Annotated in this window: 220 protein-coding genes, 4 pseudogenes, 7 riboswitches and 1 other annotated feature (2 of these 232 cut by a window edge); of the genes and pseudogenes, 169 read left to right on the top strand and 55 right to left on the bottom strand. The window is 54.3% G+C overall.

The genetic code is table 11. The features are described 5' to 3' along the window. On the bottom strand, nt 1–397 hold the 5' portion of the coding sequence (locus FLT43_RS27955) for a nitroreductase family protein (RefSeq protein ID WP_087441339.1). The gene continues 245 nt to the left of window position 1, outside the view; 397 of the gene's 642 nt are visible here — the first part of the coding sequence; its start codon is at nt 395–397; its stop codon lies off the left edge, out of view. Nucleotides 398–701: 304 nt separating this feature from the next. Between FLT43_RS27955 and FLT43_RS27960 the strand changes: the two genes are divergently transcribed. The 4 genes from FLT43_RS27960 to FLT43_RS27975 all read left to right on the top strand — a co-directional run bounded on the left by FLT43_RS27960 (nt 702) and on the right by FLT43_RS27975 (nt 4269). Beyond that, complete coding sequence (locus tag FLT43_RS27960; RefSeq protein WP_087441472.1) at nt 702–1718, top strand: NAD-dependent epimerase/dehydratase family protein; 1017 nt, start codon at nt 702–704, stop codon at nt 1716–1718. Between the two features lies 1 nt (nt 1719). After that, nucleotides 1720–2781 (top strand): dihydrodipicolinate synthase family protein, encoded by a 1062-nt coding sequence (locus tag FLT43_RS27965; RefSeq protein ID WP_087441338.1) that lies wholly within the window; start codon nt 1720–1722, stop codon nt 2779–2781. Nucleotides 2782–2855: 74 nt separating this feature from the next. Then, on the top strand, nt 2856–3749 hold the full coding sequence (locus tag FLT43_RS27970; RefSeq protein ID WP_087441337.1) for a DUF72 domain-containing protein: 894 nt from the start codon (nt 2856–2858) through the stop codon (nt 3747–3749). Nucleotides 3750–3936: 187 nt separating this feature from the next. Next, nucleotides 3937–4269 (top strand): four-helix bundle copper-binding protein, encoded by a 333-nt coding sequence (locus FLT43_RS27975; RefSeq protein WP_087441336.1) that lies wholly within the window; start codon nt 3937–3939, stop codon nt 4267–4269. A gap of 100 nt (nt 4270–4369) precedes the next feature. Here FLT43_RS27975 and FLT43_RS30360 read toward each other — a convergent pair whose 3' ends face one another. The 3 genes from FLT43_RS30360 to FLT43_RS27985 all read right to left on the bottom strand — a co-directional run bounded on the left by FLT43_RS30360 (nt 4370) and on the right by FLT43_RS27985 (nt 5991). Continuing rightward, on the bottom strand, nt 4370–4690 hold the full coding sequence (locus tag FLT43_RS30360) for a GH39 family glycosyl hydrolase (RefSeq protein WP_244194099.1): 321 nt from the start codon (nt 4688–4690) through the stop codon (nt 4370–4372). Nucleotides 4691–4750: 60 nt separating this feature from the next. Beyond that, nucleotides 4751–4939 carry a hypothetical protein gene (locus FLT43_RS30365; protein ID WP_244194098.1) on the bottom strand — a complete coding sequence of 63 codons (189 nt, stop codon included), beginning with the start codon at nt 4937–4939 and terminating at the stop codon, nt 4751–4753. A 410-nt stretch (nt 4940–5349) separates the two neighbouring features. Continuing rightward, a complete protein-coding gene (locus FLT43_RS27985) occupies nt 5350–5991 on the bottom strand; it encodes an NAD(P)-dependent oxidoreductase (RefSeq protein WP_087441335.1) in 642 nt (213 codons plus the stop codon). Between the two features lie 365 nt (nt 5992–6356). Next, nucleotides 6357–6457: riboswitch (purine riboswitch) on the top strand. Nucleotides 6458–6663: 206 nt separating this feature from the next. Here FLT43_RS27985 and FLT43_RS27990 point away from each other — a divergent pair. Further along, nucleotides 6664–7260, top strand: a complete 597-nt coding sequence (locus tag FLT43_RS27990; protein ID WP_087441334.1) for a xanthine phosphoribosyltransferase — start codon at nt 6664–6666, stop codon at nt 7258–7260. Next, a complete protein-coding gene (locus FLT43_RS27995) occupies nt 7257–8606 on the top strand; it encodes a nucleobase:cation symporter-2 family protein (protein ID WP_087441333.1) in 1350 nt (449 codons plus the stop codon). The genes FLT43_RS27990 and FLT43_RS27995 overlap by 4 nt, the downstream gene beginning before the upstream one ends. Before the next feature lie 61 nt (nt 8607–8667). Here the strand turns inward: FLT43_RS27995 and FLT43_RS28000 are convergent, their stop codons facing one another. Continuing rightward, nucleotides 8668–9543, bottom strand: coding sequence for a DegV family protein (locus FLT43_RS28000; RefSeq protein WP_087441332.1), 876 nt, complete (start codon nt 9541–9543; stop codon nt 8668–8670). Nucleotides 9544–9726: 183 nt separating this feature from the next. Between FLT43_RS28000 and FLT43_RS28005 the strand changes: the two genes are divergently transcribed. Further along, complete coding sequence (locus FLT43_RS28005; RefSeq protein WP_087441331.1) at nt 9727–9915, top strand: hypothetical protein; 189 nt, start codon at nt 9727–9729, stop codon at nt 9913–9915. A gap of 235 nt (nt 9916–10150) precedes the next feature. Here FLT43_RS28005 and FLT43_RS28010 read toward each other — a convergent pair whose 3' ends face one another. Further along, a complete protein-coding gene (locus FLT43_RS28010; RefSeq protein ID WP_087441330.1) occupies nt 10151–10789 on the bottom strand; it encodes an NAD(P)-dependent oxidoreductase in 639 nt (212 codons plus the stop codon). 745 nt (nt 10790–11534) lie between these two features. Here FLT43_RS28010 and FLT43_RS28015 point away from each other — a divergent pair. From FLT43_RS28015 to argS, 13 genes are all read left to right on the top strand, one after another. Next, nucleotides 11535–12485 (top strand): ABC transporter permease, encoded by a 951-nt coding sequence (locus FLT43_RS28015; protein ID WP_087441329.1) that lies wholly within the window; start codon nt 11535–11537, stop codon nt 12483–12485. Between the two features lie 89 nt (nt 12486–12574). Next, entirely contained in the window at nt 12575–14305 is a 1731-nt protein-coding gene (locus tag FLT43_RS28020; RefSeq protein ID WP_087441328.1) for an extracellular solute-binding protein, read from the top strand. A gap of 60 nt (nt 14306–14365) precedes the next feature. Continuing rightward, on the top strand, nt 14366–15313 hold the full coding sequence (locus tag FLT43_RS28025; RefSeq protein WP_373994922.1) for a carbohydrate ABC transporter permease: 948 nt from the start codon (nt 14366–14368) through the stop codon (nt 15311–15313). A gap of 22 nt (nt 15314–15335) precedes the next feature. Next, nucleotides 15336–16235 carry a CehA/McbA family metallohydrolase gene (locus FLT43_RS28030; protein WP_087441327.1) on the top strand — a complete coding sequence of 300 codons (900 nt, stop codon included), beginning with the start codon at nt 15336–15338 and terminating at the stop codon, nt 16233–16235. 43 nt (nt 16236–16278) lie between these two features. After that, nucleotides 16279–17286: a LacI family DNA-binding transcriptional regulator gene (locus FLT43_RS28035; RefSeq protein ID WP_087441326.1), complete on the top strand. Its 1008-nt coding sequence runs from the start codon at nt 16279–16281 to the stop codon at nt 17284–17286. An 80-nt stretch (nt 17287–17366) separates the two neighbouring features. Further along, nucleotides 17367–18299, top strand: a complete 933-nt coding sequence (locus FLT43_RS28040) for a carbohydrate kinase family protein (protein ID WP_087441325.1) — start codon at nt 17367–17369, stop codon at nt 18297–18299. A gap of 24 nt (nt 18300–18323) precedes the next feature. Further along, the gene (locus FLT43_RS28045; protein WP_087441324.1) at nt 18324–19694 is read left to right on the top strand and encodes a family 4 glycosyl hydrolase; all 1371 of its coding nucleotides are present in this window, start codon (nt 18324–18326) and stop codon (nt 19692–19694) included. Continuing rightward, the gene (locus FLT43_RS28050; RefSeq protein WP_087441323.1) at nt 19691–22543 is read left to right on the top strand and encodes an alpha-mannosidase; all 2853 of its coding nucleotides are present in this window, start codon (nt 19691–19693) and stop codon (nt 22541–22543) included. The genes FLT43_RS28045 and FLT43_RS28050 overlap by 4 nt, the downstream gene beginning before the upstream one ends. A gap of 3 nt (nt 22544–22546) precedes the next feature. Next, nucleotides 22547–23449, top strand: a complete 903-nt coding sequence (locus FLT43_RS28055) for a metallophosphoesterase family protein (RefSeq protein ID WP_087441322.1) — start codon at nt 22547–22549, stop codon at nt 23447–23449. Further along, on the top strand, nt 23446–24876 hold the full coding sequence (locus FLT43_RS28060) for a leucyl aminopeptidase family protein (RefSeq protein WP_087441321.1): 1431 nt from the start codon (nt 23446–23448) through the stop codon (nt 24874–24876). The genes FLT43_RS28055 and FLT43_RS28060 overlap by 4 nt, the downstream gene beginning before the upstream one ends. A gap of 70 nt (nt 24877–24946) precedes the next feature. Next, complete coding sequence (locus FLT43_RS28065; RefSeq protein ID WP_087441320.1) at nt 24947–25609, top strand: HAD family hydrolase; 663 nt, start codon at nt 24947–24949, stop codon at nt 25607–25609. Between the two features lie 15 nt (nt 25610–25624). Beyond that, nucleotides 25625–26350 carry a glycerophosphodiester phosphodiesterase gene (locus FLT43_RS28070; RefSeq protein ID WP_087441319.1) on the top strand — a complete coding sequence of 242 codons (726 nt, stop codon included), beginning with the start codon at nt 25625–25627 and terminating at the stop codon, nt 26348–26350. A gap of 92 nt (nt 26351–26442) precedes the next feature. Next, nucleotides 26443–26698: a binding site (T-box leader), on the top strand. Nucleotides 26699–26748: 50 nt separating this feature from the next. Then, nucleotides 26749–28482, top strand: a complete 1734-nt coding sequence (gene argS, locus FLT43_RS28075; RefSeq protein WP_087441318.1) for an arginine--tRNA ligase — start codon at nt 26749–26751, stop codon at nt 28480–28482. A gap of 71 nt (nt 28483–28553) precedes the next feature. On the opposite strand, the gene FLT43_RS28080 is transcribed toward argS, so the two are convergent. Next, on the bottom strand, nt 28554–28886 hold the full coding sequence (locus FLT43_RS28080) for a hypothetical protein (protein ID WP_087441317.1): 333 nt from the start codon (nt 28884–28886) through the stop codon (nt 28554–28556). Between the two features lie 216 nt (nt 28887–29102). On the opposite strand from FLT43_RS28080, the gene FLT43_RS29535 reads away from it, so the two are divergent. The 23 genes and pseudogenes from FLT43_RS29535 (at nt 29103) to FLT43_RS28185 (ending at nt 50882) form a co-directional block, all read left to right on the top strand. Further along, nucleotides 29103–29255 carry a hypothetical protein gene (locus tag FLT43_RS29535; protein WP_164776105.1) on the top strand — a complete coding sequence of 51 codons (153 nt, stop codon included), beginning with the start codon at nt 29103–29105 and terminating at the stop codon, nt 29253–29255. Nucleotides 29256–29293: 38 nt separating this feature from the next. Then, nucleotides 29294–29575, top strand: a pseudogene (locus FLT43_RS28085) (aldo/keto reductase); the annotation flags it as partial. A gap of 247 nt (nt 29576–29822) precedes the next feature. After that, a complete protein-coding gene (locus FLT43_RS28090; protein ID WP_087441316.1) occupies nt 29823–30401 on the top strand; it encodes a TetR/AcrR family transcriptional regulator in 579 nt (192 codons plus the stop codon). A 60-nt stretch (nt 30402–30461) separates the two neighbouring features. Then, nucleotides 30462–30803 carry a DMT family transporter gene (locus FLT43_RS28095; RefSeq protein ID WP_087441315.1) on the top strand — a complete coding sequence of 114 codons (342 nt, stop codon included), beginning with the start codon at nt 30462–30464 and terminating at the stop codon, nt 30801–30803. Beyond that, nucleotides 30804–31118, top strand: a complete 315-nt coding sequence (locus FLT43_RS28100; RefSeq protein ID WP_087441314.1) for a DMT family transporter — start codon at nt 30804–30806, stop codon at nt 31116–31118. A 700-nt stretch (nt 31119–31818) separates the two neighbouring features. Next, nucleotides 31819–32565, top strand: a complete 747-nt coding sequence (locus FLT43_RS28105; RefSeq protein ID WP_087441313.1) for a hypothetical protein — start codon at nt 31819–31821, stop codon at nt 32563–32565. Nucleotides 32566–32838: 273 nt separating this feature from the next. Beyond that, on the top strand, nt 32839–32985 hold the full coding sequence (locus FLT43_RS29540; RefSeq protein ID WP_164776112.1) for a hypothetical protein: 147 nt from the start codon (nt 32839–32841) through the stop codon (nt 32983–32985). A gap of 202 nt (nt 32986–33187) precedes the next feature. Further along, on the top strand, nt 33188–33454 hold the full coding sequence (locus FLT43_RS28115) for a hypothetical protein (protein WP_127510885.1): 267 nt from the start codon (nt 33188–33190) through the stop codon (nt 33452–33454). Next, nucleotides 33451–34101 carry a hypothetical protein gene (locus tag FLT43_RS28120; protein ID WP_087441312.1) on the top strand — a complete coding sequence of 217 codons (651 nt, stop codon included), beginning with the start codon at nt 33451–33453 and terminating at the stop codon, nt 34099–34101. The genes FLT43_RS28115 and FLT43_RS28120 overlap by 4 nt, the downstream gene beginning before the upstream one ends. A gap of 23 nt (nt 34102–34124) precedes the next feature. Continuing rightward, complete coding sequence (locus FLT43_RS28125; protein WP_087441311.1) at nt 34125–34514, top strand: hypothetical protein; 390 nt, start codon at nt 34125–34127, stop codon at nt 34512–34514. 191 nt (nt 34515–34705) lie between these two features. Continuing rightward, complete coding sequence (locus FLT43_RS29545; RefSeq protein WP_164776113.1) at nt 34706–34873, top strand: hypothetical protein; 168 nt, start codon at nt 34706–34708, stop codon at nt 34871–34873. 290 nt (nt 34874–35163) lie between these two features. Continuing rightward, a complete protein-coding gene (locus FLT43_RS28130) occupies nt 35164–36204 on the top strand; it encodes a permease (RefSeq protein WP_087441310.1) in 1041 nt (346 codons plus the stop codon). A gap of 65 nt (nt 36205–36269) precedes the next feature. After that, nucleotides 36270–37328 carry a TIGR03943 family putative permease subunit gene (locus FLT43_RS28135; RefSeq protein ID WP_087441309.1) on the top strand — a complete coding sequence of 353 codons (1059 nt, stop codon included), beginning with the start codon at nt 36270–36272 and terminating at the stop codon, nt 37326–37328. A 205-nt stretch (nt 37329–37533) separates the two neighbouring features. Further along, complete coding sequence (locus tag FLT43_RS28140) at nt 37534–37866, top strand: rhodanese-like domain-containing protein (RefSeq protein WP_087441308.1); 333 nt, start codon at nt 37534–37536, stop codon at nt 37864–37866. Nucleotides 37867–37921: 55 nt separating this feature from the next. Next, nucleotides 37922–39601, top strand: a complete 1680-nt coding sequence (locus FLT43_RS28145) for a CoA-disulfide reductase (RefSeq protein WP_087441307.1) — start codon at nt 37922–37924, stop codon at nt 39599–39601. Between the two features lie 155 nt (nt 39602–39756). Then, nucleotides 39757–40665, top strand: coding sequence for an SMP-30/gluconolactonase/LRE family protein (locus FLT43_RS28150; protein WP_087441306.1), 909 nt, complete (start codon nt 39757–39759; stop codon nt 40663–40665). 359 nt (nt 40666–41024) lie between these two features. Continuing rightward, nucleotides 41025–41954, top strand: a complete 930-nt coding sequence (locus FLT43_RS28155) for a dihydrodipicolinate synthase family protein (protein WP_087441305.1) — start codon at nt 41025–41027, stop codon at nt 41952–41954. Nucleotides 41955–42325: 371 nt separating this feature from the next. Continuing rightward, nucleotides 42326–43483, top strand: a complete 1158-nt coding sequence (locus FLT43_RS28160) for a sensor histidine kinase (RefSeq protein ID WP_164776115.1) — start codon at nt 42326–42328, stop codon at nt 43481–43483. Nucleotides 43484–43604: 121 nt separating this feature from the next. Continuing rightward, on the top strand, nt 43605–44666 hold the full coding sequence (locus tag FLT43_RS28165) for a mechanosensitive ion channel family protein (protein WP_244194097.1): 1062 nt from the start codon (nt 43605–43607) through the stop codon (nt 44664–44666). Between the two features lie 137 nt (nt 44667–44803). After that, on the top strand, nt 44804–45328 hold the full coding sequence (locus FLT43_RS28170; RefSeq protein ID WP_087441302.1) for a GrpB family protein: 525 nt from the start codon (nt 44804–44806) through the stop codon (nt 45326–45328). 445 nt (nt 45329–45773) lie between these two features. Further along, entirely contained in the window at nt 45774–46910 is a 1137-nt protein-coding gene (locus FLT43_RS28175; protein WP_087441301.1) for a response regulator, read from the top strand. Nucleotides 46911–47098: 188 nt separating this feature from the next. Further along, nucleotides 47099–47755, top strand: coding sequence for a GGDEF domain-containing protein (locus FLT43_RS28180; RefSeq protein ID WP_164776117.1), 657 nt, complete (start codon nt 47099–47101; stop codon nt 47753–47755). 13 nt (nt 47756–47768) lie between these two features. Next, complete coding sequence (locus FLT43_RS28185; protein ID WP_087441299.1) at nt 47769–50882, top strand: hybrid sensor histidine kinase/response regulator; 3114 nt, start codon at nt 47769–47771, stop codon at nt 50880–50882. Nucleotides 50883–50934: 52 nt separating this feature from the next. Here FLT43_RS28185 and FLT43_RS28190 read toward each other — a convergent pair whose 3' ends face one another. After that, nucleotides 50935–51117 (bottom strand): hypothetical protein, encoded by a 183-nt coding sequence (locus FLT43_RS28190; protein ID WP_127510886.1) that lies wholly within the window; start codon nt 51115–51117, stop codon nt 50935–50937. Between the two features lie 366 nt (nt 51118–51483). On the opposite strand from FLT43_RS28190, the gene FLT43_RS28195 reads away from it, so the two are divergent. Beyond that, the gene (locus tag FLT43_RS28195) at nt 51484–54303 is read left to right on the top strand and encodes an endo-beta-N-acetylglucosaminidase (protein WP_087441298.1); all 2820 of its coding nucleotides are present in this window, start codon (nt 51484–51486) and stop codon (nt 54301–54303) included. A gap of 762 nt (nt 54304–55065) precedes the next feature. Here the strand turns inward: FLT43_RS28195 and FLT43_RS28200 are convergent. Continuing rightward, nucleotides 55066–55983, bottom strand: coding sequence for a transposase (locus FLT43_RS28200; RefSeq protein ID WP_087441296.1), 918 nt, complete (start codon nt 55981–55983; stop codon nt 55066–55068). Between the two features lie 1239 nt (nt 55984–57222). Between FLT43_RS28200 and FLT43_RS28205 the strand changes: the two genes are divergently transcribed. From FLT43_RS28205 to FLT43_RS28315, 23 genes and pseudogenes are all read left to right on the top strand, one after another. Beyond that, a complete protein-coding gene (locus FLT43_RS28205) occupies nt 57223–57525 on the top strand; it encodes an urease subunit gamma (protein WP_087441294.1) in 303 nt (100 codons plus the stop codon). A 112-nt stretch (nt 57526–57637) separates the two neighbouring features. Then, nucleotides 57638–58024: an urease subunit beta gene (locus FLT43_RS28210; RefSeq protein ID WP_087441293.1), complete on the top strand. Its 387-nt coding sequence runs from the start codon at nt 57638–57640 to the stop codon at nt 58022–58024. Further along, nucleotides 58021–59736 (top strand): urease subunit alpha, encoded by a 1716-nt coding sequence (ureC, locus tag FLT43_RS28215; protein ID WP_087441292.1) that lies wholly within the window; start codon nt 58021–58023, stop codon nt 59734–59736. Before FLT43_RS28210 ends, ureC begins: the two co-directional genes overlap by 4 nt. Nucleotides 59737–59761: 25 nt before the next feature. Beyond that, nucleotides 59762–60214, top strand: a complete 453-nt coding sequence (gene ureE / locus FLT43_RS28220; protein WP_087441291.1) for an urease accessory protein UreE — start codon at nt 59762–59764, stop codon at nt 60212–60214. Further along, nucleotides 60195–60968, top strand: a complete 774-nt coding sequence (locus FLT43_RS28225) for an urease accessory protein UreF (protein WP_087441290.1) — start codon at nt 60195–60197, stop codon at nt 60966–60968. The genes ureE and FLT43_RS28225 overlap by 20 nt, the downstream gene beginning before the upstream one ends. A gap of 49 nt (nt 60969–61017) precedes the next feature. Further along, nucleotides 61018–61629, top strand: a complete 612-nt coding sequence (ureG, locus tag FLT43_RS28230) for an urease accessory protein UreG (protein WP_087441289.1) — start codon at nt 61018–61020, stop codon at nt 61627–61629. After that, a complete protein-coding gene (locus FLT43_RS28235) occupies nt 61577–62452 on the top strand; it encodes an urease accessory protein UreD (protein WP_244951366.1) in 876 nt (291 codons plus the stop codon). The genes ureG and FLT43_RS28235 overlap by 53 nt, the downstream gene beginning before the upstream one ends. A gap of 777 nt (nt 62453–63229) precedes the next feature. Continuing rightward, a pseudogene (locus FLT43_RS28240) lies at nt 63230–63746 on the top strand (SDR family NAD(P)-dependent oxidoreductase). Nucleotides 63747–63808: 62 nt separating this feature from the next. Beyond that, the gene (locus tag FLT43_RS28245) at nt 63809–64105 is read left to right on the top strand and encodes an antibiotic biosynthesis monooxygenase family protein (protein ID WP_087441287.1); all 297 of its coding nucleotides are present in this window, start codon (nt 63809–63811) and stop codon (nt 64103–64105) included. A gap of 277 nt (nt 64106–64382) precedes the next feature. Continuing rightward, nucleotides 64383–65777: a family 8 glycosyl hydrolase gene (locus tag FLT43_RS28250; RefSeq protein ID WP_244194096.1), complete on the top strand. Its 1395-nt coding sequence runs from the start codon at nt 64383–64385 to the stop codon at nt 65775–65777. A 249-nt stretch (nt 65778–66026) separates the two neighbouring features. Continuing rightward, nucleotides 66027–67721: a M3 family oligoendopeptidase gene (locus FLT43_RS28255; RefSeq protein ID WP_087441286.1), complete on the top strand. Its 1695-nt coding sequence runs from the start codon at nt 66027–66029 to the stop codon at nt 67719–67721. A 181-nt stretch (nt 67722–67902) separates the two neighbouring features. Beyond that, nucleotides 67903–68352 carry a tRNA (N6-threonylcarbamoyladenosine(37)-N6)-methyltransferase TrmO gene (gene tsaA, locus FLT43_RS28260; protein ID WP_087441285.1) on the top strand — a complete coding sequence of 150 codons (450 nt, stop codon included), beginning with the start codon at nt 67903–67905 and terminating at the stop codon, nt 68350–68352. Nucleotides 68353–68458: 106 nt separating this feature from the next. Continuing rightward, nucleotides 68459–69262, top strand: coding sequence for a lipid II flippase Amj family protein (locus FLT43_RS28265; protein WP_373994923.1), 804 nt, complete (start codon nt 68459–68461; stop codon nt 69260–69262). Nucleotides 69263–69397: 135 nt separating this feature from the next. Further along, the gene (locus FLT43_RS28270; RefSeq protein ID WP_087441283.1) at nt 69398–70324 is read left to right on the top strand and encodes a ChbG/HpnK family deacetylase; all 927 of its coding nucleotides are present in this window, start codon (nt 69398–69400) and stop codon (nt 70322–70324) included. Nucleotides 70325–70590: 266 nt separating this feature from the next. Then, a complete protein-coding gene (locus tag FLT43_RS28275; protein ID WP_087441282.1) occupies nt 70591–71460 on the top strand; it encodes an NAD-dependent epimerase/dehydratase family protein in 870 nt (289 codons plus the stop codon). A gap of 25 nt (nt 71461–71485) precedes the next feature. Continuing rightward, on the top strand, nt 71486–71914 hold the full coding sequence (locus FLT43_RS28280; protein WP_087441281.1) for a GNAT family N-acetyltransferase: 429 nt from the start codon (nt 71486–71488) through the stop codon (nt 71912–71914). 251 nt (nt 71915–72165) lie between these two features. Further along, nucleotides 72166–73116, top strand: a complete 951-nt coding sequence (locus FLT43_RS28285) for a GNAT family N-acetyltransferase (RefSeq protein WP_087441280.1) — start codon at nt 72166–72168, stop codon at nt 73114–73116. Nucleotides 73117–73355: 239 nt separating this feature from the next. After that, nucleotides 73356–74171, top strand: coding sequence for an inositol monophosphatase family protein (locus FLT43_RS28290; RefSeq protein ID WP_087441279.1), 816 nt, complete (start codon nt 73356–73358; stop codon nt 74169–74171). Between the two features lie 55 nt (nt 74172–74226). Next, on the top strand, nt 74227–74997 hold the full coding sequence (locus tag FLT43_RS28295) for a class I SAM-dependent methyltransferase (RefSeq protein ID WP_087441278.1): 771 nt from the start codon (nt 74227–74229) through the stop codon (nt 74995–74997). 64 nt (nt 74998–75061) lie between these two features. Continuing rightward, nucleotides 75062–75319: a hypothetical protein gene (locus FLT43_RS28300; protein ID WP_174818130.1), complete on the top strand. Its 258-nt coding sequence runs from the start codon at nt 75062–75064 to the stop codon at nt 75317–75319. Nucleotides 75320–75337: 18 nt separating this feature from the next. Further along, on the top strand, nt 75338–75763 hold the full coding sequence (gene fosB, locus FLT43_RS28305) for a metallothiol transferase FosB (RefSeq protein ID WP_087441277.1): 426 nt from the start codon (nt 75338–75340) through the stop codon (nt 75761–75763). 26 nt (nt 75764–75789) lie between these two features. Next, complete coding sequence (locus tag FLT43_RS30960) at nt 75790–76236, top strand: GNAT family N-acetyltransferase (protein WP_164776118.1); 447 nt, start codon at nt 75790–75792, stop codon at nt 76234–76236. Continuing rightward, complete coding sequence (locus tag FLT43_RS28315) at nt 76133–76747, top strand: histidine phosphatase family protein (RefSeq protein ID WP_369124652.1); 615 nt, start codon at nt 76133–76135, stop codon at nt 76745–76747. Before FLT43_RS30960 ends, FLT43_RS28315 begins: the two co-directional genes overlap by 104 nt. Nucleotides 76748–76778: 31 nt before the next feature. On the opposite strand, the gene FLT43_RS28320 is transcribed toward FLT43_RS28315, so the two are convergent. Beyond that, entirely contained in the window at nt 76779–77054 is a 276-nt protein-coding gene (locus FLT43_RS28320) for a hypothetical protein (protein ID WP_087441274.1), read from the bottom strand. Nucleotides 77055–77348: 294 nt separating this feature from the next. Further along, nucleotides 77349–77480, top strand: a riboswitch (cyclic di-AMP (ydaO/yuaA leader). Nucleotides 77481–77486: 6 nt separating this feature from the next. On the opposite strand from FLT43_RS28320, the gene FLT43_RS28325 reads away from it, so the two are divergent. From FLT43_RS28325 to FLT43_RS28385, 14 genes are all read left to right on the top strand, one after another. Then, complete coding sequence (locus FLT43_RS28325) at nt 77487–78230, top strand: CAP domain-containing protein (protein ID WP_087441273.1); 744 nt, start codon at nt 77487–77489, stop codon at nt 78228–78230. 192 nt (nt 78231–78422) lie between these two features. Continuing rightward, a complete protein-coding gene (locus FLT43_RS28330) occupies nt 78423–79301 on the top strand; it encodes a BsuPI-related putative proteinase inhibitor (protein WP_087441272.1) in 879 nt (292 codons plus the stop codon). 204 nt (nt 79302–79505) lie between these two features. After that, nucleotides 79506–80549, top strand: coding sequence for an FUSC family protein (locus FLT43_RS28335; RefSeq protein WP_087441271.1), 1044 nt, complete (start codon nt 79506–79508; stop codon nt 80547–80549). A gap of 241 nt (nt 80550–80790) precedes the next feature. Beyond that, a complete protein-coding gene (locus FLT43_RS28340) occupies nt 80791–82011 on the top strand; it encodes an MFS transporter (protein WP_087441270.1) in 1221 nt (406 codons plus the stop codon). An 87-nt stretch (nt 82012–82098) separates the two neighbouring features. Then, a complete protein-coding gene (locus FLT43_RS28345; protein WP_087441269.1) occupies nt 82099–83001 on the top strand; it encodes a TetR/AcrR family transcriptional regulator in 903 nt (300 codons plus the stop codon). A 47-nt stretch (nt 83002–83048) separates the two neighbouring features. Further along, a complete protein-coding gene (locus tag FLT43_RS28350; RefSeq protein ID WP_244194095.1) occupies nt 83049–83933 on the top strand; it encodes an alpha/beta fold hydrolase in 885 nt (294 codons plus the stop codon). A 208-nt stretch (nt 83934–84141) separates the two neighbouring features. Then, a complete protein-coding gene (locus FLT43_RS28355) occupies nt 84142–84570 on the top strand; it encodes a 3-hydroxyacyl-ACP dehydratase FabZ family protein (RefSeq protein WP_087441267.1) in 429 nt (142 codons plus the stop codon). 240 nt (nt 84571–84810) lie between these two features. Continuing rightward, nucleotides 84811–86571, top strand: coding sequence for an ABC transporter substrate-binding protein (locus FLT43_RS28360; protein ID WP_087441266.1), 1761 nt, complete (start codon nt 84811–84813; stop codon nt 86569–86571). A gap of 344 nt (nt 86572–86915) precedes the next feature. Further along, nucleotides 86916–88688, top strand: coding sequence for an ABC transporter substrate-binding protein (locus FLT43_RS28365; protein WP_087441265.1), 1773 nt, complete (start codon nt 86916–86918; stop codon nt 88686–88688). Nucleotides 88689–89002: 314 nt separating this feature from the next. Beyond that, entirely contained in the window at nt 89003–90778 is a 1776-nt protein-coding gene (locus tag FLT43_RS28370; RefSeq protein WP_087441264.1) for an ABC transporter substrate-binding protein, read from the top strand. A 128-nt stretch (nt 90779–90906) separates the two neighbouring features. Next, entirely contained in the window at nt 90907–91425 is a 519-nt protein-coding gene (locus FLT43_RS28375; RefSeq protein WP_087441263.1) for a GNAT family N-acetyltransferase, read from the top strand. A gap of 19 nt (nt 91426–91444) precedes the next feature. Beyond that, nucleotides 91445–92401, top strand: coding sequence for a carbamate kinase (arcC, locus tag FLT43_RS28380; protein WP_164776143.1), 957 nt, complete (start codon nt 91445–91447; stop codon nt 92399–92401). A 65-nt stretch (nt 92402–92466) separates the two neighbouring features. Beyond that, nucleotides 92467–92628, top strand: a complete 162-nt coding sequence (locus FLT43_RS29550) for a hypothetical protein (protein ID WP_164776120.1) — start codon at nt 92467–92469, stop codon at nt 92626–92628. A 350-nt stretch (nt 92629–92978) separates the two neighbouring features. Next, nucleotides 92979–94610, top strand: a complete 1632-nt coding sequence (locus tag FLT43_RS28385) for a PASTA domain-containing protein (protein WP_087441261.1) — start codon at nt 92979–92981, stop codon at nt 94608–94610. A 122-nt stretch (nt 94611–94732) separates the two neighbouring features. Here the strand turns inward: FLT43_RS28385 and gcvPB are convergent, their stop codons facing one another. Genes gcvPB through gcvT form a run of 3 tightly spaced genes read right to left on the bottom strand, consistent with a single transcriptional unit; the run spans nt 94733 to nt 98666 of the window. Further along, nucleotides 94733–96190, bottom strand: coding sequence for an aminomethyl-transferring glycine dehydrogenase subunit GcvPB (gene gcvPB / locus FLT43_RS28390; RefSeq protein WP_087441260.1), 1458 nt, complete (start codon nt 96188–96190; stop codon nt 94733–94735). Then, complete coding sequence (gene gcvPA, locus FLT43_RS28395; protein ID WP_087441259.1) at nt 96187–97545, bottom strand: aminomethyl-transferring glycine dehydrogenase subunit GcvPA; 1359 nt, start codon at nt 97543–97545, stop codon at nt 96187–96189. The genes gcvPB and gcvPA overlap by 4 nt, the downstream gene beginning before the upstream one ends. Continuing rightward, nucleotides 97542–98666 carry a glycine cleavage system aminomethyltransferase GcvT gene (gene gcvT / locus FLT43_RS28400; protein ID WP_087441258.1) on the bottom strand — a complete coding sequence of 375 codons (1125 nt, stop codon included), beginning with the start codon at nt 98664–98666 and terminating at the stop codon, nt 97542–97544. Before gcvT ends, gcvPA begins: the two co-directional genes overlap by 4 nt. Nucleotides 98667–98755: 89 nt before the next feature. Further along, a riboswitch (glycine riboswitch) is annotated at nt 98756–98866 on the bottom strand. A 3-nt stretch (nt 98867–98869) separates the two neighbouring features. After that, a riboswitch (glycine riboswitch) is annotated at nt 98870–98965 on the bottom strand. 160 nt (nt 98966–99125) lie between these two features. Then, a riboswitch (glycine riboswitch) is annotated at nt 99126–99233 on the top strand. Nucleotides 99234–99237: 4 nt separating this feature from the next. Next, nucleotides 99238–99321, top strand: a riboswitch (glycine riboswitch). Between the two features lie 82 nt (nt 99322–99403). Here gcvT and gcvH point away from each other — a divergent pair. Then, nucleotides 99404–99793 carry a glycine cleavage system protein GcvH gene (gene gcvH, locus FLT43_RS28405; protein WP_087441469.1) on the top strand — a complete coding sequence of 130 codons (390 nt, stop codon included), beginning with the start codon at nt 99404–99406 and terminating at the stop codon, nt 99791–99793. Between the two features lie 137 nt (nt 99794–99930). Continuing rightward, nucleotides 99931–100101 (top strand): hypothetical protein, encoded by a 171-nt coding sequence (locus FLT43_RS29555; RefSeq protein ID WP_164776122.1) that lies wholly within the window; start codon nt 99931–99933, stop codon nt 100099–100101. A gap of 53 nt (nt 100102–100154) precedes the next feature. On the opposite strand, the gene FLT43_RS28410 is transcribed toward FLT43_RS29555, so the two are convergent. The 3 genes from FLT43_RS28410 to FLT43_RS28420 all read right to left on the bottom strand — a co-directional run bounded on the left by FLT43_RS28410 (nt 100155) and on the right by FLT43_RS28420 (nt 107065). Beyond that, on the bottom strand, nt 100155–100979 hold the full coding sequence (locus FLT43_RS28410; RefSeq protein WP_087441257.1) for a DUF2935 domain-containing protein: 825 nt from the start codon (nt 100977–100979) through the stop codon (nt 100155–100157). A gap of 165 nt (nt 100980–101144) precedes the next feature. Beyond that, nucleotides 101145–105698 carry a S8 family serine peptidase gene (locus FLT43_RS30610; protein WP_087441256.1) on the bottom strand — a complete coding sequence of 1518 codons (4554 nt, stop codon included), beginning with the start codon at nt 105696–105698 and terminating at the stop codon, nt 101145–101147. A 395-nt stretch (nt 105699–106093) separates the two neighbouring features. After that, a complete protein-coding gene (locus tag FLT43_RS28420; RefSeq protein WP_087441255.1) occupies nt 106094–107065 on the bottom strand; it encodes an aldo/keto reductase in 972 nt (323 codons plus the stop codon). A gap of 297 nt (nt 107066–107362) precedes the next feature. On the opposite strand from FLT43_RS28420, the gene FLT43_RS28425 reads away from it, so the two are divergent. Next, a complete protein-coding gene (locus tag FLT43_RS28425; protein ID WP_087441254.1) occupies nt 107363–108076 on the top strand; it encodes a DUF1232 domain-containing protein in 714 nt (237 codons plus the stop codon). 87 nt (nt 108077–108163) lie between these two features. Here FLT43_RS28425 and FLT43_RS28430 read toward each other — a convergent pair whose 3' ends face one another. The 3 genes from FLT43_RS28430 to FLT43_RS28440 are packed head-to-tail and all read right to left on the bottom strand — an operon-like array spanning nt 108164 to nt 110533. Further along, entirely contained in the window at nt 108164–109573 is a 1410-nt protein-coding gene (locus FLT43_RS28430) for a nucleoside recognition domain-containing protein (protein WP_087441253.1), read from the bottom strand. After that, on the bottom strand, nt 109551–110282 hold the full coding sequence (locus tag FLT43_RS28435) for a FeoB small GTPase domain-containing protein (RefSeq protein ID WP_087441252.1): 732 nt from the start codon (nt 110280–110282) through the stop codon (nt 109551–109553). Before FLT43_RS28435 ends, FLT43_RS28430 begins: the two co-directional genes overlap by 23 nt. Next, nucleotides 110279–110533 (bottom strand): FeoA family protein, encoded by a 255-nt coding sequence (locus tag FLT43_RS28440; RefSeq protein ID WP_087441251.1) that lies wholly within the window; start codon nt 110531–110533, stop codon nt 110279–110281. Before FLT43_RS28440 ends, FLT43_RS28435 begins: the two co-directional genes overlap by 4 nt. A 385-nt stretch (nt 110534–110918) precedes the next feature. Here FLT43_RS28440 and FLT43_RS28445 point away from each other — a divergent pair, with 385 nt between their 5' ends. From FLT43_RS28445 to FLT43_RS28485, 9 genes are all read left to right on the top strand, one after another. Further along, complete coding sequence (locus FLT43_RS28445) at nt 110919–111719, top strand: GNAT family N-acetyltransferase (RefSeq protein ID WP_087441249.1); 801 nt, start codon at nt 110919–110921, stop codon at nt 111717–111719. Between the two features lie 168 nt (nt 111720–111887). Next, on the top strand, nt 111888–112607 hold the full coding sequence (locus tag FLT43_RS28450) for a DsbA family protein (protein WP_087441248.1): 720 nt from the start codon (nt 111888–111890) through the stop codon (nt 112605–112607). A gap of 224 nt (nt 112608–112831) precedes the next feature. Further along, a complete protein-coding gene (locus FLT43_RS28455) occupies nt 112832–113965 on the top strand; it encodes an FtsW/RodA/SpoVE family cell cycle protein (RefSeq protein WP_087441247.1) in 1134 nt (377 codons plus the stop codon). A gap of 597 nt (nt 113966–114562) precedes the next feature. Further along, nucleotides 114563–115795: a GTP-binding protein gene (locus FLT43_RS28460; protein ID WP_087441246.1), complete on the top strand. Its 1233-nt coding sequence runs from the start codon at nt 114563–114565 to the stop codon at nt 115793–115795. A 217-nt stretch (nt 115796–116012) separates the two neighbouring features. Then, nucleotides 116013–117257, top strand: coding sequence for a glycosyltransferase family 4 protein (locus FLT43_RS28465; RefSeq protein ID WP_087441245.1), 1245 nt, complete (start codon nt 116013–116015; stop codon nt 117255–117257). A gap of 35 nt (nt 117258–117292) precedes the next feature. Beyond that, nucleotides 117293–117877, top strand: coding sequence for a hypothetical protein (locus FLT43_RS28470; RefSeq protein WP_087441244.1), 585 nt, complete (start codon nt 117293–117295; stop codon nt 117875–117877). A gap of 17 nt (nt 117878–117894) precedes the next feature. Beyond that, a complete protein-coding gene (locus FLT43_RS28475) occupies nt 117895–118602 on the top strand; it encodes a PIG-L deacetylase family protein (protein ID WP_087441243.1) in 708 nt (235 codons plus the stop codon). Nucleotides 118603–118763: 161 nt separating this feature from the next. After that, nucleotides 118764–120563: an oligoendopeptidase F gene (gene pepF, locus FLT43_RS28480; protein ID WP_087441242.1), complete on the top strand. Its 1800-nt coding sequence runs from the start codon at nt 118764–118766 to the stop codon at nt 120561–120563. Nucleotides 120564–120788: 225 nt separating this feature from the next. After that, nucleotides 120789–121868 carry a lactonase family protein gene (locus tag FLT43_RS28485; RefSeq protein ID WP_087441241.1) on the top strand — a complete coding sequence of 360 codons (1080 nt, stop codon included), beginning with the start codon at nt 120789–120791 and terminating at the stop codon, nt 121866–121868. On the opposite strand, the gene FLT43_RS28490 is transcribed toward FLT43_RS28485, so the two are convergent. Beyond that, nucleotides 121852–122931 carry a transposase gene (locus FLT43_RS28490; RefSeq protein WP_115057781.1) on the bottom strand — a complete coding sequence of 360 codons (1080 nt, stop codon included), beginning with the start codon at nt 122929–122931 and terminating at the stop codon, nt 121852–121854. The two genes, FLT43_RS28485 and FLT43_RS28490, sit on opposite strands and share 17 nt — an antisense overlap. 7 nt (nt 122932–122938) lie before the next feature. Between FLT43_RS28490 and FLT43_RS30680 the strand changes: the two genes are divergently transcribed. Then, nucleotides 122939–123190: a hypothetical protein gene (locus FLT43_RS30680; RefSeq protein ID WP_087440143.1), complete on the top strand. Its 252-nt coding sequence runs from the start codon at nt 122939–122941 to the stop codon at nt 123188–123190. A gap of 327 nt (nt 123191–123517) precedes the next feature. On the opposite strand, the gene FLT43_RS28500 is transcribed toward FLT43_RS30680, so the two are convergent. The 4 genes from FLT43_RS28500 to FLT43_RS28515 all read right to left on the bottom strand — a co-directional run bounded on the left by FLT43_RS28500 (nt 123518) and on the right by FLT43_RS28515 (nt 126925). Then, on the bottom strand, nt 123518–123988 hold the full coding sequence (locus FLT43_RS28500; RefSeq protein WP_127510983.1) for a hypothetical protein: 471 nt from the start codon (nt 123986–123988) through the stop codon (nt 123518–123520). Between the two features lie 222 nt (nt 123989–124210). Beyond that, on the bottom strand, nt 124211–124483 hold the full coding sequence (locus tag FLT43_RS28505) for a hypothetical protein (protein ID WP_087440140.1): 273 nt from the start codon (nt 124481–124483) through the stop codon (nt 124211–124213). A 294-nt stretch (nt 124484–124777) separates the two neighbouring features. After that, a complete protein-coding gene (locus FLT43_RS28510) occupies nt 124778–125431 on the bottom strand; it encodes a peptidylprolyl isomerase (protein WP_087440139.1) in 654 nt (217 codons plus the stop codon). A 576-nt stretch (nt 125432–126007) separates the two neighbouring features. After that, a complete protein-coding gene (locus tag FLT43_RS28515) occupies nt 126008–126925 on the bottom strand; it encodes a DMT family transporter (RefSeq protein ID WP_087440138.1) in 918 nt (305 codons plus the stop codon). A 160-nt stretch (nt 126926–127085) separates the two neighbouring features. Between FLT43_RS28515 and fumC the strand changes: the two genes are divergently transcribed. The 4 genes from fumC to FLT43_RS28535 all read left to right on the top strand — a co-directional run bounded on the left by fumC (nt 127086) and on the right by FLT43_RS28535 (nt 130945). Beyond that, nucleotides 127086–128462: a class II fumarate hydratase gene (gene fumC / locus FLT43_RS28520; protein WP_087440137.1), complete on the top strand. Its 1377-nt coding sequence runs from the start codon at nt 127086–127088 to the stop codon at nt 128460–128462. Between the two features lie 146 nt (nt 128463–128608). Beyond that, entirely contained in the window at nt 128609–129646 is a 1038-nt protein-coding gene (locus tag FLT43_RS28525) for a glycoside hydrolase family 18 protein (protein ID WP_087440136.1), read from the top strand. Between the two features lie 476 nt (nt 129647–130122). After that, the gene (locus tag FLT43_RS28530) at nt 130123–130515 is read left to right on the top strand and encodes a cupredoxin domain-containing protein (protein ID WP_087440154.1); all 393 of its coding nucleotides are present in this window, start codon (nt 130123–130125) and stop codon (nt 130513–130515) included. 100 nt (nt 130516–130615) lie between these two features. Further along, nucleotides 130616–130945: a hypothetical protein gene (locus tag FLT43_RS28535; RefSeq protein WP_244193989.1), complete on the top strand. Its 330-nt coding sequence runs from the start codon at nt 130616–130618 to the stop codon at nt 130943–130945. 153 nt (nt 130946–131098) lie between these two features. On the opposite strand, the gene FLT43_RS28540 is transcribed toward FLT43_RS28535, so the two are convergent. Further along, nucleotides 131099–131704, bottom strand: a complete 606-nt coding sequence (locus FLT43_RS28540; RefSeq protein ID WP_087440135.1) for a pentapeptide repeat-containing protein — start codon at nt 131702–131704, stop codon at nt 131099–131101. A 180-nt stretch (nt 131705–131884) separates the two neighbouring features. Beyond that, nucleotides 131885–132529: a metal-dependent hydrolase gene (locus FLT43_RS28545; RefSeq protein WP_087440134.1), complete on the bottom strand. Its 645-nt coding sequence runs from the start codon at nt 132527–132529 to the stop codon at nt 131885–131887. Nucleotides 132530–132703: 174 nt separating this feature from the next. Between FLT43_RS28545 and FLT43_RS28550 the strand changes: the two are divergent. Beyond that, nucleotides 132704–132904 (top strand): annotated as a pseudogene (locus FLT43_RS28550) (alcohol dehydrogenase catalytic domain-containing protein); the annotation flags it as partial. A gap of 181 nt (nt 132905–133085) precedes the next feature. On the opposite strand, the gene FLT43_RS28555 reads toward FLT43_RS28550, so the two are convergent. After that, nucleotides 133086–134261, bottom strand: coding sequence for a GNAT family N-acetyltransferase (locus FLT43_RS28555; RefSeq protein ID WP_087440133.1), 1176 nt, complete (start codon nt 134259–134261; stop codon nt 133086–133088). A gap of 138 nt (nt 134262–134399) precedes the next feature. Further along, on the bottom strand, nt 134400–136613 hold the full coding sequence (locus FLT43_RS28560) for a GH92 family glycosyl hydrolase (RefSeq protein WP_244193988.1): 2214 nt from the start codon (nt 136611–136613) through the stop codon (nt 134400–134402). 169 nt (nt 136614–136782) lie between these two features. Between FLT43_RS28560 and FLT43_RS28565 the strand changes: the two genes are divergently transcribed. Then, nucleotides 136783–137655, top strand: a complete 873-nt coding sequence (locus tag FLT43_RS28565) for an AraC family transcriptional regulator (RefSeq protein WP_087440131.1) — start codon at nt 136783–136785, stop codon at nt 137653–137655. A 95-nt stretch (nt 137656–137750) separates the two neighbouring features. Here the strand turns inward: FLT43_RS28565 and FLT43_RS28570 are convergent, their stop codons facing one another. The 4 genes from FLT43_RS28570 to FLT43_RS30615 all read right to left on the bottom strand — a co-directional run bounded on the left by FLT43_RS28570 (nt 137751) and on the right by FLT43_RS30615 (nt 140887). Then, complete coding sequence (locus FLT43_RS28570; protein WP_087440130.1) at nt 137751–138596, bottom strand: hypothetical protein; 846 nt, start codon at nt 138594–138596, stop codon at nt 137751–137753. Between the two features lie 289 nt (nt 138597–138885). Then, nucleotides 138886–139926: an alpha/beta fold hydrolase gene (locus tag FLT43_RS28575; protein WP_087440129.1), complete on the bottom strand. Its 1041-nt coding sequence runs from the start codon at nt 139924–139926 to the stop codon at nt 138886–138888. Nucleotides 139927–140168: 242 nt separating this feature from the next. Next, nucleotides 140169–140573 (bottom strand): GNAT family N-acetyltransferase, encoded by a 405-nt coding sequence (locus tag FLT43_RS28580; RefSeq protein ID WP_087440128.1) that lies wholly within the window; start codon nt 140571–140573, stop codon nt 140169–140171. A gap of 191 nt (nt 140574–140764) precedes the next feature. Next, nucleotides 140765–140887, bottom strand: a complete 123-nt coding sequence (locus FLT43_RS30615) for a hypothetical protein (protein ID WP_255321646.1) — start codon at nt 140885–140887, stop codon at nt 140765–140767. A 165-nt stretch (nt 140888–141052) separates the two neighbouring features. Between FLT43_RS30615 and FLT43_RS28585 the strand changes: the two genes are divergently transcribed. The 4 genes from FLT43_RS28585 to FLT43_RS28600 all read left to right on the top strand — a co-directional run bounded on the left by FLT43_RS28585 (nt 141053) and on the right by FLT43_RS28600 (nt 143647). Next, on the top strand, nt 141053–141676 hold the full coding sequence (locus tag FLT43_RS28585) for a class I SAM-dependent methyltransferase (RefSeq protein WP_087440127.1): 624 nt from the start codon (nt 141053–141055) through the stop codon (nt 141674–141676). 51 nt (nt 141677–141727) lie between these two features. Further along, a complete protein-coding gene (locus FLT43_RS28590; protein WP_087440126.1) occupies nt 141728–142045 on the top strand; it encodes a hypothetical protein in 318 nt (105 codons plus the stop codon). A gap of 448 nt (nt 142046–142493) precedes the next feature. Next, on the top strand, nt 142494–143111 hold the full coding sequence (locus FLT43_RS28595) for an alpha/beta fold hydrolase (protein ID WP_115057782.1): 618 nt from the start codon (nt 142494–142496) through the stop codon (nt 143109–143111). A 68-nt stretch (nt 143112–143179) separates the two neighbouring features. Next, nucleotides 143180–143647: a GNAT family N-acetyltransferase gene (locus FLT43_RS28600; protein WP_087440124.1), complete on the top strand. Its 468-nt coding sequence runs from the start codon at nt 143180–143182 to the stop codon at nt 143645–143647. 175 nt (nt 143648–143822) lie between these two features. On the opposite strand, the gene FLT43_RS28605 is transcribed toward FLT43_RS28600, so the two are convergent. Both FLT43_RS28605 and FLT43_RS28610 read right to left on the bottom strand, forming a co-directional pair. Further along, a complete protein-coding gene (locus FLT43_RS28605; protein ID WP_087440123.1) occupies nt 143823–144779 on the bottom strand; it encodes an alpha/beta hydrolase family protein in 957 nt (318 codons plus the stop codon). A gap of 5 nt (nt 144780–144784) precedes the next feature. Continuing rightward, nucleotides 144785–145336: a helix-turn-helix domain-containing protein gene (locus FLT43_RS28610; RefSeq protein ID WP_087440122.1), complete on the bottom strand. Its 552-nt coding sequence runs from the start codon at nt 145334–145336 to the stop codon at nt 144785–144787. 213 nt (nt 145337–145549) lie between these two features. Between FLT43_RS28610 and FLT43_RS28615 the strand changes: the two genes are divergently transcribed. The 10 genes from FLT43_RS28615 (at nt 145550) to FLT43_RS28660 (ending at nt 158292) form a co-directional block, all read left to right on the top strand. After that, nucleotides 145550–148780 (top strand): DEAD/DEAH box helicase, encoded by a 3231-nt coding sequence (locus FLT43_RS28615; protein ID WP_087440121.1) that lies wholly within the window; start codon nt 145550–145552, stop codon nt 148778–148780. A 182-nt stretch (nt 148781–148962) separates the two neighbouring features. Next, complete coding sequence (locus FLT43_RS29560) at nt 148963–149121, top strand: hypothetical protein (protein WP_164776676.1); 159 nt, start codon at nt 148963–148965, stop codon at nt 149119–149121. A gap of 299 nt (nt 149122–149420) precedes the next feature. Continuing rightward, nucleotides 149421–149744 (top strand): LbetaH domain-containing protein, encoded by a 324-nt coding sequence (locus FLT43_RS30390; protein WP_244193986.1) that lies wholly within the window; start codon nt 149421–149423, stop codon nt 149742–149744. 357 nt (nt 149745–150101) lie between these two features. Then, entirely contained in the window at nt 150102–151010 is a 909-nt protein-coding gene (locus FLT43_RS28630; protein ID WP_087440119.1) for a helix-turn-helix transcriptional regulator, read from the top strand. Nucleotides 151011–151064: 54 nt separating this feature from the next. Beyond that, nucleotides 151065–152063, top strand: coding sequence for a BtrH N-terminal domain-containing protein (locus FLT43_RS28635; RefSeq protein ID WP_244193985.1), 999 nt, complete (start codon nt 151065–151067; stop codon nt 152061–152063). Nucleotides 152064–152078: 15 nt separating this feature from the next. Beyond that, nucleotides 152079–153026, top strand: a complete 948-nt coding sequence (locus FLT43_RS28640; RefSeq protein ID WP_087440117.1) for a hypothetical protein — start codon at nt 152079–152081, stop codon at nt 153024–153026. Between the two features lie 118 nt (nt 153027–153144). After that, nucleotides 153145–154029, top strand: coding sequence for a class I SAM-dependent methyltransferase (locus FLT43_RS28645; RefSeq protein ID WP_087440116.1), 885 nt, complete (start codon nt 153145–153147; stop codon nt 154027–154029). A gap of 335 nt (nt 154030–154364) precedes the next feature. Continuing rightward, a complete protein-coding gene (gene rpoD / locus FLT43_RS28650; RefSeq protein WP_087440115.1) occupies nt 154365–155243 on the top strand; it encodes an RNA polymerase sigma factor RpoD in 879 nt (292 codons plus the stop codon). Between the two features lie 191 nt (nt 155244–155434). Next, nucleotides 155435–155581, top strand: a riboswitch (FMN riboswitch). Between the two features lie 112 nt (nt 155582–155693). Next, nucleotides 155694–156617 (top strand): DMT family transporter, encoded by a 924-nt coding sequence (locus FLT43_RS28655; protein WP_087440114.1) that lies wholly within the window; start codon nt 155694–155696, stop codon nt 156615–156617. 1399 nt (nt 156618–158016) lie between these two features. After that, nucleotides 158017–158292 (top strand): helix-turn-helix domain-containing protein, encoded by a 276-nt coding sequence (locus FLT43_RS28660; RefSeq protein WP_087440113.1) that lies wholly within the window; start codon nt 158017–158019, stop codon nt 158290–158292. A 97-nt stretch (nt 158293–158389) separates the two neighbouring features. Here FLT43_RS28660 and FLT43_RS28665 read toward each other — a convergent pair whose 3' ends face one another. The 3 genes from FLT43_RS28665 to coaA are packed head-to-tail and all read right to left on the bottom strand — an operon-like array spanning nt 158390 to nt 160151. Next, complete coding sequence (locus FLT43_RS28665) at nt 158390–158920, bottom strand: hypothetical protein (protein ID WP_087440112.1); 531 nt, start codon at nt 158918–158920, stop codon at nt 158390–158392. After that, the gene (locus FLT43_RS28670) at nt 158913–159170 is read right to left on the bottom strand and encodes a hypothetical protein (protein WP_087440111.1); all 258 of its coding nucleotides are present in this window, start codon (nt 159168–159170) and stop codon (nt 158913–158915) included. The genes FLT43_RS28665 and FLT43_RS28670 overlap by 8 nt, the downstream gene beginning before the upstream one ends. Nucleotides 159171–159230: 60 nt before the next feature. Next, entirely contained in the window at nt 159231–160151 is a 921-nt protein-coding gene (gene coaA / locus FLT43_RS28675; RefSeq protein ID WP_087440110.1) for a type I pantothenate kinase, read from the bottom strand. A gap of 254 nt (nt 160152–160405) precedes the next feature. On the opposite strand from coaA, the gene FLT43_RS28680 reads away from it, so the two are divergent. The 5 genes from FLT43_RS28680 (at nt 160406) to FLT43_RS28700 (ending at nt 165531) form a co-directional block, all read left to right on the top strand. Next, a complete protein-coding gene (locus FLT43_RS28680; protein ID WP_087440152.1) occupies nt 160406–161110 on the top strand; it encodes a response regulator transcription factor in 705 nt (234 codons plus the stop codon). Continuing rightward, entirely contained in the window at nt 161107–162093 is a 987-nt protein-coding gene (locus FLT43_RS28685) for a sensor histidine kinase (protein WP_087440109.1), read from the top strand. Before FLT43_RS28680 ends, FLT43_RS28685 begins: the two co-directional genes overlap by 4 nt. A gap of 210 nt (nt 162094–162303) precedes the next feature. Further along, entirely contained in the window at nt 162304–163074 is a 771-nt protein-coding gene (locus FLT43_RS28690; RefSeq protein ID WP_087440108.1) for an ABC transporter ATP-binding protein, read from the top strand. Then, nucleotides 163049–164974, top strand: a complete 1926-nt coding sequence (locus FLT43_RS28695) for an ABC transporter permease (RefSeq protein WP_087440107.1) — start codon at nt 163049–163051, stop codon at nt 164972–164974. The genes FLT43_RS28690 and FLT43_RS28695 overlap by 26 nt, the downstream gene beginning before the upstream one ends. After that, nucleotides 164935–165531, top strand: a complete 597-nt coding sequence (locus FLT43_RS28700) for a lipoprotein BA_5634 family protein (protein ID WP_255321643.1) — start codon at nt 164935–164937, stop codon at nt 165529–165531. The genes FLT43_RS28695 and FLT43_RS28700 overlap by 40 nt, the downstream gene beginning before the upstream one ends. A gap of 322 nt (nt 165532–165853) precedes the next feature. On the opposite strand, the gene FLT43_RS28705 is transcribed toward FLT43_RS28700, so the two are convergent. Next, nucleotides 165854–166381 (bottom strand): hypothetical protein, encoded by a 528-nt coding sequence (locus tag FLT43_RS28705; protein WP_087440105.1) that lies wholly within the window; start codon nt 166379–166381, stop codon nt 165854–165856. 290 nt (nt 166382–166671) lie between these two features. Here FLT43_RS28705 and FLT43_RS28710 point away from each other — a divergent pair, with 290 nt between their 5' ends. Together FLT43_RS28710 and FLT43_RS28715 are read left to right on the top strand one after the other, a co-directional pair. Next, nucleotides 166672–167283: a TetR/AcrR family transcriptional regulator gene (locus FLT43_RS28710; RefSeq protein WP_087440104.1), complete on the top strand. Its 612-nt coding sequence runs from the start codon at nt 166672–166674 to the stop codon at nt 167281–167283. 221 nt (nt 167284–167504) lie between these two features. Then, nucleotides 167505–168161, top strand: coding sequence for a DJ-1/PfpI family protein (locus FLT43_RS28715; protein WP_087440103.1), 657 nt, complete (start codon nt 167505–167507; stop codon nt 168159–168161). Here the strand turns inward: FLT43_RS28715 and FLT43_RS28720 are convergent. Together FLT43_RS28720 and FLT43_RS28725 are read right to left on the bottom strand one after the other, a co-directional pair. Then, the gene (locus tag FLT43_RS28720) at nt 168137–168574 is read right to left on the bottom strand and encodes a GNAT family N-acetyltransferase (protein ID WP_087440102.1); all 438 of its coding nucleotides are present in this window, start codon (nt 168572–168574) and stop codon (nt 168137–168139) included. The two genes, FLT43_RS28715 and FLT43_RS28720, sit on opposite strands and share 25 nt — an antisense overlap. Before the next feature lie 291 nt (nt 168575–168865). Next, nucleotides 168866–169093, bottom strand: coding sequence for a hypothetical protein (locus FLT43_RS28725; RefSeq protein ID WP_087440101.1), 228 nt, complete (start codon nt 169091–169093; stop codon nt 168866–168868). A 437-nt stretch (nt 169094–169530) separates the two neighbouring features. On the opposite strand from FLT43_RS28725, the gene FLT43_RS28730 reads away from it, so the two are divergent. From FLT43_RS28730 to zwf, 4 genes are all read left to right on the top strand, one after another. Further along, nucleotides 169531–170274 carry a response regulator transcription factor gene (locus FLT43_RS28730; protein WP_087440100.1) on the top strand — a complete coding sequence of 248 codons (744 nt, stop codon included), beginning with the start codon at nt 169531–169533 and terminating at the stop codon, nt 170272–170274. A gap of 172 nt (nt 170275–170446) precedes the next feature. Then, nucleotides 170447–171376 carry a thioredoxin-disulfide reductase gene (trxB, locus tag FLT43_RS28735; RefSeq protein ID WP_087440099.1) on the top strand — a complete coding sequence of 310 codons (930 nt, stop codon included), beginning with the start codon at nt 170447–170449 and terminating at the stop codon, nt 171374–171376. A gap of 12 nt (nt 171377–171388) precedes the next feature. After that, nucleotides 171389–171628, top strand: a complete 240-nt coding sequence (locus FLT43_RS28740) for a glutaredoxin family protein (RefSeq protein ID WP_087440098.1) — start codon at nt 171389–171391, stop codon at nt 171626–171628. 139 nt (nt 171629–171767) lie between these two features. Next, nucleotides 171768–173306, top strand: coding sequence for a glucose-6-phosphate dehydrogenase (zwf, locus tag FLT43_RS28745; protein ID WP_087440097.1), 1539 nt, complete (start codon nt 171768–171770; stop codon nt 173304–173306). 173 nt (nt 173307–173479) lie between these two features. Here the strand turns inward: zwf and FLT43_RS28750 are convergent, their stop codons facing one another. Beyond that, nucleotides 173480–174211 carry an endonuclease/exonuclease/phosphatase family protein gene (locus tag FLT43_RS28750; RefSeq protein WP_087440096.1) on the bottom strand — a complete coding sequence of 244 codons (732 nt, stop codon included), beginning with the start codon at nt 174209–174211 and terminating at the stop codon, nt 173480–173482. A 277-nt stretch (nt 174212–174488) separates the two neighbouring features. Between FLT43_RS28750 and FLT43_RS28755 the strand changes: the two genes are divergently transcribed. From FLT43_RS28755 to FLT43_RS28780, 6 genes are all read left to right on the top strand, one after another. After that, the gene (locus FLT43_RS28755) at nt 174489–175931 is read left to right on the top strand and encodes a PAS domain S-box protein (RefSeq protein WP_087440095.1); all 1443 of its coding nucleotides are present in this window, start codon (nt 174489–174491) and stop codon (nt 175929–175931) included. A 291-nt stretch (nt 175932–176222) separates the two neighbouring features. Beyond that, entirely contained in the window at nt 176223–177842 is a 1620-nt protein-coding gene (gene dcuS, locus FLT43_RS28760; protein ID WP_244193984.1) for a DcuS/MalK family sensor histidine kinase, read from the top strand. Nucleotides 177843–177850: 8 nt separating this feature from the next. Further along, a complete protein-coding gene (locus FLT43_RS28765) occupies nt 177851–178558 on the top strand; it encodes a response regulator (RefSeq protein WP_244193983.1) in 708 nt (235 codons plus the stop codon). A 161-nt stretch (nt 178559–178719) separates the two neighbouring features. After that, complete coding sequence (locus FLT43_RS28770) at nt 178720–180351, top strand: SLC13 family permease (protein ID WP_087440093.1); 1632 nt, start codon at nt 178720–178722, stop codon at nt 180349–180351. A gap of 295 nt (nt 180352–180646) precedes the next feature. Beyond that, nucleotides 180647–181597 carry a ring-cleaving dioxygenase gene (locus FLT43_RS28775; protein WP_087440092.1) on the top strand — a complete coding sequence of 317 codons (951 nt, stop codon included), beginning with the start codon at nt 180647–180649 and terminating at the stop codon, nt 181595–181597. Next, nucleotides 181594–182205 carry an alpha/beta hydrolase gene (locus tag FLT43_RS28780; RefSeq protein WP_087440091.1) on the top strand — a complete coding sequence of 204 codons (612 nt, stop codon included), beginning with the start codon at nt 181594–181596 and terminating at the stop codon, nt 182203–182205. The genes FLT43_RS28775 and FLT43_RS28780 overlap by 4 nt, the downstream gene beginning before the upstream one ends. Before the next feature lie 1435 nt (nt 182206–183640). On the opposite strand, the gene cdaS is transcribed toward FLT43_RS28780, so the two are convergent. Further along, entirely contained in the window at nt 183641–184273 is a 633-nt protein-coding gene (cdaS, locus tag FLT43_RS28785; protein WP_087440090.1) for a sporulation-specific diadenylate cyclase CdaS, read from the bottom strand. Nucleotides 184274–184501: 228 nt separating this feature from the next. Between cdaS and FLT43_RS28790 the strand changes: the two genes are divergently transcribed. The 4 genes from FLT43_RS28790 to FLT43_RS28805 all read left to right on the top strand — a co-directional run bounded on the left by FLT43_RS28790 (nt 184502) and on the right by FLT43_RS28805 (nt 187765). Then, a complete protein-coding gene (locus tag FLT43_RS28790; protein WP_087440089.1) occupies nt 184502–185239 on the top strand; it encodes an RNA polymerase sigma factor in 738 nt (245 codons plus the stop codon). A 16-nt stretch (nt 185240–185255) separates the two neighbouring features. Then, a complete protein-coding gene (gene clpP / locus FLT43_RS28795; RefSeq protein ID WP_087440088.1) occupies nt 185256–185831 on the top strand; it encodes an ATP-dependent Clp endopeptidase proteolytic subunit ClpP in 576 nt (191 codons plus the stop codon). A gap of 261 nt (nt 185832–186092) precedes the next feature. Beyond that, complete coding sequence (locus FLT43_RS28800) at nt 186093–186935, top strand: protein phosphatase 2C domain-containing protein (protein ID WP_087440087.1); 843 nt, start codon at nt 186093–186095, stop codon at nt 186933–186935. Nucleotides 186936–187342: 407 nt separating this feature from the next. Next, nucleotides 187343–187765 (top strand): C40 family peptidase, encoded by a 423-nt coding sequence (locus FLT43_RS28805; protein WP_244193991.1) that lies wholly within the window; start codon nt 187343–187345, stop codon nt 187763–187765. Nucleotides 187766–187822: 57 nt separating this feature from the next. Here FLT43_RS28805 and FLT43_RS28810 read toward each other — a convergent pair whose 3' ends face one another. Together FLT43_RS28810 and FLT43_RS28815 are read right to left on the bottom strand one after the other, a co-directional pair. Next, complete coding sequence (locus FLT43_RS28810) at nt 187823–189259, bottom strand: sensor histidine kinase (protein ID WP_087440085.1); 1437 nt, start codon at nt 189257–189259, stop codon at nt 187823–187825. A gap of 57 nt (nt 189260–189316) precedes the next feature. Then, nucleotides 189317–190000 carry a response regulator transcription factor gene (locus FLT43_RS28815; protein ID WP_087440150.1) on the bottom strand — a complete coding sequence of 228 codons (684 nt, stop codon included), beginning with the start codon at nt 189998–190000 and terminating at the stop codon, nt 189317–189319. 255 nt (nt 190001–190255) lie between these two features. Here FLT43_RS28815 and FLT43_RS28820 point away from each other — a divergent pair, with 255 nt between their 5' ends. After that, complete coding sequence (locus FLT43_RS28820; protein WP_087440084.1) at nt 190256–191434, top strand: AI-2E family transporter; 1179 nt, start codon at nt 190256–190258, stop codon at nt 191432–191434. A gap of 86 nt (nt 191435–191520) precedes the next feature. Here FLT43_RS28820 and FLT43_RS28825 read toward each other — a convergent pair whose 3' ends face one another. Then, the gene (locus FLT43_RS28825) at nt 191521–192315 is read right to left on the bottom strand and encodes a divergent polysaccharide deacetylase family protein (RefSeq protein ID WP_373994924.1); all 795 of its coding nucleotides are present in this window, start codon (nt 192313–192315) and stop codon (nt 191521–191523) included. Between the two features lie 166 nt (nt 192316–192481). On the opposite strand from FLT43_RS28825, the gene FLT43_RS28830 reads away from it, so the two are divergent. The 4 genes from FLT43_RS28830 to FLT43_RS28845 all read left to right on the top strand — a co-directional run bounded on the left by FLT43_RS28830 (nt 192482) and on the right by FLT43_RS28845 (nt 197169). Next, nucleotides 192482–193618, top strand: coding sequence for an amidase domain-containing protein (locus FLT43_RS28830; RefSeq protein ID WP_087440083.1), 1137 nt, complete (start codon nt 192482–192484; stop codon nt 193616–193618). Nucleotides 193619–193695: 77 nt separating this feature from the next. Further along, nucleotides 193696–195186: an oligosaccharide flippase family protein gene (locus tag FLT43_RS28835; RefSeq protein ID WP_244193990.1), complete on the top strand. Its 1491-nt coding sequence runs from the start codon at nt 193696–193698 to the stop codon at nt 195184–195186. Between the two features lie 148 nt (nt 195187–195334). Then, nucleotides 195335–196072, top strand: a complete 738-nt coding sequence (locus FLT43_RS28840; RefSeq protein WP_164776673.1) for an ABC transporter ATP-binding protein — start codon at nt 195335–195337, stop codon at nt 196070–196072. Beyond that, nucleotides 196069–197169 carry an ABC transporter permease gene (locus FLT43_RS28845; protein WP_087440082.1) on the top strand — a complete coding sequence of 367 codons (1101 nt, stop codon included), beginning with the start codon at nt 196069–196071 and terminating at the stop codon, nt 197167–197169. The genes FLT43_RS28840 and FLT43_RS28845 overlap by 4 nt, the downstream gene beginning before the upstream one ends. A 53-nt stretch (nt 197170–197222) precedes the next feature. On the opposite strand, the gene FLT43_RS28850 is transcribed toward FLT43_RS28845, so the two are convergent. Beyond that, the gene (locus FLT43_RS28850; RefSeq protein ID WP_087440081.1) at nt 197223–197873 is read right to left on the bottom strand and encodes a TetR/AcrR family transcriptional regulator; all 651 of its coding nucleotides are present in this window, start codon (nt 197871–197873) and stop codon (nt 197223–197225) included. Nucleotides 197874–198977: 1104 nt separating this feature from the next. After that, a complete protein-coding gene (locus tag FLT43_RS28855; RefSeq protein WP_087440146.1) occupies nt 198978–200267 on the bottom strand; it encodes a hemolysin family protein in 1290 nt (429 codons plus the stop codon). Nucleotides 200268–200526: 259 nt separating this feature from the next. Between FLT43_RS28855 and FLT43_RS28860 the strand changes: the two genes are divergently transcribed. From FLT43_RS28860 to FLT43_RS28880, 6 genes are all read left to right on the top strand, one after another. Continuing rightward, a complete protein-coding gene (locus FLT43_RS28860) occupies nt 200527–201285 on the top strand; it encodes a DUF1836 domain-containing protein (protein ID WP_087440080.1) in 759 nt (252 codons plus the stop codon). Nucleotides 201286–201494: 209 nt separating this feature from the next. Continuing rightward, complete coding sequence (locus FLT43_RS30400; protein WP_087440079.1) at nt 201495–201605, top strand: dihydroorotate dehydrogenase; 111 nt, start codon at nt 201495–201497, stop codon at nt 201603–201605. A 234-nt stretch (nt 201606–201839) separates the two neighbouring features. Further along, nucleotides 201840–201953 carry a YjcZ family sporulation protein gene (locus FLT43_RS30405; RefSeq protein ID WP_240927448.1) on the top strand — a complete coding sequence of 38 codons (114 nt, stop codon included), beginning with the start codon at nt 201840–201842 and terminating at the stop codon, nt 201951–201953. A 419-nt stretch (nt 201954–202372) separates the two neighbouring features. Next, nucleotides 202373–203209, top strand: a complete 837-nt coding sequence (locus FLT43_RS28870) for a TrmB family transcriptional regulator (protein ID WP_087440078.1) — start codon at nt 202373–202375, stop codon at nt 203207–203209. Continuing rightward, entirely contained in the window at nt 203206–203928 is a 723-nt protein-coding gene (locus FLT43_RS28875; protein WP_087440077.1) for an AzlC family ABC transporter permease, read from the top strand. The genes FLT43_RS28870 and FLT43_RS28875 overlap by 4 nt, the downstream gene beginning before the upstream one ends. Continuing rightward, nucleotides 203919–204242, top strand: coding sequence for an AzlD domain-containing protein (locus tag FLT43_RS28880; RefSeq protein ID WP_087440076.1), 324 nt, complete (start codon nt 203919–203921; stop codon nt 204240–204242). Before FLT43_RS28875 ends, FLT43_RS28880 begins: the two co-directional genes overlap by 10 nt. A 44-nt stretch (nt 204243–204286) precedes the next feature. On the opposite strand, the gene FLT43_RS28885 is transcribed toward FLT43_RS28880, so the two are convergent. Beyond that, the gene (locus tag FLT43_RS28885) at nt 204287–205060 is read right to left on the bottom strand and encodes a MerR family transcriptional regulator (protein WP_087440075.1); all 774 of its coding nucleotides are present in this window, start codon (nt 205058–205060) and stop codon (nt 204287–204289) included. Between the two features lie 183 nt (nt 205061–205243). On the opposite strand from FLT43_RS28885, the gene FLT43_RS28890 reads away from it, so the two are divergent. From FLT43_RS28890 to FLT43_RS28900, 3 genes are all read left to right on the top strand, one after another. Next, nucleotides 205244–205693 (top strand): MarR family winged helix-turn-helix transcriptional regulator, encoded by a 450-nt coding sequence (locus FLT43_RS28890; protein ID WP_244193982.1) that lies wholly within the window; start codon nt 205244–205246, stop codon nt 205691–205693. Between the two features lie 15 nt (nt 205694–205708). Further along, nucleotides 205709–206902: an MFS transporter gene (locus FLT43_RS28895; RefSeq protein ID WP_087440074.1), complete on the top strand. Its 1194-nt coding sequence runs from the start codon at nt 205709–205711 to the stop codon at nt 206900–206902. Between the two features lie 178 nt (nt 206903–207080). Beyond that, a complete protein-coding gene (locus tag FLT43_RS28900; protein WP_087440073.1) occupies nt 207081–207725 on the top strand; it encodes a pentapeptide repeat-containing protein in 645 nt (214 codons plus the stop codon). Nucleotides 207726–207740: 15 nt separating this feature from the next. On the opposite strand, the gene FLT43_RS28905 is transcribed toward FLT43_RS28900, so the two are convergent. Then, nucleotides 207741–209294, bottom strand: coding sequence for an FAD-dependent oxidoreductase (locus FLT43_RS28905; RefSeq protein WP_087440072.1), 1554 nt, complete (start codon nt 209292–209294; stop codon nt 207741–207743). Between the two features lie 152 nt (nt 209295–209446). On the opposite strand from FLT43_RS28905, the gene FLT43_RS28910 reads away from it, so the two are divergent. After that, nucleotides 209447–209830, top strand: a complete 384-nt coding sequence (locus FLT43_RS28910; protein ID WP_087440071.1) for a DUF2642 domain-containing protein — start codon at nt 209447–209449, stop codon at nt 209828–209830. Between the two features lie 605 nt (nt 209831–210435). On the opposite strand, the gene FLT43_RS28915 is transcribed toward FLT43_RS28910, so the two are convergent. Continuing rightward, nucleotides 210436–211047, bottom strand: a complete 612-nt coding sequence (locus tag FLT43_RS28915) for a C40 family peptidase (RefSeq protein ID WP_087440070.1) — start codon at nt 211045–211047, stop codon at nt 210436–210438. A 271-nt stretch (nt 211048–211318) separates the two neighbouring features. On the opposite strand from FLT43_RS28915, the gene FLT43_RS28920 reads away from it, so the two are divergent. The 4 genes from FLT43_RS28920 to trxA all read left to right on the top strand — a co-directional run bounded on the left by FLT43_RS28920 (nt 211319) and on the right by trxA (nt 213348). Further along, nucleotides 211319–211717, top strand: coding sequence for an Rrf2 family transcriptional regulator (locus tag FLT43_RS28920; RefSeq protein WP_087440069.1), 399 nt, complete (start codon nt 211319–211321; stop codon nt 211715–211717). 121 nt (nt 211718–211838) lie between these two features. After that, a complete protein-coding gene (locus FLT43_RS28925; protein ID WP_087440068.1) occupies nt 211839–212741 on the top strand; it encodes an NAD(P)/FAD-dependent oxidoreductase in 903 nt (300 codons plus the stop codon). A gap of 13 nt (nt 212742–212754) precedes the next feature. Then, nucleotides 212755–213003: a carboxymuconolactone decarboxylase family protein gene (locus FLT43_RS28930; RefSeq protein WP_087440067.1), complete on the top strand. Its 249-nt coding sequence runs from the start codon at nt 212755–212757 to the stop codon at nt 213001–213003. 27 nt (nt 213004–213030) lie between these two features. Continuing rightward, nucleotides 213031–213348, top strand: a complete 318-nt coding sequence (gene trxA / locus FLT43_RS28935) for a thioredoxin (protein WP_087440066.1) — start codon at nt 213031–213033, stop codon at nt 213346–213348. An 84-nt stretch (nt 213349–213432) separates the two neighbouring features. Here trxA and FLT43_RS28940 read toward each other — a convergent pair whose 3' ends face one another. Beyond that, nucleotides 213433–213864, bottom strand: a complete 432-nt coding sequence (locus tag FLT43_RS28940) for a VOC family protein (RefSeq protein WP_087440065.1) — start codon at nt 213862–213864, stop codon at nt 213433–213435. Between the two features lie 114 nt (nt 213865–213978). Continuing rightward, nucleotides 213979–214680: a CPBP family intramembrane glutamic endopeptidase gene (locus FLT43_RS28945; protein ID WP_164776645.1), complete on the bottom strand. Its 702-nt coding sequence runs from the start codon at nt 214678–214680 to the stop codon at nt 213979–213981. Between the two features lie 259 nt (nt 214681–214939). Here FLT43_RS28945 and FLT43_RS28950 point away from each other — a divergent pair, with 259 nt between their 5' ends. Together FLT43_RS28950 and FLT43_RS28955 are read left to right on the top strand one after the other, a co-directional pair. Then, on the top strand, nt 214940–215374 hold the full coding sequence (locus tag FLT43_RS28950) for an SRPBCC family protein (RefSeq protein WP_087440063.1): 435 nt from the start codon (nt 214940–214942) through the stop codon (nt 215372–215374). After that, the gene (locus tag FLT43_RS28955; protein WP_087440062.1) at nt 215375–215743 is read left to right on the top strand and encodes an ArsR/SmtB family transcription factor; all 369 of its coding nucleotides are present in this window, start codon (nt 215375–215377) and stop codon (nt 215741–215743) included. A gap of 76 nt (nt 215744–215819) precedes the next feature. On the opposite strand, the gene FLT43_RS28960 is transcribed toward FLT43_RS28955, so the two are convergent. Then, entirely contained in the window at nt 215820–217019 is a 1200-nt protein-coding gene (locus FLT43_RS28960) for an MFS transporter (protein WP_087440061.1), read from the bottom strand. Between the two features lie 103 nt (nt 217020–217122). Here FLT43_RS28960 and FLT43_RS28965 point away from each other — a divergent pair, with 103 nt between their 5' ends. Beyond that, nucleotides 217123–218886, top strand: coding sequence for an ABC transporter substrate-binding protein (locus FLT43_RS28965; RefSeq protein WP_087440060.1), 1764 nt, complete (start codon nt 217123–217125; stop codon nt 218884–218886). 25 nt (nt 218887–218911) lie between these two features. Here FLT43_RS28965 and FLT43_RS29565 read toward each other — a convergent pair. Then, nucleotides 218912–219028, bottom strand: a pseudogene (locus tag FLT43_RS29565) (ankyrin repeat domain-containing protein); the annotation flags it as partial. Nucleotides 219029–219216: 188 nt separating this feature from the next. On the opposite strand from FLT43_RS29565, the gene vanG reads away from it, so the two are divergent. The 11 genes from vanG to FLT43_RS29005 all read left to right on the top strand — a co-directional run bounded on the left by vanG (nt 219217) and on the right by FLT43_RS29005 (nt 228467). Beyond that, nucleotides 219217–220287 (top strand): D-alanine--D-serine ligase VanG, encoded by a 1071-nt coding sequence (gene vanG / locus FLT43_RS28970; protein WP_087440059.1) that lies wholly within the window; start codon nt 219217–219219, stop codon nt 220285–220287. Next, complete coding sequence (locus FLT43_RS28975; protein ID WP_244193981.1) at nt 220275–221129, top strand: D-alanyl-D-alanine carboxypeptidase family protein; 855 nt, start codon at nt 220275–220277, stop codon at nt 221127–221129. The genes vanG and FLT43_RS28975 overlap by 13 nt, the downstream gene beginning before the upstream one ends. Further along, nucleotides 221119–222825: a serine racemase VanT catalytic subunit gene (gene vanT / locus FLT43_RS28980; RefSeq protein ID WP_087440058.1), complete on the top strand. Its 1707-nt coding sequence runs from the start codon at nt 221119–221121 to the stop codon at nt 222823–222825. The genes FLT43_RS28975 and vanT overlap by 11 nt, the downstream gene beginning before the upstream one ends. A 379-nt stretch (nt 222826–223204) precedes the next feature. Beyond that, complete coding sequence (locus tag FLT43_RS28985; RefSeq protein WP_087440057.1) at nt 223205–223684, top strand: DUF6530 family protein; 480 nt, start codon at nt 223205–223207, stop codon at nt 223682–223684. Between the two features lie 43 nt (nt 223685–223727). Continuing rightward, nucleotides 223728–224123 (top strand): GIY-YIG nuclease family protein, encoded by a 396-nt coding sequence (locus tag FLT43_RS28990; RefSeq protein WP_087440056.1) that lies wholly within the window; start codon nt 223728–223730, stop codon nt 224121–224123. Between the two features lie 175 nt (nt 224124–224298). Then, on the top strand, nt 224299–224433 hold the full coding sequence (locus FLT43_RS30620; protein WP_280525907.1) for a hypothetical protein: 135 nt from the start codon (nt 224299–224301) through the stop codon (nt 224431–224433). 109 nt (nt 224434–224542) lie between these two features. After that, on the top strand, nt 224543–225052 hold the full coding sequence (locus FLT43_RS29820) for a transposase (protein ID WP_221936170.1): 510 nt from the start codon (nt 224543–224545) through the stop codon (nt 225050–225052). 52 nt (nt 225053–225104) lie between these two features. Then, complete coding sequence (locus FLT43_RS30965; protein ID WP_423250184.1) at nt 225105–225506, top strand: transposase; 402 nt, start codon at nt 225105–225107, stop codon at nt 225504–225506. A gap of 922 nt (nt 225507–226428) precedes the next feature. Continuing rightward, nucleotides 226429–226863 (top strand): exosporium protein C, encoded by a 435-nt coding sequence (locus FLT43_RS29000; protein WP_087443925.1) that lies wholly within the window; start codon nt 226429–226431, stop codon nt 226861–226863. Nucleotides 226864–227060: 197 nt separating this feature from the next. After that, the gene (locus FLT43_RS29570; RefSeq protein ID WP_164776696.1) at nt 227061–227234 is read left to right on the top strand and encodes a DUF2705 family protein; all 174 of its coding nucleotides are present in this window, start codon (nt 227061–227063) and stop codon (nt 227232–227234) included. 195 nt (nt 227235–227429) lie between these two features. Continuing rightward, nucleotides 227430–228467 (top strand): serine hydrolase domain-containing protein, encoded by a 1038-nt coding sequence (locus tag FLT43_RS29005; protein ID WP_164776697.1) that lies wholly within the window; start codon nt 227430–227432, stop codon nt 228465–228467. Nucleotides 228468–228622: 155 nt separating this feature from the next. Here the strand turns inward: FLT43_RS29005 and FLT43_RS29010 are convergent, their stop codons facing one another. Beyond that, complete coding sequence (locus tag FLT43_RS29010) at nt 228623–229840, bottom strand: cytochrome P450 family protein (protein ID WP_087443923.1); 1218 nt, start codon at nt 229838–229840, stop codon at nt 228623–228625. A 773-nt stretch (nt 229841–230613) separates the two neighbouring features. On the opposite strand from FLT43_RS29010, the gene FLT43_RS30410 reads away from it, so the two are divergent. After that, nucleotides 230614–230686, top strand: the beginning of a protein-coding gene (locus FLT43_RS30410; RefSeq protein ID WP_244194296.1) for a hypothetical protein. It continues 254 nt past the right edge of the window; 73 of the gene's 327 nt are visible here — the first part of the coding sequence; it begins with the start codon at nt 230614–230616; the stop codon falls past the right edge of the window.

Genomic DNA, 230686 nt, shown 5'->3' on the forward strand with positions numbered 1-230686 from the left:
CGCCGACTTGAGGCGATGACGCATAAGCCCGATTAATATTGCCGACCAGCGTGTCATGCACCTGCTGCGTAATCGAACCCGCCGACAACTGGGCGCCGTAGATATCGGCAGCGACCCGATTCGCTTGTGTGTCGCCCAGAATGGCGACGACCGCGGAGCAGTCGACGATCTGCTGCTGATTGTTCGCGATCGGAAGTAAGGCCCGCTTGTTCTCCTCTTCCTCGATCACCAGAAAGCGCCAATGCTGCAAATTCCATGAGGACGGGGCCGTTCCGGCCAAGCGCAGTATTTCATTCATGTCTGCTTCCGGGATGCGTACGCCCGCAACATATTTGCGCACCGAATGCCGGGCGCGCATCGTCTCGGCAGCCGTGGCCGCAGCGTGCTGTTGGTTCATAGCGATAATCATCCTTCCTATTGTCTACTTGAGTAGCATCGGCTGAGACAGCCTTGATTTATCCATAGCCTTAATACTAACTATATTATAGTAACATATGTTATGTAATTCCGCTATGCGTCAGGGAACCTGCGCTGGCGCGCGGTTGCCATTGTGTCCGAATCTGTCACGGAACCATTTTTAGACGATTTAAAGATTTGTTTTCCTTCGCGGGCCGGCCATATGATTGAAGTAGCAACACAGATTATGAAGCTACTCACCGGAAGGAGGAATACCCGTGTTGATTCAAGCGGAGCAACCGTTGATTCATTCGGAAGAACAATTGGAGCAAGTGCTGTCTACTCCATCCCAGCGGCTGATCGAGGACGTACGTCGTCTGGATGGTGATATTATGCTGCTTGGCGCGGGAGGCAAGATGGGACCTACGCTGGCGAAGCTGGCGGTCGAGGCGATACGTGCAGCCGGCGTGGAGAAAAAGGTGTATGCCGTATCTCGCTTCTCTGAAGCGGGTCTGATGGATAAGCTGGCTGCCAGCGGGGTAGAGGCGATCTCCTGTGATCTGCTGGATGACGATGCGCTGCAGGCACTGCCTGATGTGCCGAATGTCATCTTTATGGCCGGCACCAAGTTCGGAACGACCGGGAAGGAGCATCTGACCTGGGCGATGAACACGTACTTGCCGGGACGGGTCGCCCAGAAGTTCAGGTCATCCCGCATCGTCGTCTTCTCTACCGGCAATGTGTATCCGCTTACGCCGGTGAAGCAGGGCGGAGCTCCCGAGAGCCAGTCCCCGGCGCCAGTCGGCGAATACGGACAATCCTGCCTCGGCCGTGAACGGATGTTCGAGCACTTTTCGAGGCAATACGGGACGCCGATTTGCATTTACCGGTTGAACTATGCCATGGATTTGCGCTATGGCGTCCTGCTTGAAATCGCCAAGTCAGTAGCATCCGGACAACCGGTCGATCTGACGATGGGCCATTTCAACTGCATCTGGCAGGGGGATGCCAATGAGATTGCGATCCGGGCGCTGCTCGCTTGCGATACGCCGCCGGCCATCTATAACGTGACCGGTCCGGAGACGGTGCCGGTCCGTTATGCGGCCGAAGAACTGGGAAGACGGCTCGGCAAGCAGCCGATCTATACGTCTGAGGAGTCCTCCGTGGCTCTGCTCAGCAACGCATCATCGACCATGCAGCGGTTCGGATATCCTTCCGTGGCCCTGCAGACGCTGTTCGACTGGACGGCGGCATGGGTGAAGCAGGACGGCAAGACGATTAACAAGCCGACGCATTTCCAGGAACGGGAGGGGAAATTCTGACATGGCTGTGAACTGGACAGAAGAGCTGACGCGGGCGCTCCACGACGGCCTGTGCATTCCGGCCCACCCGTTGGCTTTGAACGAACATAGGCAGCTGGATGAGCGCTATCAGCAAGCGCTGACCCGCTATTATGCGGCTTCGGGCGCCGGCGGCATCGCTATCGGCGTGCATTCTACGCAGTTCGAAATCCGCGACCCGAAGCATCGCCTCTATGAGAAGGTGTTGGCCTTGGCCGCGGAGGAAGTCGAGCAGGCCCGGCTCGCGAGACCGTTCCTGATGGTCGCCGGACTATGCGGGCCGACAGAGCAGGCGGTAGAAGAAGCCGAGACGGCGAGCGGCCTTGGTTATCATGCTGGCCTGCTGAGCATGGGCGGGCTGTCCGGCTATTCCGAGGAGGAGCTGCTGGAGCGGACAAGACGGGTTGCCGCGGTCATGCCGGTGTTCGGCTTTTATTTGCAGCCGTCTGTGGGCGGCCGGGTGTTCAGCTATTCGTTCTGGAGAGCGTTCGCCGACATTCCCGGTGTCGTCGCCATCAAGATGGCGCCCTTCAACCGCTACCAGACGATCGACGTCGTGCGTGCGGTATGCGAGTCGCCGCGGCGCGATGAGATTGCGCTCTACACCGGCAATGACGACAACATTATCAATGATCTGCTGACCGTGTTCCGGTTCCAGGTGAACGGAGAGACGGTGGAGAAGCGCATCGCCGGCGGACTGCTCGGCCATTGGGCCGTCTGGACGCACAAAGCGGCCGAGATGCTGGCGTCGATTAAGGCGGGGCGGGCTTCCGGCGGGATCGACTCCGAATGGCTGACCCGCAATATTGAAGTGACCGATTGCAACGCGGTGCTGTTCGATGCGGCCCACCAGTTCGCCGGCTGCATTCCCGGAATTCACGAGGTGCTGCGCCGGCAGGGGCTGCTGCCGGGCATATGGTGTCTCAATCCGGAGGAGACGCTCTCTCCGGGCCAGGCGGAGGAGATCGGCCGCATCCAGCGGGATTATCCGCATTGGAACGATGATGCGTTCGTCAAGGCTCATCTGGAGCAATGGCTGTCCTGAATGCGATTATGATATGATACGGGTATCTGCATGATGCGGACAACAACTTCAGTGAATGAGTGGAGTCGATAGCTATGCCGGACATGACCGAACAACCCGTATCGGAACGCATTCAGATTGGACTGGCCGGCTGGGGGGATCATGATATTTACCCGCCGGGAACGAAGGGGACGGAGAAGCTGGCGGAATACGCCAAGCGGTTCCCTGTCGTCGAGATGGACAGCTCCTTCTACGCGATCCCGTCGCCGGAGCGGATGGAGAGCTGGGCCGCCCAGACTCCGGACGGATTCCGCTTCGTCGTCAAGGCGTACCAGGGGATGACGGGCCATACGCGGGGCCGCATTCCGTATGATAATGCGCAAGCGATGTTCCAAGCCTGCCGCGAGGCGGTCGAGGTGCTGCATGCCGCCGGGAAGCTGCACTCCGTGCTGTTCCAGTACCCCCCCTGGTTCCACTGCGTGCGCAGGCATGTCGACATCCTGCGGCGCACCCGCCAATGGATGGGATCGCTGCCAGTGACACTCGAGTTCCGGCACCAGAGCTGGTTCACCCCGGAGATGCGCGAGCGGACGTTGGCGTTCATGCGCGAGGAAGGCTGGATTCACAGCGTCTGCGACGAGCCGCAAGCCGGAGAAGGCTCGATTCCTATCGTGCCGGTGCCGACTGACAAAGGGCAAACGCTGATTCGCCTGCACGGCCGGAACGCATCCGGCTGGCAATCGCAGGGACAGGCGAACTGGCGGGATGTCCGCTATTTGTACCGCTACAACGAGCAGGAGCTGCTGGAATGGAAGGAGCGGCTGTTGGCGATGCTGGCCGAGACGGAGCAGTGCTGCGTTATTTTCAATAATAATTCCGGCGGCGACGCCGCTCCGAATGCGCTTCAGCTGATGCGTCTGCTCGATATGATACCTCCGTCTATCGGACCGGAGTGGGAGCAGATGAGCTTGTTCGGGGATACGCCGTAACCGAAGCGGCGGCAGTGATACGCAATAGGGGGAGGGGATGGCCTGAGGGCCATCCCTTTGCCGCGTGGCCAGGTTTGCGGGATGGAGGAGGAGGTCTCATGTTCGGATACATGGTGTAAAACGACATAGGCGCGATGACGAAGCCGCACCACGGAATGAGACAGCCATGAACAGGAGGCCTGGCCATATGAATACCGAACAGATGATGACATGCATCCGGGAATGCCTCGAATGCATGAAGAAGTGCAACCAGTGCTATGATGCATACCTTCAGGAGGATGAGGTGAATCCGATGACCGCCTGTATCCGGCTGACGCGGGATTGCGCGGACGTGTGCGTCCTGGCGGACCAATTCATGACCCGGAACAGCGAGCATATGAAAGAGGCTTGCGTGCTGGGCGCGAACATTTGCACTCGATGCGCGGAGGAATGCCGGAACCATGCTTATGAACATTGCCAGGCATGCGCCGCAGCCTGTGGGGCTTGTGCGAAGAAATGCCGCGCGATGGCGGCCGCATAGGCGAAATGGTGTTAGGGATGCGGACAGTTGCAAGTCTGCAGCCCCGGCTCATTCCAAAACTCGAACTTCTAGGTCTCTACTTCCTCCGCGCCGTAACGATTCAAGCAGTGACGCCGGAATCGGTCCCACGAGAAGGCACCAGTAGTCGATCGATTGCGGCGGACTGACGCAGCTTGCCTGGTAGAACACCTACTTGCCCGGATCGGCCCGCCAGCAAGGAAGGCATGAAGCCCAGTTCCACGAAGGGCTTGAGGCCGCCGGACAGCAAGAAGTCGAACAGTTGATCCGCGAAGCCGAACAACTGGTCCACGAACCGGAAATGGAACCTGGGCCGCCCAGCCTCGTCCTCATCGCAGACCATCATCTCCTCGTCGAAGATGCCATGAAATCGCAAATAGCGGAAGAGGTACCCCCGCTGCACATGCCGCAGTTGATCCTGAACATCGACATGAATACCTTCCTTGGCTTTGCCGATCGTGATCTACTGCTTCCACGGATGCCGGATCGACTCGTCAGGGACGGGCAGGTCGACATCACAGGCGGTCTCTCCCGCCTCGCAAATATCATCATCCGCTGCACCAAGCGATTGTCTGCGCTGCAAAAACGGATTGATCATCCTCAGCACGCTGGATGGATTGAACGCCAAATAGTTGGCCGATGCCTTTTTCATTTGCTCCACCAAAGCTGCAGCATCTCTCGCACCTCCGGTCATCTGCTCCACCAATACTGCAAGAATGCAGCAATTTCATTGACACGAGTATGCAAAAATAGGATTGCTGCAAAAATACAGCAATTCCCCTACGGCAAGGCGTAGATAGCGTTCAAAGTGGCGAAATGATGCAGGTTTGCAGGATTTTCGCGGAATTTTGCCTCTTCAGGCTAAAAATGCTGCGCCTGTGCAGCAATTTCATGCGGGGACCCGCTTGTTGCACGCGCGGTCCAGCCTGCTGCATGCGGGACCTGCTTGCCCTAACCTTTTCTGCTTTCCCGGCCCCACCCTTCCTAAGAAAAAGACGGACGACAGGACTTTGTCGACCGTCTGGAACAAGATGGGCATGCCGCCCCCCTTGTCTAGGTGTGTTATTTCGATTCCGAGCCGACGGTGAAACGTTGCTTCAGATGACGAGACTGCTCGAGCTCGTCCACGACGGCGATCGCATAGTCTGCATAGCTAACATAGCTTTGTCCCGCCGCGTTGATGAGAAGCTGGTCTTTCCCTGTCACGTACTTGCCGGTGCGCGGTCCTTCCGGATCGAAGAAGGCGGAAGGGCTGATGAACGTCCAGTTGATGGAGCTGGCCCGCAGATCCTCCAGATTTTGTCCTTGATTTTGGGCGGTCGGGAGGTATTCCGCCGGGAAGTCCGGCGTATCCATGACGCGGACCGTTCCTTGCTCATCGGCGAACAGGCTGCCTGCTCCGCCCACGACGATCAATCTGGTGTTCGGCACATCCTTCAGCGCTTCAATCAGCACACGTCCGGCTTCGACATGAAGATGCTCGCTGCCCGGTGCCGCCCCGAATGCATTGATGACAATGTCGAAGGGACGCAGGTCGTCTGCGGTAAGGTGCAACACGTCTTTCTCCAATACGCGCGGCGTGGACAAATCCGCAAGCTTCGACGCGTCTCTTACAATCGCGGTTACTTGATGTCCGCGCTCCAATGCTTCTGCCATAATCAGGCTGCCGGATTTGCCGGTTGCTCCGATAATTCCGATATTCATGGAAATCACTCCTTTTCTTGTCATCGATTCATCATGCTACTTATGTTGTAACCTATTCAGGTACAACATATTCACAAAATCACTTTGCATCAGGCCTATGAAAGTCATCTGTTGTAACCATTATAGTTACAACACTTCGCTGCTGTCAAGCTTGATTTTCAATCCTATTCTCGGATGCGGGGTACAGGGCGATGCAGGGCAGCTTCGGTTCGGTCTCCCGGACAAGCGCATCATGCGGGCGTCATTCATTGATTTTCAGAAATTTTCTCTTCCCATTCCAGCGAACTTGTTGTATACTTCTCGACATATTCGATCGACACAATGCGACTTTCAGTGCCGATGCTGGCAGGGGAAGACGCCTATTATTAGCAGCGACTCTTTATTCTCGTATATGTGCAGGAATCGGCCTGCATGTTTCTACCCGATCACCGGAAATGATTGGACTACGGGAACCCGATTCGACAGCTTGCCGCGAAGGGCGCGCCGCGCCGTTTATCGGTCTGCTGCCGTGATCGATCATGCCGCAAGCCGGCATGATTCGGAGCGGTTCTCCAAGCCTGTGGCTCTCATTTCCTTGTGAAATGCGTGGCACGGGCTTTTTGCCATTGGCATGGTGCATCGAATGCGGAAAAAGACGGACAGGCTGCCATTATCGAAAGGGGAACGTAATCAGTGAAACGGCTTCAGGACAAAGTGCAGCAAGAGGGATTGGTGCTAAGCGACCGCGTGCTTAAGGTGGATTCCTTCTTGAACCATCAGATGGATCCGGTGCTTATGAAGGAGATTGGGGAAGAATTCGTGAAGCGCTACGACGGCGAGCGAATTACGAAGGTGCTGACGATCGAATCATCCGGCATCGCGCCCGGCTTAATGACGGCGCTGGAGCTCAATGTGCCGCTCATCTTCGCGAGAAAGCAGAAGTCGCTGACACTGCGCGACGATATATTTGTCGAGAAGGTATACTCCTTCACGAAGCAAGAGACGAATGAAGTAACCGTATCCAAAAAATTCCTCTCGCCGGATGATCGCGTCATTATCATCGATGACTTCCTCGCGAACGGCGAAGCGGCCTCCGGCCTGGCCCGCATCGTCGAACAGGCAGGGGCGGCTGTCGTCGGCTTCGGCATCGTCATTGAGAAGTCGTTCCAGCCTGGCCGCGATCATTTGCTGGCTGCCGGCTACCGCGTCGAATCGCTGGTCCGCGTCGCGTCGCTGACGGACGGAACCGTGACCTTCGTCGATGAGACGCAGGAGGTGGCCGCCGAATGAGCATGGTGGACAACAAGGTGTTCCAAAAGCACCGCCACCCGCTGAAGACATTCTCGCTCGGTCTCCAGCATGTGCTGGCGATGTACGCCGGCGCGGTCATCGTGCCGCTGATCGTCAGCAGTCAGCTCGGCTTCACCCAGGAACAGACAACCTATCTCGTCGCGATCGATCTGCTCATGTGCGGCATCGCGACGCTGCTGCAAGTCTTTACGAACCGCTTCTTCGGAATCGGCCTCCCGGTCGTCCTCGGCTGCGCCTTCCAGGCAGTCATGCCGATGATCGCCATCGGTTCGCAGTACGACATACCGTATATTTACGGGTCGATATTGGCGATGGGCCTGTTCGTCATTCTGTTCGGCGGATGGTTCGGGAAGATGATTCGCTTTTTCCCGCCGGTCGTGACCGGTTCGGTCGTCACCATTATCGGCATTACGCTCATTCCGGTCGCCTTCGGCAATCTGGGCGGCGGACAGGGAAGTCCCGACTTCGGCAGCCCGGACAATCTGATGCTCGGGTTCGGCGTTCTGATTTTTATTGTGCTGCTTAATAAATTTTCGAAAGGCTTCATGCGTGCGATTTCGGTCTTGATCGGCCTGCTGATCGGAACGTTGGCCGCGGCCCTGACGGGCAAGGTCGATATTGCTCCTGTGCTGGATGCCAGCTGGTTCCATGCCGTGCAGCCATTCTATTTCGGAATGCCGAAGTTCAATCCGACAGCGATATTAACGATGATTATCGTCGCGATGGTCGGCATCGCCGAGTCGACTGGCGTATTCATGGCTTTGAGCAAGATCGTGGACCGCGATCTCGATTCGAAGGACCTGGCCCGCGGCTATCGGGCCGAAGGGCTGGCCATCTTCATCGGCGGTTTGTTCAATGCGTTCCCGTACACGACCTTCTCGCAAAATGTCGGCCTCATCCAGATGAGCCGCGTCAAGACGCGGGACGTCATCGTCGTCGCGGGCGGCCTGCTCATGCTACTCGGCTTCGTGCCGAAAATCGCCGCGCTTACGCTGCTTATTCCCGATTCGGTGCTGGGCGGAGCGATGGTCGCGATGTTCGGCATGGTCATCTCCAGCGGTCTGCGCATGATTGGTTCCCAAGTCGACCTGAACCGTCACGAGAATCTGTTCGTCATCGCGTGCTCGGTCGGGATGGGGCTTGGGGTCACGGTTGCGCCGGGCATCTTCGACAGCTTGCCTGACACGGTGCGGATTCTGACCGACAACGGGATCGTCGCAGGGACGTTCACCGCGCTCGTCATGAATCTGCTGTTCAATGGCGTGAAGCCGCAGCCGGCGGAGGCGAAGACGCAGGAGTCCGATGAGGAGACGATTGTTGCCTGAGCCTATCAAATAAAAGCAATGCCCCGCTTCCTTCCGGAGCGGGGCTTCTGTTATTGCCGGATTAATCGGCTTCCGTATAGTTGCGGCTGCGGAAGAACAGGGCGAGCGTGCCCGGACCGGAATGGGCGCCGATCGCGCAGCCGATCGATCCGGTCATAATGTTATGCATGCCGAACCGTTCGTTGATGATTTGCTTCAGCATCTCCATCGCTTCCGTGTCGTCGCCGTGAGCGATGCCGATCAGTTGATCCTTGTCCTCCAGATTGGCGCGCTGCTCCATCAGGTCGGCCAGCCGCTGGATCGACTTCTTCCTTCCTCTGACCTTGTCTACAGGGATAAGCTTGCCTTCCTCCACGTGCAGTACCGGCTTAATGTTCAGCAAGCCCCCGATGACGGCGGAAGATTTGCTTACCCGCCCCCCGCGGTACAAGTATTCCAGATCATCCACGGTAAATACATGCTCCAGTTCTGCTGCCAAGGCACGTACCTTGGATACGAGACGCTCGCGGGACATGCCATCGGCCGCCCAGCGCGCCGCTTGTTCGACGACGAGGCCGAAGCCCATGGAGGCGCATTTGGAATCGATGATATCTATCGCTGCGTCAGGATAATCATCCTTCACCATGTCGAGCATCATCCGTGAGGACGCGTATGTACCCGATAACTCGGAAGAGAAGGCGATGTAGATCGCATCTTCGCCGGCTTCCGCGATGGCCGTGAAGGTCTGCTGGAACCGCTCCATCGGAACCTGGGAAGTCTTGTACACCAGCCCTTGGCGCATGCCGTCGAACATTTGCTTCGGTTGTATAGTAACGCCGTCCTCGTATTGATTCTGATCGAGAGTTACGATTATCGGCAGCACCGTGATGTTCAGCTCCTCGAGGACGGACGGGGGAAGGTCGATCGCGCTGTCTGTAAGGATACGAACTTGATTCATGAGGATACCTCTCCTTAACAAGCTTTTTCTTTTATCATACCATGTCTTGGCCGGATACGATGCGAAAAATGCGCGCCCCCGAAATCCTGCGGCATATTTGACGCTCCTTCGTCATACCCGTAAACGAACCGGTTGCGGGGGTGTCCTCGCGCGGAGCATGAGGGAGGGAAGGTGAAAGGAAGCATGGCGAAAAATAAACGGGGAAAATCGCTGTGGAAGCTGCCGGCGCGCGGGAGAGGAACCTGCCCCGTCTGTGCAAGCACGCGAACCAAGCTGCTCTACAGCCGGACGAAGTCCGACGGGCAGACATTGAATGTATGCAAGAAATGCTATCCAGCTGTGCAGGAACGAATTGACGCCTGCACCGGCTGAAGGCGCGCAACGGCAATACGGCAATGTGTAACGGAGGCATAGCATGGAAGCGCGCGGAGGGTTTGCCTTCCGGGGAAGGTATGCTTCCTGGCGGCGCTTAGCATCATTCTCCCCTCGGCTCAGCCTGAAGCGGCACGAGGAGAAGAGCAGGAGCGGCGGGATTCGTTCGGAATTCCGCTGCCTCTGTCCTATATGTACAAGTGCCTAGTAAGAAGCATGCTGATGCCTCAGATCTTCAATGTGAGATGAAAGGCGTTTGTCTTATCCAAGCAGGGACCTCTAGCTCACGGATGAGAAAAGCCGCAATATCCGAGTTCGTTATCGACGACCCGGGCATATCGTACAGATTGACTTTGATATTGCCTTTGCAGGGTCCTTCTTTGACGAACGGCAAGCGAACAAGCGACCAATCGATATGCTGGCTCTGCAAGAGGATGTCCAGCTCTTTGCACTTATCCGCCATCAACTGGGGAAAAAACAGCTCGAACGCCCGGGCACCGATCCGGTTGACGAGGCGCTTCTTGTCTCCCGGAACGTCCAGCGAGCCCCCGCTGACTCCGATGTAGCGCCGCATCCCGTATTCCTGCATCACTTCAAGAAGGTGCGAAGTAACGATGCTGTAAATCGGAACGGCCCTCACGGGCTGCCCCAATGTATTGATGACGGCATCACAATCCTGCAGCAGCTCGCGAATCGTCTGGATGTCCTGCGCGTCTCCCTCTCTGATTTCGATAAGCTTATCCGCTGAAGGCATGTTGGCAGGCCGTCTAGTCAGCATCCGTACATGATACCCTTTTTCCGCTGCGGTGCGAGCAATATGGCGCCCGACCTTTCCGTTGCCGCCGATCAATGCGATGCTTCGAATCTGTTCCATAATTCCTCCTTCTGGTGCGTTATTATGAAGCGTTAAGTCCTTCCGATTATGATAATTACGTCAATTTATGATAATTACGTCAATGCCAGATTTCATAGTGCTAGATTATTAAGCAATGGATAGCTTACATCTATAGCAGTTAGGTACGATCCTGCAGGGAGAAAGGTTCCGATAAATTCTCCGGGGGGCTATGCCGGGATCCGGCTGCTTCATTCATCCATAACAGTCCCAAATCAATGGGTGGTCGCGCATACCGTTTATCTCTGTGAAAGGCTGGGCTGACTGAGCGGGATAGTGAACGTATAGCTGACCGAATGGGATAGTGAACGTATGTCTGACTGAATGGGATAGTGAACGCATAGCTGACTGTGCGGGATAGTGAACGTATGGAGGCGGGACCACGGAGGAGAGGAGCTGAATCTAAAGCCGATCGAACCGATTTGCCTGTGCGGCCGCCCTGTGTGCTTCGAATGAGCGGCAAGGAGCCAGAGATGCTGCTGAAGCGGAGGAGACACTTTTTTTATTGACTATGGAAAGGATTTCAGATAAAATGAGGCAAAGGAAAGCGCTTACGAGGCAAAAAGTAGTAAAAATGCGGTTGGAAACAGAATTGAATAGCAGAATCACTCGTTTTTTTTATCATTTTTATGGAATCGATACCATACGATTTTCGACCGAGAAGACATATGGAGGTGAGCCTCGCTTATCCAACGACATCCTAGATGATAAGGGAAGGACTGATGGAATGCACACGAATGCTCACGCGTCCGGAATCCATTCGGGAAGATGGCGGAAGCTGTGGAAAAAAATTTTGCTGCACAAATATTTATATTTTATGCTGCTGCCTTGCATTGTGTACTTTATCATTTTCAATTACATTCCGATGGGCGGCCTCATCCTGGCCTTCAAAGAGTACAAGTTCAATATGGGCATCCTGGGCAGTCCCTGGATTGGCTTTCATTACTTTGAAACCTTTTTCAATGACTATCAATTTTGGACCCTGATTAAAAACACGCTCATCATCAGTTCGCTGAAGCTGTTTGTCGGCATGCCTTTTCCGATTGTGTTGGCGCTCATGTTCAACGAAGTGAGACATAAGCGGTTCAAAGGCATTGCGCAAAGCATTTCTTATTTGCCTCATTTTATCTCCTGGGTGGTCGTGGTCGGCATGCTGCAACGCATCTTGGCGCCGGACACCGGGCTGCTCAATCAGGCCATCGGCGCTATGGGCGGAGACGGCTCCACTTTTTACCTAATGGAAGGCGATTATTTTTACTCTATCATGTTTTGGAGTTACATATGGAAAGGGATCGGCTGGGAATCGATTATTTATTTGGCGGCCATATCCGGCATCAATCCTGAACTGTATGAAGCCGGAAAAATTGACGGAACGAACAAATGGAACGAGATTTGGAGCATTACGCTTCCCTCGATACTGCCGACGATCGTCATCTTATTCATCTTGTCGCTTGGCAACATCTTATCAGCGGGCTTCGATCAGATTTATCTGTTACGAACACCCGGGAATATGCATTTGGCGGAAATATTGGATACGTATATTATTCGCGTCGGGTTGCAGAACGGCCAGTTCGGCTATGCGACCGCAGTCGGGATGGTTCAGGGGGTTATTGGCCTGATTCTTGTCATTGTTGCCAATAAAATATCCCGCAAAGTTTCCGACACTTCTTTATGGTAACGTTACCAGATTCCATGTCTTGCTATGCATCATATGAACGGCGCCGAAAGGCGTTTTTCATAAACCTATTTGAAAAAAGGGGTGTAGGCATGAAAAGAAAGTGGGGAAAGAGGACGGCATTATTGCTTGCGATCATCATGTTGCTAAGCGCTTGCAGCGGAGGAGGGAGTAGCAGCAAGTCAGCGGAAGGCGGCGGTTCGGCGGATGCGGACCAGGGAGAGAAGCCGGCCACCTGGATCGCGGACCGCACGATTAAAGGGCGGATTTTCATGAACGGCGTCATGAATGACATTTCCCAGAATCAGATTGATAACGAGGTCGCCAAAAAGATAAAAGAGCTGACCGGCATTACACTGGAGTGGGAGAACACGCCGGCCAACAGCTCCCTGGAAGGCTTGACGGCCGGGCTGGCCACCGGGGATTTGCCGGATGTTATCGTCAGCTATTTGAATCATAGCGGCCGGCCGGAAATGCCGGTTCTGCTCAAGGCGGCGCGTGAAGGGATGTTTACGGACCTTACGCCTTATTTGAAGGATACGAAAATTTACAGCAAATATTTCGAAGACGGCTATTTGCCGGTCGATACGAAAAACGGCGTCATGTTCCGCCCGGAATTCAACGGCTCATCGTATTTCGTGCATATGCGGATCAACCGCGAGGGCGGACAGGAAACCCGGAAATGGGTAGGGGGCCCGCATATCCGCAAAGATATTGCAGAAGCACTGAATGTGGATCCGAAGTCGATTACAACCTCCGAGCAATTGTATGAATTGGCGAAAAAAATTAAAGCCGGCAACTTCAAAGACGAGAACGGCAAAGATATATACCCGATCGGGCCTCGTTATTGGGGCGGCAATGACAACAGTTACCTTTACTCCGATCTGTGGTGGGGAGATGAAGGATTTTTCCGGGACAGCGACGGCGCAATCAAGCACGAGAGCCAGACCGAGTACTCGATGAAGCGGATCGAATTCGTTCAGAAGCTGCTCAATGAAGGCTTGATTCATCCTGAGTACTATACGATGGACGAGACGCGAGCGACAGAAGGGGCGCTGAACGGATCGTTCGCCATTATTTCCGATATGCATAACTATCTGGAGTTCAATAAAGATATGCATTACTTGCCGATCGGGCCGTTGGACAGCGTGGAAGGCCCGTATCAGATGGAATTGACTTATAAATCCGGCTACAACATCTGGGCGATCCCGGCTACGACGGAGCGGCCAGAGGAGATCGTGAAGTTCGCTGATTTCCTGGCCAGCCGTGAAGGCAAGCTGTTGTGGCAGTACGGGATCGAAGGCCGCGATTACACGCTGGACGAGAACGGCAATCCGATCGTGAAGCAGGAAGTCATCGATCTGAAGAAGCAGGATCCGAAGGCCGCGCAGCAGCTTGCCTTCCAGGGCGCTGGCGACACATGGGGCGAATACCTCGGCAATACGGATCTCGATCCGGTAGCCGACTTCGGCGAAGCGGAATATGGCAACGCCGCATTCCCGGCAGAAAATGAAGGCCCGAACAACATCGCCGATTATTTCGGCTGGGACGAGAAATATAAAAACGCTAAAATCCAAGACGGCTACGGTCCGCTCTCCTTCCTGGGCGAATATGAAAAGGGCACGGAGCTGAAAACGGCATTGGACAACTATAATGAGAGCTTAATCCGGGCGTATTATTCGAAGTCGAAGGCCGAAGCGGCCAAAATTATGGAGTCCGTGAATAAGCAGCTGGAAGCGGCCGATCTGCAAGGCTATATTCAACTGCTGGAGCAAAAGAGCAAGGATCCGGCCACGCCGATCGTGCTGAGTCCTTCGCAGTAAGCGGCACGCAGACAAGATCCGCAGAGGCTCTTGTCCCTGGGGACAGGAGCTTCCGCGGGGATGTATTCCCGCCTAATTCATGAGGAAAGGGGAACGACTGTGAACGATTTCTATAAAGTTTCTACAGGCGAAAAAATATACCGCATCGTCATCTATGTCGTCATTATCTTGCTATGCCTGTCGATTATTCTTCCGTTTCTTAATATATTTGCGCTGTCGTTCAATGCGGGGAAAGATGCGGAACGAGGAGGCATTTTCTTCTGGCCTCGGGTATGGACGTTGGAGAATTATCAAGAAGTGTTCAGCTCGTCCAATATTTTGGGCGCGTACGCGATCACGCTTTTCAGAACGGTTGTGGGCACCTTCTTCAGCGTATTCCTGACGGCGATGGCCGCCTACACCTTGAAGAGCAAGACGCTCCCGGGGGTCAAATTTTTTACGCTGATGATTTTCTTCACGATGCTGTTCAGCGGCGGCGTCATTCCGTACTATATGCTGTTGAAGCAGCTGCATCTCGTCAATACGATCTGGGTCTATGTCATTCCCGGGTTGTACAGCGCGTGGAATATTATCATTATGAGGACGTTCTTCTCGCAGATTAGCGTCAGTCTGGAAGAGTCAGCGAAGCTGGACGGCTGCAACGATTTTACGACCTTCATCCGCATTATTATGCCGCTCAGCAAGCCGGTCATTGCGGTCATCAGTCTGTTCAACGCGGTCGGCCATTGGAATGATTGGTTCACCGGAGCGTTCTATGTCCAAAAGACGAATCTGAGGCCGGTATCGACGCTTCTGCAAGAGATGCTGACAAGGCAAGACGCGATTCGCGCCGCATTAATGCAAAACGCGGGCACGACCTCGTATGAGATTTTGGAGAAGATGCAGGTGACGGGCAATTCATTGAAGATGGCTACCATTATCGTTGTCGTCACGCCGATCATTTGCGTGTATCCGTTTGTGCAGAAGTTTTTTGCCGAAGGCGTCATGATCGGATCGGTCAAAGAATAAGGAGAAAGCGAGGCTGTTCACCGTGGTAACGATCAAAAATCCATATGACAAGCAAGGAGTATGGCTGAAAGGCAGCTTTCACAATCATACGACCAACAGCCAATGCGGCACGCAGCCGCTTGAAGTTGTCTATCAGATGTACGGGCAGTATGATTATTTGGGCATCTCGGATCATGATGTCATTACGGCTCATGAAGGAGAGCGGCGTATTCCGACGGTATTCGAAGCGATGGAGGTGAGCAGTCCCGAGGCGCATATGCTGCTTGTCCAGCCGCCGCATTCGATTATGGAAGGCTATCATAATACGTTTACGATCGATAACTATCAGCGTTTGTCCGATGCCTGCCTTGCCAATGGCGGGATCAGCATTTTGGCGCATCCGAACCGGTATTTTTCGCAATTTTGGCGATTGGAGGATATGCTGAGCATGAGCGGCTATACGGGCATTGAGATTGTGAACGGCGACGGCAACCCGGAGTATGACGTGGCCTTCGACAAGTGGGATCAGCTGCTAAGTGCGGGCCGGACCGTATGGGGCTTCGGCAACGATGACTTCCATGTATATGGTCAGGAGAAGCGCGCCTGGAATATGGTGCTCGCGGAGCGGAATACGAACGACAGCATTTTGGAAGCCGTCAAGGCGGGCAGCTTCTATGTATCTACCGGGTTTGATTTCGCCGCGATCCATGCCGAGGACGGGCTGATTACCGTTGATCTGCCTGCGAATGAGAGATTGAATCGAATATATAAATATGTTACGCTGATTGGAAAAGAAGGCCAAGTATTACATGAAGAAACAGGCCGCCTGAACCGCGTCCAGTACCAATGCAGCGGGGATGAAGGCTATGTTCGCATCGCGGCATATCTCGAAGGAGGCTATGGAGCGTTCTCCCAACCTTTATTCGTGGAACAACATGCCTAGCAGGAACAATATATTTCGTATGGGGTAAAGGAATCGGTGGACTATGGCAGTGCGAATTAAAGACGTGGCCCGGAAAGCGGGCGTATCGGTTACGACGGTATCGCGAGTATTGAATAATGAGAAGTATGTAACGGATGAATTGAAGCAAAAAGTGCTGGCGGCCATTGAGGAGCTCGATTACAGTCCGAATCATATCGCCAGAAGTCTGGTGCGCCAGAAAACGAACTTAATCGGGGTGATTGTGCCCGATCTCGCAACCAGCTTCTACTCGACCATTGTGAGCAGCGTGGAGGAAGAGGCGAGCGAGAACGGCTACAATCTGCTTGTCTGTAATATTATCGAAGATATCGACAAGGAATTGAAATATTTGAACGTGTTCCAGGAGATGCGCGTCGAAGGCATCATTATTATGCATGAGAAGATCAATAACGAAATCAAGCAATTTTTAGATAAATCGAATATTCCTGTCATCTTCTCGAGCGTGAAGCCGGTGAACCGGAAGTTCCATTCCGTAATTATCGACGATTACGAGGCTGCTTATGAAGCGACGGAATATTTAATCTCGCTCGGCCACACCCGGATTGGGTTCATCGGGGGTGACATGAGGGATATTACGTCCGGTCAAAATCGATACGCCGCGTACCGCAATGCGTTAGCCAACTATGAGATTCCGATTGTATATGAATATATCAAATTCGGCGATTACAAGCTTCAGAGCGGATATGCCTTGATGGAGGAGCTGCTGCAATGCGATCCGCTGCCGACGGCGGTATTCGCCGTCAGCGACGACATGGCGCTGGGAGCGATGAATTGCATCAGCGACCACCAGTTGAAGGTACCGGAGCATATCTCGATTATCGGCTTCGACGGAAGTCCGTTCACCGAGATCATTCGCCCGCGGCTCACTTCGATGCAGCAGCCGATTCAGCGGATGGGCTCGGAATCGGTCAAGGCTTTGCTCCGTCTGATCACGGAACCGTCCAGTCTGAATCAGGATATCATTTTACCGCATGAGCTTGTTATCCGGGACAGTACCAGAAAGATAAAGTAATTTTTTTTATCCTGTTCTGGTAACGATACCATATCTATCATGACAACATTTCGAGAGAGGCAGAGATGAGGGGAAGGCTATTGAAAAAATATGACGCAGTCGTCATTGGAGACGCGAATATCGATCTGGTCGTGGTAGGCTGTCACGAGCTGCCGGCTCCAGGAGAAGAAGTCTTCGCTGACCAGATGCAGGTCCATGTAGGCGGAGGAGCGGCGCTGTTCACCCTGTCCCTGGCGAAGCTGGGATTGAAGCTGGCTTTCAATGGCGTATTGGGAAAAGACGGCGACGGGCGATACATTTTGAACGAGTTCCATAAGCATGGCGTGGATACGCAATATATTCAACTGAGCGAACGGAATCGCACCGGCATATCGATTGCGTTGAATTCGGACAAAGACCGCTCGTTCATCACGTATATGGGGACGAACCAAGAACTTGAGCTGCGGCAGCTTAATCTGAGGAGCGTCGAGCTGGCAAGACATGTGCATTTGACCGGCTACCGCGGACGCAGCAATCATGACGATTATATGCAGATGGCAGCCAAGCTGAAAGCGATGGGCGTAACCTTGTCCTGCGATGTCGGCTGGGATGATACGGGCGAGTGGTATGAAGGCATCTATGAATTGATGAAGATGGTTGATATCTTTTTCATGAACGAAACGGAAGCGTCGCACTATACCCGTTGTTCTCGCGAAGAGGACAGCATCGCGAAGCTAAGTCAGCACTCCCCGCATTTTGTCATCAAGATGAGCTCCAAAGGAGCGGTCGCTTGCATTGACGGTCAGATGACGCGCCGCGCGGGCTTTCAGGTGAATTCCGTGGACACGACCGGTGCCGGCGACGCTTTCAATGCCGGATATATGTTCGGTTACTTGGCGGGCAAGCCGGTGGAGGAATGCTTGTTGTACGGCAATGCGTGCGGTGCTTGCTCCGTTATGGATTATGGGGGAAGCACAGGCATTTCGGATATTGATACGCTAGAGCAATTCATCGCGGCCGCATCGGCCGGGTAATCCATAAGGCGGGAGGAGCTATCTATGAAACTGGCATTAATTGGCGGGGGCGGCGTGCGGGCCGTCTTGTTCACGAAAAGTCTGACCTTAAAAGCGGAGCAGACCGGGATTACGCAGCTTGTGCTCCATGATACTGATGAGGAGCAGCTGGCGATTATCGGCAAGCTGTGCCGGATCGTCATCGAGCAGAGCGGCATCGTTCTTCAGCTCGACACGACGATGGACGCCCGCGCGGCGCTGCGAGGAGCGGATTATATCGTCACGACAATCCGCGTCGGGAAGGAGCAATCGCGGTATATCGATGAGAAGATTGCGCTCGATCGCGGCTTGCTCGGGCAGGAGACGACTGGGCCGGCCGGCTTCTCCATGGCATTGCGAACGATTCCGGTGTTGCGGGATTATTGCGAATTAGCGAAGGAGGTCGCGCCGGATGCGTGGATCTTCAACTTCTCGAATCCTTCGGGTCTGGTGACGCAAGCGCTGCGAAGCTATGGCTATGACCGCGTCATCGGGATTTGCGATACGCCGAGCCATACGAAGCTTCGCATTGCGGAGGCGCTAGGTATAGATGAACGGAAGCTGCGCACCGAAGTGTTCGGCCTGAACCATCTGTCCTGGATCAGCAAGCTGATGGTTGAAGGCAAGGATCTGCTGCCCGAATTGAAGAATGATCCGGCTTTCGTGAACGCGGTCGAGGAATTGAAAATGTTCGATCCGGATTTGCTGCGGGAGCTGCCTTATTTGCCGAATGAGTACTTATATTATTACTACCATCGCGAAAAATCGCTCGCGAACATTCAACAGGCGGCAATGACGCGCGGACAAATGATTGCGCTGAACAATCAGGCGATGCTGGACGAACTGAAGCGGATGGATATCGACGCCAACCCGCAATTGGCGCTTCAAACGTATCTGTACTACACGCAAAAGCGGGAAGCGTCCTATATGGCAGCGGAAACGAACTCCGAGGCGAAGGAGATGCTGCCGATGGAGGAGTTGACGCTTCCCGAGACACTCGGCTATGCGGGCGTCATGCTTGATTTCGTGGAATCGCTGCAGACCGGATGCGAGAACAATATCGTGCTGTCGGTGCCGAACGAGGGGAGCATTGCCGGGTTCGAGGATGACGATGTCGTCGAGATTTCGTGCACGATTGATCAGGACGGGGCTCATCCGGTCCCAATAGGTGCCGTTCCCGAAGATATGCATCTGTTGATGAAATCGGTGAAGCTGTTCGAACGGCTGACGGTGGAGGCGGTCGCGAAGAAATCTCGAAGTCTGGCAGTGAAAGCGCTCTCGGTTCACCCGCTGGTGAATTCCTATTCTCTGGCGAAGGAGCTTGTAGACGATTACTTGGAAGCTTATCGCGATATGTTAGGAGAATGGAACCAATGACTACGAACGAACTTCATGGCAAGCTGACGGCGTTGAAGGAGAGAACTCCCTCGGGTTACTGGGGAGAACGAATCGTATCGCAACTGGAGTATATGAACCGCGTCTCGCTCGTTCAGGAGCGCCAGTGGGATGAGGCCCTGATCCCTGTCGTCGAATGGCTCCATGCCCGCCTCGATGACGAAGGCGTCATCGCGGAGCGGAGCGCGCGCCAGGCGGAGAGCATGCTGGCCGCATGCGGGCCGGCTGCCAAGAGCTATACGCTTCATTGCGCGGCCCATGCGCATCTCGACATGAACTTCCTGTGGGGCTGGGCAGAGACGGTATCCGCGACGTTGAACACGTTCCGCACGATGCTCGATCTGCTAGAAGAATATCCGGACTATATTTTCTCTCATTCGCAGGCGGCCGCATATCAGATCGTGGAGCAATACGATCCCGAGATGCTGGAGGAGATTAAGGCCCGGGTCAAGGAGGGGCGGTGGGAGGTCACGGCTTCCACCTGGGTCGAAGCGGACAAGAACATGCCGAGCGGCGAGAGTATGGCCAGACAATTGCTGTATGCCAAGACTTATCTGTCCGGCCTGTTCGGTCTCGATCCGGACAGCCTCCAAATCGATTTCGAGCCAGACACGTTCGGGCATAGCATCAACGTTCCGGAAGCGCTGCATCATGCCGGCGTGAAGTATTACTATTATTGCCGGGGCCACAACGATAACGGCCACCCGCTGTTCCGGTGGGAATCTCCGTCAGGCCGCTCCGTCATCGCGTACAAGGAGCCGCACTGGTATGATTCCCGCATCGAGCCGGCGATGGCGCTTACAGTGCCGGAGTTCTGCGCGCGGACGAAGATGACGACGATGTTGAAGGTGTACGGCGTCGGCGATCATGGCGGCGGGCCGACGCGCCGCGACATCGAACGGATATTGGATATGCAGACCTGGCCGATTTTCCCGCGCATTCAATTCGGAACGTACCGCGACTTTTTTGCGTTGACGGAATCTGTGGCGGACAGCTTGCCGGTCATTCGCGATGAGCTGAATTTTATATTTACCGGGTGCTACAGCTCGGAATCGAGAATCAAGCTGGCGAACCGGGTGTCGGAACGGTTGCTCGGCGAAGCGGAGCTGTTCGGCAGCATCGCTTCTTTATATACTCGGGCCCGCTATTTCGGCGAGGAACTGGGCGCGGCATGGAAGCAAGCCTGCTTCAATCAATTCCATGATATTTTGCCCGGCTCATGCGTGGTGGAGACGAGAGAGCATGCAATGGCTTCGTTCCAGGAGATTATGGCGATGGCGGGGAGCAAGAAAAGCTACGCCATCCGCAAGCTGGCCGAGCTCATCGATACGTCGGCTTATATTGTCGCCGATGAGGATGTGCGCGAGAGCATGTCCGAAGGAGCCGGTCCAGGCGTAGGCGTTCATTTGTTCCGGATGGGGGCGAGCGAACGCGGCCGCGGGAAGACGCGCATCTTCCATCTGTTCAATTCCTCCATCCGCGATCGCGAAGAGCTGGCGGACATTGTGATCTGGGATTGGAACGGTCATGTGGACAGCATTCAATTCCATGACAGCGAAGGGCGGAGCGTTCCGTTTCAGTATATCGACAGAGGCTTCATTGAGCATTGGGGCCATTACTTTTTGCGGGTGCTGCTGAAGGTGAACGTGCCCGCGATCGGTTACAGCACCTATGTCATGACCGAGAAGGAAGGCGATATGAAGCGGTTGTCCGCCAATGACTTTTATTTGGCCGGGCAGAATTTGCCGCCGAATGAGAAGTACGAATTCGGGCTGGAGAACGAGCATATTGCCGTCCGGTTCGATCCGCAGCAATTCACGATCGCTTCGCTGATCGACAAGCGTACGAACCGCGACTATGCCGATCCGGCGCAACCGGCGGGCGTGTTCCGATTCGTGGAGGAGGATACGTTTAACGGGGGCGGTAATGCCTGGCTCGTCGGCAGATACCGCCATGTGGAGCCCCTGGCGACGTGGACGTTGGACAGCTGCGAGCTTGGCGATCATTTGCTTCGTCAGTCTCTAACATTCCGGACGAGCTTCCGGGATTCGACGCTGAAGGTGACCGTGTCGCTGGATCGCGATAGCCAGGCCTTGGTGTATAACGTCGAATGCGACTGGCATGAGAGCGGGAGCAAGGACAGCTTTACGCCGCAGTTGAATTTCTATCTGCCGGTACCATATGACTGCAGGTCTTATCAATATGACGTTCCCTTCGGCACGCTGGAGAGAGAGGGCATCGATCTGGACGTGCCGGCTAACAGCTTCGCCGCGGCCGTTCCGGCGGACAGCGGCATCGATCGCGCGGTGATGCTGCTCGCCGATGCGAAGCATGGCTTCCGGAGCGGCAGCCGATCGCTGGCGCTCACTCTGCTGCGCGGCTCCTACAGCCCGGATCCGTACCCGGAAATCGGCAAGCATCAATTCCGGTTCGCCGTAGGGCTGACCGATTATCAGGATACGCAGCAGATGCTGGAGCAGTCCTATCATTTTCAGAATCCGATCGAAGCCGTATCCGTGCGCGCCCGCAAGGGGACGCTGCCGCAGAGGGGCAGCTTCGTCACGCTGGAGCGGGGACAGGTGGCGCTGTCGGCGATTAAAATGGCGGAAGGCTCCGCGGCGAACCGTTGGATCGTGCGCCTGTATGAGACGGAAGGAGAACGGACGAGCGTCACGCTGGCGTTCGGGCAAGCGGTGAGAAGAGCTTATTTTGTATCGATCGTCGAGCAGCCGATCGATGGACCGGACATTGCCGTCCATGGCAGCAAAATTACATTCGATGTCGGCGCAGCCGCGATGGCGACCGTATGCATTGAATTCGAGGGGAGATAGGGCATGGCGAACCATTTATCATTTCGGGAAGACGGCACATTCAAAATATTGCAGTTCACCGACGTTCATATCGGTGACGGCACGGATGGGGCGGAGCAAGACAGGCAATCCGTCGCCTTGATGGAACGGCTGATCGAGCAGGAGCAGCCCGATCTTATCGTGTACACGGGAGATCTGTGCTGGAGCCACGGCGTGGACGATCCGAGGAATGGCTTGCGCCTCGCTATTTCCCCCGCTGTGCGATCCGGCCTTCCCTGGGCGGCCGTGTTCGGCAATCATGACGCGGAAGGAAGCGTCACCCGCGAGCAGTTAATGGATGTGATGCGTGAGAGCGCCACATGCCTGGCCGAGCCGGGACCGGCCGATCTAAGCGGCGTTGGCAATTACGCGCTGCCCGTTCACGGTTCGGCCGGGGAGAAGGAGGCGGCGATGCTGTATTTTCTTGATTCCGGCTGCGAAGCGCCGAAGCATATCGGCGGCTACGAATGGATTCACAGCGATCAGGTGGAATGGTACGCGCAGGTGTCGAGAGAGACGACGCAGCGCAGCGGGGAGCAGCTGCCTTCCTTGGCCTTCTTCCATATTCCGCTGCCGGAATATGACGAGGTGTGGCGCGCCGGGAGTATCAGCGGCAATAAATTTGAAAAGGTGTGCGCGCCCAAATTAAACTCCGGCCTGTTCGCGAAAATGGTGGAGATGGGCGATGTGATGGCTACTTTCGTGGGCCATGATCACGATAACGACTATATCGGAGCGCTACAAGGCATATCGCTCTGCTTCGGCCGCACGACGGGCTATAACTGCTACGGCCGCCTGCAGCGCGGCGCGCGGGTCATTGAATTGGCGGAAGGCAAGCGGGACTTCCGTACCTGGCTCCGGCTAGAAGATGGCACGGTGCTGTCATGAAGTTCACTATAGGCAGCACAGAAGCGGCGCAAGTCATTATTTATCCTATTTTCCTGGAAACGGCGGCCGCGCCCTTTCAATCGCTTCCGCTCCATCAACATATGGGCGAGCGCGGGGCCGTCACCTGGTATTACGACAAGCAAGACGAGCAGCATCTGCTGCTCACCGGGCTCGGAAGCCAGCAGTCGTTCGAACCGGAACGTCTGCGCGAGGCTGCCGGCAATGCGGCGCGCGCCGCGGAGCAGCACAAGCTGCGCACCGCCGCGGTATGCCTGGACGGATGCGAGGGCGTCGGCGACATGCGGGAGGCGGTGGCCGCCTGGGTCGAAGGCTGGCTGCTGGGGACGTATGCCTTCGACAAATATAAATCGAAGCAAGCGGTCCGATATGTGGAGACCGTCCGCTTCGATCTCGAGCCTCATCCCGGCTTGGAGGAGGCGATTGCGCTTGGGGAGGCGCGCGCCGCAGGCATCGCGTTTGCGCGCGATATCGGCAACGAGCCGGCCAATCATATGCGGCCGAAGACGCTCGCAGAGCGCGTGGCCGCACGGTTCGCCGCCAGCGGCGTGCAGGTGGCATGCTACGAAGGCGAGGAGCTGGCGGCGCGGCAGATGTGCGGGTTGATCGGCGTCGGTCAAGGAAGCCCCCATCCGCCCGTCCTGATCGAAATGCGCTATTGCACCGACCCGTCCAAGGAGCTTATCGCGCTCGTAGGGAAAGGAATAACCTTCGATACGGGCGGAATCAGTCTGAAGCGGGATCATGATATTAGCGATATGAGAATCGATATGGGCGGGGCGGCCGCCGTCATCGGCGCGATTGAGATTATCCGCCGCAGCGGAATGCGGGCCAATGTGGCGGCGATCATCCCCGCCGCCGAAAATATGCCGGACGGCAGCGCGCTGCTGCCGGGAGATGTATTGGCGTATCCGAACGGCGTCTCGGTTCAGGTCGGCAATACCGATTCGGAAGGCCGGCTTGTGCTGGCGGACGCGTTGATTTATGCGCATGCTATCGGAGCGAAGGAAGTAGTCGATATGGCGACGCTGACGTACTCCTGCCAAGGCGCGCTCGGCTCGAAGTATGCGGGGATCTGGGGAGACGAGACCACCGTGTCGGCGCTCCGGAGCCTGGGCCGTCTCACGGGGGAAAAGGTATGGGAGCTTCCGCTCGCGGAGGAATATGCGGGCTACTTGGCAAGCGATTATGCGGATATATGCAATATCAGCCGGGTTGGCGAGGCCGGAGCGATTACGGCGGCGTTGTTCTTGCGCCGCTTCGTGCATCCGTCCATAAGATGGGCTCATATTGATATGGCGGCCATGAAGGAGGCCACGTCCACGGCCGGGTACGTCGCTGCCGGCGCCACAGGCTACGGGGCCCGCTTGCTGGCCGAATTTGTGGCGGAGCGTTCGTGCTTGTCGTAAAATTTGTTCACAGCAAAGCTCGTTATAGTAAAGCTCGTTCACGAGAGGGAGAGACAGGTGGGGAGAAGCGGTGATTAAAGCAATCTTGTTTGATTTTGACGGACTTATTCTGGATACGGAAACGACCGAATTTATCGCTTTTCAAGAAATATGCAGGCAATATGATTATGAGATGCCCCTGGACGTATGGAGTCAATGGACGGGATCGACCGACTCGGTGCAGCGCGCTTGCCGCCATTTGGAACAGGTGATCGGTACTCCGCTTGATCACGACGAGATTCAGTCCCGCCACGGAGAAGTCTTTCGCGGCATAATCGCCACGGCAGACTTGTTGCCGGGCGTCGTTGAGAAGCTGGAGGAGGGCAAGCGGCGCGGCCTGCGGATCGGATTGGCGACCAGCGCCCATTATGATTGGGCCGTCGGCTATGTGAAGAAGTACGGGCTTCTGGATTATTTCGATTGCATTCGCACGAAGGAGGACGTGATCCGCTCCAAGCCGGATCCCCAAATCTATCGCGAGGCCCTAGCCGGACTGAGCATCCAGCCGCAGGAGGCGATCACGTTCGAGGATTCGTTGTTCGGGCTCCAGGCCGCCAAAGCCGCGGGCGTCTATTGCGTTATGGTGCCGAATGCGCTCACACAAGGATTTACGTTTGAGCAAGCCGATTTGCGGCTGCAGTCGCTCCTTGAGATGAATCTGGAGCAGATCATTGCCCGCGTGACTCGGCACTAAAAGGGAGGGACATCCGTGACACGAAAATTTCCTATGGTTGGCGCGCATACCGGGGGAGGAGCGGCTCCGGACAATACGCTGGAGTCCTTCTGGGAAGGTGTGCAATCGGGTGCCGATATCGTCGAGATTGATCTGAGGGCGGCCGCGGACGGCACCGCCGTTCTGCTGCACGACGCGTCCCCGTTGCTGCGCCAGTATACGTATGAGCAATTGAACCGGGTGGAGAACCGGATTCAATTAAGCCCTGTCTATGAACATCGGGATATCGTGAAGCTCGACCACATTTTCGACATCGCCGAGCAGCAGAGCATCAAGCTCAATCTGGATATCAAAAATGAGGAAACGGTGGCTCCTGCGATGGAATGCGTTCTCCGGCACGGCATGGAGAATCAGGTGTTCGTAACGGGGTGCAGCACAGGGATTGCAGGCAATTATAAAGGGATCCGCGTCGTATACAATACGCCGGATGAGTTAAGCGAAGCGGATATCGCCGATTATGGGGCGTTCGCGCAGCGGATATGCGACGAAGCGCTGCAATACGGCGCCTACGGATTGAACATGGATTACCGGACATGCCGCAGGGAGCTGGTGGAAGCGGCGCATGAGCGTCAATTGGCGGTCTGGGTGTATACGGTGAACGCGGCAGATGAATTGAAGCGATATATCGGTATGGGTGTCGATGCGATTACGACGCGAAGACCTCTTGCGCTGCTGGAATTGAAGCCGTCGGCCGGACGATAACGGGACGGAATGCCCCTGTCCCGCCCATATGTGAATGGAACTGTTGCTTTCTCGGCTCGCGCACGATATAATGTACGACATTAACCGCATATCAGAAGACGATGATCGGGAGAGTACCGAACGTACAGCCGTCAGCAGAGAGCCGGAACAGGTGGAAGCCGGCACGGCAGCGTCAGGGAAGCGGACCCGGGAGTTGAAGGCCTGAACCGAAGCCGCCGCGCAATGTAGCGGAGAGGCGGGAAGTAGGGCATTCCGGCGCAGCCGTTATTCGGGAATAAGGGGAATCAGGCATCAGCATGCCCGGTTCAATGAGAGTGGTACCACGGATCCAATGCCTCCGTCTCTTTGCAGACGGGGGCTTTTTCTATTTTCATGAAAATGTAATGGAGGTTGTTGTCATGTTAAAACACGATACAGCCGAGCTGCTGCAACCCTTCGTGCAATTGCCGATGGAGGAGCTGCTGCGCAGTCTGGAGCTGCCGCCGAAGCCGGAACTGGGCGATTATGCGTATCCTTGCTTTCCGTTGGCGAAGCAGCGGAGACAAGCCCCGCACCAGATTGCGGCCGCGATCGCTACGCAGGTGAACGAGCAGGGCGGGGACGGCGTCCGCGCCGAAGCGGCTGGCGGATATGTCAATCTGTACTTCGATCCGGCCGCGCAGGTGCCGAAGCTGCTCGAGCGCATGCTCCAGCCCGATTATGGACGCTTGCAGACCGGATCCGGCAAGCGAGTCGTCATTGACATGTCGTCCCCGAATATCGCGAAGCCGTTCGGCATCGGGCATTTGCGTTCCACCGTTATCGGCAACGCGCTGGCCAATCTGTATAAGCAGGCCGGGTATGAGGTGGAAAAGGTGAATCATCTCGGTGATTGGGGCACCCAATTCGGCAAGCTGATCGCGGCCTACAAGCATTGGGGTGATGAAGAGGCGCTCCGCCGCCAGCCGATTGAAGAGAGTCTGAAGCTGTATGTGAAGTTCCATGAGGAAGCGGAGCAGCAGCCGGAACTGGAGGACGAGGCGCGCGAATGGTTCCGCAAGCTGGAGCAGGGAGATGCGGAGACGCAGGCCTTATGGTCGTATTTTGTCGATGTGAGCATGGAGGAATTCAACCGGGTGTATGAGCGGCTGGGCGTTCAGTTCGATCATGTGCTCGGCGAGAGCTTTTACAATGACAAGATGGGGGCGGTCGTAGAGCGGCTGACGGAACTGAACCTGCTGGAAGAGAGCGATGGCGCCATGGTCGTCCGTCTTGATGAGGAAGGTATGCCCCCTTGTCTTATTCTGAAATCGAACGGCACGACCATCTATCCGACACGCGATCTGGCTACGGCGATCTACCGGAAGGAAGTGATGGGCGCCGACAAGCTGCTGTATGTGGTCGGTGCAGAGCAGCAGCTTCATTTCCGCCAAGTGTATGCGGTGCTTCGTAAGATGGGGTATGCCTGGGCGGAGGATTGCGAGCATGTCGCTTTCGGCTTAATGACCTTCAACGGCAAGAAGATGTCGACGCGAAGAGGCAAGGTTGTCTTTCTGGATGAAGTGCTGAATGAGGCGGTCGGCAAGGCGATGGCGATCGTCGAGGAGAAGAACCCGCAGTCTCCGGACAAAAAGAGCATCGCGGAGGCGATCGGTGTTGGAGCGATCGTGTTCGGCGACGTGAAGAACAGCCGGATGCTGAGTGTGGACTTCCAGCTGGACGAGGCGCTGCGCTTCGAAGGGGAGACCGCCCCTTATATGCAGTACACGTACGCCCGCACACTGCGTTTGTTGGAGAAGGGGCAGGAGATGAACGGAACGGGTGCACAGGACGGTGCACAGGATGCTGACGAAGCAGCCTCTGCGCCGCTTCAGGGCCTGCACCTGTCCGGCCCGGAAGCATGGGCCTGTGTGAAGACACTGTCTCTGTTCGAGGAAACGGTAGCAGCCGCCGTCCAGCACAATGAGCCTTCGCTGTTCGTACGCATGCTGCTGGAAGTGGCGAAGCAGTTCAACCGTTTCTATCACAATGAGCCGATTCTGGTGGCTGATCCGGAAGCGAGAAGAGCGAAGCTGGCGCTGACCGCCGCCGTCTCCCGCATCCTCCGTCAAGGGCTCCACATTATCGGAATTCAGACGCCCGCACGAATTTAGCGCTTGGGACGCTGTGAATTACGGGCCGCTTCCTCACCGAGGAGCGGCCCGATTGATGCGGCGAACCGGCATTAGTAGGCGCGATTCGTATAGGATGTCGCCGCGTGGGACGGCTGAACATAGCTAAGGTTGCTGACGCTTTGCATCGATTGCTCCATTTGCTGGCAGAGTTGGGTCACATGCTGCATTTGCTGCATTGCCGTCTGATGGCCTTGCAGCGCCGTCTGGATAATTTGTACCGCTTGGCGCTCGCGCTGAGCCAGTTCTTCCAGACGGGAAGCGTTTTGCTGCTCCTGCTGCATCAGCTGTTGGTACATTTGCGATGCTTGCTGCGTTTGGCGCATCATTTGAGCAATGATTTGCTCGCATTGATTGATTTGAGATGAGATGGATGTATTGTACATCGTTATTGCCTCCTCGGTGTTGTTAATTGTTGCATACTTGGTTAGTGTTGCGCATACATGAGAAATTATGCATAAATCGATTTTTTCCGTTTCAAATCATTACATACAGATGAAAACGCTTTTATAGATTTTGGGCAGACCATCCCCTATAACAGCTAAACACTGATTTAGTCATCATGATTTCATAACCATGATATGGATGGAGGAATGACAATCATGACCGACAAACTGCGTTGGGGCATACTCGGGTGCGCCAGCATTGCGATGCGCGCCGTCATCCCCGGCATCCGCGCTTCCGGGACGGGGGCGGTCGACGCCTGCTTGGCCTCCGCCCGAGAGCGGCGGCGGGTTGCCATTCACGATATGTGACGGACAGGGAGGAGGAGACCGAATGAAGATGCTGGACATTCACGGGCCGTTACACGAGAGAAGATTGCCTGGACCCGGATCTGGTGCGCGTCTTCTACAATGACGCCAACTGGGAACGTTACGATCGGGCCAGCAAGTTCGCCGCGAGCAAAGGAGTAGAGACGATACAGATTGCCCTGGCCTACGTCCTGCATCAGCCGTTCCCGACGGGAGCCATTATCGGCGCCCGCAACCGCAAGGAGCTGGAGTCCTGCTTTGCGGCAGCACGGCTGTCGCTAACCGAACAGGAGATTGCATGGCTTGATTTACTGCCTGCATGAAGTTACTTCCATGAATCACCCGCTATCCCGTGAGGGGGCGGGTGATTTGACGTCTAGAGGCGGAATTACGGAAGCGGCCTGGGAATCCGGGAGTCGCTGCTCCTTGAATAGATGCCTGAGCGGGGAGACGGTCATCTGATGCAGACGGCGCTTCCGGAGAACATTATGCATAAAGCTTGACAATGAATCGCGAATGTGAAAGGATCTAACTAACGTTCGTTAGGTAAAAAGAATGGGGGATTAATACATGACGGCTAATCGTATTTTGGGAGCCGCACTGGAGCATTTCGCAGAGAGCGGCTACGAAGGAGCTGCTTTGTCCGATATCGCCCGTCAGGTCGGTATTCGAACGCCATCGATTTACGCGCATTTCAAGAATAAGGATGATCTATTCTTGAGTGTCATCGACAAGGCGGTAGCGGATCAATTGGAACGGCTGGCGGCTTATTTTGCTCAACAGGGGGAGCAGAATACCATTCAGGATCAGTTGTATGGGCTGGTTATCGATTACGAGGAACGGTATAAGAGCGACAGTAATGTGAAATTCCTGCTTCGCATGATGTTCTTCCCGCCGCCGCCTCTGCTGGAGCCGGTTATGGAGCGGGTGAATGGCTACCTGGACGAGATGGAACGCATGCTGGCCGGAGTGTGCGAACAGGGGATGGCGAACGGGCAACTGGCCAAGCTTGACTTGAATACCGTCACCGCCGCCTTCATGTGCTTGCTGGACGGGGTGCTGGTGGAGATGCTGTTGGGCGGCCCGGTGCGTTTCAAGAAGAGACTGGATGCATCGTGGACGATGTTCCGGCGGAGCATCTCCCCGTAATCGGCTGGGAATGGATAAGACATACTACGCATAGAGACGGGCAACAGGAGAGGTGAGACTTTGAATATTCATTGGATCAAAGTATTTATCGCTGCATTTTTTGAAGTGTTTTGGGTCATTGGCTTGAAGTATGCCAGCAATGTATGGGAATGGATAGGCACAATCATTGCCATTATCATCAGCTTCTACATCATGATTATGGCGGGAAAGAAGCTGCCGGTGGGCACCGTATATGCGGTGTTCGTCGGCCTCGGTACCGCCGGAACGGTATTCTCCGATATTGTCTTCTTCGGCGAACCGTTCAGCGTCCCGAAGGTTCTCCTTATTCTCTTGCTCCTGGGCGGAGTCATTGGTCTGAAAATGGTTACGAAGGAGAAGGGCGAGGAAGGAGCTGCGTCATAAATGGCATGGATCTCGCTGCTGTTGGCAGGAATATGCGAAATGGTTGGGGTAACGATGATTAACAAATTCCATGTGGAAAGAACATGGCAATCCGTAGTGTACATGATGATCGCATTCGGAGCGAGCTTCGCCTTTTTGGCTTTTGCGATGGAGACCCTGCCGATGGGGACCGCCTATGCTATCTGGACCGGTATCGGCGCATCGGGCGGCGCAATTGTCGGGATGCTGGTCTACGGCGAATCGAAGGACTGGAAGCGGCTAGTCTTTATTGGCATGGTGCTGGGAGCCGCTATCGGATTGAAGCTTGTATCTTGATATTATTATGTTATGTGCTCTTCTGATATGATGTTGTTGATTTCGAGCGTTTTTGCGCTGTGGGAAGTCCCGGTCGATATGGCCGGGATTTTTTTGTTGGAGCAATAAATGACTCAGAAGCATGAATCATCTGCTAGTCGGGCAAGGCCTGACAGAGACCGATCGTGCATTTTGGTTTTGTCGAATGAGTCGGGTGCTCTGTTTGATCCCTTATGTTCATTCTCCCCTTGACTCAGCAACCTGCATGAAAGCGGGATCAAGACTCAATTAGACGGTGGTGCGCCATGTTTTTTCCATCAATCAGCATACTTAGACTTCCATGATTAGCGGCAACCGGTTACATAACCTTGCAGGAACAGGATAGTTTGCTGACGGAGTGGGATAGTGATGCAATTGTGCTTGCTGAGAGAAGGGGATAGCGATGAGACGGGCTTGCTGATGTAGAGGGATGGCGAAGCAAGGGGTTCGCTGATGGAGGGGGATCGCGATACAAATGTACTTGCTGATAGAAGGGGATAGTGAAGCAATGAGCTTGCTGAGAGACAGGGATAGCGGCATAAAAGGGCAGGAAACGAGAACATGATGTGAACATAATGTGAACCTGGCGAAAATCGAGAAGAAAAATTTGGTCACAAGCAAACTTTTTCCTTATCTCATGAATCTATTTAAGTAGGTACATAAATGAGGAGGAAATCATACTATGGCATCCTATCAAAAAATGAGTGCCGTACTGGCCGTATTATGCATGCTGGTCATAACAGCGCCGGCGGGCCAGTATGCCGCTTTGGTTACACCTGTCGCGGCGGAGCAGAGTGACCGGGATGTACGGATAAAGCCGGAGCAATTGGACAAAGAGATCCTGAAAAAGCTGGATTGCGTTTATCAGGAATTGTCCGGTTCGCCGGATAGGAACATGTCGTGGGAGAGTGTTAGCGAAGGACCGAACGGACTGTACGTTCTAACGGATGAGGCAGGCAATTACGCGCAGGTGAAGCGAGAGACCGGGGAAGTATTCATGGCGGTCCTGTATATGAAGGCGGAGCAAGTCAGCGAGGCACTCCGTGTCGCCGCTGCCAAGGCTTTGAAGGAGCTCGATCCGTCATGGAACGGGGCATTCGATCAAGCGAAGCGTACCTATCACAAAGAACGCGATGTATTCACCTCCTTGAGCGGGGATTCGTTTTCGGTAACTTTTGATGACGGCATTGTAACGGGGATTGACGTGACGTGCTCATATGCGAATATGCCTCAGGCGGTGAAAGAAGGCGCAGAGCGTCTGCTGCAAGTACTGAGTAACAAATCTTATTCTATCAAGAAAGCGGTGATGTACTCCTCGCAGAATAAGCTGGAATGGAGGCTCGAAGCAATGAATAATCGCAACAAGGAAAGTATTCTTATATCACTCAACGCCGTAACCGGCGAAGTGGACGGCTATCATCCATTCTAAAGTCCGTCGATTGCGCTGGCTGCCCCGTAGTAAGCGGGCAAGGGGGAAACGGCAAGCGAGGTCATGTTGGAAAAAGGGTGACAAAGGCTTCATCAATGAGAAGCAGAACTCTAGCAGCTTCGTATGGTCACATAAGAAAACACGGTACGCACGCACTTGCTTTCCGGCAGGTGTGTGCTTTTTTATATGAGAAAAAATTGAAAAAAATAAAAAAACTATTCCATCTCTACTCGTATCTAAGAAATGAAATCACATCATTACTAAGGGGTCAACATGAACACGAACAAAAAAGTTATCGCGGCGCTGGCTGTATCCGGCATGATGCTTGCCCCATTCGGAGCGCAGTCAGGGCACATTGTCATTAACGGAAAGACAGGCCAAGTAACAAGCGCCCGTGCCGAGTTGTCGTATGCGAATTGAGTGCTACGATGCAGAAGCAGGCAATGGATTTTCCAATTCCTATGACTCGACTTTGATGGATGGGGAGATGAATAAGCAATCGTGCGCAGCAAGGCGATACGAACAGCTTCGCGCTTGCGGTGCAGCAAAATTCAAGACCGATCATTTCGCATCGCATACAGCTATTTGCATGATGAGGGTGCCAGTATGGACGCGGTGTGCGATGAAAAGATTGTATGTGACCGATGCCAAGCCAACGAGTGCGTTCCACGTTCGTCCGGACGAGAAGTTCCCGCAGAAGATTCAATATGAAGGCAACGATATTACGATATTGGGCGCCGAATATGACGCCAAAGGGATTCTTCATCTGAAGGTGCAGCCGGACGATGCCGGGAACAATCCTTGGCGCAGCGTCTTCCTGACGTATGAACCTTATTATTTGAAGCCGCAGGAGACAGCCTCAATGAAACATGGAAGCAAAACGGGTTGAACCTGAAGAGCACGGAGGCGAGAGCGATCCCGCTGACGGGATTCCAATTGAAGGACCAGTACGAAGACGTGCCCGGCATAACGTTCAGCCCGGAATTGGGCATTACTTTCGAGAATGCGTACCGATGGGAGCCAAGTCCGGAGAAGCCGAAGGAGTACGATATTGCCATCATGGCGCCGGAGCTGGATGAATATGAAATCTCGATTCGCCGGTATAACGCTCCGGTAGAGATGAATCAGAAGAATGAATTCACCATCCCTCCGCTGGCGGAAGAGCATGAACGGGTCGGAAGCTTGACGGACCCGAAATATAGCAAGACAGTGCAAGAATTGGATGCTTCGCTATTGGAACGGGCGAAGCAGTCTAACCGGGAAGCGGCCGGACGCGACATTGAGTTATACGGAGTCGAGGAATATGAGGGATCGGCTTTTCATGACGCTATCGTATACAGCAAAGACGATAAGAGCCGCGTCGCGCTGGATGTGGCCCACGGAACATCAGATATAAGCCTTGCGATGTCTTGTGCCGAGCTTCTTGCCAACATCAAGCGCATCGTGGAGACCGATACGGGGTTGAGCGGTCAACAGATTGCCGATCTCGCCACAGAGGTTGTACTTACGGGGGGAAGGCATGAGCGGGAGGGATAACAGGTCCGGAATTCAAAGTCGAGATGGTTGGCAGCCGGATTACGAGCATGGGGCATGATATTCCGATAGAACAGGTTGATGCGAAGGCGCTTGAAGCGGCAAAGGAAGCCGTACTGGTGACGTTAGGCAAGCCTGTGCCGCTCGTTCAGGCGAGCCGATCCTATAATGTGGATAGGCGCGACAGCAGTTCAAGCGATGTGTACAGATTCAAGGATGAGCAGCAGGACTTCCTTGTCGAGATCGGTTATACGTCCAGACGGGTTCTCCCTGTGTATGCGTCCGGGCTATTAGAGACGGGGACGAACTTTTATACGTTCACGAAGGAAGGCAGCCCGAACATTGAAGGAGAAATGAACCGACACTTCCAGTTCTATCGCTTCGATATGCCACGCAGCAACGGAACGATACAGTAAAGATAGAAAAAGGTTAGAAGGGCTGGCCTGTAAGCAAGTTGCTTATAGGTCAGCTTTTTCGTTGCATATACTATTCCGGGCTCCCCCGCGTACATAATATAGAAGAGTATCCGAAGTACGGATGTCGGCATCGGAAGGTGGAAGGACTCAGACGTCTGCAGCAAGGTGCAACGCGACAGGAGGGATGCTTGATGATTGGCTTTTTGATCTGGGTGCTGAGCTGGGTGTGCTTGTTCTGGATATGGGGGGAAGCGACGGAACGCAAGGGGAAGCAGGTCGGCTGCCTGTGGGCGATCGTCGTCTTTTTGCTTGGTCCGATCGGCATCATTGTGTACCTTATTCTTCGCAATCTTGATTAGCAGACGGACTTCTAGGAGTGAGCACGGCTTTAGGAATGATCACATTGGGAAGAGCTGTCTCCAGCCCACAATGAGGCGCCGGGGATGGTTCTTTTGATTTGTTCGGGATGGACTTCGTTACTGTTTTTCTGAAAAAGACTAAATATGCGCTTGACGGAGCGGCCGGAGCGTGATACGCTTTGTTTCGGTTAATCGTAATAATTACTAATAAATTGGAATAGGATAGGACATGCTCTCCATTCGGCCTTCGTCGTCCCGGAGAGAAGCGGGAAAAGAGGAGGTAACTGTTGATGAACGTCCTGTTCCGTTATGGCACATACGCGGTGACTATTGTGTGCGCTGCCGTGCTGTATCTTTTGTTCACGAATCAGCGCCTGGCTGATGTATCTGTTCCGGTGGACCCGGAATTCCTGCGCAGTGTGCCCACGATCGGAATCAGTCTGGTCATCGAGGCGCTGCCCTTCCTTATGCTTGGCGTTGCGGTGTCGGCCATTTTACATGAATTTGTGCCGGAAGGGTTCATTCCGCGCTGGATACCGCGCCATCCGCTGGCCGGTGTCGTGGCGGCCTCTCTAATCGGCGTGCTCCTGCCCCTGTGCGAATGCGGGATGGTGCCTGTCGTCAGGCGGCTCATTCAGAAAGGAATGCCCGTCTACGTCGGGGTAACGTACATACTGGCTTCACCGATCATCAATCCGATCGTGTTCGCCTCGACGTCGATGGCTTTCCGCAGCCAGCCGGAAATGGCATATTACCGGATGGGGCTAGCGTTCGTCATCACGGTCATCATCGGTCTCGTGCTGTACGCGACCGTGAAGCGCAATCCTCTCAAGGAAGCGCCGGGAGACCATACGGGGGGCTGCCGGCACGGGGATCATGAACCGCATCATGCCGGACATCCGCATCCGGCGAAGGCCTCGCTGCGAACCAAGCTGCAAGCGAGCGTCTACCATATGGGGGACGAGTTCCTTGATATGGGCAAATATTTGTTAATGGGCGCGTTCATTACGGCATTTATCCAGAGCGGCATCGGGCGGGATTGGCTGGCGTCTGCCGTGCCCGAAGGAGTCGGCTCCCATCTGTTCATGATGGGCTTCGCGTATCTTATCTCGCTCTGCTCGACATCTGACGCATTCATCGCCGCTTCGTTCAGTTCCATGTTGGCGGCGGGGCCGCTGCTGACCTTTCTCGTCTTCGGACCGATGCTGGATCTGAAGACATCGCTCATGCTGGCCGGCGTATTCCGGACCCGGTTCGTCGCCGGACTCAGCCTCCTGATAGCGGTCACGGTGTTGGCCTGCTCGCTTCTATGGCAAGCTCTGTTCATGTAATATTCCGCCGGATACATCATGCCTAGCCGGCGTCTATATTTCATCCTGAAAAGGAGTGATTTCGCATGTCCATACAGAAGCGCCCATGGCGGCAGGCGCTGGTCTATTTGCTGCAGTCGGTCACGATGTTCGCCTGGTCCTTATTCATTTTGTCCCTGTTCTGGCAGGACAAGGTGCAGTATTATATCGCCCCTCGCATGGAAATCTGGGTGCAGTGGGGAACTGCTGCCCTCTATGTATTGGCTGCCTTCCAGCTTTATCGGTCGCTGATCCTATTCTTCTCGCCGGAGGACGGAGGCGGGCATGCCGGCTGCGGCTGCGATCATCACCCGGGCGGCTTCCGCCTCGGAAGGCAGGCGGGATGGTCCCTCGTGTTTGTGCTCCCGCTGGCGGCTGCCGTGTTGCTGCCGGTCTCCTCGCTCGGCAGTGCGATGGCGGAGAAGAAGGGCGTGCAATATTCTATCGCCCAGGAGCGGACGGGCGGCCAGGAGCAGAAGCGGATGCCGGGAACGGTGGAACGGTCCTCCGGGACGCAGGCGGACGGAACGCCTGCATCAGAGCTTCCGCTCGTGATGGTGGATTCGCCTGGCGCGACGCGGCAGGAAGCAGGAGAGCCGGGGGCTGCGGGACAAGCGGTGCAGCAGGAGGAAGAGATGCTGTGGGACGGACGATTTCCTTATGACCGGTACACGATGATCTATGCGAAGCATGCGGCCAAGCTTGTCCAAGAGAAGAAGATCGAGATTCCGGAGAAGCTGTTCATCGAGACGATTACGACGCTCGATCTGTATAAGGAACAGTTCCAAGGCAAGACGGTTACGCTGCGGGGCTTCGTGCACCGGGGCGAGGGGATGGGGCAGAACCGGTTCGCCGTCGTGCGCTTCGCCCTGGAATGCTGCGCGGCCGATGCGTTCCCGTACGGCATCATGACCGAAGTGCCCGCTGCGGGACGGTTCACCGACGACAGCTGGGTTGAAGTGACCGGGACGTTGTCGAAGCTGAAGCTGGACGAGGATACGGAAGTGATGAAGCTGGAAGCGGACAACGCGGGCATTCGGCTCATCGAGGCCCCGCAAGATCCTTATGTGTATATGAACCCAGATTTTTATTTTGATAAAAAATAATGCGGAGGCGGGCCATGTGAAGGCCCGCCTCAGGTCGTATCTCCGATGGAGGCTCGCCTGAGGCCGTGTCTGCGATGGAGGTCCGCCTGATCCGTGTCTCCGATGGAAGCCAACGGGGACAGGCTGGGCTTCCGCATTGACGCAGCGAGGGAATGGTGGTAATATACCCATAGGGGTATATGGAAACAACAAAGGAGGGGCAGCGATGTTCGGATGGTTATTCAAGTCACGAGCGAACAAGTCTTCTTCGATAACGGCGCAGCAGCTGGAAGCGCTGCTGCCGCTGCAGGATGCGGTCATCGTCGATGTGCGCGAGCCTGCGGAGTATTCCCAAGGCCATATTCCGTCCGCACTGAACCGGCCTCTGTCCCGGCTTGCGGCTAAGGTGAGCGGCATCCCGCAGGGGAAGAAGCTATATGTCATCTGCCAGAGCGGGATGCGAAGCGCCCGGGCGGCAGGGCTGCTGCGGCGGCATGGTTATGCGGATGTCGTCAATGTGCGCGGCGGCATGAACCGGTGGACGGGACCGCGGAAATAAGCTCTTTTTTTACATTAAAATATACCCTATAGGGTATTAGGGGAGTGGATGGTTAATGAAACAGCGCAAAATTGTGATTGTCGGCGGAGTCGCGGGCGGCGCGACGGCGGCTGCCCGGCTGCGACGTCTGGACGAGCATGCGGAGATCATCATGTTCGAGCGAGGGGAGTATATTTCGTACGCGAACTGCGGGCTTCCCTATTATATTGGAGGCGTCATTCCGAAGCGGCAGTCTTTGCTCGTGCAGACCCCCCAAGGCATGTCGAAGCGGTTCCGGCTCGATATTCGGACAGAGCAGGAAGTAACGGCCATCGATCGGGAGCGCCATATTGTCTCCATTCGGAATGGCAAGACGGGGGAGGAGTACGAGGAATCGTATGATACGTTGATTCTGTCTCCGGGGGCGAAGCCTATCGTGCCGCCGATCGAAGGGTTGAACGAGGCGAAGCAGACGTTCACCCTGCGAAGCATCCCGGATACGGACCGGATTAAGGCATATGTTGACGAGACGTCGCCGCAGCAGGCCGTTATTATCGGCGGCGGCTTCATCGGCCTGGAGATGGCGGACAGTCTGGCCCACCGCGGCATCGCGGTGACCGTCGTGGAAATGGCCGATCAAGTCATGGCTCCGCTCGATCCGGAAATGGCAGCCATCGTGCACCATCATCTGCGGGAAAAAGGAATTGAGCTTATACTGGGAGACGGGGTCAGCGCGTTCCAGGACGAGGGGCGTTCCATCGTTCTCGCCAGCGGGCGCGTGCTGCCGACAGATATGACGATTCTGTCCATCGGTGTCCGGCCGGAGAATGAGCTTGCCCGTTCGGCCGGGCTGGCGCTCGGCGAGAGAGGCGGCATTCTCGTCGATGAATATTTGCGCACGGCGGATCCTGACATTTGGGCCATCGGCGACGCGATTGAAGTGAAGGATTATATTCACGGCACGCCGGCGATGGTGCCGCTCGCCTGGCCGGCGAACCGACAGGGCAGACTGGTCGCAGATAACATATACGGGAAGGGCCAGTCATACCGGGGCACGCTCGGGACCGCGGTGGCGAAGGTGTTCGATCTGACGGTTGCGGTGGCAGGCAGTAATGCGAAGACGCTCCAGAAGCTGGGCGTACCGTATGAATCCGTTCATATTCATCCGGCTTCTCATGCCGGGTACTACCCTGGCGGATCTCCTATCTCGCTCAAGCTGACCTTCCATCCGGAGACCGGCGCCATTTACGGAGTTCAGGGCGTCGGCATGCAGGGGGTGGACAAGCGGATCGACGTAGTCGCCACCGCCATCAAGGGCAAGCTGACCGTGCATGATCTGCCCGATCTCGAATTGGCCTATGCTCCTCCCTATTCGTCGGCGAAGGATCCGGTCAATATGCTAGGCTATGTCGCCTCGCATGTCGTCGACGGCGATGTGAAGGTTGTTCACTACGACCAGATCGACCGGATGGTGCGCGAGGGTGCCTGCCTCATCGATGTGCGGGAATCCGCCGAGCGGGAAGCAGGCTATATCGAAGGCTCAATCCATATTCCGCTTGGCGATCTGCGCAGCCGGCTGGATGAGCTGCCGCAGGATCGGCCGATTGTCGTTAGCTGCCAGGTCGGGCTGCGCGGCTATCTGGCGACCCGCATCCTGGATCAGCACGGCTTCGAGAGCATGAATCTGAGCGGCGGGTACAAGACGTATGCGGCTTACTATGGGAGCCGTAATCCGGCAACCGCCTGCGCGAAGTAAGCGGGAGGCACGGTCCATCATACCATCGTAGAAGTGTCTTATAAGACAGGGGCGTGATGACTGATCACGCCCCTGCTGGCGTTGTGGGAAAAACCGGGACGAACACAGCAATCTGTGGTAGGATGTGGAAAAGGGGAGATGGAGGAAAGCACACGATGAAAGCGGAGCTGTCATATGACGCCAGAGCGGAGCTCGGCGAAGGGCCGGTATGGGATGAACGCACGCAGCGCCTGTACTGGGTTGATATTACGGGAAGAGCGATCCATTTTGCAGAGCCTGCATCCGGGAAGCGGGAGACGCTCGCCATGCCGAGCTATGTCGGCGCGGTCGCCTTGACGGAATCGGGACGCCGACTTCTGTGCGTGCTGCAGGACGGGTTCTATTTTGTTCATCCGGATACGAAGGAGGTTGACCGCATCGGCGAGCCGGTTCTCCGTACGGGACAGATGCGGTTCAATGACGCGAAATGCGATCCGGCGGGACGTCTGGTAGCAGGGACGCTAAGCCTGTTCGATGGAAAGCTGAGCCTGTCCAAGGGAGAAGGGGAAGCTTCCCTGTACCGGCTGGACCCGGATGGCAGAGTCGTCATACTGCGGGAAGGCATCACGCTGTCGAACGGGATGGGCTGGAGTCCGGACGGCGGAACGATGTATTATATCGATACCCCGACGATGCGGGTCGACGCATTCGACTATGATGTGGGGCGCGGCGAGCTCGGCAACCGCCGTCCCGTCATCCGCATCTCCGATGGAGAAGGGATTCCCGACGGGATGACCGTCGACGCCGATGGTATGGTATGGGTAGCCCATTGGGGAGGAGCGCGGATTACGCGCTGGAATCCGGAGACGGGAGCGCAGCTTGCAGCCGTGCCGATTCCGGCGGCGAATACGACCTCGCTCTGCTTCGGCGGCCCGTCGTACCGCGAGCTGTACGTCACGACAGCACGCACAGGGATGAAGGTGGAGCAGCTCGAGCAGCAGCCCTATGCGGGCGGCGTGTTCCGCGTCGAGCCCGGAGTGGCCGGACTGCCCCCGAGCCGCTTCGATGACCGGCTGCTGCCGTGAATCGAGGAGCAAGAACCGATTCCGCGAAGGATTGGGGCTCGCTCGGTCGGGAGAGAGGCTCCACGAGGCCGCGGCGGCATGGCGAATGTCATCAGATGTCCATAATGAAGCATGGCATCGGTCTGGCCGCTGTGCTAGAGTTACAGTAGAAAGGACAGCGCCGGCCTGGCCGCCTCACAGGGCTCCCGAATCGGGGGAGTTCATGTTGGCGGCGCGATGCGAATGCGGGGAAGGGGAGTTTCTTTTCGGAGAAAATTGTTACCGATAACCCTATCCCAGCTTAGATGTTCATTTCGTATTGCGGCCGCCTCGTCCTAACCAGCTACGCAGATATACAGCAGATGAAGGAGCGATTACGCATGAAGCAGCGCAGTAAATTGCAAGGCATTATTCCGCCGGTCATTACCGTACTCGATGAACACGGTCAGCTCGATACGGCAGGCATGGGGCGGATGATTGATTTTTTGACGGAAGCCGGAGTTCATGGCTTGTTTTTTCTTGGATCGGCGGGTGAATTCTTTCACATGTCAGCTGATCAGCGTAAGCAGGTCGCTGAATTCGCAGTCCGGCATACGAACGGCCGCCTTCCGGTTCTCATTGGAACCGGATCCAGCCGGACGGATGAAGCGATCGAGCTGAGCCGCCATGCCAAGTCGGCCGGCGCAGATGCGGTCGTCGTCCTTAATCCGTACGCCGCGAAGCTGAGCGACGAGCAGTTGTATCGTCATTTTGCCGACATCGCCGAATCGGTGTCGCTGCCGATATATATTTATAATTATCCGGGTCTGACCGGTCAGGAAGTGAAGCCGTCCATCGTGGCGGCATTAGCCGCAGCGTATCCGAACATTGCCGGAATCAAGCAGACGGTGCAGCAGATCGAACCGATTTTGGAGGTCATCCGCGATGTGAAAGGGCAGCGGCCGGAGTTCGCGGTGTTCGCGGGCTACGACCATCTTCTGCTGGAGACGCTCATCGCGGGAGGCGACGGCGCGGTTCCGGCGAGTGCCAACTTCGCCCCGCATCTGACCTGCGGGCTGTACGAGGCATACCGATGCCGCGATCTGGCGGCCATCACCGGCATTCAGCGCAAGCTGTTCCGGATCGTGACGGAGGTGTATCCGCTTGACGCCCCGTTCTTCCACACGATTAAGGAAGCGGTTCGCGCTTCCGGCGTCGAGATTCCAACTCATGTCATGCCACCGGCCCGGCCGCTGTCCCCGGAGCTGCGTCGGGAATTGCTGCAGCTGCTGGAGCGCCATGAGCTGCTGCGCATCCTGCAAGGGAGCTGAACGAAATGCCGGCTACTGACAGCTAGGGGCCGGCCTGTCAGCGTGCCGGGTTCTGAGCTGCGGCGCCGTGAATCTGACCGCATTGCGGCAGCCCTTGTCCTCTCCCATTGGAGCAGGACAGGGGCTTTGGCTGCGTTCAGGGAAGGTAGGCGCTAGAACTATCACAATTGTTAAGCTCTTCTTCACCTTTTCTTCATGAAATGTTAGCAGGCTGTTCATCAGCGGCAGCTATACTGGTACTCATATTCCAGCTGCTGAAGGTATCTGTTCTGTTCGGAACAAGCAAGGGAGAAAGGGAGAAGCTTATGAATCGGAGTATACGAAGTCGGATAGGGGATCGTCAGCCTCGGGAAGCTCGGGAAGCCGGCCGCTTGTCAACGGGACGAGGGGGAGACGGTCCAGACGCGACTCGCTTCCTGTGGAAGCTGCTGTTTATTGTGGGAATTTGCTTGTGCGGCGCATTTGCGCTCACCATGTGTGTATTGGTTGCCTTGCGATTCATTATGCATACGATCGATATTCCGCCGCTGTGGAAGTTGTACCGGCTATTGTCTTCAACCATTGGTCTGGAAGGAATGGTGCTGCTGGCGACGGGGGTGCTGTTCCTCGCAAGCCTGCTGTGGCTCATCGGCACCGAGGCGGTATATTACGGGCAGATCAAGGACAGTCTCGTCCGCCTCGCCGATGGGGAAGAAGCGATGCCGCTTCCTGTCAAGCGATCGGCGGCGGAGCTGGACGAAGCGGCAGATGCCGTCAACCGCCTGTCGCGGCAGATGTCTGCGGCCAGGGAGAAGGAGGAGGCGACGTCCGAGCGGATGAACGGGCTAATGACCGCACTGTCGCATGATGTGCGCACGCCGCTGACTTCGATTCTGGGCTATTTGCAGCTGATCGCGGAAGACGGCTACCGGGATGAAGTGGAGCTGCGCCACTATGTTCAGATTGCGCGCGATAAGGCGCTGTGCTTGAGCCGGGCCGTCGATCGGCGGTTCGAATTATCGAGACTGCCGCAGGTTCCCGAACGGGAAGGGTGGCATCCCGTCGATGTGCGCCGGCTGCTGATGCAGTTGGCGGAAGAGTACCGGTTCCGCCCGAAGCAGCCGGGGATCACGATAGCGTTGGACTTCGCTGAGCCGGATGGACAGCCGATGATGATTTACGGGAACGGGAGCCGGCTCATGGAAGCGTTCGAGATGCTGATTGCCGAAGCGGCGCGGACGGGACGGCCTTCGGGGCCGATCCGAATCAGGCTATTCGGTGCGGTGGAGGCGGCCGTCGTGCACATTCGGAACGATGGGCAGCCCGTTCCCGGAACGGATACGCCCCGCCGGGAGGACGGCGTGTTCCGGCCGGCTGCCGGAACGTATGCCTCGCCTGCGGAGGATGAACGGCCCGGCGGCAGATGGGCTGACGCCCGGGGCATTGTGGCAGCGCATGGCGGAACGGTTGCCGTGTTCGGCCATCCTCCGCGAGCCGCCTATGAGGTCCGCCTGCCTTTATGTCGCACCGGGGATGCCGCCGAGGCTTGAACGATTCGCCTCAGGCCGCGTCGGCGGCATCTTTTCCCGTCCAAGAGGTCAATGTTATAATGGAACCCAACTTAAGATAATGAGGTGAATCACCCAATTGCTTAATGAATGGATTCCTGGCATGTTAGAGACTATGGATTGGAGCCGGTGGCTGAGCGCCGCCGGGGTATTGCTGCTGTTTTTGCTGTTCCGCAAGCTGTTCACGAACTATCTGTTCGCCCTGCTGATGCGCGGACTGTCGCGCTCAAAGGGGGCCACGCATTTTTTGGCGGCGTTCGAGAAGCCGATGCAATTTTTTTTCGTCCTGATCGGTATATATCTGGCCTGCAAAATGGTTATTCCTCCAGGCGGAGCCTTGCTGCCCGCCATCGATAAAATTTACCGTAACGCCTTCATCGTCCTCATCGCTTGGGGACTCTACCATACGGCGGCCCGCTCTTCCAGCATATTCAGCGGGCTGTCGGCGAGGCTCGGGCTCGATGAGTCGAGCATGCTGATTCCTTTCTTATCCAAGGTGCTGCGCTTCCTCGTGGTCGTCATTGCGATAACGATGATCGCCTCGGAGTGGGGGTACAGCATTAATGGCGTTGTCGCGGGACTTGGCCTGGGCAGTCTGGCGATAGCGCTGGCCGCTCAGGACACGCTCAGCAATTTTCTGGGCGGCATCGTCATTATTACGGAGAAGCCCTTCTCCAAGGGCGATTGGATTATGACTCCGACCGTCGAAGGGACGGTCGAAGATATTACGTTCCGCAGCTCGAAAATCCGCACCTTCGCCCATTCGCTCGTTACGGTGCCGAATGCGACGCTGGCGGGCCAGGCGATTACGAATTGGAGCCGGATGGGCAAGCGGCGGGTCACGTTCACCTTGAACGTCGCGCTCGATTCGGATCGCGAGCAGCTGCAGGCGGCCATCGCCAAAATGGACGCGCGCCTGCGGGAGAACGAAGCGGTAGACCCGGACGTTATTATGGTACGGTTCAGCGAATTCAACGAAAGCAGTCTGGGCATCTTTTTCTATTATTTCACCAAGACGACGGTATGGGCCGAATATTTGAAGCATAAGGAGCAGATCAATCTGATGATTATGGAGGTGCTTGAGGAAGAGGGAATTTTGCTCGCGCTGCCAAGCCAGCGGCTCTATGTGGAAGCGGGCCCTTCGCCTCAGCGTTTTCCGTTGTAGGCTGTTAGGTCCGGCCATTTGCTCAGCATGGAGATGCCGGAGTATGTCAATCAGAGAGTGCTTCGGTTCCTGGAAGCTTGAGAGGATGCAGGGCCATAGGGAATCGCCATAATGGATGGAAAAAGGGGGGGCCAGCGATGGAAACGGTCGTCATTGTGGACTATGACCCGGACTGGGTACGCGACTACGAGCAGGAGAAGCGGGTTATCGAGGAGGCGCTGTCGGATATCGTCGCCGCGGTGGAGCATATCGGCAGCACCTCGGTTCCCGGTCTGGGTGCCAAGCCGATCATTGATATTATGGCCGGCATTCATCGGTTGGAGGCGCTGACCGAGGTGCATATCGAGCGCCTGGCCGCGATCGGCTACGAGTACGTGCCGAAGCCGGAATGGCCGGAACGCCGATTTTTCAGGCGTGGACGCTGGCGGGCCGGTACGCATCATCTGCATATATACCGGTATCGGGATCCCCATTGGGAAGCGCACTTGCTGTTCCGCGATTATGTAAGAGCCCACCCGGATGTCCGGGAGCAATATAGGCAATTGAAGCTTGAATTGGCCAGCCTGCATCCGTATGATCGCGTCGAATATACGCGGCGGAAGGCGCCGTTCATTGAGCGTGTGCTGCGTCTAGCGCGTGAGGAAGACCGAAGCCCGTCCTGATCCGGACGGGCTTCGCCATGTGCGGCCGTCCCTGCCTGGCTTGCAGGGGCTGCTTGCAGATTCATACAGATATCCCCCCTCGATCGCGCGTTGGAGACAGCTCTCCGAGGCGTTTTTTATGATTATCCCTTTTGTTCAGTTATTGTTTAGTATATTTGACTAAGATGAAAGCGTTCGTGCCTTTCGAATTAGGTCTCAGGTCTGAAGTAAAAGGCGCAGGCTGTTTCTTTTTCTCCCCCGCCGCTTTATAGTGAAGATGACCGTATGGGTCTAGCGGCGAGATCCATGGAGGAGCAGCAGGCTGCGCGATCCGCTTCGGCATCGTCGATGCGGGAGGCAGGAAGGGGACGAGCCGGCCGTTCCGCCACGGGGACATGCATGATTCCGGCGTGTCCGGTGGATGAGGGGGAGGCCGCTGCGGTCAAGATTGCAAGGGGGAAGGAATATGAAAGCGATCCTTGTCGATGATGAAATGCTAGCGCTGCGACGTATGGAAAAGCTATTGAAGGAGCAGGATGGAAAGGAAGTGCCTATTGAAATTGTCGGTTCATTTCAAAATCCGCATCTGGCCCTGGAAGTGGCGGAACGGGAGACGTTCCATCTTGTCTTCCTTGATATCGAGATGCCGGAAATGGATGGAATGGAACTGGCGGAACGTCTGTTGCGCATTCAACCCCACCTTCATATTGTATTTGTGACGGCATATAACGAATATGCGGTTGAGGCATTCGAGCTGAATGCGTTAGACTATTTATTGAAGCCGGTGCAGCGGACCCGCATCGAGAAGACGCTGAAGCGGCTTGCTAAGCCGGTGCAAGCGAACGATGAAGGGAAGCACAGCCAGCTTGAGGGGATGCTGTGCACATTGTCTTATCTGCATTATATTACTCCCCAACAGGAGCTGAAGACTTTCCACTGGCGGACGGTCAAAGCACAGGAGCTATTTGCTTATCTGCTTCACCATCGGGAGCAGACGCTGCGCAAAGATACGATTCTCGATTTGCTGTGGCCGAATTACCGCATTGAAAAGTCATCAGCCCATTTACATACGACGATTTACCAGATTAGGCAGGTCATTAAGCAGAGGGCATTACGAATCCACATCAAATATATGGATGAGGGGTACCGGCTCGAATTGGGCGGCATGAAGCTGGACAAGGAGGAATGGGAGAAGGCGATGCGTCTGGCCCCGCAGGTCTCTCCCGAGACGATCCAGGAGCATCAGAAGCTGCTGAACGCCTATCGGGGCGATTATTTGGCGGAGCATCAATATTTGTGGGCGGAAGGCGAACAGGAGAGGCTTCGGTTAATCTGGTTCAATCATGCGAAGCAGGTGGCCGAATGCTTGATGCGGATGAACGCATATACGGAAGCGATGCCCCTTTACAAGAAGATTCAGGAGAAATATCCATACACCGAAGATAGTTATTTCGGACTGATGAAAATTCATGCGCAGTTGGGCAATTACGGGGAAGTCATCAAGCAATTTCAACTGTTAAGCCACAATTTAAAAGGAGAATTAGGCATTGAACCCAGCAGAGAAGTATTTGCTTGGTACATGGAATGGAAAAACAGCATTTAATCGCGCCGACCGTCGTGGATTCTGCTTCCGCGGCGGTTATTTTTCTTGGGAGGACGATTCAGTATTTGTTCAGTAGGCCATCATAGAATAGTCGATGTTTATGAGAAAAAGTCGAAATTTTAGGTAAAAAATCCAATTCATTGTGGGAGTGAAAACCAATCAACATGAAATATACGGGCAGAATAATAATGACTGCCATGACGCTGTGCGGATGGGTCGCACTCATCGCATACCTCATGTCGGCAAAAATGATGAATCCGATGTTGGCCGTGCTCACCATTATGATGCTTGGCGTATCTTGGCGATGCGGCAAACGGTATGATGTCGTGAAGTATGAATCGGAAATCGACCCTATGACATTGGCGTATAACCGCAGAAGTGCCGATGTAATATTTCAGAGGCTGGCTGGCAAACACCGCAAAAATGGACAAAAAACCGCCGTCTTTTTCTTCGACGTGGATCGGTTCAAAGAAATTAATGATACGTATGGCCACAATGCGGGAGATCGGGTGCTGCGGCTCATTTCGACCGTGCTGCTGAATACATCCGGCAGCGAGACCGCGGTCGTTCGCTGGGGAGGCGATGAATTTGTGTTCATGGTGCCCTGCTCTGACCGGTGCGAGCTGCGGAGCATCCGCAGCCGCATAATGAACAAGCTGGCCTTGACTGCAGAGCAGGCCTCGGTTCCTTTTGCGGTATCTTATGGCTATGCGGTATATCCGGAGGAGGGGACATTATTAAGCGATATTGTGGAGATGGCGGACAGACATATGATGCGAATCAAACGAAGCAAGCTCCGCTGCGGCTCTCAGGATACCGCCAAAATGCAGCTTTCACTACAGTAGGGAGATTGGGCAAATGGCAAAACGATATGTTGTTCGACTCGTCTTTGCACTCGTGACCATTCTGTATGTTGTGTTGGCCGGCGGTTTCTTCCGGGAATGTGAGGCATTTCCGAAGCCGGTGCAGGGGGTGCTTGATCTTAGCGGCAGCGGATGGGAACAGGAGGGCCTTATCAAGTTGAAGGGGGAATGGGAATTTTATCCGGACAGGATATTCTCGAACGCTTCACAGATTGCGGCCCTCGGTGCCAAGCCCGTCTTCATCCAAGTGCCGGGCCCCTGGAGAATCGACAGCGCATGGACGGGACCCCGGCCATTCTCTACATACGGCACGTACCGATTGCGAATTATACTTGACAACAGCTCGGAACAGATATTTTCTTTTTATGTGAAATCCATTATGAGTTCCCACAGCATGATCGTCAATGGCCTGCGCATTGGCAGCAGCGGGCTCTCCCCGGACGATTTCCATTCAAATACGCTATACAACACCTCTTATGTTGCCTATGCGCATACGAATAGCAATGTTATCGATCTGATGATCCAGATCGACAGGTCAGACTCCGTCTGGCACGGGGCCATCACCAGGCCGATATCGTTTGGACTGCCGCAGCAAGTGAACTTGGAGCGGAACCTTGAGCTCATGCTGGAAATGGGCATTCTGCTGACCTTATTGTTGGGCGCTTTTCATACGATACTTATTTATCTGTTCCGATTGCCGCAGCCCGGGTGGCAATATTTTGTTCTTTTTTGCATGTCTGCGATAGTGTTCGTTCTTATTTTCGGAGAAAGATGGGGAGCGATGCTATTCCCGATGCTGTCCTTCTATTGGCGCTACAAGCTGATGATAGTGACGTCGATCGGCATGAATCTGTTCCTGCTGCTCTATGCATCGCGAAGGCGCCGATGCTATGTGCATCCGCAGATAGCCCAATTCGCGGCATACGTCTCCATGCTGGGAACCGTTGCCGTTTTTCTAGTGAAGCATACCCGCGGCATCATTGCCGTGTCTGCGGTAACTCATGGAATATTTCTAGCCTTATATCTTTATTTATTCTATAGGCTGGTGCGCGGTTCATTGGTTGCCGGGAAGACATTTCCCTTCTTGCTGACAATCGCATTCGCGGCGGGAGGATTTGCGGTATACGGTGGAGTATTCGGCGTCCATGAGTCGCTGTATTGGTGGTATTTGAACTTTATCATCTTTATTTGCGTGCTTGTCTTCCTTCAGGCAAGGCAGCATTACGCCGCCTATCGAAGAGAGAAGGAATTGGCCGAAGCATTGGCGAACCATAGGCGCTCGAATGAAGAATTTATGGCAGCGACAGCCAAGGAATTGAAGACGCCGCTGCTTGCGATTACGAATTTGGCGCAATCCCTGCTGGAAGGCAACCGTGGCAACTTGTCGGTCAAGCAAGAGGAAGATTTGCATATTGTTGTATTTGTCGCGAAGCATATGACCCGATTGGTTAGCGATCTGCAGGATTGGTCAGAATTGAAGGAAGGAAGGATGCTCATCCATGTGAAAGTACTTGATCTGAGGAGAACCGTCACCGCTGTGATAGAGATTACCCGTTATATTACAATGCCTCGAGACATTGTAATATGCAACAAGCTGGATGACAATCTGCCGCCGGTGCTGGCTGATGAGCAGCGATTGATGCAGATTATGTCCCAACTGCTGCACAACGCGGTGAAGAATACGAAGAAGGGCACAGTGACGGTATCGGCCCTAGCATTGAAGGAAGCAGTGGAGGTTCGGATCTCGGATTCGGGAGGCGGAATGACGCAGGCGGAGATGGAAGGCATCTTTGATGCGTACGAGCAGGATGTGCCGCATCGTTCTTCTTTTTTTGACAGAAGGCTCGGTCTCAATGTCACGAAGCGGTTGGTAGAGCTTCATGGCGGAACCATTGGCGTGACTTCAGCCATAGGCCGCGGCTCAACGTTCTATTTCCGTCTGCCAATCGCTGAACAACAGCAGGGGGATGAGGGGGAACTTATGAGGAAGGAGGATGGCAAGGCGGCAATTCCCGTGCGGATGCCGCTGGAATATCAGGAGCAGTTCGGCTGGGAGATTGCAGAAGAGATCGTGTTCGATGCGCCTTCTCCTTCTTTCACGGTTGACGAGATTGGCGAGGCCTGCATTCTAATCGTCGACGATGATCCGATTCATCAGAAGGTATTGGAAAATCTGCTCTCCCCAGATCGATTCCGGCTTACCACGGTCTCCAGCGGGGAAGAAGCGTTATTGCAGATTCGGCACATCCGGAACTGGGATCTGGTACTGCTCAATCTGATGATGTCTGGCATGTCGGGCTTGGAAGTATGCCGGCGCATTCGGGAGATGCATTCCTTGTTCGAGCTGCCGGTACTGATGTTAACGGGAAGGGGGCGTACCGATGACGCACTCGCCGCTTACTCGGCCGGAGCGAATGACTTTGTGGCGAAGCCGATCGACTCCGCCGAGCTGCGGGCCCGCGTGCGGACGCTGTTGCTGATGAAGCATTCGGCGAATGAGCGGTTCCGTATGGAGATGGCTTTTTTGCAGGCGCAAATCAAGCCCCATTTTATTTTCAATACGTTGAACTCGCTTGTCTCGCTCAGTGAAGACGATCCAGAGCAGATGCGCGAGCTGCTAGTCGAATTCAGCAATTATTTGCGGCAGAGCTTCCGCTTCGATAATGTGGAGCCATTGGTACCGCTCGAACGGGAGCTTCAACTGGTACGTTCTTATTTATACATAGAAAAAATCAGGTTCGGGGACCGGCTGCAATTTACGATTGATCTGCCTGAATCGCATCGGTTGCGTATCCCGCCGCTATCCATTCAGCCGATCGTGGAGAACGCCGTTCACCACGGGATTATGAAACGGATGGGCGGGGGCACGATTCATATTCGCGTCTATGCGGAGGACAAACATTATTGCATCGAAGTCTGCGATGATGGGGTCGGCATCTCGGCCGATCGGCAGGAGCAGCTGTTGGCGAAGAGCGCGACCGGCGGAATCGGGCTCAAAAATATTGATTACCGATTGCGGCAGCTGTTCGGCACGGGCATATCGGTGCGCAGCGCCCCGATGGAGGGGACCTGCGTCAAATTTTGTATTCCGTGCGAGACAGATAACTAAGCAGGGGGCTGCCTTAAGGTTTTGTTGACCTTAAGGCAGCCCCCAAGCTATTTTATCGATGCAATTGAACGATTCGTTCAAGGTCAGGAGTGACAGGGATATCATCATTTTTCTTTTTTTGTGCTGCCCGTCTCATTTGATGATAATGGCGCTTGCACAAATTTTTCGCATAGTGACGTTCCTTGCAGCCTTCTTCACTGCACAATCGTTGTGTTGCCATTCTAGGTCTGCCCATGAGTACCTCCCCTTTTGACTATGTATTTATACCTAATTGTAGATGTTAAGAATGAACAATTTCTGAACGAAATAAGCCAAAAGATACTGGAAAACATAAAAAAAGGATTTATTTGAATAAAAATTTAAACTTTTTTTATATCGTTAACTATAATAATAAGTTTTTCAGTTGTCCTTTTACAAGGAGTAAATAAAAAGTTGTGGTTCCAAGGTCTCTGGAAACGGGTGTTCCCAAAATATGCCTTTGGTTTTGGATCGGCAGGTGCGATTCGAGGTTTCCCCTGGCCGCAATTTCTGATAGGATAGTTCGTGGAAGCCTTTCCACAATAAATATTAGAGGCGATGGATGAAAGAGAGGTGCAGTGCGATGAGTGCAGATTATTCATCACGCAGCAGCAATGACAAGCAGCATGTACTGGAAGATTGGTCAGCGGCCCGGGAGACACCGAAAGGTCCGGGGCAGCCATACCTCCATGGCTACAATGCCAAGGAATTGAAAGCGTGGTCACCCGACACGGATCCGTATGCCCGCTTTTTTCGCTCACGGGTGCCGCTCGCGAAGCGGATAGAACCGTTCGCCCCGACTCAAGCGCATCCCGCGCTAACGTATCAGGCGAAGGTGATGAACTTGTCCGCCGATTATGACAAGGAGGAATGGTTCGGTGCCTACCGCTATAATGACAGCTTCAGCAGGAATGTCCTGAAGTTCTGGCAGTACCAAGATATTTATGCGGCATGGCATGGGCTGCCGGTATATGGTTCACCGGAGGAGGAGCGGCAATACGGCGTCGTGAATCTTCCGAATCCGGCGTATACCGACGCCGCGCACCGCAACGGCGTCATTAGCCTGGGCGGCTGGTTCTGGCCGCGTGACACCGATTTCGGCGAGCTGGTCGAGGAGACGGAAGACGGACGCTTCCCGGTAGCCGACAAAATGATAGAGATGGCGGAGTATTTCGGGTTCGACGGCTATTTCGTCAACCAGGAGGCAAGCATTAGTGAAGAGCATGCCGCCCAACTGATGAAGATGCTGAAATATATGCGCGAGAGCGGGCTGTACTTCAGCTGGTACGATAGTCTGGCGCCGAATGGCGAATTGCAATATATCAATTTCTTCAATGAGATGAATGCGCCATGGGTTCTGGACCAGCGGGACGGCCGCCAGCCGAACGACAGCATATTCATTAACTACGCTTACACGCCGGAGCGGCTAGAGAAGAGCAATGCTTATGCGAAGGAGATTCGACTTGATCCGTACGAAGCGCTTTTTTCCGGTGTGGAAAATGATAAGTTCCGCTTCGAGCGCGGCAATGAGCTGAAATCCATTTTCCGGGATGACGAGGCCCGCACCCCGCGTACGAGCGTGGCGCTGTTCGGCACCGACATGGTATGGCACCGCGGACCGAATCCGTCGGATCCGAAGATGCAGCAATATATTGAGCACCGCGAGCGCATTTACTGGTCTGGCGCCAAAGGCAATCCTGCACGCAGCGGACGCGGCATCGGCTCGGAAGGAGAGAGCTGGGACGGATTGGCGCATTTTATACCGGAGCGTTCAGTTATCGGTTCGTATCCGTTTGTCACGCGCTTCAACAACGGGCATGGGCTCGCCTTCTTCTTGAACGGAGAAGTGGCAAGCCGCACAGGCTGGAACAATGTCAGCGCTCAAGAACTGCTTCCGACTTGGCAGTGGTGGGTTGCTTCCGCAGGGAATCCGCTTGCCGTAGATTATGATTACAGCACAGCGTGGAATGGCGGCTCGTCTATCATTGCAGAAGGACTGCTGGAACCGGGAAGCAGCGCAGACATTCGCCTGTACAAGACGGATTTGCCGACAGACATGGACGTATTGTTATCGCTAACCTGCAAGCTCGGCTGGTCATATGCCGGGAATCATTCGCAGGCTAACGAGGTGGACTCAGATTTAGTACAGCTCTACATGCTCTTATATTATCAGGACGAGCCGGAGACGCCGGAAGTGTTGTCTTTCGATACGGCGCCTGGCAGAGATTGGACTACGCTTGCGAAGCGGCTTGCCAGTGGGGTGAAGCGCCGGATCGCCGCCATTGGAGTCCGCATCGCGTCCCTAGCGGAGAAAAGCGTCGCCGTCAAGGTGAACCTGGGTGAACTGAAGCTGACCGCGGAAGCGGCACAATTGCCAGTGCTGAATGCCCCAGCCGGCTTCCAAGTAGAACAGGCATACTTCAGCGAGGAGCAGGCCTCCCTCATATTGTCCTGGAAATTCGCTGATGAAAGTGTTATCGATAACTTATGGTATTACGATCTATACCGTGTGAAGGGCGGGGAGCGGGAAGCGATAGGCAGAATCTTCGATGACGTGTACTACGTCAAATCCGTAGAGCGGCTCGGAGAGAACGAGCTTACCTTCGAAGCGGTGGCCGTGAACACAGAAGGAGTTGCAGGACAGCCGGCCGTCGCCGTATGGTCGTGGGGAGACGGCGAAGCCGTCGATGCTCCAACTGGGCCGCATCCGGCAGAGAGCCTGCAGCCTCAATTCAACACGGAAGAGGATATTGTGATCGAGCCAGGCTGGAGCCGGTATTTGAATATTCGCGTCGAGCCGGCGTGGGCGGATAATCTGTCACTGATATGGACCTCCAGCAATGAGCGCGCCGTGACCGTCAATGAGCGCGGCCAGATTACGGCCGTGGCACCGGGCGAGGCGGTTGTCACTGCGGCTACGGGTAACCTGGGTGGCCAAAAGGGCCCATCGCTGCAAATGAAAGTGAGTGTCGTAGCGCCAGGAGCGGCTCCGGAAGGCGGCGTCACGCTGGAAGCGGAGCAATACAACCGCTCGAACGGGCTGTTCATCCCAGGCACATATGTGCATGTACGCGATTTGCATTTTGCCAACTGGATGGCGTTCGATGATGTCGATTTCGGTGCGGAAGGCGTGAGCCGCATTACCGTACGCGCCGCCGTCTTGACGGAAGAGACTCGAATGTTGATCCACATCGGCGATGCGGAAGGTCCGCTGGTTGCGGATATGGAGCTGCCGTTGAAGGACGGTAAGTTGGCTCCGTTCTATCATAACTACTCGATGGAGTTGGCTCAACCGCTTACCGGGCGTCAGACGATCTATGTCACCTTCCAGAACCCGAATATCCGCCGTTGGCAGATCCGGGATACGGGGATTGCGGACATCGATTGGATCCACTTTTCATAAGCTGGCACAGGCTGCCGGCCCTGGACATGAATCCAGGGTTGGCGGCTTTCTTGATGTATAGGGAGAGAATCGCACTTAGGAGTTGTTTGTCGAAGCTAGGAGCTTCCTTTTCGAGTCCTTTTCGTCACTCTCCCCTCGACTCAGCTTATAGCGGCGCGGCATGATGACTGTATAGTCGGAACGTTAGCTGTCACCGATGCCCTTCATACCAACCTACCTAGTAAAGCGTCTTTTCTCCGGCATGCACAAAGCTCCTACTTCATAACAAGTTCGCATGACCCTATGTGAAATCACAAAACAAAGCTCATATAAAACAGCAGGAACACAAAGAACAAGCCCTTATGACTCGAAGTAGTATCATCACAAATAAGGCAAGCCCATCTGACTGATGTAGTATCGGAATAAGTCAAGCTCATCTGACTCGATGTAATATCGGAATAAGTCAAGCTCATCTGACTCGATGTAGTATCGGAATAAGCTAAGCTCAACTGACTCGACGAAATATCGAAATATGCTAAGATCAACTGCTCGATGTAATATCGCAAATAAGGCAAGCTCAACTGACTCCATATAACATCGCAAAATAACGTAAACTCATACAAAAAGCGGGAACACAAAAATAATAGAAGCACGTATGAGACTATAGAAAATCGCGAAAATAGAGGAGGCTCATATTACCGAAAAATCGGAAATCAAGCAGGCTCTTATGACAATGGGAGCTAACGGGATATAGGAGTTCATAAGGTGCATAAGAGCGTCAAATTAAGCAGCCTTCCGGTTGTATGGCTGACTACGAAGAGAATGTATGGAGTGGCCAGGAAGGAGTGGCCGGATTGCTATCGACATGCACAGATGAAGAAGCCGCTGCATGGTACAGGCCTGCTCAACGAGGGCATTATATCGAAAGCAATATTCGTCCAAATATGCCTGCAAATACTTTGATCCAATCCCGTGAAATGTATCGTTCATCCAGCGCCAAGCTTGACGGAAGGTCTGATATAAGCGACTGTTCCGGCGTACTTGGATATGGAAGCGGTTGATATAGGTTTCGTCTGCATTTTCCGCATGCCACGTTGCAAAATGGTCACAGCCGATTGGCAGCAAAAGTTTTTTGCTACAATGTTTTGGATCGACTTTCTTCATTTTTAATTTGCCAGTATGGGTTGAAGAACCCGTCACCGACTCTGCGATAATCAATGGACATTCTTTCGGATGAAGCTGGATGGGAGACAAGATTGAATGTCCGTAGAACGCCACAATGCCCTGAACAATGCCGGGAAGGGGGTGATTGGCGTCGTTGTGACTGATTACAGCTCTAATCTTATGCAGGATTAACCAAGCTGTCTTGTAGGTGACTTGTATGATCGAGCGCAGTTGAACAGCGTTAATTCCTGCATCTGAACGGGAGACGAGCCACAGCGCGATAAGCCACTTCCGTAGAGACGTGCGGCTGCCCTCCATGATGGTTCCCGTTGTGATGGAGGCCTGATATCCGCAGGCGCTGCATTGATGGAGAGGGAGGCGGCGGGTTTGGATGAGATAGGCACGACGATGACTGCACCGAGGGCAGACAAAGCCTTGTGGCCATTTCAACTGGGTTAGAAATGCAGCACAGGCTGATTCCGTAGGGAATTGGCGCTCTAATTGCTCCACACTCTCGATTGACTCCCAATTGCACATCAAGACAACCTCCTTATCTTTCTGAAATATAGAAGCGAATAAGAACGAATGTTCCTGATAGTTTGATTATACCGAACATTCGTTCTTATGTCTAGCGTTAATCGGTAATTCAAGGAAAATCCTCATCTTTCAGATCGTGCACTATCCTTGATGACCATATCACTTCACTATCCCCTTAAGACAGGAAGCAGGCTTAAGTTCGCCAGCAAATAGTAAAGAACATATAACCTAAGTTAAAAGGGGACTGATGCAACGGGATAGTGAAGATAAGAGCGTCAGGATGATAGGTGACAATCCGATAGGAGCTGAGATGATGGGGTGCAGCAAAAAGAATATTAAGGTGATACTCAACAGAGCGGTATTAAACTGAATGGATGGGATAGTGAATATAAGAGCGCGAAGATGATAGGTAACGATTCAATAGGGACAGAGATGATGGATAGTGAAAACAAGGGCACCAAGTTGAGGGGGAACGGTGAAAAAGAGCTGAGGCAGTGGGGCACGAATCGTATTGTTTTGTCCGGGATCAGATACCGAATAGTGTCGAGCGTCAGGGGTGTCACTGCAGGACTAGAGTTTTGAGCAAGGAGGAGTAATTTTGGAGATGGTTAGGGAGTGCCAGGAGGAGATTCAGGAGTTTTTGGCGCACGGGATGGGAGTGAAGTAATGAAAGGTAAATTTACCCTATGATAGGAATTGTTTCACTTGAAAAATTTGCTTAAATGGATGAAAAAACGCAATCGCGGATGAAAACGGAGGAAAAGTTCTGTTTTAACGGCGGAAGACAGCGTATTTTGTTCGTTTTGTCGATTTGCAACGCTTTAATTTCATTTCGCTTTTTAATAGAATGAAGGTAACGATCGACTAAGATCGCTTGGTCCTCACTTGATTCGATGAATGAGTTGTCCCTCCTTCACCTAATGCTCGTTCATCATTGTTCGTTCTTCTCTTCACGGCTTGAAGCCGATTCTTTTAGACAATGGTTTGCAACTCGATAACCTCATTGCAGCCAACCCTTTTGCGATATCAGATATCATTGAATCATTTCCAACAACGGCAGCTTAGACTGCCTTACTTTGCCGTTCAGACATGTAAGGGAGACGCCTGAAGCTGTTCACCCAGTGTATTTAAATTCAAAAAGAGACGGAAATTTATGGGCGGTTTTCATTAAAAATGAAGTGTCCATTTCTTTTGCGGGCACATTTTCATCAGGATGAAAAAGGAACGGGAGGAGCATATATGAGATTGACACCTCGGGAACAGGAAAAGCTGATGATTGTGGTCGCAGCCGATCTGGCCCGCAGACGCAAAGATCGCGGCTTGAAGTTGAATTATCCGGAGGCTATCGCTTTGATTACATATGAAATTATCGAAGGCGCGCGGGATGGAAAAACCGTCGCGAAGTTAATGAGTGAGGGCGCGACCATCCTTACAAGGGATGATGTTATGGATGGGATAGCGGAAATGATTCCTGATATTCAGGTTGAAGCGACGTTCCCTGACGGAACGAAGCTGGTCACGGTGCATGAGCCGATACGTTAAGTCTGGAATGGACCGCTACGGTAGGTCCTGCATAGCGATGCGGTGGTCCGGCATGGGGAGTGAGAGTGGAAATGCCGCTTGTATCCTGTTCACATTGAAGGAGGAGTAAAGCTTGATACCAGGTGAGTTTATTTTACGGAGAGATGAAATCGTTTGCAATGAGGGACGCAGCACGATTACCGTCTCGGTGCTGAATCTCGGGGACCGGCCGATTCAAGTCGGATCGCATTTTCATTTCTATGAAGCGAACAGCGCGCTTCAATTTGAACGGGAGCTGGCCTACGGCATGCATCTCAATATTCCGTCAGGCGCAGCCGTCCGCTTCGAGCCAGGGGACCGGAAGGATGTTGAACTCGTGCCATTTACGGGAACGCGGCATGTATATGGTTTGAACAACAAGACGGATGGATCGCTGGATGAGCGGGTTGTGTTGAATACGATTGGCAAAGATTTCGAGCAGCGTGAGTCCGAGATAAAGAAGAAGGAGACATTATCATGAGTTTTCGCATGAGCAGACGCCAGTATGCGGACATGTACGGACCAACGGTCGGCGATGCGGTCCGCTTGGCGGATACGGATTTGTTCATCGAGATTGAGAAGGACTTCACTCGATACGGGGATGAAGCGAAGTTCGGCGGCGGCAAGTCGATCCGTGACGGAATGGGCCAGCATCCGCTGATTACCCGCGATGAGGGTGCAATGGATCTGGTGATCACGAACGCGATTATCATCGATTATACCGGCATCTATAAAGCGGATATCGGGATCCGCGACGGAAAAATCGCCGGAATCGGTAAGAGCGGCAATCCCCTCGTCATGGATGGGGTTGATCTGATTATCGGAGCGTGCACGGAAATTCTCGCTGCGGAGGGTCTGATTGTCACGGCGGGGGGCATTGATACGCATGTTCATTTTATTAATCCGGCGCAGGTCGAGCATGCTTTGGCCTCCGGCTTGACGACCTTGATCGGTGGCGGCACCGGCCCGGCGGAGGGCTCGAAGGCGACGACCTGCACCCCGGGGCAATGGAACATGCACCGGATGCTGGAAGCCTCGGAAGGGCTGCCTATCAATGTCGGCTTCCTGGGCAAGGGAAGCGGCGCAACGGAGGAGCCGATGGCTGAACAGATTCGTGCCGGAGCCATCGGCTTGAAGGTGCACGAGGATTGGGGAGCGACGGCATCCGCCATTGATTATGCGCTTCGTGTCGCTGACAAATATGATGTTCAGGTCGCACTCCACTCCGATACGCTTAACGAGGGCGGGTTCGTGGAAGATACGATTGCCGCCATCCGCGGCCGTATCATTCACACGTATCATACCGAGGGCGCCGGCGGGGGCCATGCGCCGGACATGATCAAAATGGCCGGCCTCGCCAATGTGCTGCCGAGCTCGACCAATCCGACCCGCCCGTTCACGGTAAATACGGTGGACGAGCATCTGGATATGCTGATGGTCTGCCATCATCTCGATCCGAGCGTGCCGGAGGATGTGGCCTTCGCGGATTCCCGGATTCGCGCCGAGACGATTGCGGCGGAAGATATTTTGCATGATATCGGCGTATTCAGTATGGTTAGCTCCGATTCGCAGGCGATGGGCCGCGTCGGGGAAGTTGTCACGCGGACGTGGCAGACGGCGGACAAGATGAAGAAGCAGCGCGGCAAGCTGGCAGAGGATGCCGGCATGGCAGGAGACAACTACCGGGTGAGACGGTACGTGGCGAAATATACGATTAACCCGGCACTGACGCATGGCATCGCTGATTACGTCGGTTCGATCGAAGTCGGGAAAATGGCTGATCTGGTGCTGTGGAACCCGGCCTTTTTCGGAGTAAAGCCGGATCTTGTGTTGAAGAATGGCTTCGTAGTCATGAGCTTGATGGGGGACGCCAATGCTTCGATTCCGACGCCGCAGCCGTACAATTATCGCCCGATGTATGCGGCGGCAGGCAAGGCGCTTGGCCGCAGCTCGGTGACTTTTATGTCCCAGGCTGCTCTTGACGAGGATGTGCCCGGGAAGCTGGGCCTGAACAAGATCGTCCTGCCGGTAGGCGGCATTCGCCGCATCACGAAGCGGGATATGGCATTGAACGGAGAGACGCCGGATATTTTCGTCGATCCGCAGACTTATGAGGTGCGGGTGAACGGAGAACTGCTGACTTGCGAGCCGGTAGATGTGGTGCCGATGGCGCAGCGGTATTTCTTGTTCTGATACATAACGAGGATGAGGTGGATCTATGATTATCGAACAAATCGCCGGCAGCTTGGCCGATTTGAGCCCCGAGGAGCGGGCAGGCCGTCATATGGAAAAAGTATTTATGGCGAGCGAAGACATGTTGAAGACGATTCAACGGGTGACGACGGATCACGGCAACGAGATTGGTATCCGGCTCGCGCAGCGGACCGAGCTCAAGGACGGAGACATTCTATATATGGATGACAATAATATGATCGTGATCGAAGTGATGCCTGATGATGTGCTTATCATTCAGCCGCGCTCGATCCGGGAGATGGGCGAGATCGCCCATAAGCTGGGCAACCGCCATTTGCCGGCGCAGTTCGAGGGTGACGCGATGGTCGTCCAGTATGACTATCTGGTGGAGGAACAGTTGATGCAGGACGGTATTCCTTTTGCCCGCCAGAACAAGAAAATGAAGCAAGCGTTTCGCCATGTCGGACATAAGCACTAGCTCGCTGCTCACGCTGCTGCAGTGGTGCGATTCGAACTTCCCGTCGGGCGCATTCAATCATTCGTTCGGCCTCGAGACGTATATGCAGGCCGGCCAGGTGACAGACAAGGCATCGTTCAAGCTCTGGCTGGAGGCGTATGTGCTCGAGCAGTTGGTATTCAATGATCTGCTGGCATGCCGTCTTGCCTATGAAGCGCTGGAGGGGAATGCGCTGAATACAAATGAACTGAATGCAAATGAACTGAATGCAAATGTGCTTGAGGCAAACGAGCAGGAGGCAAATGAGTTGGAAGAGATATGGCGCCTGGATCGGCTGATGGCGATCCAGTGCATGCCGCGGGAGACGCGGGAGGGCATGCGCCGTATCGGAGAGAGAATGGTGAAGCTGGCAACCGCTCTGTACGATTCCCCAGCTCTGGCGCAATACAGCAAGCGGCTGGCCGTAAAGGAATTGTTCGGGCATCCGGCCATAGCCTTCGCTATGATGGCATTCCACGTCGGCGTCGGAAAGGAAAGCGCCGTGCTGTCTTGTCTGTACTCCTCCGTCTCCGGCATGGTGCAGAACGGGGTGCGGGCGATTCCGCTCGGCCAGACGGACGGGCAGAAGCTGCTCCGGGAGCTGCAGCCGCTGCTGGAGCAGGCCGCGTATAAGGTGCAGACGCTGACGATCGACGATCTGGGCGTCGTCGCGCCCGGTCTGGAATGCGCCCAGATGAGGCATGAGCAGCTTCATATCCGGCTGTTCATGTCCTGAGGGGAGCCTGGACGGAGGAATAAATTGATATATAAGGAAGTGATGCAAGTTGAGTCTGATTAAAATCGGCGTGGGTGGCCCTGTAGGTGCAGGCAAAACGATGCTGGTCGAAAAGATCACCCGCATAATGGACGGGCAATACAGCATGGCTGTTATCACGAATGATATTTATACGAAGGAAGACGCAAAGATTCTAATGCGCACCGGCGTTCTGCCGGAGGACCGAATTATCGGCGTGGAGACGGGCGGCTGCCCACATACCGCGATTCGGGAGGATGCATCGATGAATTTCGCGGCGATCGATGAGCTGCTGTCCCGCCATCCGGATCTGGAGATCATCTTCGTCGAGAGCGGCGGCGACAATCTGGCCGCGACGTTCAGCCCCGAGCTCGTCGACTTCTCCATCTATATTATCGACGTGGCCCAGGGGGAGAAGATTCCGCGCAAAGGAGGACAAGGCATGATTAAATCCGATTTGTTCATTATTAATAAAACGGACCTGGCTCCTTATGTCGGCGCGGATCTGAAGGTGATGGAGGCGGACACGCTGATGTTCCGCGGCAATAAGCCGTTTTTTTTCACGAATCTGAAGGATGAGCAGGGGCTCGATGAAGTCGTCGCCTGGATTGAAAAACATGCCCTGCTGTCCGGCTTGGAGTAAGATGGCGTCCTGGACAGGCCAACTGGAGCTGAAGGTTGAACATCGCGGCGGCCGTTCAGCCGCTTCCCGCCAATATCATCAGGGGGCATACAAAATCGCCCGTCCCATCTACCCGGACGGAAGCGGGCAAGTATATTATTATGTCATGAATCCGGGCGGTGGATATGTCGGCGGGGATCGGTACCGGATGGAGCTGGAGCTCGGGGAAGGCGCGTCCGCACTGATGACGACGCAATCTTCCACCAAAATCTATCGCACGCCGAAGGAGCCGGTATTCCAATTGACGCGCATCGCGCTGGAGGCAGGAAGCTATCTGGAGTGGCTGCCCGATTCGGTCATTGCCTACCGGGACTCCCGGTATCGGCAGCAGACCGAAATCCGGATGGACCGAAGCGCCGCGCTTATTCTGGGAGAAATCGTAACTCCGGGCTGGTCCCCGGATGGAGCGCATTTCTCGTATGATGAGATTACGTTGAAGACGATGATTGAGATGGACGGGGTACCCGTGCTGTTCGATCATTTGAGGCTGCGCCCCGGCGAGCAGCCGATTCGCGGACTTGGCCGCATGGACGGGTATACGCATGTCGGATCGCTGTTCGTCATCGGTCCGCTTGCGACCCGCACGTTCATCGAGGAGTTGGCCGAGACACTCGATCTGAACCGGATAGGCTGTATCGGGATGTCGGAGCTCATCATTCCCGGCTTCGGCGTCCGCATACTGGGAGATTCGTCCCAGGCTATTGAGACGCTGTTCGGGCGAATCGCCAATGCGGTGCGGGAGCGCTGGTTCGGTTGGGGGCCGATTTCTCTGCGCAAATATTGATTCCTATTCCAGGCTGTTCCATGTACAATGTACAAAGGAGCAGCCTTCTTCGTGTCGAGATAACCCGTTGGTTCAGGTGATTCTCTTCACATGGAAAGGATACATAGAGAAAGGTGGTACTGCTTCCATGAAGCCATTGATTTGTACATCATGCGAAAAACCTTTGAATGCGTCGCAATGGAGCAGCGACGGAAAATATAAGTCTTGTCCGAGCTGCAGCACGCGCAACGGAACGGAACACGTATTTTTCCCTTATCCCGACAGTTTCGGCACGACGCCAAAACGGGCTACGGCCGCCCACCCCGAAGGGCCGCAGAGCCACTGCACAAGCTGCCGCGGCACCGGGTCTTCCGCGGGCGAACCGATACTGTGCAGCGCCGTTGAGCGCTAGGGTGGATCAAGCCCGCCGGGCGAGTAACCGGCATTGCGGCCGCCGCCATCGGCGTTGCTCCTTTTGGCCTTCTGCAACCGGATTCCTGCTCCGGTCCGCATGCAGAAGGCCGTCCGTCCGGGAGTTCTCTGTTCCGCCCCTTTTTTACACACCTGCCGTCAACCGCCCGTCTCTTCGTATTTTCCCGCCAACGACAACTTTTCTGCATCCATTTTTTGATCAAAAGTAATAGTTGCTCCGCCTCCTCCGTTTAATTGGGGTGTGAATCTTACGGAGGAGGAAATGACATGCCGAATTTGGACGATGAATATGGTACTGTAGAAGGTGATCGAGCGAGTAGTAATAGTATAAAATCGCTTAAATATATAATAAAAGGAGACCGACCATTGAGAAACTATATTATTTTCGGAGCCAGCCAAGGGCTGGGAGATGCTTTCGTCAAGGGAGTTCCCGAGCGGGGGGACCGAGTATGGATTGTATCCCGAAGCAGGCCGGACAGCATCGATTTGGTTGACGGCGTTCAAAGACACTGGATCGCGGCAGACTTGTCGCAACAGGATGCCGGCACCATCGTGGCGGAGGCAGTGCGGAGCGAGACGATAGATGTCCTTATTTATAATGTCGGGATATGGGAAAAAGAAGGCTTCGAGGATCACTGGCATCACCCATGCCTTGCGGGAACATGTTCGTAAAGACGGGATGGCCGTCACCTGCATCAATCCGGGGGAGCTTGCCGCGGAAATCCCCTATGAAGAAGGCGCCGAAAAGGCGATTGCCGAATACGACGGCACACGGATTCCGGTTCAAGACATCGTTGCTCTAGTCAAGTGTATCGTAAATCTATCCAAAGTGGCTTGCATAAAAGAAATTCACGTTCCCGCGATAACTGATGTGAACGCTTGACAGCCTTAGCATGTGGTCAGCGGCGCGGAGGCGCATATAAGCAATAAGGAAGGGGTGAGACGATGATTGTGCATATGACGACATTCTATGTCAAGCCGGGAACGGCGAACGACTTCGAGAGCAGCTTTCGGGAAGCGTCGGCGATTTTGGCGGATCGCCCGGGCTATATGAAGCACGAGCTCCATAAATGTGTGGAGGTTGCGGATAAGTACATTATGATCGTCCAGTGGAATTCGTTCAAGGATCATCTGCCGGGCTTTACGGCATCGGAATCCTACCTCGAATGGAGCATTCTGCTGCAGCCCTTTTTTGAGCGCCCTCCTGTCGCGGAGCATTATGTCGGCATTAGAGTGAAATGAGACGGCCGGACGGCGGATGTGACGCAGGAAAGGAGCTGATGCGGAGAGGGCATAGAATGCTGCGAAGGTGATCGATCATCATGCTTTGTTTTCATTTTATTTTGTAATCGCTTTCTTCAAGATTGGAAATATTCAGTGAGGCGAGCAAGCCGAACGCGCGTTGGAGGAGAGCTTATGTACATAAATCGATTGCATCAATCACGAGGTTACGGATAGGTGTTCGCCTTGCTCCTGAATGGAATCGCAGGTCAATTTGATAAGGAATGAGGGGAAGAGCATGCAGATGAGGAAATGGAGGCCAGGCAGCGCGCTGAAGCGGGCCATGGCGCTGATTGTGGCCTGTATGATGCTGCCGGTCCAATTATGGGGGACAGCGGATGCCGGCGCAAAGACGGAGGTTCTGAACGCAGGCGGTCCACAGCGGCCGTTCCCGCAGCATGTCACTTATGCGAGCGGCACGATCAAGCCGAATCATGTGTCGCAGGCGGCGATGGATAAGGAAGTGGCGTTGCTGTATGACGAATGGAAAAAGAAGTACCTCAAGCAAAATAAATACGCGGCCGATCAATACTACGTCTGGTATAACGACGGAGGATGGAACGGAGAGGCAATAACCGTCTCCGAAGCGCACGGGTACGGCATGATGATTACGGCCTTGATGGCGGGGCATGACCCGGATGCGAAGAAGCTGTTCGACGGGATGTATCGTTACTTCCGCGCCCATCCAAGCGAGATTAACAAGGACCTGATGGCATGGCAGCAGTCCGATACGAATGGCGCGATTATCGATTCGAACGGAGCGAATTCCGCGATTGACGGGGATATGGATATCGCCTATGCGCTGCTGCTGGCCGACAAGCAATGGGGGAGTCATGGGGCGATTAATTATTTGGCCGAGGGGAAAAAGGTCATCAACGCCATCATGAAGAGCGAGGTGCACCCGACGGAATATCATCTGCAGTTGGGCGATTGGGTGCAGGCCTACGACAGCGATCCGGATTATAAGCGGGCGGCTCGGCCATCGGACTTCATGCTGCAGCATATGAAGGATTTCCAGGCGGCGACCGGGGATGCGCGCTGGGGCAAGGTTGTGGACAATACGTACGGCATTATTCAACAAGTACACAAGAACTTCAGCCCGAAGACGGGGCTGCTGCCGGACTTCCTGTACAAGGACGAGACAGACGGGCAATTCAAGCCGGTCAGCTACCGGAAGTGGAATACCGATGACGGCAATTTCCTCGAATCGGAGCTGGACGGGGAGTATAATTACAACTCCTGCCGGACGCCATGGCGCATCGCGACCGATTATCTGGTGACGGGGGATAAGCGGGCGAAGGCTCAGCTGTCGGCGATGAATGCGTTCATTCGAAGCAACCATGATACGCCAGGGAGCATCTGGTCCGGCTACAAACTGGACGGATCGGAGCGGCTGAGCGAATGGGAAGGCGGTCTCGACTTCACGGCGCCATTCATGGTCAGCGCAATGATCGACCCTTCGAATCAGCAATGGCTGAATGATCTGTGGGATTATCACACGGATGCGGCCAACCCTACGGCCCAGGAATGGAAATATTATTACGGCAACACGATCCGCCTGCTGAGCATGATCGTCGTGTCCGGCAACTGGTGGTCCCCGAGCACAACGGCAGCCGGCTCGGCAGCGTCCTGAACGCAGTCTGACTTCCCTGCCGCTCCGCCAGCCGGTATAGCAAGCCCAAGCCATCGACAAGCCCAACGGGTTCGTTCTTCAGAGAAGGGAACGCCGTGTTGGGCTTGTTCTATATCGTCGGGTGGGTCAAGGCGAAGGGCGGGCGATTGGCACGCCTGCAAAAGTTTTCCTCCATTAGGCATAGTAATCGGGGCGGGTTGTTCAGTATAATGGAGGAGTAAGACTACCTTTGAAAGGTTGTGTAAGGGCATGACATTTAGCGAGTATCGTTATGAGCGACCCGATATCGCGCAGATCGGCAAGCAGTTCAAGGAGCATCTGCAGGCATTCAACGCGGCGGAGAGCCTTGAAGATCAGGATCGGGCCATGGAGGCCATCAACAAGCTGCGCAGCGTGTTCGATACCCAGATTCAGCTCGTCGAAATTCGTCATTCTATCGACACGAATGATGAGTTCTACAAGGCGGAGCAGGATTATATGGACGAGATCACGCCGATGTTCCAAGAATACATAACAGATTATTACAAGGCATTGACCGGCTCGAAATTCCGCGTCGAGCTGGAACAGAAATGGGGCACCCAATTGTTCCAACTGGCGGAGCTGTCGGTGAAGACGTTCCATCCTGACATCATTGAAGATCTGCAGCAGGAGAACAAGCTGGCGACGGAATATAACAAGCTGATCGCATCGGCCAAGATTCCATTCGAAGGCGAGGAGCGCACGCTGGCGCAGTTGACGCCGTTCGAGCAGTCGCCGGATCGGGAATTGAGGCAGCGCGCGTTCGAAGCGCGTTACCAGTTCATGGCGGAGCATGAGTCGGAGTTCGACCGGATCTATGACGAGCTAGTGAAGGTTCGCACGAAGATGGCGAAGAAGCTGGGGTATGCCAACTTCGTGGAGATGGGTTATGCGCGTATGTGCCGCACCGATTATAATGCCGAGATGGTCGCCAACTTCCGCAAGCAGGTGTTGGATGGTATCGTGCCGATAGCGACCAAGCTGCGCGAGCGCCAGCGCAACCGGATTGGCGTCGATACGCTGCGCTTCTACGACGAAGGTCTCAGCTTCAAGACGGGGAATGCGACGCCGAAGGGCGATCCGGACTGGATTATCGCGAACGGGGCGAAGATGTATGCCGAATTGTCGCCGGAGATGAACGAATTCTTCACGTTCATGATTGAGAACGGGCTGATGGATCTGGTCAGCAAAAAAGGCAAGCAGAGCGGAGGCTACTGCACCTATTTGAGCGAATACGGGGCGCCGTTCATTTTCTCCAACTTCAACGGAACTTCGGGCGATATCGATGTGTTGACCCACGAAGCCGGGCATGCCTTCCAAGTCTACGAGAGCAGACATTTCAAGGTGCCGGAATACAATTGGCCAACATTCGAGGCGGCCGAGATTCATTCCATGAGCATGGAGTTCTTCACTTGGCCATGGATGAACCTGTTCTTCGAAGAGGAGACGGAGAAGTATAAATTCGATCATTTGTCATCGGCCCTGCTCTTCCTGCCATACGGTGTATCGGTCGATGAATTCCAGCATTTCGTCTACGAAAATCCGGACGCAACGCCGGCAGAGCGGAAAGCGGCTTGGCGCGATATCGAACGAAAATATTTGCCGCACCGCAATTACGAAGGCATTGATTACTTGGAGCGAGGCGGGTTCTGGCATAAGCAGGGACATATTTTCCAGATGCCGTTCTACTATATTGATTACACGCTGGCCCAAATCTGCGCCTTCCAGTTCTGGAAGCGCATGAATGAAGATTACAAGGCGGCATGGGCCGATTATTTGAAGCTGTGCCAATCTGGCGGCAGCCAGTCCTTCACCGGACTCGTCGCCGTAGCTGGCCTCATCTCGCCGTTCGAGGACGGATGCGTAGCTTCGGTCATCGGCGTTATCGAACAATGGTTGAATGAGGTAGATGATACGAAGCTGTAAGCGCGGGACAATGGAATATCCGCGTGAATGGAAGACCGCATGTGCGAAAGAGTGCATGTGGTCTTTCTGTGTTGAAGGAGGGGAGCAGCTGGAACAACCGCAATGGTCCCGGACGAAATAATGGTATATAATGTGATCGGTTCTTCATGTTAGACAAGGGGATTGGTAGGGAGGTAGTGAAATGAAGATCGAGCCAATTGGTATCGTTCATTCCGCCGTGAGGGAAGGGGTAGATGAGAACTGGGGGCAAGTCGTCTCCGAGATTCATCTGCGCCCGGAGTATGCGGACGGGCTTATTGGATTGCAGGAATTTTCTCATATCCTTGTCGTATATTATATGGATCGATCCACCTTCGATGCTGGCGGCGACCTGGTCCGCAGACCGCAGGGCCGAACCGATATGCCGGACATCGGCATTTTTGCGCAGCGGGCGAAGCATCGGCCTAATCCGATCGGCATTACGTGCGCGAAGCTGATTGAAATTGAAGGAGCGATCATTCGGGTGCAGGGGCTAGACGCGATAGACCATACGCCGGTGCTTGATGTGAAGCCGCATTTCCCGGCCTTTGACTCGCCCGCGACTCCGCAAGTACCAGCCTGGGTGAATAAGCTGATGGCGAATTATTTTTGACAAGCGATGTTTATTATTTCTACTGTCCCGGGACGATCGCCAATAGCCGGGGAAGCGGCTACTTGTGCAACCATAATATATTTAAACTTCTTGTCTGTTCGGAGTGATGCCGTTGACGTATACGCTAGTGATTGTGTTTATTCTTACTTTGGTTATTCATGCGTCCGAGACGCTGTCTTACTCGATCCGCTTCGCGGGCGTCCGGCTCGGCAAGCTCGCTGTCGCCTTGTCCCTGACCGGCATCGTCGTGCTCGTGGCGCGCACGGCCAACCTGATTCAAGCGCCGTTCACCGCCAATTTCATAGATTACGCCAAGCACCATCCGGAGTTCGATCCGCTGCCCTATCTGAGGTTCACGCTGGTGGCGGCTTCGGCCGGGACGCTGCTCGCGATCGCGGTGTTCCCGACCTTCGTGCAGCTGTTCACGCGGATTATCGCCCGTCTGGAGGTGGCAGGCTCGATCCCGAAGCTGCTGTCTGGGGTTACGATCGGACAGTTGAGGCGGACGAAGAGCTACATCCGCAGACCGACCTGGTCCATGCTGGTCAGTCTTCGGTATTTGGGAATTCCGAAGCGGTTCATTCTGTTGAATATCGTGGTCACTGCGATCTATACGGTAGGTGTGCTCGCGTCACTGTATGCCGCCTATCTCGTTCCGGAGTTCAGTACGACCGCTTCCCAATCGTCGGGGCTTATTAACGGAATGGCGACCATCTTGCTGACCATTTTCATCGATCCGCAGCTCGGACTGATTACGGATAAGGCGCTTCAGCATCCCGAAGAGCGTGGCCGGCTGGGCCGTATCTATGCGGTGCTGATGTTTTCGCGCTTCTTCGGCACCTTGCTCGCGCAGCTGCTGCTGGTCCCGGCGGCCTATTGGATCGCCTCTATCGTCCGGCTTATCAGTTGAGATCGCGACAAGGGCTTCGTAATTTTTCCAAGGAAAAGTTATCGTAATGCAGGAAACGTAAGGGAGTCTCCTGCGTATGACATGATGACAGGCAACCCGCCTCGTCACTACGCCAACAAAGGGGATACATAGAACATGTTAAGCACTCTGGGATATTCATCCGAAGACCGGATTCTGATTATACAGGCAGACGATGCGGGCCGATCTGCCGAAGCGAACGAGGCAGCGTTCGAGCTGCTGGAGAGCGGAGCGGTGACTTCCGCCTCGCTGATTACCGCCGCCGAGCATAGTCTGGCTGCCGCCAAGCGGGCCGTAGCCGGTCAAGCCCCATCGATTGGCATTCATCTGACACTGACGGGAGGCTACCGGCCGCGATCGGCGCCGGATCGGGTTCCGACGCTGCTGGACAACGGACGATTCCTCGACAGTGTGTCGCAGCTGGAGAAGCAGGCTGACCCCTATGAGGTTCGGCATGAACTGGCCAATCAGATTGAATGGGCCTTGAAGCAGGGGCTGCAGCCGACCCATCTTGACAGTCACCAAGGAAGCGTGTTGGGGCTGTTCACCGGCAATGACTTCCTTGATGTCATATTTGATCTATGCGACACGTATGAGCTGCCTTTTCTGCTGCCGCGCAACATCGTGCAGCAGTCTTTCCTGACCCAGGACCAACGGAGAAGGTTCGAATATATGATTCACGAGGCTGGGGAGCGGAACATTGCGCTGATTGATGATCTGCTGCCTGACGCTTACGGGCTGGAGGAGGAAGAGACCTATGAGAGCTACCGCGAGGGCGTTGTCCGCGCCTTGGCGGAGCTGAAGCCGGGGATTACCCAATGGACGCTTCATCCGGAACGGTTCTCTGCCCCGGCTTCTCTCCGGAAGCATCAAGTAAAGCGGGAAATGGAATATCGCATCGCGGCCGACCCGATCGTTCGGGAGGCGTTGGCCCGAGAAGGAATCAAATTAATGTCCTGGCATCCGCTGCAGCAATGGCAGCACGAGCAGGCTTCGGCAGTGAGCAGACGCTCCGGCCGCGGAAAGATACTGCGGTTCGGCTGAGGCCGGGTGCAGCCGGACCCCGCCAAACATGAACGTGGTTCGCGGAATGCGGAACATCGGACATAGCACTGCGGATAGGAGCGCCAATTACATAAGGATGCCGGTACGATCTGGCGCAGCGATTATCTGAACCATTGCCGCATCATCGGCAAGCCGCGCTCAAGCCTGTGAATGGGGACAAGTTCTAGGCATATCTGCATAGACCGTGTATGATAGGAAGGCATATTACGGAATGGACCAAAATCATATGGTAACGGAGGGATAGGGTGAAAATATTAGTACTTGGCGGAACGAGATTTTTCGGCAAAAAGCTGGTGCACAAGCTGCTGGACAGCGGTGCCGAAGTAACGATTGCCACGCGCGGCGTGACACCGGATCCGTTCGGCGAACGGGTTATCCGCGTCCAGTCGGATCGCAAGGACCGCGACTCGCTCCAGGCAGCGATCGGAGAGCAGGTCTGGGATGCGGTCTATGACAACATCTGTTATACGCCGCGGGAAGCGCTGATGGCATGCGAACTCTTCGCAGGGAAAGTGAAGAATTATATTTTCACCTCGACGTTATCGGTATACGGCTGCGCTTCCGCAGGTCATCCGGAATCGGATTTCGACCCGTATCGTTATCCTTATGAGACGGATCCGGGAACCGAGGTAGACTATGGCGAAGGCAAGCGGCAAGCGGAGGCCGTCTTCTTCCAGCGCGCCGATTTCCCCGTGCATGCGGTCCGCTTTCCGATCGTGCTGGGGGAGGACGATTATACGAGGCGGCTTCATTTCCATGTGGAACGCATCCGGCATGGGGAGCCGATTGGCATCCCGAACCGGGAGGCGAAGATGTCGTTCATCAGCTCGGATGAAGCGGCTTCGTTCCTGTACTGGCTGAAGGACCAGACCGGTGCGGGACCAGTCAATGCTTGCTCCAACGGAGAGCTGTCGCTCGACCGAATCCTTGCCATCGTGGAAGAGGCCGTCGGCAGAACGGCGTTCGTCGAGCCGCTGGCGGAGGGGAACCGTTCGCCATTCGGGGTTCCGGATCATTGGTATTTGGATAATCGCCGGGCGCGGGAGGCCGGATTCGAGTTCCCTGAAGTGACGGATTGGTTCATACCGCTCGTGCGCAAGCTGGCGCGGAATTGACTAGGTTAGCAGGAGGAATGAAAGAATGTTCATTAATGTGAAGCCGCGACTGCGGGAGGCGGATATTCGCGATCTCATCGAGCTATGTGTATTTCCGGACCCGGACAAGGTGGAAGCTGTACTGAAGACGTATGAGCAGCATCCCGGAGACGAGTTGTGGGGGTATGAGAGCGAAGGCGAGGTTGTAGGCATCATCGGCATCCGGAAGCATGGGAAGGAGATCGAGATTCTTCATCTCGCCGTCCATCCGGAGCTGCGAGGCGCAGGATTCGGCAGAGGCATGATTTTGGAGCTCATTCAACAGGAGCAGCCGGATATCGTCAAGGCCGAGACCGATGAGGAAGCGGTCGATTTTTACCGGAATATCGGATTTACGATTGAGAGCCGGGGCGAAGTCTATCCGGGTGTGGAACGGTTCACTTGCATATATGAGACTCATCCGGAAGAGCAATAGGAGCCTTGCTCAAGTGCAGAAGAGAGAGGCACTGCCATGTGCGCTCTCTTCATCTTTTTGGCCTGCGTCTATTCTTCTCCTTCTCACCCCTTGATCCTCATCTTCTTCCTTCTCTTGTTTCTTCCAGACATTCCTTGACTTTCAACCCGGATTTGCGGAGTATGAAGATAGCTATTGTTATGGTGTACATATCGCGAGCAGCGGTGCCTGGTGTTTATGGGCGATGAATACGATGAAAAAGGAGACATAACATGATTGCATGGTCTCATCGGGACGGTTCCTTCCTGCTTAGAGTGGCGGGAGTGCTGATCCATGACGGGAAGGTGCTGATGCAGCGCAACAAGTCAGGGGATGCATGGGTTCTCCCCGGAGGCAGAGCGGAGTGGAATGAACCGACAGAAGAGGCTGTCATCAGGGAATTTGCCGAGGAATTAGGCATGTGCGTACCGCCAACCAGGCTCGTATGGCTGATCGAAAACTTCAATGCGTACCGGCAGGACGGCTTGCACGAATTCGGTGTATATTATGAAGTCTATGCTTGCCCTGGGGAACAAATCGATATTCCGGATGGCGAATTCATCGGCAAGGAAGCAGCGCCCGTCCTGACCTTCCGGTGGATTGAGCTCGAACAGGTTCCCGATACGGTCATTTATCCGGCCAGTTTGAAGCGGCTGCTTCGATCGATCGGCGAGTTCCGCCATATCGTGAACGATGATCGGAAGGAATATGGCATCGCGGCTGCTGGCACCGTAGAGATTGAAGCTGTGCAGGAGTTGGATCTTGAAGCGATTGGTCCGATGGTTCAGACGAGCGGGCAAGAAGGATATCGGCATATCGCGCGCCTGGCTGATGAATATCGGAGCGGGATCAATCAGTTCCGCAAGCGGGGAGAAGCCCTGTTTGTCGCCAAGGTGAACGGTTATCTGGCAGGGATATGCGGACTTAACCAGCAGACTGGCGCTGAACGCCGAACGGGAAGAGTGCGCCGAATGTATGTGCTGCCTGCCTATCGGAGACAGGGTGTGGGCAAGCGGCTGGTAGAGTCAGTAATTGATTATGCCCGTAGGCGTTACGATGAGCTCATATTGTATACGGACAGCAAGCGGGCAGCGGATTTCTACACGGCGCTGGGCTTTGCGCCAACAACCGGGATGAAGCACTGCACTCATCTGCTGTATTTGAATAAGCCCGAGTATGAGTAGATAGATACCTATTGGTATAGAGTCAAGAATTCCGGGACATGAACGTGAGCTGGCTCTTCAGGCAGATCCGGCCTCTTCCAGACCGAACGGTCTGGAAGAGTGGGTCGTGTGCTTCTCTGCCGGAATTATCTCGCAATCTGCAAGTGTTGGGCCGACTCGTCCCATGACTTTCATAGAGTATCCCTGTTCGATGTGCCAGTGGAGAACCGGGGGAACAACGACGTACAGTGAGGTGCGGAATGAACAGAACGTTATTGCATGAAGCCAAAGAGGTGGCGGTGAGCGCGGCGCAAGCGGCCGGGACGCTCATCAAACGGCGCTTCGACACGATGTACAAGGTGGATGAGAAAGGAGATGCCGGCGATGTCGTGACGGAGGCCGATTATGAAGCCGAACAGGCCATCGTGGGAGCGATCGAACGGAAATTTCCGGATCACCGCATCCTTAGCGAAGAGGCAGGCCAACTGGGTCAGGATAGCGACTGGCTGTGGCTCGTTGATCCGCTGGACGGAACGAATAATTATGTGATCGGCCTTCCGGTCTTTGCTGTCTCGATTACGCTGTTGTACCGGGAAGAGCCGGTACTTGGAGTCATCTATGAGCCGATGCCTGACCGGCTCTACATTGCCGTCAAGGGAGAAGGGATGACCCTGAATGGCGAGCCTGTTCGAATGCGGAGGCATGATCGCGAGCTGCAGCGGGCGACAGCCGGCTGGATTCAGGGGCACGCTGTGGGGCATGAACAGACTGCTGTCCAATTACGCCAGAAGCTGGATCAGTCCTGCAAGCGGATGCTGAGCCTGTGGGCGCCGACCCTGGTGTGGTGCATGCTCGCCAGAGGCATGATCGACGTCATCGTGCTCTATAATTCCGAAGGGGAGGATCTGTATTCCGGCGTATTGATGGTCCAGGAAGCGGGCGGACAGGTGATGGACTTCCAGGGCCGGCCGTTCCGCACGATGTGCAAGGAGCCATACTTGATTGCCTGCTCCCCTGAAGCCGGTGAACATTGGCTGGAGCTTGTGCGGCAAGGAATGCAGGATCAGAAGGCATAGCTCACTGAAGCGCCATGCCAGTACAGGCATGATTTAGATGTGAAGGGGTGAACTGATGACCATGATGGACTGGGATTTATCCGAATATGAAGATCCGACATTATATGATCTCGAAAATCAGGGCAATCCTGAGCTGCCGATGCTTCTCGCATGGGCCAAGAAACTGGAAATAGAGGGGAAACCGGTACTGGATCTGGCATGCGGAACGGGACGAACCGCCATTCCGCTGGCGGAGGCGGGTTATTCCGTGATTGGAGTGGATCTGCATGCGGGTATGCTGGAGCAAGCCCGACGCAAGACTCCGGCCGAGGCGAATATCCGCTGGGTGCAGCAGGATCTGACGCAGCTTCAACTGCCGGAACATTCGCCGCTGGCTTATATGACCGGGAACGCATTTCAGCATTTTCTGACCAATGAATTGCAGAACCGGCTGCTTCAATCGATCCGCAGCGTATTGACGCCGGAAGGCATCCTGCTCTTCGATACCAGATTCCCGGCGGCCGAGGAGCTTCTTCAGCCGCCCGTAGAGGAATATTGGCGGACCATCGAGATCGGGCCGGAGCATCGATGTGAAGTATATACAATTGCCACGTATGATCCTATTGCCCAGGTTCAGCATTACACGACGATCCGGCGTTTTATCGAAGGGGAGGAGCTGCGTGAAGAACGCAAAACAACGATAGATCTGCGTTATACGTATCCGCAGGAACTGGCCCGCACGCTGGAAGTGAACGGCTTTGAACTGCTTCATTTGTATGGAGGCTGGTCCGGCGCATCCTTACATCCTTCCTTTCCTTCGATGGTGGCGGTGTGCCGGAGAATATAAGGGGGCGAGCGTATATCATATCCGCTCCCCGCATTTTTCGATGGAAGGAGACTCGCGCCGCTCCTTGGTCATGCTGGATGATGAATGGTATATCAGCATCCGGTTACTCCCGGATTACGTCTCGTGCCGGGATTACAGGTATACATTCCGGTTCCCGGGAAGGGATGATACCGTGTTGAGCAGTTCCGGGCACTACTTGCCTGGAATCAGTATGTTCGATCTGGATGACACGGCCTTCGTCCGGCTATCTGCTCTCGATTACGCGCTCCGGTTCGATGAGAATGTCGCGTATATTGTGGAATTAGCTTCGAAGCCGATGTGACCTGAAAAGGAGGAAGCGATGTCTTATATTAGAGGCTTGAATCATTTCTGTTTTTCTGTATCGGATCTGGAGGCTTCGATCGCGTTCTATCGCGATATTCTGGAAGGCAAGCTGCTAGCCGTCGGGAGACGGCTGGCTTATTTCGACTGCCACGGCTTGTGGATTGCACTGAATCAGGAGGAGGTAGACCGTTCCCGGCAGCCGGTTACCTACACGCACATCGCGTTCAGCATCGATGAGGAGGATTATGAGGCGGTGCGCCAGAAGCTGCTTGCTTACGGAGTCATGGTGCTTGCTGGACGGGAACGGTCACAAGAGGATAAGCAGTCGATTTATTTTCTCGATCCTGATAATCACTGCTTCGAGTTCCATACGGGGACGCTTGGCGATCGGCTGCAATATTACCGTGCCAGCAAGCCGCATATTCAATTTTTTGATTCATAGACAGAAGAATGGAGGGCAGAGGCACAATGCAACAACCGCATATTGTTCCCTATTCCGAAGTCTGGAAAGCCGATGTGGAGCGGCTATGCGCCAGAATCTGGGGACCGGAACGGCAGCAGTACCGGTATGGGGGATCTGTAGAGTTGGACGCGGGAGGCACGAAGGAGCCCTCATCGTATGTAGCGCTGCTTGGCGATCAAGTGCTTGGATTTTGCACCATGTGGCGCAATCTGTTCCACCCGATGGCATTGTATTTCACCGTCGCTGTACGGCCCGGCTGGGAGAGAAGAGGGATTGGAGGGCGGCTGCCAGATCATCTTGAACAAGACAGGGAGGAGAAAAGTTATGAAACCGACAACCATTTATCTCGTGCGCCACGGCCAGACGGAATGGAACCTGGAGCATCGAATGCAGGGGCATCAGGATTCTCCCTTGACCGAGCTGGGTGTCCGCCAAGCGGTCTGGCTGGGTGAGGCGCTGCGGCATGAGACTATCGATGCGATATATGCGAGTCCCAGCGGAAGGGCGTACCGGACCGCCGAGTTGATACGGAGGGAGCGCGATGTTCCGGTTCAGCGCTGCGACGAACTGAAGGAGATTCATCTTGGCGTATGGGAAGGACAGACGCAGGCGTCAGTGCAGGAGCGGGATCCGGATCAGTACGATCTGTTTTGGAAAAACCCGGGCCAATTCAGGATTGAAGGCGGCGAGACATTCCATGAAGTTCGGGAGCGGGCTTTAGGGCGGCTATTGACCATTGTGCGTGACCATCCGGGCCAATCGGTCTTGATAGTGACTCATACGGTCGTGGTGAAGCTATTGATGGCTTACGCGGAGAACCGCCCTCTTCATCTGCTGTGGGAGCTTCCCTACATTCATCCGGCATGCCTATGCAAGCTGCATTTCAAGGACGGGGAAGCCAGCATTCTACTGCATGGCGACACTTCTCATTACCAGGAAGCCCGCGAGGCGGAAGCCTGGTAATCGCATGTGCGCAAGCATTCGTGAAGAAGTCTCAACGGTACACCAGAATGTACAGCAGTAAGGATGTGAGCAGGCTCGGTGTGCCTAGCAGCCATAGCGTGGCGACGAAGCCTGCGCCTTGACTGGCGTTGTGCTCCCTGTTGTACTCTGGTTGTCTAAAACCGTCGGACATCATGCCGGCGAACCCGCACAGCCCGAGACCAATCCAACCCGTAATGTTGAATAATTGATATAGATCATCCTCAATGAGTGAATACAATCCGGCCGCGGCGACGATCAGCACTCCCAAAATAATTCGAATAATCATAGGCACCTCTATATCATCTTATTCGAAGAACCGAATTTTACTATAATACATTTTGGCGGTATTTGGTAGATCAGTGATGGTGAAGGATGGATAGTTTTTATAACAACGAGGGTGTTATCTGAATGCTCGCAGATCGCGGAGCAGCGTGATTCTCGGGATGCAGAGGCTCGGGAAATGCGGCGCTAGTAAACTTTTTTAGGTGTCAAAAAGGTTACAAAGAGGTAACAAAATCTTAATCTAGTGCCATATATTATAGCATGATCTCTCCTACTATTCGTGTTACGATGTGTACGAAATCGAATCAAGCCGAAGCTCGGAAGAGCGCGGGGGAACCAACTTCTGGGGTGAAGGCGCAGATTTGCGTCAGGGGTGACCTCTTTGACCCGAACCCGACAGCTAACCTCGTAGGCTGCAAAGGGAGAGATGCAATTTATGAAGAATACACTCAAAAAAGTCGCAGTAACCAGTGCCATTGCGCTAGCTCCGGTCCTGGTGGCCGGTTCCGCCTTCGCAGCGCCGCAGACAGATGCGGTGCAGGCGCAAAGCCCGAATTGCTATATGGTCAAAGTTAATGGTGTCAATGCGAAGGCCATCATTCCGGATCCGGCGAAGTCCGCGGATTGGCAATCTTGGTTGGACAACCTGATGAAGGAATGGAATAACCAAGCCAATAACGGCAGCCAGCAGCCGACGGATAAAGATCCAGGCAGCGTGGTCAACAAGCCGGAATCCAAGCCAGCGCCTGCTCCTGCTGAACCGAAGCCGGCTCAGCCAGCGCCAAGCACGGGTAATGGCTCGGCAACGGAGAAGTCCGACTTCGCGAATCAAGTGGTGGATCTGGTCAACAAGGAACGGGCCAAAGCCGGCCTGAATCCCCTTAAATCGGACGAGAAACTGACGAAGGTAGCGATGATTAAGGCGCAAGATATGTATGACAACAACTATTTTGACCATCAATCGCCGACGCTTGGTTCGCCGTTCGATCTGATGAGAGCGCAGGACGTTCAATACCGCACGGCTGGCGAGAACATTGCCAAAGGCCAGCGTACGCCTGAAGAAGTTATGAACGCTTGGATGAACAGCCAAGGTCATCGCCAAAACATTTTGAATTCTAATTATACAGCGATTGGGGTCGCGTACTACAATGGCGTATGGGTTCAAGAGTTTACCGGCTAACAAGAAAATAGCGCAAAGCTGCAGCGGCACCGGGAGAAGGTGCCGCTTTTGTCGCGTTCCGGTTGACGCTGGCTCTGAAAGGGCATTATATTCTTGATTACTGCAACTTCCGATGCCTGCAGATCGTCAGGTAAAATATAGGAGGATGCGTTCATGCATTCATTCCGATATTCGCGAAGGGAGTAGATTGAGATGAAGAAGTTAAGTACGCTTGCCCTTGGGTTGTTCATTGCCGGCATGATGGTCCTTCCGGCAGGAACACACGCTGAACCCCGGACGATTGAGCCCGACAACATAGAAGCAGCGATCAACGAGCTGAGCCGGGCTGATCTGGCGGTCCTGCTGACCGAACTCTTCGGTCTGGATACGAAAAAGACGAGCACGTCATTCGCGGATGCGGCCGATCACTGGGCCACGGCGCAAGGGGCCATTCCCGCCGTCATCGAGGCGGGGCTTATGAAGGGAACGGACGCCACTCATTTCCAGCCGGATCGAAGCGTAACCTATCAGGAGCTGATCGCTGCGCTCGTACGGGGATACCAGCTTGACGAGATTGCCGTGCCGGCGTTCGATCAGGCGGAGTCATCGCCGTACAAGAGCTCGGCCTGGGCGGACCGCTATATTCATGCGGCCGTATCCCTGTCGCTCGTGACAGGGGAGCTTGACTTCCGAGAGCCGATCTCGGAGCTAGCGGCCAAGAAGCTGGCGAAGCAGTTCCAGCAGGCGGTCCAGCTTCCGCAGCTGGAGTCCAAGCTGGAGGTCGGCCGCAGCAAGCAAGGTGAGGCGCTGCTGACGTTCACCGTAACCAATGTATCGCATGAAGAGATGGTTCTTCTGTTCGGCTCCTCGCAGCGCTATGATGTGAAGGTAACCGACTCGGCGGGCAGACTGGTGTATCAGGCCTCGAAGGACAAAGTTTATTTAACCGTATTGGGAGAGGAGACGGTCCTTCCCGGGAAATCGTTGACATACCGTGAGCCTGTGAATCTGAAGCCAGGTCAAACCTATACGGTCGAGTTCTGGCTGGTGACCGAACAAAAAGCGTACTTGAAGCAGGAAATCCAATTCTAAAAGCAGAAACGCGGACTTAGGCCTTCTAACCGGACATCCGGCATGAAGGCTTTTTGTCGTCAACTGAGCGGAACGGATAGAAGCATATTGCCGCCTTCAGGACTTGCTTTTACAATAAGATCAGATAAAATAAAACTTTGTCCATACAAGGCATACGATGGAGATCTGTCCATATGGATAGGATAGAAGGAAGGAGGGAGGGCCATGGCTTTTGGCGCCCGGGTGTTAAAGACGGGGATCGCCGTAACGCTCGCCTTATACATCAGTCAATATTTTCAATTCAAAACGCCGGTAATTGCCGCAGTAGCGGCCATCTTCGCCATGCAGCCGTCCATCTACCGGTCATGGCGTTATTTTCTCGATCAACTGCAGACGAATACATTGGGGGCCGCGATTGCCCTCCTGGCAGGGATGGCGTTCTCGAACGAGCCGATTGCGGTCGGGATTGTATGTATCGTGGTTATCATTATCTGTCTTAAGATGAAGATGGAGGAGACGGTAGGGCTGACGCTGGTTACCGTCATCTCGGTCATGGAAGCATCGGGGCAATGGGACTTCGCGCTTGGGCGGTTCGCGCTGACGCTGACTGGTATCGGTTCGGCATTTTTAATCAATATTTTGTTCTTTCCGCCGAATCCGCAGGCGCAATTTATCGGGCAGATTCAGAATGTATTCAGCCGGATGTCGCTTCTGCTGCGCACCGCCATCTCGGATGAGATGAAGGAGAGCGCGTTCCGCGTCGAGAAGCAGGGGCTGGAGGATTCCTTAAAATCGATCTCGGACAAATACAAGCTCTTCGAGGAGGAGACGAAGAAGCTGAAGCGGGCCAAATACCGGCATACCCGCCGCATCGTCGTGTACAAGCAGCTATTGAACACGCTGCGCAAAGGCATCGAGGTGCTGAACATCATCGAGGAGCATTATTTCCAGTCGGCCCGGACGAAGGAATCCGATCTGTTCTTCGATCGCCATCTGGAGCTGCTCATTAAGTGCCATGAGCATGTCCTGCTCAAGTTCGAGGACAAGGTCAAGCCCGATAGCGGCGAGATTGCCAATCTGGAGCGGGAGAACGAGCGCTTCATGACCGAGGCGCTGCAGTACGGCGAGGATGGGCCGGAAGGAGTGCTGCGGTTGTCGATCGTGGCTGCGTCCTTATATGAATACGGCCACCAGATCAGCAGACTTGACCGTCTGGTCGGACATGTAGATAAAGAAGAAGATAAAGGACTGCTGCAAAGCTTGCTGTAGTCCTCCGCTTGAATTACTTTGCAAGAGCCGCGAATGCGGTTCTTTTTTTATGGCGTAAGCATCCGGGAAGCTATCGAGGAGCCTTTTGACTTGAGCGGGCTTATTGAGGTAGAATGTTAACGACCCTATAGTCATATTGAGAACCTATTGGTACTGATCTGGCGGGGTACGGTGGACTCACGCTAGCCCAGGCATCGAATTAACAGAAGGACAGACGAGAGAATAGAGGAGGACGAGAGAGATGTCGCAAGCAAGGCGGAAGTTCAACGGACCATTGTTCATCTTGATGATGAACATGTTCGTGACAATGGTAGGAATGGGGTTGATCATCCCGATATTGCCTTCTTTTTTGCAGGAATTCGGCGGCGGAGGGCAGGCGATGGGCTACCTGGTTGCCGCTTTTGGGTTGACCCAATTCCTGTTCTCCCCGATTGCAGGGGAATGGTCGGATAAATACGGCCGCAAAATATTGATTGTAAGCGGGGTCGGCATATTCGCTTTGTCGCAAATTGTGTTCGCCTTCGCGGATCAGATGTGGATGCTGTATCTGTCCCGGCTTCTCGGCGGCTTGGGGGCGGCCTTGTTAACCTCGCCTATGATGGCGTATATTGCCGATATTACGACCGAGGATGAACGGGCCAAGGGGATGGGACTGTTCGGCGCCTCCATGACGCTGGGGGTGGTCATCGGTCCGGGCATCGGGGGACTGCTCGCGGAATACGGCATTCGCGTTCCCTTCTACTTCGCCGCCGGGTTAGCCGTAGCCGGAACGCTGCTTTCTCTGCTATTTCTGCCCGAGACGCTGCCTCCGGAGAAGCGGAGCGCGATACAGGCGAGCAAGAACGGGCCGCGGCCGACTATGGTGCAGCAGTTTCTGGCTTCTTTTAAGGCGCCGTATTTTGTGCTGCTTGCGCTTGTTTTTACGATGTCATTCGGCCTGCAAAATTTCGAATCGATATTCGGATTGTATTTCGACGGCAAGCTCGGATTCACTCCGAAGCAAATCTCACTTATTATTACGTTCGGGGCCCTGATTGGGGTTATCGTGCAGGCGGTTCTGATCGATAGGCTGCTGCGCCGCTTCGGCGAGAAGAAGGTGCTGCATGCTTCCTTCATCCTGGCCGGCGCGTCGATGGTGTTGACGCTCTTTGTCCGGCAGTTCGGAGCGATTTTTGCCGTAACGCTGCTGTTCTTTGCCGCCACCGCGATCATTCGGCCGGCACTGAACACATTGCTGTCCAAAATGGCAGGCAACGAACAAGGCTTTGTCGCCGGCATGAATACGGCGTATATGAGTCTGGGCAATATTATCGGGCCGTCGATTGCCGGGATTTTGTATGATGTGAATACCAATATTCCTTATTTGTTCGGAGCCGCGATTTTATTGCTCAGCACGCTGATTCTCGCCAGCTGGAAGCGTACCGGGAAGGAGGAGGTTCAATCCTCGACGGCGTCTATGTGAGGGGGCCGATTGCAAGCGGGGGACTTTTTCGTTAAGATAAGTCCTATTCGCATGCGCGGAACAGTAATTAAGGGGGCATCAATAGTCATGGAGGATCGTTCGGCGGATAAAAAGAAGCATATTTTGCAGTCAGCGATGAAGCTGTTTGCTACGCAAGGCTACGTGCAGACGACGATGCAGGAGATAGCCCAATATTGCAAAATGTCGAAGGGCAGCGTATATCAGCATTATGCGTCCAAAGAAGAACTATTGCTGAACATATTCAAATATTATTACAGGCTGCTCTATGATCGGATGCAAATCATTGAACGGGATCCGTTATTGACGCCCCGTGAACGGATGAAGAAGAAGATCGAAGTTCATATGGTGATGTGGTCCGAATATCCCGAGTTCACGACGATGCAAATGCGGGAAAATGCCGGGTTCGCCAATAAAGAGATCCATCAATTTTTGCAGCAGGTCAGTCTTGATAATACCCGGAGCATCATGAATGATTTGGCGGACATGTACGGGAGCGCCATCTCGCCTTACAAGCTCGATTTGACCTTGCAGTTGCATGGAATCATTTCCACCTATTTAAATGGTTTACTGCTGGAAGAGGTTACCGTGAAGTTGGATCGGCTCATTGATTACGCGCTTGATCTGGTCGATCTGAACGCGCAAAAGCTGCTTCAATCCCGGCCGGAACCGTTCATGAAGGAAGAGGATTGGCCGGCGCTTCTTCATGCGATTAGCCAGGAGCCGCAGAAAGCGATGCATCCGCTCGTCCTCGTGGAGAAAATGCGTGAAGAGTTGACCCGCCTGAGCCTCCCGCCCGAACAATATCAGGATGCCATGGATTCGCTTGCGGTGCTGGAGCAGGAGCTGATGGAGATTCAGCCGCGGCGGGTCATCGTATTGGGGATGCTCGCCAATCTGAAGCGGGTGGAGACGCTGCGCCCTGTCTGTGATCAGCTGGAGATGGCCGTGCAGCATTTGAACCGGCTGTAAGCCAAGAATAAACATGGTTCTCACAGGGCACCCTGAGCCTAACACTTATGATGAGAGAGGTGACCGGGGTGCCGATTGCCCGCTTGAACGGTGTCAGCCTGCACTATCATGTGCGCGGCAAAGGGGTGCCCATCATCTGGATCCATCCTCCATTACTGACATCGGAAAATTTCAATTACCAGATGGCCCAATTGTCTGACAGCTTCCGTCTGATAACGTTCGATATTCGGGGCCACGGATACAGCGGAACATCCGATGAGCCGCTCACATACCGGCTCATCGTCGAGGATATGCTCGCCCTGATGGATAAGCTGGGCGTGAAGCAAGCGTATGTCGGCGGCTACTCTACCGGAGGCTCGATCGCCTTGCAGGCGCTCTTGTCGGCCCCGGAGAGGTTCCTGGGGGGCATGCTGATCAGCGCGATGTCCGAAGCGAGTGATATGTGGCTGCGCGGCCGTATTCGCGGAGCGGCAGCCTTGACGCGCTTGAAGTCCAAGTCGCTTATTTCCTGGGCCATCACGTGGGGTAATGCCGACAGCCGCCTTACCTATAAAAATCTTCGGCGAGCGGCGAGGAAAGGTAATATTGCCAACTGGAGGCAATATTACCAATACAGTTTAACCTACAATTGCACAGACCGGCTCAAGGATATCAAGGCGCCGGTGCTGCTGATCTATGGGCAGAGCGACAGAAGCTTCCACAAATATGCGCTTATCTTGCATGAAGGTCTGCCGAACAGCCAATTGTACTGGATCCCGAAGGCGAAGCATCAAATTCCGACCAAAAATGCGTTGGAGATGAATTGGATCATAGAGCAGTGGGTGAAGAACCGCTGCAAGATGCTGCCCGAGGAGCGGGAGGAAGCGTTGGCATGGTCAGGGCATCTGTATGATGCCGATAGGGATGCTCCGGAAGAGTATATGCGGCATTGACGATCGTGATTTTGCAGAAAATGCGAAAAAGACCTCATTGGAGGTCTTTTTTGTGATTGGGCAGGGAAACGGCGCTGCAGCAGCGAAGTGTCTAATGTTATCGTGTGCCATGCGAATCACGTGAACAGGAGACGATGCCAATGAATAGGGAGAATGAAGCTGACCAATTATATTTTGTATAAAACATGAAAGAAAGCGGGGACAGGAGATGACAGACAACCACAATACAATAACGGATCGGCTGCCGCACCGGTATCCGTTCCTGATGGTGGATAGGATTACCGGCATTCAAGCAGGTCAATGGGCGAAGGGCACCAAAAAAGTCACAGGAACGGAATGGTATTTCGCCGGTGAAGCGGCGGAACAGACGATGCCGCATACAATGATCGTTGAAGCTTTGGCCCAATTGGGCGCGTTGGCGGCGATGGGACAGGGCGGCAGACTCGGCTTTTTGTCATCCATCAAGGGGGCGGAGTTCTGCGGACATGCCTCACCGGGAGACTGCCTTGACTTGGAGTACACGCTAATTAAGGCAAGGCGCGGTTTCGTTGTGGGCAGCGGCAAGGCCACGGTAGAGGGCAAGGTCATTGTGAGCGTGGATGAGATTATGGTATATGTGGAAAGTGATAATAAGTAATGTAAATAAATTTAGATATATTATATATATTTACATAAAAAAAGATTTACGAAATAGAGAATTGAAGCTATCATATAACATGAATACCTGTATTGCCCAATCATTGCATGATTCCTGCATAATTATTTGACAAAAGTTCGAAACGTGGGTTTAGCCGTCGTTTGTCGTACATACGGCAGACCGTTAACTATGTGACTGCTTAGTGTCAACATAATTATTAATCAATTAGGGGGTTGTGCAGTGAGGAAAAGTTGGATTATGTTGTTATGTTTGCTAATATCGCTGGCATTGGTGGTGTCGGCATGCAGCGGCAGTGATCCCACCACAGAACCGGTTCAAGAGCAGGGCAGCGAGCCGGAGAAGAAGGAGGACGGCGGTAAGGCGGCCGAATCGGAGGAATCCGGATTCGTTAACGAAGGGATCGTGAAGGCTTCCGATCCGAGCAAGTCGTCGGCTGCCGCCACGGCCCGAGCAGACACGCTGATTATCGGCATGCAGGCTCCAGTTGGAATTTTCCATCCGCTTTACGCGGAAACGGTGTATGATAATTACGTGACAAGAACGTTGTTCAGGGCGATGCTGGAAGTACAGAAGGACGGGACGTATGCGCCGTTGCTGGCGGAGAAGTACGAAGTTTCCCCGGATAATTTGACCCACACGTACAAGCTGAGGGAAGGCTTGAAGTTCAGCGACGGTTCGCCGCTGACGGCAGAAGACGTAGCCTTTACGATTACCGTCCTGCATGACAAGTCTTACGACGGTCCCATGGATATCATCCGGGAGGCCAAAATCAAAGGCGGCAAGGAATACTTTGATGGCAAAGCAACCTCCATTGATGGCATCAAGGTTATCGATCCTCTCACCATTGAATTCATAACGGTTGAACCAAGCGCCCTGGCGCAGTCCTCTATCGGCGCGACGGGCATTCTCTCCAAAGCCTATTACGCACAAGATTACAAGCAAGGCAATTTGAGCTACATGAACGACCTGTTCACGAAGCCGCTTGGCAACGGGCCATACAAGTTGGAGAAGTTCCAGGCCGGCCAGGACGTATCCTTTGTTGCCAATGAGAACTATTTCAAAGGCGCACCTAAGATCCCGAAGCTAATCTATAAGTTCACGACAGACGAGACGAACGCCCAACTGCTGCAGACCGGGGAGACGGATATGGACTTCATCTCCGCGAACCTCGACAACTTCGAGTTGCTCCAATCGATGGGCTTCCTCGATATCTCCTTGTTCCCGACGAATGGTTACGGTTACATCGCGTTCAACCATAACCGGGCGAAGTTCCAGGATGTGAAGGTGCGCAAGGCGTTGGCTTACGGCCTAGATCGCGAGCAAATCGTGGAAGCCGTATACCAGGGCTATGCCGAGGTCATCAACGTGCCGCAATCGAAGCTGTCCTGGGCCTATACCGATGAAGTGGACAAATACGAGTTCAATCTGGAAAAAGCGAAGCAACTGCTTGAAGATGCGGGCTGGAAAGTCGGCGCGGATGGTATACGTGTGAAAGACGGCGAGAAATTCACGATCAACTTTACTGCTACATCGCCGAATGTGGTGAATGATGCGATTATTCCGGTGGCGCAAGCGAACTACAAGGAATTGGGCATCGAATTCATTGCTGAGCAAATGGACTTCAACGCCGTTGTCGAGAAGCGGAAGAAGGGCGATTTCGATATGTTGTTCATGGCTTGGCGCCTTGATCCAGATCCGCAAGGAGCACACAATATATTCATTACCGGAGGATCCTGGAACGAAATCGGCTACTCCAACAAAAAAGTCGATGAGTTGTTCGAAAAAGGCGGAAAAACGCTCGAGATCGAGGAACGCAAAGCGATCTACAAAGAACTATATCAAGAAATCAATGAAGACCTGCCCTACATCTTCATGTACCAGCGCCGCGATATGTGGGCGAACAATGCGCGCTTCACAGGTCTCGATATCAGTCCTTATCGCGACTTCTCTTATGGCATTGACGGCTTGATGATTCAATAACATATTGCCTTACCCTCTCCCGTCATGGGGAGGGTTTTTTAGTGCTAGAATACGAACTTTCCCTTGTATGTACAAGAGCTGCTTGAACTTATTACTGATCAATATTGGCGGATCATCGGAAAAGATAACGAAATTATAAACTTTAGGGATTTACAAAACGTTGATAGGCAAGTATTATATTTTTAACTACCTGGCTAGCACACAAACAACGAAATTCCTTCATAATTATTTGACCAAAGTTCGAAAAGTTTGTTTATCATCGTTTGTCCCATGCGGCAAACCATTAACTTCGTTACTGCTTAGTGTCAACATAATTAATATATGAATGTAGGGGGAGTTGTGCAGTGAAGAAAAGTTGGGTTATTTTTCTATGCTTGCTGATGTCACTTTCGCTAGTGCTGTCGGCATGCAGCGGTGGCGGCGATGCCGCGGAACCGACCAAGGAACCGGCTCAAGAACAGCAAGGTAATGAGCCTGAGAAGAAGGGTGGAGAAGAGGCTTCCGATTCCGGGGATTCCGGGTTCGTCAACGAAGGAATTGTAAAGGCTTCCGATCCGGGCAAGTCGCCGGCAACCGCCACGTCCCGGACAGACACTCTCATCATCGGCATGCAGGCGCCTGCCGGAATCTTCCATCCACTTTACGCAGAGACAACATATGACAATTACGTCATGGATACGTTGTTCAAGGCGATGCTGGAAGTGCAGAAGGACGGGACGTATGCTCCGGTGCTGGCCGAGAAGTACGAGGTTTCCCCGGATAATTTGACCCACACGTACAAGCTCAAGGAAGGGTTGAAGTTCAGCGATGGATCGCCGTTGACGACAGAAGACGTTGCCTTCACGATCACTGTCCTGCATGACAAGTCGTATGACGGCCCCTCAGACATTATCAGAAACGCTAAGATTAAGGGCGGCAAGGAATACTTTGACGGCAAAGCCACCTCCATTGAAGGCATTAAGATTATCGATCCTCTCACCATTGAATTCACAACGATTGAACCAAGCGCATTGGCGCAGTCCGCTATTGGCGCTACGCCTATTATCTCCAAAGCCTATTACGGAAAAGATTATAAACAAGGCAATTTGAGCTATATGAACGATCTGTTCACGAAGCCGCTCGGCAACGGCCCATACAAGCTGGAGAAGTTCCAGGCCGGTCAGGATGTGTCCTTTGTCGCGAATGAGAATTACTTCAAAGGCGCGCCGAAGATTCCGAAGCTGATCTACAAGTTTACGAATGAAGAGACGAACGCTCAACTGCTGCAGACCGGAGAGACGGATATGGACTTCATCTCTGCGAACCTCGACAACTTCGAGCTGCTCCAATCGATGGGCTTCCTGGATGTGTCCTTGTTCCCGACGAATGGTTACGGTTACATCGCTTTCAACCACAACCGGGCGAAGTTCCAGGATGTGAAGGTTCGTCAGGCACTGGCGATCGGCCTCGATCGTGAACAAATCGTGGAAGCCGTCTACCAAGGCTATGCGGATGTCATCAACGTTCCGCAATCCAAGCTATCCTGGGCCTATACTGATGAAGTGAACAAGTACGAATTCGATCTGGAAAAAGCAAAACAACTGTTGGAAGAAGCAGGCTGGAAGGTCGGTACGGATGGCGTGCGTGAAAAAGACGGCGAAAAATTCAAGATCAATTTCGCGGCTACCTCGCCGAACGTGGTGAATGACGCCATTATCCCGGTAGCGCAAGCGAACTACAAGGAATTGGGCATCGAATTCGTTGCCGAGCAAATGGACTTCAACGCGGTTATCGAGAAACGGAAAAAGGGCGATTTCGATATGCTGTTCATGGCATGGGGATTGAGACCGGATCCGCAGTCGGCACAAAACGTGTTTATAACGGGCGGCTCCCAGAACGAAATCGGTTACTCCAATAAAAAAGTCGACGAGCTGTTCGAAAAGGGCGGAAAAACGCTGGATATTGAAGAGCGGAAAGCAATCTACAAGGAGTTGTATCAGGAGATTAATGAAGATCTGCCTTATATCTTCATGTACCAGCGACGCGATATGTGGGGGAACAATGCCCGCTTTACGGGATTGGATATGAGCCCTTACCGCAACTTCTCTTATGGGGTAGATTCATTGTCGATTAATTAATCAAGGGCTGCCGAACCCTCTCCCGTCCTGTCGGGAGAGGGTTTTTGTGACAGGGAGCGAGTTGGAATATATGCACGACCCGGAGACAAACAGAAAACCCTATCTTTTCTAAACTAGGGATTTACAAAACATTGTTAGGCAAGTATTATATTCTTTAACTACCTAGCTCATACACAAACAACGGGATTCCTGCATAATTATTTGACCAAAGTTCGAAAGTTGGCTCCATCGTTTGGCCTCCTGGGGCAAACCATTAACTTCGTTACTGCTAAGTGTCAACATAATTATTACATGAATGTAGGGGGAGTTGTGCAGTGAAGAAAAGTTGGGTTATTTTTCTATGCTTGCTGATGTCACTTACGCTAGTGCTGTCGGCATGCAGCGGTGGCGGCGATGCCGTGGAACCGGCCAAAGAACCTGCTCAAGAGCAGCAGGGCAATGAGCCGGAGAAGAAGGATGATGGAGACAAGGTGTCCGAACCGGAGGAGTCCGGGTTCGTCAACGAAGGGATTGTAAAGGCTTCCGATCCGGGCAAGTCGCCGGCGACTGCTACGTCCCGGACAGACACTCTCATCATCGGCATGTCCGCGCCAGCCGGAATTTTCCATCCACTTTACGCGGAGACAGCCTATGACAAATACGTCATGAACACGTTGTTCAAGGGGATGTTGGAAGTGCAGAAGGACGGGACGTATGCTCCGGTGCTGGCCGAGAAGTATGAAGTCTCACCGGATTATTTGGCTCATACGTACAAGCTGAAGGAAGGCTTGAAGTTCAGCGACGGTTCGCCGCTAACTGCGGAAGATGTCGCCTTTACGATTACCGTTCTGCATGACAAGTCATACGACGGTCCCATGGACATCATTCGAGAGGGTAAAATCAAAGGCGGCAAAGAATACTACGACGGCAAAGCAACCTCCATTGAAGGCATCAAGGTTATCGATCCTCTCACCATTGAATTCACAACGATTGAACCAAGCGCCCTGGCGCAGTCCTCTATCGGCGCGACAGGCATTCTCTCCAAAGCCTATTACGGAAAAGATTACAAGCAAGGCAATTTGAGCTATATGAACGACCTGTTCACAAAGCCGCTTGGCAACGGTCCATACCAGCTGGATAAGTTCCAGGCCGGCCAGGATGTATCCTTTGTCGCGAATGAGAACTACTTCAAAGGCGCGCCAAAGATTCCGAAGCTGATCTACAAGTTTACGACGGACGAGACGAACGCCCAACTGCTGCAGACCGGGGAAACGGATATGGACTTCATCTCCGCGAACCTTGACAACTTCGAGCTGCTCCAATCGATGGGCTTCCTGGATATTTCCTTGTTCCCGACCAATGGTTACGGTTACATCGCCTTCAACCACAACCGGGCGAAGTTCCAGGATGTGAAGGTGCGCCAGGCATTGGCGATCGGGCTTGATCGCGAGCAAATTGTGGAAGCCGTATACCAAGGCTATGCCGAGGTCATCAATGTGCCGCAATCGAAGCTATCCTGGGCGTATACTGATGAAGTGAACAAGTACGAGTTCGATCTGGAAAAAGCGAAGCAAATGCTTGAAGAGGCGGGCTGGAAGGTTGGCTCGGACGGCATACGCGAAAAAGACGGCGAAAAATTCAAGATCAACTTCGCGGCTACCTCGCCGAACGTGGTGAATGAAGCGATTATTCCGGTAGCACAAGCGAACTACAAGGAACTGGGCATCGAATTCGTTGCCGAGCAAATGGACTTCAACGCCGTCGTAGAGAAGCAGAAGAAGGGCGATTTCGATATGCTGTTCATGGCTTGGGGCCTCGATCCAGATCCACAAGGGGCACAAAATAACTTTATTACCGGAGGATCCTGGAACGAAATCGGTTACTCCAACAAAAAAGTCGATGAATTGTTCGATAAAGGCGGAAAAACGCTCGATATCGAGGAACGAAAATCGATTTACAAAGAATTGTACCAAGAAATCAATGAAGACTTGCCATACATTTTTATGTACCAGCGGCGCGATATGTGGGGAAATAATGTGCGCTTTACAGGACTGGATATGAGCCCATACCGCAACTTCTCTTATGGTGTAGATGCATTGATGATTCAGTAATCCATGGTTGCCGACCCTCTCCCGTCAGGAACGGGGGAGGTTTTTTTGTGACAGGAAATGGTCTTGATAAAATTTGCCACTTATCCTATGATTCTATGATAACCTGCTGTTGGAAGAAGGGAGACGCTATGAAGCTGAGAAGAGTTCGGGCGGAAGAAGAAACCGTGCTTCGCCAACTCATGCAGTATTATTTTTATGATTTTTCCGCATATAATGATGCGGATGTGCTGCCGAACGGACGGTATGGAGAGTACCCGGATCTGGAACGGTATTGGGAGCCTGGCTCGGGTCACCATCCTTATTTCATCGAGACGAATGATGGATTGGCCGGATTCGCTCTCGTCAGCGTGGAGGATAACAGGGGCGCGCCACTCCATGTGATGAGCGAGTTTTTTGTGATGAGGAAGTACCGCAGCCACGGAATCGGGAGCGCCGCGGCGTGTTCCTTATTCGATGCTTATCCGGGGCGTTGGATCGTGACACAGATTAAAAGGAATGTTCCGGCCCAATCGTTCTGGCGAAAGGTAATTGCGGGCTATACGGGTAATCAATATACGGAGCACGAAGAGCCAAATAAGATAGTACAATCGTTTACAGCGTCGTCTCTATCGATCACGGAAGGAGCGGATTCGTCTGACTCTACATAGACCGGCAGAACAACTTACGATTCTCGCGGCATTGGGCGGCAATGCCATCCTGCAGCCGAAGCAGGAGGCCACCTACGCGAACCAACTGGCGAATGTGCAGCGCAGCTGCACCGTCTTGGCCCGACTGGTCGAGCGAGGGCATCGGCTCGTCATCACGCATGGCAATGGACCGCAGGTCGGCAATCTCCTGCGCCAGCAGGAAGAAGCGCAGGCGGTTGTGCCTCCGCTGCCTCTCGATGTATGCACGGCCCAAAGCCAAGGCTTCATCGGCTTCATGATTCAACAATTATTGCGCAATGAACTGGCAAGCGGCGGGAGCGGCCGATCGGTCGTCAGCTTGATTACGAGAGTGGAGGTGTCGCCTGACGATCCGGCCTTCGGCAATCCGAGCAAGCCGATCGGCAGCTTCTACACGGAGGAGGAAGCGAAGCGGCTTATGAGCGAGAAAGGCTGGCAGTTGAAGCCGGATGCGAACCGGGGCTGGCGGCGTGTCGTCCCGTCTCCGCGCCCTCAAGCGATTGTGGAAGCAGACGTCGTAAGGCAACTGCTCGAATTGAACCAGATTGTCATTGCTTGCGGCGGAGGAGGGATTCCCGTTGTGCGGCAGAAAGACGGCATCTATGCTGGGATAGAGGCCGTGATCGACAAAGATTTCAGCAGCTGCAGGCTCGCACGCGAGATTCAAGCCGATGTGCTGCTTATTCTGACTGACGTCGAGCACGTCTATGCCGACTATGGCCGTCCGGATCAGCGGCCCCTGGCCAGCCTGACCCCATCTTCTGCGGTTGAATACATGGAAGAGGGTCACTTCAGTCAGGGCAGTATGCGACCGAAGGTGGAGGCTGCGGCGTCCTTCGCCGCACAGGGAGGAACCGCGATTATTTGTTCGCTCGATCAGGCCGATCTCGCACTGGCCGGCCTGGCAGGCACGCGGTTCGTTCCGGAGACCGCCGAAGCGCCGAGTGATTCTCGATAGGTTACATAGATACCGGGCTTGACAGGAACAATAAGGGGAGCCTACGGTGAAAGGGATGTCCATTGATGACCAATAAGCAGAAGAAGCAATCCGGTCAGGCCTTCGCGCCCGGCATGGAGCTGGATAATTTGAAAGAAAAAGCGACTCCGGAAGAAATTGAACGCGGCGACTCGACTTCCGTTACCAATCTCATTCTAGATCGGACCGGCGACGACAACGAAGGTTAATGAGCCGGACCCTTGAGCCTCCCTGCGATGCCGAAGAGCATGCCGGGCGGCTCTTATTTATATATAGAAGAAAGCCGAAGCGGTTATTAGAAAATGGACACGGTGAACGAAAGTAACTCCATGGAAAATAATAGCAACCTGGTTCGATAACGGACTTCTGTGGAACTATGCTATACTGAAAACCGTAATAGAATATTGGGTATATTTTGTTTTACTAGATTTGCTTGGGGGCGCAACCGAACGATATATCTGGCCGTCTAATATAGGGGAGCTTTGCAAAACGGCGGCCGATGCCTCATAATGACACAAGGGGGCACAACGCCTCTTACCATGGACAAAGGAGTTACTGTATGAGCACTTACATAGCAGAACGTTATCAGCTGAATTCCGTCATCTTTCACTTGGGCGGCGGCATTCTCTATGAAGCCGTTGATATGTCTTTGCAGCGCGACGTATTTATTTATGTTGTAGAAAATACCGATTCGGGCCGTGCAGACGAGTACCGCACCGCATTCGGGAATGTATCGCATTTTTCCAATAATCGATTTTTCCATATGCTGAATGCAGGCATGTCCGGAGAGGACTTCTACGTTGTCTTTATGGCGTACAGCGGCATGCCGTTAGTCAAGTATGCGCAGCGGCACGCCTTGAGCTCGGAGAAGGTGCTGACCATGATCTACGAACTGGGCACCAGCATTCAGGAAGCGCTGGAGGAAGGGGTCAGCCGATTCCCGGTTACGATTGATAATGTGTGGGTGACGGCGGACAATCAACTGATTATTATGAACTACTGGACCCAGGCGGAGGAAGGGGAGCACGGCACCACCGCCTTGTACCGGCTGCTGTATCAGCTGTGTACGCTTCATCCGCATGTCCCTTCGCAGTTCGATGTTGTCGAGACTCGCTTATATGGCGCGTTGAAGGACTTGAATGAAGCGCAGAGAGATTTGGCTCTGAAGCTGATGAGGAAGGTGCACGCGGGAGATGCGTCGCTGTTCACCTTCATGGTCGGGCTCCGGGAGATTATGGAGCAGCCGGAGGTGCCGGAGGTGCCGGAGGTGCCGATGCAGGCAAGCCGCGACGTGGCGACGCCCGTATTCACGGCAGCTCCTCCGCGTGAGGAATTGTCGCCCCGGCGTCCTCTTGCCGAATCCGAACCCTATGATGTGGAAGCGGATGAGGAACTGGCCGAAGAAGAGGATGATGATGAATACGAACGCAAGGAGGCCGCTTCCTTCAACGGAAGCAAGATGCTGCTTATCGTTGCCTGTGTGTGCGTCTTTTTCGCAGTCCTGGGCGGAGCCGTCATCTGGGCGAATTCGCTCTCCAAAGACAATGAGACGGCCGCAGTGACCGAACCGGGAACGACGCAAGGAGCCGACTCTGATACCGCGGGGGAACAGCAGGACGGCAGCGGCGATAATGCCGATAATGATACTATTGTTCCGGATGGCGGCGATAATGGTTCCGTTGTTGAACCGGATACACCTGCCGGCTCGAACGGAGGCTCTTCAAGCTCGAACACGGATAGCGGCAGCAGTGCCGGCCAAGGGTCACAGCAGCCGGATACGAATCCGGGGACGACAACCCCAACCCAGCCGGATAATACGCAGCAGCCGGGCACAACCGATCCCGGTACGGTGCCTTCGGGGCCTGGAACGACAGATCCAGGAACGACTCCGCCGGGAACAGGGATGCCAGACACGGGAACGCCGACGGATCCGGCGAATCCGGGGACGGAGACGCCTCCTGCTGAAGCGGGACAGACGGGTGAAGGAGAAGTGCAGGTTCCGAGCTTGATTGGTCTGACGCTGGAAGAGGCGGAAGAGCAAGTGAAGGCTGCGGGTCTACGCTGGTCGTATTTCAAGGAGAACAGCGAGGAGCAGCCCGCTGGCCAGATCTTCAAGCAGGAGCCGGAAGCAGGCGCAGCGATTAAGAAGGGCGAACGAGTCACCTTCTATATTAGCCGGGAACAGCAATAAGCTGCGGAAAAGAGGGAGAACTGCCTATCGATGAGGCAGTTCTCCTTTGCTGTCTCTATAAGAACAGAAGCCCTCGCCCCAGGCGCGCCATTCAAGCGCAGGGGCGAAGGGCTTCTTCTTCGTTAATTGCAAGCGCAATTCAAGACCGGCTTGCGGGCGGCCAGCGTCTCGTCAAGCCTTCTCACATCAGTGTGATGCGGCGCATTGAGCAGCAGATCCGGCTGTTCTTCCGCTTCCTTCGCAATCTGAATCATCGTGTCGATAAAGGTGTCGAGCGTCTCCTTGCTCTCGGTCTCCGTCGGCTCGATCATCATGCATTCCTCGACATTGAGCGGGAAGTAGATGGTTGGCGGATGGAACCCGAAGTCGAGCAGCCGCTTGGCGACGTCCAGCGTGCGCACGCCATATTGCTTCAAGCCGCTGCCGGAGATGACGAATTCATGCTTGCATACGCCCGGATACGGCACTTCGAAATACGGCGCCAGCCGATGCATCATGTAGTTCGCGTTCAGCACCGCGCATTCGGATACGCGGCGAAGTCCGTCCGGCCCGTACGTGCGCATATAGGTGTACGCGCGGACGAGAATGCCGAAGTTGCCAAGGTATGCTTTGACCCTTCCAATCGAGGTCGGCCGTTCTTCTTCGAATCCGAAGCTGCCATCCTTCTTCTTCACGATGAGCGGCTTCGGCAAGTATGGCGCCAGGATGCTCTTGACGCCGACCGGGCCGGCTCCGGGACCGCCGCCGCCATGCGGCGTGCTCATCGTCTTGTGCAGATTCAAATGCACAACGTCGAAGCCCATATCTCCCGGGCGGGTGATGCCCATAATGGCGTTGGAATTCGCGCCGTCATAGTAGAGCAGGCCGCCGGCTTCGTGCACAATATCGGCAATCTCCAGGATGTGCTCCTCGAACAAGCCGAGCGTGCTCGGATTGGTGAGCATGAGAGCAGCCGTATCCGGACCGACGGCCGCCCGCAGAGCTTCGAGATCTACGAGTCCTCGTTCATCCGAAGGGATCGTAATCGTATCGAGGCCAGCGGCCGTCGCGCTCGCCGGGTTCGTCCCATGCGACGAGTCGGGAACGATAACCTTGGTGCGGGTCTCGCCCTTGCTCTCATGGTAGGCCCGGATCATCATGAGGCCCGTCCATTCCCCGTGGGCGCCTGCAGCAGGCTGAAGCGTCACCTCGTCCATCCCCGTGAGTTCGGCAAGGTCCTGCTGGAGGGTGTACAGCATTTCCAGCGCGCCTTGAATGCTCTCACTCGGCTGATACGGGTGAATCTTCGCGAAGCCCGCCAAGCGGGCGACATCTTCGTTAATCTTCGGATTATACTTCATCGTGCAGGAACCGAGCGGGTAGAAGCCGTTGTCGATGCCGAAGTTCCGGCGCGACAGCTCGGTGTAATGGCGGATGACATCGACTTCATACACTTCCGGCAATTCCGCCGGCTGCTGGCGAAGCATGCCCGCAGGTATCAATTCTTCGATACCCCGCTGCGGAACATCGCATTCAGGCAATGAATATGCAGTCCGCCCCGGCTTGCTCAGCTCGAAGATCAGCTTTTTCTCCGGTTTCATACAGCACCCTCCAATCGTTCGGCAAATTGATCGATTTCCGCCTTGGTCCGGCGTTCCGTCACAGCGACAAGCATATGGCCCGCCAGATCCGGATAGTAACGGGATACATCCAGGCCCCCGATGAACCCTTCCTTCATCAAGGCGGCGTTCAAGGCGGCCGGACAGACGCCTTCCGGCAGCTTCACCAGGAATTCATTGAAGAACGGCGAGGTGAACGGCAGGGACATAGCCTTCGATTGCGCGATCCGATCTGCAGCGTAATGCGCTTTTTGGACGTTCAGATTCGCGATCTCGCGGATGCCGGATTTGCCCATGACAGACAAATAGACGGAAGCGCTCAAGGCCAGCAGCGCCTGGTTCGAGCAAATATTGGATGTCGCCTTCTCGCGGCGGATATGCTGCTCGCGGGCTTGCAGCGTCAGCACGAAGCCCCGCTTGCCGTCCAGATCCTTGGTCTGGCCGACAATCCGGCCAGGGATGCGGCGCATCAGCGGCTCGGATACGGCGAAGTATCCGCAGGTCGGACCGCCCAGCGAGGAGGCGATGCCGAACGGCTGGGCATCTCCGACGACGACGTCGGCGCCCAGCTGTCCCGGGCTCTCCAGCAGGCCGAGCGACAGCGGATTGGCGCTCATAATAAGCAATCCTTTGCGCCCGTGAATCATCGGTTCGATGGCCTTCACGTCCTCGATGCAGCCGAAGAAGTTAGGTGACTGGACAATGACCGCAGCCGTGTCGTCCGTTATGAGCGCCTCCAGCTTCTCCAGGTCGGTTACTCCGTTCGCATCGGGCGCCTCCACAATCTCCAGACCGAGCCCGCGGGCGCTCGTATGCAGGATCTGCCGGGCTTCCGGATGCACGGTGCGCGAGACGACGACCCGCTTGCGCTTCGTGACCGCGCTTGCCAGCACCCCGGCTTCCGCGAGCGCGGTCGCCCCGTCATACATGCTCGCATTGGCCACCTTCATGCCCGTCAGTTCGCATATATAGGATTGGAACTCGAATATGGCCTGCAGCTCTCCCTGGCTAATTTCCGGCTGATATGGCGTATAAGCGGTATAGAACTCGGAACGGGAGATAACGTGATTGATGACGACCGGAATATGATGGTCATAGATGCCGGCGCCAAGGAAGCTCGCATACTGATCAAGGTTGGCGTTGCGGCCGGCCAGCTCCTGCATATGGCGCAGCAGGGCCGCTTCGTCCAGCGCTTCGGAAATCGGAAGCCGTCCCTTGTAACGAACCGCTTCCGGAATGTCGCGGAACAGCTCCTCGATCGATGCCGCGCCGATCGCGGCGAGCATGTCCCGCTCGTCCTGCCCGGTCATCGGGATATAGCGATGTGTCTTGGTCATGAAGGCGAACCTCCCTTGGTTGTAGTAGGGCGTTGATAGAATGGAGCGGCGACGACGCGGGCCTTAAGCCGCTTGCCGCGAATCTCGATTTCCAGTTCGGTATCCAATTCGGCGTATGGCGATTCAATCAGCGCCAGGCCGAGATTGCGCTTCAAGGTAGGGGATTGCGTGCCGGACGTCACTTCGCCGATTAGCTTATCGCCTGCATAGACGGGATAGTGGGTCCGCGGGATGCCGCGATCGATCAATTCGATCCCGGCCAATCGCCGGGGAACGCCTTCTTCCTTCTGCTTGGCGAGTGCCTCTCTGCCGATGAACTCCCCTTTATTCAGCTTCACGCACCAGCCAAGCCCGGCCTCCAGCGGCGTAATCTGCTCGGACAGCTCCTGGCCGTATAGCGGCAGCTTCGCTTCGAAGCGAAGCGTATCTCTGGCCCCCAGGCCTACCGGAACGAGCCCGAACGGTTCGCCGATTCGCAGCAGCTCCGTCCATAGATGGGTCGCGTCGTCAGCCGAGATATAGAGCTCGAACCCATCCTCGCCCGTGTAGCCTGTGCGCGAGACGAGAGCCTTAACGCCGCACACCTGGGCATCGGACAGGAAGTGAAACGCTTTCAACCCGCTGACAGGGGCTTCGGTTGCCTGCGTCAAAATGGACAGCGCCTGCGGTCCTTGCAGCGCCAGCAGGGCCGTGCGGGAAGACGCGTTATCGATATGGACGCCGTCCTCTGCATGGTCATGCAGCCATTGGACAACTTTGTCCGTATTGGATGCGTTAACGACCAGCATATAGTGATCTTCGGCAAGACGGTAGACGAGCAGATCGTCGACGACACCTCCATGCGGATAGCAGAGCAGGGAGTACTGCGCCTTGCCGTCCTCCAGCTTGGACAAGTCATTCGTCGTCATCTTCTGCAAAAAGGAGAATGCGGCAGGACCGCTCACGAATAGCTCGCCCATATGCGACACATCGAACAGGCCGGCCTGCTGCCGTACGGCCTCATGCTCCCGCTGGATGCCGCTGAATTGCACCGGGAGCTCCCAGCCGCCGAAATCGATGCAGCGGACGGAAGGGTATTCGGCATACTTCGGAAATAGGGGCGTGCGTTGTAACGTGGACATGACATCACCTCGATATGGATAATGAATGGGACTCAAAAAAAAGACAGGCGAAAAAAGGCCGCTCCGCTTCCAGCGGATGCCTTCTTACGCTCTGTCCTGTGTACCTGAGAGTTACCTCATGATCTTCCGGCTTCCGTCTGCTGAAGCCGGCCCATAAGTTTCCCCTTGGGTGACCCGCTTGAAGCGGATGCTCTCCAGAGGCGCGTCCGGTAAACGTCCTTTTGCCTGAGAGATTCACCCGTGGCGGGCTTACTCCTTCGGCGTTACTGTCTCGCAGTAATCTCTCCCTTTACCATCATTCGCAATGTGCAATTGTCATACCTCCATTATTACTCGAACCTTCCTGACATTGTCAATCCATTTCTGCGAACTTCTGCGAAAATGATTCTCATATTGACATGGCGGGGAAGCTGAACTACGCTATAGATGTAAATTTTGAACAGTATCACATACCGCGAATGAAGACGAACGGGAGAGACCGGGTTCCAAGTCCCGGCACCGAAGGAGCAAGCCGCCGAACCGCCGTGTCGGGGAGGAATCTCTCAGGTAGAAGCACCGTCGTCCGACGCACCTCTGGAGAGAGCGTACTGCCGCCCAAGGGGAATACCGGCCTGCCGTGGGCAGCCGGGCAAACTCTCAGGCACCCGGGACAGAGAAGAGGCGAATGAGTCTTTGATCTGTCTTTTTTTGCTGTGCCGGCTAATTGCGATAATAATGAGAGAGGAATGAGCGTGAACATGAGCGAAGTGAAAGAGAATCTGTTGTACAGCGAGGAGCATGAATGGGTTGTCGTCGTCGAAGGGCGAACCGTGCGCATCGGGATTACCGATCACGCACAAGCTGAGTTGGGAGATATCGTATTCATCGAGTTCCCGGAGATTGGAACCGCTTTAACGGCGGGCGACAGCATGGGATCGATCGAGTCGGTCAAGACGGTATCGGAGCTGTACTGCCCGGTCTCGGGAACGGTAACGAAGGTCAATCCCGATCTGGAGGATAGCCCCGAGAAGGTGAACAGCGAACCGTATGAAGGCGGCTGGCTTGCCGAGGTGGAGCTGGATGCCGAGCCGGAGGAAGCGATGAAGCATCTGCTCAATGCGGAGGGCTACCGGAAGCATATCGAGTAGGGTGCCGCCCGCAACCCCGGCTGCAGACCGATGCGGATGTATGAACATGGGAATAACGGAACATCCATGAATAAAGCGGCGCTCCTTCTCGCATACTAGCTGTGTACATGAGTATATGCGAAATGGAGAGTTGCCGAATGAACAACCAAGAACATAACCGCGACCAAGCGACGAAGGCGGAAGTACAGACGACGAAGCTGAACAGAATGCCGGACGTCGAGGGCCAAGATTCCGAGTTCGGAGCCGATCTGGAAGGCGCTCAGCAGTGTCGAATCGTACCCGATGCGGAAACGAAACGGTCCGAATAGTGCGTGTCTCAAGCACCGCAAGTCCCCCCAGTTCCTGGAACTGGGGGGTTGCTTTATCCTTGAACCCGCGGCGTGGTTGGATCGCATTCCGGAGAAGGGACAGCGCCGGTGAGGGCCAATTTGATCAGATAGTAGCATTCCTCCCGCGCCATATGATCCGGCATCAGCGGACTGATGACATCGAGTGTCTCCGCGCTTAGATCCATTTCCTCCAGCTCTAGCAGGAATTTCGTGAACAGCTTAATCTCCAAGTTCACATCGCGGTGGAACCGCTCCATCGCAGGGAAGCGGCGAAGCTGGGTCCGCAAGTAGCCGACCATTTCGACCGCTTTTTTGTAATAATCATCGAAATGCTTCTCAAATTCGCGGCTCTTCTCGATCAGCCGCCTCTCCACCGCATCCAGGTTCGATGCGATGGCCGATGCATGGCCGGAAGCGTCCGATAGCCATACCAGATCATAATGAAGCGAATCGAACAAAGGCACCGCCTTCCCGGCCCGAACGGCATCGAGAATATAAACATACTCTTGCAGCTCGTTGAGCATATGGTTGAAAAAGGTTGGGGGAAGATGCACGGTCACCTGGCGGAGCAGAGATCTGCGCAGCAGATCAAGCTTGAAATCCTTCAATTCCATCGTTGCGGCATGCGCATCGGCAGCGATGGCCAGGGCTTGGGACTCGGAGGAAGCTTGGCGGGCTTGGTCCAGAAGCTGATCGAACCGTTGTATAAATTGATTCGCCCGGCGAATGTCTTCCGTTTCCCGTGGCGATAGGGCGTCCAATATGAAGCGGGAATGATCTCCCAATATTTGCAGCCAGAAGCGGTGCTCGAACAAGAGCGATCCGACCGGAGCGGCCAAGGGCTGATGAATATGCATATGCACTCTCCTTTGCGGTTGTTGGAGGCAGAATCGGTTCTATTGTCATCTTATGTTTAACGGATTGTCTCGCATGCCATTTCTCGACTGCCCTGCCCGCCGCAAGATGCAACAACCGCTGTCCCTAAGGGACAGCGGTTGTGTCATGGCCTTGTCAGGCCGGTATTACGATTCCGATTGCAGATCGAGCAGCACGAGGGCGAGCACCGTGGCTGCTTGGGCACGGGTTGATGTTCCCTCTGGAGAGAACTTGTTGCCGCCCATGCCTTTAATATAGCCGCGGCTTACCGCAACCGCAACGGCGGCGCGGGCATCGGCACCGATCTTCGCCTGGTCGGCAAAACCGAGCGCCGGAGCGTCATCGGTCTTTAGCTGCAGCGCCTGCACCAGCATGACAACCATTTTCTCGCGTGTCAGCGGGTCACGCGCACCCGGCTCGGCAATACGGTCGTTCCAGGTCTTGCCGGAACCGGTAAGACGATCGAGCAGCGAGGCGAATTCCGCTTGGGTCACCAGATCGTTCGGCTTGAACGTATTCTGGCTGCCCTTGCCTTCGATCAACTGGTGAGCGGCTGCGAGCTCGACCTTATCTTTGGACCAATGCGTACGAATATCTTCGAACGTCTTGTTGAATTCCTGCGCCGTATAGGCTCCGAGCGACGCCGTAGTGAAGCGGACGCCGTCCTTATCCCAGCGAACGCCAGGCGCGTAGTACGTCCACGCTTCCTTTGAATCCTTGCTGTAGACGCCTACTTTGCGGGCATCCTTTACGGCGGAGGAGCTCCATTTCAGACCGATTCGGATCGGCTTCGTTACGGTCTCCTTCTCCCCTTGGACGGTCAGTCCCGAAGCGACCTGTCTCAGTACGGACGCTTGCTCTCCTTCCGTCAGCGGCGCCAGCGCCAGGCGTAAGGTCAGATCTCCATTTTTTCCGATAAAGTCAACGAGCGACTCTGCTGGAATGAGCACTTCAAAGTCTTTCCCGGACAGCAGCAGTGCCTTGCCCGAAGCGGTAAGCTTCTCCGCCAGCACGCGGGTAATCCGGATATCTGACAGATTGACATCATTCCAAGCGATATCCGAAATATCCACCTTCACTTCAGTCGCTTCCTTGTCGTCCAACTGCGAGCTAATCGCAGTCGAAGATACAAGCAGCAATCCCTGCTTCTTGCCATCCTTCTCGGTTACCGTGAAGGTACCCGATTTCAAGGTCTTCCCGGCCGGCTGCGATGGAGTGGAGGAGTAGGAGCTGCTGGAAGACGAGCCGCCTGAGCTTGGGCCAGGTTCCGGCTTTGGTTCCGGTTTAGGTTCTGGATCTGGGTCCGGTGGTTTCGGTGCGTCCACTATCTCAATCCAGTCCGGCGCTCCGTATACAAGTTTTACAGGATCAATACTTTCAAGCTCCAATTTAAATAGCAAGAACTTGTAGGCTCCAGGATCACTGCTGGAGAAAACTACGGTGCCAAAGGTGCCGTCTCCCGAGTACGCCGCAGTTGGAGGCATGCTGGTTGTCGCCACGATAGCCTTCAACTTATCGGTAAGTTCGATGGTCTCGTAATCAAAATCAATTTCCACGTCAGGATAGTGCTTCTGGGTATAGGTTACAAAAGTAACGCTAGGCTCGACGCGAACATCTGTTAATGATGCATCATAAACCAATGCATAAGATGTTGAGTATACTGCTTCAGTGACAGAGAAGCCGATATCTACCTTGAACTCGTCTCCGGTAAACGCTTGTTTTTTCTCTGTTTTCACATTGGCATAGACTGCATCTGGATCAAAGTCAAACGAAATTGTCCGGGACGGGGTCTCATATCCGTTCTTGACGTAATCCCATGCATAAATGTCAACTTGATTGAGTCCGTCCTTCAGATGCGGGATGTCGATGGTGAAGATACCGTATGAATTAATTGTGACCTCATATTCTTCATTTGTCTCCTTGTTGACGGCCTTCATCTCTATGAGATCCTGAATTGGGGAATTCACATAGTCCACAATTGAGTCATAGACAGTCCCTGTAATTTTTCCTTTGCGTTCCTGCGGATTATCTACCCGAATCACCGGCTCATCAATCTTGACTTGAGGAGGCGTACTATCGATCAGGAAAAGAGTGCGCAGTTTATCCAAATGTTCGCCTTTAACAACAGGCACCATATAATATAAACCGTCTTTCGGAGTGACGGAATTGTCCCCAACCAGACTTCCGTCCCAATCGACAGGCAAAATGCCCGGGTTTTGTTCGGATGTATTTACGTGCGCATCCCCGATTTCTTGGCCATTCAAATCCAGGACAGTTAATTTGAAATCGGTGATTTTCTTGTTGACCTGGATGCTTACCTTTGTCGTATTATGATCGGGATGCCCTTTCGGCGCAAATATCATGGGACTAATCTCAATCTCCCCGATAGCGGGCACCTCAAATTGTTTGCCGACATACACGCTCGCAGGAAGTCTGATCTCGTGGCCGCCGTCGCCTGTCAAAATGACATGGCCCTCGTAATTCCCATCGGCCTTCGTCGGAAGCTGTAATGTTACGTCAAATGATTGCTCCGGGCTCACGGTGTTCACACTAGGTGTTAATGTTCCCCCAGCGTCTGGCCAATCCACCCGAATCGAGTAGTTCTGGTCTCTGTCGCCAACTCTTTTCAGCTGGATCGTCTTCGTTAACGAAGTGTCTGGGGAGGCAGGACCGAACGAGAGGCTGCCCGTTTCATACACGAACGGTACGTCGGGTTTATCTTTTACCGCGACGTTCGCAGTCTCTTGCACCAAAGCGATTGCTGGAGCCTCGACGCTGCGCTTCAGATCAACCCGGCCTGCACCTTGCTCCGTCAGTTTATACAGTTCCCCCGTACGATCCTTCAGATCTACGGCATTATTCATCATGAGCGTTTTGATCTCGTCCGGAGTCAGATCAAGGTTATTCTTGCGGGAATACTCCACGAGCAATGCGGCAGCTCCCGCGATATGCGGTGAAGCCATGCTCGTGCCTTGCGAACTTCCGTACGCATTCTCGTAGTTGTCGTCCCAGGCTGGCACGGATGACAAGATGCCAACGCCCGGCGCGGCAATGTCCGGCTTGATCGTATAGTCCGGCAGCGCAGGGCCGCGGGAGCTGAAGGAGCCGAGCATATCTTTCTCCTCGACATCGGTTCGGACAACCTTCTTTACCGAGCCTGACGCAATATAATTTTTCAAGATAAGTCCGTCGGCTTGCGAAATGGTGTAGGTAGGAGCGAATTCATCGGCGTCCCCTTCGCCAAGAGTCGCGGCCAGTTCGCCAGCTTCGTTGTTGAAAATGATGAGCGCGGCGGCTCCGGCTTTTTTGGCGTTTCTCGATTTGTCCCCGAAGCTGATGTCGCCGCGGGAGACGACCACAAGTTTACCCTTTACTGCTTTGTTTTTATAATCATCTGGCTTTCCAAATCCGGCATAGACCGCTTCAAGCGGTGTATCAACGGGCAGTACCGGGGATGAAGTAGCTAGCTGCGAGAAAAACTTCTTATTTAGGCCCCCGACCTCAAACACGGGGGTCAGGACCGGCGGGTAAGAGGCGGCAACGGATATGGCCGCATGGGCTCCTCCCGGACTTCCCAGCGTGAGCGGCTTTGGTCCGGCATTGCCCGCAGCGACGACTACGACGACACCGGCCTTGGTTGCATTGTCCAGCGCCACGGAATGCGCGGTATATTGGAAGTTGTAATCGGCGCCGAGCGACAGATTGATGACATCTAACTGATCTTCATAAACGGCACGCTCGATGCCGCGTACAATGTTCTCCGAAGATCCTCTGCCATATGGCCCGAGAACGCGATAAGCATACAGGTCTGCCTCTGGAGCGACGCCGCGTACTTTGCCGCTATCGCCGGGATTATCGTAATTCCCTCTCCCGACAATCGTTCCTGCGACATGGGTGCCATGGGTCGTATGATATTCTTTTCCGTCGATAATGGGCTTTGATTTATCCGGTTCTGTCTCCATCGGATCAGGTTTACCGAGAACAAAATCGTACCCGCCCTTAAAGGCATCTTTTAGACTCGGATGCTTGTAATCAACCCCTGTGTCAAGCACCCCGACTTTGATGCCTTTTCCCTTTAAGCCGAGATCCTCCCACAAGTGTTTTGCTCCGATATGGGGTGCACTTTTATGCATATAGGTGCTATCGCCATAAGCGCTTGGCTCGTTCGGAATCGCTTGGATTTCCACGTTCGGGAAGACGGCCTTCACGCCAGGAATCGTCAACAAATCATCAACTTTATTGGCCGGGATACTGATCGAAAATCCATTAAATACATTGTTGAACTCGTAACGGATTGAGGCATCTAGCTGGTTAAGTGCGGTGCGGAATTGCTGATGCTCTTGCCGGATATCGCTTTCCACATCGTTGGCGAACAAAGAGTATGTATTCGCGGCCTGAGCTTCTGCTACTTTCAATGGTTCATTTTGCAGTTCTACGATAACAGTAATAATGTCGCTGCTGTCAGAAGGCGGTACAAAATTTTGCGGTGTTACGTCTGATAAGTTAAGTTCGGAGCTGCGAGGGAGTTGCAGTTTGGTTGCGATCTGATCCTTGATTTGGCTTTGGAGTTGTTGCTTCGTCTCGGATGCGGACCAGTCCATTTTTTCAGTTGCGCCCGATACTCCCGGAAAGACCATGCCGGCAAGCAGCAAGGCGCTAAGGACCAAAGACATGAGTTTGCGGAATGAATGTGGTCTCAAACGTAAGCCTCCTTTACTATTTTACTGTCGGGTTAATCCTTGATGAAGGAAATATCAGCCTCAGCCTCCTTTCTTATGTGTGATACTCGACGAACGATGATTGTCTATGATGTAGATCACATAAATCAAGTTTACATATATTTCATATTTAGGGTAAGGGTACTATTAACTATATTCCAATTCTATTCTCTGACGGAAAATGTTGAAAGGTTACTAATTATGTAAAATGAATAGATTGTGCTAAAAGAGTGGATGGGTCGTTAGACCTATTTCGGGAATGGATCGCACGAGGGGGAAGGAAAGCGAATGAGGGTGCTGGTGCACCCAGCCATGAAAAAAGGGCGATCCTGCAAGCCATATCAACGGCCTGTCGTATCGCCCTTCTTATATGTGTATTACGGCAGCGCTCTGCCTCTGGAGCTCACATACAGGGTGTACCACTCTTCACGTGTCAGGGTGATGTTCACCGCTTCGCCGCAGGCCCGGATTCGCTCTGGATTGGCCGTGCCGATAACCGGCTGGATTCCGGCCGGATGGCGCATCAGCCAGGCGAGGATGATCGCTTCCGGCGTCGTGTCCTTCTCATTGGCCATCGCCTGCACGAGCCCGGCCGTCTCGCGGATCGAAGCCGGCAGATCGGAGAGATCCCGGCCCGAGAAGACGCCTTGCGCAAGCGGGGCCCAAGCTTGAATTTGAATATTTTCAAGACGGCAGTACTCCAGCGTACCTTCCGGGAAAGTATCTTCCTTGGCGGCATTTTGGTTCACGTGAACGCTTTGATCGAGCCAGCCGATTTTGGCCAGACTCATCTCCAACTGATTGACAATGAAAGGCTCCTTGCTGTATGTCTGGAGCAGGCGAATCTGGCCGGCGCTCATGTTCGAGACGCCGAAGGCCCGCACTTTCCCCGCAGACTTCAATGCCGACATCGCTTCAGCGACCTCTTCCGGCTCCATCAATGGATCTGGACGGTGGAAAAGCAGAATGTCGAGATATTCGACGCCCAATCGCTGCAAGCTTCCGTCGACGCTCCGCAAAATATGCTCCTTCGAAAAATCATAGCGTCCCGGAATGCCATTGTCAGCGAAGCGGATGCCGCATTTGGATTGCAGCACGATGCGCTCTCTCAATTCCGGCCGTTCCTTCAGCACTTGGCCGAATACTTGCTCCGCCTTGCCTCTCGTATAAATATCGGCATGGTCGAACATATTGATGCCCGCCTCCAGGGCGGCTTCGACCGCAGCGTGCGCCGCCGCGAGATGCATCTCCGTTATCGGCTCGTCATTCCAGCCTCCTCCGAGACCCATGCATCCGAGCACAAGCCGGCTTGCCGCGAGTCCGCGTTGTTGAATCGGGATCTTATTCATGTTGAATCACTCCAAGGTTGTAGAATGCGAAGCTTGTCTCGTCCAGTGTACTACAGGCGCACGCGCATATCCAGATGTTAAGGAGAGCGGAAGACTGACACCGCTGCTCATTGTGCTGAATTACCGGGGGGGATTCACGGAAAACACCCCTTCGGCCTAATGCAGGAATTGATTCTGTACAGATTACGGATTTATTGAGGAATTATGCGTGTCCCCAACATATATTGTTGAGAGATCATCAAATAGCGTTGTGCCTTCCTGGCAACAATGATCTCGCCATAGAGAGGAGGGGATAGGATGAATCAGGCGGATAACGTATCGCAATTCGGCGATCAGTTGAAATCATTGCTCAAGGAGCGCTCCCTATCGATGCGCAAATTAAGCGAGCAGACGGGAATTGATACGGCGACCATCTCCCGGATGGCTAACGGGAAGCAGGCGGTCAAGCCGGAATATATTCACCGCATCGCGTCCGTTCTCGCCGTTCCGGCTGAGCGTCTGTACCGGGCGGCAGGCTATTCCGTCGGGGCGGAGCCGGACGGAAGGACGGATATGCATGCCTCTGTCGATGCGATTCAACAAGTGCTCGGGCATTCGAACCTCTATGAGCCGGAGTTCAGCACCGAACGGGTGCGGCAGGAATTGATGAAATGCGAGCGGTATGCCCGCACCGAGGAAGGCAAGCGATTGATTCATCAAGATTTCGAGGAAAAAGTGAGCAAGGTGAGCGGAGAAGGCCCGTTCATTGAGCAACTGCGCGACATGTATGCATGCTTTTGTGACCCCATGGTATCGGAGGAAGAAAAAGCGGTGCTCGGCAGCGCTCTGCTATATTTCATCCTGTCTGTCGATATTATCCCGGACTATGTATTTCCGATTGGTTATCTTGATGACGCGATTGCGGTCAATATGGCGCTCGAACGGTTGCGCGCCATGGCCGGCACGGTACCAGCGCAGAGGAATGCCGGCAGCAGCGCTCCGGCCGCCGAATTGCCGGATGACGGCGCTTAGCCGGAAGGGAGAAGCGAGATGTCCCGCACACGAAGGCAGCACGAGCCAAATGCACCAGCTCGTGCTGCCAACAGGTGTATTCTCTTGTTATACCCAGCCGAACGCTCTTGCCAGTTGAGCCGTTGTAAAGGTGACGGCTATCGCGATGGCGAGGGGGATGAGAGCGGACAGTACGGTCCACTTCACGCTCTTCGTCTCTTTGTAAATATTGAACAGCGTCGTGCCGCATGGATAATGGAGCAGGGAGAACAGCATCATATTCAGCGCCGTCAGCCAGGTCCAGCCATGGTTCAGGAAGATGTCCTTGATATTGTCCATGCCGTCTGCATCGACCAACGCGCCGGTGGACAAGTATCCCATCAGCAGAATCGGAAGCACGATCTCATTCGCAGGAAGGCCGAGAATGAAGGCCATCAGGATGAAGCCGTCCAGTCCGAGCGCATGGGCGAACGGCTGGAAAAAGCCCGCCATATGATTGAGCACGCTGTCTCCGCCGACAAAAATATTGCCCAAAATCCAGGTGATGATTCCGGCAGGCGCAGCCACGATGATGGCACGCGTCAGCACATTGAGCGACTTATCCCGCGATGCGAGCAGAACTGTCTTCGCGAACTGCGGCTTCCGGTACGGAGGCAGCTCCAGCGTATAATGGGTCGGCACCCCGCGCAGGGCGGTCTTGGACAAGACCCACGATACGGTAAATGTGACGGCGACACCGATCATGACCATGCCCATGACGACCGAGGCCGTAACGAGCGTCTGCATGCCGGAACCGAGTCCCGCCGACACCATGAAGAGGGAGGACAGCAGAATCAGGGTTGGCCAGCGTCCGTTGCAGGGCACGAAGTTGTTCGTCAAGATGGCAAGCATCCGCTCACGCGGCGATTCGATAATCCGGGTAGATAAAATAGCTGCGGCGTTACAGCCGAATCCCATCGACATCGTCAGCGCCTGCTTGCCATGCCCGCCCGATTTCTTGAACAGGCGGTCCATGTTGAAGGCGACGCGCGGCAAGTAGCCGAAGTTCTCCAGCAGGGCGAAGACCGGGAAAAAGATGGCCATCGGCGGCAGCATGACGCTGACGACCCAGGCCGTGCCGCGGAAGAAACCGAGAATGAGTACGCCATGCAGCCATGCCGGCGCATGAAGCGCTTCGAAGCCGGCGGTCAAGTAGCCTTCGATCATATTGAACAAGTCAAAGAGCATGGCGGAAGGCACGTTCGCTCCCGCAATCGTAATCCAGAAGACAGCGCCCAGGATCGCCAGCATAATCGGGAATCCCCAAATCGGGGAGGTGACGATTTTGTCGAGCCGGTACGTGCTTTCCAGCTTCTTCTTATCTTCGTAACGGACCGCTTCCCGGCAAATGCTGTGCGTCGTCTTATAAATATCCCCGACGATATCGTCCCGGACTTCGCTGCCGTTCGTCAGGTTCTTGGCCATCGACAAGAGCGAATCAAGTGAGTCGGGGGAATTAGTGGCAAGCGGTGTAGCCATATTGTACCGTCTCCTTCACTGTCACCGTCTGGTCTTCCTTCATCCGCTTCTTCATTGTCTGAAGCAGCTTCTCGTCATTATCCAGCAGCCGCAATGCGATCCACCGGGCCGGATAACGGTCGCCAAGCTGCTCGCGTATCGCCGGCTCCAGTTCAGCAATCTTGCGTTCTATATGATCGCTGTATTGAATCTGCGGCGGCTGAGGCACGAGCTTGCCTGAGGCGACCTGCTCGATCTGGTCGAGCAGCTGGGGAATGCCAATCCGGCTGCGCGCCGAGATGGCGACGACAGGCACGCCCAGCCTGCGGGAGATCGCATCGATATCGATGCGGACGCCAAGACGCTTCGCTTCGTCAATCAGGTTGATGCAGAGGACGACGCGGTTCGTCATCTCGATCACCTGCAGGGCCAGATTCAAGTTCCGCTCCAGTGAGGTCGCGTCGAGAACGACGACCGTCACGTCCGGATTATCAAATATAATATAGTCCCGGGCGACTTCCTCATCGGCCGAATTCGAATAGAGGGAATAGGTTCCCGGAAGATCGATAATGCGGAACGGCGTGCCCTGATGCTCGAATTCTCCTTCCGCCATCATGACGGTCTTGCCTGCCCAGTTCCCGGTATGCTGACGCATCCCTGTCAATGTATTGAACAACGTGCTCTTGCCTGTATTTGGGTTACCGGCGAGGGCAATTCGATATCCGCTCATTCATCCTCACCTCCAATAATCTCCCCGTATATGCGCGTGCTCTCTTCTCTGCGAAGCGCGATGGTCGTATTGTTCACGCGGAACGCGACCGGATCCCCGAGCGGGCTGCGCTGCAGCACCTCGACCGTATTGCCCGGCACAAACCCGAGATCAAGAAGCCGCCGGCGCAGCACTCCTTCCACTTCGATGCGGGAGAGACGCAGTCGGCTGCCCGTATCCGCTTGTGCCAAAGCTCTCTCTGTAGTTGACATCTATGATGTTCCTCCTCCCAATGTCCGAACCTCACGAGTAGGGCGGCAACCGCATTTCCCACGGTTCCCCCGCTCTTGTTATTATTAGTATAGGACAAAAGTATTGTGTTGCCAACAATTATTTTCATTAGGGCAACATTTTTAGGGGAGGGGAATTGTTGGTAGAAGTATATGTTTGCGAAGCCTATTGGTTCGGCGGAAATCGACACATTTTATCCCTCCAGGATTGGCCCTGTAAGGAAGGGCTTCTGGAAAGCCCGAGCTCTGGCAAGCGGAGAGCGGGCTTGGTATCCCGTTGACATTGACGCAGGGGCAAGTACTATACTAGGAATGCCTGCCCAAGGCAGTATGCTGGAATTGATAACGTGAAAAAAGGGGGATCGCCTTGCTGCGAAGTCTTACAACGACCGAATTGGATGCCTTGCTGGGGCATGTCAGCAAGGATGAGCATTTTTTGTATTATACCTATTTGACCACGCGGCGTTCCCGTTCGGTTCACTATGGTCATTTTTCAGAGGAAGGCGAGTTGTTGGGCGTGCTGGCCTATTTGCGCGGAATGCCGTTCCATGCGTTCTCGGTGCTGCCGCTCAGCGACAGGTTCGCCATGGATTCGCTAGTGAAGCGGATTCAGGCGGATGCAATGCTCCCGTCAGGAGCGGAAGGAAGCTTCATTTTGAGCGAAGAAGTGAGGCGGCGATTGGAACCGCAATTGCATTCGGTTATCCATTACCGGCCGCTGATGACGATGATGCACCCGGATCCAAGATCGCTGCCGACGTCTAACGGACAGGTCGTCCCGTTGAAGCCGGAGCATAAGGAGAGCATTGTCGAGCGGATGCGGGAATTTCAATCGATTGCCTTTACGGAGGAGGAGCTCCAATATCCATGCGTCGGCATCTTCGAAGACGATGAACTGGTGGCAGTCGGCGGCTACCATGTGTACAGCGCGGAGGCGGCGGAATTGGGGAACATCGGCACCATCGCTTCGCGGCGGGGACGGGGATATGGCGCGAAAATAACGGCGGAACTGGCCCGGACGGCTGCCCGGCTGACCTCATACGTTCTGCTGGAAGTGTTCAATGATAACGAGCCTGCCATCCGCCTCTATCGCTCCCTTGGCTTCGAGCAGGTGAATCAGCTCTATATGACGAGCTTCCGCTTGCCTGTCTTGGCGGAACGTGCTTGACGGACCGCGAATACATCGTCTGGAATGGCGGCCGCGGCCGGAACCGCAAATGATATGATCTAATGCATTGAGGATAGACGGACAATGGGATATACTGGCGTCGGCTCGGCCTGGCTTGCCCCGGCCGTGACCGGTGATTCTTTTCCGATCAAAAGGAGATGAGGCCCATTGCAGAACAAATCCTCCATGAACAAGAGAGTCCTGGCGGCCGGCGCCGTGGTGCTTGTGCTGCTGCTCATATGGCTGGCGGCAAGTCTGGCCGGGACGTCCGTCCGCGAGGAAGGACAGCCGTCCGCATCGTCAGCTTCCCCGGCGGTTCCGGAAGAGGAACTGAATTATGATCGCCAGCCCGTGATGGGAGACCGGAACGCTCCGATCCGCATCGTTGAATTCGGTGATTACAAATGCCCGGCATGCAAACGCTGGACCGAGCTCGTGCTGTCGCAACTGGATGAGGAATTTATCGCAGACGGTACCGCCGCCTTCTACTATATCCATTATCCGTTTCTGGCTCCGGATTCGGAGCTGGCAGCCGTCGCGGGAGAGATACTGTACCATATGGACGAATCCGCGTTCTGGACATACCACAAGCGTATCAATGAGCTTCAGGGCGACAAGAGCGAGGCTTGGGCGAACGAATCGTTCCTTACCCGTCTCGTAGAGCGGGACATTCCGTCTGTCGATGCCGAACAGTTCCGAGCCGATCTGAAGGAGCTGAAGCATCTCGATACGGTAAAGGCCGATATGGAGATTGCCCGCAAGTTCAAGATTGGCGGCACGCCGACGATATTGGTGAACGGGCAAGAGGTCGAGGATATTTCTTACGAGGGGATGCGGGAAGCGATCTTGTCGGAGTTGAGCCGGCAACAAGCCCAGGCATCCAAATAGAGACGGGAAACAGCGGGTTTGCCTGGAGGCGGCCCGTTTTTTATATGAAAATACCCGAATGATCCGGCGCAGCCGGCACTCTGTGCTCGCGGTTGACAACGGCAGGGGGATGGGGTAGTATTCACGTGAGTCAAGATCTTCCTGTTCCCGCGCCCTTCGGCAAGCTGAAGGGTTTGTTTGTCATGCGGGGCAGACGATTCAATACTTAGAAGAGGTACAACGCAATGCTGCGAAAATGGAAGCGACTCGATCCGCTGCTGCTCTGGCTGGTGCTGTGCTTCATGGCGATTAGCACCATCGTCGTCTACAGCGCAACGGTGAATACGAAATATGAAGGTATGCACATGGACAACATCAAGCTGTACGTTGTTCTGTTCATCCCGCTGCTTGTTACCGCCTGGTTCGATTACCGCATCGTCGTCCGTTATTTATCCGTCACCCTGTACGTTATCGGTATCGGATTGCTGCTGCTCGTCATGTTCAAAGGGGTCAACATCAACGGCTCTACGCGCTGGATTGCGATCGGCAGCCAACAATTTCAGCCGTCCGAGTTCATGAAGGTGTTCATTATTTTGCTATTGGCCCGTTTGTTGGGGCGAAGGGAAGGCGAGACGCTGAGATTGCTCCAGGATATCGTGCCGCTTTGCCTTGTCGTGGCGGTTCCGATGTACCTGGTTTATAAGCAGCCTGATCTGGGGACGACCATCGTATTTATATCGATTTTTGTCGCTATGCTGTGGATGGCGAACGTGCGCCTGTCCCATATGATTGTCGGTCTATCCGCAGCTTCCGCCGCCGTCGGAACGATTCTGGTACTGTACTATCACAATCGTGACTTGCTGATCAAGCTGATTAAGCCGCATCAATTTTCCCGCATCGAGGCATTCCTGGATCCGGCGAGCAACCTGGATGGAGGATGGCATGTCATGAATTCGATCCGGGCTATCGGGTCGGGGAGTTTTTCAGGAGACGGTTTTCTGAAAGGGTTTTTCGTGCATAACGGTTATATTCCGTATAGCTATTCGGATTCGATCTTTGTCGTCATCGGGGAAGAGTTTGGGTTTCTCGGCTCCGCCTGCCTGATCCTGCTGTATTTCGCGCTTATTTATCGTATGGTGCTTATTGCGGGCAGCTGCAAAGATTTGGAAGGCGCCTATCTTATTATCGGCATTATTGCGATGTTCACCTTGCAAATATTCGAAAACATCGCGATGCATATCGGGCTGATGCCGCTTACGGGCTTATCGCTGCCGTTCATCAGCTACGGCGGAAGCTCGCTGCTCACCAATATGATATCGATCGGGCTCGTGATGAGCGTCAAGATTCACCAGGAGGAGCCGAACATGCTGGAGTTGTGATCGCTCTGCATGGAAGAAAAAGCTGCCGCAAGGCAGTTTTTTTGATCCTCAATCGTGTCGTAGTACCCATTGCCTCTTAGAAAACGTATCACCTAAACAGTATCCCCGAAGAACAGGAACGCCGTTTCCCTCTTGTTCCACACAAGAATCCTCAGCCCGGACAGTCAAGTAACCGAGCCTGCCTCTTATGTCCAGTATCCCAATAAATCAGGAAAGACAAGCAACAAGTACCCGGCATCGAAAAGTTCAATGAGCAACTAACTTTGTGTCTCAACCATGAAGCAGGAGTTTGGCATGCGCCTGGGATAGCGCGGGTACGATCCCCCGGCGATTCTAGCAGGGTCATCGTAAGGCTGGGTTGGGGAAGTCCTTGACTGAGTGGTAGGGAGACTGAGCGTAACAACATATCGCAAGGAGGGAAATCCTGAGCGGATGGGAGAACGATCAAAAGAGCGCAAAGAGTGCATAAGAGAGCTCGGCTTGAATAGAAATCAAGCTCTTCGCCACGCGATTTCTGCTACGGGACGCTTGACAGCAATGGGATACGCTTATATCATTAAATCGTAAAAATTACGATTAATGGAGGATCTACTACGTATGGCAGAACAGACGAAAGTGCCGGGTACAAACCCAGGCAGACAAGTTCCCGTAACGGTATTGAGCGGCTTCCTCGGTGCCGGGAAGACGACGGTATTGAATCATGTGCTTAACAACCGCCAAGGGCTCAGAGTGGCGGTGATTGTCAACGATATGAGCGAGATTAATATTGATGCCGAGCTGGTGAAGTCGGGCTCCAACCTGTCTCGGACCGAGGAGAAGCTGGTGGAGATGTCGAACGGATGCATTTGCTGCACGCTGCGCGAAGATCTGCTCCGGGAGGTCGAACGGCTGGCGAAGGAAGGCCGATATGATTATATTTTGATTGAGTCGACAGGTATCTCCGAGCCCTTGCCTGTAGCGCAGACGCTTACGTATGCGGACGAAGCGCTAGATATCGATCTTCCCTCCCTCGTTCGGCTGGATTGCCTGGTCACCGTCGTCGATGCGAGCCGGTTCTGGCATGATTTCGCGTCAGGGGAATCGCTGCTCGATCGGAAGCAGCAGGCGGGCGAGGAGGATACCCGGAGCGTCGTCGATCTTCTTATCGATCAGATTGAATGCAGCAACGTCCTGCTGCTGAACAAGTGCGACTCGGTGGAGGAAGAGGAGCTGAAGAAGCTCGAAGACGTGCTGCGGGAGCTTCAGCCGGGGGCGCGTATGATTCGCACCGTGAACGGCCACGTAGATCCGAAGCAAATTCTGAACACGGGATTGTTCGATTTCGAGAGCGCCAGCCATACCGCCGCCTGGATCGCGGAGCGCGAACTCGAAGACCATACCCCGGAGACGGAGGAATACGGCATCTCCTCGTTCGTATACCGGCGTCAGCATCCGTTCCATCCGGAACGGTTGTACCGGTTCATGAATGAATGGCCGGAAGAGATCATCCGGGCCAAAGGCATGATCTGGCTGGCCCCGGCATCGGATATCGCCGTAAGCCTGAGCCAGGCCGGACATTCCATTCAGATCGGGCCGGCCGGCTATTGGCTCGCAGCCGCGACGCCGGAAGAGAGGGAGATGATTCTGGAGGAGGAGCCGGATATGCGGCTGCGCTGGCATGCCCAATGGGGAGACCGGATGAACGAGCTGGTGCTGATCGGAATTGGTCTGGATCGTCCCCGGATAGAGCGCGGGCTGGATGAATGTCTGCTGACCGCTGCCGAGATGGATCAGGATTGGTCGGCACTCGTCAACCCGCTAGCTTGGGTTACGGAAGGGCTCGACGTGTAAAGCGGGCGCCTGCCTTCCGAGCCGAATCATCTGGCCCTGCTCCTCCGCAAATTATCAAGCCGCAGGCGCAATTGGTGAGCACCGCGTGTGCCATGCAATACATGTCCTTCTTACGCATTAGTGAAGCGAGAAAAGTGAAATCAGGGTACCTGTACCTCTCAACAGATGCCGTTCCGTCATAGTATAAATAGACATTACACCAAAGGGATGGAGAGCGATGAAGATCCTGATCGCGAGCTACTGGGGGATCTCGCATGTAGACGGAATAAACACCTGCGTCGAACATTTGAAGACGGGATTGGAACGTCAAGGCCATCAGGTTGATTTTCTGTGCCCAACCCCGGACGAGAGTGGATTCGGCATTTATCCCCATAACAGGGTATTGGAAAAAGAGAAGTTTCTCCCTTTTATCTCCGCGCAGTCCAACCGATACTTCGATGACCATCTGCCCGGGTTGGATCCGTGGATACGGCACTGTGAAGTGGAGCGGTACGGGTTTGAACTGGCTGCTCTGCTTCTGGATATAAGCGAATATGACATCATTCATGCGCAGGATATCGTAACCGCCTATGCCCTATCGCGCATCAAGCCGCTGTCAATGCCTCTCGTGACGACGATTCACGGCTGCCTTGCTCTAGAGTGGTTCCGCGACCTGAAGGTGATGGGGCTGGATGCGCCCGAGCGGGGCCCTGCGCTTTGGGCTTATTCAGCTCTAATGGAACGGCTGGGTGCATGCTGTGCGCGACTGACGATCACGCCTACCCGCTGGCTGCAGGACCTGATGATCCGGGAGTTCGGGGTCCAACCGGACCGGCTGATCGTCTCCCCAAGCGGGATGGACGTCGAAGCCTTCATCCGCAAGATGGGAGCGCCTACCGATTGGGCTCCGCCTCAAGGGAAGAAGGTAATCATCTGTCCGGCGAGGCTCAATGCTGTCAAGGGACATATCTTTTTACTGCAAGCACTGCATTCGTTGAAGGCGATTCGCCAGGATTGGGTCTGCTGGCTTGTGGGAGACGGAGAGGCCGAAGCGGAGCTGCGGGACATGACGGCGTCGCTGGGCCTGTCGGAGCAAGTCTTCTTCCTTGGCAGACGTCAGGATGCTGCCGCTCTGATAAGGCAGGCGGATCTGTTCGTCCTTCCCAGTCTCCAGGATAATCACCCCGTCACGGTCATGGAGGCGCAAATTGCCGGCAAGCTGGTCATCGTATCCAATGCGGGCGGAATTCCAGAGATGGTCCAGCACGGCGCAACGGGCCTTGTATCTCAAGCGGGACGCAGCGAACAGCTTTTGCATCACCTGCAACTGGGGCTCAACAATGACTCCTTCCGGCTGCAAGTGGGCGCGCAGGCGCAGGCATGGGGCCGGGCATATTGGTCGCTGGAGGCGATGACCGGACGGGTCCTCGATATATATCACCGCGCTGCCGGAATGGATGAAGAGGCTCGCCATATCCGGTAACATGTTCAGATTGATGGATGGAGGTGCCGCATACTATGCCAAAGCTGACAAGCACGATCGGCCGCAAAAGAGCAGGAGGGGCCCGTCCGAGGATGACGGCGGGGAAGAAAAGGATGGTGATGCGAGCTAGCGCCAGGCGGAGGCTGCGCCACAAGTCCCGGCGCACGCCAGGCAATCGCGGCTGGCGCCTGGCCATCGGGGAGCGGCTGAAGCGGAGAGTGCCTCCGCTTCAGCCATCGCGCAGCGGGAGAACCGCCCCGGATTCCGCGACTCAGGAGGAAGTCTTGAATGCATCGCTGCCTCCACCCGCTGAAGAAGCGCCATCACCGCCGCCGGCTTCCGAAGCGGCACATAGCGTCCCGGCCCCGGATGCAGAAGCAGAAGCGATTCCGCATCTACCGTCGTCAGAACCTGTCCAGGCCGAGCCGCAGCCGGCGGATGACATGTTGTGGAGCCAATTGCTGAGCAAGGTCCCGATGAGCTACTCGCTCCCCGACGAGGTCGTCGCAGAAGCGCTGCAGCATACATTGGGCGCTGGCATTTACGGCAGGGAAGCCTGGCGAAGGTTGTGGCGCCGCATCCAGCTCCGTTATAATGTTACGTATTCGGATAGAACTTGAACAGGAGCTGAACTGCGTTGACACATACCGTCGGATTTATTTATGCGCATCCGGACGACGAGACGTTCGGATGCGCTTGCCTGATCCGCTCCCTGGCGGATCATGGCGTCTCCGCCGCCCTGCTTACGGCCACGAGCGGAGAGGCGGGGAAGCCAGGCCGGCTTGGCCCGATGACCCGGGACGAGCTGGCAGCCCGGCGGGAGCGGGAATTGGCTGCGGCCGGCGCGATTATGGGCTTGGCGGACATCGAGCTGCTGCGCTATCCGGACGGACAATTGTCATCCGTCCCGCGCAGCGAGCTTGTCGCGAAGATTGCCGCATTCCTCAACAGGCACCGTATTGCGGTCGTCGTCACCTTTCCCGAGGACGGAATCAGCGGGCATCCGGATCATATCGCCATCCATCATGCTGTTAACGAGGCGGTATGGAGCGGGCTCTGCCCGACTGTACAGAAGCTGTACTACAATATGCTACTGATGGGTCCCGAAGCGGGGGCGGGTTCGGCTATCAGCCTGGAGGCCGCACCATATTGGGAGATGAAGGCAGCGGCGCTGCGTGCCCACGAATCTCAAATCTTGTCGGTCGAGCGTGTATTCGGCGACTTGCAGGCACTGCCTGCGAATGAACGGATGCGCGGGGAGTCGTTCGCGCTCGTATGGGAGCGGGGCGTGCATCGCCCGACGGTCCGGGAGCGCTCGCTGCTGGATGGCTTACATGAAGAATGATAGCTTTGGAACGGTGTACGACATGCGCGCTCCTCGGAATCAAGCCGGGGAGTGTCTTTCTTTTTTCAAAGGATCGGCTCTATTTGTGTCCGTTTTGTGATACCATCGTATTCAGGATAGAGTGGATATTCTATTTTATGGAAAAAAGGAGAGTTGATCGCATGCAAGCAAGACCGAAACGTTCTGAAGTGCCGAACGAGAAGACATGGAATTTGAGCGATCTGTTTTCAAGTCAGGAAGCATGGAAAGAAGAATTGATGAAGATTCAAAAGGATGTGGCCGAGGTCACCCGGTATGAAGGAAAGCTGGGCGAGAGCGCAGCTTCGCTGCTTGCCTGTCTCGAGGCGCGGGATGCGCTCGTTGTACGGATGTCACGGGCCCATACATATGCGCATCTGCAGCAGGCTGGTGACGGTACGGATCCGGATAATCAGGCGAACTCCAGCATCGCGGGCGATGTGCTGTCGCAAGTCAATTCGCAATTATCTTTTATCTCGTCCGAGATTTTGGCGCTCCCGGACAGCACGGTGGATCGGTTCCTGGAGGAAGAGCCGAAGCTTGCTGTTTACCGCAAAGGGCTGACCGATCTGCTCGAGACAAAGCCGCATCGCCTGTCCGCGGAGACGGAAGCCGCTTTCGCGTCGTTGGGCGAGCTCTTCGGCGCCCCGCACCGCATCTATCTGCGCAGCAAGCTGTCGGACATGTCATTCGCGGACGTGGAATCAGGAGACGGAACGAAGTGGCCGGTCTCGTTCGCCCTGTACGAAGGCAAGTATGAAATGTCTCCCGATCATACGCTGCGCCGCGCTGCGTACGCCTCCTTTTCGGAGACGCTCAAAGCCTACCAACATACGTTCGCCCAGACGTATGCGACAGAAGTGAAGAAGCAGGTGGTCCTGTCCCGCCTGCGCAAATATAACTCCGTAACGGAGATGCTGCTGCAGCCGCAGGAAGTCACGCTTGAGATGTACCATCATATTTTGGACATTATCCAGGAGCAATTGGCACCTCACATGCGGCGCTACGCCAAGCTGAAGCAGCGCGAGCTCGGGCTCGACAAAATGATGTTCTGCGATCTGAAGGCGCCGCTCGATCCGGAGTACAATCCGCATATCTCGATCGAAGAGGCAGGAAAGCTGATTGCCGAATCGCTGGAGGTGCTCGGTCCGGAATACGGCCAGATTATGAGTGATGCGTTAAATAATCGCTGGATTGATTCCGCCGACAATATCGGCAAATCGACCGGCGCGTTCTGTTCGTCGCCGTATGGGGCGCATCCGTATATCCTCATCTCCTGGGCGGACAATATGCGCGGGGCGTTCACGCTGGCGCATGAGCTGGGCCATGCCGGCCACTTCGCGCTTGCCGGCCGCTACCAGCCGTATGCGACATACCGTCCGGCGATGTACTTCATCGAAGCGCCGTCGACGATGAACGAGATGCTGCTGGCCCAGCACATCATGAAGCAATCGTCGGACAACCGGATGAAGAGATGGGTCATTCAACAAATGTTGAGCACATACTATCATAACTTTGTGACGCATCTGCTCGAAGGGGAGATGCAGCGCCGCGTATATGATCTCGCTTCCGCCAATGAGCCGCTTACCGCGAAGACGCTGTCCGAGCAAAAAGGCGCTGTCCTCGCCAAGTTCTGGGGTGATGCCGTGGAGCTGGATGAGGGCGCTCATCTGACGTGGATGCGTCAACCGCATTACTACATGGGCCTGTATCCATACACGTATTCCGCAGGGTTGACGGTATCCACCGCCGCCGCGCGGATGATCCAGGAGGAAGGCCAGCCGGCCGTCGATCGCTGGCTCCAGGCGCTTAAGGCCGGCGGCACGTTGAAGCCGCTCGACCTTATCAAGATTACCGGCGTCGATATGTCAGGCCCGGCAGCGATCGAGGAAGCCGTCGCTTATGTCGGCACGCTTGTCGATGAACTGGAGAGATTGTCTTAATCGAATTGAGTGATGAACAGAAGCGATGTCTCCCGGCAAGCGGGGGACATCGCTGCTTATTGACAGGGACATACAGAACGCGCCGTTTCATGATGCACTTTCGTCGCCCTAGCTTGCATCCTAGCATCAGGGGAGGAACTTGCTTCGGCTATTGATTTGCCGCCGCGGATAAGTGTACATTAGAACAATGGACAAGTAACAGGATGTGACAAGGAGGAAGACAACATGGCAGAACGCATGCTTGTTTTTGTCGGTTCCTATGCAGACGGCTCCGGCAGCGGGGTCTATGTGTACGAGTTCGACGAACAGAATGAATCGCTGACATTGACAGATGAAGTATCCGGTCTTCGGAATCCAACCTTTGTGAATCTGGATGCGGAAGGCCGCCGGTTATATTCGATTGTGGAAGGCACAAATGGAGAAGGAGGCAAGACAGGGGAGGCGGCCGCTTATGCCATCGATCCGGCGGCAGGCAAGCTGGAACTGTTGAACCGCTCCTTCACGGTCGATGCGCCGACCTGCCATATTCAGCGCGATTCCGGCAGCAACCATATCGTCGTGGCGAGCTATCATGGCGGACGGATCGCGCTCGTTGCGCTGACAACGGACGGCCGCATCGGCGAACAGCTGGACGTTCAGCAGCATGAAGGGCACGGGCCGAATGCCGAGCGGCAGGAGAAGCCGCATCCGCACTCCGTCTTTTTCAGCCCGGACGAGCGGTATCTGTTCGTGCCGGACTTAGGCATCGATCGAATTCGGGCCTATACGATCGACAAGGAACGCAGCAAGCTGCAGTTCCATGGCGAGACAGCCGCTCAACCGGGAGCAGGTCCGCGCCATATGGCTTTCCATCCGAACGGGAAGCTCGCTTTTGTCATCAATGAGCTGGATTCTTCGATTACGTCTTATCATTATGATGCGGATCAGGGGAAGCTGCATCTGATAGCGACAGTGCCGACGCTTCCTCCCGGCTTCAGCGGGGAGAATTCGTGTGCGGAGATTGCGGTATCGGAGGACGGAGCCTATCTGTACGGCTCGAACCGCGGTCACGACAGCATCGCCGTCTATGCGATCGACACGGCGGCAGGAACGTTGACGCTAGTAGAGCATGTGTCTGTCGAAGGGGAGCATCCGCGTCATTTCGCGCTTACACCGGGCGGACGTTACCTGATTGCGGCGAACCGGGATACGAACAATCTGGTTCTGTTCCGCGTGGACAAGGCGACCGGCAAGCTCGCCTTTACCGGGAAGACCGTTGAGGCCTCGAAGCCGGTCTGCGTCAAGCCGGTTATTTTTTACCTGTAGGGTGTTTTGGAAAGCATGTGAATAAGGACAAGGGGCTGTCTAATAAGTCCCCAAAATAAAAAGTTGGGCGAGAAAACGTAAGGTTTTCCGTCCAACTTTTTTTGTTCTTTCGCTTTTGCAGGAACGTAACGAGGCGGATGCCCGCCACCTTCAGTAGATTGTGGGCCAAAGCCACAATCCCAAATTCGGTGTGCACCTTCTCCATCCCTCGCAAGGAGAACCGACGGAACGAGCGATTGCCCTTGATGTGACCAAATACGCTTTCTACCTCGACTTTACGCCGAGCATAGATCGCGGATCTCTCGTCATCCTCAAGGGCTTTTTTGGCCTTTGCTTTTAATTCTTCCCAGATCGTATTCCAGTGTACCTGGCGGTTCCCCTTGGCCTTGGTGCAGCTTGCCTTGAGTGGACAATCACTGCAATCTTCACATTCATAAATTTTGAAGCTTTGCTCCAGGCCAGACGCGTTTTTCTTCGTTTGGTATTTCTTAAAGCGAACGTACTGGCCATTCGGGCAAATAAATCGGTCATCGTGCTCTTCATACGTCCAGTTGGAGGCATGCCGGATGTCCTTCTTGTAGCGACGCGTTTTCTCTTTCATATAACTGCCGTAAGGAATGAGAAAATCAAAGTGTGGCTGTTTTTCTTCCCCCACTGCATACAAGTAATTTTCCTCGCTGCCATAGCCTGCATCAGCAATCACCGTTTTGGGCATCGGCAAAGTAGACGCAGCCAATCGCTCCATATGCGGGATGAAGCAACGCGTGTCGGTGGGACGCTGGTGGATGCTGTAAAATAAAACGAACTGGTTTTCTGTCGCCATTTGCACATTGTAACCCGGTTTCAGCTGACCATTCTTCATGTGGTCTTCCTTCATCCGCATAAACGTGGCGTCCGGTTCTGTTTTGGAGTAGCTGTTGCGATCGCCAAAGCACGCCTTTTGCTGCTCATACTTGGCGAGCCGAGGAAGAAAGTCCTCCCGAATTTGTTTCAGTGGCTGCTTCAGGGCACTGCGCTCTTTGCGTAAGGCCTTCCTCGCTTCGCTGTCGTTTGCCTGAGCCATTTGTTCGGTGAAAACCTCCACCTACGGCACGAAGATCGAAGCTGATGCTAACAAGTATTCTTTTGTGTGGAAAAAATCCACCCTTCACTTCGAAGAGAAGCTCAAGCAAAAGGTGCAGGCGACCCTTGCGCATATTCATACGCTCACGCGGCAAGAAGCCGACGAAAACGCGGCGCAAGCCCCCGATGAACTTCCTGCAAGACTCGAAGAAGCAGCCGCCCTACTGCAAGAAAGATGGCTTCAATCATCTCATCAATGATGCGGGCCACATGATGGTCGGGGATAGTGCCCCCAGATCCAAAATCATGTGCATCTGCTTGTTATCGTAGGCTTTAAAGGTGGGAGCAAGTTTTCGTTTGGAAACCGTTTTTTCTTCCACATCCCCTAGAGGAAGTGTCAATTGCATGGTATACTGTTCAGTAGTAGTCGTCAGATTACGCATAAAAAACCGTCCTTTTTTGAATGATTGTGTGGTAACTTTCATTTTACAGGAAAAGACGGTTTTTTGTGTACATTTTTCATATTCAACTAAAACGGGGCGTCCAGAAGTCAGTTTTCACTGACTTTCTGGACAGCCCCTTGTCGTCTACCACAATTCTAACCATGAAATGGCTGCGCTTGCACTAGTTGTTGCACCGGTAGACTGCGCGGCAAATGTAAAAGTGTCGCCAGGGTTTATCTCGATCTCCAATTCAGACAGAGGGATTTGCGCCGAGCCGGGACTTTGGGCGGCAAAGGTAATCAAGGTTGTGCCGTTCGTTACTGATGTGCCGGACACATCCACGGAGATTACGCTGGTGTTAGGTGAAATATTCGTAAAAGACGGGGTTCCTCCGAGTGTGGCATTTTTTACAATGGTATAAAATATGTTCTGGTTCGCCGTCCCGAGAAGCGATAGAAAGTCGAGCCGAACGCGCACCCGGTTTTGCTTTGATTGGAAGGATGCATTATTTCGTAAGGTAAAAATGGATGTCAAAGAAGTGTCGGTTAATAATTTTGTATTGTTGAAGGAGTTGCGTGTCGTAACTGCGTTTGTAGCCCCATTGCCTTCAATCATCCCGATGGCTGAACTGGTCCGAATGACCATGTTCCAAGCCATTGATATTGAATGGAATAGACATTTCCTTGGGTCGCATTTAAAGCCACGCCGCTGCGCCCGTTTCCGTCAAACGTGTCATTGTTCCAGGCTGACTGCGGAATCCAGTTATCCGTTCCATTTTGCCGCCTCAAGATTCCAAAGGAGCTCCCGTTGTAGCCAAAGAAAAAACCGTCTAGATCATCACCCACCCCCATAAGCTGCGTATCCAGGTGTATATCGAAGAGCATTCACCGTTTCGATTTTTACGGAAGAAGCTGCCGAAGCCGTTGTTTGGATGACGGCCATTGAATTAATGGCATTCGCTGTCCCGCCTCCGGTCAATGTAGTCAAAATGATATCGCTGTTAATATTGTAGTTAAATGTCCAACCCACAACCGGAAGAAGCTCGATCGTGCGTACATCACCGCAGGCTGTGCTCGGCAGCTCGGTACCAACAATTTGGATTATAGACACAACTAGCCCCCTTTTCCTCCTGACTTTTGATTTTATATCCCTTTTCGTTTCTCTTTTACCCGGAGCAAGGCCATGAATAAAGAGAACTTGTCCTATTCTATTCTTGCTTTTTATGAAATGGGAGGGCTTATAGTTTGATAATTAAACACAGTTTACCATTTACCGACCACGTCCCTGCAATGAATAGAACCTGTTGTCGGGACCGTTGCCGAAACGGATCCAGGGCAATTGGGATGGCTCCTACAACGGAGCGAACCCCCAATGGATTGTACCAGAGGGGGTTCTGCAGCCTGCTTATTTACTTTCCGGTTCCTTGATCGTCTCCGGCTCCTTATACTCAACGCCGAACGTATCTACCGTGATTTTCTTAATCTTCTGGTCCTCCACTGGTCGGTCAGTCGCATCCCGGTTCACGTTGGCAATCTCATGAACCGTCTCGATACCGGAAGTCACTTTGCCGAATGCGGCATATTGTCCGTCCAGATGAGGGGCATCCGCATCCATAATGAAGAATTGTGAGCCGGCCGAATCGGGATCCATTGAACGGGCCATCGAGAGAACTCCTTCCGTATGCTGCAGATCGTTGGTTACGCCATTCGATGAGAACTCGCCCTTGATACTATATCCTGGTCCGCCCATTCCTGTTCCTTGCGGATCGCCGCCCTGGATCATGAAGCCGGGAATGACCCGATGGAAGATAAGTCCGTCATAAAAGCCTTTGTTCACTAACGAGATGAAGTTGTTGACGGTGTTCGGAGCGGTGTCCGGATACAATTCCACTTCAATCTTCTTGCCGCTCTCCATCTCAATCGTGACAAGCGGATGCTTGGCGCTGTCTGCGCCGCTCGCGTTGCCGGCTTTGCTGCCGCAGCCCGCGACGACCATCATGGAAATGATGAGCAGGGCCATGAGGGTCAAGCCTGTGCGCTGTCTGTTATTGCGTCTCATGCATTCATTCCTCCTACCTCTTGCTATGAAAATATCTCATACTTTACAGTATGCCATCGAATGGGTGCAAGAGCAAACAGTAGGCCCGTCAGCCGGGGGGAACGGAGTGAGGACATTATTTCGTGGCGACTCTTGCTGCTTTGGCGGGCAAGTTGCAAGCTGCAGGCGGGTGAAGAGAGACGGCGAGACTTATTGGGGTTAAAGGGATATCCGGATGAAATGAGATGAAGTTCGTTGATGAACGGCTATGTCGCGACAGGGTGGTGGTATTCCGTCCCTTTTGTCCATTCTCCCCTCGACTCAGTTTGCAATGCTTTGGAGAAGGGGGAGCGGCAGTATCATGAGTTCAACCTCGAACGTCCACTGGCAGACGGACACGTATCATAAGTGCGCGTCTCTCGCGTAACGCTGAGTTAAGGGGATAATGAGTGAAGGACCGCCCGGCTCATCTGTTGCTGAAGCGATGGGATAGCGAGCAAAAGGAGTGAATAACGACAAGCAGTAAAGGAAACCGCCTGTCAGCGAAACAAAGCCGCAGGTCGGGGCGGAACGGTATGTTCCGGCCCCGAGCCTTGACTATTTCGGCGACAGGCTCGCCTCCGCAGCCGGTGCGTCCGCCTCTCTAGGTTTGTCGTATTGAAGGAATATCCATACGCCGGCAATGAGCAGGACGCAGGCGGATGCCTGGAGCGCCGTCATCATCTCGCCGAGCAGAATCCAGGCCAGCAGGCTGGCTCCGACCGGTTCGCCCAGTACGCTCATGGAGATGGAGGTGGCGCTGACATATTTCAGCAGCCAGTTGAAAAGCATATGACCGAGCACCGTCGGAATGAGCGCCATCAGCAGGAATAAGAGCCACTCGCGTGAAGGGTAGCCGGTCATCGGAAAGCCGGCCCCAATGTTATAGAGGGCAAGAACGGCTCCGGCGACGAAAAAGACGGTAAAATTATATACATAGGATGAGATGCGTTGGCGTAAATCTTGGCCAAGCAGCATATGTACGACGACAGCAACGGTTCCGAGCACGGACAGCAGATCGCCGTACAGCGCTTGTCCCGATAAGCGGAGATCGCCCCAGCCGATCAGCAAGACGCCGAAGATGGCGATAACGATCCCGGCCAAGGCCGCTGGCGTCGTCCGCTGCTTGAACAGCCAGAATGAACCGAGCATGACAAGAATAGGCTCTAAGGACAGGATCATTGTCGAGCTCGCCACGGTCGTATGCCGAAGCGATTCCATCCAGAGCAGGAAATGGATCGCCAGGAACAGGCCGGACATCCCCATGCGCAGCCAGTCCTTGCTGCGAACGGCGCGCCATTCCGCACGATAAGCGAACGCCCAGGGCAGCAGCACGAGATTCGTGAGCAACAGACGATACATGGCAATAATTGAAGCGGGCGCTTCCGACCATTTGACGAAAATGGCGGAAAAGGAGATTGCGATAATTCCGACAATGAGAAGCAGATGAAGATGAGATGATTTTCGGACAGACATCAGTTTATGCACCTCGTAGGTTATTTATCTTGGTTGTCACGATCAGCTAGTATAGCGCATTTGGAAGGAACAATAAAGGGGGGGCGAAAAGAGTTTCGAGCAGGGCGTTTTGGCTGTAAGAAATGAGAAACGAGAGTGTAATCAAATGGAGGTGAGTCCGATGGATGTTCGGGTGGAACGGGACACATTCGGCGAATTGCAGGTTCCTGCGGATAAGCGGTGGGGGGCCCAGACTCAGCGCAGCCTGGAGAACTTCAAAATCGGCGCGGAGAAGATACCGCGCGAAGTTATTTACGCGCTGGCCTTGACTAAGCAATGTGCCGCCCGCGTGAATGGCGAGCTCGGACAGCTGGAGAAGGAGAAGGGCGAGGCGATCGCTGCGGCAGCCCAAGAACTGCTGGACGGCCGGTATGATGATCATTTTCCGCTGGTGGTATGGCAGACGGGAAGCGGCACTCAGACGAATATGAACGTCAATGAGGTGATTGCCCACCGGGCCAATGAGCTGCTGGCCGAACAGGGAAGCGGTATGCGGGTGCATCCGAATGATGATGTCAACCGTTCGCAGAGCTCGAATGATACGTTCCCGACGGCGATGCATATCGCCGCCTTCATCGCGGTGGAGGATCAAGTGCTGCCGATACTGCATCAGCTGAAGAGCACGCTGCTTAACCAATCGAAGCAGTTCCGCGATGTGATCAAGATTGGACGGACGCATTTGCAGGACGCGACGCCCCTTACGCTGGGGCAGGAGATCAGCGGATGGCACCGGATGCTGGAGAAGTGCGAGGAGTACATTATTGAGAGCTCCAGCGCCCTGTTGGAGCTGGCGATTGGCGGAACGGCGGTCGGCACTGGGCTGAACGCGCATTCGAAGTTCGGGCCATTGATGGCCAGGGAGCTGAGCAAGGCGACAGCGCGTGAGTTCATCACGGCCCGGAACAAGTTCCAGTCGCTGACCAGTCATAACGAGATCGTGCATCTCCATGGCGCGTTGAAGGCGTTAGCGGCCGATCTGATGAAGATTGCGAACGATGTGCGCTGGCTGGCAAGCGGTCCGCGATGCGGAATTGGAGAGATTCTCATTCCGGCGAATGAACCGGGGAGCTCGATTATGCCCGGCAAGGTGAATCCGACGCAAGCCGAGGCGCTTACGATGGTTGTCTGTCAGGTGATGGGCAACGATGTCACGATCGGGATGGCGGCTAGCCAGGGCAATTTTGAGTTGAATGTATACAAACCGGTTATTATATACAACTTCCTGCAGTCAGCGAAGCTGCTGGGGGATGCGATGCAATCGTTCCATGACCATTGCGTCGTCGGCATTGAACCGAACCGCAAGGTGATCCAACGCAATCTGGAGCAGTCGTTAATGCTTGTGACTGCGCTTAACCCGCATATCGGCTACGAGAAGGCGGCGGCGATCGCGAAGCTTGCGCACCAGGAGGGGCTGACGCTGAAGGAAGCGGCCCTTCGCACCGGTCTGCTTACGGAGGAGCAGTTCGATGATATCGTGAAGCCGCAATCGATGGTCTGATGAAGTCAGGGAGGGAACTGCCTGATCGTTCCGGCCGATGGGCAAAAGAACATTCAGGCGGTTCTTTTCATAACATTTTGGACGTTCAACCGGCATCGCCTGTGGTATGATGATATCGATAAACGCACCTGGAAGGAATGAGAGAAATGACAGCTCATAAATACATATTGGCCGGTTATGCGGTGGATGGTGTTCTGCCGGAGATTACCCCGGTGGATGCGGCGAGATTGACGCATTTGAATGTGGCGTTCGGCTACGTGAAGGAAGATCGCATAACGGTTGCGCATTTGAAAAATCTTGGCTCGATTGCTCAATTGAAGGAATATAACCCGGGGCTCCAAGTGATTCTGTCGGTTGGCGGCTGGGGCGCCGGCGGGTTCTCCGAGGCAGCGTCCACTGCGGAAGGCCGCCGCAAGTTCGCGGAGTCTGCGGTTGAGATTTTGCGGAACTACCCCTTCGACGGGATCGATCTTGATTGGGAGTATCCATGCTATTCGGAGGCGGGAATTCAATCCAGTCCGGCGGACAAGCAGAATTTCACGCTGCTGCTGCAGGAGACGAGAGAAGCCATCGATAGACAAGGGCGAGCTGATGGCCGTCCCTATTTGCTGACGATTGCCGCCGGAGCCGACCAGTATTACATCGATGGAACCGAGATGGATAAGGTACAATCGTACCTCGATTTCATTCAATTGATGACCTATGATATGCGCGGCGGATTCCAGACTTTGACCGGTCACCACACCAATCTGTATGCATCGACGGGAGACCTGTTCCGCATCAGCGTGGACGCATCGGTTCGTCTCTTCACGAATGCGGGCGTGCCGCGCGAGAAAATCGTCATTGGCGCCGCCTTCTATTCGAGAATGTGGAAGGATGTTCCTGCCGCCAATAACGGCTATCTGCAAATGACCCCGGGATCCGGCGGCTATGGGCCGGATTACTCCCGTCTCGCGGAAGAATATATCAACCGCAACGGCTTCACCCGCTACTGGGATGACGAAGCGAAGGCGCCGTATCTGTTCGACGGCAGCACCTTCATTACGTATGATGACGAAGAGTCGCTGGCGTGCAAGTGCAGCTATATTCAAGAACAGAATCTGAGAGGCATCATGTTCTGGGAGTACAGCTGCGACAAGACGGGTACGCTGCTAAGCGCGATGTACAACGGGTTCAGGGGCTAATCAGGACAATTGAAGGCGCCGGCTCGGCATATGCCGGTCCGGTGTATATCGAGGACAAGGAAAAAGGCAGAGATGCAGCGGCGAATCTAATTGGGTTCGCTGCTGTTTTTGATCTATGGATAAGGGAATGCACCGCGAAGCGAGGAGCCTGGGAGGCGGCATTGAAAGTGGAAAAGGAACATTTTGTCACCATAAGTTCAAATATCGTTCACCTTCCGTTCATAATACGTCCATATTCGTGATCTAAATTATAGCTATACTGGTTGATGAGGGAGAGAAAATGAGGAAGTTTTCAGATCGCATCAACATGACAAATGACGGACGCTGCGTTGCTGATGTTTATTGTTTCCGTTTTCATTTTGCTGGTCGCTATTTTTCTCTTTCTTGCCATTGTCCTGTTCGACAAGCGGCTGTTCGCCAAGAGCTCACGCTCTTGGACGTTAGGAACGAGTCAATTGGATAAGGAGGTCTTTGTGGTGAACAAGAAATTTGCTCTCGCGGCAATAACAATGCTGATGGCTGTCTCGTTGGCTGCCTGCGGCGGAGGGAACAAGGATGCGGGTGCATCCAACAATGAAGGATCGGCTCCGGCAGCATCTTCCGGCGATGTGCAGGCGGTAACGCTGAAGGCCAAAAACTTCGAATTCGATCAGACCGAGATTCGGGTCAAGAAGGGTCAGACCGTCAAGCTTACATTCGAGAACGAGCAAGGCATTCATGGCGTGGAGATCCCGGATTTGAACGTGAAGCTCGATCAGCCGGGCACAACCGAATTCGTGGCTGACAAAGAAGGAACATACGAGTTCAAATGCTCGATTATGTGCGGCTCCGGCCATAACGATATGGTCGGCAAAATTATCGTCGAGTAATCGGAATCCGGATGAATGGTTCAACACAACGCATGGCCTGTCTGCGGGGAGGCTGTGCGTTTCTTTGTTGGATGCCGCTGTCATCGCCTAAGGAGGGAATATGTTGTCTCGGAAAAAAGGCTGGATTGCCGTCATTGCGGCCGCGATTGTTATTGGGGCGCTCTTCGTCGTTCCGGTGACGCTTCATCCTCCGGCTTCAACCCGGATTATCTTGGAACATACCTATCAGACGTATATTACGCCTCCGTGCTACGACCGGGCGGAAGTCACCAACAATTTGGCGGAGGGCGCTCTCAAGCACTTGAAGGATTACCCGTCCTACTCGCCTGAATCAGCATGCACCCGAGATTCGCTGGAGCCGCAGAAGGCTACGGCCATCGTCTGGCTGGGTCAGATGATGGGCATCGTCAAGGGGCCATGGGATTGGTAAGCCATCATATGAAGCGAAAGCTTCCGATAGAGAACAAAGCAGCTCCTGTGAGCTGCTTTGTCCGATCATCGGCTCCTGCCGCTATGAAGCGGGTTGAGCGGTAGTATTTCGCCAGCTCCACACTTGGCCGTTCCCTGCCGGACGCGGTGGAAGCTAGTCGATCTTGGCGCCATGGGAGCGGGCGAAGGCGACGGCTTGTCCGCTATCAAGACGCACGCCCTGAATATCGAGCCCTTTCCAATTAATCCCCTCGAGATTGGCTCCGCGCAGATCGGCGCCTTTCCAGGATACCTTCGTCAGCATCGCGTGCGTAAGATCGGCGTCCCGCAAATCCGCTTTATCGAGCCGGCATTCCGACAAGTCGGCCTCGATCAGCCGCACGCCGCGCAGCTTCTGCTTGGTGAGATTCGCATGCCGCATATGGGTGTACGACCAATCGCCCCCGACTATCGTAATTCCGTCCCAGTTCGCATTGGCGAAATCGGTGCCGACCATTTTGCATTCCTCGAACTTGGAGGCGAACAGATTGACGCTGGCGAAGCGGCAGTTGGTGAATGCGCTGCGCGTATGAATGGAACCGTTCAGATTGGAGCCTGTAAAGTCGCAATCGATGAACTGGCAGCCCGAAGTCCATGCTTCCTCCATGCCGGTGCTGCGGAAGCGGCAGTTGGTGAAGACGCAGTTCCGCAGCTCGCCGTCCCGCAGATCAGCATGGCTGAAATCAACGCCTTCATAGTGCTGGTCAACATATTGATACATCGCAATGAAGCCTCCAATAACTGTTTGCCTGAAGCGAAATTTTCTACGGACAAGTTCGTTGCTAACCTGATTATTATTCATCGTACCAAGATTGCCGCCATCAGGCAATGCGATATCGTTCCGTGTTACCGTTACAAATTCGGGCTAGCTCGCCGGCTGCCCCCATCATACTCGGCCTGCTTACAACCGAAGCTTGAACGACTTGCCCCAGAGCGGGTACAGCCATTTGACGCCGCGCGGCGTGAGCGTATCCGCGATGAGATGGGACATATACCCGGCCGTGGCGACAGCGGCGATCCCGTCTAACTCCAGCTCATGCTCAAGTCCCAATCCTATGTAACCCCAAGCACAGGCAGCCCATACCGTATGCGTCAGCCCCCGATGGCGGAGCCAGGGAGCGATCGTGATGAACAGCCCGAGTCCGGTGAGCCAATACCGGTCCGATGTCCAGCCGGAATAAATAAGTGCGCAGCCTACCAAGCTGACCAGGCCATTGCGAATGGCTCCTTCCTTGGCGATAAAGCCGGTAAGCAGAAGAACGACGGAGATGATGGTCCATTCCCGGTACTCGATTCCATACACGGCATACAGAATCAGGACGGCCGAGACAAGCAGCCCTCCGGTCCATGTCAGCAGCTCATGAAGCAGCTTCGACAGCTTGCCCAGCTTGCTGCTAAGCAGCGAGGGGCCGTCCAGATCCGCGCTTAAAGCGGAGAAGGCCGAGACCGCGACATACAGGGCGGCATGCTTCCAGCTGAACGGATAATAGATTGCCGCAGCCGTGCCGATTGCGGTTCCGATAGCAAGATGTGTTGAGCCTTTCATGATAACCTCCTCTGATTCCCTTGCAAACATATGTTTGCGTACCCCTGATTATACTTGCTTTCGTTCCTTGGGGCAACCAGCAGCGGACCGAATTGCCGCTTCTGGACAAGGTATAAAAAGCAGGGAGGGTTTGGACATTATGAAAAGGCTGGAAACTTGGAATGGAGGGTCGACATGAGAGCGGTTACGTACCAGGGTCCGAAAAAGGTCGAAGTGAAGCAGGTGGAAGACCCGCGCATCGAGAAACCGGACGATATCGTGATTCGTATAACGTCGACAGCGATTTGAGGATCGGATCTGCATTTGTATCAAGGCAATATTCCACTGCCTGACGGATATATTATCGGCCATGAGCCGATGGGCATCGTGGAAGAAACTACAATTTCGACATGGCCGTGGAGTCGGGCTGGTATCCGGAAGCGAGCAATCAGGACGTGCTGACTGCCCTTGCCGCTAAAACGGCCGCCACAGCAAAATAAGCAACAAGCAAGCCACCTGTCCGTATACCGGGAAGGTGGCTTCTCTTATGTCCGGCAAGCCGGCCAATAATTCAGATTTAGAACATATCATAAAAAAACGGCTGAAGACGGGGAAGGAGCCGCTCCAGCTTCGCGACCGCGGCTTCGGTACCGTGGAGCATGCCAAGCTGATGCAGCTCGTCCGGCCTCCGGTAACCGAAAAGAAGCGTAGTCAGCGCAAGGATAGACAACCGCAGTTCATTATCCGCGACGACATCGGGTTTTGTATGGCGGGCGATGACTTTCATGTCGCCGTCCTGCAGCGAGACGCTGATATTGTTCCACTCCGCGTGCGGATCATCGATATGGAGGATAAGTGCCTCGTCCACGCTCTGCCACTGGAACGGATAGCGGGCAAGGAACGCCTCGGCGTCGACGATGCGTCCCATCACAAGCGGTGTCGCATCTCTCGTAATGCGCGGGTTGCGCAGGGCGAAGTTCAACGGCTCGTCCGGAGCGGCCCACAGTTCCACCTGCTCGACCATCGAATCATGCTGGCAGATGAAATTCCACAGCCCGATGCGGGCCTCTCCGTTCAGCGGAACGAATTCCTTCACCTTCATCCGCGACTCCTTCACTTCATACAGTATATAGCCTTGCGGCTTCTGGCCTTCGTCATAGTAGACGGCGGCGAACATATTCCCGTAGACCGCATGCAGCCATCGGTCGGTGGTGCGCTTCAGCATGCCTGCATGCCGCCGGGCAAATTGATCGTACACCTGCTCCAGATCGGCGGAATGGTTCGCTTTCGAGTAGCGGCGTATGATGCCGTTGGGTGCAGGCTGCAGCGGGACGAGATCCGATTTGGCATAGACGCTGCGGCAGTAATCAGTGATCAGCTCCCAGCCATATTTGCGGTAAAAGGACACGGAGAACGGATGCAGCATGGATACGGTCTGCCCATCCTCCTTCATAACGGCAAGCAGATGAGTCAGCAGCCCTTTGACATAACCTTGACGGCGGTATTCGGGATAGGTGGCAACGCTGCCGATGCCGCCCATGCGGAGCGGCTCGCCTTCCAGATAGATCTCGAAGGGGATGAGATGCGCCTTGGCGGCCACCTCGCCGTCCTCCACGACGCCGAAGATGCGAAGATGATTAAGCCGCTCGAATCTCGATTCCCGTTCCTGCTCCGGTACCTGATATTGAAATGCGTATTCTGACAGACGGAGCGCTTCTGGGAAATGAGCTTCGGTCAATTGAATGATGTTCATCGAATCTCCTCCTTGTCATTCCATTATGATCCAGGACGTGGCAGGAAGCAAGCGGTTCCGGTATTCCGGCACCGCAAAAAAAGGAGCCTTCCGAATCGGTTCGGACAGGCTCCTTTGTTCCTCTTCTATGTGCCGGGATCAGGCTTGCTTCGACATCGAATACGGAAGCGCCGCCTCATCGTAGTTGTCTGCGCCAGACGCGTCGGTCATCTCGAAGGAGAGCGTGCCGCCGGCTTTGACCTGGTCGTGCGTTACATACAGCTTCTCGACCGGAGCACCGTTCAACTGGACGCCGGCCACGTATTTGTTGACATCCGAGTTGTTCCCGGCCTCGATGACGAGCTGCGTGCCGTCTTCGAGATGAACGGTCATCCGCTGGAACAGCGGCGTGCCGAGCACATATTCCGGCACCCCCGGGCTGAGCGGATAGAAGCCCATCGCGCCGAAGACGTACCAGCCGGACAAGCTGCCGTTGTCCTCGTCGCCGGGAAGTCCGTCCGGGCGGGCGCTGAACAGCTCATCCATCGTCTTGCGCACCCAATGCTGCGTCAAGGACGGATAGCCGAGCGCCGCATAGATGTACGGGAAGTGGAAGCTAGGCTGATTGCTGATGGCGAACTGGCCGAAATCGATCGCCGCCATCTCCGACATCTCGTGAATCTCGAAGCCGTACGAGCCGACCTTGAACTCCGGCTTCGCCGCGAACAGCGCATCGAGCTGGCGCTTGCACGCTTCGCGTCCGCCCATCAGGTCGGCCAGACCGCGCAGATCGTGCTGGACCGCCCAGCTGCTCTGGTAAGCGCCGCCCTCGGTATACGGTCCGCCCCACATCGTCGGATCGAACGGCTCCAGCCAGCTGCCATCCTGAAGCTTGCCGCGCATGAAGCCGACGGACGGATCGAACAGGTGCGCATAGTTCTTCGCGCGCTCCATGAGCTGTGCGTATTCCTCCTCGCGGCCAAGATGCTTCGCGATCTGGGCGATGCAGAAGTCGCCGTACACGTAATCGAGCGTATTGCACACGCTCTCGTGCGTATGGATGTCGGCAGGCATATAGTTGTATTTCAAATATTCGCCCATGCCTTTGCGCCCGTAGCGATTGTCACTGGATACAGTCATCGCATGCTTGAGCAAGCCTTCGAACGCCGTCTCGACGTCGAAGCCGGTATTGCCCTTGACGACGGCATCGGCGAAGGACACGTCGATGAGCGTGCCAGGCATCATGCTCCGTTCGCCGGGAGATGCCCACTTCGGCATCCAGCCGGCTTCCTTGTAGGCATTGACCCAGCCCTGCATCATCTCGTTCACGAACGAAGGATAGAGCAGGTTATAGAGCGGGAACGAGGTGCGGTACGTATCCCAGAAGCCGATGTCTGCGAAGAGCGGCCCTTCTTCGATCTTGCCGTTGTACGGGCTGTAATGAATCTGCTTCCCGTTCGCATCATATTCATGGATCGCATGCGGATACAGGCTGGTCCGGTACAAGCAGGTATAGAACGTATCGAGACGTTCCGTATCTTCGCTCTCGGCTTCAATGACGCGAAGCTGCTTCTCCCATGTCTCGGCCGCCAGGCTTCTGACTTCGTCGAAGGAGCGGCCGCCGATTTCGCGCTCCAGGTTGATGCGCGCCTGCTCCTCGCTGATGAACGAGGTGCTCACGCGGACATGTACGGTTCCGTGCTCGGGAACGTCGAGCCCGACATACGCGCCGATACGCTCGCCCGTCGCAGACAGGCTGCCGATCGCCTTGTATTCCTGATCGGACAAGCCGCTGGCATCGGCCAGGACCGGACAATCAAATGTCATGACGAAGTGCATGCGGTAGTTGTCCGGCGTGCCTCCGGCCTTGGCCGTCGTATAGCCGCTCAGCGTTCGCTTGTCCGGATCAATCGTCATCGACGCTTCGCCAGGGAACGTCGACAGGATGAAGCGCGCGCCGTCGCGGCGGTCGAACGTCAGCCGGATGCTGGCGCAGCGCGCGGTTGGAGTCAGCTCCATTGCCGTCTCGTAGCGGAGCAGGCGAACCTTGAAGTAGTCCGGCTTCACGACCATGTCCTGACGGCGGAACGAGGAAGAGCGCTCCGGCGCCCATACTTTGAGCGGGCCGGTCTGCGGCATCATCGTCATATGGCCGTAGTCGCCGATCCAAGGGCTTGGCTGGTGAGTGAGCCGGATCCCTTCCAGCCGGTTATGATGCGGGCTGAAGTACCAGCCGCCTGCGGCTTCATTCGTTTGCGGGCTCCAGGCGTTCATGCCCCAAGGCATCGAGACGAGCGGCAGCGTATTCCCGTTCGAATACGGGTAGACCGAGTCTGTGCCTTGCAGCGGATGGACATGCTTGAGTAAGCTCATATATATTCGCTCCTTCGGAATGAATGTTATATTAAATATGGCTATCATATTTATTGTAGAGCGAAATGTTATAAATCACCTATCATTATTTTATAACATCTCTCATTTTTAATGATAAAATGGGCTTAATGCGATCTTCGCACACATTCGGGTGAAAAGAGGGATCGGGATGTTCCCGGATAATCTGCATGGCGACGAGGAAATTCATGGCGAATTTCCGTTCACGTTGAAGATACATCGGCTGAAAGGCACCGTGCCGGCTCATGTCCATCATTTTATTGAGTATACGTATGCGATCCAGGGGAGAGGGACGGAGCGGATCAATGGCGTCGAGAAGGAGCTGGCTCCCGGCACCTTCACTTTACTGTTTCCCCATCAGGTGCACGAAATAGACATTCCACCCGGGGAGGAGCTCATTCTCTATGTCGGGGCGATCGGGCTGAAGGCGTTTTTCGGCGCGGGGGATTCGTTCCTGACCTTGCACCGTCTGCTGAAGGATGCGGAGAATGAAGACAACTCGACCTACAAGCTGGACGACGCCACCGCGGTTGAGATGCTCCCGCTGCTGCATCAGATGTATGACGAGATTCGGGAGGAGAAGCCGTGGAGCCGCACCATGTTCCTGGCGAAGCTGACCCAGCTGTTCGTCCTGTTCGAGCGCTACCGTCTGGATCGGTTGGAGCGCTGCCAGGAGGGCTACTCGGGCATGCAGCGCCGGGGGATGTGGGAAGTGATCCACTATGTATATCAAAATTTCAAGGAAGACATCACCTTGGAAATGCTGGCCGAGCGCTTCAGTTACAGCGTGCCGTATATTAGCGCCGCCTTCAAGCAGGCAGTCGGCGAAAATTATTATTCCTTCCTCGAGCGGAACCGGACTGCCCATGCGTGCAATCTGCTGATCGGCACCGATATGAAGATTACCGATGTCGCTTATGAGGCCGGCTTCAAATCGTATCCGACCTTCGTGCGCGTCTTCCAGACCCGGATGGGCATGTCTCCGACCGCCTACCGCAAGCGCGAATATATCGCGCTGACATGACGGCGGCGGGTATGCAAGGTACTGTTTTTTAACTTAATTGTTGATATTCTTCGAATGAAAAAGCGTATTCGAGTTAAATATCGAGTACGCTTTTTTCAAGTGGCGAATAATTGAAGTTGCTTCTTCATCATTTCCTTAAAATCGTGTTTCTCCCAAAGCGTTAACACTTCTTCTATTCCTAATCGTTCTACTAAATTAACGACAACTCTGTAACCAAGATAATATCCTAATCGCATATACGTAAAGTGATTGCCGCCGTTTATCGAAAACCACTCCTTAAAAAATGGTCCGTACTCTATTCCATTTTCTACATCCTCCAAAAACTTATGGGCAATCCTTGATTCATTTTCTTGCGCGAACAGTATCCATTTTTTATCTTCTTCAAATGCAAAATATTCATCTAAATCTGCTTGAACTATTTTTGTAGATAAATAAGTTGCAATTCCTTCTTGCAAAAGCCAAGTGTGCGGATTGATCCAATCTACTTTATCCCAAGAAATTTGATTTATATCGTTATATAAATGATGTGCTGCATGACCGAATTCATGAGCAATGATAAGTTGGATATATTTTTCATGATATGGTAACTTTTCTAGACAAAAAGCGACTTCGGGATTGTACTGGCGATATGTATAAGCATTACTGCCATATAACCCTACAAGTAAATGTACATCTTTTGTGAATGTAATAGGAAATATGGATTCGTAAGCATTTGTTATTTTAGGAATGTTTTCCATAAATAAATCCCGCATCGGCAAAATATCCTGTAATTTTGCAGGATGTAATTCGATTGCCTTTTGCTTTTTTTCTTCAACATGTAAACAGTGATAGTTAAAATATTCCTTATAATCGTTTTCATATTTGCTGTAGTAATCATTCAAATACTCTATAGTTGCTTCATAGTTTTTTACAAATGGCTCTGCCACATCGATTATTTTCATGATTATTTTTCCCCCTTTAGTACATTTCCTGTCCTTTTCTTAACTACTTTATTTCTTCTTTCATTACCGATTCTTATTCTGCAATATTACCAAAAACCTTGCAAAAACTCCGTTTTTCTCAATGGAATCGATTCAACTTTTGATCTCATTGATAATCTCAAAAAACAATGAGAGGCCAGTCCGGATGCCATCAAAAGGGGGATTCGCGATACGCAACCGGATTGTGCAATGAAGAAGCCTGCATCGGCTGGTATCCCACCAGGGTTTGCAGGCTTCGCTGTCGGCAAGGTTAAGAGTCTTGCCGTGTACGGTTGTGGATTACACTTTTAATCGCATCTATGACTAAGTCCGGCTCATCATGCATGACCATATGGCCGCTTCTTTCCGCTACAATCAGCTCGCTGTCGGTGGAGAGCTGCAGCATGTCCCGCTGCTGCGCTTGCCAAATGTCTTCCAGCTGTCTGCTGGCTTCGGCCGACATCCCGAATGCGGTGGCGTCGTTCGGGATCCCGTGTGTAATGATTTTTACGGGAAGGGAATCAAGGCGCTGGTTCCGAATGGCTTCTTCGACCTTCGCCAATTGCCGATCTTCCTCTTCCGCTGTATCCAGGAAGCTGGACGAAGCCTCCACATTGACGAAGAAGGTTCTTTCTTTTTCCGGCATTTGGGCTAACAACGAATTTTGAAATAGTCGGAGACCGCCGGACATTTTCAATAGCTTGATGACCGCTTTGGAGGGCATTCCCGCCGTAGCCGAGTCAAATCCTTCGTTCTCAAAAATCGGATCGGTCTCCCTCGAATAGTTCTCGGGTCTGGCATCCAGCAAGATCAGCCCTTCCACCTCATCCTTATACTTCTCGGCGAATAATCGGGAATACATCCCGCCCACGGAATGACCCACCAGAATGTAAGGGCCGTGGATTCCTTCCTGTTCCAATGCGCTATGCAGCTCCTGCACAATGTTGTCTCCGGAACGTTCGGTGGGCGCTGCATCACTCCAGGCATAACCGGCACGATCATACCGTACGACCGTAGCGAATTCAGCCAGCTTCTCCGGAATGTCTCTCCAGATTAAGCTGGATTCCCTGCTGCCCGCCTCGAGCAAAATCACAGGCGACCCGGAGCCGATCTTATTCACATGCAAGCGAAATCCGCCAACATCAACAAGCTTGCCAGGAGGGGCATAGTTTTTCTTAGCTTGTTGGGCGGATACATATTCATATACAAATCCGGAACCGATCAAAAGCGCCACGCAACATATAAAAACGAGCAGTATCTTGGTCCAAGATCTCTTTTTTCTATTTCTGACTTTTACAACGGGTTGATTCATGTCGCGACAATTCCTCCAATAGATCGTATAGTTGAGTAAGTATTTATTGTATCCATTGTTCCAATATTAACCAATGGGCTAACGGCTTGTCTGCTACTAGACTTAAGTCCAGTGAGAATGGTTGACTTGTTCCTTGAATCGTTATGAAGGGAACGGTTCATTTTGAGCTGAATTGTTGCTGCTTGAGTACTCAAAAACGCTTGGACAATAATCCAAGCATTTTCGAGTTATATTTATTTTCTTTAGCTGCCAGATTGTCTATTATAGTTCCGCAAAATCATGCCATTGGTCTTCCTCATTCTGAATTGGTCATAATAAGGAACTAAGTCGTCGTCACAGCATAAATCAATCATATAGATGTCATCCAATTCTGTTCGCATCCGAGTTACTAATTCCTTGCCTATGCCTTTATTTTTGTACGCTGGCAACACTTCAAGCAATGGAATGTAGGCAGACAGAATTCCGTCACTTATCGCTGTAATAAATCCAACCACTCGATTCGCAGTCTCATCAACCGCAAGAATCACTTTACTGCTTTGCTTCAGTAGTCTTAAGTGAGTGTCTGGAGCCGGCGGATTCGGCCAATCCACGAAAAATCCTTGTAACATACCGGAAGTAATCCCATCGAGTGAATTCTTGTATATCATAGATATCATCTCCTAATTCGTATGAATTGATTAGACAGATGATGTATATCAAAAGTAAAGTAACAATATATGACCTCCAAGCATGCTGCTATTTCACTTACATTTCAAAATTTCTTCTCTGTGTGAAGAATGCATGTTCACTGCTTATTTCATTAAATTATACACGTATTTCACTGCTCTGGTCGCGATAGTCAGATATCCCATTCTCCCTTTCTTGCTTTTTCGATCGTTGCGGATGAGGCGGGCAGCGTCCACTCGTTGCCGGACTCGACATTGTGATTCCAGGCCGAGCGATTATGTTCCAAAATATCCATGAAAACCTACACTTCCTTCCTGAACGAACACCGCCGTTCGACATATTGTTCATTTCATGCTTGTGTATTAGTATAGGGGAAAAGTGGAAAACGGACAATGAAGTGACGGTGTTGTGGAGTCAAGCCAATGATAAGGCATATATAAATCGATAAGGTGAGGAAACGATGGAGAAGCAGAAGTTAATTCAAATTTTCGACAGGCAGGCGAACCAGTACGATAAGAAAAGAGAAGGCCCGAAAGTAAAGCAATGGCGGCAGCAGCTTCTAAGCGATGCGAAGGGCGAAGTGCTTGAGCTGGCCGTAGGGGCAGGCGCGAATTTCCCATTTTATCCTCCCGGCGTACAGGTTACGGCAGCCGACTTCAGCCCGGCGATGCTGGAGAAGGCGCAGCGGGCCGCCAGGGAGCATCGACTTGATGCCCGATTTATGTGTGCGGATATTGAAGAGTTGGACTTCGCTGCGTATTCATTCGATACGGTCGTGTCCACGTTATCGATGTGCAGTTATGACCAGCCGCGCATGGTGCTGGAGAAAATGAAGCGGTGGTGCAGACCCGATGGCTCGATTCTGCTCATGGAGCATGGCATCAGTTCCTATCGTGTATTATCCGCCGTTCAGAAGGCATTGAATCCGTTGCTGTACCGGGCATATGGATGTCATCATACCAGAGATATTCAGGAGCTGGTGCGTGAAGCGGGCCTTGAGATCCTCAAAGCGGAAAGCTATTGGCTTGATATGGTCCAACTGGTCTGGGCACGGCCCGGAGCGCTGGGGGGAACAGGGGGATGATCAGCGGAGTCGGGGTTCATCCCGATTATCTGTGGATATGGAGGAACGATTATGAGCACGGAACCGGAAATTGTCGTGTTGCCCCAACATTCACCATCCGGGCTGGCCTATCGCATCTATCCCGAGCCCGATGGCACGATCTATTACGAATCCGACCTAATATATACAGATATCGTAGAAATACTCTTTGATTACTGTCAGATCGGGGAAGCCATTATCATGGAGGAAGGCTGGCAGTTCTTGATTCGGCAGCATGGCACTCCGTCTTTATTCGATATGAATGCAAAGAGCGGTTGGTTTGACTGCGAAAATCAGGCTGGTGGAAAACCCCTGTTTTATACGAAGGGGTGGAGATGTCCATTTGCCTAAGTGCGTCGGATCCTGGGGGGCATCATCGCCTTCAAGAGACATCATTGCCTTCAGGAGGCATCGTTGCCTTCAGGGGTTTGAACATGTGGAGGGAATTGCTGCTATTTTACAGGAATTTCGGCTCAATGAGTCCACATCCCGAGGAATTGCTGCACAGCTACATCATTTTAGGCCCTTTTGCTTTAAGCCGAAGCGAAAGGGTGAAGTTCCTGCAGTTCTGCAGGATTCCCTTTCTGGTAAAGTCGTCCATACCGAATTGCTGTATTTGCGCAGGATTTCGCTTACTGAATAGGTGTAGAAATCGTGCCGTTTGTCAGATTTCGCTTACCGAATAGGTGTGTCTGGAGAAATCGTGCGGTTTTGCGGATTGGTGCAGTGAATGCAGAAGAATTCGTTGCCTGGATCCAAGCGTATAGGGAAGACGCCAGCAAAGCGGGAGGGTAAGGCGATGCGAAGGTACAAAACGAAAGTAGGACAGCAGCTAATCTATGAATCCTATGAGAGGCTGCTGGCTTCCTGGAATGTGGCTTGGGCAGAGCAGGATATTATGACGACCTATGGAACGACCCATGTCATTACGGCGGGTTCACCTGCCGATCCCGTGTTATTATTGCTCCATGGAACGGCCGATAATTCAGCAATGATGTGGGTATACAACATTGAGCAGCTGTCCGAGAGATTCTATGTTATCGCGATAGACGCGATTGGCGGTTCCGGCAAGAGCGAGCCGAATGAACGATATGCCAATGAATTCGATCAGACGGCATGGCTTGACGAGTTGCTGGATGCCATGAACCATTGGCATTATCTGCTCAAGCATTTCAATAACAAATCGATGATGAAGCATGCCATCACGATCTTTACCGATGAGCAGTTGGAATCGATCCGCGGGAAAGCGCTATTTCTTATCGGAGAACAAGATATATTGAGCAATTATCCTAAGGCGATTCGAAAGCTGGAGCAGATTCGTCTGAACTACAAAATCATAAGGCATGCGGGCCATGCCATAAATCACGAGCAGCCGGAAAAAGTCAATCGGGAGCTTATCGAATACTTGCTGGCATAGTGCTAATCATGGGGATAAGCTGGCGCAACGGTTTTTCCCTGTATGTCCTCGGAAGAGAAAGGAGACTGATGGTGAAGCAGAGCGATAACAGCCGCTTTCGCATCATAGCGATCAACGAAGCGATTCAGGAGCAGGCCATAGCGATTATTTTAGAAGGCTTGGAGGAACGATTCGGCTTCCTGGATCGAACCTTGAATCCCGACTTGCGGGATATTCAACGCCATTACATAGACAAAGGGTATATGTTCCTCGTCGGCATGCTCGATGCGGAACCGATTGGCACCGGCGCATTAGTAGAAGAGACAGAAGACACCGGACGGATCGTCCGCATGTCCGTCTCCAAGCCTTATCGAAGACATGGATATGCCCATATGATCCTGTCTGAACTGGAACGGAAGGCAGTGGAGCAAGGAATGAGGCGCCTCGTTCTGGAGACGAATAAAGAATGGCAAAGCGCGGTCCAATTCTATGAAGCGAATGGCTTTGAGCAATATGCGATAGATGATAGACGAACCCATATGGAGAAATGGATATAAGGAAATTCAATGAAGCATGATGGGGAGCAGGGAGGTTCGTCATGAAGAATTCGAACCAGCCAAGCGATGCGGAGGAACGCCCTTAGACGGGAGATTCGGCATTGGATGAAGAGGAGGCCCGGATGCCGATCGGCATGGTACCCGGCCCCCTTGAATGAATCTCGTTGAACCGCTGTTAAATGAACTTATATTTTCGCATCCATTGTTCGAGAAGCTTGAGGAACTCTGCGTCGATTGGATCGGTGATCGTTTTTTTATATTCCTTTACTAGCCCTAGCATGGTATGGGGCTTGTCATATTTTCGCAGGATATGATTCATCTGCGGCACGATATGCCATTCCGTCTCGCCCTTGGCGGCTTCTGCGAACATTTTTGCGTGCTCCGGCGGAGCTTGAATATCGTTCGAGCCCGTGATGGCCAAAAGGGGACAGGATACTTTCTTCACGTATTCCGCAAGGTTCAGAGCGGCATGTTCTTGAAACCATTTGGCGCAAAATTTGGCGCCTTTAAATTGCAAGGTTGGCGTTGCGGAGGAAAGCGCCATTTCCATAAAAGCGGCACTTTGCTTTCTGGTTCTCCCCGGCACATTGAACAAACGGAACAGCAAGCCCTTGATTCCTTTTGCGCACTCCATTTCTTGCAGCGCCTGTGCCGATTGACGCGGCATGGTGTCATGCACCAAATTATCGAAGGCGCCGGCGATCAGCATCAGCCCCTGCACCGGCTGGCTCGCCTGCACGACAGGGGCGATTATCGCTCCTTCGCTATGTCCCAATATGACAATTCGATTCGGATCGATTTCTGGCCGGGACTGCAGGAAGCGGACGCAAGCCGTGCTGTCCTCCACCAGATCCCAGAACCCGGTGTCATAAAAATTCCCTCCGCTCGCATGCGTACCGCGCTTGTCGTAGCGCAGCGTTACCAGTCCCATTTTTCCCAACGCATCCGCCAGGTCTTTATAAATATTCATGTTGAGGCCGCCGCCGTTGCCGTTCCGATCGCTCTCTCCCGTCCCGGAAATGAGTAAAATCGCGGGGGCAGGTTGAACCGCGGCACGCGGCACCGACAATGTTCCGGCCACAGGATAAGCGCTGTCAATCGTTACCTCGATTTCACTACAATGTGCGTTCATGCCGTCTATTCTCCCTCGCTTTTATTTTCCGCTTCCGGAATGATGACGAGCGAAAGCGTTCGGCGCCGTCTCCCCGGAGCGGGGCCGTGCTGCATTGCTTTTTGCAGTGCTTCCTGAAAAGGAACGATCACTTCTGCGAATTCATCGTCACTCAAATAGAGGGAGCATTGGCGGTAACCGACGCCGTCTTGAGCCATATTGATATCGGGTTGTTCTAAATATTGAGAAAAATCATGAAGCAGACTGGAAACGAACGTCGTGAAATATCGCATATGGTCATCTTTTGTTATATTTTCAAGGTCAGCTTCGGTTAAGTTCACTCCTTCCTCAGATAATGCGTATACCTTCTCGACTACGCCGCGAACTTGATATTGATCGACGACAATCAGCACCTCTGCTTCGGCCAATTTATGGAGATGACGATAAAGCGTAGCCTGCGGAACTTCGGGCAGCAGCTCGTGCAATTGCAAAGCGGTGGCTCGTTGTTGACGCATGACATTAAGAATGATCTTCATCCTTACCGGATGCAGGAGCAAATCGGCTTTATTCTTTTTCAAATGGATTACCGCCTATCATTCATTGTTATCAAAAATTATTACATTCTCAAATATGATAATATAATTCGGCTCAAGGGATGTCAAGCAGACGGTGTCATTCGATTAGCTGGAAAAACAGTTGAAACTCCATTATGATCGATCGGTAAGCAAGTTCGGGGGCGTTTACACATGAGCAATTAGGAAGAAAATGGCAGAGACAGGAGGGGCAATTGCTTGGGCTTTCAGTTAGATGATCAGATGATTCGACTGCTGTGCGGCCGGTTCTCCTATGAGGACGGGGAAGTTTTGTTCCAATCGCACAAAGTGATGATAGCAAGGGAGACAGGATCAGGGACGCCGCGTTACGAGGCAGCGATCGAAGAGGACAAGCTCATCCTTCAAGTTACCGTTGAGTTTTCGCATGGGGAAGAGATGAAGGCTTCATGCACTTGTCCGGCATTTCATCCCGAGGACCAATACTGCGCTCATATTGCCGCGGCGCTGATGGCTATTCACGACAGGCAGCTTGCGGATGAAGCCCCGGAGCAGGGACGGGACGGCAGGCTGCAGACCGTAGAGGATGCAGGGGAGCGGATATTGAAGCTGTTCGATGAGAAGCCGCTTCGTCCAACCGAAGCCCGTCCTCTCTTCGATCCGAGGGAAGTGCTTGACGTGGAATTCATATGCAAGCCCGTGATCTGCAGGGATGAGAAGTACAGGCTCGGGATAGAGCTGAGAATCGGCCCGCGCCGGTTATACAAGGTTCAATATGTAGAGGAATTGCTCCGTGGCATCGAGCACCGCGAAGCGTGCAAGGTGTCCAGATATTTTACGTACGACCCGGAGCTTCACAGCTTCCGTTCAGCAAATAACGCGGTCCTTCAGCTTCTGATACGCATGCTCGACAGTGATATGAGGTATATAGAGACGGCACATGATTCCGAACGGCTGCTGCTCATTCATGCTTCCGTGTGGGAAGAGCTTCTTCCCCTGCTCACGGCGGCTCCGGCAGTTAAGGTGATGCAGGGCGGCAGCAGCTTCGATGGGATCGTTATCGCGGACGGGCCGCTCCCGCTTGTCTTCGGCTTCGATCAGTCTCAGATAAAAGATCAAGGTTACGAGCTGGACATAGCAGGTCTGGAACGGGTTATCCCGATGACGGCCTATGGATGCGCGCTCTCCGAAGGGAAGCTGTGGAGCCTTCCGCAGGAGCCGCTCAAACGCCTTGCCGATCTGCAGCGGATCGTCGACGCATCTCATAGCAACCGGATTGCGATTAAGCCGGAGCAAGCGGAGCCATTTATGGAGAAGGTCATCCCGGGCTTGATGAAGCTGGGCCAAGTCCGGATTAGCCAATCCGTCTCCGATCAAATGGTGCGGACGCCGCTTGTCGCCAAGCTGTATCTCGATCGGGTCAAGGAACGCCTCCTTGCCGGATTGGAGTTCCATTACGGCACGATGGTCATCAATCCGCTGGAGAGCAGAGGACAGGGGAGCGGCGAGGGCCGGATTCTGCTCCGGGACGGCGAGAAGGAGCGGCGGATACTAGAGCTGCTGGAGCGCAATTCCTTCGTGAAGACGGAGGGAGGGTTCTTTCTGGCCGATGAAGAGCAAGAGTTCGACTTCCTCTATCATGTGCTGCCTGAACTGGAGAAGCTTGTCCACGTCTTCGCGACCACGGCGGTAAAGTTGAGGCTGCATCCCCTGTCTGATCGCCCAGCCGTAAAGGTCGACGTCGATGAGCGCACGGATTGGCTGGAGTTCCAGTTCGAGATGGACGGGATTCCGGAAGCGGAGATCCGCCGCATTATCCAGGCTCTCGAAGAAAAGCGAAAATACCACCGGCTATCCAACGGCGCGCTGCTTCCGCTCGATCGCGCCGAGCTTCAGGAAATCATCGCCTTTCTCAATGATATGGGGATGCGGCAGGAGCATATCCAAGGGACGAGGCTGCGGCTGCCGGTTGCGCGCGGACTTCAATGGATGGATACGGTGCACACAGGAAGTGCGATCCGTCTCGGCAAAGGGTTCCGCAAGCTGCTGGAGCATATGCGCAATCCCGACCATCTGGAATTCCCCATACCCGCTTCGATTGCTCCGATTTTGCGCGAGTACCAGCAGTATGGATTCCAATGGCTGAAGACACTCGCCCATTATCGCCTCGGCGGGATATTGGCGGATGAGATGGGATTGGGCAAGACGATCCAGAGCATTGCCTTCGTGCTCTCTGTGCTGCCGGACATCCGGGATGCAGGCATGCCGGCCCTGATTGTGTCTCCGGCTTCTCTCATGTACAACTGGCGCAATGAGCTCAACCGCTTCGCGCCCGAGCTTCGCGTCGCGATTGCGGACGGAAGCAAGGAAGAGAGAAGCCGCATCGTGCGCGATGCATCCCGCACCGATGTCATCATTACCTCGTATCCTCTGTTGCGCCAGGATATCGGACAGATTGCGGGCACGAGGTTCCATACGCTGATATTGGACGAGGCCCAGGCGTTCAAGAACTATGCGACCCTGACGGCCCAAGCCGTAAAGGCCATTCAGGCCCGGCATCGCTTCGCTCTGACGGGAACTCCTGTGGAGAACCGGTTGGAGGAGTTGTGGTCGATCTGCGACGTTATTTGTCCCGGACTGTTCCCGGGGAGACGGGAATTCAATGAGCTCTCGCGGGATGCGGTGGCGCGGCGGGTGCGCCCCTTCCTGCTGCGCCGATTGAAGTCCGACGTACTGAAGGAGCTGCCGGATAAGATCGAATCGCAGCAAGCGTCGCAGCTGCTGCCGGAGCAGAAGAAGCTTTACGTAGCGTACCTCGCGGAGCTGCGGCAGGAAACGGTGAAGCATCTGCGCACAGGCGGCTTCCGGAAGAACCGGATCAAAATATTGGCGGGCTTGACCCGGCTGCGCCAGCTCTGCTGCCATCCCGCCTTGTTCGTCGAAGGCTATGCCGGCAGCTCGGCGAAGTTCGAACAATTGCTGGATATGATAGCGGAGTATCGGAGCGCTGGCAGGCGCATGCTTGTCTTTTCCCAATTCACGGAGATGCTCGGTCTGATTGCGCGGGAGCTGAGCAAGCATGGCGTGCCGTATTTCTACCTGGACGGCCAGACGCCTGCCCGCGAACGAGTCGAGCTGTGCGGCCGATTCAACGAGGGGGAGCGGGATCTGTTCCTTCTCTCGCTGAAGGCGGGAGGAACGGGATTGAACCTGACTGGAGCAGACACGATCATTCTGTACGATCTGTGGTGGAATCCGGCGGTGGAGCAGCAAGCGGCTGATCGGGCCCATCGGATCGGGCAGAAGAACGTCGTTCAAGTTATCCGTCTTGTGACGCAAGGCACGATTGAAGAGAAGATGTATGAGCTCCAGCAGAAAAAAATGAACTTGATTCAAGAAGTGCTTGAACCGAGTCAGGAAGGATTATCCGCCATCACGGAAGAGGAAATCCGGGAGCTGCTCATGCTCTGACCCAGCGATCAGACCGGAAGGAGGCTGCGGGCGTGCCAGCCCGCAGCGCGAATATTGCAATCCGCTACCGCTTCGCCGCAGGAGGCGCTGGACTCTCTCCAGGAAGAGTAAGGAAATATGGCATCCTGACAAAATAGGAAGCAAATGATAAGCTTGAACAAATGGATCAAGGAAGGTGGACTATGCTAAATGGAGACTATTTCGTTGGCTGGGGCACGCTGGCTCTGATCAACGCCGGATTGGCCCAGGGGAAGAACCGAAGCGGCTTGAACTGGTTCTTGCTGTCTTTGCTGCTTGGCCCGATCGCTACCTTAAGTCTCGTGCTCTGGGATAAAAAGTAAGCATGAGTCATCCGGGCCGCCGAGGGCCGGCGTATTCATCCGTTTAGATTCCCTTTGCGAGTGAATTCTAGATGGATCCTCTGATACAATAGAGGCAATATAATGAGAGGGTGAGCGAAAGCCGATGATCTCCTAACCCTATCCGCCGCAGATTGAAGAATGCGAAGTGCTATGGATAGGATCGGTCTGGGCTTTTGCCGCCATACGGGACGAGAACGACTCTGCTTATGAAGCGGAGCTTGTCTTAGTGCATTCATGCCAACCTCCTATCCGTTGATCGGATCAGGAGGTTTTTTGATGTGAGCCTCCTCTTTCCAGCGCATGAAGCGGTCGGGACCAAGCTGATTATCGGGAAATTTTGCTCCATCGCCGCGGAGGCGGTAGTCGTCCGGGATGTGGAGCCTTATCCGATAGCCGGCGGCGATCCTGCCTGGGGGATACGGAGGCGCTTCTCGCCCGAGACGATTCCGGAGCTGCTTGAGATTCGCAGGTGGGATTGCGGCAGCGTGGACGGCCTTTTCCGCCGCTGCCCTTCTTTTTGGGAACTGGTACGACATTTTATGTCGTATCGGCTGTTCTATAATGGGGGTGCATCACCAATAAAAACAGGAAGTATGAAATGAGGTTGCATCAAAAATGGCAAAAACAAAGCGCGGCAAAGTGTTATGGAAGCTGCCTTCCCGGGGCCGAGGCACGTGCCCGATGTGCAGCAGCACACGCATCAAGCTTTTCTACGCTGTAACGAATACGGCCGGCCATACATATCAAGTCTGCAAGTATTGCCGGAATGCGCCGCAGTCCAAGATTGATATGATTTCCGGTCAACCCGGCGTGTCATAGCGTACAGAGCAGGACACCCGCTTCCTCGGCCAGGAAGCGGGTGTTGTCATGAATCCCAAGGTTGCGTCAGACAGAGCGGGAATGTTGTAATGAAGGAGCCGGGCACTAGCCACGGCAGACGGGAGGAAAGAGCAGAGAACATGAGCAATATGCACCGGATTCAATGGTTCGATCAGCAGATCAGAGCTGGGTTCTACCCGAACAGCAGTAAGCTAGCGGAGCAGTTCGAAATCTCGAAGCGGCAGGCGCAGCGGGATATCGAGTATTTGGAAGTCTCTCTCCGCGCTCCGCTGCTGTATGTGGCCAAGCACCGCGGTTATGTCTATGAGGATAAGGCGTATATGCTGCCGCTGCTGTACATTACGGAAGAAGAACAGGACGTGTTGAGATTCCTGGCTCATCGGTACCGTCAATATAACTATGAGAACGCGGCTGTCGTGCAGCGCATTGCCCATGTGCTGGAGCGCTTCGCCGGGCCGCCGGAGGAAGCGGGGGAGCATCGCCTGCCGATCTTCGCCGCTCATCCTCAGCGGATGCAGCATTGGCAGCTGCTGTCTCATGCGATCCGGGAGCGGCGTATTGTTCAGATTCGCTACCGTGAAGGCGGCCAAGAAGCGGAGCTGCCGATTCGTCCGCTTCATTTCACTGCATATTACAATTCGGACTATATTACGGCTTATTGTGAACAGTCATGCAGAAAGCGCGCCTTCCGGCTGGACGGCATTCTCCATGTGCAGGTAACGGGAGAGACATTCGACCTGGACGAGATAGACCGCACGGATTGGGAAGATGCGCCGATACCGCAGCGAAAGCCCTATCTGGCACGAATCGAGGTGGGAGCTCCGCTGCATGGGGAGTCGTGGCACGGTTACCCGATTCGCTCCATGCATGATCTGATGTACGAGGTCGAGTTCTATGATCCCGATTGCTTCATGCAGCATCTGCTCACCGCGGAGTGGGAGCGGCTGCTGTCTCCGAAATGGCTGCAGGCGAAGCTGCGGGACCGGTGCGGGCGCATCGCCGCCCGGCTGGAGGAAAAGGGGCGGTAAGCGCATGACTGTCATTGGCAAGGGAAGCCGATGCATTCGGCAAGGAGGGATACGATGCCGAGTATCTACTTGGAACAGATACAGATGAAGCGGGAATCGAAGTCGTTCACCGACAGCCTGTACGCGATATTGACGGCGGCCAACGGGTTCGACGGACCGAAATATTTGCTCTCCGGACTGAGCGGGATGGCGTTCAAGTTCTCTGTGCATGAGAAGCTGCTGCCCCTGTCGGTTACGGCCTATGGGCAGTGGGGGAGCGAGCATTATCCGGCGATAGACAACATGGGTTTTTTTACAGTAAGCGATGGAGGCAGAACGAGGCATTCTTCGTTCCGCTATTATCAGCAGGATGCCGTCCAATGGGTGAAGGAGAGTCTGGATCAGGGGCGGGGCGTCATCTATTGGATCCCGGAATTCGGCGTCATCCAAGGCTATGATGATGAAGATCGGGTCTTCTACATACAGGACGGTTGGTCTGCGGACAGTCATATCCTGCTCTATGACAACTTCGGATTGAATGTCACCCCGTTCTGGTACTGTCAGGTGGTGGGAGAGCAGGTGGCTGTAGACCGCTCGAAGCAGGTGCTGGAATCGCTGCGGCTAGCCGTCCAGGAGTGGGAGAGCCCATACAAGACGCTGCCGTCCACCGAGATTGGTTCCGGTGAGCTGGCTTATGACTTTCTCATTCGCGGCTTGGGGCACGGGGATTATGACGAATACGGCGCCGTCTATATTATCGACTCGTATATTCAATCCCGGCGTGAGATACGCTCCTACCTGCAAGACGAAGGCGGGAGCTTGCCCGGCTTGGGCGAGGCCGTTCCCATCTATGACCGGCTCATCTCTGTTCTGGCGGATGCGTCGGAATGCATCGCCGTGCAGGGCGGCGCGAGACGAGTCGAGCGGAAGCGGCTTGCATCGCTGCAGCATGCGATCGCCGAAGCGAAGAAGCTGGACGGGGAAGCGATTGAGCTGTTCCGCGAACTGTCGGGACAATATCCGGATCTGAAAAGGGAGACGATCCCGCGATGGGGACTCCATATCCCAAGATGAAGGAGGGGAGGAAGGATGGCTTCGATAAGGCAGAACCGCTTGCGGCCGTCTGGCCACGCGGGTTCCTACATAGAGGCGATGCATGCGATATTGGCTCAAGCCGGATGGATTGACTATTCTCCGTCGACGCTTGCCGGGATGACGGCGTCCTGCTTCCGCTTCACGGTCAATCGAAAGCTGACCGGGGAATCGGCGACGGCGTACAATTGGATGGCAGAGCATTTTGTCGCCGGGGATTTCATCGGTATCACGACCAGCCAGCATGCCGGCTTTTCCTTCGAGGCTACGTTTCCGCTGTACCAGAAGTACGCCGTGTCGCTGCTGATCTCTTCGATTGATAAAGGGAGGGGAGGCGTGTTCTGGAAGGATCGCTTCGTGATCGCGACCGGCTATGACGATGCGCGCCGGCTGCTTTATTACGCGGATGGAAGCGGCCGGGAGGAGAGCGTGATGTCCTATGACGAGTTCGGACGGAACGAATCGCCCTACTGGTATGTGCAGGTTTTTGAAAGCCAAGTCGCCGCCGATCCGATTGACGTCTATAAAGAATCGCTGATTCAGGCGGTATTTAAGTGGGAGACGCATGATCCGATGCTCCCGGAACCGGAATATGCCTGCGGCCGCCGCGCCTATGACGCTATCATGGCCGCGCTGCAGAGCGGGGACTATTCTCCGGCGGAGGCCTGGAGCGTCTTGCGTGCCTATGCCGGATACAAACGGGATATTGCGCAGTATATGAACGAGCTGCAGACCCTGCTGCCGGATATGGATACGATCGCCGCGTACTATTCGGAAGTGTCCCGGATATGGGATGAGGTTATCGGCGCGGGGCGGGGCGCTCTCGGCGAGCAGCTGGCGTTATTCGCTGAAGCCAAGCTGGCCGAGGAGAACGGAATTCAGGCGATTCGCGCCTTGATGAAGGAGACGATCGAGAACCGGTTCCACGATACGGGATTGCGTTAATGTAACCGTGTGCGGCTGGTGCGCGGTGTGGTATATTTGTGATTAATTACCGATACTGGGTTCGCGATAGGGAGGCTGGTTATCCAAGGAAGCAAGCCAAATCAAACGTTCCGCCCTGATGTCCGCCTTCCTGCGCGGTCATCACGCCGCGTATGATCATCCCGCAATTTTTCGGGATGAATGGGCTCGCAAGCTGCTGAGTGAGGAAGAGCTTGCCGAGTTCGAAGCGACGATGGAGAAAGCATTGGAGGCAGCGGTGCCTGACCAGGCCGCGGCCATGCCGGACCGGGCTGCCGCCGTAGCCTGCATGGTCCGGGATTACTTCCCGACCTCGCTGTTCCTTAGCCGGGCCAAATACGCGGAGCAAATGCTGGAACACGCGATGACCCGGGGAGTCAAGCAATATGTCATTCTGGGTGCAGGAATGGATACGTTTCTGTGGAGGCGGGCGGACCTTGCCGATCGATTGGACGTATTCGAGGTCGACCATCCCGCGACGCAGGCCTTCAAGCAAGAACGTCTGGCCGGCTTGGGATGGCGCATCCCGCAGAATGCGCGGTTCGTGGCGGTCGATCTGACCCGGCAGCGGCTTGATCAGGCCCTTCGCTCTGCGGGGTTCGATTCAGGAGCGCCGAGCTTCGTCAGTTGGCTGGGCGTGATCCATTATTTGCCGGAGGACGATGCCTTCGCCACGCTGCGTATGATTGCCGGGCTCTGTCCGGAAGGCAGCGAGATCGTATTCGACTATTGGGATACGGAGGCGTTCCTCCCGGATCGGGCCGCCTATCGGGTGAGATGGATGCAGGAGTTGCTCCGGTATGCCGGGGAGCCAATGCTTACCGGGCTGGATCCGGCTGCCATCGCCGGGCAACTGCGTGAATCCGGCTTGCATGTGCAGGAGCAGCTGTCTCCGGAGGCGATACAGGAGCGGTACTTCATGAACCGGTCGGACGGCTATTATGCATACGAACACGCTTATTTCGTCCGTGCTGCGGTCTTATAGCTTCATTCTACACCGACAAGCCCCCATCTGTTCTCCGTTCCGTGGAATAGATGGGGGCTGATTTGCGTATCTATGTGCAGCAGGGATCAAAAAAACTTCCCGCCCATGACGAGAAGCAGCATTTGCAATCCACACGAAAATGAAGGAAAATAGAGAATGCCAGAAATTGAAAAACCATCACTTCATCAATTATGTATTGAAACTATCACGAAAGTATGATAAACTATCCGTTGCCAATTGTTTATGTGCACATTTAATTTCGATCTTAGCACATTCGGCATATTGTGTCAAGAATAATATATACATTCCAGCTAGCGGGTTACAGGGGGGATTGGATGCTTACGAACGATCAACAGGACTACGACCTGATGCTGCCACCCGGGATCAAACTCGATGACCCTGTGCGCATGTACTTAAAAGAGATAGGGCGCGTACCGCTGCTGTCCGCAGAGGAAGAGATCGAATTGGCCAAGCGGGTCGTCCAGGGAGATGCTGAAGCGAAGCAAAGACTCGCGGAGGCGAATCTCCGTCTGGTCGTCAGTATTGCAAGACGGTATATCGGGCGCGGCATGATGCTGCTCGATCTGATTCAAGAGGGAAATATGGGCCTGATGCGGGCCGTCGACAAGTTCGACTACACGAAGGGCTACAAGTTCAGCACGTATGCGACGTGGTGGATTCGTCAGGCGATTACACGGTCGATTGCTGATCAGGCTCGCACGATCCGGGTTCCGGTTCATATGGTTGAGACGATTAACAAGCTCAACCGGATCTCGAAGGAGCTGCTGCAGGAACTCGGCCGGGAGCCGACGCCGGAAGAGATCGCGGTCAAGATGGAGATAACGCCGGAAAAGGTGCGGGAGATTATGAAGATCGGCCAGGAGCCGGTCTCGATAGAAACTCCTGTCGGCGACGAGAACGACTCCAGCCTGGGAGATTTCATCGAGGATCAGGAGGCGCTGGCTCCCGCAGATGCCGCGGCTTACGAGCTGCTGAAGGTCCAACTGGAGGATGTGCTCGACACGCTGACCGAGCGGGAGCAGAACGTGCTGCGTCTCCGCTTCGGACTGGATGACGGCCGCACCCGGACGCTTGAAGAGGTAGGCCACGAATTCGGGGTGACCCGCGAGCGCATCCGGCAGATCGAGGCGAAGGCACTCCGCAAATTAAGACATCCGAGCCGCAGCAAACGGTTGAAGGATTTTCTCGAATAAGCGGGGGCTGGTTGCCGCTATGATGCACTTATAAGATATAATATGCTGCCGAGGGGCACGCGTTCGCTGCGCGTGCCCCTTTTGCGTCTGAGATGTGACACGAAATTTTCAGTTGAAGTGCGGATGATTCCAGTTATAATGAAGAACGGGGCATGACTGCCGCAAGGGTCAAGCCTACGACTGATTTGAATGAGGATCTTCAGGGCCAGGTGCAATTCCTGACCGGCGGTAAGGTGCTGTTGTCCAGCCCGAGCCCGCGACTCGCCGCTGTCTTAAGCGGCGACTGATTTGGTGCAAAGCCAAAGCCGACGGTATAGTCCGGATGGAAGAAGATCGCTTATCCCGATTCACGTGGTGTATGTTGCATGTCATCTTAACCACATATGATCATTGGCGAAGTAAGTCTTCTTAGGCCTAGATCCTGTTCAACGACCGTGGAGGTTATTGAATATGGACGAAGCATTGCAGCCGGGACATGGTGCTGCCCGCGCATCTAGAGGGATCTGGTACGTCGTGCTGGGTGCCGCTCTGTGGGGGATCGGACCGGTCTTCCGCACCTTTGTGCTGGATTATTTGACATCCACACAGATCGTATTAATTGAACATCTTATTTTGCTGCTGTTCGCGGCGCCGGTATTGTGGGTGAACCGTCATGAGCTGAGGAGCATCACCTGGAGGCATCTTGTGGCGCTGCTCTTCATCTCCTGGGGCGGATCCGTCATCGCTACCATTATGTTCACGGACGCATTCGTGATGGGCAATCCGAACGCGGTGCTTCTGCTGCAGAAGCTGCAGCCGCTGTTCGCCATCCTGCTGGCGCGAATTCTTCTGCGGGAGAGACTGCCGCGAGGCTTCGGGCTGCTGCTGCTGTTGGCGATAGCCGGCACCTATCTGCTCACGTTCGGCTGGACTTTGCCGATCGGGCATGTGGGCGAGGTCATCGGCGTAGGCAGCCTGCTCGCGCTCGGCGCCGCCTTCCTGTGGGGCGGTTCGACCGTCATGGGGCGGTTGCTGCTGAACGATATGAAGTATGAGACCGTTACGGCGCTCCGGTTCGCGCTTGGCCTGCCGTTATTGTTCGTCATTACCTGGAGCGAACATCCGAGCTGGGACATCCCCTCGGGCGAGGCGGGGAAGCTGACCTTCTACATTTTGCTGCAAGTGTTGCTGCCGGGTCTGCTGAGCTTGCTGCTGTATTACCGCGGCCTGGCCGTCACGAAGGCTTCTTATGCGACGCTCGCGGAACTGTCCTTCCCATTGGTCGGAATGGTGGTGAACTGGCTTGTCTTTCAGGAGGTCGTGACCGTGGCGCAAGTGGTTGGATTCGCTTTGATCTGGATTGCGCTGTTCTGCGTGGCCCGTCAGCAGGAATAACATCAACATAGATTGCCGCGAATAGGGGCTGTCTCATAACGCAGTTTTTACTGCAGTGAGACAGCCCCGGCTTGCTTCTGACAGCTCAACTTGCCGAAAAGGCTGCGCAAATACAGTTTTCCCTTGTGACGTTGATTCCGTTACCGAAATTGTTGCAAAACGGCATGAATGTAAGCCATTTCCACGGATTCAAAGCAAAAATCTGCGCAAATCAGGCTGTTGGAAAACCCCTGTTTTTTTCGGAGGGGTGAGTACCAAACCGAAACTTGGCATTCAGAGCGTCATCGCCTTCCGGAGACATCATAATCTCCTGGGGTTTTAACGTGTGGAGGGAATTGCTGCTATTTTACAGGAATTTCGGCTCAATGAGTCCACATTTCGAGGAATTGCTGCACAGCTACATCATTTTAGGCCCTTTTGAGCTAAGTCGAAGAGAAACGGGTGAAATTGCTGCAGTTTTACAGGATTCCCTTTCAGGTGAAGTTGTCCCTATCGAATTGCTGTATTTGTGCAGGATTTTGCCTACTGAATCAACGTGTCTTGAGAAACCGTGCAGTTTTGAGGACTTCGCCTATCGGATAGACATTTCATTGTGCAGTTTTCAGGCACTTCGATCAGATAAAATTTTTCTACTGAGAGACAACTCCTGATGAAGTAGTGCCCAAAAATCCTTTGGACTTTCTCAACAGCCTGACAATTGCAGGATTCGGATTCGCTGCTCAACCATCGTCCCACGCTCATCCCGCCTCCCGATTCTCTGTTGTTCCGTCTTGCCCTGCGTTATGACTCGATGCCTATGGGGACAGCTCCTTTTATTGCTGGAGGGGCTGCTGCGCCTCCTCCAAGTCCTGGATAAAGCTAAGCCGTGCTCTGCTCCTGGCGTGCTCATGCTATGCTCCTGGTGTGCTCATGGTGTTGGAAATGCATCTGGTGTGCTCCTGGCCAGCGACGACTTTTCTCCTTCATCACCGGAACCAGTCTGTTGGTGGATGGCGGGTGCACTGCGCAATAATCGGATCGCGCCAGGCCGGCCGCTTCGCTGAACGCTGCGCTCCTTGAACGGAAGATGAAGCCCGCCAAAAGCAAATATCGCATGCATCGAGCGGGTGTACAGCCGGGCGGTTGCCCTGAAGCGGCCGCTTGGTTTGCATTTGGCAGTATGTCGTTAATTGTCATCATTTGTCGGTTGTCCAATATGCCGATTCCATTTAATATCAGTACAGGACAGCCATTAGTTGGCATAATCTGCTGAATTATCTCGTTGTAAGGAGCAATGGGCATCATGGCTTTTTGTGCAAAAACATCTATGAGACAGTTAAGGCAAGAAAGAAGACGGCAGGGCCTATGCGCACAGTGCGGGGATGCATCTTCCCAGTACTTATGTCAGCGCTGCAAAGCGATGCGGCGTAAGCCCGAACCGAAGGGGTTCCGGGAGTACCCGATTCAGCGCAAGCTCAAAAGCAGCTTGACGGACAAGCGCCTATACGAGGATATGATCCGGCTGAAGCTGCGGACGGCCGATATTGCGCAGTATTGCGGCGTTACTCAGCGTACGGCCGAGAAGTGGGTATTCGAGGGAAGTGTGCCGAACCCGGAACGCGTAGTCAAATTATGCGAGCTGATGGGACGGGAAGTCGGCTATTATTATCCCCTGTATAAATGGACGAACAAATAGCATTTACCTGCACGCGAGAAGGGCGGAGCCGCATGAATGCAGCTCCGCCCGATGCATGACCGGCAGCAGGCGAGGGATGCTCCTGGGCCCCTGCAAGCTATTCGCTGAGGAACCGAAGCGAATCGAGCGCCTGCATGACGAGGCCGTCCAGCTCGCCTAGATGACGCTCGTCGATAGGATGATTGAACGTCAGCACGATGCGGTGCGTCCCTTCGTCCGCGGCGGCAGAAGCTGTCCCGGTCCGAGGCTGGACGGGAACCGTTCGTTCCTGCCGCATGATGACCGCATCGCCCCAGATTGCGGCCAACCGTTCATCGATCTCGTCCGCCCGCGCCGTATGATCGCCCGCCAGCTCGAAGGACACCTCCAGCCGGGCGCCGGGCTCCTCCCCGACAAGCCGCAGACCCCGCAGCTCGGCAGCGAAATCGGCCAATCCGCTCGCAAGCGTCAATGCGGCTATGCAGGCCTCTCCAGGCCGCTGCACCCGCATGCGGAATGTCCGTCCGAACCCGGCAAGATCGATCAGATCCTCCCGCCCGATGACGAGCCATTCTCCTTCCTGATCCAGATCATAGATTTTGCCTTCCAGCACGACCTTCAGATTGTCGAAAATCGTAGGATCAAACATGGCCAAGCCTCCTCCGCAACATGCGAATGATGTGTACGATCATAATACAAATTTGCGCCTGCTGCAAAAAAAAGCGGGAGGCTGTCCGTTCGTAGTCGAGATCGTACAGCTCCTTCATCGGGCGCAGCAGATTCTGCTTCATCATCGTCCCGGCTGCCGCGGCGTCCCTGGCTTCGAGTGCGCCGATAAGGGCGGCATGCCCCCGAACTGCCGCTTGCTGGAGCCCCGAGGCGGAAGGGCTCTGAACCACAAAAGCAGCCCTTCACCGGGCTGCTCTTCGTCTGTCCGGACGGATGTCCGGGAGGCTATGTTATTTGCGCAGCAGAATGTCGCGGATTCGATGATCGGCGGCCTTGCTTAAGATGAGCTTGGCACGGAAGCGGGTAGGCAGAATATTTTCGACCAGATTGACCTGATTGATATCCCGCCAGATGTTCTTCGCCCGCCGAACCGCCTCTTCCTCGGTCAAGCTGGCATAGCGGTGGAAGTAGGAATCCGGATTCCGAAAGGCGGTGTCCCGCAGCAGAAGAAAGCGCTCGATATACCATGTCTCCAGGTCATGCTCCCGCGCGTCGACATAGATGGAGAAATCGAAGAAGTCGCTGACGAACACGCTCGCTTCCTTGCTGACCTGCAGCACGTTGATTCCTTCGACAATCAGAATATCCGGCTGGCATACGGCAATGCGCTCCTCGGGCACAATGTCATAGGACAGATGCGAATAGACCGGCGCATGCACTTCGGTCTTCCCAGACTTGATATCCATCAGGAAGCGAAGGAGCTGCTTCGTATCGTAGCTCTCGGGAAATCCTTTCTTATTCATGATGCCCCGTTCCTCAAGCGTCCGGTTCGGGTACAGGAAGCCGTCCGTCGTCACGATGTCTACGCGGGGGTGTTCTTTATACTGGGACAGCAGCGCTTGGAGAAGCCTCGCGGTCGTGCTCTTCCCCGCTGCGACGCTGCCGGCAATCCCGATAATATAAGGTACGTTATCGGTGGCGGTGCCCAGGAAGGAAGATGACGACGCCTTCAAATGCTGCGCAGCGGTCACATAGATATGAAGGAGCTTCGCCAGCGGAAGATAGACATCCTCCAATTCGTCCAGGGCGATACGCTCATTCAATCCCTTCAATTGATTGAACTGCTCGGGGGTAACCGACAGATGGGATTGGCCGTTCAAGCGAGCCCATTCTGACCGCTTCATAGTGATATAGGGACTAGGGTTATACATCGTTCTACCTCTCGCTCCGATTAATAACTTCAACTGGAATTTAGATAAGATAATAGACTCACATATCATCTTCCAAAATGGGCGATCTTGTCAAGTAAGTTCGCCTCTCCGGCTGCCGGGAAGAGTCTGACGGAGGGGCGAAACCGATTGATTTCTTGCTTCGTATGTGCTACATTCGGTTCATTCTTGGTTCGGAGCGAATCGCAAGCGAATGCCCGGCACGGGCCGCGGCACGGAAGGAAGGAGCATTGAACTTGTATAGAATCATGATCGTGGAAGACGATCCGAAAATCGCGCAATTATTGCAATCTCATATTGAAAAATACGGTGATAAAGGCATTATCGTCGACGAGTTCGATCGGGTGCTCGATACATTCCGGGACATTCAGCCGCATGTCGTCCTGCTGGATGTCAATCTGCCCAGCTTCGACGGTTATTATTGGTGCCGCCAGATCCGCACCGTCTCGACCTGTCCGATCCTGTTCATCTCGGCCCGAAGCGGAGAGATGGATCAAGTGATGGCGTTAGAGAACGGGGCGGATGATTATATTACGAAGCCGTTCCACTCGGAGATTGTGCTGGCGAAGATTCGCAGCACGCTGCGGCGGGTATACGGCGATTATGCAGTCAAGGCGAATGAGCGCACGCTGGAACGGTACGGGCTGGCCCTCTATCCCGAGCGGCTGGAGGTGCGTCTGGGCGAGAAGACGATTATGCTGACGAAGAAGGAAGCGATTCTATTCGAGACGCTGCTGGAGCGCTGTCCCCGTGCCGTCACCCGGGAACTGATTCTGGACAAGCTGTGGGATGACTCGTTCGTCGATGACAATACGCTTAGCGTTAATATTACGCGGGTCCGCAAGAAGCTGGCGGAGCTCGGCATCGATGACGCCCTGGAGACTGTGCGCGGCGTCGGCTACCGGCTGAACGTGACCTGGGAGGATGAGCAAGCCCTATGAAGCTGTTCTGGCGTGAGCATCTTCCGTTGGCCGGATTCACCTTCGTCCAGCTGCTGCTTGTCCTGCTTGTCTTCTGGTATGACGGTTATGATCGCCCGTTGACGGCGATGTATGCGATGTTCCTCGGACTCTGCGTCTTCGCCCTATATCTCGGGTACCGCTATGCGACTCACCGGCTTATGTACAAGCGGCTGACCGATCCGCCGGCTTCACTGACCTCCACGATTCAGCTCGCGGACGCGGCACCGCTGTCCCGGGCGGTGGATGATACGATCGACCATCAATACCGCTATTATCAGCAGCAGTTGAAGGTGTGGGAGCGGAAGCAGCAGGAGCATCTTGCCTTCATGAACCAATGGGTGCATCAGATGAAGACCCCGCTCTCGGTGATCGAGCTGATTACGCAGGACGCGGAGGATCCGAAGCTTGCCAGCATCTCGGAGGAGGCCGATCAGATGAAGCGCGGGCTTGAAATGGTGCTTTATATGGCGCGGCTCGATACGTTCGAGCATGACTTCCATGTCGAGAAAAAAACATTGCGCGACATCGTTCATGATGTTGTGCATGAGAACAAGCGCTATTTCATCCGCAGCTACGTCTATCCGGATATTCAGATTGCTCCGGAGCTGACGGTCGAGACGGATGTGAAGTGGCTGCGCTTCGTCCTGCAGCAGATTGTGACGAACGCGATTAAATATTCGGCCGGCAGCCGCTCGAAAGTAACTGCCATAGCCTTTACGGAGGGGCGGGCCGTCGTCCTGGAAGTGAAGGATCGCGGGGCCGGCATTCCGAAGCAGGATAGGAAGCGGGTGTTTCAGCCCTTTTTTACCGGGGAGAACGGACGGAAATATAAAGAATCGACCGGAATGGGACTGTATTTGGCGAAGGAGATTATCGACAAGCTGAATCATGAGATCGAACTGGAATCCGAGGAGGGCCAGGGCACGACGGTCCGGATTATTTTCCCGTTCGCCCGTATTTGAACGACCGATGAGGGAGCGATCTCTTGTCGGTTTTTTGTTGTGACAACCATTATTTGGATCGAACCTTACAAAGGTGTAGACTTTTTGAAAGATTCGGCAATAGGACGAAAGGGAAAAGAGGATTACACTAGAATCATAAGCTCATACGCTCAAGATACTGGGCGTTCCAATGGATGCAAGTTATCGAATCAAGGAGGATGTGCAATCAAGATGGAAATATTACGAGTCAAGAACTTGAGCAAAATATACAAGGGAATGGTCTCTTTTGAAGCATTGTCCAATATTGATCTGACGATTCAAAAGGGTGAGTTCGTCGGCATTATGGGCCCGTCCGGGAGCGGCAAGACGACGCTCCTCAATCTCGTGTCCACCATCGATGCTCCGACCTCGGGGGAGGTATGGATTGACGGGAAGGATCCGCACAACTTGTCGATGGATGAACTGGCCGTGTTCCGGCGGCGGGAGCTGGGCTTCGTGTTCCAGTCCTTCAACCTGCTTCAGACCTTGACCGTCAAGGAAAATATGATGCTGCCGCTCACACTGGACGGCACAGACATTGCCACGATGCGGGAGCGGGCCGACCGGATTGCCGGCAAGCTGGGCATCGCCGACATCATGGATAAGCGCACCTACGAGATTTCGGGCGGCCAGGCGCAGCGCGCCGCCATCGCCCGCGCGCTCATTCATGGGCCGAAGCTGGTGCTGGCCGATGAACCGACCGGGAACCTGGACTCCAAGGCGGCGCGCGACGTGATGGAGCTGTTGAGCCAGCTCAACAAGGAGGAGCAGGCGACGATGATGCTGGTTACCCATGATCCGGTGGCGGCGAGTTATTGCGACCGCGTCGTGTTCATCAAGGACGGCCGGCTCCACAACGAGGTGTACTGCGGCGACAGCCGATCCGCCTTCTACCAGAAGATTATTAATGTGCTGTCGCTGCTGGGAGGGAACGGCCATGAATTTTCGCCAATTCGCGTATAACAACATCGTCCGCAACAAACGGACGTACATTGCCCATTTTCTGAGCAGCGCGTTCTCGGTCATGATCTTCTTCACCTATGCCCTGCTGCTGTTCCATCCGGATCTGCAGGGCCAGCTCCGCTCGACAAGCGAGACGATGAGCATGCTTGGCACGATGGGGATGAGAGTCTCGCAGATTATGATTTTTGTGTTCTCGTTTATTTATTTGTTCTATTCGGTGAGCGCCTTTCTGAAAAACCGCAAAAAAGAATTCGGGCTTCTTCTCGTGCTCGGCATCTCGCGCCGGCAGCTGAGGCAGCTAATCTTTATCGAGAACATGATCATCGGCACCGCGGCCATCGTGACCGGCATCGCGGTCGGGTTGATCTTCGCGAAGCTGACGCTGTTGATTTGCGCGAAGATGCTTGTCATCTACGAAGGGCTGCGCTTCTATATTCCGCTGCAGGCGATCTGGACGACTGCGGGCGCCTTCCTGTTGCTGTTCCTGGTCATCGCGCTGTTCACGTCCCGCATCCGCAAGACGGAGCAGCTGGTGGAGCTGTTGAAGTCGGAGGATAAGCCGAAGCCCGAGCCGAAGGCTTCGCTGTGGCTCTCTTTGCTGGCGGCCGTTCTTATCGGACTTGGCTACTTCTGCGTCATGGTGTTCGCGGTGAAGCGAATTTTCTCGTTCGTGCTGCTGTTCGGCGGGGTCGCGCTTGTCGTGGCCGGCACCTACTGGCTGTTCACGCAGTTAAGCGTGTATGCGATCCGCGCCTTGAAGAAGCGCGAACGGCTTTATTTTCATAAGACGAATCTGCTGACGCTGTCGGAGCTCGCATACCGGATGAAGGATAATGCGGTCATGTTCTTCATGGTTGCCGTAATCTCTGCCGTCGCTTTCACCGGCATCGGCACCTCGATGTCGATCGGCGATCCCGGCTTACAGGAGATGAAGAATCCGTATGCCTTCACCTATATTTCTAGTCAAGGCAACGATCGCGAGCAGGAGCATCTCACCGCCATCGAGAGACGGCTGTCCGAAGCGAATTTCACGTTCCGGATGGGCAGCGTTTCCCCATGGTATTCCGATAACGGCCTGCTCATTATGAAGCTCAGCGAATATAACGGCCTGGCTGCCGCCCTCGGCTATGAAGCGGAGACGTTGGGTGACGATGAGGCGATGCTCGTCCCGACGAGCGTCAACCTGCAGAACCAATACAAGAACGCGTCTGCGGAAGACTACGGGCCGGTAGACATTGTGGAAGGGGACTGGAGCGCTGATTTCCGTATTGCGAAGCTGGGAACACACATCGTCTATCCGGAATACAGCATGCTCCTGGTGGTAAGCGACGCGAGCTTCGATCGCATCCCCGGCGTGAACGAGGCTCCCGTAACTTATTTCCTATTCGTCGTCGACCATTGGGAGAAATCGAAAACCGTCTCGCAGCAGCTGCTGGATCAGATTGAGAAGGATGCGGAGGAGCAGCCGAACCGGAATTTCATGCTGCACGCCCATATCTTTGACTGGCTTCAGATGAAGCAGGGGAACGGGCTGCTGCTGATCGTCAGCGTGCTGGTCGGAATCGTATTTTTCACCTTCGCGGCAAGCTTGCTCTACTTCAGGCTGTATGCCGACCTGGATCGGGATGAGCGGCAGTATCAAATGATTGCGAAGGTTGGCTTGAGCCGCAAAGAGCTGAAAAAGATGGTGACGCGCCAACTGCAGCTCATGTTTTTCCTGCCGATTCTCGTCGCCGTCATTCACAGCAGCGTCGCTTTCACTGCGCTGCAGCAGATCGTCAGCTTCCCCGTGGCATCGTCGGCTGTCATTATCTTTATTAGCTTCCTTTCGATGCAGACGCTTTATTTCTTTGTTATCCGCTGGCGGTATTTGAATCATTTGTACGGGCAAATCAAGTAAGGCGGCTAGGGGCGAGGCTTAAGAGCTTTGCAGGGCGCGGATTCGCAACTCGGAAAGACGAGGAAGAGAAGCAGATCTTGATCCTGAGCCGGATGACCGCTGACAGCGTCGTGAAGACCGGCATTCTCCGCAAGGCGGATAACAAGGATGATGTCTGGAGCTCCGATTCGATCACGTCGCTGCCGGGCGCGGAAGCGGGTCAGGCGCTTCTGCTCGGGCGCCCGCCGATGAAGGATGTGAAGCGGCTGAGCGTCGGCGGACAGGAGATCAGTCCGGCTTACGGGAGCAACAGTTGGATCGGACATGTGCGCAATGCCGCCTATGCCGAACTGATATTGGTCTTCGATTACGCGGCCTATGCCCAGGTGGCCATCCCGGAGACGCAGTTGGCGCTGCTCCGTCTGAAGCAGGCATATGGAGAGACGAAGGACGGCTGGATGGAGCCGCCTCCGGATCGGGTGCTGGCCAATACCGAGTGGCTGAAGCTGACGAAGGATATGAAGGCCAGCGCAGACCACCTGGAAGGCGTGACGATCATCACGCAGAATCAAGAGTGAAGGAAGGCCGCCCGGCAAGGGGCGGTCTCTTGTCATGGCTTCAGAAAGTACAAATGTCAGGGAACGAGAGCCTCTACTATATACAGTCAGGCATGAGGGGGAGGTAAAGGAGGAGCGAGGCGGATGAAGCGGCAGGCCGGAGCAGAGGCTGCGCTGGATGGGAAAACTGCATTTCTGCATTAATTTTTGCCACCATAGTATATATTTGGAGAAATTAATGCGAAAATACATCTTTTTTGATGGTTTTGACTTCTTTTTGAGTGATATCGCCGAAATTGATGCGTTTGCGCAGGAATTCCATTACGGTGTAGGCTCGATCACATTAAAACTGCGGTTTTGCAGGCTTTGTGGGGCAAGCCGGGCTGAGAATGAGCCAGAAAAACCGGATAAGCTGAAATAACTTCGCCCTCAGGCCACACCATCTTGATGCTGAGGAGATAGGCGGCATCGGGCCGATCGGGCATGCGGAAGGACACCGCCATCGGATTGGTGTCCGCCTCGTCCTTGGGCCGGGCAGCGGCTTAAGGCTGACCGTGGCCTCGCTCCCGGCCTGGATGCCCTCTCCATCGAGCTGCTTGCCCGTCCGGGGACGATCATCGTCTGCGGCGATCGCGATGTCGCGCGGCAGCCTGGACGAAGCCTGCAGCGCATCCGGGCGGCCGAGCGTATCTGTCAACGCCGCGATAGCCGGTTCCGCCGCCATCGGCTCCGCAGCGGCGGTCACATCCGCAGCGGCGGGATTGGTCCTTCGCCCTGGAAGGAACGCGGTCTGCTGCCGGGCCGGGCCGAAGCGGCTGCCGCAAGCAGACAGCGCAATGCAGAGAAGCGTCAATATGACCTGCTTTTGCATGGCATACACCTTCTTTTCCGCATAGATCGTTCATTGCTGGAATAAGCTGCAAATGGCTGCGGACAGCATCGTCTGACGAGAATGGCAGGACTTAGCGGGGGAAGGTTCAACTATTCAGCGGACTTAGCGGACAGCGCCATGAATGGGACGGCCCGAGGCATATCGCCGGATATGGCGGTGGCCCGTAGGCGATTCCGTGCAGCAAGAACGGATTCCGCTTGCCAATCGGTTCGCCGCGAGCTATAATTCAGACCAATCGGTCTTTTTTTATTTGTCAGGGAGGAGATGGCATGCGCAAGGGAGAACAGACGAAGGAGCATATTGTGAGCCAAGCCGCCAAGCTATTTAACCGGCAAGGCTTTCATGGTTCATCGATTACGGACATTATGCGGGAGACAGGGCTGCGGAAGGGCGGCATCTATAATCATTTTGCCAACAAGGATGAATTGGCGCTGCAAGCATTCGATTATGCGGTCGAGCTGATGAGAGAGCGCTACCTGCAGGCGATTGCAGGGAAGACATCGGCCTGCGAGCAGTTGATAGCCTTGTTCTCCGTATACAATGAGATTGTCGAAAATCCGCCGCTCGAAGGGGGATGCCCGCTTCTGAATACCGCCATCGATACGGATGACACGCATCCGGCCCTCAAGGAGAAGGCGCGGACGGCCATGGACCGGTGGCGCGGGCTATTGCGTTCCATCATTCGGTCGGGCATCGATACGGGAGAGTTCCGGGCTGAGTCAGATTCGGAGTCGGTCATTATATTTCTGACTGCGGCGTTCGAGGGTGGAGTGATGATCAGCAAGCTGTATGACAACAGTGAATATATGCGGGTGACCGTCAGACAGATGGCCCAGTATATAACGACGGAATTATTGGTTTCCGGTGAACGGACGCTGTAAGAGGCGTCTTCTCTTTTGACAAAAAACAGACCGTTCGGTCTTGAGTTGGAAGGGCCGGCAGGGCTATGTGCCTGGTCCGATACCGTTCAACCGGCTGCCTTGAGAGAAGACGCTCGAAGGAGCGGGGGAGAAACAGGGGGAGCCGAACCTGCCTAGCGATGAAGATAGCGATGAAGATAGCGATGAAGATAGCGATGAAGATGAAGGAGGAGAAGCAATAAATGAAACGAAGACAAGTCGGCATATTCGTGTATGACGGCGCAGATCATTTGGATATTGCCGGACCGGCTGAGGTCTTATCGTTAGCGTCGAAGTATAAGACGGAGCAGTTGCTGATGCTATATCAGAGCAAGCTGATGCCGACGAGACCGTTCCATGTATGCACCATATCCGCTGCAGGCCAGCCGATACAGACGCACACCGGTGTCCGGATGCAGCCCGATTACAGCTTCACTGACGCGCCCGAGCTTGATATCCTTATCATTCCCGGCGGATCGTTCCTGGCCGTAAAGGCGGTAAGCGGTAATCGGGAAGTGGCGAACTGGATCAAGCGGCATCGGTATATTGAGTATATTTGTTCCGTCTGTACAGGCAGTTTCATTCTGAATGAGGCCGGTCTGCTGGACGGGAAGCGGGTCACGACGCATCATTTGGCTGCCGGCATGCTGCAGCGGAGCAATGCCTCCCTGCAAGTGGAATCCAAGAGCAAAATCGTTCACGATGGCCATATCGTCACGTCCGGCGGCGTCACCTCAGGCATCAATATGGCGCTCTATCTCGTCAGGTTAATCCTGGGGGACAAGGCGGCGGCTCGGACAGCGGCGTATATCGAGTTCGCCGAGCCTGCCGCCAGTTATAGCGGCTTGACGAAGCCATAGGCCGCATCCTTCAAGAAGCCCAGCTTCTCATAGAAGCGGTGCGCATCGCTGCGCCAGGTGCTGGAGAAGAGCATGACGCTGTGGCAGCCACGCTCCTGCGCCGCTTGCTCCACCGCTTGGACGAGCATTTGTCCGATGCCGGAACGATGGAACTCCTCGGTTACAATCATATTTTCCAGTACCATGAACGGGCGGCAGTTCCCGGTCAGATCCTGGCATGTAATGCCCATTACCGAACCGACGAGCCGTCCCGATTCATGCACGGCGCCGAGCAGCAAGTAATCCGGGCGGTCCCGGAGCAGGTAGAATGTCTCCCGCAGCCGTTCCCGGTTCGTCGCGCTGCCGTCCAGCTCGGTATATAATGCGGCCAATTCCTCAAGGTGATCGGCCGTAATGGGGGCAATTCGAATCATAGTTTCAGGCTCCTCTCTCCATGATCTCCGCTGCCAATGTTTGGCACACGATGACTCCATTGTAGTCACTCGCATCCTGTCACGCAACACCTATTTGCAACACAAGGCGGCACACAGGCATAGGCGGACATCATGGTTAGAAGAGCGGCTGCAAGCAGACAAAATGCGCTCCCCGCCGGACTGCCGGCTGGAAGCGCATTAATGTCAGGGATTTATTGGCGGCTGCACGGAACCGTCGCGCCTTGCGGCCGCCCGCCATCTTGAGCCAGGCGGCGAGGAAGCAAGGGCTGCCTATTCATCGGGCTGCAGGCTTGGGATCGCCGTGAAGAACACGTCGAGAAGATCTCTATGGAACATCTGCCGGACATACTCCGTTATCTGATCGAGTTCCAGTTCCGAAGTGTATTCGAGCACGGGACGCCCCTCGCATTTTAACACCCGGCAGTTATATTTTTCCCTCACCTGATCGATAATGACATCCTGACTTACAGCAGCGGATCCCATTACTTCGAATGCCATGCCTTTTCCTCCTTAATGAGCTGCGTAAGGCCATGATATATACCCTTTCTATCAAGTTTCTCGCTTATTGTCTGTGATGGATGTCATAGATTAGAAGTGCGCGGCGAATCGCGAAACGGACATGTTCCGGCAGAGACTGACTATTGTTGACTTTTGCGCCCCGCCTTCTTATATTAATACTAACTCTAAAATGGAGAGCCGCTATGGCCCGCCAAGGATGGTTGACGGCTCGCGCCGGACAATCGGCGGAATGATGCCGCAAGCGGATCGTCATCCGGCGGCTTAAGGATGCCATCGCCGTCCGGAGGAGCGCGGCTTCCGCATGGAAGGCTTCGTCCGAAGCGGATCCCGCGGTTATGGCGGCATCGCATTGCGGATAGAAAGGCCGGCCATGCGGCCGCCGAAGAGGAGTTTATTGGCAAAGGAGTGTATGCGGCGTGCAGTCATGCGAAGACAACGGTTCCGTCGATGACGGAAAGACAATGACCTTTGCGGATGATGAACTGGGGCAATTCTGCGAGACGACCCGGCGGATCGTGATCGTCAGCCCTTTCCCGGCTTTGATCCGCTCGCTGTTCGTCGCGTTAACGATACGCTGTTATGATGTGCTGCTCTTCCACCAAGAGCATGATCCGATGCTGCAGACGATGAACAGTGATCTGGTCATCGTCGATCGGACGAAGGCGGTTCCGGCTGACCCGTCGGCCACCATCCCGGGCAGCCATGGGGCTATCCTTCTGCTTCAGGGCGAAGGCTCGGAGAAGGGGCCGGATGAGCAGGGCAGGGAAGTGATGATCTGGCCTTGTCCTATCGAAGCGGCATTGTCGCGAATTGAAGAGCTGGCCAGCCGGAACGATGCCCAGCCGGCGGTGGCGGGCAGCGACCTGCTGCGCTTCAAGGATGTTGCCGTCGATCTGAAGCGCATCACGGTGCATCAGGCGGGCAACAAGATCGAGCTGACACGAGCCGAGTTCGATGTGCTGAAGGGGCTGCTGCTGAATGGCGGCGGCGTCATGACCCGGCAGCAGATAATGGAGTTCGTCTGGGGCGAATCGTATATGGGCGGCAGCAATTCGATCGATGTTCATATCAAGAGTCTGCGCCAGAAGCTCGGTGACGCGCCGAAGCATCCGAAGTACATTGTCACGGTTCGGGGAATCGGCTACCGGATAGCCGATTAACAACTATCGCAAGCATCTTCATGAACCCTTCATGATTCCTTCATGAAGGATTCATTGTGTCTTCATCAAGCCTTCATGATGAACGGCGGGGGCAGATGATAAGATAGGTTCTGCAAGCAAGAAACGCGTCATGAGGATTCCATATCATGCGATAGAAGATGGAGATGATTCGATGTACAAGACGGTCATTGTCGGAACGGGACCTGCCGGATTGACGGCGGCGATTTATTTGGCCCGTGCGAACCTGAACCCGTTGATTATAGAAGGTCCGGAGCCTGGAGGCCAGTTGACGACGACGACGGAAGTGGAGAACTTCCCCGGCTTCCCGGATGGCATTATGGGTCCGGAGCTGATGGATAATATGCGCAAGCAGGCCGAGCGCTTCGGCGCGGAATTCCGCACCGGCTGGGTCACGGCAGCGGATCTGTCCAAGCGGCCGTTCACCTTGTCCGTCGAAGGGATGGGCGAGATTCAGGCCGAGTCGCTTATTATATCGACAGGGGCCTCCGCGAAGTATCTCGGTATTCCGGGCGAGCGCGATAACGTCGGCCGCGGCGTCAGCACATGCGCGACATGCGACGGATTCTTTTTCCGCAACAAGAAGATTGTCGTCATCGGCGGCGGCGACTCCGCAATGGAGGAAGCCAGCTTCCTGACGCGCTTCGCTTCGGAAGTAGTGCTGGTCAACCGCCGCACAGAACTGCGCGCCTCCAAGATTATGCAGGATCGGGCGCGCCAGAACAGCAAGATTCGCTGGTCCCTGAACCGGACCCCGCTGGAAGTGATCGCGGGCGAGCATGGCGTTACCAGCCTGAAGGTGCGCAACAATGAGACCGGCGAGGAGGAGATTATCGCGACGGACGGCATCTTCGTGGCAATCGGCCATACGCCGAACACGAAGTTCCTGGCCGGCCAGCTTGATGCCGACGAGCAGGGCTATCTGCTGGTTAAGCCGGGCACGACCGAGACGAACATTCCCGGCGTATTCGCCTGCGGGGATGTGCAGGACAATCGGTACCGCCAGGCGATTAGCGCCGCAGGCACGGGCTGTATGGCCGCGCTGGATTGCGAGCGTTACTTGGAGAGCGCAGAGAGCGAGTAAAGGAGAGAGAGCATGGAGGAGAAAGTGATTGTCTATACGAGCACTTATTGCCAATATTGCTCGCATGTCAAAAAGTTCCTGGGCGAGCGCAACGTCGAATTCGAAGAGCGGAACATCGACAAGGATGAGAAGTACGCCGAAGAGCTGTGGAATACCGGCATGCGCGCGGTACCGGTAACGCTTGTCGGGGAGAAGATGATTCTCGGCTTCAACCCGATTCAACTGAATCAAGCGTTGGCCGCCCGCGCATAATCGGAGATCGGCGGAAGGCCTATGCAGCCTTGCCTAGATACGATTGCGACGGAATCCGCTCTATGGGCGGATTTCTCCTTATATATAAAGATGATAGAGATGCAGCACTTGCTGGGACTTGTGGATTGGAGGCCATCATATGAATGCAGCAACTTTACTACTATTCGGAGCGACGGGCGATTTGGCGAAGCGCAAAATCTACCCTGCCCTGTTCAACCTACATCTTGACCGCAAGCTGCCCGCCGGCTTCTCCATATTCGGCATGGGCCGCAGTGCGTGGAATGACACGGAATTCCGCCGTCGCGTAGCGCAATCGATCAGCGACTTCTCCCGGCGGCCGGCGGCGGACGAGGCGGAATTGAACGCGTTCCTGGAACGGTTCCGTTTCTGCCGCCTGAATGTGGCGGCTCCCGAAGACTTCGCGCGGCTGCTGGAGCAGGTGCGGGCGAGCGAGCAAGAGCTTGGCCTTGCCGAGAACCGGATGTTCTATCTCTCGGTTGCGCCGGAGCTGTTCGAGCCGATCGTCCGCCACATTCACGAGAGCGGCTTGAGCCGCGTATCCGGCTGGAAGCGGCTCCTGATCGAAAAGCCGTTCGGCCGCGATCTGGCATCGGCCCGCGCGTTGAATGCGCTGCTGGGCAGCGTCTTCCGCGAGGAGGAAATCTTCCGCATCGATCATTATCTCGGCAAGCGCATGGTGCAGAATCTGCAGAAGCTTGAATATACGAATCCGATGCTCCAGGCCGTCTGGAAAAACCAATACATCGCCAATGTGCAGATTACGGCGAGCGAGACGGTCGGCGTAGAAGAGCGCGCGGCCTATTACGACGAGGCCGGCGCCATTCGCGACATGGTGCAGAATCATCTGCTCCAAGTGTTGGCGATGTTCGCCATGCAGCTTCCCCGCCGCGGCACGGCGGCGGATATGGCGGACAAGAAGCGCGCCCTGCTGGCCTCGATGCGGCCGCTGCTGAAGGAAGAAGCCGAACGCTCCATCGTACGCGGCCAATATGCGGCGGGGGCGATGGGCGGAGAGCCGGTGCCGGCCTACCGGGATGAGCCTGGCATCGAGGAAGGCTCCAGCAATGATACGTATATAGCGGCGCGCATCATGATCGATGATTATTTCTGGCAGGGGGTTCCTTTCTACCTGCGGACCGGCAAGCGGATGGCGAAGAAGGCGACCCGCATCGTGGTTGAATTCAAGGATCCGCTCGACAAATACAGCCGCACGAACGAACTGACCGCGCCGAATCTGCTGATTATCGACATCGGGCCGCATGAAGGCATCTCCTTCCAGTTGAATGTGAAGGATGGTCAGCACCGCTTCATATCGGACCCGGTCCGTCTTCACTACGCGGCGGATCAGAGCGGCGTTCCCGAAGCCTATGAGAATCTGATCGAAGGGGCCATTCAGGGCGATGCCGCGTTCTTCGCCCGCTGGGACGAAGTAGAGCTGTCCTGGCAATGGATACAGCCGGTACTGGAAGCCTTCGCGGAGAATCGGGTGCCGCTGCGCTTCTATGAGGCGGGCAGCGACGGCCCGGAAGCGGCTCAGCGCCTGCTGGAGGAGGACGGCTTCCACTGGTGGGCGCTGACCGGCCCCGAAGCGGATCCGAGCCGGGACGCGGACGAGTACCGAACGGAACGCGAGGCGGTCTATGAAGCGGCGCGATAAGCGGAAGGCAACATCCGGTCTTCGGTATTCCCGCGGATAGAGCGTATTGAGGAGGGGGCGGCGCGACAGTGCGGCGAAGCAAGCAGCGCCGGATGTCAGCGAACGGTTCCCGCCACAGCGCCGCAAGTCATCGGCCTCCAGGCGAAGGCAATGGCTTGCGGCGCTGCGCCGTTCTATCGGATCGATAAAGCCGCAGCGATCGGGTAATGATCCGATGCCACTGAACGGACGACCTCGCGCGGTGCGCCGGTGGCGATGCCTTCGTTGACGAGAATATAGTCGATCGTCTCCGTGGCCCCGCCGGCGGGGTAGGTATAGGCCGCGGGAAAATCGGCGAACACGTTCCGGAACGAGCGGGACATCGCGGCGAGCTCCGGACTGTCCGGTTGGGCGTTGAAGTCGCCTGTCAGGATGGCCGGTCCGGTCTGTCTGGCGGCGATATCGCGAATCTCCGCTATCTGTGCAAGCCGTTCCTGCTGCTCCAAGCCGAGATGGGTGACATAGAAGCATACTCTCGTATCCTGAACGACCAACTCGCTCTCCAGCAATCCGCGCTGTTCCTGGCCGCCGCTGTCCAGCAAGTAATGCTGATGATGTACAATCGGATACTTGCTCAGGACAGCAATGCCATACTGCCTCCGTTCGGTCCGCCCCGGCTCGGGATCCCCGTCCAGGTTGGCGCCATACGCATACTGCATCCCCAAGCGTGCGGCCAATACCGTAATCGTATCCTCGTATTTGCTCCGCCTGTCGAAATGGCGGTCGACCTCCTGCAAGCCGACGACGCCGGCGCCCGCTCTGCGGATAACGCCCGCAATCCGCGCCGGATCATACCGGTCATCCATTCCGCGCCCATGCTGAATGTTGTACGACATGACGGTTAGCGATGCTGTACCTTGTGTCATGAACTCACCCCTGAATTGTAGCGTAGTCTCCTCTCCTGCTAACGTTCGCACAGATGATGGCCGCCGTCAATGGGGCGGCGCCAGCCGTTTTTTTCACGGAACTGCGGCCCTGTACAATATTTTGGAAAAATTTTATTTTCGGCACGAGGAAATTTGTGGGCGGCAGCGAATTACAATCGTACAAAACAGAAAATTGGAGATTCCCGTTCCTGGATAAAGACAGAATCATTCCGCTCGAAGTCATTTGGGGATGCGGCGATTGAAAGGGGATACTCATATGCATTTGAAGCAAATTGACTTGTTCGATTTCGCCTTCAACAATGCGTCTATCGGGATGTCGATCGTGTCTCTGGAGGGCCGGTTCATTCAAGTCAACCGCGCCTTGTGCAGCATGCTCGGCTACGATGAGCGAGAACTGCTGGCATTGAATTTTCAGTCGATTACCCATCAGGATGATCTCGAGGAGAACCTGGAGTACGTCTACCGGCTCTTGAACATGAAGATCGAAGCGTACCGTATGGAAAAGCGGTACATACATAAGCAAGGGCATCCGGTATGGTGCTTGGTCAACGTCTCCGTCGTGCATAACGAGAATGGAGAGCCCATATTTTTGTTCTCGCAGTTCCATGATATTACGGCCGAGAAAATGACGGAAATCGCGCAGCGCAAAACGGAAAGCGTGCTGCGGGAGAAGGAGGAGTCGTTCCGCATCCTGCTGGAGGAGCTTCCGCTCGCCGTTATCATTACCCGGCATGGGATCTGCCAGTATGTCAACCGGGCGGGAATACAATTGCTCGGCGCGCGCGGCCCCGAGGAAGTATTGGGCGTATCCACGCATGAGTTCGTCGATCCGAGCAATCATGACAAGATCAAGGACAGACGGCGAAGATATCGTCAGGGAGGGAAGCTGGGCACGGTCAAATATAAGCTCCGCTGCTATGACGGAGAGATTAAATCTGCGGAGGGCGTCTCGATACCGACAACATTTCTCGGCGAAGAGGCGGTGATTGGCGTGTTCCAGGATGTGACGGAGCGGAAGAAGGAAGAGGAGCGCATCATCCAGTCGGAGAAGCTATCGATCGTCGGGCAGCTGGCCGCGGGAATCGCTCATGAAATACGCAACCCGATCACCTCGATCAACGGATTTCTCAAATTGCTGCGATCCTTGAAGACGGAGAAGGAGCAATACTACGACATCATCGAATCGGAGCTGAAAAGCATTGAGATCATCTGCAATGAGCTGCTTATTTTGGCGAAGCCGAATCTGGTCACGACCCGGCGCGCGAATCTGGTGCAGCTGCTGGAGCAGAGCATCGCGCTGATGAGCGCCCAGGCGACGATGAAGAACAGCACGATTGCCGCCGATCTTCCGCCGTGGGAGATATGGCTGCACTGCGAGCCGAATCAGATCAAGCAGGTGTTCGTCAATTTAATTAAAAATGCGATCGAAGCGATGCCGGACGGCGGACATATTAATATAGGCGTAGCGGTGAGAGACGGATTCGCGCTGATTACGATTGAAGACGAGGGCTGCGGAATTCCTCCGGAGAAGCTGGAGATGCTGGGCCAGCCGTTCTATACGACGAAGGGTTCCGGGACGGGTCTCGGTCTGATGGTCAGCTACAACATTATGGACAATCACGGGGGGAGCATGTCGGTGGACAGCGTGCCGCAGCAGGGGACGACCTTTACGGTGGCGCTGCCGATTCTCAATGAGTAGGGCCGGCGCGGATTGAGCAGAGCAGAGAGCAGAGCAGATCCGATAGGCAGACGGATAGGTCAGATCCGATAGCAGATCCGATAGGCAGACGGATAGGTCAGATCCGATAGCAAATCCGCATAGGCAGACGAATAGGGCTGACGAAGCACTTTCGAAGCGCAGGGATGGATACGCGCCGACGGAGGTGCTTTTTGCCGCAATCGCGGATCGGGGACTAGTTCAAATTTCATCTATCCGTTATATTGATATATAGTGCTGCCATTTTTGTCAAAATAGGCTAGAAAACGCGAGGTGACCAAGATAGCACACGGTCTTAAACCATTCTTTTTGCCCAATCGGCCTTATCAATTAAAGACGCTTATCCTGCTGCTCGTAACGATCGTGGTGGCTCTGTCTCTCATTTTGACCGGGATCCTTATCGCGAACGACTATGCGGCCGCAACCCAGCGAAGCCAGGAGGAGAGGGCGCAAGCCATCGCAAGCGCGGTCGGCCAGACCCCGGCCATTCTGGACAGCCTGCGCAACGGAACCTATGGCGGCCCCGTCCAGACGTATACGATGAAAGTGAAAGCGGATACAAACGTGGAGTACATCGTCGTCATGGATATGAACAGCGTTCGCCTGTCTCATCCCAATGAAGAGATGATTGGCCGCACGTTTGTCGGAGGAGATGAAGGGCCGGCCCTGGAAGGGAAAAGTTATACGTCCGTTGCAGTCGGTACGTTAGGAGAGTCGATGCGCGCCTTTATGCCGATCTGGGACGGAGGAGAGCAGCTTGGCGCCGTGGCGGTCGGGATAGCCAAGGATAAAATCAATGACGCGGTATGGCGCAGTCAACAGATCATCCTTCTCGGCATGGGGGTAGGCTTGGCGGCAGGCTTGATCGGGGCGCTCCTGCTGGCGCAGAAGGTCAAGCGCTCGATGTACGGCCTGGAGCCGGTTGAAATCGCGAAGCTGCTGGAGGAAAAGGAAGCGATGCTCGCTTCCGTTCGCGAAGGAGTCGTCGCTGTGGATGAACGGGGGATCATGGTGGTAGCCAATCGGGCCGCGCGGGATATGTTCAAGCGGGCGGGGCTTCCCGCCGATCCGATTGGACAACATGTGCGGGATTACATGCCTGCATCCAAATTGCAGGACGTGCTGGTCCACCAAAGAATAGAGCTGGATCAGCAGCAAACCTTGAACAATCTGGAAATCGTCGTGAACTGCGTTCCTGTCAAGGCTGCCGGCAAGCTGGTTGGCGCACTGGCTACGTTCCGGGACAAAACAGAGCTGACGAGCATGCTGGAGCAATTGTCGGGCGCCAAAACTTATGCGGAAAGCCTGAGGGTCCACACCCATGAGTTCATGAATAAGCTTCATGTCATATCCGCTATGGTGCATACGGAATCATACAAGGAGCTTCAGGCGTATATTAAGCGGATTTCCCATCATTATCAACAGGATGTGGGCTGGGTCTCCAGCCATGTGAAAGACCCGGTGTTAGCGGGATATTTGCTGAATAAGCTCAGCTTCCTGCAAGAGCATGGTGTCGAAGTGACCTTGACCGGGCGGGAAGCGTGGCCGGCCATTACGCGGCCGGATGTTCTTGACGCGCTGATCACCATTATCGGGAATACGCTGGACAACGCCTATGAAGCGATAGCCGGGCAGGAGGACAAAGAAGTCATGGTTGAACTGTCTTCCACGATGGAAGGCTGGCTGGAGTGGACGGTGCGGGATAATGGTCCAGGTCTGGCGGAGGAGCTTGCCGGGGAGATCCGCAAAGGTAATTCCACCAAAGGGGAGGGACGGGGGTACGGCCTGCATCTGATCCACACAGCGGCGGCAGACACAGACGGAACGGTACATATATCTTCGCGGAAAGGAGACGGGATGACATTGACGGTGCGCATTCCATACCAGGCATGATTCAGGTCTTGATTGTTGAAGATGATCCGATGGTAGCGAAGTTCAACGGGATGTATGTGGACAAGGTGCCGGGCTTCGCATTGGCGGGAACGTCCGACGGAATCGAAGCAGGCTGGGAGATTCTGCAGAGCCGAAAAATCGATTTAGTGTTGCTTGATGTGTATATGGCGAACAAGAATGGACTTGATCTGCTCGTCGATGTAAGGAACGCCAACCTTGCAATTGATGTTATCGTGGTCTCTTCTGCAAATGACCAAGCTTCCGTACAAACGGCTCTTCGCTACGGAGCCGTTGATTACTTGATCAAGCCCTTTGACTTTGAGCGGTTCCAAGCGGCGCTCATGCGGTACAAGTATAGATGCATCCATATGCGGAAGGATGGCATTCAGCAAGAAGAGCTTGATGCATTGTTTTATCCGGGGGGCGGGAATAAAGGATGGGTTGAGGAGACCCTGCCAAAAGGGATTACGAAAGAAACGTTTCTTCGCGTCCTGCGCGAGATTAATAAGCTGGAGGGCTGGTTCTCCACGGCAGCTTTGGCCGAGTTGACAGGGATTTCACGAGTGTCTCTGCGCAAATATCTCCGTTTCCTGGAGGAAAGCAACACACTGCTCAGCGATGTCAGCTATCAAGGCAGCGGCCGCCCGCTTCAGCAGTATAAGCTCAGCGCAGAAGGGCTTGATTACGTGCTTTCTATTTTGCAAAAATCCAATTAAAGTACTAGACAGGTGAGCTCGTGCGCTGTGGCGCCGAGCTTTTTTTTCGTCCCAGGCACTTTTTTTAGTTACAAAAGCCATGACATTAGTTAAAAAATGTATACAGATAAATAAATATGTAAGAAAATTGGGCGAAAACGCTTACAAATGGGGGATGAATGATGAAGCAATTGGTAGTATCCGCTTGGCGCAGCCTGTGGGCACAGCACAAGCGAACGAAAGAGGTATTGACGGTATCCGGCCAGGCGGCGGCTCAGGTTCAACCTGGCGTCAAGTCCAACAAACCGTATGCCACAGCTCAGCTTGTCGGATTTCTGCTGGGGCCTGCTTTGTTTATGTTGACGATGCTATTTTTTCAACCCGAGGGGTTGTCTGCGGAAGGGAGATCCGTGCTCGCCGTTACGTTATGGATTGCTGCATGGTGGATTACCGAGGCGATTCCGATACCGGCTACTTCTCTGCTGCCGCTAATTCTGCTTCCTGTCACGGGGGCAATGCAAGGCAATGTGGTCGCCTCATCCTACGGCAACGATATTATTTTCTTGTTTTTAGGCGGCTTTTTTATCGCCACCGCGATGGAAAAGTGGAATTTGCACAAAAGAATGGCACTGTCGATTATCTCGGTAATCGGGACAAGCACGCAGCGCATCCTGCTAGGCTTTATGGCCGCTACCGGATTTTTGTCGATGTGGGTATCCAATACGGCAGCCGTCATGATGATGATCCCGATGGGATTGGCGATTACGGCCCAGATTGCGAGCACATTGGCCGGCAAGCCGGAAGAGAAGGAGCTGCCGAAATTTGAGAAGTCCCTTATTTTTGGCATCGGCTATGCAGGGACGATCGGCGGGCTCGGAACACTCATCGGCACTCCGCCTAACATTATTCTTGTCGCCCAGATGAATGAGCTGTTCGGCATTACAATCTCCTTTGCCCAGTGGATGCTGTTTGGCATTCCCGTCGTCATGCTCATGCTCTTTTTTACGTGGCTTTATTTGGGAAAAATGAAGTTCAGAACATCGATCCGCCAGCTTCCGGGCGGAAGAGAGTTAATTGAGAGCGAACGCAGCAAGCTTGGCAAAACCAGCTTTGAAGAAGGCATGGTTGGCCTCGTATTCGTTTTTGCCGCTTTTATGTGGATCACGCGCGAGTTTTTATGGGTAGAGGGCGGTTGGTTCATGGCCATTCCCGGCATCTCGGACGGGATGATCGCGATTATGGCTGCAGCCCTGTTGTTTATCCTTCCGGCCAAAGCAGAATCAGGCTCCCGCATTTTGAATTGGAGTGATTCCAAAGACATTCCGTGGGGCGTGCTCCTTCTGTTCGGAGGCGGTCTGGCGATTGCGGCAGGCTTCCGCTCCAGCGGTCTGTCTGACTGGATGGGCGAACAGTTGACGATGCTTGACGGTTTCCATCTTATTGTCATTATTTCATGCGCTACGCTTCTCATTATGATGATGACCGAGCTCACGTCCAATACGGCAACCGCGACGATGATCTTGCCTGTCGTAGCCGCGCTCGCGATCGCCTTAGGCATTCATCCGTTCGCTCTTATGATCCCGTGCGCCATGGCGGCCAACTGCGCCTTCATGCTTCCGGTCGGCACGCCGCCCAATGCGATCATCTTCGGTACGGGCAAATTAAAGATTATGGACATGGTCCGGGCCGGTTTTTCCGTTAACGTATTCGCCACACTCATCATTATCCTTGCCGTCTATTATTTACTGCCGATCGTCTTCGGAATTGACCTGAACGTTATTCCTGACAATCTGTTGACCAAGGCGCAGGGCTAGGTTTCTATTCTGCGAAAAGCCAAAGAGCCGGAGCGTTGCGTGCAGCCCTTGGCTCCAAATCTTTCATTTGCCGCTTGTCATAATTGTTGGCAGAACCGGTTCCTTTGCGGAGCCGGTTTTTTGGTGCGCATGCTCTGTCGTGAAGGCCCTGATGGAAAGGCGGGGGTGCCAACCTTCGTGACTGGGGGCATTGGATGCAGGGCACACTTGACAGAAGGAGATAAATATAATATCTTTAATTCGAGATATTAACTGATGTAATTGATTCATACTGAGATAAAAAGGAGAGATCCATATGACTTTGCAGACGGCAGGGATTCATCATATTACCGCTTTTGCCCGGGATCCGCAGGCGAACGTTGACTTTTATGCCGGCGTTCTCGGCTTGCGGCTTGTCAAGAAGACGATTAACTTCGATGCGCCGGAAGTATACCATTTGTATTTCGGGAACGAGGCGGGCGGTCCGGGGACGATCATTACGTTCTTCCCGTGGCCGGATTCCCGCAGAGGCCGCATCGGGGGCGGCCAGGTCGGCATGACGACGTATGTCGTTCCGCCGGGCGCACTGGACTTCTGGGAAGCGCGGCTGAGACGGTTCGGCATCTCCGTCATGACAGGCCGCCGCTTCGGGGAGAATTATGTGCAATTTACAGACAATGAAGGCTTGCGGCTGGAACTGGTGGAACGGGAGGAAGGCCCGGCCAGCCAATGGTCGTTCGGCGGAATTCCGGCGGACAAGGCGATCAAGGGCTTCGGCGGAGCGGTGCTGTTCAGCGTGCATGCCAACGAGACGATGAACGTGCTGGAGCATGTGCTCGGCTTGACCCGGGTCGGCGAGGATACCGGATTCGTCCGCTTCCGGGCGGCCGGGGAGCTCGGCAATCTGATCGATATTCCGAAGTCGGATATGGAGCCGGGAGTGGGGGGCGCAGGAACCGTGCACCATATCGCCTGGCGGGCCCGTGATTATGAGGAGCATGGGGAGTGGCGGAGCAAGGTGGAGCAGAGCGGCTATCATCCGACGCCGATCGTCGACCGCCAATATTTCAACGCCGTCTACTTCCGGGAGAGCGGCGGGATTCTGTTCGAGATTGCGACGGATCCGCCGGGCTTCATGCGCGATGAACCGTTCGAGTCACTTGGAGAGAGCCTGATGCTGCCGGAATGGTTCGAGCCGCACCGCACCCGGATTGAAGCGAACCTGCTGCCGATCGAAGTAAGACCGCTCAAGGAGGGAGAGGCATGAGACATCTGTATGAAAAAGGGACGGACGAGTCGGCCCCGACGCTGGTGCTGCTGCACGGGACGGGCGGTTCGGAGCGCGATCTGGTGCCGCTGGCCCGGATGATCTCGCCGGGTTCGGCGGTGCTCAGCCTTCGCGGCAATGTGCTGGAGAATGGGATGCCGCGCTTCTTCCGGCGGCTCGCGGAAGGCATCTTCGATGAAGAGGATCTTCTGTTCCGGACGGGAGAAGTGAACACCTTCCTGGATCAAGCGGCGGAACAGTACGGATTCGATCGGCGCAATCTCGTGGCGGTCGGATATTCCAATGGCGCGAATATCGCCGCCAGCCTGCTGTTCCATATTCAAGAGGCATGGGCCGGCGCCATTCTCCACCATCCGATGGTGCCGCGCCGCGGCGTCGTGCTGCCTGAGCTGAGCGGTCTCCCCGTCTTTATCGGGGCAGGCAAGAACGACCCGATCTGCTCGCCGCAGGAGACGGAGGAGCTGGAAGGACTGCTGCGCGGAGCGGGCGCCGACGTAACCGTTCATTGGGAGCGATACGGCCATCAATTGACCTCTAGCGAGGCGGAGGCGGCAGCGGACTGGTTCCGCGACAAGTTTTTGCCGTAAGGCCGTAAGGGAGTATTGGGAGTGCCTATTGATGAATGAGCACATGGGCTGTCTTCTACGTAGTGTTAAGCTACCGTGAGACAGCCCCAGCTTGTGAACGTAGAGTACCGCGTTTTGACGGGCATGCCCAATTATTCATTCCTTGCTCAAGCATTGGAGGTGACGGTTGGTTCGCTTTGTTTCGTTCCGCTGAAATGATGCTGTCTGGTTCCGCCCTGATTTTACGTTGATTCCACGCCGATTTCCCTCTGAACCTCGCTGATAGTCTCTGATCCTTACTGATCCTGACTGACTTCTCTCAGATTAACATTGATTCAGGCTGTACCTCGCTGCTCCTCTCTGACTGCTCATTGATTCACGCTGTTCCTTGCTGCTCCTCACTGACTGCTCATTGATTCACGCTGTTCCTTGCTGCTCCTCACTGACTGCTCATTGATACTCGCTATTCCTTTGCTGCTCCTCACTGACTGCTGATTGATGCTCGCTGTACCTCGCTGCTCCTTACTGACTGCTCATTGATACTCGCTATTCCTTGCTGACTGCTGATTGATTCTCGCTGCTCCTCTCTGTTCCACGCTGATGCCACTCTGTTCTCGCCGCCCAACTTGCCGAAAATACTGCAAATATGCAGTTTTCCTTTAAGGTGTTTACTCCATTAGAGGCATTCCTGCAAAACCGCAGGAATTTCCGGCATGTCAATGGCTTGAAAGCAAAAATCGGAGAAATTGATGCGCTTTTGAGGCCGTTGGAAAACCCCTGTTTTTTTGGAGGGGTGAGTACCTAATCGAAACTTGGCATTCAGAGCGTCATTGCCTTCTGGAGGCATCATTATCTCCTGGGGTTTTAACGTGTGGAGTGAATTGCTGCCATTTTACAGGAATTTCGGCTCAATGAGTCCACATTTCGAGGAATTGCTGCACAGCTACATCATTTTAGGCCCTTTTGAGCTAAGTCGAAGAGAAACGGGTGAAATTGCTGCAGTTTCACAGGATTCGCTTTCTGGAAAAGTCGTCCATATCGAATTGCTGTATTGGTGCAGGATTTTGCCTACTGAATCAACGTGTCTTGAGAAACCGTGCAGTTTTGAGGATTTCGTCTATCGGATAGACATTTCATTGTACAGTTTTCAGGCACTTCGATCAGATAAAATTTTTCTACTGAGAGATAAGTCCTGATGAAGTGCCCAAAAATCCTTTGGACTTTCTCAACAGCCTGGCTTTTGCAGGAATTTCATCTAAAGTCAGCTCAAATAGCGAAAAATCCTGCGTTTAGGCAGGATTTCGCGCCTGATCTATTTTCTGCGGAGTTGTCTGCCACCGTCTATCATCCATTTTGCGACGCGTTGCCCGTGCCATCTTCTCCTACTTCCCGTATCCGCTGCTTTTCCGCCTTTCCCCTGGCCATTTTTTCATAACCTAGGGGACACCCCGTTGTGTTACTTGGCATCCCTCGCCGGGATAAGCGAGGAGATAGGATACAGCCGTCCGCCCAGAGCGAATGACGCGGTGCCCGATTCTTCGGAGACGACAAGCACGAGCGCATCGCTGCGCTCGCTCAAGCCTGCCGCGGCCCGGTGGCGCGTGCCGAATCTGGACCCGGGAGGAATCGACATGGAGAGCGGCAATATATTGCCGGCCGACAGTATCTCGTTCGCGCGGATAACGACGGCACCGTCATGAAGCGGGCTGCCCGAGATGAAGATGGATTCGAGCAGCGAGTGGGTCAAGGTCGCGCCGATTGGCGTCCCGGGCTGGATCAGATGATCGAGCGGATCCTGGCGCTGCACGACGATCAACGCCCCGAGTCTTCGTTGGGACAAATGATGAATGCTCAGCGTCAACTCGGCATATTTGTCGGTGTAGGGGGACAAATAACAGTTCAAATAGAACGAGGCCGCCGTCGATTCAAGCGCGAGAATGCTTTTGCGGAACTGCTCGAACTGTCCGAGCATGCAGTTGTCCGATTCATCGAAGACTTCCAGGCTCTGCCTGATATCAACGGAGAGCTGCTTGAGCTGCTCCTTCAATTGCTGCTTGACGATGGATAGATCGCAATTTTCCGTCTCCATGCTCCTAGCTCCTTGTCTTGCCGATTTTCTGGTTATTGTTAATGTAAACCTTCCGGGACCTCCTTATACAGAAAAGTTCATCTTAGCCAACCCGTTACGGCTGCCCGCCGATTTCCAACCTAGCTCCTGATGTGATAATTTTAGTATAAATGATGCGTATCCTTTTTGACCGTTCGGCCGTTTACGTAGTGTAACACGAAAGGAATTAGCAAAGGAGGGCCCCATTCCATGGCCTTTGTGAAATCCAATCAGACTTCTTCTGCGAGCGAGGCGCATAATGCTATCCTGGAGGCGCTGCCTTCGCTGCGGAAATATTGCATGTCCCTGACCGGCTCGCCATGGGATGCGGAGGATTTGGTCCAGGATGCCTGCCTTAAGGCGATCCCCGTATTCCGGCGCCCGGGCGGCAAGCCGCTTCAGACGGAAGCGTATTTGCTGCGGACGGCGAAGCATGCCTGGATCGACCGCATTCGTAAAGATAGAAGCGCGCAGCGGCTTCAGCTGCTGCAGCCGCTGCAGGATCTGATTGAAGTCCCGGATCCCGATGCCGGCATGGAGCTGGAAGCCGCCATGTCTTGGCTGCTGGCATATTTGCCGCCATTGCAGCGGACCGTGCTGCTGCTGAGAGAAGGGCTTGGCTATTCAGCGGCGGAGACGGCTGCCCTGCTCCATACGACGGAAGGAGCGGTTAAGTCTGCGCTGCATCGCGCCCGATCCGTCCTGCGGACTGAGCTCCCGGCGGAAGAGGAGCAGCTTCCCGTCCCCGAAGGGGTGGATGACAGGCTGCTGAAGGACTATCTGTCCGCCTTCCGGAGCGGAGAGGCCGCCCGCATCGTCGAGCTGGGGCTGCAGGGCGCAGTTGAGCCGGTCGTCTCTCTGCATGCCGTCCTGGGGGGCTCCGCCAGCCGCGGTCAGGGAATGCTTACCAATGGTGGTCGTCCATCTTCTTGGAGGATGGCGGCCTGACGAGAGGAGCCTTTGCATGAATTTCATACCGTATGTGGTCGAGCAGACCAAGGCGGGAGAACGCAGCTACGATATTTATTCGCGCTTGCTGAAGGACCGGATTGTCATGGTATCGGGAGAGATTGAAGATCAGATGGCCAATTCGATTGTTGCGCAGCTGCTGTTCCTGGCAGCGGAGGATCCGGATAAGGACATTCAGATGTATATCAATAGTCCGGGCGGCTCGGTGACGGCCGGATTCTCCATCTACGATACGATGCAGTTCATCAAGCCGGACGTGTCCACCATTTGCATCGGCATGGCTGCCAGCTTCGGGGCGATGCTGCTGACCGGCGGCGCGAAGGGCAAGCGGATGTCGCTCGCCAACAGCGAAGTGATGATCCACCAGCCGCTTGGCGGGGTACGCGGTCAGGCGTCCGATATCCAGATCCATGCGGAGTGGATACTGAGCACGCGGCGGAAGGTGAACCGGATTTTGTCCGGGCATACCGGCCAGCCAATTGAGCGGATCGAGCAGGATACGGATCGCGATCGCTTCATGGATGCGAAGGAAGCGCTCGCGTACGGGATAATCGACAAGATTATTGCTTAGCGGATTGCAGGCGGCGAAGCCCTTGGAACCGGTCTGGAGACGGCAGTGTCCGTCGCACTGGCTGACCGGGGGCTTTGCTGTGGCCTTAGCTGTAGGGCTTTGCCGCAGGCGTTGTTGCCGCGAACCGTGATCCGCAGGCCTTAGGCGAGCAAGCCTTGCGAGAGCAGGAGAACGGACATATGATGGAGAAGATTTCTAGGCACGGAGATGTCGAATCGACAACATCTATGACTATGTTGTTCATGGGAGTGGAGTTCAGCGATGCAATCTTGTCATCTGCAAGGCAGTGGAGTATGGAATGAAGACGCCCTCATCCTTAACGAGCGGAGTCAGGTGTACGGGGTGGTCGACGGAGCCACCTCTCTTGGCGGTTACCGGGACGAATCCGGTTATACGGGCGGGTATATCGCCGCGCAGCTGCTCGCTGCCCACGCGATAGAGGCAGCGGACGGCATGCCGCTGGAACAGATGGTGATGCAGGCGAATGCCGCGCTGCGGGAGAAAATGAGGAAGGCCGGGATCAATACAGCCGACAAGGCGCAGCTGTGGAGCGCGGCATTCGCGTTGTTCCGCGTGCGGGAAGACTGGATTGAATATGTTCAGGCCGGCGACTGCATGCTCTTCGCCAAATATGAAGACGGTACCTACCGGCGGCTGACGCATGATCAGGTAGCGCTGTTCGATCGCGCGCTGCTGCACAAGCGTCAGGAGGCGTTGGAGCTCGGCATTCGTGAACCGGCCGAGATTCTTCGTTATCTGCTGCCATTCCAGCGCGAGAACCGGTTCAGAGCGAATGCGCGCGGCGGCTACGCCGTCTTGAACGGAGATCCGGAATTGGAGCGCGGCATGGAGGCGGGACGCATCAGCCGCTCCGGGCTGACGGCGATCTATGCGGTCACGGACGGGTTCTTCCACGGCGTGGACGCCGACAAGCAGGAAGACGTCTGGACACCGATGCTGGAGGCGATCGACCGCCAAGGTCTGGAAGCTTATGCGAAGCGGTTGATCGAGAGGGAACAGGCGGATTCGGACTGCTCCGCCAACCCGCGGCTGAAAATATCCGATGATAAGTCAGGCATCGTATGGACGAGCCCGCAGGCGTGAACGCTCATGTTGAGAAAAAATGAGGGGAAAATGAGAGCGCCTGCATGTACGGCACCTCTCCGGCATACCGGATCAGGGGCGCAATAATCGGGCTTGCAGCGCTGCAACACGGCTGTACGCGCACTACAGGACCGCCAGAATCATTCTGGCGGTTTTGTCATGTCTGGGGGCGGGATGAGCTGTCAAGAGGGGTTTTATGAGAAAAGTCTAATCGGTTTCTCATCGGACGGCGCAAACATAACGGGCATCGAGTACATTTCACTATTAGGAAAATAATGGCTAAATTTTATGTGTTATGTTGGTTTCAGGTGAATTGCCTAACCCGATTTGAAGGAGGATGTATTTCATTGAAACCAGCCAAGTTCGGTATGATCCTAATTAGTGTCAGCTTGAGCGTCTCATTTCTGATGTCAGCGAGCGTGATGATGCCGCTGCAGCCGGTGAGTGCGGCCACTGCAACCACGAGCAGCGCCAAAGCGAAAAGCATCATTGCGACCGGAAAAAAATATATGGGCGTACCCTATAAGTTCGGAGCGAAATCCGGCATAACGAGCGCATTTGACTGCTCATCATTTGTTCAATATCTATACAAGAAGCAAGGCATCAAGCTGCCGCGGACTTCGAAGCAGCAATCGAAGGTCGGCACGAAGGTAAGCAAGAGCCAGATGAAGCCGGGAGATCTGGTGTTCTTCTACTCTCCGGTTCATCATGTCGCCATTTACATTGGAGACGGTAAAATCCTGCATACTTACGGCAAACCGGGCGTTACAATCTCCAGCCTCGATGGAAATTGGGGCAAGCGCATCACAGGGATTCGCCGCGTCCTGTAACCGGACAAGCTATGATAAGGCCTCCTGAAGATACGAGTCTCGTATCTTTAGGAGGCCTTATTGCATGCTCGGGACGCTGCGCGGAGCGGGAGGCAGGCATACCGTGAAGGTGCTTCCTTCGCCGAGGCGGCTCTCTACCGTGATGCTGCCGTGGTGATTATTCACCAGCTGCTTGGCAATCGATAAGCCGAGGCCGGTGCCGCCGGTTGCCCGGGAGCGCGCTTTGTCCACCCGGTAGAACCGATCGAATATGCTGCCGATCTCATCGTCGGGAATTCCGATTCCGGAATCGGCGACGGAGAAGCATACGCGTCCCTGGTTCCGCGCCACCTCCACCCGAATCCAGCCTCCCGGGTTCGTGTAGCGGATGGCATTCTCGATCAGGATGATCGCGACCTGGCGGAGCTGGTCCTCGTCACCGACCACGAAGGCTTCCTTGTCCATGTTGACGTGTAGCGTGATGCCGCGCTCCTCGGTCCAGAGCTGACGGATGGCTTGATGGATCGTATCGGAGAGATCGATCCGCTCCCGGCTCAGTGTGATACTGCCCGTTCGGGCCAGCGTCAGCAGCTGAGTGATAAGGCGCTGCATTCGTTCACTCTCCTGATCCAACGCTTCGAGTGAGCGGTTCAGAACATCCGGGTTGCTCGTCCCCCAGCGCTTCAACAGCTTGACATACCCCCGAAAGGCGGTCAGGGGGGTGCGGAGCTCGTGGGAAGCGTCCGAGACGAAATTTTTCTCCCGTTCGACCTGCTCTCCCAGCTGCACGAGCATATGATTGAGCGTACGGGCCAGATCGTTCAGCTCCCGCGGCGTATCCGGCACTGGAATTCGATGCTTGAGATCCGGATGATCCTGAATGCGCCGGACGGCGTTCGTGATGGCGAACAACGGAGCCAGATTTCTCTTCGTAACATGGTAGAGCCATAACGATCCGGCGGTGGAGCTGATCAGTCCGGTGATGAACAGCACTTGGGCCATAATCTGAAGGAGGCGCTCGACATTGTTCAATTGAACGCGAATATGAATCATTCCTTCTCCGCCGCCCAACGGATTCCAGACGAGCTGATCCCGGAAGAACAGGCCGCCCTTCGCGTTCCACTTCAACGTATCGACCACCCAATTCAGCTTCACTTCCTGCTGATTCGTATCATACGCCTCATACCAGCCACGGGATTGGGCAAGGACACGGCCGGATGCATCGATAACTTGGACGTAGTAATTCGCATGATCGGGATATAGCATCTCATCCAGAATATCTTGATACTGCTTATCTGCGGGCGTCTCTAGCGTATCAATTAATTTAAGCTCGACCGCGGTCAGCTCCCGGCGCGTATCCTGAATGACGGTATGGCTGACGGTGCCCATAATGAAGAGCCCGATCCAGATGATGACCCCAACCAAGCTCAGCACGTATAACAAGGTCGTGCGGAACATTAAGGTATCCGGCAGCAAAGAAACGAATTTGGGGGGACGGGAAAAGAAAGACTTCATCGGAATGACCTCCCGTTACAACGACGCTTGCCTTGGCTGAACCGGCAGAGCATCCCCTTACGATAAGCGCAGCACATAGCCGACCCCGCGCACAGTGTGAAGAAGCTTCGGCTTGTACGTTCGATCCAGCTTGTTGCGAAGGTAGCGGATATAGACGTCGACCACATTCGTCTCGCCGGCGAAATCATAGCCCCAGACGTCGGACAGGAGCTGCTCCCTGCTGATAACTTCTCCCTGATGCTCCATCAAGTAGAGAAGCAGGTCAAATTCCCGCTGCGTGAGATCGATCTGTTCGCCCTCGCGCGTCACCCGTCTTTTTTTCACATCGATCGACAAGCTGTCCACTTGATATACTTCCGGCGACGCGGCATGCCATGACGGATGATGCCGGCGCAATACGGTCCGGATGCGTGCCAGCAGCTCCTCGATCTCGAACGGCTTCGTAATGTAATCATCGGCCCCGGTGTCGAGGCCGGCGATTTTGTCGCCGATATAATCCCGGGCGGTAAGCAGAATGATAGGCACGTCGCTCGTCTTGCGGATGCGCCGGCATACTTCCAAGCCGTTCAGGCGCGGAATCATCCAATCCAGAAGGATCAGATTCCATTCCTGCTGCCTGAAATAGTCGAGCGCCTGCTCACCGTCCTGCGCCACCGTCACATCGTAGCCCTCATGCTGCAGCTCCAGCTGAAGGAACTCGGATACGTTATGTTCATCTTCCACGAGCAGAATCGATGTCATGGCATCACCACATTTCCCCTGTTTGCCCTTATTATGTCCGGACCGCCGCCAATCATGCCGAGCCCGGGCCGCTGAGCTGATCGATACGGCTGCGGAGTCCCGCTTGGACAGAGCGGGAATGCTCATCCTCGGAAGGCGGGCGCCTAATGGGGGGGCGATCTCCAGGCAGGAGCAGAGTTAGGATTCGCGAAATCATTATGCTACAATGAGAAAAAAGTCAATACTGAATCAATGATGTGGAGTGGAGAAGGGGGAATGCATATGGATCAGCCTCAACCCCAATCGAGGATGAGCAAGTTCAAACTGTTTTTTTTAAACAACCGCTTCGTTCTGTTTTTGCTGATTCTGCTGCTGATCGGCCTCAATATCTTTCTGCTGACGAAAATCTCGTTCATCTTCCATCCGCTGCTTGTCTTGATCAAGACCGTCCTGCTGCCGGTCATTTTGGCGGGCGTGTTATATTATCTGTTGAACCCGATCGTAGATTTTTTGCAGGAAAAAGGAGTGAAGCGGGTCTTTACGATCCTGCTGCTCTACCTCATCATATTGGGACTTCTTACGATAATCGTCTTAGCGGTGGTTCCGGTCATCCGTCATCAGGTAATGGAGCTGGTCTCGAACTTCCCGGCCTTCGCGGCCCATATCGAGAGGCTGCTGACCGACTCGATCGGCAGCGATTATATTCAGCGCTTCCAGCAGACCATCGATTTCGATACGGAGAAGCTGTTCGATACGATAACGGAGCGCGCCACGAGCTTATTGAATAATACATGGTCGAGCATTGGAGGCTTCGTCGGAGCCGTGACGGAGACGATTCTCGCTCTGGTGACCGTGCCGTTCATTCTGTTCTACCTGCTGAAGGACGGGAAGAAGCTCCCTGCTTATATTCTGGGGTTCTTACCGACGGCGCTGCGCAAGCAGACCGGGCAAGTGATGACGGAGATGAATCATCAGATCAGCTCTTATATCCGGGGGCAAATTATTATCAGCTGCTGCATCGGCATGCTTCTCTATATTGGCTATCTTATTATCGGTCTTGATTATTCGCTTATTCTGGCCATTATCGCCGCCTGCACGAGCATCGTTCCTTATCTGGGGCCAGCGATCGCGATAACGCCGGCGCTCATCGTGGCGCTCGTCACTTCGCCGATCATGCTGTTGAAGATGATCGTGGTCTGGACGGTCGTCCAGTTGATCGAAGGCAAGTTCATTTCCCCGCAAATTATGGGCAAGACGCTGCGGATTCACCCAATCACGATTATCTTCGTCATCCTGACGGCCGGCAATCTGTTCGGCGTCGTCGGCATCATCCTGGCCGTGCCTGGATATGCGGTAATGAAGGTCGCAGCCACGCATCTGTTCCGCTGGTTCCAAGCCCGATCCCATCTGTACGACGGGCCGCCTGCGGGAACGGATCCAACGGTTAAGGGGTAGCCGTTCACGATACGGCGCAGCCGTGCCCGGACCCGAGGTAGACCAGCTCGCAGGATTGCAACTGGTCTACGGGCCGCAGGCGAAGGCTAAGGATGCGGGATGGCGGGAATGGATGGCGGAAGGACCTCCGATACTTTTTTGAATGTAATCTGTTCCTGGCTCATCTGGAGCATCTGCTCCTTCACGATGGCTGCCGTAATATGCCCCGCGCTTCCGACATGACCAATGGCAATGCATACATTATGGTTTGTCAGATGCTGCCGCATCAGCATGAACTGCTTCTTAATCGCCGACGATTTATGAATATCGTCGAGGAAGATATGGTTCTCCAACGAGGGGATATTCACCTCTTTCGCCACTTTGGACACGATGCTCCGAAAGTTCGTATGGCTATCCAGGAAATAAAGGCCCCGTTCCTTGCACACTTCCAATATGACCCGCATCACTCTCGGATCCACCGTCACCTTGGAGCCCATATGATTGTTCATTCCGACCGCATGGGGCACGTTGTCGATCGCGGCATGCACCCGCTTGCGAATCTCGTCCTCACTTAAATCCGTTGTAATCGCTCCCGGTCCGAGCCACGCTTTTTTGCCTCCCAGCGCCTCCATCGGCATGTGTACAATGACTTCGTGACCAGCCGCATGCGCCCGCTCCGCGTCGCTCTTCGTATGCTTCAAAAAAGGCATCACAGCGGCGGTAACCTTGAAGGGCAGGTCCATAACCTCCTGAGTGCCGCGGCTGTTATTGCCGAAATCATCGATTACGATGACAGCCGTTTTCTCGGGTCCGGCCGTCGCCGTTCCGGGCAGCAGACAGACAATGAGCGCCAGCATGATAAGGTACCGGAAGCCTGATTTCACTAATGGGTGTCGTATCATTTGCTCACACATCCTATCCATGCATTCCTTTCTAGGTTGCGTACGCGAAGGAATTTCACTCTGTTATTTTTTCACAGCATCAAAACAACGGGTATGGAGACCTTAATAGCAGTGCAAGCTGCGTTCATCCCTTTATGATGTGGAAATACTGCCAAGGAGATGCGAAATGATAAGGAAAACGTTGTTCATCATGCTGTCGCTATGCTGCATATGGATCACGGTAGCTGAGGCTGCTTCTTCCGTAGACAAGGATGAAGAGGTGACAGGCTATATCCAGCAGTTGTTCAAGGACAGGACGAGTTTTTTGATTCATCAAGAGGAACAGGCGATTCGCCATCATTATGCCGCTTCCAAAAGCAGCCGGCACGCGCTCCGTCATGAAGTTGATCGTTCCGCCTACATTCATGCCTGGGCCGAACGAAGAGGGGTGCAATTCATTAATGCCCATAGCGATGTCCGGGTCATTCGGGCCAAGGTTAGGGGAAATAAGGCAACTGCTTCCGTCGTGGAATCTCTGCGGCTCGATTATATCTACACGCACAGCGCCGTTCGGCCCCAGTCGTTCGGGATCGGTACACGCCATGCCATGACGCTGATCAAGGAGGATGGCAAGTGGAAGCTCCTGCGGGAATGGTATCTGGACCCGCTGGAGGAGAACCCGAAGCTGATTCCCGAATCCGACGATATGATGCTGCGTCCGCAGCCGAGGCAGTCCTTCAACACTACCGAACAGCCCTCCACGCAATCGGACATGAAGCGGAAGCCGAGATATAACCGGCAGAAGGCTGTCGAATATGCCAATAAATATGCCGGAGCGGCCTGGGGGGCCGGCAACAAGCACCGCTATAATCCGAAATATCGGGATTATACCGGCCTGGGCGGTGACTGCACCAACTTCGCTTCCCAGTGCATCGGCGATGCGGAAGAAGGCGGAGGCTTGAAGATGAGAGGCGGCTGGCATTATTTTTTGTTCAACGGTGGATCCCGCACATGGGTTCAAACCGATGCCTTTAAAAATTTTCTGCTGCACAGCGGATATGGCAAGTTGATCGCCAAAGGCAAGTTCCCCGATGTCGTCAAGCCGTCTGAGAAGCATCCGGCAGGAGCCATTGCGAAGCTGCAGCCCGGGGATCTGATCGGTTATGAGATGAAAGGCGACGTGGATCATTTCTCGGTCGTCGTCGGATTCGATGATTACGGCTATCCGCTGGTCAACTCCCATACTGCCGATCGGTACCGCGTTCCCTTTGATTTGGGGTGGGATCGGTATACGAGCTACTGGCTGATCCATATCCGCGATTAACACGCACCGCTATCTCTTGAACATAACCCGGCCCGTCCAATCATACAATGGGAGGACAAGATTGGAATGGTCGGGTGATGGAAATGAAGCTGCCTGTCATGAATCCGGCTGCTCTGCGGGCAGCGGCTATCCTCGTGGGGAAGGTCATTGGTCTCGTGGGGAGGGCAACGCTGACCCGCATTCTTGGCGCCGAGGGCGTCGGGTTATACCAGATTGCCTATTCATGCTATGGTATTTTTCTTATGATTATTACGGGGGGTCTGCCGACGGCATTGGCGTTATTTACCGCCAAGCATCCGGCCAGAGGTTGGGGCGCTTTTCGCACGCTGTCTGTGATCGTCGCGCTTGCCGGGGCCGCGGCCAGCCTCCTGATGTACATGCAGTCGGATTCGATCGCCATCCTTCTCGGGAACCCGGATGTGGAAGCCGCTATCCGCTGTCTGGCTCCTGCCTTGTTAGCCGTTCCGCTGCTGCAGCTGCTGCGGGGTTATATGCAGGGATCAGAGCGGTACGGTGCCATCTCCTTCTCCGAGATAGCGGAACAGGCCGTTCGGATCGGGACGATGATTGTGCTTGTCCTTCTGTTCGCATCCGAAGGGACTTCCATCGCCCTGGGGGCCGGGTTGACAGGAACGACGATCGGCGCGCTGGCCGCCTTCCTGCTGCTCACGGCCTGTCTAGCAATAAGGCGATCCTTCCCCGCCGGCTCCATCGAACCTCATCCGCCGCTTCGGGGCCAAGTCCGCTCGATTGTCCACGCTTCGATGGCGATCGGCTTCACGAGGCTGTTAATGCCGGCCTCGGACTTCATTGATTCGCTGCTCATACCGCGCCGGCTTCAGACGGCAGGATATACGCTCTCGGAAGCGACCTCGATCTACGGCGTCATTACGGGAATGGCGGTCATCGTCGCTTATATGCCGACGATCGTGACGGCCGCCATCTCTTATACGATGACGATGAAGCTGGCCTCCGATTACCAGCAGGGGGAGTTGCGTTCTTATCAATTGATGGTGCGGAGAATACTTCAGCTCTGCTGGACGTGGGGCTTATTAAGCGGAATGTTCCTGTTATTGTTCGCGGATCCATTGGCGCATTGGTTGTTCCATACCCCCGAGGCGGCCGATCCGATTCGGTATTTCGCGGTTCTCCCGCTTGTCGTCGGGCTTCGCGAGCTGACGACAAGTATTCTATGGACACAAGAGCGCAAAAATGTTCCGTTCATGGGACTGTTGAACGGAATCGCCTTCTCGACGGCCCTGCTGTTCTTCCTGTTGGCCATACCCGGATTCGGATATGAGGCGGCGGCGATTGGCATTCTGGCGCTGGAAGGCATCGCGGTGCTCATAAATCTATATGCGCTCCATCGCATGCAGGCCAAGCTGTTCGCCTGGAGATGGATCACCTGGGAAGTGGTTTTTTGCGTCCTAAGTCTATTCTTGTTCTTATTCGCGCTTCCGCCCGATCCGGAGTCGGCATCGTTCTGGCAAGCGGCTGGTCATATGCTGATCTATATGCTCGGTGCAGGGAGCGTCCTTCTCGTTCGGGCGAAGTCATTCATGCAATGAGTGCAATTACGATGAGCGTCTCCAGTGGAAAAGGGGGACGCTCTTTTGCTTTCGTTCCGGCTGCCCGGTCAATGAAATCGCGGATTTACATAAGGGATAAAGTTGGTATAATAAAAATGAGTAAATACTCACTCACATTTTGACGAGGATGGTGAATCCTTTGAGTAACGTAATTATTACGGTCCAGCAGGTAAGCAAGCGATATGGCAAGAAGCTCATTCTATCGGACGTGGATATGACCGTGTCCGAAGGGGAGATCTATGGGTTGATCGGGCCGTCGGGGGCAGGCAAGACGACTTTGGTGAAGCTAATCGTCGGCATGGATTCGGCCTCCCAGGGGAAGATCGAGGTGGGGGGCGTATCGATACCGAATCTCGGGATGCTGCAGCGCATCGGTTATATGGCCCAGTCGGATGCCCTTTACCCGGAACTGACGGGAGAAGAGAATCTTGAGTTTTTCGCCTCTCTGTTCGGACTATCCAAAAAGAAACGGTCGGAACGGATTGCTTATGCGGCTGATCTGGTTAAACTTACTCCTCATCTGTCCAAAAAAGTGATGGCGTATTCCGGGGGCATGAAGCGCCGGCTGTCACTGGCGATTGCGCTCGTTCACGATCCGCAGGTGCTCGTGCTCGATGAACCGACGGTCGGTATTGATCCGGAGCTGCGCTTATCCATCTGGAATGAGCTGTATCGGCTGAAGGAGGAGGGCAAATCGATATTGGTGACGACGCATGTCATGGATGAGGCGGAAAAATGCGGCCGGCTGGCGATGATGAGGGAAGGCCGCTTGCTGACCCAAGGCTCGCCTGCCGAATTGAAGCGCCGCTTCGGCATTCAGAGCTTGGAGGAAATATTTATTAAGGCAGGGGGAATGGACGCATGAGGATGGCAGCCCTAGTCAGACGAATTGGCCAGCAGATGATGCGCGACAAACGAACCCTGGCGCTCATGATGGTGGCGCCCCTGCTTATTTTGACGCTCGTTCACTTCCTGTTCGCGAGCGATTCCGCCGCGAATCCGAAGCTGGCCGTCATCGGCGCAAATGAAGTGACGGTAGAGGCGCTGCGGGAGAAGGAGATCGAACCGATCGCTTATCCAGGCGGAATCGAACCGAAGAAGCTTCTGGCCGAGGAGGATCTCGACGGCGTGCTGCAGTGGGAAGGGGAGGAGGGCGCCCTTACGCTGCGGAATGAGGATCCGGCCTCCGCCAAAGCGCTGCAGATGAAGGTGATGCAGACGCTTGCGGCTCAGGCCGCCAAGCAGCAGGCAGAACGGCTGGCTCATCTGCTGCCTGGAAAGGTTGAGCTTCCGGCAGGGAACCCTCTCGATGCGGCGGAGCCGATGATTGTGATCGATTATATGTATGGCAATGCAGACACGTCGTTCTTTGATGTGTTAAGTCCGATTCTCGTCGGTTTCTTTGTCTTCTTCTTCGTCTTCCTCATCTCGGGGATCGCCTTGCTGCGGGAACGAACGACCGGAACGCTGGATCGGCTGATGTCGACGCCGGTTCGCCGCAGCGAGATTGTATTCGGGTATTTGCTCGGCTACGGGCTGTTCGCCGTTATTCAGACGCTTATCGTCGTCTTTTATTCGGTCAAGGTGCTCGGGATTGTCATGGCGGGGAGTCTCGGGAGCGTCATTATCATTAATTTGCTGCTTGCGCTGGTCGCTTTATCATTGGGGATATTGCTGTCGGCCTTCGCCAACTCGGAGTTCCAGATGGTGCAGTTCATTCCGCTTGTCGTCGTTCCTCAAGTTTTCTTCGCCGGCATCTTCCCGGTGGACGGCATGGCGGATTGGCTGCAGGCGGTGGCGCGGATCATGCCGATGTATTATGGAGGGGATGCGCTGCAAGCTGTCATGTACAAAGGGATGGGGCTGTCTGATATTTACTTCGATCTCGTCGTGCTGCTTGGGTTCGCGCTCGTCTTCATCGTGCTGAACATTGCCGTGCTGCGGAAGTACCGCAAAATATAAATGGAACCAGAAAAGCCGCCGCGGATCGTATCTGCGGCGGCTTGCTTGTTGGATCAAGGGGTCAGCGCCTTCATCAGGAAGGAAATCGTGGCTTCCCGTTCCTGCTCGTCATTCCACTCTGATTGCTCCTTTTCGATAAAAAGGGATCTAGCCAGCACATATCCGATAATGACCGAAGCCGTGAGCCGGATAACCGTGCCGGTCGGCAGCTCGACAAGCTTCCCCTCGGCCTGGAAGCGGCGGATGATCTTCTCGACACGTTCCTTCACTTGGGAGACGATAATCTCCTGCAGCTGGGCCTGCAGATCAGGATGGAAGGGAAGCTCCTGCAGCACAATGCGGACCAGGCTCATATTGTGCTGCAAAAAATCGATGCGGTTCTCGATGAAGACCCGCAAAAATTGATCGTAGCTCTCATACTCCGTGTCCAGCACGTCCTTGAACTCGCGCAGCACGAACGGGGCCATCAGCTTCACGATGGAAGGGGCCACGATAGAGAGGAGCAAATCCTTCTTCGTCTTGTAATGACGGAAGATTGTGCCTTCCGCAACGCCAGCGCGCTGTGCAATCTCACTCGTCGAGGAAGCCGCAAAGCCCTTTTGCGCAAACACTTCAATCGCTGCCTTCACGATCCGCACCTGCTTCTCGGTCATCTTCACATTGGCATCGGCGTGCAGCAGCTCTTCAATCCATGGCTCGGTCATAGGTTCAATGGCAACTCCTTATCTCCTTCGTTCCGTGTCACGTTACCGTTAGCTTATCACAAAGCAATAGGATTTGTTAAATGCAGAAGGGGCTGCCCCAAAAGCCATTCTCTCCGCCGTGATACAGCTCCGGCCTGCTTCATGCAGCGGGGCTTGCCGAGAAAACTGCAAACAGACAGCATTTCCTTGGGGAGCTCCTTCATTACAGGAATTCCTGCAAAACTCAGGCTGTTGAGTAAGTCCAAGGGTTTTTTTTTGCACTGCATTTTTTATGTGGTGGATTTCGTCTCTCCGTAGAAAAAATCGATTTAAAATCGCTATGAGCGCCAAGTTTTGGTTAGGAAAATGGATAATCTCCAGCCCTTCGTAAAAAATGGGGGTTGTCCAACGGCCTGAAAACTGCACCAATCCGCAAAACTGCACGATTTCTCCAGACACGCCTTATTCGTTAAGCGAAATCTGCAAAACTGCACGATTTCTACGCCTATTCGGTAAGCGAAATCCTGCGCAAATACAGCAATTCGATATGGACGACTTTCCCAGAAAGGGAATCCTGCAAAACTGCAGGAATTTCACCCGTTTCTCTTCGACTTAGCTCAAAAGGGCCTAAAATGATGTAGCTGTGCAGCAATTCCTCGAAATGTGGACTCATTGAGCCGAAATTCCTGTAAAATAGCAGCAATTCCCTCCACACGTTAAACCCCAGGAGATTATGATGTCTCCAGAAGGCGATGACGCTCTGAATGCCAAGTTTCGATTAGGTAGTCACCCCTCCGAAAAAACAGGGGTTTTCCAACAGCCTGATCTATGCAGGATTCATCAACCACTATTCTCAAAAATGTAAAATAATTGAAATATAATAATCAACAGAGGATTTAGACGCTTCCTGCTTCGAGGCCTGTCAAAAGTCACCTTCGAGGTCGGGCGGCTCAAACTCTGCTCAAGCGGGCAGTGATGAAGAAAAAAGGTCGACCAGGGAACGAATGAAAACCCTGCCTCGACCTTTTCTTTGAATTTTGCGGGCATCCCACAGCAGTAAAAAAGTACTTATGGGACAGCCTCGATTCTAGCGCCAGCCGCCACGATCATGGCCGCTGGAATCTGTTATTCCACTGCGGGTACTTCCGCTTTGTCCTCGACAATCACTTCAATCTGGCGAATGCGGTTCTTGCTCATCTCGCGGATAATCATGCGGACATGCTCATAACGCAATTCCTTGCCCCGGTGCAGCTCGGTGTAATGATTGAACACCCAGCCCCCGAACGTGTCCACTTCCGTATTGTCGATCTCGAGTCCGGTCAAATGACAGAACTCGTGCAGCGGCACAAGGCCGTCTAACAGGTAACATCCTTCATCCAGCACTTCTATTTCTGGGCGTTCATTGGTATCGAACTCGTCCCGAATTTCGCCTACAATTTCTTCCAATATATCTTCTATCGTAATAATCCCCGATGTCCCGCCGTATTCATCCACGAGCAAGGCCATATGCATATTTTCCTTCTGCATCCGTGTCAGCAACGTCTTGACCGGTATTGCCTCAGGTACGGTAAGAATCGGGTGAATCAAGGTTCGGAAATCAAAGTCCTTCTCTCTGTCATACTCCAGGAACAGCTGCTTCGTGTTCATCATGCCGATGATATTGTCTTTGGAGCCGGTCGCGACCGGGAAGCGGGTGTACTGTTCCTTGCGGATAATCTCCAGATTCTGCTCCAACGAATAGTTGGTATAGAGGCAGGCCATATCCGTTCGCGGCACCATAATCTCCTTCGCCAGCAGTTCATCGAAGGCGAAGATGCGGTTCACATAGCCGTATTCGGCATTATTGATCTTCCCGCTCTGCAGGCTCTCGGACAGGATGATCTGAATCTCTTCCTGAGTATGAGCTTCCTCATGCTCGCCGGCCGCCTTAAGCCCGAAGGTCCGGACCAGCAGGTTCGCAGAGCCGTTAAGAAGCCAGATGAATGGGTACATCAATTTGTAAAAGAATATGATTGGCTTCGCTGCCAGCAAGGTGATCGCTTCGGCCTTCTGAATGGCCAGCGTCTTCGGCGCAAGCTCTCCGACGACAACGTGGAGGAAGGTAACGGACACAAATGCGATGGCATAGGACAACACATGGCTGACATTGCTGCTAATATTCAAGTCCGTCAACCATGGGAGCAGCATCGCTTTCACGGTCGGCTCGCCCAGCATCCCGAGTCCTAACGCCGTAATCGTAATTCCCAACTGACAGGCTGACAGATATCCATCCATGTTGCTGGTGACTTGCTGAACGGCGAGCGCTTTCTTGTGGCCTTCCAGCACGAGCTGATCAACTCTGCTGGAACGCAGCTTCACGATAGCGAACTCGGTCGCAACGAAGAACGCAGTCAGCATAATCAATACAGCAATCATGAATAGATTCAATCCTATACCCATATAATCTTGTCTCATCCCTTTATAAATAGATTTAAGTTCTTATGAACTAATTTTACGAACTTTACCTTGGATGTACAACTGGCGGCAGGGCTCAATTTGAGGGAATCGGTCCGGTTTATGCCTATTGAGGACCGTGTGGAAGGCTATTCCCTTTGTTTTTCGCCTCTTTACAAGCAATTTTGAACAGTGCTATATTAGGTTCATATGAACTTTTGCAATGCAAGGAGGGGAGCAGATGGAGTCTTTCAAGCTGACTCGCAAAGAAATGTCGTCTCTATTGCTCTCGCTGCAAGGAATGCAGCGCCAGTCGCCGTTGGCCATACTTCAGGTCGCCTGGTCGAATACTCACGGTAATGCGGAGGCGGCAGGGGATTCAATGCAGTCGCTCCTGTCGCTGGATATGCCGCATATCATTAGAAAATTGATTCAGGGCCAGACGTTTGCCGGATTCTCGCTGCAGGAAATTGCGGATCTGGGCCATTTGATAGAGCATTCGAATATTTCGATTACATCGATTCAGAATTGGGTGAAGCGCGACTTCAAAGATCTATTCGCCAGTATTAAGGAGGGGCGCAAATATTCGGTCAATCAAGCGGCGCTGTTGTTCATGATCGACGATCTGAAGTGCACGCTTGACTTCGTATCGATTCGAACGTTGTTCGATTCGCTGTTCCGCGATCGGCACGGAGGAATCGATCCGCTTCAGGTCTATCATGCTTATGCCGGCATGTTCGAGGAATTGGACGCGAACAATGACCAGTTGTTCGACGTGGCCGGACATGCTGCGGCCGGGGGGGCGCAGGATGCGCTCCTGGAGCAGCTCGTCAAGACGACGGCCGACCGCACGGCGCAAGGATGGGCCCTATCCGGGGCCTGCCGGAAGGCAGTCAGCAACTGCCTCGTCATCGCCGTTCTTTCCGTCCAGGCCTCCTACCTGCAGGATATCGCGAAGCGATATTACACCGCCAACGTGTTCCTGCAATTTGAATCGTAGCTTGATTCCGAAGCATGATCGGCGGCAAGATGAGCTACAGAGATGAGAAGCAAAGCGGCGCTCGCATCCGTCAGGATAGGGGCGCCGCTTGCTTTTTGCCGAAGCTGGAAGCGTTAAAGCCTATTTATTTCCGTATAGGATATAGCCAAGGCACAATGACAGCCACTTCAATATGATGAGTATGAACCTAGCGAAAGGAGGATGCTCAAATGGGTGAAGTTGGAGGCTTCTCGTGTGGATGTGGCGGCTTTACTTCGATTGGTGTAATCTTGGTATTGTTCATTCTTCTCGTCATCGTTTCTCGTGCGTTCATCTATTAGAGACACCTGAATGGAAATTTTCCCTCTGCGTCTGCGCTCCGAGATCACTTTCATCGCAAGCCCTGCTTCTTGAGCAGGGCTTTCTGAATTCCGCTGCGTGTGATTTGAGCAACCTCTAAGTATGGTTATCATTTCGTTGATTATCGCCTAATTCCTGTTCTATGGGCAATAGCCAAGTCATCCCTGGGATTAACCCAGTATAATGCTGTATATTCATAAAAGGAGGGCTGCCTGATGGGTGATATCAAAGGTGGGTACGGACATTTTCATCATCTCTTCACTTCTACAGGTGTAATCTTGGTTCTGTTCATCTTGCTCGTTATCGTTTCTCGCGCATGCATTTATTGAAAACAACGATAGGATGATTGGGTCCCTCATGCGTCTGTGCTTATAGGTTGTCTTATATCATGCCCTGCTGATGCTGCAGGGCTATTTTTTCACCCCTGTTTTTACGGCGCTTTTGCCAATCGCATTTTTCTCTTCTTGTATTTACATCGTATGATTGTTCCACAGCGTTGGTATGGGATAGCTATGGAGAAAGGATAGAATGTTTTAGTAGATAAGGTGTTTGCTCACGGTCAAAGTACAGGGAGAGACCATTGACAGGAAGGGGAAGCGGCATTATAGTGAGTAGTAATCTAACGACGCGGCCTGGCTGGCCGAACACGGTTCGCCCAGTGCGGAGCCGTTTTTCTTTACCTGCTCAATAGTAGTTAGAGGAATAACGCCACATAGGAGACCAGATGCCGCAAGAAGGGATGTGCCCCATGGAGGACGTGTTCAAGGAGTTACAGAAGCTCGGCTTTTCTCCGTATGAGTGCAAAGCCTATATTGGACTGTTGAAGGTTCACCCCATTACAGGCTATGAGATCAGCAAGCGATCCGGCGTGCCGCGCTCTATGATTTACGAGGTGCTGGGGAAGCTGATGGATAAGGGGGCCGTTCATCTCGTGCCTTCCGATCCGGTCAAATACTCGCCGGTCCCTTCCCGCGAGCTGATCGATCGGCTGCGGAATCAGTTTGAGCAATCCTTTTCTTTTCTGGAACAAAAACTGTCGCTATTGCAGCGGGAGCGGGACATGGATGTCATCTGGCATATCCGCAGTGATGAACTGGTGCTGAATGAAATGGCGGATATGATCGGAAGGGCGGAGGACGAGCTGTGGCTGTCTGTCTGGGAGCCGCAGGTGCCTGTCGTTCAAGAAGCGGTGGAGACGCATCTGCGGGAAGGGGTCCAGGTGTTTTCCGTGCTCTTCGGCGCGCCGGAATCCCGTATCGGGACGACCTTCCATCATGATTATATGCCGCCGGAAGTCGTTAAGGATCGGGCCGGAGGGCGCTTGACCATCGTGTCCCGCGACGGTGAGGAGGTGCTGATCGCGAACTTCTCCGGCGACGCTGCCTCTTGGGCGGTTCGGACGCATGACCCGGTGCTCGTCCTGGTGGCGACGGAGTATATCCGTCATGACATCATGATTGAAGAGATAACGGCCGTGTTCGGGGCGGAGAAGCTGGATGCGCTGTGGCGGAATCATCCTGCGCTCTACCATGTCGTCACCGGACAACGGTATGAGGAGCAAAGGCGGACAGAGGAGGAACCATGAACCAACAATACATGAATGCGCCGGCGGCGAGAAATGAACCTTTTTTGCTGGGGGTAAGGGACTGCCTTCCCACGGTATTGGGATATCTAAGCATTGGCTTCGCGGCCGGGGTGGTGGAGAAAACGGCCGGCATGTCTTTGGCCGAGATCGCGCTGCTGTCGATATTTCTGTATGCCGGCTCTGCCCAATTCATCGTGGCCGGCATGCTCGCCTCGGGAAGCCCCGCTTTTGCCATTATTTTTACTGTGTTTTTTGTGAATTTGCGCCATCTGTTAATGAGCGCGGCGATGTCTCCTTATTTCCGTCATCTGCCCGCTTGGAAAAATATTCTGATCGGCTCCCAGCTGACCGATGAGACCTTCGGCGTTGCTGTTACGAAGCTGACGGGGCGGACGCAGGGGAGCTACCGGTGGATGCTCGGACTGAATGTGACCGCCTATCTCAATTGGCTCGCCGCCAATCTGGCCGGCGGGGTATTCGGACACTGGATCGACTCGCCGGAGAAGTACGGGTTAGATTTTGCCCTGCCGGCGATGTTCATCGGCCTGTTCATGTTGCAGTGGCTGGAACGGTCCAAGTTCAGGGTGGATCTGGCGGTCGCAGGCTGCGCCGTGGCGGCAGCCATTGCCGGGACGATGTTCCTGTCCAAGAGCGCCGGTGTCTTAATCGCTATTATTATCGCGGCAAGCGTAGGGGTGTGGATGGAAAAATGGAAGTAAGATGGAGCTTTCTCTTGATGCTGGCGGGAGCGGCGCTCGTTACCTTGATACCGCGGGTGCTGCCGCTTATCGTCCTGAGCAAGAAGCCGCTGCCGGAATGGGGGCAGAACTGGTTGAGCCACATACCGATCGCGGTGATGTCGGCCCTTCTGGCTCAGGAGCTGTTCGTCGGCAGCGAAGGCGGCTCCCTGCTGCCGCTCATTGCCGCGGCGGCCGCATTCGCCGCCGCATACTTCACCCGGAGCTTGCTCATTACGGTCGTGACCGGGATGGCAGTCATTGCGCTGCTCCGCTATGCCGCCTCCGTGCTGTAGCGCCCGGCAGGCGGATGCGGCGAGCGAAGGAGGCCGCTCGCCGCTTAGGAACCCGCCTCCTGCTTCCGCTGCTGAACATCTTCGCCGGCGAGATAGAGCTCATACGCCTGCTCGAACAGCTCCAGCAGTTCAGGCTCCAGCGGATACATCCCGACTTGGGCGGATTGCTCCGGGCACTTCCGGATTTCCCACAGTTTATCGAGAAATTCCGCTTCTCCGGGAAAGGATTCCTCGCTCTTCTCGGCAATTCTCCGAATAATGCGCTGCACCTGGGGCGAAGCCGGTCCGGCATCCATATGCTTGCGGAGCTGTGCGATGAGCCCGAGCCACTCCAGCGAATCGGGATCGGTGCCATCCACTCTCGGCAGGCGCGACATCAGCTTCTGCTCATGCTCCTGGAACAGGAGCTTGCGGTATTTCCTGCGCGTCTCCTGACTGCGTCCGGACAGTTGAATCAGCTTCTGAATCGCATTGCCCTTCGCATCTCCTTCGACAGCCATACTGTGAATGAGCTCGCGCAGTTGCATCTCCATCTGCTTAAGCTTCTCCTGCTCCTCCAGCACATAGGCGAGCTGATTGTTCAGACTGGCCGACCAATCAAGGTCATGGATGGCGAGCATCTCATCAATCTCTTGCAAGCGGAACCCCATCTGCTTCAAAAATTGGATATGCTTCAATCGCATCAAATCTTCATCCGAATAGAGCCGATGTCCGCCGGGCGTCTTGCCTGCCGGGTTCAGAAGCCCGATTTGGTCGTAATAGCGGAGCGTCCGGACGGTGATGCCGGTCGTTCTGGTCACATCTTGAATCGGAATCACGATGCTTCCTCCTTACTTGCATAATGTCTCCCTATTATATAAGATGACGCTGCGTCAGTTTCAAGCCCTGCATAATATATGACCAGCGGCCGTTGTGGGATATCCATTGACAATTCTAGTTGTTAGGCATATAGTTGTTTAGGCAACTATATTGATTTTAATCACCGAAAGGGGACTGCGGGCTTGACCGAAGAGAATCGTCTGTTCCATTCCATTGGCTTCGTAATGGGCATGACCTATCGCAAGGTGTCGACACTGTTCCAGCATCGCTTGAAGGAGTACGACATCACGCCGGAGCAATGGACCATCCTGTATCAGATTAGCCGGGCCGACGGCTTGATTCAAAGAGAAATTGCCGAGCGATCAGGGAAGGATAAGCCGACGACGACGCGGATTCTCGATCATCTGGAAGCGAAGGGATTCGTGTTCAAGACACCGGGAGAGCATGATCGCCGTTCCTTCCTCGTCCGCATTACGGAGCGGGGGAAGGCGCTGATCGAGCGAACCTCGCCAATCGAGCAGCAAATGATTCATGACATCAAGCAATGTATGTCGGAAGACGAATATGATCTGCTTATCGAGCTTCTTCTCCGCGTCAACAGCCATGTGAATGAATTACCAGACAGAGAATAAGGAGAGAGACACTTGATGAAGGAACCATCAACACCGCTTTGGACAAAATCATTCCTATCATTAACGATTTGTTCGTTTTTATTGTTTTTGAATTTACAGATGCTGCTGTCTTCCTTTCCCGCGTATGTAAAAAATGAATTCCATGCCGGGGATGTAACCGTCAGCCTGGTCACCAGCGTATTCGCTGCCTCCGCCATCGTGACCCGCTTCATTACCGCGGCGCTGATGCGGAGGATGAAGCGCAGCGTCATCATGTATATCGGGCTTGCCGCCGCCGCGGTGATGACGGCCATCTACGCAGCGGCCGATTCGATCGGCTCCCTCCTGCTGATGCGGGTGGGATACGGCATCGGGTTCGGGATGGCCAGCACGATTATCCCGACGATGGTGTCCCAGATCATTCCGCTCCCCCGCATGGGGGAAGGGATCGGGTACTTCGGCTTGTCGACCAGCCTCGCCATGTCCATCGGACCGATGATCGGACTCAATGTCATGAAGCAAGCCGGATTCGGCACGCTGACCATCATCGGGACGGTAACCGTCGCGCTCATCTTCCCGATCCTGCTGCTGACCCGCTCGATCCCTCCCGAACGCAGGCAGCCCCGAGCCGCCGGCGCGTCCCGGCAGATGCAGTCCTTCCATCCGAAGCTGCTGTTCCCGGCTCTGCTCAATGTCATTCTGTCCGTTACCTACAGCGGGCTGCTCGGATTCATTGCCCTGTTCGGCGAAGCGGTGCATCTGGAGCAGGTCGGGCTGTTCTTCCTGTTCAATGCCGTCACGATCATCCTGATCCGGCCGATATCCGGCCGGATTTTTGACAGCAGAGGCCATGCGGCCGTGCTGATCCCGGCGGCTATCTGTGTTATCGCCAGCCTGACGATATTATCATATACAGCCTCGATCCCGATGCTGATCCTGTCCGCACTGCTGTACGGGCTCGGGTTCGGCGCGATTCAGCCGACGATTCAGGCCTGGATGATCCGGCTCGTGCCGAAGGAGCAATACGGCATGGCGAACAGCATGTTCTACAACGCGACCGATCTCGGGGTCGCTGCCGGAGCGCTTCTGCTCGGGGCGATCTCGGCCGTCACGGGCTATGCCGTCATGTACCGGTATTCCGCCGGCTTCATGGTTCTGTTCCTGCTTGTATACGCGATGGTGCAGGGGGGAGCGATGAGACAGCGGAGCAAGGCGGATCTGTCGGCGTAAGCGAACCATCCGTTATCTCAGCACAGAAGCTGTTCCGGCATCACGCTTCCGGATCGGCTTCTTCGCGTGATGCCGGAACGATGAGCGGTTGCACCAGCGCTGTTCGGCAGACCGCACTGGTCAACGATCCCGCCCGGCGGTATAGTGAGAAGACAGGGAAAAGTGGAGGCTGGTATGCATGGGTAAGTTGAAAATCGATGCTCCCAAATTGCCGCGGGAGCTGGCTGAACTGAATTTGCCGCACGGAATGCTGTATGATGAAGATGTGTTCCGTGAAGGGATGATCAAGGATTGCGTCATCGAACGGCAGAACGCGGATCGAGTTACCTTCGACAAAGTGGTATTACGGAATGCCACATTTGCAGAGACCGCTCTGTCGCGAACGGAGATGTTAGACGTCGTGCTAGACAGATGCGATTTGTCGAACATTGATTTGAGCGGGGCCATCATTCACCGCGCCGAATTCCGCAATTGCAAGCTTATCGGAATCGACCTGATGGAGGCGACGCTCCGCAATGTGCGGTTCATCGGCTGCAACGCAAGTTATGCGAATTTCCGGTTCGCGAATATGAAGCAGGTTCATTTTCAGGAGTGCTTGCTCGTTCATGCGGATTTATATAGCTCGAGCGTCCTGCAGACGCAATTCGAGAACTGCGATCTCGATCAGGCGCAATTATCCGGCACGAAGCTGGCCGGCATCGATCTGAGCGAGTGCACGTTCACGGCGCTGGGCGCCGGTCTGGACGACTTGCAGGGCTGCATCATCTCTCCGGAGCAAGCCGCTGTCTTCGCCGCCCAGTTCGGCCTGAAGATTAAGGAGTAGCGGGGAAAAAGTCTATCAAGCTTCTTTGTCCAGCCGCGTCAGCGGCTTCTTGGCCGGTCCCTCCAGCACTTTGCCGATAATGGAGAAGCGGGAACCGTGGCAGGGGCAATCCCAGCTCCGTTCACCGCTGTTCCATTCCAGCTCGCATCCCATATGGGTGCAGGTCGTATCGACAATGTGGAGCGTTCCGTCTTCATCCCGGAAGGCGCCGGCTCTGCTCCCGTTGAGGGTGACGACTGCGCCTTCCCCGGCAGCGAGATCCTCCGGCGTCCGCTGCACCGATTCGAGCTTCCCGCTGACGAGATGCTTGGCAACGTCGGCATTGTGGACGACGAAGTTCTTCACATCCGGCGTCACCTGGAACCTGGACGGCGTGTACAACTCGCGATACGGGCTATCCTTGCCCTTCACAATATCGCGCAGAAGGAGACCCGCGGCCGCACTGTTCGTCATGCCCCATTTTCGGAATCCGGTGGCGACGAGCACATTGCCGATTCCCGACGAGACCGGACCGATATAAGGAACCTTATCCAACGTGTCCAGGTCCTGGGCCGACCAGCGGTACGAAATATGCGGAACCTGGACCAGCCGCTCGGCAAATGCCTGCAGCGCCTCATAGTGCTTCATCGTGCAGATGCCTTGCCCGGTTTTGTGGCTCTCGCCGCCAACCAGGAGCAGCGGTCCGCCATCCCGGGACGTCGCGGTTCGCACTGACCGCTTCGGATGGTCGGCGCTCAAATACATGCCTTCGAGATAGGCCTCATCTCCGATCGGGATTCCCAATACATAGGATCGCTCCGCATGAAGGCGGGTAAAATAATACCCTTTGCCATCGAAGAACGGGAAGTGGGTGCAGGAGATGACATGCTTCGCGGTCACACGGCAGCCATCCTTCGTAACAACGGTCGGAGCCGCTCCTTCTTCCACAGTCTGGGCCATCGTGTTCTCATAGACGATGCCTCCCGCTTGCAGAAATTGTTCCGTTAGCGCCTTCACATACTGCAAGGGATGGAACTGGGCCTGTCCCTTCATGACAATGGCACCTTTAATCGGCAGAGGGAGCGGGCAATCATCGACCCACTCGCCGGGGATGCCGAGCTTATGATAGGCGGTCATCTCATCTGCAATTCGACGAACGCTTTCCTCCTGTTCCGTATAAATATAAGCGTCCTGCTCGCGGTATTCGCACATGATGCGGTGCTTCTCTACATGCCGCTTGATGAACTGTGCGGCCTCCGTATTGGCCTGGTAATATAGCTTGGCCTTCTCTAGGCCGAACGTGCCGATCAAGTCATGATAAATGAGATCATGCTGTGCCGTAATTTTGGCGGTCGTGTGCCCGGTCGTGCCATTGAACAACCGGCCGGCATCAAGCAGGACGGTCCGGTAGCCCTCGCTTGCCAGCAGATAGGCCGCCGTGATGCCGGTGATTCCGCCCCCGACGATGGCAACATCGGCCTGAACCGAAGGCTCCTCCAGCTTCGGGAAGGCGGGAAGGGAACAAGTGTCTCTCCAGTACGATTGAGGGAGAACGGGCAATTCTTCATGGATGGGGCGGTTCTCTGTCATGCTGATCCTCCTGATCCTTCACGGTATATGTTATCACCATTGCCGGAACGGCATCATCACATACATGCTCCGGCCTGATTCAATGTCAGCCGGAATATTCCCGGTTCCGGGACATATATAATTACAATGAGACGGAAAAGGAGGGAACCCCCATGACCGAGAAGAAGCCCGCACACAAACCGCCTGCCGAGAAAGAAAAACCGCCTGCCAAGCCGCATCATGTTCAGACTTGCCTTCACCCGATCATGCAGCCTGCTTACGTCAATCATCATCCCGCCGCGTGCACACCGATATGCACGATGCCGGCCGTGCCGCAGCCAACCGAGTACGTAACCTGCCTGGATCCGGTATTCCTGGACCATCTAAGCCGGCATCAAGGCCAGCGGATTATCGTCCGGACGACTGTAGAGACGCTGGAAGGCGTATTGGCCAGCGTCGCGGTCGATCATATCCAGTTGAATCGGCATGACAAAGCGTTCCATATCCGGACCGCTCAGATTGTCCATTTCGAGGGGCTTCCGATTACGTATTTATGATGCACGCGACTGGTCCGCGCAACGCACAATAATTAGGATAAAAAGGCTCCCGGCGGAGCCTTTTGTCATGAAAATAAACAGGCAAGTTTTTCTGGACGAAGCCCAAATTTTGCTTAATGGGGGTTTAGCCAAGTCACTTAGGATGCCATCCCAATATGATAAGTATGTACCTAGCATGAAAGGAGGTTGCTGGAATGAGTGGTGTAGGCGGAATCGGTTGCAAAGGTGTCGGGGGTCTGTTTACTTCAACAGGCGTTATCTTAGTTCTCTTTATTTTGTTGGTTATCGTATTGCGTTCGTGTTTCATTTAATAAAGGTGAATTAGCCGTATAATCAACGCACTGCTTATCGCTTCTTCTTTGAGCCCTGCTCCATAGCAGGGCTGTTATGTTGTTTTCCGCCCTTGACAAGGACAATGCGGGGGCGTGTGTGCTTGGCTATGCAACCGGGAGTTCTCCGGCGCGGGATCGCATGATGTTCCTTGCATTCGGGAACAATAATTAAGAAATCCAACCTGGATCGATATAGTCGGCTGAGTGCAGGGGCAGAAGAAGAAAAAGAAAAAGCAGGGCTTCAGCACGAACCCCTGCTATCAATGACATATTTTATTGTTGCCAATTCCATTGGTCATCCTGGATAGGAGCTTGCTGATAATAGCCTTCCCCCGCGTTACGATCTTGAGTCGGGGCAGAGGCTGCGGATGCAGAGGTGGTAATGACGCGGCGCGCGGTCACAAACGTCTTGTCCCAGGCGCTGCCGGAAAAATCAGAAATCGTTACGCCGACACCGACTTTATAGGTGTGAAGAAGCTTGTCCCCGCCCATGTAAATGGAGACGTGGTTAATCTTGCCGTCCCGGTTCGTATCGGAAAAGACAAGATCGCCGGGCTGAAGATCGTTCTTGGAGACTTTAACGCCCGCCGCCGCTTGTTCCCGCGAAGAGCGCGGAAGCTCGATGCCATGCTTCTTGAATACATACTGCGTGAACGAAGAGCAGTCGAATTGATCGGTCCGGCCGGACTTGGCTCCGAAATGATAAGGGACGCCGAGAAAGGCTTTCCCTGTCGCAATAATATTATCTGCTGCCGTAGAAGCGGACGCGGAGGCCGCTTGAGCTTGTTGAGGGGCTGCCATTACCGTGCCTGACAATGCTATCATAAAGCTAAGGCTGATTCCCGCCACTGTTTTTACGATGCGTTGATTCTTCATGTTGTTCATGGTCTTCCTCCTTGTATTGAAAAGTTGGGGTAAGGCCTACAAACAACATAACATATGATTTGCATCCATTATTTAACGGATGTCATGAAAACGCTGTAACATCAATGAATTCCCGGCTTTATTAGAATTCGATGAGAAAATAGTAACGAGTTCGTCACAGCCAATATCTTGAAGCTCTTATTGATTGTTCACGGCTGTGAAGGCGAAGCTTGACATATGGGCTGCTTCAGGGATATTATAGATACGATAAGTCCTTGAATGAGGTGCAGTCATGAGATTTTCAAAAGCGACGAATTATGCTCTACACACGATGCTCATGCTCGTAGAAGCTTCTTCGGTGAAGCCGATTGGCGTCCAGCAGTTGGCGGAAGCGCAAGGCGTGTCGCCGACCTATCTTTCCAAAATTTTAACGAGACTCGTGAAAGCAGGAATGATTGAATCGGTATCCGGGGCCAATGGAGGCTATCGGCTAACGGGCAATAAAGACGACATTACGTTTTTGGATATCATTCATGCCATTGAGGGGACCGCTTCATTGTTCGAATGCGGCTTTGTCCACGGATCCGAATGCTTGATTCAAGCGGTCATGAAGGAAGCGGAAGAGAAAATGGAACAGCATCTTCAAAATGCGAAATTGGCGGATCTGGCCCACCAGCAAACGCAAATGTAACGAGATCCGCCGCTTCGCGCGGTGTTGCAGCAACATGATTTGAAGCGGTGAAGGACTATTTTTTTGGCTATATTATAGATATAAAGAGTCTTTTATATCCGTATTAGAAAGGATGAACAGCATGATTTACGATTGCGCAATTATTGGCGGAGGCCCCGCCGGCTTGAATGCAGCTCTCGTCCTCGGGAGGGCAAGGAGGAGGGTCGCTTTGCTCGACAGCAACCGTCCCAGAAATGCCGTCACGCAAGCGTCACATGGCTTTATTACGAGAGACGGCGTCACTCCGGCGGAATTCCGCCGCATTGCTTATGAGGAGGTGCTGCGTTATCCGCTAGTCGATCATGCGCGAACCGAGGTTGTGACACTGAACCGGACTGCATCGGGATTTGAGGTGCTTGATTCGTCAGGCCAGCGCCTTCAAGCGCGCAAAGTAATCCTGGCGATGGGCGTGAAGGAGGTTTTTCCGGAGATCGAAGGGTTTTATCCGCTATATGGAAAAAGCTTGTTCAATTGTCCTTATTGCGACGGCTGGGAGCTCCAGGATCAACCGCTTGTCATTGTGTCCGAATCGTCAAGCGTGTTCCATATGGCCAAGCTGCTCCTCAATTGGAGCAAGGATCTGGTCGTCTGCACGAACGGTAAGGCGCCTCTGCCGGAGGAGCAAATACAGCGGCTGCAATCCCTGGGTATCGCCGTAATGGAGCAGCCTGTGGCGGCTTTCGTCGGCAAGGAGGGGCAGCTTGAGCAGCTTCGCTTCGCGGACGGAACGCTGATTCCGCGGGCCGGCGGCTTCGTGACGCCTCACTGGGCGGCAAGCGCTCCGTTCGGCGAACAGTTGGGCTTGGACAGGACGGAATCGGGCGGAATCAAGACGGATCAAGGGGGAAGAACCCCGATACCCGGCTTATACGCCGCAGGGGACGCTTCGTACTTCGCGCCTTCTCAAGTGATATTTGCCGCAGCAGATGGCAGTCGAACCGCGATGAGCGTCAATATGGATTTGACGGAGGAAGATTACGGATAGGAGGTAAGGCGGAATGGAATTCAGAATGGTTCTCGATGAAGTTAATCCTGCTGCCAGACAGGAGAAAGCGGCGCTTGAGCTGGCGGAGCATATTACGCGAGTCGCCGAGCTTGGAGTGCCTGATCATGTATATGAACAAGTCCGCGCTAATTTTAATGAACAGCAATACGTGAATCTCGTGATGGCCATCAATGCAATCAATTGTTGGAACCGGCTCGAAATTGCGGCCGGCATGACACCTGGATGCTCACTGGAAAAATAAATGAAGCAAGAGGAGAGGAAGATCCGAATGACAATTTACAATGCGACCGATGCCACATTTCACAAGGAAATGCAAGGCACAGGCTTGACTGTCGTCAATTTTTGGGCGCCTTGGTGCGGACCTTGCCGGATGTTCCCTCCCATTCTTGAGGCGTATGACGCAGCAGGGAGCCACGATGTGAAAGTAATCAAATTCAATGTTGACGAAAGTACGGATACCGCTTCTCAATTCGGGATTATGGGCATTCCGGCTACCATTCTGTTCAAGAATGGCGAAGCAGTCGACAAAAAAGTCGGAGTCATGTCCCTGGAAGGACTGAAGCAGTTTGTATCGAAGCATCAGTAAAACCCGTTATTGTGTTAACCGGATCGATTAGAAGCCGCGAAAAAGGAGCAGCAGGGCTGCTCCTTCCCTCATTATTTATGGCTTTTATGCTCCCATATCCCCGCCAGCGCCGAAATTAAGCTGCCACAGAACTCCAAACCGATCTTCCACTTGTCCGTAGCGTTTGCTCCAGAATGTCTCCTGCAGCTCCATGACGACCTTGCCGCCGACCTTGAGCTTGTCGAAGAACGTCTGCAAATCATCCTCGTTCTCGCTGACGATGGCCAAGCTGATATTGTTGCCGACTGTAAAAGGCATTCCCGGGAAGACGTCCGAGAACATGACGTTGCTGCCCAAAATAGTAAGACGGGTATGCATAACCAGATGCTTGGCTTCCTCCGGAAGCGTAAAGTCCGGGTGGGGCGGCGTATCGCCAAAGGTCATGATCTGCGGCTTGTCTGTGCCGAATACGTCGGCATAGAACTCGACGGCTTCCCGGCAGTTCCCGTTAAAATTCAAGTATGCATCTACGGACATGTGCTTCAACTCCTTCGCTCGATTGGATCTTCATCGTATATTATTGGGCGGCAAGAAAGCAATTATGCTGCGAAAAAATATTTTAAATCTTAATAAATTAATGCAGCGATTCGACTATGACAGGTAAAAAATGAAAATAACAATGGCGTTCATGATGCCGTGCAGCATGACGGGCATCCACAGGGTGCCCCTTTTTTCATAAAAAAGTGCAAACACGCAGCCGGTTACGAAGGCATTCAACATGAGTTCGGGAGCATGGCCAGCTCCGAAAATAAGCGCGCTGACGATGACGCCGGCCAAGACGCCGAAGCGGCCCCGCAAATAGCCGAAGATTACGCCTCGATTCACGGCCTCTTCTACGAACGGAGCAATGACCGCCCCCATAAGGAATGTTAGGACGAAGCCGAGCGATTCTGCCGACTCGGCCTTGGAAGAGCCCGCCGTCCATAGAAAAGTAAATGTAAACCACAGCACGAGAAGCGAGATGAGATTGGTGATGAGCGCCCAGGGCAGCAATTGCAGCCAATCCTTCCTCGTGGGCCTTCGGAATCCGAAGGCTGTCCAGGATAAGTGATACTTGCGGATAACGACGAGCCCGATAACGACAAGCTGAATGAGGTGAAAGAGGCAGGCCGCTGTGTAGTGGGCATAGGGGGGACGAAGTCCCAGATGCTCCAGCGGGGCTGCGGCGATGCTCATGACGGGTGCCGACAGTAAGAGCCTCCATATGACGAGAATGAACAGCACGTCGATTCCATTCCATGTGACCTTGCCTCGTTCGTCAGCGCGAGGAGGGTGAGTCAGGTTGTTGCTCATTGACGTTTCTCCTTTCGATGCTTTCATATCATCGTTGATGTCATCTACGAATATTAGCCATTATAGGAGGCCTCGTTACGTCACTTTCAATGAACAAACGGTGAACTTCGGTTTGCCCGAGCAGGAATTGGGGGAAGTTGGATTATATTGCTTGGCGGAGTGAATAACACGACTTGTTGACATGACACCAAATGGTTTCATATAATCAGAAAAGCGAAACCATTCGGTTTCATATTTTTCGAATTAAAGGAGAATGAGGATGGAAACCAACAACAAGAATCAAGTTCCCGATATCCAGCAAACCGTAGTCTTGAACGCGCCGATTCAAAAGGTGTGGGATGTCGTATCGACGGCGGAAGGCATTGCCTCCTGGTTCATGGAGAATGATTTCGAGCCGAAGGAAGGACATGAATTCCATATTCAGTCCCCGTTCGGCCCTTCCCCGTGCAAAGTCATCGAGATCGAGGAGCCGCATCGGCTGTCTTTCACATGGGACACGGAGGGCTGGGTCGTCACGTTCCTGTTGAAAGAGATGGGGGATAAGACCGAGTTCACGTTGGTTCACGGCGGGTGGAAGGAAGCGGATGCGATTATCGCAAAGGCGAACGAGAGAAGCGCGGTCATTCGCGAGCGGATGAACCAGGGCTGGGATGGGATCGTACATCAAGGGCTTCGCAAGGCAGTCGAGGGGTAAGTGTCATCGCCTGCGGCTAAATACGATGTATTTCAGGCTATCGCCGACCCAACCCGCAGAGAAGTTCTTCGCTTGCTGGCGGACCGGGAATTGCCGATCTCCCAGATTACGAGCCATTTCCCGATCAGCCGCACCGCCATTGCCAAGCATCTTCATATTCTGACCGAAGCCGAACTGGTCAGCGGACGGAAGGTGGGCCGGGAGAAGATCTACCGGCTGCACCCGGAGCCGCTGACGGAGCTGAAGGATTGGCTCTCCTTCTACGAGCGCTTCTGGAGCAACAAGCTGTCGATCCTGAAGCATGTCGTGGAGCAAGAGGCGAATCCCGGCTTGCATGTCGCGGCTGCGGAGGAGAAGGACAGGCACTGACATTCCGTCAGTGCCTGTGTCGACTATGCTGCCTCCCGGCGCGGCGGAAGAGCAGCGGATCTTGCGGACGCTTGGCTTACTTGGTCATTCGAAAGGATCCCTTGGCCAGATAGACAGCAAGGCAGGCGACGATGGCGCCCGCGATGAGGAACAGCAAGGGAATCGGCAAATGGTCCGCCCATAGGCCTGACAGGAGCAAGCCAAGCGGCAAGACCAGCTTCATGAACATCGAAGAGGTGCCTGCGACGCGGCCGAGTAAATGATTGGGCGTCGACTCCTGGCGAATCGCCAAATAAATGATATTAACGATGACGGTGGTACAGGTTCGGCAGGCTAACAGAATCGCGAGCTGCCACCAGGTCCCCGCGAAGAAAAAGAAGCAGAGCACAACCGCATCGATGCAGAGCATAGCATGGAAAATGGCGCCTCTTGTCCATTTCTTGCGAAGCAGCTTCTGTCCTTGCGCCCCGGCAATCCCCCCAAATGCCGAGATGGAGAACATCCAGCCCACCTCCTTCGGCGTTGCCCCCAATTGATCGACCGTGTAAAAGACGAGCACGCCGATAACTAAGCTCGTGGCCAAATTGGTAAACAAGATGGCGATTGTCGGCGGAAGCAATGTCTGATTGCCGAACAGCTCGCGCATCCCTTCCTTCATGTCTTGCCAAAGGGTCTGTTCACACGCGCATTCAGGCGACGGCACCGGATCAAGCAGCAAGACCGTAACCCATAACAGAACCAAGCTTATCGCATACAGGAAGAACAACCATTCATAAGTAAGCCAGATGATAAGGAAGCCGGCGATGGACGGGCCGATAATCGAGAGGACCGTGCCCAGCAGCGAGAACCGGGCCTGAATATCCGTCATCCTCTCCCGGGGAAACAGCTGCGGCATAATCGCATGCTTCGCGTTGCCGAAGGTGTAGCTGACGGCCGACAGCAGGAAGCCGAACAGATATAGCTGCCACAGATGGAGCGCATCCAGCCAGAGGAGAAGAACGAGGAGTGTAGCGAGTCCGGCTTGCAGCAAGCTTGTCCATGTCATCATCTTCCGCCGGTTCATCCGGTCCACCATCGCCCCGGCAAGCATGCCGAGCAGCACGTTCGGCACAAAATCCATCACGCGCATCGTACTCATGGCGAGTGCGGATTGGGACCATTCATAAATAAACAGCGGCAAAATAAAGCTGTAGATCTGGCCGCCCATCGTTACAATGAACGTGCCGGCATATAACACATTGAAATTGCGATACTGATGCAACGATTGCTCTGACATGCTTCCTCATCCTTCCGTAGATGTTATTTCCAGTGTAGAATGAAGAAACGGGAACAAAAAGTGATCATATTATAAAAACAGTTCCCCTTTTAGGAGGATGATCATGTATCCTTATTTGATTGAGCTGGCCAGACGTTTCCCGCCAGGAATCGAAAGGGAGACAGGGATTGGGGAACTGGCCGCTCTGTTCCATTGCTCCGCGCGTTATACGAAGACGATAATGAAACAACTGCATCAGCAGGGGGACATCCGCTGGATTTCTTTTCAAGGCAGGGGCAAGAAGCCGCGTCTTCGGCTGAACAAGAGCTTGGAGGAGATCATTCGCCTCTATTTTCAAGCGCTGTGGGAGAAGGGCGAATTCCAAAAGGCGTTCCAGCTCATCGCCGAGCATGGCATGTTCCAAGACGGGGAGATTCAGCGTGTCATTGAGGAGGCGTACGGCCTCCACCAGATTGTACATAACGAGAAGCCGCTGGATGTGTTCCGTTATCCGTATCCGGATACACGCTTAGTGCTCGATCCGCTGTATGCGATCTCGAGGCATGATGTGCATTTTGTCGAACACATCTTTGAACCGCTGCTGCGGTTCGAACCGGAGCTTCAACAGCCCGTGCCCAATCTTGCCCACGCTGTCGACACCGGGGACGGAGTGACTTGGCGAATTCTGCTGCGCAAAGGCGTCCGCTTCCATGATGGAACCGCTGTCCGAAGCTCGGATGTGATGGGCACGCTGAATCGGGCCATGAAGCGGGACCGGATGTTCATTCCGATGGAGCGCGTCAACATAGAGGATGATTATTCCTTGACGGTGCAGTTGAAGGAACGCAATTATTTGTTCCCGCGAATCGTATGCAGTCCGAAGCTGTCCATCGTGCCGCTGCGATGGATTGAAGGCGGAGAAGACGGCATTCCGCCCGGGACGGGGCCCTTCCGGCTGGCCAGCCTAACGGATACCTTGGTGAAGCTGGAAGCATTCGAGCATTATTTTGGCTGCCGGCCTTGGCTCGACCAGGTTGAGGTGATCCATACGCCCAACCTATTGACATTTGGGTTATCGACCAGTGTGTCGAACGATCCGGACGAAGAGGCGATGATAATCGAGCAGGTCGAGCAGGGAGCCGATTTTGTGCTGATCAATGGCAATGAATCGAGCGTCTTCCATGATGAGGCCGCACGGCATTGGCTGTATAGCGCGATCGAGAGCGAAGCGTTTTGCTTGTGGGAAGAGGGAGAATTCGCGGCGGCGAGCTTCCTGGTACACCGTCCGGAACAGCAGCTGCCCCAGGCATGCGCGAGGCCGAAGCCCGAGACGTGTGCAAGACCGAAGTCTCGCATCCCGTATCCGAAGCCTGACATCCCGTGGCCGACGATCCGCATCCGGGTTCAGCAAATCCGGCCGGAGGCCAATCATATGAGAGAGGCGAAGGTGCTGGAGCGGCTCCTGCATGCGCATGGACTGCAATGCGCGTTGGAGCTTGTGTCCCCGGGCGAGATCGATGAGGAAGCAGGGAGCAAGTATGATTGCTTCGTCGGGGGAATCGCTTTCGGCAAGGACTGGATGATGTCGGCGATGGCCATGTTGCAGGCCAAGGGCAATTATTTCATGTCAGCGCTGCCGGAAGAGGGCCGAAGTCATGTGCGCTCCCTCCTTCGCCAGCTTCAAGGCGAGCAATCGGAAGCGGCGAGAGTGCGATGGTATGAGGAGATAGAATCGTATTTCACCAGCAAGGCTATCTTGAAATTTCTGGCGCATCGCCGCCATACGCTCTATGTGTCGAAGCACAGCCCGTTCTACCATATCCGCATGGATGCCAACGGGAAAATAGATTACCGCGCTATCGTAAGGAGCAGGGATTCCCGGCAATAGGGGCATTCGGCTACAGCTCCCCTTCGATAATCTTCGTCATGGCCAGATCGCCATTCCGGGCAGCCACCGTCAATGGCGTCGCTTGATACGGATATACCATGTCGAGAGCGTTGAAATTGATGTCGGCGCCATGGTCGAGCAGCGCCTCGAATCGCCCGATATCCTGCAACTGTATCGATCTCAATCCCTCCTTTCTTAACAAAACTTCATAAATCTTCATAATCGTCTAGCAGAATCTTTAGAAACATTAACACTCTATTTAAAGATAAACAAGATAAACAAGCTACGATGAAGCCTAGTAGAAAAACACTTCATGGAGGCTTGTTATTGATGAAAAAGAAATCGATTGCCGTCTTGTTCGGCGGCTGCTCCACCGAATATGAGGTATCCTTGAAATCCGCCGCGTCGGTCATCGATCATGTGGACCGGAATCGCTATCATATCGTTATGGTCGGCATTACGCGCGAGGGAAGGTGGCTGAAATATCACGGCAGCACCGAGGATATCCGGCAGGACCGCTGGCATGCCCATCCCGCCTGCTTGCCCGCATGTCTCTCGCCAAGCCGGGACGTCGGCGGTCTCATCGTGCTTGTCGGCACCGAGTATCATCTTACTCCCATCGATGCCGTCTTCCCCGTCCTGCACGGCAAAAACGGCGAGGACGGAACCGTTCAGGGGCTGCTGGAGCTGTCGGGGATTCCGTTCGTCGGCTGCGGCTCGCTGTCGTCCGCCATCGGGATGGACAAGGAGATCGCGCATACGTTAGTGCGCGCGGCCGGCATCGAGACGGCGGAGTCGATTGCGATCTGGGATGACGAACCGCTGGACACTGCGCTGGATGCTGCGGCAAGACTCGGATTCCCGCTGTATGTGAAGCCGGCCCGATCCGGATCGTCCCTGGGCATTACGAAGGCATGCAATAAGCAAGAGCTGATGGCTGGCGCCATACTCGCTTTTTCCCATGATAATAAGATCGTGATCGAGCAGCATGTGAATGGCTTCGAGGCGGGATGCGCCGTGCTGGGCGATGCCGATCCGATCGTGGGGGAGGTTGATGAGATTGAGCTTCGGGACGGATTTTTCAATTATCATGAAAAATATACGCTGGAGACGTCTGTCATTCATATGCCGGCCCGCATCGACGCCGATACCGCAGCCAGGATCAAAGCAGCGGCGTTGACTGTCTATCGTACGCTCGGCTGCCGCGGGCTGGCCCGAGTCGACCTGTTCCTGACGGATGAAGGGAAGATTGTATTCAACGAAGTGAATACGATGCCGGGCTTCACTTCCGCCAGCCGATATCCGAATATGCTGCGCGGGATCGGCCTGTCCTTCCCGGACATCCTGGACCGGCTGATTCAGCTCGCCCTTGCGGAGGAGCGGAGCGCATGCATCAAGTGAGGATGTATGCGGTTAACCGCAGATCGCTTATGGGAAAATATACGGAAATTGCCATCGGCCAGGATCGGATTCATGAGGGGCATGTGCTGCTCGTGAACCGAGACCATCCGGTGAAGCGCCCGCCGGCGCCGGAGGAGCTGCTTCCGGTGCAGCAGATTCCGGCGGCGCTTCATCGCGAGGAGCAGGAGATTCGGCTGGAGCAGACCTGCCTGCGCCAGTTGAACAAGCTGCTCCAAGCCTGCCGTGCCGCGGGGCGCATCGTGGCTGTCAGCGGCTACCGCTCGAAGGAAGCGCAAGCCCGCATCTATGCGGCATCGGTGCGGGACCACGGTCCCGCCTTCACGGCGAGCTATGTCGCGCGCCCGAATGAGAGCGAGCATCAGACCGGGCTCGCAGTGGATGTCGGCGAAGCTGCTGCTGCGATCGACTATCTTTGTCCGTTGTTCCCCGATCGCGGCGTCTGCCGGGATTTCAGGCGCCTTGCTGCGGATTACGGCTTTATTCAGAGGTACGAGGAAGGCAAGGAACAGATTACCGGGATCGCTTGCGAGCCGTGGCATTTTCGCTATGTCGGCTTCCCGCATTCGCGGATTATCGCAGAGAACGGACTGTGCCTGGAGGAGTATATCGATGATGTGAAGCAATTTACCTGCGATGGGCCGCATCTGATCGTCGAGGGCCGGTACGGGGTGGATGAAGTGTATTATGTTCCGGCGGCAGCGAATGGCCTGACCGCGGTGCCTGTCGTTCACGGCACGCCCTGCCGCTTGTCCGGCAATAATCAGGACGGCTTCATCGTGACTGTGCTTCATCGCAAAGGCGGTGCGCGCCGTGACGGCTAACGCTCAATGTGCCGGGCTCGACCGCTTCAAGATCGTGGCTGCCCTGCTGGTCATTGCCATTTATACCGGTTCGTTGATGCCGTACAGCCCCTATGCCGATTTTGTGTTGACCGGCATTGCGGCGCGTGTGGCCGTGCCGTTTTTCTTTATCGCATCGGGGTTTTTATTGTTCCGCAAGCTGACGGGGGAGAAGGCTCGGGATCGCGGCCTGCTGCATCGCTTCATACGTAGAATCGGGCTGCTGTATGCGGTGTCCATCGTACTGTATTTGCCTTTGAACGGGTATGCGGGTTACTTTGACGTATTTCTCGTACCGTCCGTATACGCCGGGTTCCTGCTGCTGCTGCTGCTGCGGCAGACGGTCGGGAGCGGCACGGCGCTGCGGGAGATGAGCACGTGGATCTGTATATTGCACCCGTGGGCCATCGTGCTCGTACGCGGGTCGGCCAAGCTTGCCGGCCTTACGCCGATCCTGGTCGGAGACAGTCTCGTTCATTATGCGGCGGTCGCGGCGCTGTCGGTTATGATGTCCTTCAGCGTTGTCTTCTTCCTTCGCCGCTTGCAGCAATCAGCGCCGGATCCGCGCCGCCGGGCATGGGCGGAGATACGGCTGGATGATGTGACGCATAACGTGCGGGAGCTGCGCGGACTGCTGGCGCCCGATTGCGAGCTGATGGCCGTCGTCAAGGCGGATGCTTACGGGCATGGCAGCATTCCGGTGGCCAGACATTTAAGCCGCATTGGCGTGCGTCATTTCGCGGTGGCGGACGTGGAGGAAGGAATTGCGCTGCGCCGAGAAGGCATCAAGGGAGAAATATTGGTGCTCGGCTATACCTCTCCCGCGCGGTTCGGTGATCTGGCGCGATACCGGCTGTCGCAGACGGTCATCAGCGCCGATTACGGCAAAGCATTGAACGCAGTCGGCAAACCGATGAACGTTCATATTAAGATTGATACCGGCATGAGCCGGCTGGGCGAACGTTGGACCGATACGGAAGCGATCCGTTCGATGTATCGGCTTCGCAACTTGCGCGTCACTGGAACGTTCACGCATTTGTCTTGCTCCGACAGCCTTGCCGAAGCGGATATCGCGTTCACGAATGCCCAAATCAAGCGATTTGGGGAGACGATCGAGGAGATCCAGGCGGCCGGGCTGGACCCGGGCACACTACATATGCAGAGCAGCTACGGGATCGTCAATTATTCGGAGCTGCGCTGCGGCATGGCCCGTCCGGGCATTGCCCTGTTCGGCCTGCTCGGCACGGAACGCGATCAGGCGCAAGCGCCGATCGATCTGCGTCCGGCACTGTCGTGGAGGGCGAGGGTGACCTTGGTCAAGCAGATGCAGGCAATCGATCCTGTCGGGTACGGGCGCAATTACACGACCAGGCCGGGCAGCGTCATTGCGACGGTGTCGATCGGCTATGCGGACGGCGTGCCGCGAGTTCTCGCGGAGAAGGGGGGAGCGGTTCTCATTCGAGGCCACAGGGCGCCGATCGCGGGCAACATTTGCATGGATCAATTGATGGTGGATGTGACGCATATCGAGGGGGTTCAGGAAGGGGATACGGTAACGCTGATCGGACAAGACGGGCAAGCATCCATTACGGCAGGCGAGATGGCGCGCCGCTGCGGAACGATAACGAACGAGATCGTGAGCCGCATCGGCCAGCGAGTGGACAGAATCTATCTCTAGCACGAGCGGATTTATCTCTCAGGGGGAGGAATGCCGCTTCCGGCAGAGAGTGTTACGATGTAACTTGCAGATACCGGAGTACTTCAGCAGTCCGGACCATTCTCCTAACGATATGGGAGAAGAATCAGTGGGGCGCATCATGACATCTCGTTGGGGGACGCGTGCTGGTGCTGCTGATCGCCGAGGCGATTGGTGGTCCGGGCGCGTCCTTTTTGCGTTGTCTTGACTTTCGGCTCAAGGTGATTTATGATAGGTGATGTGATTTAGTAATTTAGTAATCTACTAAATATCTATATTCGATTTAGGGTAGTCTAGATATAGACTAGTTTCGAAATAGACTAGTGTCGATCTATATCAGATCGGATGGAGGAGATAGAAGATGAAAATTCCTACAAATTTAAAGCATAAGCCTGTCATTGTCTCGGAAAATTACGAAAATGTGGACGGACGTTACTCGGGACATTCCGATGCGAAGGGGCTCTCCTTGGGCTTGGCCCAATGGAATGACCGCGGCAAGGTCGATATCTCGGCCAAAGTATGGCGATATACCGGCGAGAAATGGTCCAGACAGTCGGAGGAGCTGCCGCTTCACCGCGTGCTTGACCTGGCCATCCTCGTCTGCCGGAGCATGGTTCATTTTCGCGAAGCGTACCGTTATCAGGACTTGTATGATCCGGAGAATCCGGTCATCGACCGCATCGGGCTGCAAGGGGATGCAATGACGGTGGCAGTGTGCACCGAGAACGATAAGATTAAGGAAGATATCAAGCTGTTCAGCCAGGCGCTCAGCGACGATGACGAGCTGAATGGCGAACGGCTGCGGACATTGTCTGCCCTATTGAAGGAAATGGGGTATTGATTTGGATAAAGCATCTATGCCGCGTGAGGAAGGAGGAGCCGCCATGGCACTGGATAAGGAGAGAAAGAAAGAGCTGGCCTCGGCATACCAGAAATCGTTCCGGCCAATGGGCGTTTACCAGATCCGCAATGTGAAGAACGGAAAAATTTTCGTGGATGGCACGATGGATCTGGAAGGAGCCAAAAACCGGCTTGAATTCATGAAGCAGACGAAGATGAGCGGCATCATTCCGGAGCTGAAGCAGGATTGGGACGCATACGGCGGCGACTGCTTCGTGTTCGAGGAACTCGATCAGATCAAGCCGCGGGAAGAAAGCGTCGCCGACCGTTCCGAATTGAAAAAATACCGGGACGAGGTGGACGCGCTGCTGGATCTGTGGATCGAGAAGCTGCAGCCATTCGGAGATAACGGATATAATAAACCGAAGCGCACGCCCTAAGTGCAGTAACCGGCCGGAAGGCCAATGTCATTAAGATAAGGCGTGGAAACCATAATCAAGCACAAGAGCAGGTTATCGAAAAGATAGCCCGCTCTTTTTTTGAAAGAAAATCAAGACTTAACAGGTAGATGGATATGTGTGGCGAAGACCCTTGAAACACGAGGAGGCCACGTCCATGAATGAGTATGCGAATTCGCTAAAAAAAACGCTGACATCCCTCATACGAGAAATGGCAGCCGCACCAGCTCCTTATGTCAAAAACCCTGAAAAGATTTTACCCGAAAGAAAAAGCTGCCCTTTGAAACGGTGATGCAACTCCTGATCTCCATGGGGCAACAGCATATATAAGGAACTTTGGAATCACAAGGCTATGACGTAAACACCGCAACCACTTCCGCTTTGTCCAACAGAGGAATAAAGTGCTGCCGTCTGCTGTGGAATTCTTGTTTCACGCATTTACGCAATCGGTTACGGATATCAAGGACTACCGAGGGTATCGGCTACTTGCCGTTGACGGTTCGGATTTGCATATCGCAACTGACTCTGCGGACACGGACACCTATTTTCAAAGTCAACCGAACACGAAAGGCTATAACCTTCTGCATTTGAACGCTGCCTATGACTTGTGCAACAGACTGTACGTGGATGCCATTGTTCAGCCACGAAGGTTGTGCAACGAGGGAAGGGCGCTGGCTGCTATGGTTCACCGTTCTCCAATCAAGGGCAAAACCATTGTGATTGCCGATAGAGGTTATGAAAGTTACAACAATTTCGCGCATCTTGAACGCAAAGGGTGGAACTATGTCATACGGGTAAAGGATTTGGATTCCAATGGTATTCTTTCGGGCTTGCGTTTGCCCTCTAGCGGAGAGTTTGATAGGAACGTTCATCTGACACTCACCAAAACAAACCAAAGAGGTCAAGGCTAATCCCGAGATTTACAAGTTCGTTCCTTCCACGTCTACCTTTGATTTTTTGGATTTGCATGAGAACTTGTTTTACCCGATTTCCTTTCGGGTGGTTCGTTTCGTCCTGCCGAGTGGCGCTTTTGAGACCGTCATTACGAATCTTACCGCCACGGATTTCCCACCGGGTGAAATCATGTCAATGTATAACATGCGATGGGGCATTGAAACCTCATTCCGGGCATTAAAGTACACTGTCGGTCTGACGAATTTTCATGCAAAGAAACGAGAGTCCATCACCCAGGAGATATTCGCAAGAATGATCCTGTACAATTTCGCTGAAATGATGACCTCGCACGTCGTCATTCCCAAATGGAGAAACGGCACCCCTATCAAGTTAACTTCACGGTTGCCGTTCACGTGTAGACACTTCCTGCGCTCAAGGGACGATGAACCCCGCCTGATGTTGAAGCGCTGATTCGCAAAACATTTTGCCGATTCGACCCATTCGCCCAGGGCAGCAGAATACGCGCAAAATACGCTACAAATCAGTGGTTAGCTTCGTCTATAGAGTAGCATAATTTGTTTCATATGAACATTTTTTTAAGCGGATCTTCCCTCCGCTTTGTTCGCCGTGCACTTTTTTCCTTGCTTGTATAAAAAAAGAAACGGCACAGGGTCTTTCCCATGCCGTTTTAGATTCCTATGTTTTCGGCTCTTGTCTTTGAGCTAAACTTAATGACATTGGCCGGAAGGCCGGTTTTTTGCTGTACATGGGATGCCATCGGATTCCACGGGATGCCATGGGGTTCCATGGCATCCATGCGATTCCGTGGGATGGGACGACGGCGTGCCTCCTTGCGTGGCGATGGCGTTCCTGGCTGGACGATTCAAGGCGTGGTGTAAAGCGAATCCTGCAAATTTACCGTATTTTATCGCATAGGAGGGCGTGTTTTCCATAATTGCTGTGAAAATACAGGAATTTGCCTGTTTTCACGGAAGTGGCGCTGGTACAGGGTAGAATTGATGTATATTTGCAGGATTCCGAGTAACCTTAATCGGGCGTGAGGAAAATCCTGCATTTTTGCAGCTTCACTCTTCTACCTATCTGCCGCCGAAAGTGGAACGTTAGCAAGTATGTGTGATTCGTGATGGACTTACACAACATCCTCACTTTATTCAATGGATTGCCATCCTTCTTTTCCATCTTCGGGCTTCGCCGCCCAAAATAGTTGTCTAAGGCTAACAACAGTAAGACATTAGCGACTCCACCTGGACGAAATAATCATCACCGCTCTGTGCCAATCAGTCATCTAAAAATGAGACACTTCACTAAGTGTCCAATCATTCTCCTTTTGTCGAACATAGTTTGAGAATATCATACGAGAGGAGATGATTTTTTGGTACGTATTCTTGATAAAGCTGCTGTGGAGCCGCGGCGCAAATTCAACCGAGCAAGGGCAGTTACTATTAAACATTCACCGGGAAGAACTCGCCTGGCAACCATTCGTTTAAGAATTCCTTCAATCAATGCTCAACCGAATCGGGTTGAATTAGTAGCGACGGTTGGTATCCGGGGGGTTAAGGGTATCGCCCAAATTCTGTTCAGAATCTTCCGTGATGGAGTAGAGATTTTCAATACAAAGCAAGGGATTGAATCAGCTGGTTCTGAACAGAACTATGCGGTCACATTTCAGGCGATCGATAAAAATGTCAAATCAGGCAGCCACGTCTATACCGTAACTGCAGAAAATCGAACCAAGAATACGAGAGCTGATGTTGTGGGTCCTGTTTCCTTCAGCGGGTTAGCCGTTAAAACGAGAAGCTCATCCTGAATGTTCCGGACCTGAATAACGCAACCCAGTACCACGCCCGGTACTGGGTTCGTTTTGTTATGGTGGCGCTGTCCCTCGATTTTGTCTTGAGATCAATTTTATGATTTCGGCGTCTTTTCGCAGCTCTTCCATGGCGATCGCGTTCTCGCTGCTGTTCATGCTTTTGGGCAATTCTATCGTCAGCATGCAGATTAAATATGATGGGTGAAATATTGCTGTTCGGCAGGGTCAATGTAAGCCAGCATGTCAATGGGCCGCCGACTCGGCCTGACATGACGATGCTGTTCCCGGTTTCGGTGCTGCTGGTCTACTTCGCAGAATTCCATCTTATATCATGGCTTGTCTTTACGAGAAGGGATATGGCAGGGTAGGATTGACCCCATCTTAGGCGATGAACATCGCTATTTTCGCATTGTAGCCAGCGGCATTATCGATTACAATAGCAGTGTCTGTAAAATAATGTATGTTCGTGGACGGAGGACTGCAGCGTGCCGGGTGGACTCATTCGCATGTCGCTAATGTTTATGTTGCTTCTTGTCATAGGGGCTGCCGCAGGATGCCTGAAGGTGGATAGAACACCGGGGATTCATGTGAATGGCGAGGCGCAGGAATGGCCTGCGGCATCGCCGGAGGATATCGGCATGGACAGGGAGAGGCTCGATCAAGTGGCGGTCTCGCTGGCGGACGAGCCGATCTATGCCATGGTAGTCGTGAAAGACGGGCATATCGTATCCGAATATTATAAGAAGGGATATCATTCCGAGCGCAAACTATGGATGAATTCCGTTGCGAAGAGTGTAACGTCCGCTCTTGTGGGCATGGCCGTCGAGCAAAAGGCGATTCGCAGCATCGAGCAGCCACTATCCGATTTTTTTCCGTCGTTGAGACACGAAGAGACCGATATGCGCATGCAAAATATTACCGTGAAGGATCTGCTCCGGATGACCTCGGGACTGGATTGGCCTGAATCGACAGCGTGGGGTTACGATCTTACGCCGATGATTGACAGCGAGGATTGGGCGGAGTTCGTGCTCACTTTCCCGATGAAGGAGGCGCCCGGCACGGCGGTATTCGATTACAATTCCGGGGGCTCGCAGTTATTATCGGCCATTGTGCAGCGTCAAACTGGGAAAAGCATGCAGCAGTTCGCCGATGATCATCTATTCGGCCCGCTCGGAATACGGGATTATGATTGGAGAAGGGGACCGAATGAAGAGACGGCGGGCGGATTCGGCATCGAACTGAAGCCGCGGGATGCGGCCAAGCTAGGCCTTCTCTATCTGAACCAAGGCGAGTGGGAGGGGCGCCGTCTTCTGTCTGAAGATTGGATACGCGAATCGACAGCCAAGCATACGGACGTGGGCGAAGACAACGGAATGAGCGTCTTCGGAGATTATGGCTACCACTGGTGGGTCCGTTCGTTCGATTCTTATGAAGCGTACTTGGCGATGGGCTACGGTGGACAGTACATCATAGTCGTGCCGCCGCTGAACCTCGTTGTCGTCTTCGCCAGTTATTCGGATCAGGATACGGCGCTGCCGCTGCAGCATATGCATGCCCTCATCGAAGCTGCTGCTTCTACGTCAGCGGACTCTTCTTCATAAGGCGGACTGACTTCCCAAGGAAACGGCTTGGGGACCCGGTGCAGGGAAGTGGCGGACAAATCGTCCTTGCGCATCGAAAAGCCTCCCGCCCCGCACGAAGCGGAACAGGAGGCGGGAACCGGATATGCATGCTTCAACCCAACGCCTTCGCATCGTTACTGGAATTGTAACGGCAAGGAGACGAACCCGCGCATCAGATAAGTGGGCTGCCATTCGAGCTGCTCGGGCGGCATGGCCAGCTTCATGCTGCTTCGGCGGCGCAGTAGAGTACCGATTGCAATCCGTCCTTCCAAGCGGGCGAGGGGAGCTCCCAGGCAATGATGGATCCCCATTCCGAACGCGATATGGTGGTTCCGCTCCCGGGCCAAGTCCAGCCGATCCGGCTCTTTGAAGTACTCGGGATCGCGGTTAGCCGAGGCAAGTGCGACGAGCACCATATCTCCCTTCGAGATGAGCTTGCCGTTCCATTCATAATCTTCTCCGATCCAGCGGTTCGTTGCGAATTCGACAGGGCCCATGAACCGCAGCAGTTCTTCGACGGCGGAATCCATTAAGGAAGGGGTGTTCCGAAGCGTCTCCAGTTCGTCCGGATGATTCAATAACGTGAATATGCCATTGCCAATCAGGTTTACGGTCGTTTCATGCCCGGCGATGATCAGCAGGACAATCGTCGAGATCAGTTCCTTTTCCGACAAGGAGTCCCCTTCGGATTCCGCTTGCACAAGCAAGGATAACAGGTCTTCCTTCGGATCTCGCCGGCGCTGCTCAATCAGGGCCGTAATATAGTCCGTAAAAGCAGCTATGTCCGACTCGATTTGCTTATATTTCTCGGGTACATTGATGGCCGAGATGAGCGCATGGGACCACTCTCGGAACTGATCCCTCTCTTCGTTCGGCAGACCCAGCATCTCGGATATGACAATAATCGGAAGGGGATAGGCATAATCTTGAATCAACTCTATGGAGGGCTGATTCTCCACTTGATTCAGCAGCTCATCCGCTATGTTCTGAATCCGATCTTTCAGCCTCTCAATCATGCGGGGGGTAAATGCTTTTTGCACGAGGCCGCGAAGCCGGGTATGATCCGGCGGGTCCGAGTTCAGCATATGTCTGACCGTCAGGTCCATTTGAGACGGGGGGAGTCCCATTTCTTCGGGCGTGACGAATTGGAACAAATTTTTCTTCAAATAATCGGCTTTCAGTGCAGCAACGGCGTCCTCGTAGCGTGTCACGATCCAGGCTGTCCTGCCGTTCGGCAACCTGATTTTGTGAATCGGATCATGTTCTCTGAGCTTCTCATACAGCGAATAGGCATGATTTTTAAAATCGGATGAAAAAGGATTGACCATCGGTATTGTTGGGCTTGTGGTCATTCGAGTGCCTCCTTCATTCATATTTCGCGGTTACCGGACAGGTATAACCACGCTGAGCAATTATACTAATTATAACTCAATATCCCACTATGTACATATATTTCTTTTTTCTTAGGGCGCCAGGAGAACGCTCCGCTTTATCGTGAGCTGTTCTTCTTTTTTATAGTCGTTCCCGTCGGGCCGAAAGATGGTGTTTTGCTGTAAATGGAAACCCAAGGAGAGGGGGGCATCGTCACCATTGCGTTACTATTCATAGTGTGGCGAGCAAATGGGAAGTAGATCCTGCAAAATTACATTATTTTAGAGCACTGGAGGATGGATTCTCGATAATTGATGCATAGATACATTAATATCCCTTATTTAACAGAATATGAGCCCTGGAGGGGTGAAATTGCTGTATATTTGCAGGATCCCTCGCGACGCTAATCGGCATTGGAAAAAATCCTGCATTTCTGCAGTAATCGTCCTTCAGAAGTCTCATCACCGATGAAGAACTTCTGCTTGGGCGCCGCCCTTCCCCGCGGAATCGAGGGCTCTCATCCAGAAGCACCCTCTTGTTACTATCCCATCGATTGTTAAAAAGTATAGTGAAATCTTGAATATCGTAGGTGTTCACGCCGCACATCCTTCATGTATGTTCATCTCGTAAGCATATTCTACAAGGCAAAGGAGATGGATAATGTTGAGTACAAGGACTACGGCCAAGAGGAGACGGATAGGGGCGTGCGCCCTTGCGCTGTCCATGCTGATGGCGCAGCCGGTCACAGGGTCATATGCTGCAGACGCATACGCTGGAGACGCATACACCGCGGACGCATATGCTGCAGACGCATACGCTGGAGACGC

Origin of the sequence: Paenibacillus thiaminolyticus (genome assembly GCF_007066085.1) — a bacterium.
GTDB classification, from domain to species: Bacteria; Bacillota; Bacilli; order Paenibacillales; family Paenibacillaceae; genus Paenibacillus_B; species Paenibacillus_B thiaminolyticus.

Bases quoted from the DNA above. Each gene is read 5' to 3' on its own strand.
- FLT43_RS28025 (WP_373994922.1), top strand. From the start codon at position 14,366: ATGTATTCCCGCCTAATTCATGAGGAAAGGGGAACGACTGTGAACGAT.
- gcvPA (WP_087441259.1), bottom strand. From the start codon at position 97,545: ATGACCAAGACACATCGCTATATCCCGATGACCGGGCAGGACGAGCGG.
- FLT43_RS30365 (WP_244194098.1), bottom strand. From the start codon at position 4,939: ATGAAAAAGGCATCGGCCAACTATTTGGCGTTCAATCCATCCAGCGTG.
- FLT43_RS28285 (WP_087441280.1), top strand. From the start codon at position 72,166: ATGATTGCATGGTCTCATCGGGACGGTTCCTTCCTGCTTAGAGTGGCG.
- FLT43_RS28205 (WP_087441294.1), top strand. From the start codon at position 57,223: ATGAGATTGACACCTCGGGAACAGGAAAAGCTGATGATTGTGGTCGCA.
- FLT43_RS28515 (WP_087440138.1), bottom strand. From the start codon at position 126,925: ATGTCTGTCCGAAAATCATCTCATCTTCATCTGCTTCTCATTGTCGGA.
- FLT43_RS28050 (WP_087441323.1), top strand. From the start codon at position 19,691: ATGACTACGAACGAACTTCATGGCAAGCTGACGGCGTTGAAGGAGAGA.
- FLT43_RS28660 (WP_087440113.1), top strand. From the start codon at position 158,017: ATGCGGCGTAAGCCCGAACCGAAGGGGTTCCGGGAGTACCCGATTCAG.
- FLT43_RS28280 (WP_087441281.1), top strand. From the start codon at position 71,486: ATGTTCATTAATGTGAAGCCGCGACTGCGGGAGGCGGATATTCGCGAT.
- FLT43_RS27995 (WP_087441333.1), top strand. From the start codon at position 7,257: ATGAGCATGGTGGACAACAAGGTGTTCCAAAAGCACCGCCACCCGCTG.
- FLT43_RS28340 (WP_087441270.1), top strand. From the start codon at position 80,791: ATGTCGCAAGCAAGGCGGAAGTTCAACGGACCATTGTTCATCTTGATG.
- FLT43_RS28425 (WP_087441254.1), top strand. From the start codon at position 107,363: ATGAATCAGGCGGATAACGTATCGCAATTCGGCGATCAGTTGAAATCA.
- FLT43_RS28855 (WP_087440146.1), bottom strand. From the start codon at position 200,267: ATGATTGCTGTATTGATTATGCTGACTGCGTTCTTCGTTGCGACCGAG.
- FLT43_RS28870 (WP_087440078.1), top strand. From the start codon at position 202,373: ATGGAGGACGTGTTCAAGGAGTTACAGAAGCTCGGCTTTTCTCCGTAT.
- FLT43_RS30960 (WP_164776118.1), top strand. From the start codon at position 75,790: ATGCAACAACCGCATATTGTTCCCTATTCCGAAGTCTGGAAAGCCGAT.
- FLT43_RS28035 (WP_087441326.1), top strand. From the start codon at position 16,279: ATGGCAGTGCGAATTAAAGACGTGGCCCGGAAAGCGGGCGTATCGGTT.
- vanG (WP_087440059.1), top strand. From the start codon at position 219,217: ATGAAAAAGAAATCGATTGCCGTCTTGTTCGGCGGCTGCTCCACCGAA.
- pepF (WP_087441242.1), top strand. From the start codon at position 118,764: ATGCAAGCAAGACCGAAACGTTCTGAAGTGCCGAACGAGAAGACATGG.
- FLT43_RS28490 (WP_115057781.1), bottom strand. From the start codon at position 122,931: ATGGCTCAGGCAAACGACAGCGAAGCGAGGAAGGCCTTACGCAAAGAG.
- FLT43_RS28945 (WP_164776645.1), bottom strand. From the start codon at position 214,680: ATGAGCAACAACCTGACTCACCCTCCTCGCGCTGACGAACGAGGCAAG.
- FLT43_RS28225 (WP_087441290.1), top strand. From the start codon at position 60,195: ATGTCGGACATAAGCACTAGCTCGCTGCTCACGCTGCTGCAGTGGTGC.
- fumC (WP_087440137.1), top strand. From the start codon at position 127,086: ATGGATGTTCGGGTGGAACGGGACACATTCGGCGAATTGCAGGTTCCT.
- FLT43_RS28755 (WP_087440095.1), top strand. From the start codon at position 174,489: ATGCATTTGAAGCAAATTGACTTGTTCGATTTCGCCTTCAACAATGCG.
- FLT43_RS28930 (WP_087440067.1), top strand. From the start codon at position 212,755: ATGGAATTCAGAATGGTTCTCGATGAAGTTAATCCTGCTGCCAGACAG.
- FLT43_RS28385 (WP_087441261.1), top strand. From the start codon at position 92,979: ATGAGCACTTACATAGCAGAACGTTATCAGCTGAATTCCGTCATCTTT.
- FLT43_RS28880 (WP_087440076.1), top strand. From the start codon at position 203,919: ATGGAAGTAAGATGGAGCTTTCTCTTGATGCTGGCGGGAGCGGCGCTC.
- FLT43_RS28915 (WP_087440070.1), bottom strand. From the start codon at position 211,047: ATGAACAACATGAAGAATCAACGCATCGTAAAAACAGTGGCGGGAATC.
- ureE (WP_087441291.1), top strand. From the start codon at position 59,762: ATGATTATCGAACAAATCGCCGGCAGCTTGGCCGATTTGAGCCCCGAG.
- FLT43_RS28525 (WP_087440136.1), top strand. From the start codon at position 128,609: ATGACAGCTCATAAATACATATTGGCCGGTTATGCGGTGGATGGTGTT.
- FLT43_RS28355 (WP_087441267.1), top strand. From the start codon at position 84,142: ATGACAGACAACCACAATACAATAACGGATCGGCTGCCGCACCGGTAT.
- FLT43_RS28665 (WP_087440112.1), bottom strand. From the start codon at position 158,920: ATGTTTGATCCTACGATTTTCGACAATCTGAAGGTCGTGCTGGAAGGC.
- ureC (WP_087441292.1), top strand. From the start codon at position 58,021: ATGAGTTTTCGCATGAGCAGACGCCAGTATGCGGACATGTACGGACCA.
- FLT43_RS28440 (WP_087441251.1), bottom strand. From the start codon at position 110,533: ATGTCAACTACAGAGAGAGCTTTGGCACAAGCGGATACGGGCAGCCGA.
- FLT43_RS28105 (WP_087441313.1), top strand. From the start codon at position 31,819: ATGGCATCCTATCAAAAAATGAGTGCCGTACTGGCCGTATTATGCATG.
- clpP (WP_087440088.1), top strand. From the start codon at position 185,256: ATGAATTTCATACCGTATGTGGTCGAGCAGACCAAGGCGGGAGAACGC.
- FLT43_RS28975 (WP_244193981.1), top strand. From the start codon at position 220,275: ATGCATCAAGTGAGGATGTATGCGGTTAACCGCAGATCGCTTATGGGA.
- FLT43_RS28335 (WP_087441271.1), top strand. From the start codon at position 79,506: ATGGCTTTTGGCGCCCGGGTGTTAAAGACGGGGATCGCCGTAACGCTC.
- FLT43_RS30400 (WP_087440079.1), top strand. From the start codon at position 201,495: ATGGGTGAAGTTGGAGGCTTCTCGTGTGGATGTGGCGGCTTTACTTCG.
- FLT43_RS28790 (WP_087440089.1), top strand. From the start codon at position 184,502: ATGGCCTTTGTGAAATCCAATCAGACTTCTTCTGCGAGCGAGGCGCAT.
- FLT43_RS28635 (WP_244193985.1), top strand. From the start codon at position 151,065: ATGCCGAGTATCTACTTGGAACAGATACAGATGAAGCGGGAATCGAAG.
- FLT43_RS28565 (WP_087440131.1), top strand. From the start codon at position 136,783: ATGTTCCCGGATAATCTGCATGGCGACGAGGAAATTCATGGCGAATTT.
- FLT43_RS28825 (WP_373994924.1), bottom strand. From the start codon at position 192,315: ATGATACGACACCCATTAGTGAAATCAGGCTTCCGGTACCTTATCATG.
- FLT43_RS28185 (WP_087441299.1), top strand. From the start codon at position 47,769: ATGGCAAAACGATATGTTGTTCGACTCGTCTTTGCACTCGTGACCATT.
- FLT43_RS28015 (WP_087441329.1), top strand. From the start codon at position 11,535: ATGCACACGAATGCTCACGCGTCCGGAATCCATTCGGGAAGATGGCGG.
- FLT43_RS28710 (WP_087440104.1), top strand. From the start codon at position 166,672: ATGCGCAAGGGAGAACAGACGAAGGAGCATATTGTGAGCCAAGCCGCC.
- FLT43_RS29570 (WP_164776696.1), top strand. From the start codon at position 227,061: ATGATGGGTGAAATATTGCTGTTCGGCAGGGTCAATGTAAGCCAGCAT.
- fosB (WP_087441277.1), top strand. From the start codon at position 75,338: ATGTCTTATATTAGAGGCTTGAATCATTTCTGTTTTTCTGTATCGGAT.
- trxB (WP_087440099.1), top strand. From the start codon at position 170,447: ATGTACAAGACGGTCATTGTCGGAACGGGACCTGCCGGATTGACGGCG.
- FLT43_RS29555 (WP_164776122.1), top strand. From the start codon at position 99,931: ATGAACAACCAAGAACATAACCGCGACCAAGCGACGAAGGCGGAAGTA.
- FLT43_RS28350 (WP_244194095.1), top strand. From the start codon at position 83,049: ATGATGAGAGAGGTGACCGGGGTGCCGATTGCCCGCTTGAACGGTGTC.
- FLT43_RS28140 (WP_087441308.1), top strand. From the start codon at position 37,534: ATGTTCGGATGGTTATTCAAGTCACGAGCGAACAAGTCTTCTTCGATA.
- FLT43_RS28290 (WP_087441279.1), top strand. From the start codon at position 73,356: ATGAACAGAACGTTATTGCATGAAGCCAAAGAGGTGGCGGTGAGCGCG.
- FLT43_RS28810 (WP_087440085.1), bottom strand. From the start codon at position 189,259: ATGAAGTCTTTCTTTTCCCGTCCCCCCAAATTCGTTTCTTTGCTGCCG.
- FLT43_RS28595 (WP_115057782.1), top strand. From the start codon at position 142,494: ATGCGAAGGTACAAAACGAAAGTAGGACAGCAGCTAATCTATGAATCC.
- FLT43_RS28740 (WP_087440098.1), top strand. From the start codon at position 171,389: ATGGAGGAGAAAGTGATTGTCTATACGAGCACTTATTGCCAATATTGC.
- FLT43_RS28295 (WP_087441278.1), top strand. From the start codon at position 74,227: ATGACCATGATGGACTGGGATTTATCCGAATATGAAGATCCGACATTA.
- FLT43_RS28150 (WP_087441306.1), top strand. From the start codon at position 39,757: ATGAAAGCGGAGCTGTCATATGACGCCAGAGCGGAGCTCGGCGAAGGG.
- FLT43_RS28805 (WP_244193991.1), top strand. From the start codon at position 187,343: ATGTCAGCGAGCGTGATGATGCCGCTGCAGCCGGTGAGTGCGGCCACT.
- gcvT (WP_087441258.1), bottom strand. From the start codon at position 98,666: ATGTCCACGTTACAACGCACGCCCCTATTTCCGAAGTATGCCGAATAC.
- FLT43_RS28170 (WP_087441302.1), top strand. From the start codon at position 44,804: ATGGAAACGGTCGTCATTGTGGACTATGACCCGGACTGGGTACGCGAC.
- FLT43_RS28130 (WP_087441310.1), top strand. From the start codon at position 35,164: ATGAACGTCCTGTTCCGTTATGGCACATACGCGGTGACTATTGTGTGC.
- FLT43_RS28695 (WP_087440107.1), top strand. From the start codon at position 163,049: ATGAATTTTCGCCAATTCGCGTATAACAACATCGTCCGCAACAAACGG.
- FLT43_RS28600 (WP_087440124.1), top strand. From the start codon at position 143,180: ATGGTGAAGCAGAGCGATAACAGCCGCTTTCGCATCATAGCGATCAAC.
- FLT43_RS28345 (WP_087441269.1), top strand. From the start codon at position 82,099: ATGGAGGATCGTTCGGCGGATAAAAAGAAGCATATTTTGCAGTCAGCG.
- FLT43_RS28135 (WP_087441309.1), top strand. From the start codon at position 36,270: ATGTCCATACAGAAGCGCCCATGGCGGCAGGCGCTGGTCTATTTGCTG.
- FLT43_RS30615 (WP_255321646.1), bottom strand. From the start codon at position 140,887: ATGGATATTTTGGAACATAATCGCTCGGCCTGGAATCACAATGTCGAG.
- FLT43_RS28570 (WP_087440130.1), bottom strand. From the start codon at position 138,596: ATGAAAATAATCGATGTGGCAGAGCCATTTGTAAAAAACTATGAAGCA.
- FLT43_RS28655 (WP_087440114.1), top strand. From the start codon at position 155,694: ATGGACGAAGCATTGCAGCCGGGACATGGTGCTGCCCGCGCATCTAGA.
- FLT43_RS28090 (WP_087441316.1), top strand. From the start codon at position 29,823: ATGACGGCTAATCGTATTTTGGGAGCCGCACTGGAGCATTTCGCAGAG.
- FLT43_RS27975 (WP_087441336.1), top strand. From the start codon at position 3,937: ATGAATACCGAACAGATGATGACATGCATCCGGGAATGCCTCGAATGC.
- zwf (WP_087440097.1), top strand. From the start codon at position 171,768: ATGAATGCAGCAACTTTACTACTATTCGGAGCGACGGGCGATTTGGCG.
- FLT43_RS29545 (WP_164776113.1), top strand. From the start codon at position 34,706: ATGATTGGCTTTTTGATCTGGGTGCTGAGCTGGGTGTGCTTGTTCTGG.
- FLT43_RS28510 (WP_087440139.1), bottom strand. From the start codon at position 125,431: ATGAGACGCAATAACAGACAGCGCACAGGCTTGACCCTCATGGCCCTG.
- FLT43_RS28940 (WP_087440065.1), bottom strand. From the start codon at position 213,864: ATGTCCGTAGATGCATACTTGAATTTTAACGGGAACTGCCGGGAAGCC.
- FLT43_RS28860 (WP_087440080.1), top strand. From the start codon at position 200,527: ATGGAGTCTTTCAAGCTGACTCGCAAAGAAATGTCGTCTCTATTGCTC.
- FLT43_RS28005 (WP_087441331.1), top strand. From the start codon at position 9,727: ATGGCGAAAAATAAACGGGGAAAATCGCTGTGGAAGCTGCCGGCGCGC.
- FLT43_RS28145 (WP_087441307.1), top strand. From the start codon at position 37,922: ATGAAACAGCGCAAAATTGTGATTGTCGGCGGAGTCGCGGGCGGCGCG.
- FLT43_RS28320 (WP_087441274.1), bottom strand. From the start codon at position 77,054: ATGATTATTCGAATTATTTTGGGAGTGCTGATCGTCGCCGCGGCCGGA.
- FLT43_RS28920 (WP_087440069.1), top strand. From the start codon at position 211,319: ATGAGATTTTCAAAAGCGACGAATTATGCTCTACACACGATGCTCATG.
- FLT43_RS28840 (WP_164776673.1), top strand. From the start codon at position 195,335: ATGGTGAATCCTTTGAGTAACGTAATTATTACGGTCCAGCAGGTAAGC.
- FLT43_RS28020 (WP_087441328.1), top strand. From the start codon at position 12,575: ATGAAAAGAAAGTGGGGAAAGAGGACGGCATTATTGCTTGCGATCATC.
- FLT43_RS28905 (WP_087440072.1), bottom strand. From the start codon at position 209,294: ATGACAGAGAACCGCCCCATCCATGAAGAATTGCCCGTTCTCCCTCAA.
- FLT43_RS28195 (WP_087441298.1), top strand. From the start codon at position 51,484: ATGAGTGCAGATTATTCATCACGCAGCAGCAATGACAAGCAGCATGTA.
- FLT43_RS30405 (WP_240927448.1), top strand. From the start codon at position 201,840: ATGGGTGATATCAAAGGTGGGTACGGACATTTTCATCATCTCTTCACT.
- FLT43_RS28460 (WP_087441246.1), top strand. From the start codon at position 114,563: ATGGCAGAACAGACGAAAGTGCCGGGTACAAACCCAGGCAGACAAGTT.
- FLT43_RS28100 (WP_087441314.1), top strand. From the start codon at position 30,804: ATGGCATGGATCTCGCTGCTGTTGGCAGGAATATGCGAAATGGTTGGG.
- tsaA (WP_087441285.1), top strand. From the start codon at position 67,903: ATGAAGATCGAGCCAATTGGTATCGTTCATTCCGCCGTGAGGGAAGGG.
- FLT43_RS28725 (WP_087440101.1), bottom strand. From the start codon at position 169,093: ATGGCATTCGAAGTAATGGGATCCGCTGCTGTAAGTCAGGATGTCATT.
- FLT43_RS28555 (WP_087440133.1), bottom strand. From the start codon at position 134,261: ATGAACATCATTCAATTGACCGAAGCTCATTTCCCAGAAGCGCTCCGT.
- FLT43_RS29540 (WP_164776112.1), top strand. From the start codon at position 32,839: ATGAACACGAACAAAAAAGTTATCGCGGCGCTGGCTGTATCCGGCATG.
- FLT43_RS28775 (WP_087440092.1), top strand. From the start codon at position 180,647: ATGACTTTGCAGACGGCAGGGATTCATCATATTACCGCTTTTGCCCGG.
- FLT43_RS28435 (WP_087441252.1), bottom strand. From the start codon at position 110,282: ATGAGCGGATATCGAATTGCCCTCGCCGGTAACCCAAATACAGGCAAG.
- FLT43_RS29010 (WP_087443923.1), bottom strand. From the start codon at position 229,840: ATGACCACAAGCCCAACAATACCGATGGTCAATCCTTTTTCATCCGAT.
- FLT43_RS28375 (WP_087441263.1), top strand. From the start codon at position 90,907: ATGAAGCTGAGAAGAGTTCGGGCGGAAGAAGAAACCGTGCTTCGCCAA.
- FLT43_RS28180 (WP_164776117.1), top strand. From the start codon at position 47,099: ATGACTGCCATGACGCTGTGCGGATGGGTCGCACTCATCGCATACCTC.
- FLT43_RS28485 (WP_087441241.1), top strand. From the start codon at position 120,789: ATGGCAGAACGCATGCTTGTTTTTGTCGGTTCCTATGCAGACGGCTCC.
- FLT43_RS28540 (WP_087440135.1), bottom strand. From the start codon at position 131,704: ATGTATCAATATGTTGACCAGCACTATGAAGGCGTTGATTTCAGCCAT.
- FLT43_RS29560 (WP_164776676.1), top strand. From the start codon at position 148,963: ATGCTAAATGGAGACTATTTCGTTGGCTGGGGCACGCTGGCTCTGATC.
- FLT43_RS28850 (WP_087440081.1), bottom strand. From the start codon at position 197,873: ATGACCGAGCCATGGATTGAAGAGCTGCTGCACGCCGATGCCAATGTG.
- FLT43_RS28990 (WP_087440056.1), top strand. From the start codon at position 223,728: ATGGCACTGGATAAGGAGAGAAAGAAAGAGCTGGCCTCGGCATACCAG.
- FLT43_RS28705 (WP_087440105.1), bottom strand. From the start codon at position 166,381: ATGCAAAAGCAGGTCATATTGACGCTTCTCTGCATTGCGCTGTCTGCT.
- FLT43_RS28535 (WP_244193989.1), top strand. From the start codon at position 130,616: ATGTTGTCTCGGAAAAAAGGCTGGATTGCCGTCATTGCGGCCGCGATT.
- FLT43_RS28645 (WP_087440116.1), top strand. From the start codon at position 153,145: ATGTCCGCCTTCCTGCGCGGTCATCACGCCGCGTATGATCATCCCGCA.
- FLT43_RS28420 (WP_087441255.1), bottom strand. From the start codon at position 107,065: ATGAATAAGATCCCGATTCAACAACGCGGACTCGCGGCAAGCCGGCTT.
- FLT43_RS28875 (WP_087440077.1), top strand. From the start codon at position 203,206: ATGAACCAACAATACATGAATGCGCCGGCGGCGAGAAATGAACCTTTT.
- FLT43_RS28750 (WP_087440096.1), bottom strand. From the start codon at position 174,211: ATGACACAAGGTACAGCATCGCTAACCGTCATGTCGTACAACATTCAG.
- FLT43_RS28325 (WP_087441273.1), top strand. From the start codon at position 77,487: ATGAAGAATACACTCAAAAAAGTCGCAGTAACCAGTGCCATTGCGCTA.
- FLT43_RS28265 (WP_373994923.1), top strand. From the start codon at position 68,459: ATGCCGTTGACGTATACGCTAGTGATTGTGTTTATTCTTACTTTGGTT.
- FLT43_RS28900 (WP_087440073.1), top strand. From the start codon at position 207,081: ATGGGTAAGTTGAAAATCGATGCTCCCAAATTGCCGCGGGAGCTGGCT.
- FLT43_RS28715 (WP_087440103.1), top strand. From the start codon at position 167,505: ATGAAACGAAGACAAGTCGGCATATTCGTGTATGACGGCGCAGATCAT.
- cdaS (WP_087440090.1), bottom strand. From the start codon at position 184,273: ATGGAGACGGAAAATTGCGATCTATCCATCGTCAAGCAGCAATTGAAG.
- FLT43_RS28010 (WP_087441330.1), bottom strand. From the start codon at position 10,789: ATGGAACAGATTCGAAGCATCGCATTGATCGGCGGCAACGGAAAGGTC.
- FLT43_RS28985 (WP_087440057.1), top strand. From the start codon at position 223,205: ATGAAAATTCCTACAAATTTAAAGCATAAGCCTGTCATTGTCTCGGAA.
- FLT43_RS28820 (WP_087440084.1), top strand. From the start codon at position 190,256: ATGCATATGGATCAGCCTCAACCCCAATCGAGGATGAGCAAGTTCAAA.
- FLT43_RS28590 (WP_087440126.1), top strand. From the start codon at position 141,728: ATGAGCACGGAACCGGAAATTGTCGTGTTGCCCCAACATTCACCATCC.
- FLT43_RS28080 (WP_087441317.1), bottom strand. From the start codon at position 28,886: ATGTACAATACATCCATCTCATCTCAAATCAATCAATGCGAGCAAATC.
- FLT43_RS28235 (WP_244951366.1), top strand. From the start codon at position 61,577: ATGAAGTCGTCGCCTGGATTGAAAAACATGCCCTGCTGTCCGGCTTGG.
- FLT43_RS28500 (WP_127510983.1), bottom strand. From the start codon at position 123,988: ATGATTGAAGGCAATGGGGCTACAAACGCAGTTACGACACGCAACTCC.
- FLT43_RS28250 (WP_244194096.1), top strand. From the start codon at position 64,383: ATGCAGATGAGGAAATGGAGGCCAGGCAGCGCGCTGAAGCGGGCCATG.
- FLT43_RS28800 (WP_087440087.1), top strand. From the start codon at position 186,093: ATGCAATCTTGTCATCTGCAAGGCAGTGGAGTATGGAATGAAGACGCC.
- FLT43_RS28060 (WP_087441321.1), top strand. From the start codon at position 23,446: ATGAAGTTCACTATAGGCAGCACAGAAGCGGCGCAAGTCATTATTTAT.
- FLT43_RS28835 (WP_244193990.1), top strand. From the start codon at position 193,696: ATGGAAATGAAGCTGCCTGTCATGAATCCGGCTGCTCTGCGGGCAGCG.
- FLT43_RS28455 (WP_087441247.1), top strand. From the start codon at position 112,832: ATGCTGCGAAAATGGAAGCGACTCGATCCGCTGCTGCTCTGGCTGGTG.
- FLT43_RS28560 (WP_244193988.1), bottom strand. From the start codon at position 136,613: ATGAGCTTACTCAAGCATGTCCATCCGCTGCAAGGCACAGACTCGGTC.
- FLT43_RS28470 (WP_087441244.1), top strand. From the start codon at position 117,293: ATGCCAAAGCTGACAAGCACGATCGGCCGCAAAAGAGCAGGAGGGGCC.
- trxA (WP_087440066.1), top strand. From the start codon at position 213,031: ATGACAATTTACAATGCGACCGATGCCACATTTCACAAGGAAATGCAA.
- FLT43_RS28720 (WP_087440102.1), bottom strand. From the start codon at position 168,574: ATGATTCGAATTGCCCCCATTACGGCCGATCACCTTGAGGAATTGGCC.
- FLT43_RS28165 (WP_244194097.1), top strand. From the start codon at position 43,605: ATGTTAGAGACTATGGATTGGAGCCGGTGGCTGAGCGCCGCCGGGGTA.
- rpoD (WP_087440115.1), top strand. From the start codon at position 154,365: ATGCTTACGAACGATCAACAGGACTACGACCTGATGCTGCCACCCGGG.
- FLT43_RS28045 (WP_087441324.1), top strand. From the start codon at position 18,324: ATGAAACTGGCATTAATTGGCGGGGGCGGCGTGCGGGCCGTCTTGTTC.
- FLT43_RS28055 (WP_087441322.1), top strand. From the start codon at position 22,547: ATGGCGAACCATTTATCATTTCGGGAAGACGGCACATTCAAAATATTG.
- FLT43_RS28115 (WP_127510885.1), top strand. From the start codon at position 33,188: ATGAAAAGATTGTATGTGACCGATGCCAAGCCAACGAGTGCGTTCCAC.
- FLT43_RS28605 (WP_087440123.1), bottom strand. From the start codon at position 144,779: ATGAACGCACATTGTAGTGAAATCGAGGTAACGATTGACAGCGCTTAT.
- FLT43_RS30620 (WP_280525907.1), top strand. From the start codon at position 224,299: ATGAATGAGTATGCGAATTCGCTAAAAAAAACGCTGACATCCCTCATA.
- FLT43_RS28580 (WP_087440128.1), bottom strand. From the start codon at position 140,573: ATGATATACAAGAATTCACTCGATGGGATTACTTCCGGTATGTTACAA.
- FLT43_RS28330 (WP_087441272.1), top strand. From the start codon at position 78,423: ATGAAGAAGTTAAGTACGCTTGCCCTTGGGTTGTTCATTGCCGGCATG.
- FLT43_RS28845 (WP_087440082.1), top strand. From the start codon at position 196,069: ATGAGGATGGCAGCCCTAGTCAGACGAATTGGCCAGCAGATGATGCGC.
- FLT43_RS28270 (WP_087441283.1), top strand. From the start codon at position 69,398: ATGTTAAGCACTCTGGGATATTCATCCGAAGACCGGATTCTGATTATA.
- FLT43_RS28960 (WP_087440061.1), bottom strand. From the start codon at position 217,019: ATGTCAGAGCAATCGTTGCATCAGTATCGCAATTTCAATGTGTTATAT.
- FLT43_RS28965 (WP_087440060.1), top strand. From the start codon at position 217,123: ATGTATCCTTATTTGATTGAGCTGGCCAGACGTTTCCCGCCAGGAATC.
- FLT43_RS28575 (WP_087440129.1), bottom strand. From the start codon at position 139,926: ATGAATCAACCCGTTGTAAAAGTCAGAAATAGAAAAAAGAGATCTTGG.
- FLT43_RS28640 (WP_087440117.1), top strand. From the start codon at position 152,079: ATGGCTTCGATAAGGCAGAACCGCTTGCGGCCGTCTGGCCACGCGGGT.
- FLT43_RS28685 (WP_087440109.1), top strand. From the start codon at position 161,107: ATGAAGCTGTTCTGGCGTGAGCATCTTCCGTTGGCCGGATTCACCTTC.
- gcvPB (WP_087441260.1), bottom strand. From the start codon at position 96,190: ATGAAACCGGAGAAAAAGCTGATCTTCGAGCTGAGCAAGCCGGGGCGG.
- FLT43_RS28815 (WP_087440150.1), bottom strand. From the start codon at position 190,000: ATGACATCGATTCTGCTCGTGGAAGATGAACATAACGTATCCGAGTTC.
- FLT43_RS28000 (WP_087441332.1), bottom strand. From the start codon at position 9,543: ATGAATCAAGTTCGTATCCTTACAGACAGCGCGATCGACCTTCCCCCG.
- FLT43_RS28465 (WP_087441245.1), top strand. From the start codon at position 116,013: ATGAAGATCCTGATCGCGAGCTACTGGGGGATCTCGCATGTAGACGGA.
- FLT43_RS27965 (WP_087441338.1), top strand. From the start codon at position 1,720: ATGGCTGTGAACTGGACAGAAGAGCTGACGCGGGCGCTCCACGACGGC.
- FLT43_RS29535 (WP_164776105.1), top strand. From the start codon at position 29,103: ATGACCGACAAACTGCGTTGGGGCATACTCGGGTGCGCCAGCATTGCG.
- gcvH (WP_087441469.1), top strand. From the start codon at position 99,404: ATGAGCGAAGTGAAAGAGAATCTGTTGTACAGCGAGGAGCATGAATGG.
- FLT43_RS28545 (WP_087440134.1), bottom strand. From the start codon at position 132,529: ATGAAAGGCTCAACACATCTTGCTATCGGAACCGCAATCGGCACGGCT.
- FLT43_RS28830 (WP_087440083.1), top strand. From the start codon at position 192,482: ATGATAAGGAAAACGTTGTTCATCATGCTGTCGCTATGCTGCATATGG.
- FLT43_RS27970 (WP_087441337.1), top strand. From the start codon at position 2,856: ATGCCGGACATGACCGAACAACCCGTATCGGAACGCATTCAGATTGGA.
- FLT43_RS28200 (WP_087441296.1), bottom strand. From the start codon at position 55,983: ATGTGCAATTGGGAGTCAATCGAGAGTGTGGAGCAATTAGAGCGCCAA.
- FLT43_RS28430 (WP_087441253.1), bottom strand. From the start codon at position 109,573: ATGGCTACACCGCTTGCCACTAATTCCCCCGACTCACTTGATTCGCTC.
- FLT43_RS28630 (WP_087440119.1), top strand. From the start codon at position 150,102: ATGAGCAATATGCACCGGATTCAATGGTTCGATCAGCAGATCAGAGCT.
- FLT43_RS27985 (WP_087441335.1), bottom strand. From the start codon at position 5,991: ATGAATATCGGAATTATCGGAGCAACCGGCAAATCCGGCAGCCTGATT.
- FLT43_RS28245 (WP_087441287.1), top strand. From the start codon at position 63,809: ATGATTGTGCATATGACGACATTCTATGTCAAGCCGGGAACGGCGAAC.
- FLT43_RS28155 (WP_087441305.1), top strand. From the start codon at position 41,025: ATGAAGCAGCGCAGTAAATTGCAAGGCATTATTCCGCCGGTCATTACC.
- FLT43_RS28125 (WP_087441311.1), top strand. From the start codon at position 34,125: ATGGTTGGCAGCCGGATTACGAGCATGGGGCATGATATTCCGATAGAA.
- FLT43_RS28255 (WP_087441286.1), top strand. From the start codon at position 66,027: ATGACATTTAGCGAGTATCGTTATGAGCGACCCGATATCGCGCAGATC.
- FLT43_RS28950 (WP_087440063.1), top strand. From the start codon at position 214,940: ATGGAAACCAACAACAAGAATCAAGTTCCCGATATCCAGCAAACCGTA.
- FLT43_RS29550 (WP_164776120.1), top strand. From the start codon at position 92,467: ATGACCAATAAGCAGAAGAAGCAATCCGGTCAGGCCTTCGCGCCCGGC.
- FLT43_RS28585 (WP_087440127.1), top strand. From the start codon at position 141,053: ATGGAGAAGCAGAAGTTAATTCAAATTTTCGACAGGCAGGCGAACCAG.
- FLT43_RS28925 (WP_087440068.1), top strand. From the start codon at position 211,839: ATGATTTACGATTGCGCAATTATTGGCGGAGGCCCCGCCGGCTTGAAT.
- FLT43_RS28410 (WP_087441257.1), bottom strand. From the start codon at position 100,979: ATGCATATTCATCAGCCCTTGGCCGCTCCGGTCGGATCGCTCTTGTTC.
- argS (WP_087441318.1), top strand. From the start codon at position 26,749: ATGTTAAAACACGATACAGCCGAGCTGCTGCAACCCTTCGTGCAATTG.
- FLT43_RS28780 (WP_087440091.1), top strand. From the start codon at position 181,594: ATGAGACATCTGTATGAAAAAGGGACGGACGAGTCGGCCCCGACGCTG.
- FLT43_RS28690 (WP_087440108.1), top strand. From the start codon at position 162,304: ATGGAAATATTACGAGTCAAGAACTTGAGCAAAATATACAAGGGAATG.
- FLT43_RS28190 (WP_127510886.1), bottom strand. From the start codon at position 51,117: ATGGGCAGACCTAGAATGGCAACACAACGATTGTGCAGTGAAGAAGGC.
- FLT43_RS28770 (WP_087440093.1), top strand. From the start codon at position 178,720: ATGAAGCAATTGGTAGTATCCGCTTGGCGCAGCCTGTGGGCACAGCAC.
- FLT43_RS28895 (WP_087440074.1), top strand. From the start codon at position 205,709: ATGAAGGAACCATCAACACCGCTTTGGACAAAATCATTCCTATCATTA.
- coaA (WP_087440110.1), bottom strand. From the start codon at position 160,151: ATGTATAACCCTAGTCCCTATATCACTATGAAGCGGTCAGAATGGGCT.
- FLT43_RS28910 (WP_087440071.1), top strand. From the start codon at position 209,447: ATGACCGAGAAGAAGCCCGCACACAAACCGCCTGCCGAGAAAGAAAAA.
- FLT43_RS28175 (WP_087441301.1), top strand. From the start codon at position 45,774: ATGAAAGCGATCCTTGTCGATGATGAAATGCTAGCGCTGCGACGTATG.